The 230,686-nt window shown below is 34.9% G+C and carries 220 protein-coding genes and 1 pseudogene (2 of these 221 only partly in view); 106 read left to right on the top strand and 115 right to left on the bottom strand.

From position 1 onward, the window contains the following. Together GQ46_RS07285 and GQ46_RS07280 are read right to left on the bottom strand one after the other, a co-directional pair. Nucleotides 1-147, bottom strand: the beginning of a protein-coding gene (locus GQ46_RS07285) for a zinc ribbon domain-containing protein (RefSeq protein ID WP_044399908.1). 633 nt of this gene lie to the left of the window's left edge; 147 of the gene's 780 nt are visible here — the first part of the coding sequence; its start codon is at nucleotides 145-147; its stop codon lies beyond the left edge, outside the window. Between the two features lie 3 nt (nucleotides 148-150). Beyond that, nucleotides 151-1,245: a Nif3-like dinuclear metal center hexameric protein gene (locus GQ46_RS07280; protein ID WP_044399906.1), complete on the bottom strand. Its 1,095-nt coding sequence runs from the start codon at nucleotides 1,243-1,245 to the stop codon at nucleotides 151-153. 77 nt (nucleotides 1,246-1,322) lie between these two features. Here GQ46_RS07280 and lpxK point away from each other — a divergent pair, with 77 nt between their 5' ends. Further along, nucleotides 1,323-2,327, top strand: coding sequence for a tetraacyldisaccharide 4'-kinase (gene lpxK / locus GQ46_RS07275; RefSeq protein ID WP_044399903.1), 1,005 nt, complete (start codon nucleotides 1,323-1,325; stop codon nucleotides 2,325-2,327). A gap of 8 nt (nucleotides 2,328-2,335) precedes the next feature. Here lpxK and GQ46_RS07270 read toward each other — a convergent pair whose 3' ends face one another. The 11 genes from GQ46_RS07270 to GQ46_RS07220 form a co-directional block, all read right to left on the bottom strand. Beyond that, nucleotides 2,336-4,543 (bottom strand): ATP-binding protein, encoded by a 2,208-nt coding sequence (locus GQ46_RS07270; RefSeq protein WP_044399900.1) that lies wholly within the window; start codon nucleotides 4,541-4,543, stop codon nucleotides 2,336-2,338. 28 nt (nucleotides 4,544-4,571) lie between these two features. Continuing rightward, nucleotides 4,572-5,588 (bottom strand): type I glyceraldehyde-3-phosphate dehydrogenase, encoded by a 1,017-nt coding sequence (gene gap / locus GQ46_RS07265; RefSeq protein ID WP_044399897.1) that lies wholly within the window; start codon nucleotides 5,586-5,588, stop codon nucleotides 4,572-4,574. Then, on the bottom strand, nucleotides 5,589-6,470 hold the full coding sequence (gene lipA, locus GQ46_RS07260; protein ID WP_044399894.1) for a lipoyl synthase: 882 nt from the start codon (nucleotides 6,468-6,470) through the stop codon (nucleotides 5,589-5,591). Nucleotides 6,471-6,557: 87 nt separating this feature from the next. Next, nucleotides 6,558-7,769 carry an Nramp family divalent metal transporter gene (locus GQ46_RS07255; protein ID WP_044399891.1) on the bottom strand — a complete coding sequence of 404 codons (1,212 nt, stop codon included), beginning with the start codon at nucleotides 7,767-7,769 and terminating at the stop codon, nucleotides 6,558-6,560. Nucleotides 7,770-7,771: 2 nt separating this feature from the next. Further along, nucleotides 7,772-8,317 (bottom strand): RNA polymerase sigma factor, encoded by a 546-nt coding sequence (locus tag GQ46_RS07250; protein ID WP_044399888.1) that lies wholly within the window; start codon nucleotides 8,315-8,317, stop codon nucleotides 7,772-7,774. Then, complete coding sequence (locus tag GQ46_RS07245; RefSeq protein WP_044399885.1) at nucleotides 8,308-9,420, bottom strand: glycosyltransferase; 1,113 nt, start codon at nucleotides 9,418-9,420, stop codon at nucleotides 8,308-8,310. Before GQ46_RS07245 ends, GQ46_RS07250 begins: the two co-directional genes overlap by 10 nt. Nucleotides 9,421-9,425: 5 nt before the next feature. After that, nucleotides 9,426-9,629: a hypothetical protein gene (locus tag GQ46_RS07240; RefSeq protein WP_044399882.1), complete on the bottom strand. Its 204-nt coding sequence runs from the start codon at nucleotides 9,627-9,629 to the stop codon at nucleotides 9,426-9,428. A 190-nt stretch (nucleotides 9,630-9,819) separates the two neighbouring features. After that, entirely contained in the window at nucleotides 9,820-10,614 is a 795-nt protein-coding gene (locus tag GQ46_RS07235; protein ID WP_044399879.1) for an anti-sigma factor, read from the bottom strand. A gap of 10 nt (nucleotides 10,615-10,624) precedes the next feature. Beyond that, nucleotides 10,625-11,155 carry an RNA polymerase sigma factor gene (locus tag GQ46_RS07230; RefSeq protein ID WP_044399876.1) on the bottom strand — a complete coding sequence of 177 codons (531 nt, stop codon included), beginning with the start codon at nucleotides 11,153-11,155 and terminating at the stop codon, nucleotides 10,625-10,627. A gap of 53 nt (nucleotides 11,156-11,208) precedes the next feature. Next, complete coding sequence (murB, locus tag GQ46_RS07225; protein ID WP_044399873.1) at nucleotides 11,209-12,222, bottom strand: UDP-N-acetylmuramate dehydrogenase; 1,014 nt, start codon at nucleotides 12,220-12,222, stop codon at nucleotides 11,209-11,211. After that, nucleotides 12,222-13,412 carry a pyridoxal phosphate-dependent aminotransferase gene (locus tag GQ46_RS07220; RefSeq protein ID WP_044399870.1) on the bottom strand — a complete coding sequence of 397 codons (1,191 nt, stop codon included), beginning with the start codon at nucleotides 13,410-13,412 and terminating at the stop codon, nucleotides 12,222-12,224. Before GQ46_RS07220 ends, murB begins: the two co-directional genes overlap by 1 nt. Nucleotides 13,413-13,589: 177 nt before the next feature. Here GQ46_RS07220 and GQ46_RS07215 point away from each other — a divergent pair, with 177 nt between their 5' ends. Beyond that, nucleotides 13,590-14,924 carry a pepsin/retropepsin-like aspartic protease family protein gene (locus tag GQ46_RS07215; RefSeq protein ID WP_044404698.1) on the top strand — a complete coding sequence of 445 codons (1,335 nt, stop codon included), beginning with the start codon at nucleotides 13,590-13,592 and terminating at the stop codon, nucleotides 14,922-14,924. Between the two features lie 50 nt (nucleotides 14,925-14,974). Here the strand turns inward: GQ46_RS07215 and GQ46_RS07210 are convergent, their stop codons facing one another. Next, the gene (locus tag GQ46_RS07210; RefSeq protein ID WP_044399867.1) at nucleotides 14,975-15,400 is read right to left on the bottom strand and encodes a DUF1573 domain-containing protein; all 426 of its coding nucleotides are present in this window, start codon (nucleotides 15,398-15,400) and stop codon (nucleotides 14,975-14,977) included. 186 nt (nucleotides 15,401-15,586) lie between these two features. On the opposite strand from GQ46_RS07210, the gene GQ46_RS07205 reads away from it, so the two are divergent. Beyond that, on the top strand, nucleotides 15,587-18,223 hold the full coding sequence (locus GQ46_RS07205) for a valine--tRNA ligase (protein WP_044399864.1): 2,637 nt from the start codon (nucleotides 15,587-15,589) through the stop codon (nucleotides 18,221-18,223). A gap of 75 nt (nucleotides 18,224-18,298) precedes the next feature. Here GQ46_RS07205 and GQ46_RS07200 read toward each other — a convergent pair whose 3' ends face one another. From GQ46_RS07200 to GQ46_RS07175, 7 genes are all read right to left on the bottom strand, one after another. Further along, nucleotides 18,299-19,591, bottom strand: a complete 1,293-nt coding sequence (locus GQ46_RS07200) for an HlyD family secretion protein (protein ID WP_231567336.1) — start codon at nucleotides 19,589-19,591, stop codon at nucleotides 18,299-18,301. 74 nt (nucleotides 19,592-19,665) lie between these two features. Further along, nucleotides 19,666-19,836: a hypothetical protein gene (locus GQ46_RS17580; protein ID WP_156133118.1), complete on the bottom strand. Its 171-nt coding sequence runs from the start codon at nucleotides 19,834-19,836 to the stop codon at nucleotides 19,666-19,668. Between the two features lie 81 nt (nucleotides 19,837-19,917). After that, entirely contained in the window at nucleotides 19,918-22,149 is a 2,232-nt protein-coding gene (locus tag GQ46_RS07195; RefSeq protein WP_044399858.1) for a peptidase domain-containing ABC transporter, read from the bottom strand. 192 nt (nucleotides 22,150-22,341) lie between these two features. Continuing rightward, the gene (locus GQ46_RS07190; protein ID WP_156133117.1) at nucleotides 22,342-22,563 is read right to left on the bottom strand and encodes a hypothetical protein; all 222 of its coding nucleotides are present in this window, start codon (nucleotides 22,561-22,563) and stop codon (nucleotides 22,342-22,344) included. Nucleotides 22,564-22,716: 153 nt separating this feature from the next. Beyond that, the gene (locus GQ46_RS07185; protein WP_044399852.1) at nucleotides 22,717-24,333 is read right to left on the bottom strand and encodes a vitamin K epoxide reductase family protein; all 1,617 of its coding nucleotides are present in this window, start codon (nucleotides 24,331-24,333) and stop codon (nucleotides 22,717-22,719) included. Nucleotides 24,334-24,374: 41 nt separating this feature from the next. Continuing rightward, a complete protein-coding gene (locus GQ46_RS07180) occupies nucleotides 24,375-26,966 on the bottom strand; it encodes a CHAT domain-containing protein (RefSeq protein WP_044399849.1) in 2,592 nt (863 codons plus the stop codon). A 65-nt stretch (nucleotides 26,967-27,031) separates the two neighbouring features. After that, nucleotides 27,032-27,502 (bottom strand): hypothetical protein, encoded by a 471-nt coding sequence (locus GQ46_RS07175; RefSeq protein WP_044399846.1) that lies wholly within the window; start codon nucleotides 27,500-27,502, stop codon nucleotides 27,032-27,034. 99 nt (nucleotides 27,503-27,601) lie between these two features. Between GQ46_RS07175 and GQ46_RS07170 the strand changes: the two genes are divergently transcribed. The 3 genes from GQ46_RS07170 to GQ46_RS07160 are packed head-to-tail and all read left to right on the top strand — an operon-like array spanning nucleotide 27,602 to nucleotide 29,795. After that, nucleotides 27,602-28,165 (top strand): RNA polymerase sigma factor, encoded by a 564-nt coding sequence (locus GQ46_RS07170; protein ID WP_044399844.1) that lies wholly within the window; start codon nucleotides 27,602-27,604, stop codon nucleotides 28,163-28,165. Further along, nucleotides 28,162-28,986, top strand: coding sequence for a tol-pal system YbgF family protein (locus tag GQ46_RS07165; protein ID WP_044399842.1), 825 nt, complete (start codon nucleotides 28,162-28,164; stop codon nucleotides 28,984-28,986). Before GQ46_RS07170 ends, GQ46_RS07165 begins: the two co-directional genes overlap by 4 nt. After that, on the top strand, nucleotides 28,986-29,795 hold the full coding sequence (locus GQ46_RS07160) for a DNA/RNA non-specific endonuclease (RefSeq protein ID WP_044399839.1): 810 nt from the start codon (nucleotides 28,986-28,988) through the stop codon (nucleotides 29,793-29,795). Before GQ46_RS07165 ends, GQ46_RS07160 begins: the two co-directional genes overlap by 1 nt. A gap of 36 nt (nucleotides 29,796-29,831) precedes the next feature. Here the strand turns inward: GQ46_RS07160 and GQ46_RS07155 are convergent, their stop codons facing one another. From GQ46_RS07155 to gcvP, 4 genes are all read right to left on the bottom strand, one after another. Next, nucleotides 29,832-30,683 (bottom strand): glycosyltransferase family 2 protein, encoded by an 852-nt coding sequence (locus GQ46_RS07155; RefSeq protein ID WP_044399836.1) that lies wholly within the window; start codon nucleotides 30,681-30,683, stop codon nucleotides 29,832-29,834. A 90-nt stretch (nucleotides 30,684-30,773) separates the two neighbouring features. Beyond that, nucleotides 30,774-31,301, bottom strand: coding sequence for a methyltransferase (locus tag GQ46_RS07150; protein ID WP_044399833.1), 528 nt, complete (start codon nucleotides 31,299-31,301; stop codon nucleotides 30,774-30,776). 13 nt (nucleotides 31,302-31,314) lie between these two features. Further along, on the bottom strand, nucleotides 31,315-32,373 hold the full coding sequence (locus tag GQ46_RS07145; protein ID WP_044399830.1) for a 3-oxoacyl-ACP synthase III family protein: 1,059 nt from the start codon (nucleotides 32,371-32,373) through the stop codon (nucleotides 31,315-31,317). 101 nt (nucleotides 32,374-32,474) lie between these two features. Beyond that, nucleotides 32,475-35,324, bottom strand: a complete 2,850-nt coding sequence (gcvP, locus tag GQ46_RS07140) for an aminomethyl-transferring glycine dehydrogenase (RefSeq protein ID WP_044399827.1) — start codon at nucleotides 35,322-35,324, stop codon at nucleotides 32,475-32,477. A gap of 280 nt (nucleotides 35,325-35,604) precedes the next feature. On the opposite strand from gcvP, the gene GQ46_RS07135 reads away from it, so the two are divergent. Next, nucleotides 35,605-36,435, top strand: a complete 831-nt coding sequence (locus GQ46_RS07135) for a membrane protein (protein WP_044399825.1) — start codon at nucleotides 35,605-35,607, stop codon at nucleotides 36,433-36,435. On the opposite strand, the gene GQ46_RS07130 is transcribed toward GQ46_RS07135, so the two are convergent. From GQ46_RS07130 to GQ46_RS07080, 11 genes and pseudogenes are all read right to left on the bottom strand, one after another. Continuing rightward, the gene (locus tag GQ46_RS07130; RefSeq protein WP_044399822.1) at nucleotides 36,415-36,669 is read right to left on the bottom strand and encodes a hypothetical protein; all 255 of its coding nucleotides are present in this window, start codon (nucleotides 36,667-36,669) and stop codon (nucleotides 36,415-36,417) included. The genes GQ46_RS07135 and GQ46_RS07130 overlap by 21 nt on opposite strands. After that, nucleotides 36,670-37,224 carry a sigma-70 family RNA polymerase sigma factor gene (locus GQ46_RS07125; protein ID WP_044399819.1) on the bottom strand — a complete coding sequence of 185 codons (555 nt, stop codon included), beginning with the start codon at nucleotides 37,222-37,224 and terminating at the stop codon, nucleotides 36,670-36,672. It lies immediately after the preceding gene. Nucleotides 37,225-37,277: 53 nt separating this feature from the next. Continuing rightward, nucleotides 37,278-37,988 (bottom strand): annotated as a pseudogene (locus tag GQ46_RS07120) (YqjF family protein). Nucleotides 37,989-37,990: 2 nt separating this feature from the next. After that, nucleotides 37,991-38,896 (bottom strand): TIGR01777 family oxidoreductase, encoded by a 906-nt coding sequence (locus GQ46_RS07115; RefSeq protein ID WP_044399816.1) that lies wholly within the window; start codon nucleotides 38,894-38,896, stop codon nucleotides 37,991-37,993. An 85-nt stretch (nucleotides 38,897-38,981) separates the two neighbouring features. Continuing rightward, a complete protein-coding gene (locus GQ46_RS07110) occupies nucleotides 38,982-39,857 on the bottom strand; it encodes a cyclopropane-fatty-acyl-phospholipid synthase family protein (protein WP_044399813.1) in 876 nt (291 codons plus the stop codon). Between the two features lie 4 nt (nucleotides 39,858-39,861). After that, nucleotides 39,862-40,308 (bottom strand): hypothetical protein, encoded by a 447-nt coding sequence (locus GQ46_RS07105; protein WP_044399810.1) that lies wholly within the window; start codon nucleotides 40,306-40,308, stop codon nucleotides 39,862-39,864. Beyond that, nucleotides 40,305-40,589, bottom strand: coding sequence for a hypothetical protein (locus GQ46_RS07100; protein WP_044399807.1), 285 nt, complete (start codon nucleotides 40,587-40,589; stop codon nucleotides 40,305-40,307). The genes GQ46_RS07105 and GQ46_RS07100 overlap by 4 nt, the downstream gene beginning before the upstream one ends. A 54-nt stretch (nucleotides 40,590-40,643) precedes the next feature. Next, the gene (locus GQ46_RS07095; RefSeq protein ID WP_044399804.1) at nucleotides 40,644-41,147 is read right to left on the bottom strand and encodes a GbsR/MarR family transcriptional regulator; all 504 of its coding nucleotides are present in this window, start codon (nucleotides 41,145-41,147) and stop codon (nucleotides 40,644-40,646) included. Between the two features lie 377 nt (nucleotides 41,148-41,524). After that, nucleotides 41,525-43,555, bottom strand: a complete 2,031-nt coding sequence (locus GQ46_RS07090) for a M3 family metallopeptidase (protein WP_044399801.1) — start codon at nucleotides 43,553-43,555, stop codon at nucleotides 41,525-41,527. Between the two features lie 362 nt (nucleotides 43,556-43,917). After that, nucleotides 43,918-44,403 carry a 5-(carboxyamino)imidazole ribonucleotide mutase gene (gene purE / locus GQ46_RS07085; protein ID WP_044399798.1) on the bottom strand — a complete coding sequence of 162 codons (486 nt, stop codon included), beginning with the start codon at nucleotides 44,401-44,403 and terminating at the stop codon, nucleotides 43,918-43,920. Nucleotides 44,404-44,406: 3 nt separating this feature from the next. Beyond that, the gene (locus tag GQ46_RS07080; RefSeq protein WP_044404695.1) at nucleotides 44,407-45,561 is read right to left on the bottom strand and encodes a 5-(carboxyamino)imidazole ribonucleotide synthase; all 1,155 of its coding nucleotides are present in this window, start codon (nucleotides 45,559-45,561) and stop codon (nucleotides 44,407-44,409) included. A gap of 121 nt (nucleotides 45,562-45,682) precedes the next feature. Here GQ46_RS07080 and GQ46_RS17390 point away from each other — a divergent pair, with 121 nt between their 5' ends. Together GQ46_RS17390 and obgE are read left to right on the top strand one after the other, a co-directional pair. Then, on the top strand, nucleotides 45,683-46,792 hold the full coding sequence (locus GQ46_RS17390; protein WP_082041717.1) for an adenylate kinase: 1,110 nt from the start codon (nucleotides 45,683-45,685) through the stop codon (nucleotides 46,790-46,792). 63 nt (nucleotides 46,793-46,855) lie between these two features. After that, nucleotides 46,856-47,851 carry a GTPase ObgE gene (gene obgE, locus GQ46_RS07070; protein ID WP_044399795.1) on the top strand — a complete coding sequence of 332 codons (996 nt, stop codon included), beginning with the start codon at nucleotides 46,856-46,858 and terminating at the stop codon, nucleotides 47,849-47,851. A 113-nt stretch (nucleotides 47,852-47,964) separates the two neighbouring features. Here the strand turns inward: obgE and GQ46_RS07065 are convergent, their stop codons facing one another. Then, entirely contained in the window at nucleotides 47,965-48,741 is a 777-nt protein-coding gene (locus GQ46_RS07065) for an NYN domain-containing protein (protein ID WP_044399792.1), read from the bottom strand. A 201-nt stretch (nucleotides 48,742-48,942) separates the two neighbouring features. Here GQ46_RS07065 and GQ46_RS07060 point away from each other — a divergent pair, with 201 nt between their 5' ends. After that, entirely contained in the window at nucleotides 48,943-49,467 is a 525-nt protein-coding gene (locus tag GQ46_RS07060; protein ID WP_044399789.1) for a DUF4136 domain-containing protein, read from the top strand. 158 nt (nucleotides 49,468-49,625) lie between these two features. Here the strand turns inward: GQ46_RS07060 and GQ46_RS07055 are convergent, their stop codons facing one another. After that, complete coding sequence (locus tag GQ46_RS07055; protein ID WP_044399786.1) at nucleotides 49,626-50,003, bottom strand: DoxX family membrane protein; 378 nt, start codon at nucleotides 50,001-50,003, stop codon at nucleotides 49,626-49,628. 255 nt (nucleotides 50,004-50,258) lie between these two features. Here GQ46_RS07055 and GQ46_RS07050 point away from each other — a divergent pair, with 255 nt between their 5' ends. Further along, nucleotides 50,259-50,984, top strand: a complete 726-nt coding sequence (locus tag GQ46_RS07050; protein WP_044399783.1) for an SDR family oxidoreductase — start codon at nucleotides 50,259-50,261, stop codon at nucleotides 50,982-50,984. Between the two features lie 132 nt (nucleotides 50,985-51,116). On the opposite strand, the gene GQ46_RS07045 is transcribed toward GQ46_RS07050, so the two are convergent. Further along, a complete protein-coding gene (locus GQ46_RS07045) occupies nucleotides 51,117-57,176 on the bottom strand; it encodes an alpha-2-macroglobulin (RefSeq protein ID WP_044399780.1) in 6,060 nt (2,019 codons plus the stop codon). 341 nt (nucleotides 57,177-57,517) lie between these two features. Between GQ46_RS07045 and GQ46_RS07040 the strand changes: the two genes are divergently transcribed. The 3 genes from GQ46_RS07040 to GQ46_RS07030 all read left to right on the top strand — a co-directional run bounded on the left by GQ46_RS07040 (nucleotide 57,518) and on the right by GQ46_RS07030 (nucleotide 60,937). Beyond that, a complete protein-coding gene (locus GQ46_RS07040; RefSeq protein ID WP_044399777.1) occupies nucleotides 57,518-58,471 on the top strand; it encodes a lipopolysaccharide assembly protein LapB in 954 nt (317 codons plus the stop codon). Between the two features lie 289 nt (nucleotides 58,472-58,760). Further along, a complete protein-coding gene (gene murC / locus GQ46_RS07035) occupies nucleotides 58,761-60,113 on the top strand; it encodes a UDP-N-acetylmuramate--L-alanine ligase (RefSeq protein ID WP_044399774.1) in 1,353 nt (450 codons plus the stop codon). A 146-nt stretch (nucleotides 60,114-60,259) separates the two neighbouring features. Continuing rightward, nucleotides 60,260-60,937, top strand: coding sequence for a class I SAM-dependent methyltransferase (locus tag GQ46_RS07030; protein ID WP_044399771.1), 678 nt, complete (start codon nucleotides 60,260-60,262; stop codon nucleotides 60,935-60,937). A gap of 49 nt (nucleotides 60,938-60,986) precedes the next feature. On the opposite strand, the gene GQ46_RS07025 is transcribed toward GQ46_RS07030, so the two are convergent. Both GQ46_RS07025 and GQ46_RS07020 read right to left on the bottom strand, forming a co-directional pair. Beyond that, nucleotides 60,987-61,580, bottom strand: coding sequence for an FMN-binding negative transcriptional regulator (locus tag GQ46_RS07025; RefSeq protein ID WP_044399768.1), 594 nt, complete (start codon nucleotides 61,578-61,580; stop codon nucleotides 60,987-60,989). Continuing rightward, entirely contained in the window at nucleotides 61,577-62,020 is a 444-nt protein-coding gene (locus tag GQ46_RS07020) for a DUF1569 domain-containing protein (protein ID WP_044399765.1), read from the bottom strand. Before GQ46_RS07020 ends, GQ46_RS07025 begins: the two co-directional genes overlap by 4 nt. Before the next feature lie 119 nt (nucleotides 62,021-62,139). Between GQ46_RS07020 and radC the strand changes: the two genes are divergently transcribed. The 4 genes from radC to GQ46_RS17115 all read left to right on the top strand — a co-directional run bounded on the left by radC (nucleotide 62,140) and on the right by GQ46_RS17115 (nucleotide 65,784). Then, nucleotides 62,140-62,838, top strand: coding sequence for a DNA repair protein RadC (gene radC, locus GQ46_RS07015; RefSeq protein ID WP_044399762.1), 699 nt, complete (start codon nucleotides 62,140-62,142; stop codon nucleotides 62,836-62,838). Between the two features lie 118 nt (nucleotides 62,839-62,956). Beyond that, on the top strand, nucleotides 62,957-64,258 hold the full coding sequence (locus GQ46_RS07010) for a polysaccharide deacetylase family protein (RefSeq protein ID WP_044404689.1): 1,302 nt from the start codon (nucleotides 62,957-62,959) through the stop codon (nucleotides 64,256-64,258). After that, nucleotides 64,248-64,934 (top strand): YjjG family noncanonical pyrimidine nucleotidase, encoded by a 687-nt coding sequence (locus GQ46_RS07005; RefSeq protein WP_044399759.1) that lies wholly within the window; start codon nucleotides 64,248-64,250, stop codon nucleotides 64,932-64,934. The genes GQ46_RS07010 and GQ46_RS07005 overlap by 11 nt, the downstream gene beginning before the upstream one ends. 4 nt (nucleotides 64,935-64,938) lie before the next feature. Continuing rightward, nucleotides 64,939-65,784 carry a hypothetical protein gene (locus tag GQ46_RS17115; protein WP_156133116.1) on the top strand — a complete coding sequence of 282 codons (846 nt, stop codon included), beginning with the start codon at nucleotides 64,939-64,941 and terminating at the stop codon, nucleotides 65,782-65,784. On the opposite strand, the gene GQ46_RS06995 is transcribed toward GQ46_RS17115, so the two are convergent. Next, the gene (locus tag GQ46_RS06995) at nucleotides 65,781-67,058 is read right to left on the bottom strand and encodes a replication-associated recombination protein A (RefSeq protein ID WP_044399756.1); all 1,278 of its coding nucleotides are present in this window, start codon (nucleotides 67,056-67,058) and stop codon (nucleotides 65,781-65,783) included. The two genes, GQ46_RS17115 and GQ46_RS06995, sit on opposite strands and share 4 nt — an antisense overlap. A gap of 250 nt (nucleotides 67,059-67,308) precedes the next feature. Between GQ46_RS06995 and GQ46_RS06990 the strand changes: the two genes are divergently transcribed. Continuing rightward, nucleotides 67,309-68,049, top strand: coding sequence for a rhomboid family intramembrane serine protease (locus tag GQ46_RS06990; protein WP_044399753.1), 741 nt, complete (start codon nucleotides 67,309-67,311; stop codon nucleotides 68,047-68,049). Here the strand turns inward: GQ46_RS06990 and rlmB are convergent. From rlmB to GQ46_RS06955, 7 genes are all read right to left on the bottom strand, one after another. After that, nucleotides 68,044-68,778: a 23S rRNA (guanosine(2251)-2'-O)-methyltransferase RlmB gene (gene rlmB, locus GQ46_RS06985; RefSeq protein ID WP_044399750.1), complete on the bottom strand. Its 735-nt coding sequence runs from the start codon at nucleotides 68,776-68,778 to the stop codon at nucleotides 68,044-68,046. The two genes, GQ46_RS06990 and rlmB, sit on opposite strands and share 6 nt — an antisense overlap. 66 nt (nucleotides 68,779-68,844) lie before the next feature. Then, nucleotides 68,845-70,470, bottom strand: coding sequence for an aryl-sulfate sulfotransferase (locus tag GQ46_RS06980; protein WP_044399747.1), 1,626 nt, complete (start codon nucleotides 70,468-70,470; stop codon nucleotides 68,845-68,847). A gap of 71 nt (nucleotides 70,471-70,541) precedes the next feature. Then, on the bottom strand, nucleotides 70,542-71,300 hold the full coding sequence (locus GQ46_RS06975; RefSeq protein ID WP_044399744.1) for a hypothetical protein: 759 nt from the start codon (nucleotides 71,298-71,300) through the stop codon (nucleotides 70,542-70,544). Nucleotides 71,301-71,315: 15 nt separating this feature from the next. Beyond that, nucleotides 71,316-72,161: a hypothetical protein gene (locus GQ46_RS06970; protein ID WP_156133115.1), complete on the bottom strand. Its 846-nt coding sequence runs from the start codon at nucleotides 72,159-72,161 to the stop codon at nucleotides 71,316-71,318. A 32-nt stretch (nucleotides 72,162-72,193) separates the two neighbouring features. Then, the gene (locus GQ46_RS06965; RefSeq protein ID WP_044399737.1) at nucleotides 72,194-73,726 is read right to left on the bottom strand and encodes a SusD/RagB family nutrient-binding outer membrane lipoprotein; all 1,533 of its coding nucleotides are present in this window, start codon (nucleotides 73,724-73,726) and stop codon (nucleotides 72,194-72,196) included. A 10-nt stretch (nucleotides 73,727-73,736) separates the two neighbouring features. Further along, nucleotides 73,737-76,832 carry a SusC/RagA family TonB-linked outer membrane protein gene (locus GQ46_RS06960; protein ID WP_052503424.1) on the bottom strand — a complete coding sequence of 1,032 codons (3,096 nt, stop codon included), beginning with the start codon at nucleotides 76,830-76,832 and terminating at the stop codon, nucleotides 73,737-73,739. Between the two features lie 119 nt (nucleotides 76,833-76,951). After that, a complete protein-coding gene (locus GQ46_RS06955; protein WP_044399734.1) occupies nucleotides 76,952-78,646 on the bottom strand; it encodes a surface antigen (D15) in 1,695 nt (564 codons plus the stop codon). Between the two features lie 177 nt (nucleotides 78,647-78,823). Between GQ46_RS06955 and rpsL the strand changes: the two genes are divergently transcribed. The 37 genes from rpsL (at nucleotide 78,824) to dnaG (ending at nucleotide 103,249) form a co-directional block, all read left to right on the top strand. Continuing rightward, nucleotides 78,824-79,198 carry a 30S ribosomal protein S12 gene (gene rpsL, locus GQ46_RS06950; RefSeq protein WP_044399731.1) on the top strand — a complete coding sequence of 125 codons (375 nt, stop codon included), beginning with the start codon at nucleotides 78,824-78,826 and terminating at the stop codon, nucleotides 79,196-79,198. A gap of 22 nt (nucleotides 79,199-79,220) precedes the next feature. Beyond that, nucleotides 79,221-79,697 (top strand): 30S ribosomal protein S7, encoded by a 477-nt coding sequence (gene rpsG / locus GQ46_RS06945; protein WP_044399728.1) that lies wholly within the window; start codon nucleotides 79,221-79,223, stop codon nucleotides 79,695-79,697. A gap of 6 nt (nucleotides 79,698-79,703) precedes the next feature. Then, nucleotides 79,704-81,830: an elongation factor G gene (gene fusA, locus GQ46_RS06940; RefSeq protein ID WP_044399726.1), complete on the top strand. Its 2,127-nt coding sequence runs from the start codon at nucleotides 79,704-79,706 to the stop codon at nucleotides 81,828-81,830. An 11-nt stretch (nucleotides 81,831-81,841) separates the two neighbouring features. Further along, entirely contained in the window at nucleotides 81,842-82,147 is a 306-nt protein-coding gene (gene rpsJ, locus GQ46_RS06935) for a 30S ribosomal protein S10 (protein ID WP_010181931.1), read from the top strand. Nucleotides 82,148-82,270: 123 nt separating this feature from the next. Then, nucleotides 82,271-82,888: a 50S ribosomal protein L3 gene (gene rplC / locus GQ46_RS06930; protein ID WP_044399716.1), complete on the top strand. Its 618-nt coding sequence runs from the start codon at nucleotides 82,271-82,273 to the stop codon at nucleotides 82,886-82,888. After that, nucleotides 82,888-83,517 carry a 50S ribosomal protein L4 gene (gene rplD / locus GQ46_RS06925; RefSeq protein WP_044399713.1) on the top strand — a complete coding sequence of 210 codons (630 nt, stop codon included), beginning with the start codon at nucleotides 82,888-82,890 and terminating at the stop codon, nucleotides 83,515-83,517. The genes rplC and rplD overlap by 1 nt, the downstream gene beginning before the upstream one ends. Before the next feature lie 7 nt (nucleotides 83,518-83,524). Further along, on the top strand, nucleotides 83,525-83,815 hold the full coding sequence (gene rplW, locus GQ46_RS06920; protein ID WP_044399710.1) for a 50S ribosomal protein L23: 291 nt from the start codon (nucleotides 83,525-83,527) through the stop codon (nucleotides 83,813-83,815). An 11-nt stretch (nucleotides 83,816-83,826) separates the two neighbouring features. Beyond that, the gene (gene rplB / locus GQ46_RS06915) at nucleotides 83,827-84,651 is read left to right on the top strand and encodes a 50S ribosomal protein L2 (RefSeq protein WP_044399707.1); all 825 of its coding nucleotides are present in this window, start codon (nucleotides 83,827-83,829) and stop codon (nucleotides 84,649-84,651) included. Nucleotides 84,652-84,654: 3 nt separating this feature from the next. Then, entirely contained in the window at nucleotides 84,655-84,933 is a 279-nt protein-coding gene (gene rpsS / locus GQ46_RS06910) for a 30S ribosomal protein S19 (protein ID WP_044399704.1), read from the top strand. Nucleotides 84,934-84,939: 6 nt separating this feature from the next. After that, on the top strand, nucleotides 84,940-85,347 hold the full coding sequence (rplV, locus tag GQ46_RS06905) for a 50S ribosomal protein L22 (RefSeq protein ID WP_044399701.1): 408 nt from the start codon (nucleotides 84,940-84,942) through the stop codon (nucleotides 85,345-85,347). A 7-nt stretch (nucleotides 85,348-85,354) separates the two neighbouring features. Further along, nucleotides 85,355-86,077, top strand: a complete 723-nt coding sequence (rpsC, locus tag GQ46_RS06900; RefSeq protein ID WP_044399698.1) for a 30S ribosomal protein S3 — start codon at nucleotides 85,355-85,357, stop codon at nucleotides 86,075-86,077. 20 nt (nucleotides 86,078-86,097) lie between these two features. Continuing rightward, nucleotides 86,098-86,517 (top strand): 50S ribosomal protein L16, encoded by a 420-nt coding sequence (gene rplP, locus GQ46_RS06895; protein WP_044399695.1) that lies wholly within the window; start codon nucleotides 86,098-86,100, stop codon nucleotides 86,515-86,517. A 13-nt stretch (nucleotides 86,518-86,530) separates the two neighbouring features. Then, a complete protein-coding gene (rpmC, locus tag GQ46_RS06890; RefSeq protein WP_044399692.1) occupies nucleotides 86,531-86,722 on the top strand; it encodes a 50S ribosomal protein L29 in 192 nt (63 codons plus the stop codon). Nucleotides 86,723-86,734: 12 nt separating this feature from the next. Beyond that, nucleotides 86,735-86,992 (top strand): 30S ribosomal protein S17, encoded by a 258-nt coding sequence (rpsQ, locus tag GQ46_RS06885; protein ID WP_044404680.1) that lies wholly within the window; start codon nucleotides 86,735-86,737, stop codon nucleotides 86,990-86,992. A gap of 2 nt (nucleotides 86,993-86,994) precedes the next feature. After that, entirely contained in the window at nucleotides 86,995-87,363 is a 369-nt protein-coding gene (gene rplN, locus GQ46_RS06880; protein WP_028283879.1) for a 50S ribosomal protein L14, read from the top strand. Nucleotides 87,364-87,375: 12 nt separating this feature from the next. Continuing rightward, nucleotides 87,376-87,687, top strand: a complete 312-nt coding sequence (gene rplX / locus GQ46_RS06875; protein ID WP_044404677.1) for a 50S ribosomal protein L24 — start codon at nucleotides 87,376-87,378, stop codon at nucleotides 87,685-87,687. Between the two features lie 2 nt (nucleotides 87,688-87,689). After that, complete coding sequence (gene rplE / locus GQ46_RS06870; RefSeq protein WP_044399677.1) at nucleotides 87,690-88,241, top strand: 50S ribosomal protein L5; 552 nt, start codon at nucleotides 87,690-87,692, stop codon at nucleotides 88,239-88,241. A gap of 3 nt (nucleotides 88,242-88,244) precedes the next feature. Continuing rightward, nucleotides 88,245-88,514: a 30S ribosomal protein S14 gene (gene rpsN / locus GQ46_RS06865; RefSeq protein WP_044399674.1), complete on the top strand. Its 270-nt coding sequence runs from the start codon at nucleotides 88,245-88,247 to the stop codon at nucleotides 88,512-88,514. Nucleotides 88,515-88,574: 60 nt separating this feature from the next. Then, nucleotides 88,575-88,973 carry a 30S ribosomal protein S8 gene (rpsH, locus tag GQ46_RS06860; RefSeq protein WP_013869030.1) on the top strand — a complete coding sequence of 133 codons (399 nt, stop codon included), beginning with the start codon at nucleotides 88,575-88,577 and terminating at the stop codon, nucleotides 88,971-88,973. 18 nt (nucleotides 88,974-88,991) lie between these two features. Next, the gene (gene rplF / locus GQ46_RS06855) at nucleotides 88,992-89,534 is read left to right on the top strand and encodes a 50S ribosomal protein L6 (RefSeq protein ID WP_044399660.1); all 543 of its coding nucleotides are present in this window, start codon (nucleotides 88,992-88,994) and stop codon (nucleotides 89,532-89,534) included. 10 nt (nucleotides 89,535-89,544) lie between these two features. Then, nucleotides 89,545-89,901 (top strand): 50S ribosomal protein L18, encoded by a 357-nt coding sequence (rplR, locus tag GQ46_RS06850; RefSeq protein ID WP_044399657.1) that lies wholly within the window; start codon nucleotides 89,545-89,547, stop codon nucleotides 89,899-89,901. A 6-nt stretch (nucleotides 89,902-89,907) separates the two neighbouring features. Next, nucleotides 89,908-90,432 carry a 30S ribosomal protein S5 gene (gene rpsE, locus GQ46_RS06845; protein WP_044399653.1) on the top strand — a complete coding sequence of 175 codons (525 nt, stop codon included), beginning with the start codon at nucleotides 89,908-89,910 and terminating at the stop codon, nucleotides 90,430-90,432. Between the two features lie 11 nt (nucleotides 90,433-90,443). After that, nucleotides 90,444-90,626, top strand: coding sequence for a 50S ribosomal protein L30 (gene rpmD / locus GQ46_RS06840; protein WP_044399651.1), 183 nt, complete (start codon nucleotides 90,444-90,446; stop codon nucleotides 90,624-90,626). A 14-nt stretch (nucleotides 90,627-90,640) separates the two neighbouring features. After that, on the top strand, nucleotides 90,641-91,093 hold the full coding sequence (gene rplO / locus GQ46_RS06835) for a 50S ribosomal protein L15 (protein WP_044399648.1): 453 nt from the start codon (nucleotides 90,641-90,643) through the stop codon (nucleotides 91,091-91,093). Between the two features lie 15 nt (nucleotides 91,094-91,108). Continuing rightward, nucleotides 91,109-92,467: a preprotein translocase subunit SecY gene (gene secY, locus GQ46_RS06830; RefSeq protein WP_044399646.1), complete on the top strand. Its 1,359-nt coding sequence runs from the start codon at nucleotides 91,109-91,111 to the stop codon at nucleotides 92,465-92,467. Nucleotides 92,468-92,475: 8 nt separating this feature from the next. After that, on the top strand, nucleotides 92,476-92,691 hold the full coding sequence (infA, locus tag GQ46_RS06825) for a translation initiation factor IF-1 (RefSeq protein WP_007094967.1): 216 nt from the start codon (nucleotides 92,476-92,478) through the stop codon (nucleotides 92,689-92,691). 4 nt (nucleotides 92,692-92,695) lie between these two features. Beyond that, the gene (gene ykgO / locus GQ46_RS17385) at nucleotides 92,696-92,812 is read left to right on the top strand and encodes a type B 50S ribosomal protein L36 (RefSeq protein ID WP_076732133.1); all 117 of its coding nucleotides are present in this window, start codon (nucleotides 92,696-92,698) and stop codon (nucleotides 92,810-92,812) included. A gap of 2 nt (nucleotides 92,813-92,814) precedes the next feature. Next, complete coding sequence (gene rpsM, locus GQ46_RS06820; RefSeq protein WP_044399637.1) at nucleotides 92,815-93,189, top strand: 30S ribosomal protein S13; 375 nt, start codon at nucleotides 92,815-92,817, stop codon at nucleotides 93,187-93,189. A gap of 110 nt (nucleotides 93,190-93,299) precedes the next feature. Continuing rightward, entirely contained in the window at nucleotides 93,300-93,692 is a 393-nt protein-coding gene (rpsK, locus tag GQ46_RS06815) for a 30S ribosomal protein S11 (RefSeq protein ID WP_044399634.1), read from the top strand. 196 nt (nucleotides 93,693-93,888) lie between these two features. Further along, nucleotides 93,889-94,494, top strand: coding sequence for a 30S ribosomal protein S4 (gene rpsD, locus GQ46_RS06810; protein ID WP_044399631.1), 606 nt, complete (start codon nucleotides 93,889-93,891; stop codon nucleotides 94,492-94,494). Nucleotides 94,495-94,588: 94 nt separating this feature from the next. Further along, nucleotides 94,589-95,581: a DNA-directed RNA polymerase subunit alpha gene (locus tag GQ46_RS06805; RefSeq protein WP_044399628.1), complete on the top strand. Its 993-nt coding sequence runs from the start codon at nucleotides 94,589-94,591 to the stop codon at nucleotides 95,579-95,581. 60 nt (nucleotides 95,582-95,641) lie between these two features. Beyond that, on the top strand, nucleotides 95,642-96,115 hold the full coding sequence (gene rplQ / locus GQ46_RS06800; RefSeq protein ID WP_044399625.1) for a 50S ribosomal protein L17: 474 nt from the start codon (nucleotides 95,642-95,644) through the stop codon (nucleotides 96,113-96,115). Between the two features lie 113 nt (nucleotides 96,116-96,228). Further along, on the top strand, nucleotides 96,229-97,332 hold the full coding sequence (gene carA, locus GQ46_RS06795) for a glutamine-hydrolyzing carbamoyl-phosphate synthase small subunit (protein WP_044399622.1): 1,104 nt from the start codon (nucleotides 96,229-96,231) through the stop codon (nucleotides 97,330-97,332). 135 nt (nucleotides 97,333-97,467) lie between these two features. Continuing rightward, nucleotides 97,468-98,760 (top strand): phosphopyruvate hydratase, encoded by a 1,293-nt coding sequence (eno, locus tag GQ46_RS06790; protein ID WP_044399620.1) that lies wholly within the window; start codon nucleotides 97,468-97,470, stop codon nucleotides 98,758-98,760. A 215-nt stretch (nucleotides 98,761-98,975) separates the two neighbouring features. Continuing rightward, nucleotides 98,976-100,262, top strand: a complete 1,287-nt coding sequence (locus tag GQ46_RS06785) for a citrate synthase (RefSeq protein WP_044399617.1) — start codon at nucleotides 98,976-98,978, stop codon at nucleotides 100,260-100,262. A 62-nt stretch (nucleotides 100,263-100,324) separates the two neighbouring features. Further along, a complete protein-coding gene (locus GQ46_RS06780) occupies nucleotides 100,325-101,239 on the top strand; it encodes a dimethylarginine dimethylaminohydrolase family protein (RefSeq protein WP_044399614.1) in 915 nt (304 codons plus the stop codon). Nucleotides 101,240-101,290: 51 nt separating this feature from the next. Beyond that, on the top strand, nucleotides 101,291-103,249 hold the full coding sequence (gene dnaG / locus GQ46_RS06775; protein ID WP_044399611.1) for a DNA primase: 1,959 nt from the start codon (nucleotides 101,291-101,293) through the stop codon (nucleotides 103,247-103,249). Here the strand turns inward: dnaG and GQ46_RS06770 are convergent. After that, nucleotides 103,244-103,873 carry a response regulator transcription factor gene (locus GQ46_RS06770; RefSeq protein WP_044399608.1) on the bottom strand — a complete coding sequence of 210 codons (630 nt, stop codon included), beginning with the start codon at nucleotides 103,871-103,873 and terminating at the stop codon, nucleotides 103,244-103,246. The two genes, dnaG and GQ46_RS06770, sit on opposite strands and share 6 nt — an antisense overlap. Nucleotides 103,874-103,980: 107 nt before the next feature. Then, nucleotides 103,981-104,769 carry an NAD(+) synthase gene (gene nadE, locus GQ46_RS06765; protein WP_044399605.1) on the bottom strand — a complete coding sequence of 263 codons (789 nt, stop codon included), beginning with the start codon at nucleotides 104,767-104,769 and terminating at the stop codon, nucleotides 103,981-103,983. A gap of 71 nt (nucleotides 104,770-104,840) precedes the next feature. On the opposite strand from nadE, the gene gldB reads away from it, so the two are divergent. Continuing rightward, complete coding sequence (gene gldB / locus GQ46_RS06760) at nucleotides 104,841-105,824, top strand: gliding motility lipoprotein GldB (protein WP_231567335.1); 984 nt, start codon at nucleotides 104,841-104,843, stop codon at nucleotides 105,822-105,824. Then, complete coding sequence (gldC, locus tag GQ46_RS06755) at nucleotides 105,824-106,156, top strand: gliding motility protein GldC (RefSeq protein ID WP_044399602.1); 333 nt, start codon at nucleotides 105,824-105,826, stop codon at nucleotides 106,154-106,156. Before gldB ends, gldC begins: the two co-directional genes overlap by 1 nt. Before the next feature lie 13 nt (nucleotides 106,157-106,169). Here the strand turns inward: gldC and GQ46_RS06750 are convergent, their stop codons facing one another. Further along, a complete protein-coding gene (locus GQ46_RS06750; RefSeq protein ID WP_231567334.1) occupies nucleotides 106,170-107,444 on the bottom strand; it encodes a carboxypeptidase-like regulatory domain-containing protein in 1,275 nt (424 codons plus the stop codon). A 98-nt stretch (nucleotides 107,445-107,542) separates the two neighbouring features. Beyond that, on the bottom strand, nucleotides 107,543-108,331 hold the full coding sequence (locus GQ46_RS06745) for a dienelactone hydrolase family protein (RefSeq protein ID WP_044399596.1): 789 nt from the start codon (nucleotides 108,329-108,331) through the stop codon (nucleotides 107,543-107,545). A 128-nt stretch (nucleotides 108,332-108,459) separates the two neighbouring features. On the opposite strand from GQ46_RS06745, the gene bshC reads away from it, so the two are divergent. From bshC to GQ46_RS06705, 8 genes are all read left to right on the top strand, one after another. Beyond that, nucleotides 108,460-110,064 carry a bacillithiol biosynthesis cysteine-adding enzyme BshC gene (bshC, locus tag GQ46_RS06740; protein ID WP_044399593.1) on the top strand — a complete coding sequence of 535 codons (1,605 nt, stop codon included), beginning with the start codon at nucleotides 108,460-108,462 and terminating at the stop codon, nucleotides 110,062-110,064. Between the two features lie 201 nt (nucleotides 110,065-110,265). Continuing rightward, the gene (gene guaA, locus GQ46_RS06735) at nucleotides 110,266-111,798 is read left to right on the top strand and encodes a glutamine-hydrolyzing GMP synthase (RefSeq protein WP_044399589.1); all 1,533 of its coding nucleotides are present in this window, start codon (nucleotides 110,266-110,268) and stop codon (nucleotides 111,796-111,798) included. A gap of 227 nt (nucleotides 111,799-112,025) precedes the next feature. Beyond that, entirely contained in the window at nucleotides 112,026-114,047 is a 2,022-nt protein-coding gene (locus GQ46_RS06730; RefSeq protein WP_044399586.1) for a LysM peptidoglycan-binding domain-containing protein, read from the top strand. Nucleotides 114,048-114,088: 41 nt separating this feature from the next. Continuing rightward, nucleotides 114,089-114,628, top strand: a complete 540-nt coding sequence (locus GQ46_RS06725; protein ID WP_044399584.1) for a hypothetical protein — start codon at nucleotides 114,089-114,091, stop codon at nucleotides 114,626-114,628. After that, nucleotides 114,628-114,861, top strand: a complete 234-nt coding sequence (locus GQ46_RS06720) for a DUF3820 family protein (RefSeq protein ID WP_044399581.1) — start codon at nucleotides 114,628-114,630, stop codon at nucleotides 114,859-114,861. The genes GQ46_RS06725 and GQ46_RS06720 overlap by 1 nt, the downstream gene beginning before the upstream one ends. 62 nt (nucleotides 114,862-114,923) lie before the next feature. After that, complete coding sequence (locus GQ46_RS06715; RefSeq protein WP_044399578.1) at nucleotides 114,924-116,567, top strand: CTP synthase; 1,644 nt, start codon at nucleotides 114,924-114,926, stop codon at nucleotides 116,565-116,567. A 145-nt stretch (nucleotides 116,568-116,712) separates the two neighbouring features. Next, nucleotides 116,713-118,638 (top strand): membrane protein insertase YidC, encoded by a 1,926-nt coding sequence (gene yidC, locus GQ46_RS06710; protein WP_044399575.1) that lies wholly within the window; start codon nucleotides 116,713-116,715, stop codon nucleotides 118,636-118,638. Between the two features lie 262 nt (nucleotides 118,639-118,900). Further along, nucleotides 118,901-119,599 carry a toxin-antitoxin system YwqK family antitoxin gene (locus GQ46_RS06705; RefSeq protein ID WP_044399572.1) on the top strand — a complete coding sequence of 233 codons (699 nt, stop codon included), beginning with the start codon at nucleotides 118,901-118,903 and terminating at the stop codon, nucleotides 119,597-119,599. A gap of 101 nt (nucleotides 119,600-119,700) precedes the next feature. Here GQ46_RS06705 and GQ46_RS06700 read toward each other — a convergent pair whose 3' ends face one another. After that, nucleotides 119,701-121,128 carry a fasciclin domain-containing protein gene (locus GQ46_RS06700; RefSeq protein ID WP_044399569.1) on the bottom strand — a complete coding sequence of 476 codons (1,428 nt, stop codon included), beginning with the start codon at nucleotides 121,126-121,128 and terminating at the stop codon, nucleotides 119,701-119,703. A gap of 237 nt (nucleotides 121,129-121,365) precedes the next feature. On the opposite strand from GQ46_RS06700, the gene mnmA reads away from it, so the two are divergent. The 6 genes from mnmA to GQ46_RS06670 all read left to right on the top strand — a co-directional run bounded on the left by mnmA (nucleotide 121,366) and on the right by GQ46_RS06670 (nucleotide 126,741). After that, the gene (mnmA, locus tag GQ46_RS06695) at nucleotides 121,366-122,556 is read left to right on the top strand and encodes a tRNA 2-thiouridine(34) synthase MnmA (protein WP_044399566.1); all 1,191 of its coding nucleotides are present in this window, start codon (nucleotides 121,366-121,368) and stop codon (nucleotides 122,554-122,556) included. 183 nt (nucleotides 122,557-122,739) lie between these two features. Further along, nucleotides 122,740-123,693 (top strand): nitronate monooxygenase family protein, encoded by a 954-nt coding sequence (locus GQ46_RS06690; protein WP_044399563.1) that lies wholly within the window; start codon nucleotides 122,740-122,742, stop codon nucleotides 123,691-123,693. A gap of 91 nt (nucleotides 123,694-123,784) precedes the next feature. After that, nucleotides 123,785-124,216 (top strand): hypothetical protein, encoded by a 432-nt coding sequence (locus GQ46_RS06685; RefSeq protein ID WP_156133114.1) that lies wholly within the window; start codon nucleotides 123,785-123,787, stop codon nucleotides 124,214-124,216. A 107-nt stretch (nucleotides 124,217-124,323) separates the two neighbouring features. Next, nucleotides 124,324-125,700: an MATE family efflux transporter gene (locus GQ46_RS06680; protein WP_044399557.1), complete on the top strand. Its 1,377-nt coding sequence runs from the start codon at nucleotides 124,324-124,326 to the stop codon at nucleotides 125,698-125,700. A gap of 100 nt (nucleotides 125,701-125,800) precedes the next feature. Continuing rightward, entirely contained in the window at nucleotides 125,801-126,028 is a 228-nt protein-coding gene (locus GQ46_RS06675; protein WP_044399554.1) for a hypothetical protein, read from the top strand. Nucleotides 126,029-126,168: 140 nt separating this feature from the next. Further along, the gene (locus GQ46_RS06670) at nucleotides 126,169-126,741 is read left to right on the top strand and encodes a phosphatase PAP2 family protein (protein ID WP_044399551.1); all 573 of its coding nucleotides are present in this window, start codon (nucleotides 126,169-126,171) and stop codon (nucleotides 126,739-126,741) included. On the opposite strand, the gene GQ46_RS06665 is transcribed toward GQ46_RS06670, so the two are convergent. From GQ46_RS06665 to GQ46_RS06655, 3 genes are read right to left on the bottom strand one after another with little or no spacing between them, the layout of a single operon-like run. Continuing rightward, complete coding sequence (locus GQ46_RS06665; protein ID WP_044399548.1) at nucleotides 126,742-128,376, bottom strand: glycosyltransferase family 39 protein; 1,635 nt, start codon at nucleotides 128,374-128,376, stop codon at nucleotides 126,742-126,744. It lies immediately after the preceding gene. Continuing rightward, nucleotides 128,360-128,992 carry a lipid-A-disaccharide synthase N-terminal domain-containing protein gene (locus GQ46_RS06660; RefSeq protein WP_044399545.1) on the bottom strand — a complete coding sequence of 211 codons (633 nt, stop codon included), beginning with the start codon at nucleotides 128,990-128,992 and terminating at the stop codon, nucleotides 128,360-128,362. Before GQ46_RS06660 ends, GQ46_RS06665 begins: the two co-directional genes overlap by 17 nt. Beyond that, on the bottom strand, nucleotides 128,989-129,705 hold the full coding sequence (locus GQ46_RS06655) for a glycosyltransferase family 2 protein (RefSeq protein ID WP_044399543.1): 717 nt from the start codon (nucleotides 129,703-129,705) through the stop codon (nucleotides 128,989-128,991). The genes GQ46_RS06660 and GQ46_RS06655 overlap by 4 nt, the downstream gene beginning before the upstream one ends. A 98-nt stretch (nucleotides 129,706-129,803) precedes the next feature. On the opposite strand from GQ46_RS06655, the gene GQ46_RS06650 reads away from it, so the two are divergent. Then, nucleotides 129,804-130,745, top strand: coding sequence for an NAD(P)-dependent oxidoreductase (locus GQ46_RS06650; RefSeq protein ID WP_044399541.1), 942 nt, complete (start codon nucleotides 129,804-129,806; stop codon nucleotides 130,743-130,745). A 221-nt stretch (nucleotides 130,746-130,966) separates the two neighbouring features. On the opposite strand, the gene GQ46_RS06645 is transcribed toward GQ46_RS06650, so the two are convergent. The 6 genes from GQ46_RS06645 to GQ46_RS06620 form a co-directional block, all read right to left on the bottom strand. Next, nucleotides 130,967-131,611 carry a response regulator transcription factor gene (locus tag GQ46_RS06645; RefSeq protein ID WP_044399539.1) on the bottom strand — a complete coding sequence of 215 codons (645 nt, stop codon included), beginning with the start codon at nucleotides 131,609-131,611 and terminating at the stop codon, nucleotides 130,967-130,969. Further along, the gene (locus GQ46_RS06640) at nucleotides 131,612-132,364 is read right to left on the bottom strand and encodes a sensor histidine kinase (protein ID WP_044399536.1); all 753 of its coding nucleotides are present in this window, start codon (nucleotides 132,362-132,364) and stop codon (nucleotides 131,612-131,614) included. After that, nucleotides 132,337-132,999, bottom strand: coding sequence for a hypothetical protein (locus GQ46_RS06635; protein WP_044399533.1), 663 nt, complete (start codon nucleotides 132,997-132,999; stop codon nucleotides 132,337-132,339). Before GQ46_RS06635 ends, GQ46_RS06640 begins: the two co-directional genes overlap by 28 nt. 6 nt (nucleotides 133,000-133,005) lie before the next feature. Next, a complete protein-coding gene (locus tag GQ46_RS06630; RefSeq protein ID WP_044399531.1) occupies nucleotides 133,006-133,701 on the bottom strand; it encodes a hypothetical protein in 696 nt (231 codons plus the stop codon). Between the two features lie 387 nt (nucleotides 133,702-134,088). After that, on the bottom strand, nucleotides 134,089-135,174 hold the full coding sequence (gene meaB / locus GQ46_RS06625; RefSeq protein WP_044399528.1) for a methylmalonyl Co-A mutase-associated GTPase MeaB: 1,086 nt from the start codon (nucleotides 135,172-135,174) through the stop codon (nucleotides 134,089-134,091). A 234-nt stretch (nucleotides 135,175-135,408) separates the two neighbouring features. Further along, nucleotides 135,409-135,954, bottom strand: coding sequence for a DUF2911 domain-containing protein (locus GQ46_RS06620; RefSeq protein WP_044399526.1), 546 nt, complete (start codon nucleotides 135,952-135,954; stop codon nucleotides 135,409-135,411). Nucleotides 135,955-136,200: 246 nt separating this feature from the next. Between GQ46_RS06620 and GQ46_RS06615 the strand changes: the two genes are divergently transcribed. The 4 genes from GQ46_RS06615 (at nucleotide 136,201) to GQ46_RS06600 (ending at nucleotide 139,570) form a co-directional block, all read left to right on the top strand. Further along, nucleotides 136,201-136,728, top strand: a complete 528-nt coding sequence (locus tag GQ46_RS06615; protein ID WP_231567333.1) for an RNA polymerase sigma factor — start codon at nucleotides 136,201-136,203, stop codon at nucleotides 136,726-136,728. Next, a complete protein-coding gene (locus GQ46_RS06610; protein WP_044399522.1) occupies nucleotides 136,712-137,275 on the top strand; it encodes a hypothetical protein in 564 nt (187 codons plus the stop codon). Before GQ46_RS06615 ends, GQ46_RS06610 begins: the two co-directional genes overlap by 17 nt. Before the next feature lie 96 nt (nucleotides 137,276-137,371). Then, entirely contained in the window at nucleotides 137,372-138,847 is a 1,476-nt protein-coding gene (locus tag GQ46_RS06605) for a hypothetical protein (protein WP_044399519.1), read from the top strand. A 30-nt stretch (nucleotides 138,848-138,877) separates the two neighbouring features. Next, a complete protein-coding gene (locus tag GQ46_RS06600; RefSeq protein WP_044399516.1) occupies nucleotides 138,878-139,570 on the top strand; it encodes a peptidoglycan DD-metalloendopeptidase family protein in 693 nt (230 codons plus the stop codon). A gap of 17 nt (nucleotides 139,571-139,587) precedes the next feature. Here GQ46_RS06600 and GQ46_RS06595 read toward each other — a convergent pair whose 3' ends face one another. From GQ46_RS06595 to GQ46_RS06575, 5 genes are all read right to left on the bottom strand, one after another. Further along, nucleotides 139,588-141,774 (bottom strand): radical SAM protein, encoded by a 2,187-nt coding sequence (locus GQ46_RS06595; protein ID WP_044399513.1) that lies wholly within the window; start codon nucleotides 141,772-141,774, stop codon nucleotides 139,588-139,590. Between the two features lie 186 nt (nucleotides 141,775-141,960). Beyond that, on the bottom strand, nucleotides 141,961-142,911 hold the full coding sequence (locus GQ46_RS06590; protein WP_044399510.1) for a tRNA-dihydrouridine synthase: 951 nt from the start codon (nucleotides 142,909-142,911) through the stop codon (nucleotides 141,961-141,963). 171 nt (nucleotides 142,912-143,082) lie between these two features. Beyond that, on the bottom strand, nucleotides 143,083-144,378 hold the full coding sequence (locus GQ46_RS06585; RefSeq protein ID WP_044399508.1) for an MFS transporter: 1,296 nt from the start codon (nucleotides 144,376-144,378) through the stop codon (nucleotides 143,083-143,085). 103 nt (nucleotides 144,379-144,481) lie between these two features. Further along, nucleotides 144,482-146,311, bottom strand: coding sequence for a Xaa-Pro dipeptidyl-peptidase (locus tag GQ46_RS06580; protein WP_044399506.1), 1,830 nt, complete (start codon nucleotides 146,309-146,311; stop codon nucleotides 144,482-144,484). A gap of 479 nt (nucleotides 146,312-146,790) precedes the next feature. Continuing rightward, on the bottom strand, nucleotides 146,791-150,243 hold the full coding sequence (locus GQ46_RS06575) for a pyruvate carboxylase (RefSeq protein ID WP_044399504.1): 3,453 nt from the start codon (nucleotides 150,241-150,243) through the stop codon (nucleotides 146,791-146,793). 277 nt (nucleotides 150,244-150,520) lie between these two features. On the opposite strand from GQ46_RS06575, the gene GQ46_RS06570 reads away from it, so the two are divergent. Then, the gene (locus GQ46_RS06570) at nucleotides 150,521-151,120 is read left to right on the top strand and encodes a hypothetical protein (protein WP_044399501.1); all 600 of its coding nucleotides are present in this window, start codon (nucleotides 150,521-150,523) and stop codon (nucleotides 151,118-151,120) included. Between the two features lie 186 nt (nucleotides 151,121-151,306). Here GQ46_RS06570 and GQ46_RS06565 read toward each other — a convergent pair whose 3' ends face one another. The 23 genes from GQ46_RS06565 to GQ46_RS06460 all read right to left on the bottom strand — a co-directional run bounded on the left by GQ46_RS06565 (nucleotide 151,307) and on the right by GQ46_RS06460 (nucleotide 177,043). Further along, nucleotides 151,307-152,158 carry a DUF4238 domain-containing protein gene (locus GQ46_RS06565; protein WP_231567332.1) on the bottom strand — a complete coding sequence of 284 codons (852 nt, stop codon included), beginning with the start codon at nucleotides 152,156-152,158 and terminating at the stop codon, nucleotides 151,307-151,309. Between the two features lie 247 nt (nucleotides 152,159-152,405). Then, the gene (locus tag GQ46_RS06560) at nucleotides 152,406-154,610 is read right to left on the bottom strand and encodes an AAA family ATPase (protein ID WP_044399496.1); all 2,205 of its coding nucleotides are present in this window, start codon (nucleotides 154,608-154,610) and stop codon (nucleotides 152,406-152,408) included. Nucleotides 154,611-154,829: 219 nt separating this feature from the next. Next, entirely contained in the window at nucleotides 154,830-156,113 is a 1,284-nt protein-coding gene (locus GQ46_RS06555) for a hypothetical protein (RefSeq protein ID WP_044399493.1), read from the bottom strand. A gap of 621 nt (nucleotides 156,114-156,734) precedes the next feature. Continuing rightward, entirely contained in the window at nucleotides 156,735-157,484 is a 750-nt protein-coding gene (locus tag GQ46_RS06550; protein ID WP_044399491.1) for a hypothetical protein, read from the bottom strand. 298 nt (nucleotides 157,485-157,782) lie between these two features. Further along, nucleotides 157,783-158,664 carry a hypothetical protein gene (locus GQ46_RS06545; protein WP_044399483.1) on the bottom strand — a complete coding sequence of 294 codons (882 nt, stop codon included), beginning with the start codon at nucleotides 158,662-158,664 and terminating at the stop codon, nucleotides 157,783-157,785. A gap of 169 nt (nucleotides 158,665-158,833) precedes the next feature. After that, entirely contained in the window at nucleotides 158,834-159,028 is a 195-nt protein-coding gene (locus GQ46_RS18120) for an integrase core domain-containing protein (RefSeq protein WP_082041716.1), read from the bottom strand. 202 nt (nucleotides 159,029-159,230) lie between these two features. Further along, nucleotides 159,231-159,797: an RDD family protein gene (locus tag GQ46_RS06540; protein WP_044399481.1), complete on the bottom strand. Its 567-nt coding sequence runs from the start codon at nucleotides 159,795-159,797 to the stop codon at nucleotides 159,231-159,233. A 308-nt stretch (nucleotides 159,798-160,105) separates the two neighbouring features. Next, entirely contained in the window at nucleotides 160,106-160,564 is a 459-nt protein-coding gene (locus tag GQ46_RS06535) for a hypothetical protein (RefSeq protein WP_044399479.1), read from the bottom strand. Continuing rightward, on the bottom strand, nucleotides 160,527-161,006 hold the full coding sequence (locus GQ46_RS06530) for a Panacea domain-containing protein (protein WP_044399477.1): 480 nt from the start codon (nucleotides 161,004-161,006) through the stop codon (nucleotides 160,527-160,529). Before GQ46_RS06530 ends, GQ46_RS06535 begins: the two co-directional genes overlap by 38 nt. A 666-nt stretch (nucleotides 161,007-161,672) precedes the next feature. Further along, nucleotides 161,673-161,912: a hypothetical protein gene (locus GQ46_RS06525; RefSeq protein ID WP_156133112.1), complete on the bottom strand. Its 240-nt coding sequence runs from the start codon at nucleotides 161,910-161,912 to the stop codon at nucleotides 161,673-161,675. Nucleotides 161,913-162,287: 375 nt separating this feature from the next. Beyond that, on the bottom strand, nucleotides 162,288-162,767 hold the full coding sequence (locus GQ46_RS06520) for a hypothetical protein (protein ID WP_044399474.1): 480 nt from the start codon (nucleotides 162,765-162,767) through the stop codon (nucleotides 162,288-162,290). Between the two features lie 195 nt (nucleotides 162,768-162,962). Beyond that, complete coding sequence (locus tag GQ46_RS06515) at nucleotides 162,963-163,427, bottom strand: DUF4274 domain-containing protein (protein ID WP_197077342.1); 465 nt, start codon at nucleotides 163,425-163,427, stop codon at nucleotides 162,963-162,965. A gap of 213 nt (nucleotides 163,428-163,640) precedes the next feature. Next, the gene (locus GQ46_RS06510; protein WP_044399467.1) at nucleotides 163,641-164,021 is read right to left on the bottom strand and encodes a hypothetical protein; all 381 of its coding nucleotides are present in this window, start codon (nucleotides 164,019-164,021) and stop codon (nucleotides 163,641-163,643) included. A 10-nt stretch (nucleotides 164,022-164,031) separates the two neighbouring features. After that, complete coding sequence (locus GQ46_RS06505) at nucleotides 164,032-164,304, bottom strand: DUF3781 domain-containing protein (protein WP_044399464.1); 273 nt, start codon at nucleotides 164,302-164,304, stop codon at nucleotides 164,032-164,034. 199 nt (nucleotides 164,305-164,503) lie between these two features. Continuing rightward, on the bottom strand, nucleotides 164,504-164,791 hold the full coding sequence (locus tag GQ46_RS06500; protein ID WP_044399461.1) for a type II toxin-antitoxin system RelE/ParE family toxin: 288 nt from the start codon (nucleotides 164,789-164,791) through the stop codon (nucleotides 164,504-164,506). Further along, entirely contained in the window at nucleotides 164,784-165,023 is a 240-nt protein-coding gene (locus GQ46_RS06495; protein WP_044399450.1) for a CopG family transcriptional regulator, read from the bottom strand. Before GQ46_RS06495 ends, GQ46_RS06500 begins: the two co-directional genes overlap by 8 nt. A 650-nt stretch (nucleotides 165,024-165,673) precedes the next feature. Then, a complete protein-coding gene (locus tag GQ46_RS06490; RefSeq protein ID WP_044399443.1) occupies nucleotides 165,674-166,558 on the bottom strand; it encodes a succinylglutamate desuccinylase/aspartoacylase family protein in 885 nt (294 codons plus the stop codon). A 111-nt stretch (nucleotides 166,559-166,669) separates the two neighbouring features. Continuing rightward, nucleotides 166,670-167,722 (bottom strand): glutathione synthetase, encoded by a 1,053-nt coding sequence (locus tag GQ46_RS06485; protein ID WP_044399441.1) that lies wholly within the window; start codon nucleotides 167,720-167,722, stop codon nucleotides 166,670-166,672. 2 nt (nucleotides 167,723-167,724) lie between these two features. Continuing rightward, on the bottom strand, nucleotides 167,725-169,545 hold the full coding sequence (locus tag GQ46_RS06480) for a flavohemoglobin expression-modulating QEGLA motif protein (protein ID WP_044404669.1): 1,821 nt from the start codon (nucleotides 169,543-169,545) through the stop codon (nucleotides 167,725-167,727). Between the two features lie 470 nt (nucleotides 169,546-170,015). Next, entirely contained in the window at nucleotides 170,016-170,627 is a 612-nt protein-coding gene (locus GQ46_RS06475) for a YkgJ family cysteine cluster protein (RefSeq protein ID WP_044399438.1), read from the bottom strand. A 223-nt stretch (nucleotides 170,628-170,850) separates the two neighbouring features. Next, nucleotides 170,851-172,326, bottom strand: coding sequence for a DUF1573 domain-containing protein (locus tag GQ46_RS06470; RefSeq protein WP_044399429.1), 1,476 nt, complete (start codon nucleotides 172,324-172,326; stop codon nucleotides 170,851-170,853). A gap of 157 nt (nucleotides 172,327-172,483) precedes the next feature. Next, nucleotides 172,484-174,397, bottom strand: a complete 1,914-nt coding sequence (htpG, locus tag GQ46_RS06465; protein WP_044399419.1) for a molecular chaperone HtpG — start codon at nucleotides 174,395-174,397, stop codon at nucleotides 172,484-172,486. A 201-nt stretch (nucleotides 174,398-174,598) separates the two neighbouring features. Then, nucleotides 174,599-177,043, bottom strand: coding sequence for a S9 family peptidase (locus GQ46_RS06460; RefSeq protein ID WP_044399417.1), 2,445 nt, complete (start codon nucleotides 177,041-177,043; stop codon nucleotides 174,599-174,601). 406 nt (nucleotides 177,044-177,449) lie between these two features. Here GQ46_RS06460 and GQ46_RS06455 point away from each other — a divergent pair, with 406 nt between their 5' ends. Together GQ46_RS06455 and GQ46_RS06450 are read left to right on the top strand one after the other, a co-directional pair. Next, on the top strand, nucleotides 177,450-178,460 hold the full coding sequence (locus GQ46_RS06455; protein WP_044399412.1) for a 3-oxoacyl-ACP synthase III family protein: 1,011 nt from the start codon (nucleotides 177,450-177,452) through the stop codon (nucleotides 178,458-178,460). Between the two features lie 835 nt (nucleotides 178,461-179,295). Further along, nucleotides 179,296-179,664, top strand: coding sequence for a CoA-binding protein (locus GQ46_RS06450; protein ID WP_044399410.1), 369 nt, complete (start codon nucleotides 179,296-179,298; stop codon nucleotides 179,662-179,664). Here GQ46_RS06450 and GQ46_RS06445 read toward each other — a convergent pair. Further along, nucleotides 179,648-181,177, bottom strand: coding sequence for a sodium:solute symporter (locus tag GQ46_RS06445; RefSeq protein WP_082041715.1), 1,530 nt, complete (start codon nucleotides 181,175-181,177; stop codon nucleotides 179,648-179,650). The genes GQ46_RS06450 and GQ46_RS06445 overlap by 17 nt on opposite strands. Before the next feature lie 375 nt (nucleotides 181,178-181,552). On the opposite strand from GQ46_RS06445, the gene recR reads away from it, so the two are divergent. The 3 genes from recR to GQ46_RS06430 all read left to right on the top strand — a co-directional run bounded on the left by recR (nucleotide 181,553) and on the right by GQ46_RS06430 (nucleotide 184,723). After that, on the top strand, nucleotides 181,553-182,170 hold the full coding sequence (gene recR, locus GQ46_RS06440) for a recombination mediator RecR (protein WP_044404663.1): 618 nt from the start codon (nucleotides 181,553-181,555) through the stop codon (nucleotides 182,168-182,170). Beyond that, complete coding sequence (locus GQ46_RS06435) at nucleotides 182,171-183,274, top strand: glycosyltransferase family 2 protein (RefSeq protein ID WP_369793429.1); 1,104 nt, start codon at nucleotides 182,171-182,173, stop codon at nucleotides 183,272-183,274. It abuts the gene before it with no gap. 114 nt (nucleotides 183,275-183,388) lie between these two features. Next, nucleotides 183,389-184,723, top strand: a complete 1,335-nt coding sequence (locus GQ46_RS06430; RefSeq protein WP_044399407.1) for a dihydrolipoamide acetyltransferase family protein — start codon at nucleotides 183,389-183,391, stop codon at nucleotides 184,721-184,723. Between the two features lie 155 nt (nucleotides 184,724-184,878). Here GQ46_RS06430 and GQ46_RS06425 read toward each other — a convergent pair whose 3' ends face one another. Next, nucleotides 184,879-185,244 (bottom strand): DUF2200 domain-containing protein, encoded by a 366-nt coding sequence (locus GQ46_RS06425; protein WP_044399405.1) that lies wholly within the window; start codon nucleotides 185,242-185,244, stop codon nucleotides 184,879-184,881. Nucleotides 185,245-185,638: 394 nt separating this feature from the next. Here GQ46_RS06425 and GQ46_RS06420 point away from each other — a divergent pair, with 394 nt between their 5' ends. The 9 genes from GQ46_RS06420 (at nucleotide 185,639) to GQ46_RS06385 (ending at nucleotide 191,813) form a co-directional block, all read left to right on the top strand. Further along, nucleotides 185,639-186,412 carry a 3'-5' exonuclease gene (locus GQ46_RS06420; RefSeq protein WP_044399404.1) on the top strand — a complete coding sequence of 258 codons (774 nt, stop codon included), beginning with the start codon at nucleotides 185,639-185,641 and terminating at the stop codon, nucleotides 186,410-186,412. Between the two features lie 92 nt (nucleotides 186,413-186,504). Next, on the top strand, nucleotides 186,505-187,116 hold the full coding sequence (locus tag GQ46_RS06415) for a fumarylacetoacetate hydrolase family protein (RefSeq protein WP_044399402.1): 612 nt from the start codon (nucleotides 186,505-186,507) through the stop codon (nucleotides 187,114-187,116). Then, complete coding sequence (locus GQ46_RS06410; RefSeq protein ID WP_044399399.1) at nucleotides 187,117-187,458, top strand: hypothetical protein; 342 nt, start codon at nucleotides 187,117-187,119, stop codon at nucleotides 187,456-187,458. A gap of 20 nt (nucleotides 187,459-187,478) precedes the next feature. Then, on the top strand, nucleotides 187,479-188,726 hold the full coding sequence (locus GQ46_RS06405; protein ID WP_044399397.1) for a CinA family nicotinamide mononucleotide deamidase-related protein: 1,248 nt from the start codon (nucleotides 187,479-187,481) through the stop codon (nucleotides 188,724-188,726). Between the two features lie 79 nt (nucleotides 188,727-188,805). Beyond that, nucleotides 188,806-189,042 (top strand): 50S ribosomal protein L28, encoded by a 237-nt coding sequence (rpmB, locus tag GQ46_RS06400; RefSeq protein WP_044399395.1) that lies wholly within the window; start codon nucleotides 188,806-188,808, stop codon nucleotides 189,040-189,042. Between the two features lie 27 nt (nucleotides 189,043-189,069). Beyond that, nucleotides 189,070-189,252, top strand: a complete 183-nt coding sequence (rpmG, locus tag GQ46_RS06395; RefSeq protein WP_044399393.1) for a 50S ribosomal protein L33 — start codon at nucleotides 189,070-189,072, stop codon at nucleotides 189,250-189,252. A 19-nt stretch (nucleotides 189,253-189,271) separates the two neighbouring features. After that, a complete protein-coding gene (locus GQ46_RS17375) occupies nucleotides 189,272-189,424 on the top strand; it encodes a DUF4295 domain-containing protein (RefSeq protein WP_082041714.1) in 153 nt (50 codons plus the stop codon). A 1,031-nt stretch (nucleotides 189,425-190,455) separates the two neighbouring features. Beyond that, nucleotides 190,456-191,430 carry a signal recognition particle-docking protein FtsY gene (gene ftsY, locus GQ46_RS06390; RefSeq protein ID WP_044399389.1) on the top strand — a complete coding sequence of 325 codons (975 nt, stop codon included), beginning with the start codon at nucleotides 190,456-190,458 and terminating at the stop codon, nucleotides 191,428-191,430. A gap of 50 nt (nucleotides 191,431-191,480) precedes the next feature. Further along, entirely contained in the window at nucleotides 191,481-191,813 is a 333-nt protein-coding gene (locus GQ46_RS06385; RefSeq protein WP_044399386.1) for a hypothetical protein, read from the top strand. A gap of 73 nt (nucleotides 191,814-191,886) precedes the next feature. Here the strand turns inward: GQ46_RS06385 and GQ46_RS06380 are convergent, their stop codons facing one another. Further along, nucleotides 191,887-192,579: a fasciclin domain-containing protein gene (locus GQ46_RS06380; protein WP_052503423.1), complete on the bottom strand. Its 693-nt coding sequence runs from the start codon at nucleotides 192,577-192,579 to the stop codon at nucleotides 191,887-191,889. Between the two features lie 189 nt (nucleotides 192,580-192,768). After that, nucleotides 192,769-193,851 (bottom strand): serine hydrolase, encoded by a 1,083-nt coding sequence (locus tag GQ46_RS06375; RefSeq protein ID WP_044399384.1) that lies wholly within the window; start codon nucleotides 193,849-193,851, stop codon nucleotides 192,769-192,771. A 108-nt stretch (nucleotides 193,852-193,959) separates the two neighbouring features. Here GQ46_RS06375 and rimO point away from each other — a divergent pair, with 108 nt between their 5' ends. Next, nucleotides 193,960-195,267 (top strand): 30S ribosomal protein S12 methylthiotransferase RimO, encoded by a 1,308-nt coding sequence (gene rimO / locus GQ46_RS06370; RefSeq protein WP_044399383.1) that lies wholly within the window; start codon nucleotides 193,960-193,962, stop codon nucleotides 195,265-195,267. 99 nt (nucleotides 195,268-195,366) lie between these two features. Here the strand turns inward: rimO and GQ46_RS06365 are convergent, their stop codons facing one another. The 7 genes from GQ46_RS06365 to GQ46_RS06335 all read right to left on the bottom strand — a co-directional run bounded on the left by GQ46_RS06365 (nucleotide 195,367) and on the right by GQ46_RS06335 (nucleotide 203,765). Beyond that, entirely contained in the window at nucleotides 195,367-195,948 is a 582-nt protein-coding gene (locus tag GQ46_RS06365) for an RDD family protein (protein WP_044399380.1), read from the bottom strand. A 165-nt stretch (nucleotides 195,949-196,113) separates the two neighbouring features. Further along, on the bottom strand, nucleotides 196,114-196,623 hold the full coding sequence (locus tag GQ46_RS06360) for a hypothetical protein (protein WP_044399378.1): 510 nt from the start codon (nucleotides 196,621-196,623) through the stop codon (nucleotides 196,114-196,116). A 440-nt stretch (nucleotides 196,624-197,063) separates the two neighbouring features. After that, the gene (locus GQ46_RS06355; RefSeq protein WP_044399376.1) at nucleotides 197,064-198,254 is read right to left on the bottom strand and encodes a cystathionine gamma-synthase family protein; all 1,191 of its coding nucleotides are present in this window, start codon (nucleotides 198,252-198,254) and stop codon (nucleotides 197,064-197,066) included. Nucleotides 198,255-198,264: 10 nt separating this feature from the next. Further along, nucleotides 198,265-199,386: an amidohydrolase gene (locus tag GQ46_RS06350; RefSeq protein WP_231567331.1), complete on the bottom strand. Its 1,122-nt coding sequence runs from the start codon at nucleotides 199,384-199,386 to the stop codon at nucleotides 198,265-198,267. Between the two features lie 583 nt (nucleotides 199,387-199,969). Continuing rightward, the gene (locus GQ46_RS06345) at nucleotides 199,970-202,264 is read right to left on the bottom strand and encodes a TonB-dependent siderophore receptor (protein ID WP_052503422.1); all 2,295 of its coding nucleotides are present in this window, start codon (nucleotides 202,262-202,264) and stop codon (nucleotides 199,970-199,972) included. After that, complete coding sequence (locus GQ46_RS06340) at nucleotides 202,257-203,153, bottom strand: FecR family protein (protein ID WP_044399370.1); 897 nt, start codon at nucleotides 203,151-203,153, stop codon at nucleotides 202,257-202,259. Before GQ46_RS06340 ends, GQ46_RS06345 begins: the two co-directional genes overlap by 8 nt. Nucleotides 203,154-203,249: 96 nt before the next feature. After that, a complete protein-coding gene (locus GQ46_RS06335) occupies nucleotides 203,250-203,765 on the bottom strand; it encodes an RNA polymerase sigma factor (protein WP_044399367.1) in 516 nt (171 codons plus the stop codon). Between the two features lie 204 nt (nucleotides 203,766-203,969). On the opposite strand from GQ46_RS06335, the gene GQ46_RS17110 reads away from it, so the two are divergent. The 4 genes from GQ46_RS17110 to GQ46_RS06315 all read left to right on the top strand — a co-directional run bounded on the left by GQ46_RS17110 (nucleotide 203,970) and on the right by GQ46_RS06315 (nucleotide 208,620). Beyond that, nucleotides 203,970-205,385, top strand: a complete 1,416-nt coding sequence (locus GQ46_RS17110) for a hypothetical protein (RefSeq protein ID WP_052503421.1) — start codon at nucleotides 203,970-203,972, stop codon at nucleotides 205,383-205,385. Between the two features lie 165 nt (nucleotides 205,386-205,550). Further along, complete coding sequence (ffh, locus tag GQ46_RS06325; RefSeq protein ID WP_044399364.1) at nucleotides 205,551-206,879, top strand: signal recognition particle protein; 1,329 nt, start codon at nucleotides 205,551-205,553, stop codon at nucleotides 206,877-206,879. 112 nt (nucleotides 206,880-206,991) lie between these two features. Then, nucleotides 206,992-207,873 carry a bifunctional 5,10-methylenetetrahydrofolate dehydrogenase/5,10-methenyltetrahydrofolate cyclohydrolase gene (locus GQ46_RS06320; protein ID WP_044399361.1) on the top strand — a complete coding sequence of 294 codons (882 nt, stop codon included), beginning with the start codon at nucleotides 206,992-206,994 and terminating at the stop codon, nucleotides 207,871-207,873. 24 nt (nucleotides 207,874-207,897) lie between these two features. Further along, complete coding sequence (locus GQ46_RS06315; protein WP_044399359.1) at nucleotides 207,898-208,620, top strand: TIGR02206 family membrane protein; 723 nt, start codon at nucleotides 207,898-207,900, stop codon at nucleotides 208,618-208,620. Here GQ46_RS06315 and GQ46_RS06310 read toward each other — a convergent pair. The 10 genes from GQ46_RS06310 to GQ46_RS06265 all read right to left on the bottom strand — a co-directional run bounded on the left by GQ46_RS06310 (nucleotide 208,613) and on the right by GQ46_RS06265 (nucleotide 216,840). After that, a complete protein-coding gene (locus GQ46_RS06310) occupies nucleotides 208,613-209,041 on the bottom strand; it encodes a VOC family protein (RefSeq protein ID WP_044399356.1) in 429 nt (142 codons plus the stop codon). The two genes, GQ46_RS06315 and GQ46_RS06310, sit on opposite strands and share 8 nt — an antisense overlap. Before the next feature lie 6 nt (nucleotides 209,042-209,047). Continuing rightward, on the bottom strand, nucleotides 209,048-209,239 hold the full coding sequence (locus GQ46_RS06305; protein ID WP_044399353.1) for a hypothetical protein: 192 nt from the start codon (nucleotides 209,237-209,239) through the stop codon (nucleotides 209,048-209,050). A 91-nt stretch (nucleotides 209,240-209,330) separates the two neighbouring features. After that, the gene (rluF, locus tag GQ46_RS06300) at nucleotides 209,331-210,113 is read right to left on the bottom strand and encodes a 23S rRNA pseudouridine(2604) synthase RluF (RefSeq protein ID WP_044399350.1); all 783 of its coding nucleotides are present in this window, start codon (nucleotides 210,111-210,113) and stop codon (nucleotides 209,331-209,333) included. Between the two features lie 92 nt (nucleotides 210,114-210,205). Next, nucleotides 210,206-211,033, bottom strand: a complete 828-nt coding sequence (locus GQ46_RS06295) for an alpha/beta hydrolase (protein ID WP_044399348.1) — start codon at nucleotides 211,031-211,033, stop codon at nucleotides 210,206-210,208. Between the two features lie 43 nt (nucleotides 211,034-211,076). Further along, nucleotides 211,077-211,439 (bottom strand): cupin domain-containing protein, encoded by a 363-nt coding sequence (locus GQ46_RS06290; RefSeq protein WP_044399345.1) that lies wholly within the window; start codon nucleotides 211,437-211,439, stop codon nucleotides 211,077-211,079. Between the two features lie 5 nt (nucleotides 211,440-211,444). After that, complete coding sequence (locus GQ46_RS06285) at nucleotides 211,445-212,419, bottom strand: YitT family protein (RefSeq protein WP_044399341.1); 975 nt, start codon at nucleotides 212,417-212,419, stop codon at nucleotides 211,445-211,447. Nucleotides 212,420-212,541: 122 nt separating this feature from the next. Then, nucleotides 212,542-213,093, bottom strand: coding sequence for a hypothetical protein (locus GQ46_RS06280; RefSeq protein WP_044399338.1), 552 nt, complete (start codon nucleotides 213,091-213,093; stop codon nucleotides 212,542-212,544). A gap of 258 nt (nucleotides 213,094-213,351) precedes the next feature. After that, nucleotides 213,352-214,890, bottom strand: a complete 1,539-nt coding sequence (locus GQ46_RS06275) for a helicase HerA-like domain-containing protein (RefSeq protein ID WP_044399335.1) — start codon at nucleotides 214,888-214,890, stop codon at nucleotides 213,352-213,354. A 91-nt stretch (nucleotides 214,891-214,981) separates the two neighbouring features. Beyond that, nucleotides 214,982-215,683 (bottom strand): hypothetical protein, encoded by a 702-nt coding sequence (locus GQ46_RS06270; RefSeq protein ID WP_044399333.1) that lies wholly within the window; start codon nucleotides 215,681-215,683, stop codon nucleotides 214,982-214,984. A gap of 377 nt (nucleotides 215,684-216,060) precedes the next feature. Beyond that, entirely contained in the window at nucleotides 216,061-216,840 is a 780-nt protein-coding gene (locus GQ46_RS06265; RefSeq protein WP_156133111.1) for a hypothetical protein, read from the bottom strand. Nucleotides 216,841-216,986: 146 nt separating this feature from the next. Between GQ46_RS06265 and GQ46_RS06260 the strand changes: the two genes are divergently transcribed. Next, nucleotides 216,987-217,616, top strand: coding sequence for a 7-carboxy-7-deazaguanine synthase QueE (locus tag GQ46_RS06260; RefSeq protein ID WP_044399328.1), 630 nt, complete (start codon nucleotides 216,987-216,989; stop codon nucleotides 217,614-217,616). Between the two features lie 61 nt (nucleotides 217,617-217,677). On the opposite strand, the gene GQ46_RS06255 is transcribed toward GQ46_RS06260, so the two are convergent. After that, entirely contained in the window at nucleotides 217,678-218,223 is a 546-nt protein-coding gene (locus GQ46_RS06255; protein WP_044399325.1) for a DUF2911 domain-containing protein, read from the bottom strand. 79 nt (nucleotides 218,224-218,302) lie between these two features. Next, nucleotides 218,303-219,571, bottom strand: coding sequence for a YCF48-related protein (locus GQ46_RS06250; RefSeq protein WP_044399323.1), 1,269 nt, complete (start codon nucleotides 219,569-219,571; stop codon nucleotides 218,303-218,305). A 399-nt stretch (nucleotides 219,572-219,970) separates the two neighbouring features. On the opposite strand from GQ46_RS06250, the gene asnB reads away from it, so the two are divergent. Then, complete coding sequence (asnB, locus tag GQ46_RS06245; RefSeq protein ID WP_044399321.1) at nucleotides 219,971-221,635, top strand: asparagine synthase B; 1,665 nt, start codon at nucleotides 219,971-219,973, stop codon at nucleotides 221,633-221,635. A 58-nt stretch (nucleotides 221,636-221,693) separates the two neighbouring features. Here the strand turns inward: asnB and GQ46_RS06240 are convergent, their stop codons facing one another. Beyond that, nucleotides 221,694-223,190, bottom strand: a complete 1,497-nt coding sequence (locus GQ46_RS06240; protein ID WP_044399320.1) for an ATP-binding protein — start codon at nucleotides 223,188-223,190, stop codon at nucleotides 221,694-221,696. 516 nt (nucleotides 223,191-223,706) lie between these two features. On the opposite strand from GQ46_RS06240, the gene gyrB reads away from it, so the two are divergent. The 7 genes from gyrB to secDF form a co-directional block, all read left to right on the top strand. Further along, complete coding sequence (gene gyrB, locus GQ46_RS06235; protein ID WP_044399319.1) at nucleotides 223,707-225,656, top strand: DNA topoisomerase (ATP-hydrolyzing) subunit B; 1,950 nt, start codon at nucleotides 223,707-223,709, stop codon at nucleotides 225,654-225,656. A gap of 162 nt (nucleotides 225,657-225,818) precedes the next feature. Then, a complete protein-coding gene (locus tag GQ46_RS06230; protein ID WP_044399318.1) occupies nucleotides 225,819-226,832 on the top strand; it encodes a DUF6588 family protein in 1,014 nt (337 codons plus the stop codon). Between the two features lie 153 nt (nucleotides 226,833-226,985). Next, nucleotides 226,986-227,912, top strand: a complete 927-nt coding sequence (locus tag GQ46_RS06225) for a malate dehydrogenase (RefSeq protein ID WP_044399317.1) — start codon at nucleotides 226,986-226,988, stop codon at nucleotides 227,910-227,912. Between the two features lie 234 nt (nucleotides 227,913-228,146). Next, complete coding sequence (locus GQ46_RS06220) at nucleotides 228,147-228,710, top strand: helix-turn-helix domain-containing protein (RefSeq protein ID WP_044399316.1); 564 nt, start codon at nucleotides 228,147-228,149, stop codon at nucleotides 228,708-228,710. Between the two features lie 157 nt (nucleotides 228,711-228,867). Further along, the gene (locus GQ46_RS06215) at nucleotides 228,868-229,515 is read left to right on the top strand and encodes a hypothetical protein (protein ID WP_044399315.1); all 648 of its coding nucleotides are present in this window, start codon (nucleotides 228,868-228,870) and stop codon (nucleotides 229,513-229,515) included. Between the two features lie 211 nt (nucleotides 229,516-229,726). After that, on the top strand, nucleotides 229,727-230,338 hold the full coding sequence (locus GQ46_RS06210; RefSeq protein WP_044399314.1) for a hypothetical protein: 612 nt from the start codon (nucleotides 229,727-229,729) through the stop codon (nucleotides 230,336-230,338). A gap of 141 nt (nucleotides 230,339-230,479) precedes the next feature. Beyond that, nucleotides 230,480-230,686, top strand: the beginning of a protein-coding gene (gene secDF / locus GQ46_RS06205; protein WP_044399312.1) for a protein translocase subunit SecDF. It continues 2,829 nt past the right edge of the window; only the first 207 of its 3,036 coding nucleotides appear in the window; it begins with the start codon at nucleotides 230,480-230,482; the stop codon falls past the right edge of the window.

Here is a 230,686-nt window from a genome sequence, read left to right as displayed (position 1 = left end):
TCCAGCAACTTCATCTTCTAAATCACTTACCTCTAGAGGTAGTTCTCCGCGAACGCTTCTTATTTCGTCGATTCTAGAATCTATTAATTGTAAATCGTATAAGGCTCTTAAACGTTGCTCTACACTTACTTCTTTAGTCTTTGCCATATTTTAATAATACTTAACTGGATTGGTGTTTGTGTTCGATAAAATGATGGCAAAATTACTAATTTTTTTTGTAAGATGTGCTACTAAACCATTTTTTGTGAACTGTTCACTTTCATAGTGTCCAATATCGGCTAAAATGATACTGTTCTCAGCTGAAAAGAAGTCATGATATTTCAAATCTGCAGTAATAAATACATCGGCTTTTAAGCTTTTGGCAGCCGCAATTGCAAAACTTCCAGAGCCTCCTAGAACCGCTACGCTCCTTATAGGTTTGTCTAATAATTTCGAATGGCGAATGACAGAGACCTTCATTTTTTCTTTTAGAAAATCAAAAAAGGCGGTTTCAGAGAGTGGCTGTTCTAATGTGCCAATCATACCTATCCCAATCTTTTGATTTTTATTTTCAAGTGTAATTATTTCATAAGCCACTTCTTCATAAGAGTGATTTTTAAACAGTGTTTCTATAACTTTTGCTTCTAAATGTTTGGCAAATGTGATGCTTATTTGTGTTTCTTCTTCTACATGTGTTTGCCCTTTTTTCCCTTTTGTTGGATTTGAAGCGTCATTACCCTTATAAGTCCCCACGCCATCTAGATTAAAACTGCAGTGGTCATAGTTTCCGATGTTGCCAGCACCAACATTAAATAGGGCCTGTCTAAGAGCTTCTGCTTCAGATGTTGGAACAAATGTGGTAAGTTTTTTTATCGTTTCCGCTTGCGGAATTAATACCGCTCTGTTTAGTAATCCCAATTGATCGCAAATCATGTCATTTACGCCGTTAATATGATTGTCTAAGGCGGTATGAATAGCATAAATAGCAATGTCGTTTTTAATCGCTTTTTGGACAGTACGTTCAACATAGGTGTTGCCCGTAAGTCTTTTTAGACCTTTAAAAATGATAGGATGAAAACTTACAATAAGATTGCAGTCATGTTCAATCGCTTCATCTACAACAGCTTCAAGTGTATCTAAAGTAACTAAAACACCAGTTAATTTTGCTTTTTTGTCACCCACTAAAAGGCCTACATTGTCAAAATCTTCGGCATAAGCTAGAGGCGCAAAGTCTTCTAAGTGATTGATAACGTCTTGAATAATCATATATTTATTGGAATTGATTATGATAAATGGTTTAACAAATATAAAATTTTTACTTTCGTTATGTTTAAACCTTGTAGATGAAATTGATCAGACTTTTATTATTACCTATTGTGCCTGTATATTATTTGGTGACTTGGTTGCGTAATTTACTATATGATGCTGAGATTAAAACCTCTAAATCTTACGATTTCCCCGTTGTTTGTGTTGGTAATTTGAGTACTGGTGGTACAGGAAAAACACCAATGGTTGAGTATCTTATTAAATTATTGAAAGCAGATTATAAGTTGGCGACTTTAAGTCGCGGTTATGGGAGGGATACTAAAGGGTTTCAATTGGCAAATGTTAACAGCTCTGCAACACTTTTAGGCGATGAACCTTTTCAGTTTTATAATAAATTTAAAAATGATATTTTGGTTGCTGTTGATGAAGACAGACAACATGGAATTGAAATATTAAGCGCTTTAAAAAAGAAGCCTGAGGTTATTTTACTTGATGATGCTTTTCAGCATAGAAAAGTAAAAGCAGGCTTGAATATATTACTGACTACTTACAATCAGCCGTATTTTAATGATATTGTTCTGCCTACTGGTAACTTGCGTGAGCCAAGAACAGGAGCAAAGCGTGCTGGTATTATCGTGGTAACTAAATGTCCTGAAGCCTTATCTGATTCTGAAAAAGCTTCGATTGAGAAGCGTATTAACCCCAAGGCTAATCAGTTAGTATGTTTTAGTACAATTGGGTATTCAACGGTAGTGATTTCTAGCGAAAAAACACGGCCGTTAGCGTCACTTTCCAAGTTCACTCTGGTTACTGGTATTGCTAATGTGAAACCTTTATTGAGCTATTTGTCTGTTAAAAATCTCGCGTTTAAACATTTGGAATATAAAGACCACCATTCCTTTACTGCTGAGGATATTGCACGCATTTCGGAAAATGAATTAATTGTTACTACTGAAAAAGATTACATGCGGCTTAAAAAACATGAAGTCTTAAAAAGCAAATTGTATTACTTGCCAATTGTATGTCACATTGATAAAGCTTCGGTATTTAATGAGAAAGTAAAAAACTTTGTTGCTCGCTAATCAGGAGTTTAAGAAACAATTAGCGCATCATATAATTTTTTTTCAAAATCTTCCTGTTTGAAAGGTTTAGAAATAATATCTGTAAATCCAGCCTCATCGAACTCTTGCATTTTATCTTCAATGGTTACAGCCGTTAATGCAAAAATGTTAAGTTTTTTATCGAAAGCTCTTATTTGCCTAGTGGCTTCAATGCCGCTTATCCCTGGCATATGGATATCCATTAAAACAACATCATAATGACTGTTCTTAACTTTTTCAACCGCAGATTCACCATTATCTACAACTTCACAGTTAAGATTCATCTTATTCAAGATTTTTTTAGTAATCATCTGGTTAATTTTATTATCCTCAACGACCAAGATCTTGATATTATCTAAATCTACTTTGTTTACGTCTTTAAAGTAATTTGTTTTAACTTCTTTTACTAGCTCTTCTGTATATTGCATAGGTATTTCGAAGAAGAAAGTCGAGCCCTTTCCCAATTCACTTTTAAGATATATTTTACCGTTTAAGAGGTCTATTAATCCCTTTACGATAGATAGTCCTAAACCAGTACCGCCATATTTTCTGTTTATTTGTATTGAGCCTTGAGAAAAACTTTCAAACATGTATTCTTGTTTTTCTCTACTTATACCTATGCCATTGTCTTCAACTTCAAAACGAATGTTATAGACCCCTTCTTGCTCATTAATTTTCTTAGCCCGAACCCAAATATCTCCGTCTTTTGTGAATTTAATAGAGTTTCCAATGAGGTTAATGAGTATCTGGGAAATTTTTAATTGATCGGCATTAAAATTTAATGGAAGATCACTATCATATTCCATATGTATTTTAATATTATTATCTGAGGCAGAATTGTTCAATGCAGAAATAACATTGGCGATTTTCTTTTTTAAATTAAAAATCTCTGGTTCAAGATCTACTTTATTGGCCTCAATTTTATTAATTTGAAGAATATCGTTTATAAATGTTAGCAAATAATCTCCTGAAAATTTAAGGGACTTTAAATGTTGAATTTGTTCTGGTTTAGGATCTTCATCTAAAAGCATATTTGTTAAACCAGTTACAGCATATAAGGGTGTTCTTAATTCATGGGTTACCGTAGATAGAAAATTTGCTTTTGTTTTTGAAGCCAGTTCTGCTTTTTCTTTAGAAACAATAAGTTCGCTATTCTTTTTGTGCAGTACATTATTAGATTTCAATCTAATGTTATTGTTTTTATAAAGCGACAAGGTTAATAACGATAAAATGGTGATTAATGCAATACTTAAAATGGTAGTTAACTGATCGAACGGGCTAGTCTTAACTTTTTCTAAGTCGGCCTCACCTTGCTTTTGATATTGTATTTGATAGGTGTCTGTAAGTGCACGTTTTCTTTGAGGAGAAAGCAACTGTTTTTTTGCACTTAAGAGTGAGTCTGATAACGCAATGTGGCGCTTTAAATATTGGTTTGCCATTAGCAAGTCTCCATCATTTTCATGCAATTGGCTTAATATTAGTGCTCCATTATTTAGAACATCACTAAAATTATTTTTTTTGGCAATCTCATAACCTTGATTAGCATAGCTTAGACCATCTTCAATTTGGTTATTTAAAGCTTCTACTTTACCTAAGTGTATTAAACTAGAACTTAATATCTTATTTAACTGATAGCGCCTTGAAAGATCAATAGCGTTATTAAATGCTTTATCGGCTTTCTTATATTGCTCTAACGCTAAATGAGCGATTCCTGTTTTTAATATCGCCTCTGCTTCATAGTTGAATAGTTCTTCCTGATTGAAATATGTTGCAGCAGATTTATAATAATCCAAAGCTTGGTTATAGTCGTCAATACTCATATAAACATCGGCTAAAACTTTGTAGGTTTCTGCGATGTTGGTATAGTCTTTTGCAAAGCGTTGAACTTCTATGGCTTTTATTAGCGATTTAATGGCTTCATTAGGTTCTTCTAGAAAATATTGAAGTTTGCCCATTTTAGAATAGGCCAGTCCTATACTTTTTTTATTGTCAATCTCTAAGGCTTTCTCGAGTGTTATTTCTAAGTCGCGTTGTGCTTGATAATAATTTTGAGCGTCCAAGTTTTTTTGAGCTGAATAAATACCAGCATCTACCTGAGCTTGAAGTTCAGCAATGTTTCTTTGAGATAAGTCTTGCCCATATAAAGGAACACTTAACAACAGAAATACAATACATAAATAGTTGTAGAAAGGAGACATTGTGAGCGTGTTTTACTAACAAATATAATTATTTACCAGACAAAGGTATAGTTTTTTGCGATAAATTGATGATTAGGTCAACTAGGCGACTAGAGTAGCCTGTCTCATTATCATACCAGCCAATTATTTTTATCATGTTACCAATTACAGAGGTCATTTGCGAATCAAAAATACAGGAGTGCGTATTGCCTACTATGTCTATAGAAACAATAGGATCTTCTGTATATTCTAAAATCCCTTTATACCTGCCTTGGGAAGCTGTTTTAAAAGCAGCATTAATAGTTTCAATAGAAACTGTCTTTTTTACACTAAGGGTAATATCTGTTAGTGAGCCATTGGGTACGGGTACACGAATACCGCAGCCACCAATAACATCTTCTAAATCCGGAAAAATTTTTGTTAGTGCTTTTGCGGCACCGGTGGTTGTTGGTACAATAGATTGTCCTGCTGCACGCGCCCGACGTAAATCGCGATGCGGCTGATCATGTAAACTTTGGTCTGTTGTATAGGAGTGAACAGTGGTGATATAGGCTTGGTTAATGCCGCATAGTTCATTAATTATAGCAATCATGGGTGCTGCATTATTTGTAGTACATGAGGCACTAGAAATGATGGTTTCGGTACCGTCTAAACTATTTTCGTTAATGCCTAAAACGATAGTTTTGATACTATCATCTTCTGGAGGAACACTTAAAATAACTCGTTTTGCACCATTTTTAATGTGATGTTCTAAAGTTTCAGCTGTTTTAAATTTTCCAGTGGCTTCAATCACAAAGTCTGGAGCAAAGGGTTTCCAGTTAATCTGTTCTGGATGTTTTTCATTTAAAAGAACAACCTTTTTGTTACCAATTATAATGTGCTTGCTGTCGTGAGAAATTTCAGTTTTAAAAACACCATGAATACTATCATATTTTAATAGATGACTTAGTGTTCTGGCATCAGCCAAGTCATTAATAGCGACAATTTCTATGTTTTTATGGTCTTGAATGAGTCGAAAAACACGTCGTCCAATACGGCCAAAACCGTTGATAGCAACAGTAATCATTTAGTTTATATGTTTTTGAGCTTTGTAAGATGAACGCACTAAAGCGCTACTTTCTACATGACGGAAACCAAGCTCTAGACCAATAGTTTCATATTCTTTAAATTGGTCTGGCAGTATAAATTGTTTTACAGGTAAGTGTTTTTTACTTGGCTGAAGGTATTGACCAATAGTCACAACATCTACATCATTTTCACGTAAATCATGAAGTGTTTGTATAACTTCTTCACGTGTTTCGCCTAAACCGAGCATAATACCAGATTTTGTTCTGCGTTGCCCTTGTTGTTTTAAGTATTTTAAAACCCCTAAACTACGCTCATATTTTGCCTGAATTCTAACCTCACGGGTTAAACGTTTAACGGTTTCAATATTGTGAGATACCACTTCTGGAGCGACAGTAATAATACGGTCGATATGTTTTTCTATGCCTTGAAAATCTGGAATAAGTGTTTCTAACGTGGTCTCAGGATTCATACGGCGTACCGCTTTTACCGTTTCTGCCCACATAATGCTTCCCATGTCTTTGATGTCATCACGATCGACACTGGTTAAAACAGCATGCTTAATTTGCATGATTTTTATAGAACGGGCTACTTTTTCTGGTTCATCCCAATCAATAGTTTCTGGTCTTCCTGTTTTAACACCACAAAAACCACATGAACGCGTACATACATTACCTAGTATCATGAAAGTAGCAGTGCCTTCTCCCCAACATTCACCCATGTTTGGACAACTTCCAGAAGCACAAATCGTATTTAATTTATACTTATCTACTAATCCACGAAGTTCTGTGTATTTCTTACCTGTAGGTAGTTTTACACGTAACCATTTTGGTTTAGGTTGTCTTTGGGCTGGTAAGATTACTGATGCAGTTTCATTATTCATATCAACAATTTATATTCAAATGCAAAGATACAAAGTATTCTATAAAGAAGGGATACCAATTTAACATTGAAATGTTCCACTTCATGGTTAAATTAGCATTAAATACCACAGGCTAAAACCAATCAAAAATACAATGCCCAGAATACTTAATACATGTAGTGATTTTGAAGGACGCCAGGCTTTTGGTGTGTGTTTTCCGCTAATGAGAGCATAATTGATAATCGCATAAAAAGGAGCCGTCAAAAAGGAGAGTATGGTAGCAATCTCTATTAATGTTCCCATTTCTGAAGCAAAATAAAAAAAGATAAAAATAGTGCCAAACGCTAATAATAAAATCCAAAAGAGATAGCCTTTTTTGAAAGGCTTGTGACTTAGTAATTCTAAGGTTCTATGCATTGCTCTGGGTGAGGCATCCAGTGTTGTTAGCGTAGTACTAAACATTGTAGTGAAAGCTGCAATCCCTATTATTACATAAGCCCAATGCCCCAAACTACGCGTATACATTTGAATGAGTTGATTTGAAAACACACCAGCATTACTGCTAAAAGTTTCACCACTCTCATACATAACGAGGTATCCTAATACTAAAAAACCAATACCTAATATAATGGTTCCAATAAAGCCAATATTAAAATCGAGTAAAGCTGATTTTGGTGTGTACTCTTTTTCGTTATTTTTCTTTTCAATTGCCCAAAGTGAATGCCAAACTGAGATGTCTAATGGTGCAGGCATCCAACCCATAAAGGCAATCAAGAAACCAATTTCTAAACCATTTTCGGGTAGTCTTTGAGTGAAATTTAATGCTTTTTCAAAATCAAATAACGCCATACTAACAGCTACTAGAGTGCTAATCGTTAATGTAATGACGATAATTTTAATAAGTCGGTCTAATGCTTTGTATTTGCCAAAAAATAAAATAGCCAAACAGACTGTTAAGATGATAATGGTCCATGATTGAATAGAAATAAAATCACCAAATAAGGTTGAAGCTAATCCAGCTGTAACGATTGTTACTGCGGTTTGAATAGTAAACATTGTCGCGAAAGTGAGTAAGAAGTAGGCGACTAAAACCCCTTTACCCAGTTTGTTATAGCCGTCTAACAAACTTTCTCCCGTGGCTGAGGCATACCGTGGCCCAAATTGAAAAAAAGGATATTTAAATAGATTTACGAGTAACAATGCCCAAAGTAAACCTAAACCAAAATCGGCACCAGCACGGGTGGATTGTACTAAGTGAGAAACACCAATAGCAGCACCAGCGAATAAAAGCCCAGGGCCTAGTTTTTTAATTGAAATCATGATTATCGTTTAATAATCTCTGCCAATAGTTTTTTAGCACGTAGTAATTTAACTTTTACATTATTCATGGGTTCACCAAGTTCTATACTAATTTCTGCATAGCTCAATTCTTGAAAATAACGCAAATTAATGACCTGCTGATAATGCGGTTTTAGCTTTTTAATGTCGCGTAACAATTTCGCTAAATTTTGCTCTTTTATAAGTTTGTCTTCTGGTGAAGGTGATTCGTCCACAACTTGATAAACTTTATCGTCTTCATGTTTTATTATTTTTGAGCTGATGGAGCTTTTTTCTTTTCGAAGGAGATCGATATGGATGTTTTTAGAGATAGTAATCAACCACGTTTTAAAGGCATACTTATCATCATATTTATCCATTTTATCAAAGGCTTTAGAGAAGGTTTGAATGGTAATGTCTTCGGCATCATTTTCGTTCTCAATCCGTTTAAGTTGAAAGCCATACACGTAATCCCAAAAATTATCCAACAAAAAATTAAACGCTTTTTGATCGTTTTTCTTTGCTTTTGCAATGGCTTCTTCTATTTCCAATAGTTAGGTTTTGACATGAGATTTGCTATAAATATAGTTAATTGGAAGCCAATTAAAAAGAGTTCTAAAACCGGAAGTAAAAATATAAGATCTATTTCATTTAGTTTTTTTGCTGAAGAGGCCATGACCAAAAACTGGATGGTAAATCTAAAAACAATTAGCAATATAACAAATGGCCAGTTAAAAAGAGTCATTAATAGTATCATAGCGACTAGCCAAAACAGTACTTGTGAAACATAAAATAAGGCTAATAAAACTTTATGAGAAAATTTGTAGCGATTAGAGGTTGAGACGTGTCTGCGCTTTTGTCTAAACCAATTTTTAAAGTTCAGTTTAGGTTCTGAACTGGTGAAACTTTCTTTGGTAAAACAGACCGTGGTATTAGCACCAGTTGCGACTTCATTAATAAATAGATCATCATCTCCAGAACGCACATCTATATGGCTTATAAAACCATTAGCTTTAAAGAACTCGTCGCGATTGTAGGCCAAATTACGACCAACCCCCATAAAAGGGATGCCGATTTTTGCAAATGAAAAATACTGAATCGCCGTCAAAACAGTTTCGTAGCGAATAAGTTTATTTAAAAAAGAGTTTTTAATTTTATGATAGCCACCATAACCTAGAACTACTGTGTTTTCATTTGAAAAATGAGAGGCCATTTCGCAAACCCATTGGTTTGAAACTGGCTCACAGTCTGCGTCTGTAAATAGCAAATGATCATGTGTTGCTGCTTTAATACCTAAAGTTAAGGCGTATTTTTTTTTCGCCCAAAAGGTTTCAACATTTTTTACATTAACAATTTTAATGTTTTTATGGTCTTTTGCAAACGCTTTGAAAACAGCTAAAGTACCGTCCTGAGAAGCATCATTAATTAAGACCACTTCAAAGTTTGGATACTCTTGGTTTAAAATGGAGGGCAGGTATTTTTTTATATTCTGCGCTTCATTTTTCGCACAAATTATAATTGAAATGGGGATGTTTTTTTTTGTTGTTGCCGTTGGTTTGCTGGAAGCAAAACTTCCGAAGATAATACCGTAATAAACCACTTGAATGCAAACCACAACAGCAAAGCTATAGAACAGAATTTCAAGTAAAAGCATTAAGGTTAGGAGTGTTGCGGTTCGTTACAATTGTCAAACTGCTCTGGAGTCTTACCACAAAAACCACAAGCTTCTCCATCTTTATTAAGCATGGGATTTTGGCTCGCACAGGTGCCAGCAAATTTACCGTCTTTTTTAGCCCATATTTTTATCGCTATTCCTGCAATGGCTATGGCTAATAATACTAATGTGATTAAAAAAAGTTTCACTGAAAATAATTTTTAAATAGTGCTGCAAAGATACTATTTTAATTTTACGTTTTTACCAACTCCTAGGATAACCTAAATATTTCCTAGATTATGATTATATAAGAAAGACGATAGAAAGCAGTTGAAGATTTATATAAAAAAGAAAGCTCCACGACATTAGTGAAGCTTTATATGCCGTGTTTTAGACATGTTATTCCTTTAAGTTTAATTCAATTTCTGCTACAGGCGTTTCTTTAGAGGTAGAAGGTAGTCTTCCTTTTCGTTCTATAGTAATACTTAATCCTAAAGCATCTTCAGTGTATGGAATTTGCTGTAAGCGTCTGTCTCTTTCGCTTAAAATCCCAAGATTAACCATTTTGCCTTGTAAATCTGCCCAGATTTGGTACACTTGATCATCTGGTAAAAGCGGTAAAGACACCACATCAATCATTGATGTTTTTTCTTTTGGATTAATATAAGCGACCGTCTTTAAGTTTTTAGCACGACGGTTACCTTTTAGAATATACTTTTCAGTTTCTGGATTATTAAGCTGTGCAAACTGCTCAGCTAAAGCGTCAAGTTTCAGGTTGTTACCAGCAATATCGCTTCTCAAATCATAAAGCTCATCGACTATCGTTTGATTTTCGTCTAATAAAGCGTTATTTTGAGTATAAAGATAAAATGAGGTGCTTGCAAATAATAAAGCGATTACGCTCGCGGCTATGCCATAACCAAACCAAGGTTTAGATGGTTTGGTGTTCATGGCCATAACAGGTTTGTCATCCAAAGTATTGAGAATGTTTCCTAAAAGATGTACTGGTGCCTCTTCTGCATTTGCAAAGGCAGCTAATTCTAAATTATTTTGAAGTGTTCGGTAAGCCGCATCAACTTCTGGATATTTAGAAATATACTGTTCAACCTCAAGTGTTTCTTGAGGACTCGTTTGGCCTATTAAATATTTTTCTAATAAACCCGATTCTAAAAATGTATTACTATCAACAATCATTTTAGTAGTATTAGGGGTTGTAAATTTTTTTCAATTCTCTTAAACCTATTTTTAATCTTGATTTTACCGTTCCTAAAGGAATGTCCAATTCTTCACTCGCTTCCTGTTGCGTCATGCCTTCAAAAAAGAGTGCGTTTATAACTATTTGATATTTTAAATCGAGACTACAAAGGTGTTTTTTTATGTCTAAGGTATCTTGATTTAAACTATTGGTTGTCAGTTTATATACGTTTGAATCTTCAATTTGGATTTCCTTTTGTGTTTTATTGTTTAAAGAACGTACTTTATCGATTGCCGAATTATAAAAAATACGGTACAACCAGGTAAACAATTTTGCTTTAGAGGAATCATAGCTTTTACTTTTTTTCCAAACTTTTACAAAGCCTTCCTGCAAAACGTCCTGTGCGGTATCATCATCACTAATCACTTTTTTTATAACCCCTAAAAGTGCACCAGAATAGTTCTCGTACAACAAGGCAATGGCTTTTTTGTCACCACTTTTTAATAAAACTACTATTTCTTCTTCTAAAGAGAGGCTCAATGGTATTGCTATTTGTTAGTTAGATTAACGTTGCTATTAAACAGGTATTGTGATTATAAAATATTTACTTCGGCTTCAATAGAAATATTAAAGATACGATAAATTGTATTTTGTATCAATTTTGAAAGTGCTAATAGGTCTTTGCCTTCTGCGCCACCATAGTTAACTAAAACCAATGCCTGGTTTTTGTGTACGCCATAATTACCAAAGGTCTTACCTTTAAAACCAGCTTTTTCAATTAGCCACCCAGCAGGGACTTTTACTTCATGCTCCGAAACACGATAACTGGGAGCTTCAGGAAAATTTTGTTGTAGTGCTTTAAAAGCTTCAGTAGAAATTACTGGGTTTTTAAAAAAACTGCCACTATTTCCAATCTCTTTTGGGTTGGGTAATTTGCTTTCCCGAATGGCAATCACCGCTTTTGAAATATCTTGAATGGTTGGCTCTTTAACCTTCATAAGTTCCAGTTGCGATTGTATTGCACCATAATTTGTGCGTAAATAATGCGTGTTTTTTGTTAATTGAAAAACCACACTCGTAATAATATACTTTCCTTTTGCTTCTTGCTTAAAAATCGAATTGCGATAGCCAAAATTGCAGGTTGTTTTGTTAAAGGATTCTAGTTCTAATGTATCAACATTTAATGCTTCACAACTTATAAAATGGTCTTTTAACTCGACACCATAAGCCCCAATATTTTGAATAGGAGCCGTGCCAACATTACCAGGGATTAGTGACATGTTTTCGAGTCCGCCATAATCATGATCCAAACACCATAAAACAAAGTCATGCCAGTTTTCTCCAGCTTCAGCCTTAATTAAGACAAGGTTATCCTCTTGCGAGACAATAGTTTTTCCTTTTAAATTTATATGTACAACAAGAGCATCAACATTTTTAGTTAATAAGACATTGCTGCCACCACCAAGTATTAATTTATTAGGAAAGTCTTTTTGTTTAATTACTGAGATTAAATCGGAAACTGAATCCACAGACACAAAATGGCTCGCCATAACATCAATACCAAAAGTATTGTATTCTTTTAAAGATATGTTGTATTGAATGTGCACTAATCTTTATAAACTTTAAGGGCTTCTTTTAAAATATGTACTGCTTTTATGAGACTTTTTTTATTAAGCACATAAGCAAGACGAATTTGGTTTAAACCCACGCCTGGTGTTGAGTAAAAGCCAGCTGCTGGAGCAACCATAACGGTTTCTCCATCAATATGAAACTCTTCTAAAAGCCATTGCGCAAAAGCATCGCTGTTTTTTATTGGTAACTCTGCAATACAATAAAACGCCCCTTTTGGGTTCCCTACTTTTAAGCCTTCAATCTTCTTGAGTTCTCTAATTAAGGTGTTTCTTCTTTCTTCATATTCTTCAATAACATCATCAAAATAACTTTGCGGGGTGTCTAGTGCAGCTTCACTCGCAATTTGAGCTAATGTTGGTGGACTCAGTCTCGCCTGTGCAAACTTTAGTGCTGTTTGTATGACTTCTTTATTTCTTGACACCATACAGCCAATTCTTGCGCCACACATACTATAACGCTTAGAAACCGAATCGATAATTATTGCATGCTCATCTAAGCCTTCTTCTTGTAAAATAGAGTAGTGTACTGCACCGTCGTATGCAAATTCTCGATATACTTCATCAGAAATTAAAAATAAATCGTGTTTTCTTACAATATCAGCAAGCTTTTGTATTTCTTCTTTTGAATATAAATAGCCTGTTGGATTACCAGGATTACAAATTAAAATAGCCTTAGTCTTTGGTGTGATTAATTTTTCGAATTCTTCTATAGGAGGTAATGCAAAATTATCTTCAATTTTAGAAATTACGGGAACTACATTAATACCTGAAGCAGTCGAAAACCCATTGTAATTTGCATAAAAAGGTTCAGGAATAATAACTTCATCACCAACATCCATTACACTACCAAAAGTAAATAATAAGGCTTCGCTTCCACCTGTAGTAACTATGATATCATCATGCTTAACATGGATGTCTTTTTTAATATAATAATTAGCAATTTTTCGTCTATAGTCTTCGGACCCTTCAGAGCGTGTATACGATAATATTTCTAGGGAGTGAATTTTTACTGCGTCTAGAGCTATTTGAGGTGTTTTTATATCTGGCTGACCAATATTTAAATGATAAACGGTTTTTCCTTGAGTATAGGCTTTTTCCGCATATGGCATTAATTTTCTTATTGGCGATTGTGGCATTGCTTGGCCTTTATTTGAAATAGATGGCATAAAATAAAATTTTGAAACACAAAGTTGCGAAAAAAAAGTCTAATGAGTGTTAATAAATTGCTTAACTTGATTCTGCAGCAAATGATTGCGGTTAAAAGGCTAACTGTATTAGAGAATTATTAAAAACTACGCATATAAAAGTACTTCATGAACTTAAAAAGCTATAAATTGAAATCTATGAAATGTAATCGTTGGCTTTGCTTTTTATGCGGTTTGTTCTGTTTGAGTTTTTCTTGTTACGGACAAGCAACATATCGTGTAGACAATAAAAAAGGCGTTACAAAAATTGATTTCGAATTAATAAGTAATGTGGTCATTATCCCCGTAGAAGTCAATGGTGTGAAATTATCTTTTTTATTAGATACCGGAGTTAGAACGCCAATTGTATTTAATTTTATAAACTCAGTAGATTCCCTTAAAATCTTAAATGGCGAAACGATTAACTTAAAAGGGTTAGGTAATGATGGAAAAGTGCAAGCTTTAAAGTCTTCACATAATACCTTTAAAATTGGAGAAGCACTAAACGTAGATCAGGATTTTTATGTGATTTTTGATAAATCTGCAAATTTTGCACCAAAACTAGGCATTCCCGTTCATGGCATCATTGGATACGATTTTTTTAAAGATTTGGTCGTTGAGATTAACTATTCCAGCAAACAGATAAAAGCCTACAATCCTGAAGCTTATAAAAGCAAAAACTGTAGAAAGTGTGAAGCCTTTAGTTTGCAGTTTTACAATGGTAAGCCCTATATAGACTTAATTACAACAATTAAATCAAAAGAAATTCCCGTAAAATTATTAATAGACTCTGGTAGTAGTGATGCGCTTTGGCTTTTTAAAGATGACAGCTTAGGTTTGACTGTGGATAATAATTATTTTGAAGATTTTCTAGGCTATGGATTAAGTGGCGATGTACATGGTAAACGTTCAAAAATTGATGAATTAAGACTAAAATCATTTTCTTTGAAAGAACCTAAGGTCGCTTTTCCTGATGATGTTTATATTGCTATTCTTAGAAAGATTACAGGGCGTAATGGTAGTCTTGGTGGTGAGGTTCTAAAACGATTCAATCTTGTTTTTAATTATCGAAAAGCCAAAATAATACTCAAAAAGAACAAGTATTTTCGAGACCGATTTAGTTATAATAAAAGTGGGATAGAATTAGAAAATGACGGAATTAGGTTAGTCACAGAAATAGAAAGAGAAGCTCAAGACATTGATATAGAAAATAAAACGGTTAATGTTAGGGCTATTTATGTGCCAAAAAACGTTGTAGTTGCGAAAAACACCTATAGCATTGGGCAAATTAGACCCGATTCTCCCGCAGAACGCGTGGGCTTGAAGAAAGGAGATAGGCTTTTTAAAATCAATGGGAAAGAGGCATCCAATTATACATTACAGCAACTCATGGGACGATTTTTTGATGAAGAAGGTACCAAATTAAGGTTGGAAGTAGAACGGATAGGTATAAAAATACCTGTAGTTCTAACCTTAGAATCACCTATAAAATAAAAAGCCGAAGCTATTGCTCCGGCTAGTAAATTCTTATTTATAATAAAGGTTTATTGCTCCATTACACTTTTTCCTTTTTTCTCTAAAACACTTGTTTTGGAAGGATCAATAACCTCACCTTTAATTTTTAAGGCAACAGTTGGCGTTTCTGCATTAGATAAAACAGTAATTGTTTTTCTAATAGGCATCACACGGTTGGTGTCGTATTTTACTTCAATTTCACCAGTCATTCCCGGCATGATAGGATCTTCTGGTTTTTTTGGTACGGTACAACCACAACTAGAACTTACTTTAGAAACGATTAAAGGGGCATCACCCGTATTCGTAAATTCAAAAGTTCGAACACCATTCGCTCCTTTTTCAATGGTTCCGTAATCTATTGTTGTTTCTTTAAATTCAATTTTTGCTACCTTATCTTGAGCACTAACTGAAAAGCTCATTAATCCGATAAATAATACTGCTAGTAAATTTTTCATCATTTTCTGTTTTATTTATTATGTAAACATAAACACTTTTAAGTTGTTCTGCAAAAATAGTAGATGTAATACATACTCACAAATATAAGTATCATATTTAACTATACATTAATACTTGTTATAATTTCGCAGAAACATAAATATAAGTATTTTTGCTTATTCAATATTCAAAAACTATTCCAAAGTATGAGCATTCCATCTAAATATGATGCAAAAGAGGTAGAAAATAAGTGGTACGACTACTGGATGACCCATAATTATTTTCATTCAACACCAGACGAAAGAGAACCTTATACCATTGTAATTCCGCCACCAAATGTCACGGGAGTGTTACATATGGGGCATATGTTGAATAATACCATTCAAGATGTATTGATTCGTCGTGCGCGTTTGCAAGGAAAAAATGCGTGTTGGGTACCGGGAACTGATCACGCGTCTATTGCAACAGAAGCAAAAGTGGTGGCTAAATTAAAAGAGCAGGGCATAGATAAAAATGATTTAACACGAGAACAATTTTTGGAACACGCCTGGGAATGGACCCATGAATATGGTGGTGTCATTTTAGAACAACTTAAAAAATTAGGCTGTTCTTGTGATTGGGATAGAACCAAATTTACAATGGATGATGATATGTCTGAAGCCGTCATTAAAGTTTTTGTTGATTTATATGAAAAGGGGTTGATATATCGTGGTTACCGTATGGTAAATTGGGATCCAGAAGCAAAAACCACCTTGTCTGATGAAGAAGTAATACATGAAGAGCGTCAAGGCTTATTATACTATTTAAATTATAAGATTGAAGGCAGTACTGATGTGTTAACCATCGCTACAACACGACCAGAAACCATTTTTGGAGATACGGCTATTTGTATTAATCCCAATGATGAACGTTTCACCCATTTAAAAGGAAAAAAAGCCATCGTGCCCATTTGTAATCGAGTAATTCCTATTATAGAGGATGATTATGTAGATGTAGCATTTGGTACAGGTTGTTTAAAAGTGACGCCAGCTCATGATGAAAATGATAAAGGTTTAGGCGATAAGCACCAATTAGAAGTCATTGATATTTTTAATGAAGATGCGAGTTTGAATAGTTTCGGAATGCAATTTGAAGGGCAAGACCGTTTTGTTGCTAGAAAAAACGTGGCTAAACTATTAGAAGAAACAGCTGTTTTAGTAAAAACGGAAACCCATATTAATAAAGTGGGGACTTCAGAACGGACAAAAGCAGTTATTGAACCACGGTTAAGTGACCAATGGTTCTTGAAGATGGAGGAATTAGCAAAACCTGCTGTTGAAGCGGTTTTAGGTGAGGATGCTGAAATTAAATTATTTCCGAAGAAATTTGAGAATACGTACAGGCATTGGATGGAGAATATTCGCGATTGGAATATTTCACGTCAACTGCTTTGGGGACAACAAATTCCCGCTTATTTCTACGGTGATGGAAAAGAAGATTTTGTCGTTGCTGAAAGTATTGATGAAGCAGTGGTAAAAGCTAGAGTAGCAACTTCAAACACGCAACTTCAAGCTTCAGACTTGAAACAAGACACAGATGCTCTAGACACCTGGTTCTCTTCTTGGTTGTGGCCCATGAGTGTTTTTGACGGTATTAGAAATCCAGAAAATGAAGACATAAAATACTATTACCCAACCAACGATTTGGTTACTGGACCCGATATTTTATTCTTTTGGGTCGCCCGTATGATTATTGCGGGTTACGAGTACAAAGACCAAAAACCATTTAATAATGTGTATTTAACAGGATTGGTTCGCGATAAGCAACGTCGTAAAATGAGTAAAAGTTTAGGGAATTCACCCGATGCTTTAAAACTTATTGAGGAGTACACTGCAGATGGTGTTCGTGTTGGTTTATTATTAAGTAGTGCCGCAGGAAACGATTTAATGTTTGATGAAGCGCTTTGCCAACAAGGAAAAGGCTTTGGGAATAAAATATGGAATGCTTACCGCTTGGTAGACGGTTGGGAAATAGATACTAACTTAAAGCAGCCAAACTCTAGTAAAATTGCGATAGATTGGTACGAATCTAAATTCCAAAAGGCGTTACTAGAAATAGAAGATCACTTTAGTAAATACCGTTTAAGCGATGCTTTAATGTCTATTTATAAATTGATTTATGATGATTTCTGCGGATGGATGCTAGAAATGGTTAAGCCTGCTTACCAACAACCCATTGATGCAAAAACCTTAAAAAGTGTGATTTCAATTTTCGAGGAAAACTTAAAAATAGTGCATCCGTTTATGCCATTCTTAACAGAAGACCTATGGCATTATATAGCTGAAAGAACACCAGAAGAAGCATTAATCGTTTCAAAATGGCCAGAAGCTAAACCAATAAATGACCGTTTAATTTCTGAATTTGATTTTGCATCTGAAGTCATTTCTGGTATCAGAAACATTAGAAAACAAAAGAATATAGCATTTAAAGATGCGATTGGTTTTTCGGTAATTAATAATGAAAGCACGAGTACTTCTTTTGATGAGGTAATCGCTAAGCTAGGTAATTTAGAAACTATAGATTACGTTCAAGAGGCTGTAGAAGGCGCACTAACCTTTAGAGTGAAGTCTAATGAGTACTTCATCCCAATGGAAGGGAGTATAGATGTTGAAGCTGAAATTAAAAAACTGACTGAAGAATTAAGTTATACGGAAGGTTTCTTAAAATCGGTTCAAAAGAAACTCTCAAACGAGCGCTTTGTTGCAGGGGCACCAGAGCAGGTCATTGCTGGAGAACGTAAAAAAGAAGCAGATGCCTTGGCTAAGATTGAGACGTTGAAGAGTAGCTTGGATAGTTTGAAATAAATAGTTTAAGTATAAATTTAAAAAGCCTTTCCAAATCTGGAAAGGCTTTTTTGTTATTGCTTGTGCTTTTAATTGTTATTTAAAGATGTCTTTAATTTGATAAAAGAAGCGTTCTGCCAAACGAAGGTCTTCAGTAATAATTTCGGCGTTACCACGCATTTCCTGCTTGAATTCTATTTCTTTATTGTAGGAGGTAACCAAGTGATTAGGTAGTTTGACCTCTATTAAATAAAAGCCCTCATCATCGGGGATAGCAGAGATTTTATGAATAGTTCCAGTTAAAAATCCAAATTCAGTTTCTGGATAGTTTTCTATACTAATATTTACTGCCTGCCCTGTTTTTAATTTGCCAGAGTTTAGAATGGGTGTTTTTAATTTCGCGATATATTCTAAGTTGGTATTTGGAATGATAGTAAACACTAAATCACCGGCATTAAGCGTTTCATTAACGGTTTTAAAGTTCATGAACGATACTTTTCCATTTAATTTGGAGCTTAGTACATGTGTGTTCTCCCAGTCTTTTACAGCAATTTTTAATTGATTGAAGGATTGTAAGACATTCTTTAAAAGTTTGATTTCTTCCCGAGTGTTATTGATTTTATTGCCTTTACTCGTTTTATTAGCGTTACTAATAGATTCTCTTATTTGTGAAATAGAGGCTTCGAAACTTTTGAGATTTCGCTGGGCCTGAGCATATTCTATTTGATTATTTTCGTACTCTAATTTGGCAATGATTCCTTTTTTATAAAGTGTTTTATTTCTTTCTAATTTATTCTTTTTAAAGGCTAGTTCAGCGCGATTGATTTCTAATTGCGACTTAGAATTGGCTAATCTGCTATATAATTCAGATAAGGTTGTTTTATTGGCTAAAGCTTCATTAGAAAAAGGTTGTAATTCTTTATTCAGTACATATTGCGTGTAATTATTTTCGAAAATAGCAAAATCATTATCTATGTTGCCTAAAAATAATAGCGGGATTTCATTGATTGGGAAGTAAAACAATTGCGTATTTGGTTTAATGCTATCTAAGATGCTCTTAAGTAAAAACACGTCTTTGTAATTGGCGGTGTTCTCTAATATGGCCAAAGGTGTGTTTGGAGAAACTATAGTGTTGTCTTCAACTAAAATAGCCTGAATACGACTGGTTATTTTTGCATACTCTTTTTGAGGGGGGATTTTGGTGGTAACTAAGGCTTCTGCATTAATAACATCTGGATATTTAATAAAGAAAGATAAGGCTAAAAATAGCATGATTAATAGTAAAAACACCAGATTACCATAGCGTATCATCCAATGCGGGACATAAGATAAAATATCTTGTACCTGCTCACTTCGTAATTCTATTTCTTCTAGTTTTTTTGACATCATGAGATTCTATAAGATTATATAAACATAAGTGCAATGCCTTATACTGGCATTGCACAAAATATTGATAGGCTAGTCTACAGTTCTAAAGATCTTTGGCAAGCCCAGTTAGTCCCTGTTCTATAATCGTATGGACAGGTCCATCCAGGAGGGCATTGGTGTCCACCTCCACAGGCAAATACGCCTCCATTAATACTCCTTTGCTCAACTTTGGTTAAGGCTTTTCCTAAGTTTTTTAAATTTTTCATTTTTTAATTATTTTAAATGTAAAAAGCTGCAAACATTTTGAGACACTCGCAGTTTGTGTCTATTCCTCGCGAGAGAATATTTTAGTTACCCAATTCCAATTGATTTTTAACCAGGTTGTAATAGTTTCCTTTTTTAGCAACTAATGCTTTATGGTTTCCTATTTCAGCTATTTTTCCATCATCTAAGACGACTATTTGATGGGCATTTTTTACCGTACTTAAACGGTGAGCAATAACGACTACTGTTTTGTCTTTAAAGAAGGTATCTAAGTTTTCCATGATTACTTTTTCGTTATTAGCGTCTAAAGCGGAGGTTGCTTCATCAAAAAACAAATAATCGGGGTTTTTGTAAACGGCTCTTGCAATAAATAAACGTTGTTTTTGTCCCGTACTTAAGCCAGTGCCTTCTGCCCCTATTTTTGTATTGTAGGCTAGGGGTAAGGACTCGATGTAATCTCTAATGTTTGCTACATCAACAGCATGTGCTAAGCGCTTTTTATCAATACTATCTTCGCCGATAGCGATATTATTTGCAATCGTATCATTAAATATAAAGCCTTCTTGCATGACCACACCATAATGGTCTCTCCAGGATTTTTGTGAGATATTTTGTAAGGAAAATTGATTGAGTAAAAGGTCTCCTTGATTAGGTTTGTAGTAGCCTAAAAGCAGTTTCATTAAGGTGGTTTTACCGCTTCCACTTGTGCCAACAATAGCGGTGGTTTTGTTTGCTGGAATCGTGAGGTTTAAATCTTTTAACACGGCAATATCTGATCCTGTGTATTTAAACGTAACCTCTTTTATAGTAATAGCACCACTTTTTGGAATGTCTCTTATTTTGTTTTGAGGATCAACTTCTTCATTGTCCATATTATGGATTTCGCTTAAACGGTCTAGCGAGATTTTAGCATCTTGTAATTCTCTAGTGAAACTAATAAGCTGTGATACAGGACTATTTAATTGACCTACGATGTACGAAATCGCTAACATCATCCCCAAAGTTATCTCTCCATCTATGACCAGTTTAGCAGATAAAATGGTGATAAAAATATTTTTAAGTTCGTTAATAAAAGAGGAGCCTACACTTTGTGTTTGTTCTAAGGCTAGGCTTTTGATAGACACTTTAAACAATCGTGCTTGCGTGTGCTCCCATGCCCAACGTTTTTGTCTTTCAGCATTATGCAACTTAATATCTTGCATGCCGTTAATAAGCTCAATAACGGTACTCTGTTCTTGGCTCGCTGCAGAAAAACGTTTGTAATCTAAGGTGGCACGTTTTTTAAGAAAAATTTTAATCCACACAAAATATAGGATACTACCAATAAGAAAAACACTAAATATTTGTAAGCTATAATACACTAGTACAAAGCTGAATATGATGAAGTTTACCATTGAAAACAAAACGCTTAATGAAGAGGTTGTTAAAACCTGCTGAATACGTTTGTGATCGTTAATACGTTGTAGTAAATCTCCTGTCATTTTTACATCAAAATAGGAGATAGGAAGTAGCATGAGTTTAATAAAGAAATCGGAAATTAAGGAGATGTTAATTCTTGCACTAACGTGTAATAAAATCCAACTCCTAATAATTTCTATACCTGTTCTCCCAATAAAAAGTGCGATTTGAGCAAATAGAATAAGATAAATAAAATTTAAATCTTGATTTTTAATGCCTACATCTACAACACTTTGTGTTAAAAAAGGAACAAGGAGTTGTAATAAACTGGCTGCTAATAAGCCAATACAAAGTTGGATGATGAATTTTTTGTATTTGTAAAGATATTTAGATAAATAAGTGAAGTCAAATTTCTTTTCATCAGCTTCTCCAAAATCGTTGTCATAAAATTTTGGTGTAGGATCTAGAAGCAGTGCAATGCCTTCTTGTGTTTTTTCGGTGGCATTATTGCCAATCCAAAATTTTAAAAATTCTTCCTTTGTGTAGGTAATTAAGCCATGTCCTGGATCTGAAATATAAAATGTTAAGTCATTTTGGTGTTTTCCCATTGAGAAAATGGAAGAGGCGCTTTTTATTTTATAGAGGACGACATAATGCTCTTTATTCCAATGTAAAATGCAGGGTAAAGGTGCTTTTTTTAGTTCTTCCAAAGTTAACTTCACACCTAAAGAACGAAAGCCAATGGTTTCACTAGCCTCACTTAAATTTAGTAAGTTACTGCCTTCTCTAGTGGTTTCACTTATTGTTCTAAGTTGTGAGATTGACAAGTTTTTACCATAATGTTTTGCAATAATTTTTAGGCATGTAGGACCACAGTCTTTGGATTCTGCTTGTTTATATGTTGGAAATTTTTTCATTTCTTTATGGGGAAAGCATGTGGTAAAGCATACCTTTCTTTAAGTAATAGGTGTTTTTTTAGAAGCCTTAAAAAGCGAGTATTATCTAGATAATTTTCTAAAATTAGCCATGTATTTCTAAAGAATTTTTTTGTCTTTAAATTTTAATAAAAAAGGGAGAGAAACCCTCCCTTTTCTATCTTTAATAATGTTTTAGTAAAGACATGTTCCATTATTGTTCGGTCCAGCGCCTTCTCCATATTGGCAGCGGCATGTACGAGGGTTAAAGCATTTTCCTGGTGAACAAAGTAATGCAAAACCACAAGTGTCGTCACTGCCACCTGTGCCACCACCTGTGTCACCACCTATGAGAATGGGATCATGTCCACATCTTGGACAACCACCTTTAATAGTTTTTTGTTCGGCTGTAGACAAAGTTTTGCCTAAGTTTTTTAATTTTTTCATAATTATATTATTTAATAAGTAAATTTGCCGTGAACATTTAAAGACACTCACAGTTTGTGTCTATTCTTCGCGAGAGAATATTGTTCAAAAACGCAAAACCCTTATTATAAGGGTTTTGCTGTTTTATATCGTATCTTGTAATTGAGTAGTCTGTGCATTTGTGCAACAAGTCTCATTTAAGTCTTCAATAAAATAAATTAAATCACTTCTGTCATACGCTTGCGGGTATGATTTGCCATTAATTAAGATTTCTGGTGTAAAATTAATATTGTTATCTAAGCACCAGGCGTATTCGGCTTCGAGGATGTCTCCATAGATGCTAGCATTGGCAGATTTTCCCCATTTAGCTAACCAAGAGCTTGCCTCGCCTGTACTATAAATCTCATGCATGGCTTCTAAGCATTTTTGTTCACTTTCTGTATGGAATAGTTCTAACAATCTACTTGAGACCAACACCCCATTATTTTCTAAGTTACTGGTGTTTATATTAAAGCGTACTGTAATACTAAGGTCATTATAATGCTGCTTTAAAATGGATTCCACTAAATGATGTACCCCTTTACAGTGTCCGCAAAAAGGATTGGTGATTACCATAATATTTAATGCGGCTTTTGTGTTTCCTAAAACGATTTCTGGAGTGTTGGTTAAAGCAGTGTTTAGCGTTTTAGATTGTTTTAATAGGGTGTTGAACAAGTCAAAGTTTCTTTTAAATTTATGAGATTCTAGTTTTAATTTTCTAAACGCTTGCTCTTGTTTTAATTTTGAACTTATAAATAACCAAAGTCCAGCAATTGTAAAAATCGAAAAAGTAATCAAGAGAATGCTCTCAATACTAAAAATGGATACATTTACATCAGTAATAAAAAAAGGTACTGCTTGAAACATTAATATGGATACAATGCCCAAACATAAAACACACCAGTTTTTTGAAACCTTTACTTGATAGTATATAGAATAAATAATTACTGGTAAAGCCATCACACTTATTAAGTATAAAGTAGTTAGGGGTATTCTTGTAAGACTGAGTAATAGTGAAGACACACCAATCGCAACGAAATAAATGAGACTGACATCGCTAAGCTTTATGTGTTTGTAAAGCGTTGCACCTTTAGAATTTAAAACGGCATTACAATTGGTTGTTTTACTTTCTTGGGAACAAATGCTATCAATAATTTTAGAGTCTAATCCTAAATCATGCTGTATAATTAAAAGGCTTACTCCAACACCTATTAAGGATAATATAAAGTAAATGGAAGCAGGAAGACTTGGCTCAGAATTAAAAAATAAGACTGTAAATAATACTAAGGCAATACCGAATAGTGGGTTTTGAAAATGAGCAGTACTGGCTTGTTGTTTAGGTTTTGTTTCGTCTTTCTCGACGGCAACCAAAACACCTGTAAACTGTTCTAAAAAAATAGCTTCAGAAATGGTTTTACTTTTTTTATTGCTATATATAATTTTATATTTTTTGCCTTTATTAATAACAAAGGCAAATTCGGTTTCATCTTCACTTTTTATTTGTCCTATATAACTAGCAGGAAGTTGTTCTAAAGTGTTTTTATCTACAGGAACGCGAATAGCAGTATGCACAATAGTAAAGTGACTTAAAACTCCTGTAATGGCGTGCAAACTTGGGTAAGACGGGTGACTTTGTATTTGAAAGTCTAATTCTGCACTATCAATCTTTATTTTATTGTTTTGAAGCAGCGCTTGTACTAAAAAGGATAAAGTGTCTTTCAAAATGATTAAGAATTTGTTAGTTTCTTAATTGTTCCTGAAGTCTAAGATTTGTTACCCACGATTTTTAATTTTTTTAAAATAAAAAATATAATTATTACGAAGAGAATAGCCAAGGCTATAAAATACAGTGAGTTATTATATAAAATAATAGAAGAATCATCACCAATTAAAATTAAAGAGGACCAATAATAGGGTGACGCTTCACTTAGTGTGTGTGTCCTTAAATAATCTAATTTTGCTTCTCGTATAGAAGCGCTTTTAGTTTTGCCTTGTTTTAAGTAGCGATAAAAGCTGGTGGTAATCTCTGCATTAGATTTGTCATTAACGTTCCATAGTGAAGAGATCACACTATTCGCTCCAGAATAAAAGAAACCGCGGGCTAAGCTAAAGACGCCTTCGCCGTTATTAATTTCGCCTAAGGAGCTGTTGCAGGCATTTAATACCACTAACTCAGCTTTTGTTTTTGTGGTATAGAGTTCGTTTAAATATAACTTGCTGTTCTTGAAAGCAATCCAGGGCGCAATAGAGTCGTTAGCATTGGCGTGCGTAGAGAGGTGTATAATTTTGTAATCCTTAGCTTTAGAAAAGAAGTTCTCTTTGCTAGCCGAGTCATCTAATAGCACCAAACCATCCAATTGATTACCAATAGTAGTCGTTTCAATCTTACTGCGTGGCAGGGTTTGTAGTTTATCATAATTAAAAGATTCTGGTGCAAAGCCAATAAATGTATGTTCAGCATCTCTCTTTATAGTTTTATTATAATTTAAAAAAGATAATGAATAAGCATAAGATATTTCATAATCTTCAATGAGGTATTTTTTATTGTTTTTTAAACTTTCAAATGGTAAATTCTGAAGCGTGTAGTCTGGAATGATTACTAATTTAGTTTTACCCTTGAAAATGGAATCGCTTTTAAACGGAAATAATTTATCGTAAAGCTGCTTCGCAGTGGTCTCTTGTTTCTCAAGATCCAATGTATTATTAAGCGGCTTAGATATTAATGTTAGGTATTCATTAACTAATTCACTTAAAATGTCATGGTTGTTTAGCTTTTTTAATACTGTTTCGTTTTTAGAAATAGCCAAAACATAACTGCTGTGTTTATCTAAAATGTATTCTAGAATGACGGTCGCTTCTTTTAAATTGTTTTTTACATTCTGCAGACCTAAAAGGTTTAAAGGTTTGCTCAATTTATAATGGCTCGGGTACTTTTTTTCCAAAGATTCTCTAAAATCTCTGTACTTAATTTTTAAGCTGTAGTATCTGTCATGCAAAGCAGTGTTGTTACTATTACTTATTTTATTTTCTAAAGCATATATTCTTTTCTTAAAATCTAAATCTTGTTGTAACACAGTTGCAGGAACCAACGAACTTTTGTTTATGTTATTTTCAGCTATGTTTTCTAGTAGCAGCAGTGCCTTGTTTTTCTCTATAAAATAAAAAGCCTCATTTGGTTTGTCTAATTTGTAACAAGCATCTACTGCAAGTGCATAGACTTGAGACGCTTCTTTTTGCCAAAGCAATTTAGACTCTTTTTCTGAACTTTCTAAGCGTATTAGATCTAAGAGCCTGTCTGTAAGAACTATATTTTTGTATGCAATCTTAAGAAGTTGTTTGTTTCTAGAATAAATACTATTCTCAAGTATATATCTTGATTTTTCTTTTAAAATTAGGACAGTAAGTATCTTATTATTAGATTGTTTTAAAACCCTAAAGTCAGGGATAGCACTGTGTGAAGTGTCAATTTTAACGGGGAGTGTTAACTGTAAGGCCGTATTTAAACTCTTAAAAGCAGCGTTTAATTTATTTTTATAAAAAAAGAAATCTGCCTGGTTTAAATATAGTTTTGCTACATCGGGGTCATCTTTTTTAACAAATTTTAGACCTTTATCTATATAATAGAGCGCACTATCGTTTTTTTCTAAATTTAATAACTTAGCAATATTATTTGAAGAAATAGAGATCCTGGCTGAATCCTTTCTCTTAACAGAAGCATCTAAGGCTTTTAGATGATAATATTTGCTTTTCTTGTAATCATTATAAGCATTATTAGAATTGTAATGAATGCCATATTCATTATTTAAGGAATAAAAGTTAGATGCATTTAATGGAGTTATATTATTAAGCGAATCCATTTTTTTTAAAAGCGTCACATTCTCCTTTAGAGTTTCGTCACTTTCAATTATGCGGTTAAGAATGATATTATTTAAATATATTAGAGGAAGGTGTTTTGTGCTTATTTTATCAGGGTAGCTCAATCCTTTTTTAAAATAATTTTTAGCTTGATAATAATCCCCTAATTTTTGAAAATTTTTAGCATTTTCACAATAGGCACGATAGGTTTTTTCGTCAACTTCAAAACTATCAATAACTTTATTATAGGCCGCTATGGATTTAGAATAGTTTTCATTTTTAAAGAAAAACAGCCCTAAGTTAAACAGGCTATTTTTTTGTCTTTCAATACTGCGGTATTTCTTATATCTAACTTCTTCTAAGGCATATTTAATTGCTTTTGGATAATCATTTTTTTTATAATATTCAAATGAAAGATCATGCGCTAACTTGGCATAGTCAGCCAAATTATTATTATTTTTTAATGAAATTAATAGACTATCGTGAGAAGTCGTAGTCATTTTATTTAATTCTTGAGCAAAAGATTTGCTTAATAAAAGAACAAATAAATAAGTTAAAATATTTTTCAGGGGTTAATAGTTGTTTCAGTATCTTGCTCAATACCGTCAATAATAGGATCATCAGTCAATGTGAGGTCTTTGCCACCGCCAGATTCTACAGGTATTGGACAAAGTGCAGAACTATTATTGTAAATTGTATAATCCAGTATCCAAACTTCCCTTTGGTTATCAAGAGGGGTGTAATTTATAAGCCCTACACAATCAGCCCAATTATTCCTATACAATACTTTTTGCGCTTCAGATGTGCCTTCTTTATATTTGACTATTAGGCTGAAACAGTTGCATATTTCGGTAGGAATTATTCTAGCAGAGGAGGTGCTAAAATTGGAAGCGGCTGGTAAGCGCTTTGTAGTTGATTCTATGATTTTTTCTTCTTGTGTTTTTTCTTCTTCAAAAAATAATTCTTCTTCAGAGCAGCCATTAAATAAAGAAAAAAATAATGCTAATGCTAATAGGAATTTAGTGGTTGTTTTCATTATTAATTTTTATATGTTAATACCTATTTGTTCCTAAATAATTATATTTGTTACCCATCCAAATATAAAATTATATTTTGCATACTACCTAACTATTCGATGAAAAACCAATCTACCTATCTTAAAGCCTTATTACATGGAGACAATAAAAAGATTTTAGATATCTATGAAACTAGTTTCCCCAATGTAAAACGTTTTGTGATTCAAAATAAAGGTGAGCAAGCAGATGCGGAAGATGTTTTTCAAAAAGCATTACTACAATTAACACTGCGGTATGAAAAAGCACCCTTTGAAATTACCTCTAGTTTTGAAGCCTATTTATTTGCAGTTTGTAAGAATTTATGGCGCAGAGAATTAAATAAATCAAAACACGAGGTAACAATTGATGGTGTTGTGGAACTAAAGAATGAAGCACGCGATATCGCTTTGTCTGCATTAGAACAAGAACGGTGGGATTTCTTTCAGGAAAAATTAGAATTAATTTCTGAAAATTGTAAGCAAATATTAAAACGGTTTTTTAATAAAATCGCTTATAAGGATATTGCAATAGAACTAGATTACAATGATGAAAACGTGGTAAGACAACGTGTTTTTAAATGCAAAGCCAAGTTAACTGAAATGATTAAGCAGGATGTGAGATTTAACGAATTAAAAGAAATATGAATTTTTCTGACGACATACTCCAACGCATTGAGGATTACTTTAATGGCGACCTGCGTGCTGAACAGTTGAAGGCATTCGAGAAGCAAATAAAGGAGAATCCCGATCTTGCAGAAACGGTAGCAATCAATAAAAAAATGCGTTTGCAATATGGTGATGCTACATGGGATTTTATTGCAGATGATAAGCGTAATGATGAGGCGAATGCCTTAGAATCTTTATTGATTTCTAAAGAATTTCAAGACAAAAAGAAAGCTATAAAAAATGCTGGCGACCTCTATTTTAAGAATGAAAAATCTAAAAGCATAACGAGTATCAGACCTAAGTTATATTTTGCATTAGCTATTGCAGCGGCTTTAGTTGTGTTTTTTGGAATCTTTTTAAAAGACAATGCGCTTACCAGCGAAGCGATATATGTTGAAAATAGTAATTGGGACGAATTACCATCACTAGTATCACGAGGTGAAACGAATGCCATGCTATTATCTACCGGTGAAAATGCGTTTACAAACAAGGATTATAAATTAGCTGAAAAAAGTTTTAGCACTTATATTAAGAATGAAAAAGACTTTAATGTTAATGCGCTTTTATATTTAGGTATTGCACAATTAGAGCTTGAGAATTACACGTCCGCTTTAGAGAGTTTTCAAAAAATAATAGATTCTAAAACCTTAGATCACTCAAAGGGGTATTGGTATAAAGCATTGGTATATTTCAAACGCAATGATAAAGCGAATGCTATAAAAAACTTAGAAATTATAGCTGCTAACCCTGAGTATTATAAGCATGTTAAAGCAAAAGCGATACTAGAAGCAATGCAGTAATGTCTAAAAAAACAATGTATTCCATACTAGCAGCATTACTTTTAATCGCTGTTTATTCGTATAATCTCTACTCTGAAAAACAAGAAGAAGAACAAGTTATAACAGAAGGCGCTTCGTCTAAAACAGATACCAACACCTATTTTTTACCAACAAGTACTACAGGGCAAATTGTACATCATGAAGGGTATAGTTTAAGTTATAGTGAGCCACATGAACAGGCAGAATGGGTGGCTTATGAACTAAAGCAGGCACATTTATCTACCACTAATTTTAAACGCCCTTATTTTGAAGAGGATAAAGCTGTAAAAACCAAAGCAGCCCATTGGCGAAATTATAAAAAATCGGGTTATGATCGCGGCCATTTATGTCCTGCAGCAGATAGAGCATACAGTCAATTTACTTTTGACGAAACCTTTTTAACAAGTAACATTAGTCCGCAAACTCATGATTTTAATGCTGGTGTTTGGAATAGGCTAGAACAACAAGTGCGGTATTGGGCGAGTATATACGATGGCGTGTATGTGGTTTCTGGAGGTGTTTTAAAAGGGAATATGAAAACCATAGGCGATGAGAAAGTTGCTGTGCCTAATCAATTTTATAAAGTCGTGATTGATACTAATTCTGGACAACCAAAGCTGCTTGCTTTTTTAATGGCTCATGAAGAGTCAAACAAGCCTTTATATGAATTTGTAGTCTCGGTGGATGAGGTAGAGGCATTAACAGGCATTGATTTCTTTCCAGAATTGGAAGATAGTATTGAAAACAGATTAGAGGCATCGCGTGCTTATAGGGATTGGCGTTTTAATTAACTATTTTTCATTTCCGCGGCCTCGGAAATCGCGTCACTATAAGCCCAATTTCGAAAAGATAGTTTTCCAACGGAATTTTCTGATAAATTCTCCTTCTTCTTCAGAAACTATAAAATCTATATGACTGCGTTTTGCGTTAATAAAACCTTTTAGGTCATTCAAAAATAGTGTGAAACTACCGTTTTTAAGCCCTTTTTTTAGTGCTGAAATTAAAGTAATGGCTAAGCCATAACGCATTTTATAAAACGCTTCACCTTGTAAAAACCGACTACTCTTATTGTAAGATTGCCCTGTTGGTTTTAAATGCTTTACTTTTAAAGAAGCGTCTGTTTTTATTTTCCAACCCTGATATTGCGCTAATAGAACATCGATGGTATCCCAACCAATGCTGTGTTTTAAGCCACCAATAGCTTTAAAACAAGCTTTTCTATAGGCTTTAAATGGACCACGGACATGGTTTTTAGAAGCGACGGTTTCATAAACCCAAGTGTCGTTTTTTTTAATAAAGGCCAATCCACCAGCAATGCCGATGCTGTCATCAGCTTTAAAAATTGAAATCAATTGTTCTATATAATTCTCTGGCAGTATAATATCGGCATCAAACTTACAAATAATGTCATACTGATCGTCTAAAGTGTCTAAGCCTTTATAAAAGGCATTAATAACTTTGCTTCCTGGAATATGCGAGGATGAAGATTTAATTTCTATTGCTTTGAGCCAATGGTTTTCTGCTGTAAACCCATTAATTATAGTTTGGGTATTATCTGATGAATGGTCATTTACTACTACAGCCTGGGTAGGCAAAACCGTTTGTTTCGTTAAAGAATCAAGCATTAAAGCAATGCACTGGGCTTCATTATGGGCTGGAATGACAATGTAAATGTTCAACGTTTAAAATTCAATTAAAGATTCAAAGTTAAACTTTTTAATACGAATAAAGCAGGTGAATTTGAATAGCACTCAGTTTCTAGGATAGTGTTATTTTTTAATTCTTTCAGCGTAAACGATGTAATATCGCGGTGTGAACCATCTTAAAATAGGTCGTACTCCAATTTTTTTTGTTGGGTTTGTCCATTTTTTCGAATCTTTGATTTCCCAGCCCGCTTTTTCCAGTAACCAATCGAACTGCCAATCTTCAAATTCATGAAAATGCCGGTCCCATGTATCGGTTTTACTTCTATAAGCTGGAGAAAACCATAAACGCAGGGGGATACTTGCGACTAATTTGTCGGCTTTGATGGACTTTAAAACGGTTAAGGGAGACAGTAAATGTTCGAAAATTTCAAATGCAGTAACCACATCAGCATTAGAATTTTCAATAGCAGCAGTATTTGTGTCTAAATCTTCCCCTAAAGTATTGCTTACTTTAAACCCAGCATTGGTCATCACTTCTGTAAACGGATTTACGATGCCTAAATCTAAAATTAATGATTCTTTAGAAATATGTTTTTCTAAAAACTCAAAGGTGAGTTTGTATCTTTTATGTGGAAATTTTCCTTCGTACAAGAACTATTATTTTTTAATGTTTGTAAACTATCGCGTTTATATTCATGCCAGCACCAACGCTAGCAAAAATAATAATATCGCCTTTATTGATTTCTTGATTTTCAAGTTCGCCTTTTAAAATCATGTCATAAAGAGTAGGAACTGTTGCTACACTTGAGTTTCCAAGTTTATTAATGGTCATTGGCATAACGCCTTCAGGCATTTGCATATCATGAAGTTTGTAAAAGCGTTTTACAATGGCTTCATCCATTTTTTCATTGGCTTGATGAATCAGTATTTTTTTGACATCTTTTATAGTATAGACACTTTTTTCTAAACACGCTTTTAAAGCTAATGGAACATTGTTAAGTGCAAATTCATAAATTTTCCTACCGTACATTTTTATGTATTTGCGCTGACTTATAACTTCTGGATGATTCGTTTCACCAAAATAAATAAAATGGGCTTCGTCTAATGCAAATGTAGCAGACTCGTGAGCGATAATTCCGCCGTCGTCCGTAGTTTGTTCAATAACAGCTGCTCCAGCGCCATCACTATAGATCATAGAATCTCTATCGTGTTTGTCTATGACACGCGATAGTGTTTCACTACCAATAACCAAACAGCGTTTTGCGATACCTGCTTTAATAAAAGCATTGGCTTGAATAACGCCTTCTATCCAACCAGGACAACCAAAAAGCAAGTCGTATCCAACACATTTTGGATTTTTAATTTGTAATAAGTGTTTTACTCTAGAGGCTATGCTTGGTACGGTGTCACTTTGATCAGAGTTGTGTTTTACATCTCCATAATTATGGGCAACAATAATGTAGTCTAGTGTTTCTTTGTCAATCTTAGCGTCAACAATGGCTTTTTCTGCCGCGTAAAAGGCGATGTCAGAGTTTAATAGCTCAGATTTTATATACCGTCTTTCTTGAATGCCTGTTATGGCTTGGAATTTATCAATAATGACTTCATTGGGATGGTTTATTATTGAGCCATCGGCATTTAAAAACTCATGACTATAAAAGTCTTCATTCTTTTCAACACCTTGAGGAATGTAGCTCCCTGTTCCTGTAATTTTAATATTCATAAAAAAAGAAATTGCCTTTAGTTATTTTAATTTGCTAAGATAAGCAGTAAAATCTAAAGGCAATTTTAATTGATTAATTATTTATGATGTCCAAAGGACTATTATGCTTCCATATAGGCTTCAATTGGTGCGCAAGTACAGATTAAATTTCTGTCGCCATACGCATCATCTACACGACGTACTGTAGGCCAAAACTTAGTGTCGCGCACGTAATCTAAAGGGAAAGCTGCTTTTTCCCGAGAGTACGGAAACAGCCATTCATCACTAGTGAGCATAGCCATGGTGTGCGGTGCGTTTTTTAACGGATTATTTATGTCCTCTTTTGAAGTTTGTGCAATTTCTTTTCTAATAGAAATCATCGCATCACAAAAACGGTCCATTTCAGCTTTACTTTCACTTTCTGTTGGTTCAATCATCATGGTACCAGCTACAGGAAAAGATACTGTTGGTGAATGAAATCCATAATCCATTAAACGTTTTGCTATATCGACCACTTCAATGCCGTTTTCTTTAAACGGACGACAATCTATAATCATTTCATGGGCTGCACGACCGCGTTCTCCAGAATACAAGGTTTCAAAAGAACCTTGTAAACGCTGCTTTATGTAGTTTGCATTTAAAATAGCAACTTCAGTAGCTTTTTTCAACCCTTTTACGCCTAGCATTCTAATGTAGCCATACGATATCAAGCACGCTAAAGCAGAACCAAACGGTGCTGCAGAAATCGCTGTAATCGCCTGGTCACCTCCTGTTTTAATTAACGGGTTACCTGGTAAAAAAGGAACCAGTTGTTTTGCTACGCAAATAGGTCCAACACCTGGGCCACCACCACCATGAGGAATAGCAAAGGTTTTATGTAAGTTTAAATGGCAAACATCTGCGCCAATATTTCCTGGATTGGTTAAACCAACCTGAGCATTCATATTCGCACCGTCCATGTAAACTTGTCCGCCATTATCATGAATCAATTGTGTGATTTCTTTAATTGCAGACTCATAAACACCATGGGTAGACGGGTAAGTAACCATTAGAGCAGCTAAGTTATCTTTGTGTAATTCTGCTTTTTCTCTTAAATCGTCTACATCAATATTACCATCGTCGTTGGCTTTAGTTACGACAACTTTCATTCCAGCCATAACAGCACTTGCAGGATTTGTACCGTGTGCTGATGATGGAATTAAACAAATAGTTCTATGGTGATCGCCACGAGATTCGTGATACGCACGAATAACCATCAAGCCTGCATATTCGCCTTGCGCCCCAGAGTTAGGTTGTAAAGAGGTGGCAGCAAAACCAGTAATTTCTGTCAATTGGTTTTCTAGAGCATGTAATACTTTATGATAGCCCTGTGCTTGTGCGACTGGTACAAAGGGATGAATATTGCCCCAATTTGGAGAGCTTAACGGTAACATTTCTGCCGCAGCATTCAATTTCATTGTACAGGAGCCTAAAGAAATCATCGAGTGATTTAATGATAAATCTTTACGTTCTAAATATTTTATATAACGCATCAATTCGGTTTCCGAATGATAGGTATTGAAAACGTCTAAGGTTAAAAATTCAGTTTGACGTTGAAGGGTTTGAGGAATGTTATTGGCTTCCGAAAGACTGTCTATAGATAGCGACTCTTTACCTAACGCTTCAGCAAAAATGGAAATAATTTGATTCACATCTGAAACCGTTGTTGTTTCATTTACTGAAATGGTTACCGTTTCATCATCAGGATAATTGAAATTCACTTCCTCTTTTTCAGCGAAAGCTTTAATAACTGGAGCATTTGTTTTCAACTGAATGGTATCGAAAAAGGAGGTGTTGGTTTGCTCAACCCCTAATTTTACCAACGCATTGGCTAAAGTTGATGCCGTATTATGAACTTCATCTGCGATAAACGATAAGCCTTTAGGGCCATGATAAACGGCATACATGCCGGCCATTACGGCTAATAATACTTGTGCTGTACAAATATTAGAGGTTGCTTTATCTCTTTTTATATGTTGTTCACGTGTTTGTAAGGCCATACGCAGCGCACGATTGCCGTTCATATCTTTGGTAACACCAATAATACGCCCTGGAATGTCACGCTTATAAGCTTCTTTTGTAGCAAAATATGCAGCATGTGGGCCACCATAGCCTAAAGGTATTCCAAAACGTTGTGTAGTACCAACAACAACATCTGCACCAAATTTACCTGGCGCTTCTAATTTTACTAAACTTAAAATATCTGCAGCTACCGCTACTTTTATTTGCGCAGCATTAGCTTTAGAGATAAATGTTTTTATATCGCTAACTTGTCCGTTTTTTCCTGGATATTGAAGGATTGCCCCAAAAAACCCTGAAGAGAAATCAAACTCAGTTTCATTGCCAACTACCAATTCAATACCAATAGGTGTTGCACGCGTTTGAAGTAATGATAAGGTTTGTGGCAAAATAGTTTCAGCAACAAAAAACTTATTTACCTGCGCTTTCTTTTGTTCACGCTCACGAACAGCAAATAACAAGCTCATCGCTTCTGCTGCTGCGGTACTTTCATCAAGAAGAGAGGCATTGGCAAGCTCCATTCCCGTTAAATCCGTGATCATAGTCTGGAAATTTAACAAGGCTTCAAGACGGCCTTGTGCAATCTCTGCCTGATATGGTGTGTAAGCCGTGTACCAACCCGGATTTTCTAATACATTACGTTGAATAACTGCAGGTAAAATAGTGGGGTGGTAGCCTAAACCAATATACGTTTTATAGAGTTTATTAAGTTTAGACAACTCGTTTATATGTGACGAATACTCAAATTCGCTCATTGCTACGTCTAAGTTTAAATCCCTTTTTAAACGGATATCGTCTGGAATCGTTTCGTAAATAAGTTGCTCCATACTGTCTACACCAAGTGTTTTTAACATCTTGTTTTGGTCGTTTTCCTGAGGGCCAATGTGACGTAGTGCGAAAGACTTTGTATTCATAGTAGTTGTGTTGCTATTAATTTTCGGCAAAAATACTGAAAACTTAAGGTAATATTTCCCAAAAAACCGAAAGTTTTTAACCAAACGTCGTGGTTATTAACAGCTAAGGCCTTTTGTAAAATAAATAAACTCAGATAAACCATTCTTTTCTAGTACTGCTATAAATTAAAAACAAACTATGGCTAATGCTATGTCTGATTTTCTTGAGTATCTAAACAGTGAAGGCTATATTTCTTTTTTGGAAATTCAATTTACAAAAGGTATTGGTTAACTTTGTTTCATGCGCCTTATTAAACAGCTTTTCGATTTTTATATCAATGCCAGTATTCATGTGGCCATAGCTGTTTATGCGCTAAGTTGGATTACCTTGAAGCACTTCAACCTATCTTATGATGAAAACGTGCTTTATTTTATCTTTTTTGCAACGATAACCGGTTATAATTTTGTTAAGTATTTTGGGATCGCAAAATTCCATCATAGGAGCTTGACCGATACCCTAAAAGTGATTCAGCTTTTTTCGTTGCTTTGTTTTTTATTGCTGTGTTATTATGCGACACAATTAGAGTTAAAGACGCTTACTTATATTGCTGTTTTTGGTGTGATTACTTTTCTGTACGCCATACCCTTTATCCCTAAAAGTTTTTATTTGGATAGTCAGCAAAACTTACGCGATGTTAGTGGGCTCAAGGTGTATGTTATTGCTTTGGTTTGGTCTGGTGTTACTGTTTTTTTACCATTGATAAACCATGATTTTGAATGGAATGCAGCGGTGTATATTACCGCTTTTCAGCGTTTTGTTTTCGCGATTGTTTTAATGCTTCCTTTTGAAATCAGGGATTTGAAATATGATAGTTTGCGATTGTCTACTATTCCGCAAAAGATAGGCGTGAAGCGCACGAAAATAGCGGGTGGAGTGTTATTAATGCTTTTCTTTTTTGCTGAATTTTTTAAAGAGGAATTAACGGTGAGTAGCATTACAGAACATCTTACTGTCTTAGTGGTGACACTACTTTTTGTTCTTTTTTCAAATAAAGAAAGAAGCGCGTATTACTGCTCTTTTTTTGTAGAAGGTATTCCCATACTTTGGTTGCTAATGGTTTTGCTTTGCTAATTCTCTTTCTAAAGTTGCTCGAATTTCTGCTTTAGCCTGTGGCTCTAATTTAACAGGTCTGCGGTTAATTAACTTTGTTAATTTCGCATTGTTTTTAGCGTATTTTCTGCAGGCAGCACAATACAGGAGGTGGATGTTTAATTTAATTTTACCCCATAACGTCGCTTCGTTATACTGTGATTTGTCACAGGTATGATTCGCTTCGTCGCAGGATAGAAATAGTTTAGTACTCATTTAAAACCAATTTTTTTCAAGGCAACCTGCCATAGCTGTTCTTGCTCTATGGATGATTACCCAGAGGTTAGACGCAGTAATATTTAATTCATTACAAATGGCTTCAGTGTCGTAATTTAAAATGGTTTTCATCTCGAAGACTTGCGCTTGTTTTTTAGGTAATTGGGCTAAACAATTATTAATGGCGATACCTAATTCAGTGTTTTCAAGTTGGTCTTCAGCTGTTTTATCAAATGGGTCTGCAACGCGTTCCTGTAACCAATCGCCTTCACTTTCTGTAGCGCTATTGTAACTCATTCTTACTTCCGCTTTGCCTTTGTTTGAATTTATTTTGCGATAGTAATCTATGATTTTTCGTTTCAAAATAGAAATAAGCCAGGTGCGCTCGCTCGCTTCCCCTTTAAAATTTTTCATAGCACCCAAACCTGCTAAAAATGTTTCAGACACCAAGTCCTGCGCCATATCTCTGTCACTAACGCGAGAAACGGTGTAGTTAAATAAATAATCTGAATACAAAGTAATCCACTGGTTAGGATCTATTTTGTGATCTGGCATTGGCTTGCAGTTGTTTTTTCAAATGTAAAGAAAATTTTAAAAGAAAACTAAGCTTAAAACTTCATTGTCCGTTTGTTTTTTACTGAAACTTCAGAACCATCTGCCAATAATATTGATTCGGGATTTATTTTATTTAAAACACTAAAGGTCTTCCCGTAATTTAATTCAAAATCAACATCAATTTTAAAATTTTTAATTTGAAATTGATTCCATCTGGGATGAACAACTTCATATTCATGTGTTTTATTTTTGCTTTTTGTATAACCAAAATAATGCTCGGTGATAAATTCGGCTTCGCTATCAAGTAAAATTTGGCTACTATTAATTTTAGTTTGAACTTTTATGCATTGTGTCACGTTGTTTATTTCCCATTGGTATTGTATGTTTTAGGCTTCTTTTGTTATTGACCAGTCATGAGACATTTTCCTAGTTTCATAATGTTCATTGTATATGGTGTTTGCTATTACTGTAATTAATGACTTTGGAACAATTTCTTTAATAAAAACAACCCCTCTTCTCCAGGTGTTATTTACTTTTCTTTTTACATAAAACCGCAGATTTACTTCTTCAAAATTGATGTACCCCGGGATTTTAAGCCCAAGAACTTTTACATCCTTAAAAAGGAATCCTACTAGACTTACATAGCACTTATTGTTGTACAAATCTAGTTCAGTACCATTAGGAATATAAGGTGTTAATAGTTTGGGGTCAATACAATAATTGACTAGTATTAAGTTTTCCCATCTTGCTTTTAAAAATGTCATCGTTATTTGTTTTTAAGTAAATCATCTAAAGCTACTTCAATAGTATCAAACCTGAATTCAAAGCCATTATCGATTAACCGTTTCGGAATCACATTGCGACTCTTTAAAACGAGTTCTGTTTCAGTACCAATGAGTGTTGCCCCAAACTTTAAGAGCCATACCGGATGTGAAATACCAAAAGGGACACCCAATTTTTGTCTCATATTCTGCATGAGTGTTTTGTTATCTGTCGGGTTTTTGACTGAGAGGTTGAAGTTGCCTTCTAGGTTTACATTTTCTAATAGAAAATCAATAGCTCTTGCAAAATCAAGTTCGTGAATCCAGCTTACTTTTTGTTTACCTGAGCCTTGTTTTCCTCCTAAGCCAAGTTTAGTTAGTGCTTTTAAAGGTGATATGGCGCCACCTTTTTTGCCCATTACAATAGACGTACGCAATGCAATTTTTCTGGTTTTAGGAGTCATCACCTCATAAAATGCGGTCTCCCAAGACTTCGCAATACTCATAGAGAAATTGTCGCCTATTTCTCCGTTTTCTTCAGTCATTTGTTTGTCTACAGAGTGACGATAAATGGTTGCTGTAGACGAATTAAACCAAACTTTTGGAGGCTGTTCGCATAAGTTAATAGCCAAGCCCAGTAGGTTAGTAGAATCAATTCTTGATTTATAAATTTCTTTTTTGTTTTCTTCAGTATAGCGACAATCAACAGATTTGCCAGTGAGATTGATTACTGCTACTGTGTTTTCCAATTGATTTGTCCAATCCCCCAAATCTTTAGCATTCCAATAAATGTCATTATTACGTTTAGGGTTTCGTGTTAATATTTTAACCGCGTATTGCTTCTTTGTAAAAAAGGTTTCTAAAACCTGGCCTAAAAAGCCGCTTCCGCCGGCTATGATAATGGTCTTCATCGTTTTAATTTTTTACTAGTTTATTTTTTTAATAGTAGTGACGTGTATGACTATGCTTTTAAATATCGTTTATGGGTTTTCATAATTATTTTGTTGCACTTATAAAATAATATCCAAAACTCTTCATGTGTAATCCAGATAATAGAGCGTAAAACGAACCTTTAAGATTATGTAAACTTTCGCGCTTAAGCGATTTAAAGGCGAATAATTTTTTTAGAATAAATCCTGTAATAGCAAACGGCACATGTAATACTGAGGGAGCAACTCTAAATGAAACGTCTTCTACTTTAATGTTTTTGAATCCCAAATCAGTTAGGTCTTTTTTAACGGTTTTTATTGAAGCCAAACGTTCTAAACTCCAATGTGAGCACAATTTTCTGTACGCGTAATTTGAACCATAGCACAACTCTGATGTTTCTTTTTTTAAAAAAGCATCTGCAATAACAAATCGGCCGTTGGACTTTAATACACGATACGCTTCTTTAAAAGAACGCTTGTCGTGACCAGAATGACAAAAACTTTCTATGGCTAATGCACCATCAAAGCTATTAGACTTAAAAGAGGTTTGGTTGTAATTTTCGTTTATAATACTGCCTTTTAAATGTTTTAAAAGTGCATTACCCTTTTCAACTTGAAACGGAGATAAGGTAACACCAAATGCGGTTAAACCTTTTATTTTTTTTAATGCATAACGCATGGTGCCACCAACACCGCAACCTAAATCTATAATTGTACTTTTGTCTTTATCTAAGTTTAAGCGTTTCAGTACTTGATTATTCATTTCATTAAGCATTGTATTTCGTCTAAATGGACTGTTTAGGAAGGGTCTATAGTAACCAAAATGCATATTTAAATCTTTACTCCAAAAGGCATAATCTTCAGTAGCTTCGTTATAGAAGTCTACCATTTCTATGGTGTTTTCTTTAGATTTTTCTTGGTGTTTTAGTATAAGTGTTTCCATAGATTTAGTTATTGTAGTTTAAATAATACAGGATGTTTTGAAGAAGCAATAGTACATTTACCACTGCGAATAAAACAAACAATAGATTCATGCCATAACCACCAAATTTAAAAAGGGCCTTTTTTGGAATAGCATACATAGGGTAATAGGCAATTTGAGTTAAAACTTTGCCAACCCAATAAGCAGCCATTAATCCTGTAATAGCAATAGCTAAAACACTTCCGTTTTTTAATTCTGAAGTCAAAAGAATGGCAATTAAACCAAAATAGAAATTTAAACCTTGAATATAGCGACCATAGGTTTTTACAATTTCTTGATTTAGAGGTTTTAGTTGCTTGACATCGTTATACCAATCGAATACTTTATGCCGAATATAGGGGTAAATTATAGCGGTAAATATTTGACCTAAACCACTTAGAATAATTAGCCAGTTTGGGATGTTTAATTTCATGATTTTTGAATTTTTTGAGAATAAATAATATAAGTTAGAAAGAAGATTAATGAAATTGGCAGCATTAAAAACCAATTAATTTCTCTAGTCCATGCCAGGAAGAAAAACAAGACTAAGCCTAAGTATATATAGATTAGTTTATTTCTAGGAAACAGGAAGGTGAAGAATAATCCGCAAATAATTTGTAGACCTCCTGTCACCGGCAAGCCATAAGGTCCTAGGAGGAGAAAGACTAAAGCAATGATATTTACGATTTTTAAAATTTTGAATGCCTTTTTCATTGTTTTTAATATTTTAAACTTTCAGAAAAAAATGAAAGTATGATTTAAATTTTTTTATTTAAAGAGTTTTAGAACCGACTTCGTTAGCCAGTTTTGTTTTTGGTTTACTAATTTATTAATCATCGAATCCATAGTCTCCGTTAATTCGTGTAGTGCTTTGGTTTGTTTTATGAGTTCTTTTGTTTTTTCGGTGCCGTCATCTTCAATAGTCGAGACTTCATCTAAAATTTTAATAACCGGTTTGATTTCGCGACGACTACGTTCTTTTGCTATAATTCTGGCCAATTCTTGTACGTCTTTTTCTGTTGTAAAATACTCTTTACGTTCTCCAGGGACTAGTATTTTTGTAACGATACCCCAATCCATCAATTGTCGTAAATTCATGCTGGTATTACCACGAGAAATCTTAAGGTCTTCCATGATGTCTTCCATAGACAGTGGTGTTGTAGAAATAAACAGTAAGGATTGAATTTGGGCCATCGCTTTATTGATGCCCCATAGCGAGCCTAAACTTCCCCAGGTACTAATAAATTTCTCTTTTGCTTCTTGATATTCCATGCGTCAAAGATAATTAAATATTTTAAACTTTCAGTAATTACTGAAAGTTTATTTTTATAAATGTTTGTTTCCCAGAAAGACGGTGGTTCCTAATAAGCGTATTTCGTCTATAGATCCTATTGTATGCTGGGATTTTTGAGACATGTGTTACAACTATTCTAAACTAGAATTCATTCACAAGCGTAAATAAACGGCGTTTAAATATAAACAGCAGTCTTATCTTATTGAAAAAGAGAATTGCCTATTCGGTAACTCTATAATATGAAATATAACAGAAATTAAAATGAGTACTATATATCAAAAAAAACTCCTCCTAAAAAAAGGAGGAGAATGCATGCTTGTTTTGCCTTCCTAAATTAAAAGGAAGAGGAGCTGTTCTATTTTATCAGACCAGCACGCCTTAATAAAGCCTCTGGTTTTGCTGCCTGACCTCTAAAACGTTCGTATAAAATCACAGGATTTTCTGTGCCGCCCTGAGAGAGCACGTGGTCTTTGAATTTAGTGGCTACGTCTTTGTTGAAAATACCTTCTTGTTTAAAATAGTCAAACGCATCTGCATCTAAAACTTCAGCCCATTTGTAACTGTAATACCCAGAAGAATACCCCCCTTGAAAAATATGCGCAAAAGTAGTACTCATACAACTCGTTGGAATATCTGGATAAAGGTCTGTATCACTAAAAGCATTACTTTCATAGGCTTTTACATCTGTAATGCTTGTAGGGTTTGTGCCATACCAAGCCATATCTAATAGACCAAAACTTATTTGACGTAGTGTTTGCATGCCTTGTTGAAAGGTGGCTGACGCTTTTATTTTATCTATTAGCTCCATAGGGATGACTGCTCCAGTTTCATAATGTGTCGCAAATAGCTCTAATGCTTCTTTCTCATAGCACCAGTTTTCCATCACCTGACTTGGTAATTCTACAAAATCCCAGTACACACTTGTGCCAGATAAACTTGGGTAAGTTGTATTGGCTAACATGCCGTGTAAGGCATGACCAAACTCGTGAAACAAGGTCGTTACTTCATTAAAAGTAAGCAGTGATGGCTTGGTCTTTGTTGGTTTTGTAAAGTTGCAGACGATAGACACATGCGGTCTTTCGTTTTCGTTGTTTTGGATGTATTGTGATTTGTACGAGGTCATCCAAGCGCCATTTCGTTTGCCTTTTCTCGGAAAAAAATCAGCATAAAAAAGTGAGATAAAGTCGCCTTTATCGTTTGTTACTTTATACGTTAAAACCTCTTCGTGGTATTTATCGATATCGTGTATTTCTTCAAAATGTAAATTGAATAATTTTTCCGCCACCATAAAAGCGCCAGCAATCACATTTTCTAATTTAAAATAAGGCTTTAATTGTTCGTCATCTAAACTGAATAATTTTTGTTTTAATTTTTCAGAATAATAAGCTGAATCCCATTTTTGTAAGGCCTTAATACCGTCTAATGCTTTTGCGAAATTTTCTAATGTTTCAAATTCATTTTCAGCAGCAGGCTTTGCTTTTTCTAGTAACTCATTTAAAAAAGTCTCAACTTTTTCAGGAGTTTCTGCCATACGTTCTTCTAATACAAAATGGGCATGTGTTTTATAACCTAACAATTGTGCGCGATCATAACTAAGTTTTGCAATATCTAAAACGTTTTGTTGATTGTCTAAAGCATCGCCTTTAAAGGCTTTGCTGCCAAAAGCTTTCGATAATTCTTCTCTTAACTCACGATTATCTGCATACGTCATAAAAGGAATATAACTTGGGTAATCTAACGTGATCAACCAACCGTCTTTGTTCTTACTTTCTGCTAATTGTTTGGCGGCTTCTTTTGCGCCTTCTGGTAAACCAGACAAGGCTTCTTCACTGGTTATTAGGAGCTCATATTTATTGGTTTCGGCTAAAATATTTTCTCCGAAAGTGAGTTTTAGTTTTGCTAATTTCTTGTCTATTTCACGAAGTTTGACTTTCGCATCCGCTTTTAAGTTAGCACCATTTCTAGAAAAACCTTTATACTTTTTATCTAATAGTGTGGTTTGTTCTACTGAAAGATTTAAGTCCTTCATTTGATTGTAAACCACTTTTACTCTTTTAAATAAATCTTCGTTTAAAGTAATGTCATTTCCAAATTCTGAAAGCAAAGGAGAAACCTCCTGTGCTATTTTTTGTATTTCATCATTGGTTTCAGCAGAATTTAAATTAAAAAAGATACTGGTTACCCGGTTTAATTGCTGCCCACTAAATTCTAATGCTTCTATGGTGTTTTTAAAAGTAGGCGCTTCAGGATTATTAACGATGGCATTAATTTCTTCCTTCGTTTCCTCAATAAGCTGCATAATTGCAGGCTTAAAGTCGCTGTTTTCTATTTGAACGAATGGTGCTGATGTGTATTTGGTCGAAAAGTTTGTTGTTAATGTATTCATTTATAAGCGTGTAATTTTTTGTAAGTTAAATCTTTCAATTATTATTTTAGCAAACTGTAATTATTATTTAGTTTTGTCTTGATTTTTCGTGAGAGCTGGTTACTCTCTTAAAAATTATTGATTAATAGCGATGAAAAGCCTCAAATTTATTTGAGGCTTTTTTTTATGATAAAAATCAACCTATTTTTAAGTTAAACTGTATTTGTTCTCGTGTCCTCCAATGCATTAAATCTATTTATTTGAATGCTTTCAATGGATGGCCAATTAAGAATTTTAAACACCCTAGTCTTTGATGTGGAAAAAACGGTTCTAGATAACCCTTTAAAGCTATAAAAAAACTAGGAGACTAGACTTTTTTACGTTTAGTATTTAAGTTTTTTTGAAGCAGCTTCAACTTTTAGCTTTAATCCTTCTTTGTAAACTATAATTTTATCTAAAACACATTGGTCACTCGTGCCAATAATTTGCGCGGCTAGAATGCCTGCGTTTTTTGCGCCATCCAGGGCTACAGTAGCCACTGGAACACCTCCAGGCATCTGTAAGATAGATAATATGGAATCCCAGCCATCTATAGAATTTCTACTTTTCACTGGCACTCCTATTACGGGAAGTGGTGACATAGCTGCAACCATCCCTGGTAAATGTGCCGCACCACCAGCGCCAGCAATAATAACTGAGAGACCTCTGGTATGCGCATTTTTACTATAATCGTACAATTTCTCTGGTGTTCTGTGTGCCGATACAATATCAACTTCTACTTCAATATCAAAACCTTTTAAAATATCGATTGCTTCCTGCATGATTGGGAGATCGCTATCGCTTCCCATAATTACGCCAACTTTGCTCATAATTTATTTGCTTATCACTTTAATTGTATTCTTAACGTCCTCTGCAATCGCTCTTGCGGTATTTAAATCTTCGTTTACAATAGTTACATGTCCCATTTTACGAAAGGGACGTGTTTGCTTTTTACCATAAATATGCGGTGTTACACCTTCCATTTTCATGATTTCAGCAATATTTTCATAAATAACCTCACCCGAAAAACCTTCAGCACCAACCAGATTTACCATAATGCCCCCCACCTTACTTTCTGTTTTACCTAAAGGTAAATTTAGAATGGCACGAATATGTTGTTCAAATTGTGAGGTGTAACTTGCTTCAATGGTTTGGTGTCCTGAGTTGTGAGGTCTGGGAGCAACTTCATTAATTAAAATGTCGTCGTTTTGAGTTTGAAATAATTCAACCGCTAACAGCCCAACATTATTAAAAGCCTTAGATACGTTTAAAGCGACTTCTTGTGCTTTTTTTGCAACCGCCTCAGAGATTCTTGCTGGGCATATAACATACTCTACTTGATTGGCTTCTGGGTGAAATTCCATCTCTACCACAGGATAGGTTTTTACTTCCCCGTCAGGATTTCTTGCAACAATAACCGCTAATTCGTTTTTAAAATCAATAAGCGCTTCTGTAATACATTCTCCTGGCGGTAATCCTTTTAAATCGGCTAAGGTGCGAACTATTTTAACACCATTACCATCATAACCAAATTGTGCGCTTTTCCAGACGAAAGGAAATTCTAATCCGCCATTTAAAACAGCATCCTCAATTTCTGAAGCATAAGCAAAACGAGAAAAGTCTGAGGTTGGTAAATTATGATCTAAGTAAAATAATTTCTGTTTCGCTTTATTTTGGATAATCCTTAAATTCTTAGAAGAGGGATAGACTTTAATACCTTTTTTTTCTAATTTTTCGAGCGCATCGACATTGACATTTTCAATTTCAAAGGTGAGCAGATCTACTTGTTTTCCAAAGTTATAAACCGTTTCAAAATCCATTAAATCACCTGTCGTGAATTGGTCGCAAGCGATTCTGCAAGGTGCATCGTCATTAACACCTAAGACATGGGTAGTAATATCAAATTTTCGTGTTACATTAAGCATCATCTTGCCTAATTGACCACCACCTAAAATACCTAGTTTAAATTGTGAAGAAAAGTAATTCATCAGTACAGTTTGGTTTAGCACAAAAATACATTTTAAAATGAAAAGAATGCCATAAATTGCGTATGAAAATCGTATATCGTTTAACAAATACGTATCTTTGCGACTTTCATAAAAATAAGCCATGATAAAGCTTCACGATAAATACTTTAAGCCTTTTATTTCTGAGGAAGAAATAGCGGATGTTGTTACGAGAATGGCAGCAGAAGTCGCGAATGACTTAGGAGACGAAATACCTGTATTTGTAGGTGTTTTAAATGGCTCATTTATGCTGGTAAGTGATTTTGTAAAAAAATATCCGAAACCCTGTGAGGTCACTTTTATAAAACTAGCGTCTTATGAAGGCGTGAAATCTACTGAGGATATTCAGCGATTAATTGGTTTAACTCAAGATTTAAGTGGCAGAACTGTCGTTATCTTAGAAGATATAATAGATACAGGGCAAACATTGCATGAAGTACATCGTATTTTTAAAAATGAAAATGTAAAGCAATTGCTTATCGCCACTTTGTTTCACAAGCCTGAAGCCTATAAAAAAGATTTTAAACTACATTATGTTGGTATAGAAATTCCTGATAAATTTATTGTTGGTTACGGTTTAGACTACGATGGATTAGGGCGTGATTTACCAGCAGTATATCAAATTAAAACAACACAACACATGACTAATTTTGTATTATTTGGTCCTCCAGGAGCAGGTAAAGGCACACAAGCTAATTTTTTAAAGGAGAAGTATAACCTTTTACATATTTCAACAGGAGATGTTTTTAGGTTTAATATAAAAAACGAAACCGCTTTAGGACTGTTGGCTAAATCATTTATGGATAAAGGTGAGTTGGTGCCAGATCAAGTAACTATAGATATGTTGGAGGCTGAAGTTGAAAAAAATGCAGGCGCTAAAGGGTTTATTTTTGATGGTTTTCCAAGAACAAATACACAAGCCAAGGCTTTGGATCAATTGATGCAAAGTAAAGATTCTCAAATTAATGCCATGATTGCTTTAGAAGTTGAAGACGAAGTATTAGTTGAACGTCTTTTAGAACGAGGGAAATCGAGTGGGAGAGCTGATGATGCAGACGAAAGCATTATTAGAAACCGAATTAAAGAATACTATACTAAAACAGCCATATTAAAAGACTATTATTCAGCGCAGGACAAATATTTTGGCGTTGATGGTTTTGGTGATATTGAAGTGATTACAAAACGGTTGTGTAATACCATTGATAAATTGTAATTGTGGTTCTTGCGAAAGTAGGGAACCTGCGATTGAGTTAAAATAAACATAAAATAAAATCAAATGACTGAAGGGAACTTCGTTGACTACGTAAAAATGCACGTATCTTCTGGAAAAGGGGGAAAAGGATCTACGCATTTACACCGTGAAAAGTATATCACGAAAGGTGGTCCAGATGGTGGAGATGGCGGACGTGGAGGTCACGTGATTTTAAAAGGCAACTCTAACCTTTGGACCTTGTTACACTTAAAATTTAAGCGTCATATTCGTGCAGGACATGGAGAACACGGTAGTAGCGGAAGAAGTTCTGGTGCAGATGGCGAGGATATGTATGTTGATGTGCCTTTAGGAACGGTTGTACGCGATACAGAAACTAATGAGATTCTTTTTGAAATCACAGAAGAAGGAGAAGAACGTATTGTAGTAGAAGGCGGAAAAGGAGGTCGCGGGAATTGGCATTTTAAAACCTCTACAAACCAGACTCCGCGTTATGCGCAACCTGGTATTCCATTGGAGGAGAAAGATATCATTTTAGAACTTAAAATTTTAGCAGATGTTGGTTTAGTAGGTTTTCCTAATGCAGGAAAGTCTACACTGTTGTCTGTTTTGACTTCGGCAAAACCAAAAATTGCAGATTATGAGTTTACGACCCTCAAGCCTAATTTAGGCATTGTAAAATATCGTGAATTTCAAACCTTCGTGATGGCAGATATCCCTGGAATTATAGAAGGTGCTGCAGAAGGTAAAGGGCTTGGCTATTACTTTTTAAGACATATTGAACGTAATTCTATTTTATTGTTTTTAATTCCTGCTGATGCTCCGGATATTAAAAAGCAATACGATATTTTATTAGATGAGTTACGTCGTTACAATCCAGAGATGTTGGATAAAGACCGACTAATTGCAATTTCTAAATGTGATATGCTGGACGATGAGCTTAAAGCGGAGTTAAGTGAACAATTGGATAATGAACTGCCCATTCCTTACTTTCTAATATCATCTGTTGCGCAACAAGGTTTAACAGAATTGAAAGATGCGCTTTGGAAGGCATTAAACTAATATTTTTTTAATACGTTTATAACAAAAAGCTCTTAATCAGATTAAGAGCTTTTTCTTTTTATTGCATTTCAAAATAGGACCATTTTATGGTAATAAAAACTTTTTAGACCGTCTTATTTTTTTTGTTTCGCTTTTTTAGACTTAATCGCTGCATTTTCTTTAACTCTAACATAAACGAGTTTAAAGCGTCCTTTTGTTGTTTCTCGTTTATCAATTTCAAGTGTTTTAATTGAACTTATTAAAGGGGTTAGTTTTTGAAAGCCAAAATTTCTGGAATCAAAATTAGGTTGTTTCTTTTGTAAAAGACTACCTACATCACCTAAAAAAGCCCAACCGTCATCATCTGCTAAATCTAATATGGTGCTAGAAATTAATTTAATGACTTGCGGCGTAATATTATCCACAGTATTTTTTGAAGCGGTACTATTTTCATTAGATGCTGATGCATCACTCTGAGATTGATCTTTAAGGATTTCAATATAAATAAACTTATCACAAGCCACTATAAACGGGTTCGGTGTTTTCTTTTCTCCAATGCCAAACACTTGCATCCCTGCTTCACGAAGTCTTGTCGCTAAACGTGTAAAATCACTATCGCTGGACACTAAACAAAAACCATCTACTTTTTCTGAATATAAGATGTCCATAGCATCAATAATCATTGCAGAATCTGTTGCGTTTTTACCGGTCGTGTAACCATATTGTTGAATGGGTGTAATCGCGTTTTCGAGAAGTATGGTTTTCCATTTTGATAAATGCGGCTTCGTCCAATCGCCATATATTCTTTTTATGGTCGGATTGCCGTATTTGGCAATTTCTTCCATCATCTCTTTTACATGGGCAGAAGGGATGTTATCTCCATCAATTAACACTGCAAGCTTTAAATCCATAGTTCCTTTTTAATTTCTGTTAAAATTACAATAAAGAAATTAAAATTCTAAACTCTGTTTGAATTTTAAAGGTTGTTTTCTGGATACTTCAACGTCATTAGCATTGAATAAACTCATTTTTCAAAGTAAAATTATGACAAACGGTTTGAAACGAATACTAAATGGTATAATTTTCGTTATTTTTATATATAAAAGAGGCTTATGAAAATTTTAAAAATAGTTCTTTTATTTCTATGTGTGGTTTCGTGCGCGCCCATTTATGTGAATTACGATTATGAAAAGACCACTAATTTTTCTGACTATAAAACCTATCATTTTTATGATGATATGGATACAGGGTTTACTGGTTTAGATGAAAAGCGTTTTATTCTCGCCTTAGAAACAAAATTAAATACGATGGGATTGACAAAATCTGAAACACCAGATTTTGTTATCGATTTGAAAAGCAATGAATATCATGAGGGCCAAAGGAATACTGTAGGCGTAGGGCTTGGTGGAGGAAATGTAGGACTTAGTGGTGGTGGTGTTTCAATAGGTATTCCAATGGGGCAGGAAAAAATAAATAGGGAAATTATAGTAGAGTTTGTAGACGATTCTAAAACTGGGCTATTTTGGCAGGTAAGAAGTGTAAGTAGTTTTAATCCCAATGCAACTCCCGAAAAGCGAGAAGCTAAGTTAGACGCCATAGTCGAGAAGATGTTTACGGAGTATCCACCAAAAAAATAAAGAAGAGGCTGTCTAAAAAGACTTTTAAATTTACTTTGTCAGGTTGAGCTTGTCGAAACTAATATTGATTACCAGTAGGTTAAAATATTTCGACAGGCTCAATATGACAATGGACACGTCTTTTTAGATAGCCTCTTCTATTCAAGTTAGAAGTTGAATTAACTTAATAATGGCTTGTATTTCTCCTTGTAACCAATTAATACAGCAATGTTTAATAGTAATAGCACCGCTGCTCCAGCAATACCACCAGGATCTAATACAGCGTGAAATAATACAGCATTAACAGACACACTCATTAAAATTAATGCGAATAAAGCACCAAATTTATTAAAAATTAAAGCTAAGCCAGCGAGGACCTCAACTACAGCCACTAGCATCAATGTTTTTGAGTTCATTAAAGCTGTAAAGTAGGCTGCTGCATCTCCACTCGTTTCTGGCATAGGTAAAAACCCACCAGGTACTAATTTATTAAGGCCGAAGACTAAAACGAAGAGACCAAGTAAAATTCTTAGAATAATAAATACTTTTGAATTCATAATGTTTTTGTTTTGGTTAGTATTTTAAAGTAAAATAATCTTTTTAAATTCTTATTGTCGAAATTGGTGGAGGCTTTGAGTAAAGACTTATTTTTAGATTAATTACTATTTAGATTTCTGGAAATATAATTGAGAATCTTTTTTAAGCTTTTCTTTAAATTAAAAGGTGCAGTTTTATCATTTTTATAACAATCTAAATTAAAGATAATCATTTCAGTTTTGTAATTTTAGATACCATAGAAAAAACAGTAAATTATGATGACACTTAATACTAAAGTTGCACTAATAACAGGAGGAACAAAAGGCATAGGTTTTGGTACTGCCAAAGCCCTCATGGCCCAAGGGATTCATGTTGCAATTACCAGCCGAAGCACAGCGGCCGCAGAGAACGCTGCTAAAGAATTAGAAGACCAATGTTCTACGGAAGCTAAAGCTCTTGGAATTAAGGCAGATGTGCGTAAATTGGAAAGCCAACAGGACGCCGTAAAGCAAGTAATAGACGCGTTTGGTCAATTAGATATTGTTATAGCTAATGCTGGTTTGGGTCATTTTGGGAGTATTGAAGATTTAACCTCAAAGCAATGGAACGAGGTCATCGATACCAATCTAACAGGGGTGTTTAATTCTATCAAGGCCAGTGTCGCCGCATTAAAAAAAACCAAAGGTTATTTTATTACTATATCAAGTTTAGCTGGCACCAATTTCTTTGCTGGCGGCTCGGCTTACAATGCCAGTAAGTTTGGTGTTACGGGCTTTACCCAAGCTGTTATGTTAGATTTACGACAGTATGATATAAAAGTGAGTACCATCATGCCAGGCTCTGTAGCTACTCATTTTAATGGGAATGATCCAAGTGATAAAGATGCCTGGAAAATTCAAATTGAAGATATTGGTGAATTGGTTGTAGACTTAATAAAAATGAATCCAAGAACCTTACCAAGTAAAATTGAAGTAAGACCAACATTACCACCTAGTAAGTAAAATAGTAGTTAGTTTTTAATAATAAAAAGACCTTATAGGAATGAATAAAAAAAAGCTGAAGTTAGAACAGCATGTTCAACTTCAGCTTTTTTTGTGTGTGCTACTAATTGTTGCGGCGAATGCTATAACAACCTATTCCACGGTAATTCGCGTCCCTTCACTATGACTGCTAAACTCTGGTGCATACATGCTTTGAATAGTGGTAATACCATTACTCATATTCCCCGCATTATTCACTCGTAAATCATATTCAAATACATAAATACCTTTAGGTAAATAATCGAAAAAGAAGTTGGTTGAGGCATCTTTTGTCGCTTCATAATAGCCTAAGCCATCCTGATATTTGTATTGAGACAGCACATTTATAGGTTCTAATCCGGCAGCACGCATGTCTTTCATGTGTACAAATTCCATATTACGATCGCTTTGCAATTCTATGTGTACTCTTATTAAATCGCCCACCTGCAACTCAGTATCTTTCGTAATGTCTGTAATCACTTCTCCTTTATCAGTATTTGTTTTTTTGAAGAGTTTTTTCTCCAATTTCAAAGGGGTCTCCGCTGAAGTGATTTTATCTAAATCCTCGAAATATTGCCAGTATAGACCACCCCAAGCAATACCGTCTCCTGTTTTTGTTATTTTTACTTCGGCCATTTCTGGGGTTATTTCTGAGCCACTCCAAGACGTTTTGTAGTAGCCCGTGCCAGCTTCTACTTTTACAGCTTCTAGTTTTGAAGGGGCGATTTCTTGTCCGCCAATAACGACTTCAACCATTTCTGTCACAGATAACCAATCACTTCCTTGTAATAGTAAAGCATAAACAGCTTCGGTGGTTGCTTTGGTCGTTTTCCAGCTGTTGGTTTGCTTGTTTTTAAGTAACCAGATTTTTAAATTATCGATGGTTTTCGTATCATTTTCAATTTCTGAAAAGGCCTCAATCATCAAAGCTTGTGTTTCAATTGGTGCCTGATACCAATACCAAGAATTGGTGTTTTCTTTCCAGTACATGCCTAATTCGTCACTGGTGATACTTGTCTCTTTTAAAGATTTTAAAATGTTAGCAGAAGTATTATTATCATGCATTCTATGTGCCACTAAGGCCATCATCCCTTTTGAATACAGGTTGCGCTTTAACCAGTAGTTCTTGATTTGTGAATGGTAATAACTCATGATTTCTTTAACTTCTGTTGATGGCTTTTTCTCTGGAAAGAAGCTACGCATGTATAGGTAATGTAATTGTGTATAGCTTAATCTATCTAGGGTTAAATCAGCTTTTTCATCGAACTTTCTAATGTCTTTATATTCTTTAATGAATTCTGAATCTAAGTAGTTTAAGGCTTTTTCAACCATAGCGCTACTATTGTCGTCACCTGCACTCAGACTAACACCAAGTTTCTCCAGATGTCCAAAACCCGTAATAATATGTTGGGTGATGTAACGGTTTACGCTATAATCACCAAACCAGGACCAGCCACCAGAAGCCAGCTGATTGTTTTCTAGTTTCCTTTTGGCTTTCGATAATTCGTTATTCATTTTATTTAAATCAAATAACAACGCGATGCGTTTTTTCTGTTCGGTTTCACTTTGTGCATCACGAAGCCATGGCGTTTCCTGAATTAAAATGGATTTTAATTCTTCGTTCTTTTCCAAGTCACTGACTAGAGCATCCGTGTTTTTCCACTGATTAAAGACCTCTTGAATTCTTGGATTGGAATTGGCAATATGGCGCGCCAATGCATTAGCATAGTAACTTGAAAATGTTTGCTCGTTACACTCATAAGGATACTCCATTAAATAGGGCAGTGCTTGTACCGCATACCATGCTGGATTACTTGTCACCTCCAGCGTAAGCTTATGGTTTTTAAGTGTTTTTGAGGTATTTGTTTCTAGTTTGTCTAAAGTAAAGGTGCGTGTTTCATTACTTTTAACCCACATAGCTAGCGTTTCGGTTACTAACATGCGGTTGGTTAATACTGGTAACGCATTTTGCTCACCATCGCTAAAATCACCAGATTTTGCTATTATTTTGTATTGAATAGCGGACACCGCATCTGTAATATTTAAGCCCCAAGTGACTTGTGTATTACCTTTTGCATCAACAGTAAACGCAAGTTCGTTGTTTGTATTAGATAGTTTACTATCAATAGGCTCACCTGTTAAGGCATCAAACAATTGAAGCACTGCAACACCAGCTAGTGGGTTATCTGTCAGGTTTGAAATTTTAGTGCTAATTTTAATTTGATCGCCTTGGCGTAAAAAGCGTGGCACATTTGGTAAGACCATCAGTTCTTTTTGAGTCACTGTAGTTAATGAAGTTGTCGCATGTTCTAGGTATTTAGTATGCGCTAACAATTGTAATTTCCATTTGGTCAACGCTTCAGGTGCGGTGAAACTAAAAGAGACATTGCCACTAGTATCTGTAGCTAACTGTGGAAAGAAAAAGGCCGTTTCTTGCAGGTTCTTACGGATTTTGACGGTTGAGAAATCTACTTTTTCAGTAGCGTCAGGTGAGAAAACATCAGTACTTTCTTCAGTTTTTAATGCTTCGTCTGCATCATAGGTATTTGCTGTTGGAGCAGATACACTCATGGCTTCAACTGCTACCTCCTCAAGCTGTGCCTCTTCTTCATTAATTTCTATACCAGAAACTTTTCCCTTTTCTCTTTTCATATAATAATGGGATCCATAACCAAAAGATAATCCAAACCAATTCAATTGGTCATAGCTTTGAGGACTGTAATAATTAGGCAGTATGTAATCTCTTTGCACACTAAAATGGCTTTGGCCAAAACTTCTATAAGCGCTCTTTTGTAGAGCGGAACGATACGTGCCATGATAGATCGGATTAAACTGCCAGCTATGAGGCTTAAACGCATCTAAAGAGGCGTCATACATACTTGCTAATAATTCGGCAGAGACCTTATCGCCCATGGGGCCTTTGATTTTAAATGACCAGGTTTCATCGGTTCCTGGTTGTAGTTTGTCTCTAAAGGTGACCGTTTCAATGTCTAAATCGGTTTTAGGATAGGGTACATTAATATAGATTGAGCTACTCTGGAAACTATTATACGCTGCAAAACTGTAATGTACGACAAAACCACCCAAGTCTTTTGCTGTTATAGGTATTCTAATGGTCTTCTTTTCTGCATTCAATTGAATCACATAGGTATTGATAATGTCATGGTCTTTTTCTATTGCAACAGTGACCCAAAGATCCTTAGCTGCCGTACCGAAAATGAGTGCGACAGTCTCATTAATCTCGTAAGTCTGTTTATTAGTGGTCACACTAAACAATTGCTTGTCTGCTAAGGTTTCTTCTTTCGCACTATACAGACGCGTTTTAGCTTCGTCTTTTACTAATTGTCCGAATTGGTCTTTGGTTTCAATAACCACAATATAGTCACCCGAAGGCCATTTTTTAATAGTTCCTAAATCTATGGTCTTCGACTCTTGGGTATCAAACTCTTCATCAAAAAGCAGTTTACCTTTTTCCCATTGTTCTTGGTTACTTTCAGTATCGTAGGCGTCATGTGGAAATAACTTTTTAAATTCGGCTTTTGTTAGTTTTTTATAATCTCCAGCTGGCCATGGCCTTGGGCGTAATACGTTTTCGGGTGCTTGTAATTTGTAAATTTTAATGCTGCCTTTTGTGGGAACAAATTCACCATTTAAGTTTTTAGTATCGACAGTTATTTGATGGTCTTTTTCTGTTTTGTCTAAATTATTAGGAATGGAAATACTTGCTAACAACGCATGATAGCCAACATTGACAATTGTTGTTGTACTCCGTGTTTCCCCATTAATATCTGTGACCTCTGCGGTAATTTCGTACTTAAAAATAGGTAAGCTTTCCTTATCAACCGTTTCATCTGGAATGGCTTTAAAAGTAACCTCATAATGACCATTAGCATCGGTTATTGTTTCTCCTTGGGTGATTTCTTGACCTTGATCTGTAGTTACAGGATGTCTCCAATAATACCAATGTGGATATTGAATGTTTCGTTTTACGCGATAGACGACTTTAGCATTAGAAATAGAGGCGCCGGCATAGGCCAAAGCCTCTCCTTTTACAGTCACACTATCATTTACTCTAATACTTTCGGTGATGGGTTTAAAATTAGTTTCAAATTTTGGACGTTTGTATTCTTCAACCGAAATAGAGGCATACCCATTAAAACGATTGTTATCTTGTAAACGGAGGCTAAAACTTCCGGTTAAGCCATCATTGGGTAATATAAATTCACCTGCAACGGAGCCATACGCGTTCGTTATTAAATCGAGTGTTTTTATTTTTTCCCCATTAACATTATATAAATAGGCTGTTAATTTCTGGTTAGCAACGACTTCAGACTTTTCGTCCTTTGTTTTCATCGCAATACCTTTAAAATAAACGGTTTGTCCCGGCCTATAGATGCTTCGGTCTGTAAATAAAAAGGAGTTATAACTTTCAGGGGTATCCGGGTATCTGTTGCTGTAATAGCCATTGATGTAGAGGTTTTCAAAGTGAGCCACCTCACTGTTATCTGTGATTTTGATATTCACATGACGCCTGTTGTTTTTGAGTTTCGTAATGACTAATTTGCCTCTTGAATCGGTTGTTTTATTTACCGTTTCCTGCACCTCATGATCGTATAAAAATTCTAATCTAACCTTAGCATTTGCAATAGGTTTTCCATTATTTCTATTAATGATTTGAAGGTGCTTTTCGTCGTAATAATCGTATTCTACCACTGCCATATTGGTTATTTGGACAGTAGAAAAGGCTAAGAAATTTTTTTCTAAATCTTTTGTTTTACCGATTATTAGGTAACGTCCATTCGCTAATAGTGGCATTATAATTTCGGTGCGGTGAAACTGATAATCTTTTTCGTTTTTTAAAGCGGATTCCCAGTTCTCAATAGCATTTAACTTTGTAATAAAGGCTTCACGCTCTGTTTGTCTATAGATTTTGGCATATGTTTTATGTTGCTTTTCAGTCAGTTTATAAGCAGAAAGACATACCTGGTCCAAATTTTTATGTGTTACTAGTAGCCTTCCATGGGTTTGCACAGGGAGCAATGACTCCGTTAAAATACTCAAGCTCGGATTGCTAATTTGGGCTTTTAGTCCCTTACATTTATCTGCGGCCTTACTTTTTGGGAATTTTGAAATTACGGCGTCGCAAAGGGCTAAGGCCTCCTTGTTCTTCCATTGCAGTTCTAAAGGGGCTTCTGGCGAATAATTATTGGCTTGATTAGTATAAATAGCTGCGATTTCATAATCATATAAACCTGAAACTTCGTGTGAAGCAATACGTTCACTTTCTAATCGATAGGTGTCAATTAAAAGGGCTTCACTGTTTTTGATAACCGTATTTTCCTTAACATAACCCAAACGATCTATATTTACAGCCGCAAGCGCATAAGGGGTTTTGTCTTTGAGATGAAACCTGATTAATTCCTGATAGAGTTTTAATGCGTTTAACGCTAAAGAAGCCGTGTCTTTTGATGCTATTTGTAGTTTGGCATATGTTTCAGATTTCGAAAGATACTTGGCATCATCAATTATAAATTTATAAGCTGGTTTAGTAATGCTGTTTTCGGAGGTATTATAGAAAAGAAGGGCGTTGTGCGCCAGAAAATCATATAATGTTGGACGGTAGATTTTGGAATCTTTCTGTTCATGAAGTAATTCGCTATAAGCTTCTAGGTTGGTTTGTTGCAAAATTGATGCGTTTTCTAAAGAACGGTCGTAATAAAAATGCACTTCTTCAAACACAGTTTGCAAATCCCAGGTTCGAAAATCCTCTGTGTCAACTTTTTCCTTTGTCGTGGTACGATTATAGAATTTCCATCTGTTTTGCTGAAAATATTGCCAGTATAGTGTTGCTAAAATATTTTCTAAAACGTTTTTAGTGGGAGCCGCGCTGTTTTTAATTTCGGCTTTAAAGGCCTTTACAATATTGAGTTGCGCCTCTTCTTCCAAAGTGAGTAGGTATTTGCTTTTAAAGAGGAGCGCTTTAATTTTTTGTGGCGCATTGTTTTCTTCATTTGCTTGTGCTTCTATAGTTTCAACAACCTTTAAAGCAGATTTTGGTAAACCTTTAATTTCCAAATCCTCAACTTCTGTCCATAATTTGGAATAGTTGTTGTTTTGAGAGAATGAAGTGTTTGCAAAAAGGATGAGTATTAATACCGTGACAAATTTGTTCATTTTTTTGATATTTATTGTTTTTTAAAGGTAAAATGTGTTCGCCTAAAAAGTGTTTATCATGCTTTAATAATTGAGAAGGCTCGGTTCATTTTTTGATATTTATTGTTTTTTTTGAAGCAATATCGTTTCATTAATTATTCTACAAAAGACTAAATGCGTAAATGCAACGTTTCATTGAGTAAACTAAGCTACTTTAAAAGTAATCCTTTTATTTTAGATTCCCTTTTCAAGGGAAAGACCATTTCTCAAGAATGCTAATTTAAATTTATTGAGATGTTTAACATACAAAATCAAAAACAGTACCAATAGAATATTAAATTAGCACTAATTAATTTTTAATAATGCGAAAACTCATCATTTTACTTTTAGTTCCATTTTTTTCATTGGCACAATCGCTGTATAGCGAAGCTGAGGTATTAATAGAAAAGAAAGACTTTGCTAAAGCTGAACAAAAACTGTCTATCTTAGTTTTAAAAGATGCATCAGACTTAAAAGCTATCGAATTATTAGGGGATGCTTTTGGCCACCAGAAAAAATGGGATGAAGCCGCTGAGCAATATAAAAAACTAATTGGTGCCAAACCTAATCGCGCAAATTACCATTATAAATATGGTGGTGCATTAGGGATGAAAGCCCTTTCTGTGAATAAAATAACGGCATTAGGGATTATTGGTGATGTAAAAACAGCTTTTTTAAAAGCGGCTGAACTGGACCCAAAGCACATAGATACCCGTTGGGCGTTAGTAGAATTATACATGCAACTGCCAGGTATTATTGGGGGTAGTAAATCTAAAAGTTTTAAATATGCTGAAGAACTTTTTAATCTTTCAAAAGTAGATGGCTATTTAGCAAAAGGCTATATTTATGAATATGACGACGAGCCCGAATTAGCTGAAAAATTCTATAAGCTCGCCATAACAGAAGGTGGCTCTATAACTTGTTATGACAAACTTACGAATCTTTATGAAAAAGAAGGAAAGTCTAATGAAGCGATTAGCAACTTAGAAGCAGCTCATGTAAAGCATAAGCGTAATGCGATGCATTATCAAATTGGTAAGGTTTGTGCAGAATACAATGTACAATTGGATAAAGGGGAACAGTGTTTAAAACGTTATATAGAACATTACAGCGCTAAGGATGGTGTGCCAAAATCATGGGCTTATTATCGTTTGGCTCAAATTTATAAGCACAAAGCAAATAAAACCGAAGCGTTGAAGTGGATAGATAAAGCGATTGTCGATTTACCTAAGATAGAGGTCTTTAAAGAAGAAAAAGCGACAATAAATAATCTTTAAATTTTTAATGCTTGCCTGCCAATAAGTAGTTGCTCTATAAATCGCGCGCTCTAAAGTCGCTATCAGACATGAGCTACAACAATTTCTAAACCCCTGACCTTCAGGCTATAGGTTTGTAGCGTAAACGAGTTAATTTAAAAATCTCCAATGGAAACGTAATTGTTTTAGCAAATAAAAATGCTTTGTGAAATGTCGTTGTATCTCTGGGTAATGACAAAAGAATAATCACATCAAGATTCGTGTCTAAAATAAATCCAATCCTTATATTTACATTTCATAAAATAAACCCATGAACGTACATTTTATAGCTATTGGCGGCAGTGCTATGCACAATCTTGCTTTAGCATTACATAATAAAGGATACCAAGTCACAGGAAGTGATGATACTATTTTTGAACCTTCAAAATCAAGATTAAGTGCCAAAGGGCTGTTACCAGAAACTTTTGGTTGGTTTCCAGAAAAAATCACATCGCATTTAGACGCTATTGTTTTAGGAATGCATGCGAAAGAAGATAATCCAGAATTGTTAAAAGCACAGGAATTAGGCCTTAAAATTTACTCCTATCCTGAGTTTTTGTACGAACAATCAAAACATAAAACCAGAGTGGTTATTGGCGGAAGTCATGGAAAAACAACAATTACCGCAATGATTTTGCACGTGATGCATTACCACGATCGGGATGTGGATTATATGGTTGGTGCACAATTAGAAGGTTTTGATGTCATGGTTAAATTAACCGAGGACAACGATTTTATTGTTTTAGAGGGGGATGAGTATTTGAGTTCGCCAATAGACCGGCGCCCAAAATTTCACTTATATAAACCCAATATTGCACTTTTAAGCGGTATTGCCTGGGATCATATTAATGTGTTTCCAACCTATGATAACTACGTAGAGCAGTTTAGCATTTTTGTAGATAGCATTGTCAATGGCGGAAGTATCAATTACAATGAAGAAGATGCTGAGGTTAAAAGAGTTGTGGAAACGTCTCAAAATACCATACGTAAATTAGCCTATACAACGCCCGAATATACAGTCGTTGACGGACAAACCTTACTCGAAACTCCTGAAGGTGATTTGCCAATTGAAGTCTTTGGGAAACACAATTTGAATAATCTCGCTGGTGCCAAATGGATTTGCCAACATATGGGTGTCGACGAAGACGATTTCTACGAAGCCATTTCATCTTTTAAAGGTGCAAGTAAACGTTTAGAGAAAATTGCAGAAACTAAAAACAGTGTTGCCTATAAAGATTTCGCACACTCACCAAGTAAGGTAGAGGCAACTACAAAGGCCGTAAAAGAACAGTATGAAAACCGCACTTTGGTGGCCTGTTTAGAATTACACACTTACAGTAGTTTAAATGCCGAGTTTCTAAAAGAATACAAAGGGGCGTTGGATGCAGCAGATATTGCCGTTGTTTTTTATTCTCCACATGCAGTAGAAATTAAAAAACTGGAAGAAGTCACACACGAACAAATAGCGAACGCTTTTGAGCGCGAGGATTTAATCATTTACACCAATCCCGAAGAATTTAAACAGTTTCTTTTCTCACAGAATTTTGAGAATAAAGCCTTATTATTAATGAGTTCTGGTAATTATGGTGGGTTGGATTTTGAGGCAGTTAAGGAATTGATTTAGTAGCTATTTGTCAATTTATTTGCCCTAAAATCAGGGCTGTTACTGGTATTGTTATTTAGGTTATTCTAAATTAGGTGCAAGCTGTTTAAGGTTTCGTTATTACCCTTATGAAATTTTTACAGTTAGTATAGGGTACTACATTGATTATGGATAAGAAAGGAAAGGCATCTAAAAAAATAAAGCCTCCCTGGCCAACTAAAGCGGCTATGGAACAGGTTTATAGCATGAATCTTTGGGGTGGGAAGACCTCTCATTTTTATTCAGGAACGGGATCACACGATCCTGAGATTGTAAATCCATATGTCAAGGTTGTAACAGCATTCTTAACAGCTTTTGAAACACCTTTAGTGGTCTGCGATTTAGGCTGTGGGGATTTTAATGTGGGAAAAGCATTGGTTAAGCATACAAAGCAGTTTGTTGCAGTAGATATAGTAGCCGACCTCATAGCGCGTAATAAAGAACAATTTCAAGCAGAACATTTAGAATTTCAATGTTTGGATATCGCAAAAGACGATTTGCCTTCTGGAGACTGTGTTTTACTGCGGCAAGTATTACAACACCTGTCGAATGCTGAAATACAACAGATAGCAAGTAATTTAGCCGCTTTTAAATATGTTATTTTAACAGAGCATGTCCCTCAAGGTGAGTTTACACCCAATAAAGACATTATTTCTGGACAAGGTACTAGACTTAAAAAACAAAGTGGCGTAAACCTATTAGCACCACCGTTTGACTTTAAAATAAAAGAAGAAAAACAACTTGTGTCTGTTGTTTTAGACAATGATAGAGGTGTTATTGTAACTACGCTATATACCGTTTTTTAATCGCTATCTATTTTGTGCTTTGTATTTCATTTAGTGGTTTCACAATAACTCAAAGGAAAATAGAATCTAAAAAAGCCTTTATAGTCTCTTGATTAGCACGAAGCAGTTCAGCCCGCGCATTTCTAATGTCTTTAGGGTGTTTGTCTTGAGAGAGTTTAAATTTGCCTTCCCAATGCGTAATCTCTATCTCAAATAGTTTAATATAGTTGAGGTTAGCATCCAGTCTAGGATTGTCTGGCTCTAAAATATAGTGGTGATCAGGTGCTTCCAGAAATTCAGTCATGCTTATTAAGCTCTGCTTTAAGGTCTCATTATTTTCAATGCGTTTTACCTTACCTTTTAAATGGACTTTAACATAATTCCAGGTTGGTAATTGTGCAGTGGTATATATACTTGGTGAAATGTAACATTGTGGGCCAGAAAATATAATGGTAATGTCGTTATTGTCCTTTAGCAACTCAGTTTGCGGATTATAAATGTCTATGTGTCCAATAAGTTTACCCGACTCATAAATTAATGGCAAATGCGTGACCAGAGGTTCGTTATTCTTAACTGAAATAACTGTAGCTAGAGGATAGGTTTTAATGACTTCAATCATGTGATTGATGTCGCCGTCCTGATGGTGTTGTGGTGGATATTTCAAACGCCAAATTGTGTTAGATGATGATTTAAATGTTTGTATTGCATTTGTCCCCACTGGTCTTTGGTTAATTTTCCAAAAGCGGGATGCGGTTGCCAATTGTTTTTTTCTTTATGCTCGTGGAGTTCATTCAAAAGCGTCACTAGTTTTTGTTTTTCGGTATTAAAATCTTTGGTTTCGATGACTTGAAAACGTTTTGGTGTTGGCATATTTTTACGCCATGGTTTATCGTTATACATTGATTTCTTGAAGAGTAGAATAATAAGCCAGTTTGGTTTTAAACCATAATCTTCTTTCTCAAGTATAACGTTTAATGGAATTTGGCAGTGTGAAGCCATTTGACCTACCGTCATCTTTCCCCAATTAGGTTGCGCATTTTCGTTTAGGTTTTCAACACGATTTAGTATCTCTTGGTACGTTTCAGGATTAAAAATGGATTGCATAACGAAATGATTTAACTATGTGTCTGAAATTTACAATATTTTCTTAATAAGTAGGACACATATGTAGAGTCTTTGAGCATTTAAAAGTGAAAACAAAAAAAAAGATGTAGATTTATAGAATGACTAAAAAAGCGGCTTCATTTTCTATAAAGAACTGGTCACAAGACGATCAGCCACGAGAAAAATTACTTTATAAAGGTAAAGCGGCATTGAGCGATGCAGAATTAGTAGCCATTTTAATAGGCTCTGGTAATCGTGAAGAAAGTGCCGTCGCCCTGTGTCAACGTATTTTAGCGGGAACCGATAATAATTTGAGTGAATTAGGAAAGTTGTCTATTAAACAACTTATGGCATTTAAAGGTATTGGTGAAGCTAAAGCCATTACCATTATTGCTGCTTTAGAATTAGGACGACGACGACGCGGAGGAGCCGCCTTAGAACGAAAAAAAATAACGTCTAGTGCTTCCGTTTTTGAACTCATGCAACCCATAATTGGCGAACTGCCTCATGAAGAATTCTGGATTGTATATTTAAATAATTCAAATAAAGTCATTCAGAAAAATCAATTGAGTAAAGGCGGTATTACTGGAACCCTGGTCGATGTGCGTTTGGCCCTTAAAACAGCACTTGAAGTTGGAGCAGTAGGCATTGTTTTGGCTCATAATCATCCTTCAGGCACTTTAAAACCAAGTCAGGCAGATAAAGTACTCACCTTAAAACTAAAAACGGCAGCACAAAGTTTAGATATAAAAGTCTTAGATCACTTAATCGTCACAGAAACTGCTTATTTTAGTTTTGCAGACGAATCATTACTTTAAAATTTTACTAGAAAAGAACCGACTTAAAAAATAAAAAAAGTAAATGCTAAAATCGGCTATTTAAAATGCAGTAAGCGTTTGTAATTTGGTATTTTAGCCTTTGGAATTTGTAATGCTTATGCTTCTAGTTTATACACATAAAATCACACCGAGAGTTAAGTACATTTTTAAACAAATTTGTACACGAATTATTGGCGTTCCTGTAAATTTTACAACAACGATTGAAGAATTTATAGCACACGACAGCTTAAAAATGTCTTATACAAGACAACCGTTAAGCCATGAGATTTTTGTGCGCTCCAACGAATTATTATTTGAGCAAGGTCTAAACGACTTAGACTTGAAAGTTAGTGAATGGGAAGAGACAAAATGCTTTTTTGCCAATGGAGAGCTAAGCGCATTGCCCTTTGATATTTTTGCGGCCTCTTTTTATTTGTTAAGCAGGTATGAAGAGTATTTGCCACACGTTAAAGACGATTATGGTCGCTTTACTGCCGAGGAAAGCTTAGCTTTTAAGAGTGGTTTTTTAAACCAACCCGTGGTTGATATCTGGGCCTTTAAATTTAGAAAAATACTACAAGATCAGTATCCAGATTTTGTTTTTCCAGAGCGTCAGTACAAAATCACACCAGTCATAGATGTGCCTAGTGCCTATGCTTTTAAACTAAAAGGGATTATGCGCACTTTTGGTGGCACGATACGCGATCTTTCAATGCTTAAATTGAAAAAAGTATACCAGCGATACGTCGTGCTTTTTGGTTTACAAAATGATCCTTATGACACCTTTAAGTATATCATAAACAAGCAAAAGCAAGTCGTAAACAAGTTTGTCTTCTTTTTTCTAATTGGAGATTTTTCAACGTATGACAAGAATATTAATGCTCAAAAATCTGCCTTTCAGTCCTTAATTAAGCAAATAGGAGACTATTCAAGAATTGGTTTGAAAGCCTCTTATTTTGCATTAGAAAGTAAAGCTATTTTAAAAGAAGAAAAATTAAGAATGGAGTCTATTATTAATCAAGAATTAGAAGCTTCAAGACATTCTTTTTCAAAACTAAACTTGCCCGAATCGTACAGGAACTTAGTAGAATTAGAAATACCGGAAGACTATACCATGGGTTACATCAAACAAATAGGCTTTAGAGCAGGAACATGTACACCGTTTTTCTTTTACGATTTAGATTATGAAGTTCAAACGCCTTTGCGTATAAACACCTATCATGTTTTAGATTACGCCCTCTTAAAACACCAGTCTTTACTAGATAAGAAGATGATGTTGAATAGAGTGATTAATGAAGTAAAAAAAGTGAACGGCGAGTTTGTTTCTGTGTTTCATAACTATACCTTTGGAACTGATGAGACCTGGCAAGGGTATAAGGAGTTATTCAATATTATATTAGACTCAGAACATGAAGCATAACATTACAGATATTTTTTTTGATCTTGATCATACACTTTGGGATTTCGATAAAAATTCTGGACTAACCTTTGGTATTATTTTTAAGAAGAATGATGTCGCCATTGATTTTGAACTATTTTCTAAGGCTTATCAACCCATAAATTTAAAATATTGGAAGCTCTACGGTTCAGAAAAAGTGAGTAAAGCGAATTTACGCTACGGTAGATTGAAAGACACCTTTGATGTTTTAAATATAAAAGTGTCAGATGAAATTATTCATCAACTTTCTAAAGACTACATTGATTATTTAACAACACACAATCATGTTTTTGAAGGGACAATAGAAATATTAGAATATTTAAAACCAAAATACAAACTGCATATAATTACTAATGGTTTTGAAGAAGTACAACAAAGTAAATTGGAGAAAGCTAAAATTGCTCATTATTTTGACACAATTACCAATTCTGAAATGGTTGGTGTAAAGAAGCCAAATCCTAAAATGTTTCATCACGCCTTAGCTCTCGCAAATATTAAGAAAGAAAATGGCATAATGATTGGAGATAATTTTGAGGCAGATGTTCAAGGGGCCTTGAATATTGGACTGGATGCCATTTGTTTTAATTACCATAAAGTAGTATTGGAAGACCATATAAAAAGCATAAACCACCTCCTTGAATTAAAAAACTATTTATAATATTATGATTAAAAATATCACCTGTATCGCTTTGTTTTTTATAACACTGTCAATGTCGTTTGCTCAAAATAATTTGAATGATTATAAATATATCGTAGTGCCAATTAAATTTGAGTTTCAAAAAAGTGAAAGTGAGTACAATTTAAATGCGCTTTTAAAATTTCTATTTGAGAAAAATAATTTTGAAACCCTTATGTCTAATGAGGCCTTGCCAGAAGATCTTATTAAAAATGGCTGTCTCGCCTTGAAAGCGACTATTATAGACGAATCTAGTTTGCTTAAAACGCAAATGAAAATACAGTTAAAAAACTGTCGGGAGGAGGTCGTGTTTACCTCTGTTCAAGGTGTTTCTAGAGAAAAAGCTTATAAAAAAGCGTTTCAAGAAGCCATTCGTATGGCCTTTGAGTCCATTAAAATGGAGAATTATAATTATGTCCCAACTAGTGATACCGTTACAACGATAATTCCAGAAAAAGGTACTCAAACCGAAATAGAAAAGTTAAAAAGTGAGATTGAAGAACTCAAAGCCGAAAAGAAGCCTAAGATGGTAAAGGCAGGAGAACAAGAAAAGGGTGAAAATTCGGTAAGTCAAATTAAAGAAGAACAACCAGTAATTATTGAGAAGGAAAACAATGCTTTAATAGCAACGCTAATACCTGGAAGTATTGTTAATTATCAATTAAAGAATAATGCTGGACAAGTACGTTATACCTTATTTTTTTCAGGAAAAGACGATGTTTTTATAGTTAAAAGTAAGGACGCTTTAGTGTATAAAAAGAATAACAGATGGATTCTTGCGCAATATGTAGAAAATGATTTGCAAACAAGCATTATTGAGATTCAATTTTAATACCCATATTTCTCTTTCCATCTTTCTTTTAAAAACTCACGTTGTGTATTTTCTCTTCCATTATTTCCAGGCTCGTAGAGGGTAGTATTTACAATTTCTTTAGGCAAGAACTCTTGAGAAACAAAGTTATTCTCGTAGTTATGAGAATATTTATAGTTTTCGCCGTAACCTATTTCTTGCATAAGTTTTGTTGGTGCATTTCTAATGGCTAATGGTACAGATAAATCGCCGGTAGCTTTTACTAGTTGTTGTGCATTACCTATGGCCATATAGGCAGCATTACTCTTTGGTGAACAGGCTAAGTAGGTGGCACACTGACTTAAAATAATTCGGGACTCAGGATAACCAATAGTGGAAACGGCTTGAAACGTGGTGTTTGCCATTACTAATGCTGTAGGATTGGCATTGCCAATATCTTCGCTGGCCAGAATAAGCATGCGCCGGGCAATAAATTTCACATCTTCACCACCTTCAACCATGCGTGCTAAATAATATACGGCTGCATTTGGATCGCTACCACGAATGGATTTAATAAACGCTGAAACAATATCATAATGTTGTTCACCAGTTTTATCGTAACGCACTGTATTGTTTTGTACTTTGTCTAAAACGCTCGCATTGGTAATTGTTATCTCTTTACTCTCTTCAGCATTGACAATCAATTCAAAAATGTTAAGTAGTTTTCTGGCGTCACCTCCAGAAAGCCTCAATAGCGCATCGGTTTCTTTGAGTATAATCTTTTTTTTAGAGATTTCCTCATCGGTTTCAATGGCGCGCATTAAAAGCGCTTCTAAATCCTTTTTTTCAAACGGATTTAATATATACACCTGACAACGTGACAACAATGCTGGAATCACTTCAAAACTTGGGTTTTCGGTGGTTGCTCCAATTAAAGTAACCCATCCTTTTTCTACAGCCTGTAATAGTGAATCTTGTTGGGATTTACTAAAACGATGAATCTCGTCGATAAATAGAATCGGATTTTTAGTCGTGAATAAACCACCACTTTGCTTGGCTTTTTCAATAACTTCTCGCACCTCTTTTACTCCTGAACTGATCGCGCTCAAAGTATAAAATGGTCTGCCAGATGTTTCAGCAATAATATTAGCTAGTGTTGTTTTTCCAATACCTGGAGGGCCCCAAAAAATTAACGAGGGAATCAAGCCTTGAGTAATTTGCTTAGTAAGCGAACCTTGCTCACCAACCAAATGGGTCTGACTCACATAGTCTGCTAAAGTCTTCGGGCGTAATCTTTCGGCTAAAGGAGTATTCATACCGTAAAATTAAGCTTTTTTTAAATATTGGATATAATTTTGATCATGCTTCTTAAAAATCTCTGGATTTACTCATGGCTATTTACTTTAAGGGATTTTTTAATTTTCATTTCTCAAGGTACTTTTTTTTGTGAATAGGGATTTGAGCTTTAACGAGTGTATTGAGCACAATCGCAATGCGTGATGTTTCTCATGACTGACATTCTAGCACAATAGCACTATTGGATAGTTAATTGCTATATTTGAAGGTATGAAAAAACAGAAAAAAGAGCCTTTTAAGTTTTCACTCGGGGCATTAACCAATCCCATACTATTTGTACTATTAATTTGGTTGGTGTTTGTTGTAGAGAACCGTTTCGGTTATCGCTTTAATAAATTTGGGGTCTATCCGCAAACGGTAAAAGGTTTGCGTGGTATTTTATTAAGTCCGTTTATTCATGGAGATATAAAACATTTATATTCTAATACGATTCCACTATTCGTATTATCTTCTGCTTTGTTTTATTTTTATAGACCCATTGCATGGAAAGTAGTAGTTTACGGTATTTTATTGTCTGGTTTAATAACTTGGGTTATAGGAAGACCCTCGTATCATATTGGTGCTAGCGGATTGATTTATGTTTTATTTAGCTTTAATTTCTTTAAAGGCATCTTTGCAAAACATTACCGTTTAATAGCCTTGTCATTAGTGGTTATTTTTATTTATGGCAGTATGTTTATCTACGCATTTCCTATAAATGAGCAAGTCTCTTGGGAAGGTCATTCTGCCGGTTTATTAACAGGATTTATTTTTGCCTTACTCTTTAAAAAAGAAATAGCAAAACCAAAAAAGTATAGTTGGGAAGAACCTACTTATAATGAAGAAGACGATGAGTTTATGAAACACTTCGATGAAAATGGAAACTTTATTGAAAGCATAAAAGAGGAACCATTAACAGAAGAGGCTCCTCAATATAATTATATATTCAAAGAAAACAAAGAAGACCTATAAACGTTGTCTTAACGCTTCATACAAAAATGCACCACAAGCAACAGATACGTTTAAAGATTCTATTTCGCCTAATAAAGGCAACTTTGCTTTATCATCTACCAGTTTTAAAACGGAAGGATTAATGCCGCGTCCTTCTGAACCCATAATTATGGCACAGGGCCCTTTTAAAGAGACATCATAAATGGTGTGCTCTGTTTTTTCGGTGGCAGCAATCACTTTTATACCTGAAGCCTGCATGTGAAACATGGCGTCTTTAATATGGTCTACTTTACAAATAGGAACTTTAAAAACGGCACCAGCACTTGTTTTAATGGTGTCACCATTTATAGGAGCACCACCTTTTTTTTGTATAATAATACCATGAACACCTGTACATTCCGCAGTTCGAATGATAGCACCAAAGTTTCTTACATCACTAAGTTGGTCCAATAAAAGGAATAGTGGTGTAGCACCGCTTGCTATCGTTTGTTCAACTAAAGTATCTAAATCATAAAAGGAAATAGGAGAAATTTGTGCGACGACACCTTGATGGTTGTTTTTAGTAAGGCGGTTTAGTTTTTCAACTGGGACGTATGAAGAATTTATACTGTGTTTCCTTAAAAGGGATTCTAACTCTAAAAAAAGCGCTCCTTTGAGACCTTTTTGTAAAAAAACCTTATCTATAGTTGTTTCAGCATGTATAGCTTCTATAACCGCTCTTAAACCAAAAATTTGTGTGTTATCTTCCATTGTGACAAAGGTATTAAAAAAGCGGCTGATAAAAATCAGCCGCTTCATATATTAGTGGAGTAAAAACTACTCTTTTATAATTTTCTTGGTTAAAGTACCTTCGTTAGCATGAATTTTTACTAAATACAATCCTGATGCATATGATTTTAAGTCAACAACATTTGAGTTCTCAATCACTTGAATGAGCTGACCAAATAGCGTATAAATTTCAATTTTATTAATCTCTTTTTCATAGACAACAGTTAATATATCTACCACAGGATTTGGGTATAATTGAATACTCACTTCTGGTAACTCATTTTCTTTGACACTTAAAACAGTACAATTACTTAAATCTGGGTTTGTTTCTATGGGGTCTCCGGGAGTTAGAGTTCTTCCACTAAAAGCAGGGTAATCTGGTGCAAATTTTATAGCCCTAAATACAAGATTAAAAGAAGGGGCATCCCCTTGATTAATAATAGTATTCGTTGCATCGGGGTTAACATATTCCCAAACAATATTTTCATTTGAATCTATTTCAAAAAAATAGCCGGAGTCGCCATCACAAATTAAGGTGTTACCATTTGGCAAGCGCTGGCCGCTTGATAAAATAGCTGTATAGAAATCTGTGTTTGTTGGCGTTGTATATATCCATTCTGCTGTTGTTGGCGCGTAACCATTAACGGGATCATAAACGTAATGACCAGGAGTTGTTTCAATGGGGTCAATTATATCAATCGACGAATAAGCACGATCTCCTCCATTATTGAAAATCATGAGTTTTCCAGCGTCTGTTAGTCCGTCAGCTATCCAATGTGGATAATGTTGCCCAAATAAAGTCTGTGTAGCGGGAGTTCCTTTATCGTAAGCGGCATTATTTCCCCAACGGTATAAAAAATCGCCACCTTTTCCATAGGTTCCACCTGTATTAGTCGCTGCCTGTGCTGTAGTTGTAGAGTGATCAATAACATAGATCTCACTCATAATTCTTGAACTTAAAACTAATTGATCTAAGGCGACGTTGTATTGTATTGAATTGACATGTAGCCAGTTGGCAGTTGCATTAGTAATATTTATGTAATTGAAGTCTAAACGCCCAGGAGCATCTGCTACAACACCAAAATTGTCTTTTGTAGCATCATAATCCTGCACTAAATGATCTTTAATGTTCCACTCCCATACGATGTTTACTTGATTCGTGCCAACAGGTTGAATTTCTAGAATTTGTTCATTAAAAACCTCACCTTGTGTTAAGTTCGCAGGATCTCTACCTGCCTGTAATGCCTCTGCCTCGTTCATTTTGGTAGCAACAATCATGATTATGTTACCGTTGGGTAAGGGGTATATGTCATGATGTTGTGTAAAATCATTAGCAGAGTGAGTGTATTCCCAAAGCAAGTTATTATCCCAATCAAATAATTCTATTTTGCCTCCAACACCACCAAACTGAAAATTATTATTAGCAATTTTTCCGGTTCTTAGTAGATTACCATTTTCTAATAAATACACAGAAGCTCCTGGTGTGTATGTACTTGTCCATTGGTGAACGACTTGACCACAGTTATTTATCAAGTAAGTTTCTGTTGAGTTTATTGGTGATAACAAAGTGTAAGCATTAAAAGAACCCGAATCATTTCTTATGGTTCCGACTGTGTTTTGAGCGGTGCTAAATAAACTGGTTAATAAAATGAGTAATAAAGTAATGTTTTTCATCTTTCTTTTTTAACAAAAATAAAAAAACCACTTCATAAAGAAGTGGTTTTTTAAAAATATTTGAAGTGGAATTAGTTACAAGAACTAGTACCGCTTGTGATTTGTCCAACTGCAGGATAATATGCATCAGCAAATACATCGCCATCAGGAGATGTTATTGTATATTCAACTTCACCATCCCAATCACCACTTACGAATGCAAACGAATAAGTCGCGCCTGTTGGTATTCCAACATAGTAAGTGTTTGTGTCTTCTTCAACAGTATAGCTAGTTGTTACACCATCAATTGTAACGTCAATAGATGCACCATTCCAACTATCACCGTAAGTATCAACACCAACTATGGTCCATGTTGGCACATTAGGTATAGCAACATCAATGATGTAACCATCACTATCAGGTGTTATTGCTGTTCTTACACCAGCAGCAGTAATTCTTATTTTGACATTTTCATTCGCTTCACAATCGAAATCTAGTAAAGACTCAAAAGGAATTTCGAAAGAGCTTTGGTATGCAGGAACAGTTATTTCAAATCCTTCTCCTGGAATTCCAGTATCAGCATCTGTTTCTTGATCACCTACCATTATTTCTTCTTGTGAAGCGCTACCACTCATCAACTCAATTTTAAACTGAGAAGCTTTGTTTAATGCTTTACTTAAAGTAAATGGAATAACACCAGTAGAACCTTCCGGTACAGTAATTGAAGTGACTGTGGTCGTCGCTATAGCTTTTGTGTCACTTACACCAAACGTTTCGTCATCGTTTACACACGACACTGAAACCGAAGCAATAAGTATTAAAGCTAATAATTTAATATATGTATTTTTCATTATTATGATTATTTATTAAAGTCTTGTATAAGTTGTTACGTAAGTTCTGTTACCAGCTGAAAAGGTAATTTGATACGATAATGAGAAGTTACCGGTTGCAGAATCTACCTGTCCATCAGGACCAGCTAAATTTGTTCCACTAACTTGGTTCGAATAAAATTCCATTAAATTTTGAGCAGGAACATTTAAGTCTCCACACACATCAGTAAAAGTCATACCGTGATCAGGTGGAGGTAATTGCCCATCAGACCAAAGACCAGTAGTTCTAGTTTTAAGTGTATTGGCAGCAGTTAATCTTAAATCTTCAACTCCTTGATTTAAGGTAGCACCGTCATCTCTAGTTGTTACAACAGAATAATTAAAGTTATTTAAGGTAGTTTGACATCCCACGAATGTAATGGCTAATGTATCTCCTAAAGCAGAGATTGTAGCTGGTGCACCAGAAACGGCATCTAAGTTTAAAATTAACTCTGTTGGTACGTTTGGATCAAGTCCTCCTGTATTTACTAGTAATGGAAACATGGCAAAACTATTTCCAGCAGGAATAGTTACAGTTCCTGACAAAGTTACAAAGTCAAATTCCTGACCTTCTGTTGCAGTTGATGCAGGATCAATGCTATAGTTGATAACTAAGTCACTTGTTAAGTTTCCAGTTTGTCCTCCTAAAAAGTTAATAGGAAATTCTCTTTCTACAGGTCCAACATCTTGGAAATAGCTTAATAAAGCTGTATTACTATTGAAACCTACGATAAATGGAGACTCTCCGAAAGCCTCTAAGTTCTCTTCGCTATCATCCACTAAACAAGAAAAGTTTAATGCAGACAATACTACTGCGAGTACTACTAATTTTAATTTTTTCATTTTTTTCATTTTTCTTAATTTAACAATTTTTATTAATTAACATCCCAGAAAATTTTCGAACTGAACGCATTTGAAACAGGCTGATTAGGCACGTTTGCAGAGTTAGTTGAATATTCTGATGTTGGATATAATAGTCTATAAGGCAATTGTGGCTTTGTAGCTACAACCGATAATGGAACATTAGGAAATCCTGTTCTGTTATAATCGATAAACGATTCTATAGCATTAAATCCACAAAGTGCAATCCACTTTTGAGTCATAATGGCTTCAATTTTGTTCGCTGATCCATTCCAACCAATTCTGTTAACATTTGCAGAATTTGTAAGGTATGTTGCAGAACCTGTAGCGCCTAATAGATCAAATGACGCTATTATACCATTTTCAAACATTGTTTGAGCACTTCCAGTTAAATATCCTTTTTCTATAGCCTCCGCTTGTAAAAAGAAACTTTCAGAAGCAGTGAAGATATAACTATCTTGATCAAAACTTCTTAATAATCCTGGTCCTGGTTCAGATAATTGAGATGGAGCTTGGCTGTTTTCAGCACCTTGAACAACTCCTGTTACACCATTACCGGGAACACCTGATGCAGGATCAAAGAAACGTACTAATCTTGTATCATTAACGCCTGTTCCTGGTAAAGCACCAACATTAAAATCAGCATCTGTTTGATTTTCTCCTTTTAAGAACTTTTCAAAATATTCTGAAGGGACAATAAAATCACGATCAAATGTTGGATTTCCAGCAACATCAAAGCCATAGTTCGCCCAGAATGGATTTAATTTTCCATTTTCATTTACATAACCTGGATTAAGAGTTGCGTTCGCAGTTACAAACGGTCCGCCAGCTAAACTTGCAAATTCCGTAGCTAAGTAAGTTGTAGTATCAGCATCGGTCATTTCAGACTGACGTAATAATAATCTTAATTTTAAAGTATTAGCGACTTCAATCCAACCGTTTAAATTTCCTTGAAAGACAGTGTCTTCAGCGCCTACAGGTAAATATTCTGAAGAATTAGCTAAAGTTGCTAAAGCGATATTAACATCGGCAACAAGTGCTCTGTAAATAGCCTGAGCATCGTCATAAGCTGGGGTTAATAATTCACCACCTTGTAAGGCTTGAGAATATGGTGCATTACCATATAAATCAACGATATACTGGAAATAGTAAGATTTTAATATTCTTGCTATTGCTTTGTGATTGTTGTAAGCATCACCTTCAGAATCGATAATAGTTTGGTATGTTCCCATACCTCTATAAAGATTATTCCAAATCGAACCATAGAAATTTTGCGTAATGTTTAGTCTGAATTCATCTTGAAAACCACCAGTAACGTTATTAATATCACCAGCCCACTGGTTCATAAAAATACTACCTAATTCACTAGTTGTAACTTCAAATTGAGTTCTAGGTGCCTGAATGGCACCTGCTAACAATAAATCTGGACTTACAGCGTCCGTTGTAAAACCTACTTCAGATTCATTGATGTCTAGAGTACTTTCACAAGAATTGAAAAGAGCTCCAACAAAAAGCAATGCAATTCCTGTTTTAATATATTTTTTCATAATTTTTTTTTTAAAAAGTTAAGTTTAATCCTAGACCAAATGTTTTAGTCGGAGGATAGTTCGTATCTACACCACTAACACCTTGACCATTTCCAGTAGTAAAACTACTTTCTGGATCAGCATACCCTCTGTTTTCAGCAGGTAATACAATGAAAGGATTTCTAGCAGTAGCACTAATTCTTAAACCTGAGATAAACGTGTTTTTTAAGTAATTTTTGTTTAAGTCATAACTTAAAGATAGCTCTCTAACTTTAAAAGCAGTAGCATCTAAAACATGGTTTTCACCAATACCTTGGTAGTTACCAAAGAAAGTAATAAAAGCACCTGCATTTGGACCAGCAGAAGGCACAGAAGTATTTGCTTCATAAACTCCTGGAGAAGTTTCTATTGCCGAATTAGGATAAATAAATGATCCACGTCCACCTTGAGCTGTCTCAACAGCATGACCAGACCAAGTTAATTGAGATTTAGTATCTGCGAAGAATACATGACCTGTTCTATAATCCATAGTCGCTTGTAAAGACCAGTTTTTATAGTTAAAAGAGGTATTTAGGTTTACAATATGCTTAGCTGTAGTTCTACCTGCGATTTTTAAACCAGCACCCTGAATTGGATCTCCATTTGTAGGATCGATTAATACACGACCTTGAGGATCTCTTTCATAATATGCTGTTTGTAATACAGGGAACGCTTCACCTTCTATAGCATAAGATTGCGCTAAACCACCAGTAGTTAATGCTACTTGAGTTGCTTGATCTGAAACTTTAACAACTTCGTTATCCGTTGTAGAATACCCTAGGTTAACATTCCATTTAATATTCTCTGTTTTAATAACTTTAACACCTAAATCAACTTCTATCGAAGTACCTTTAGTTTCCCCAATATTAACGCTTGCATTTGTAATTCCTGATGCTGCAGAAGCCCCAATAAGGTTAATTTGATCTGTACCTGTAAAATTAGCATAACTCACATCTAGAGTTAATCTATCTTTTAATAAACCTAAGTTAATACCAACCTCAAATGTTGTAAAAAATTCTGGCTTAAGTAATGGGTCAGTTATTGATTGATCCACAACAAATGAATTTTGTCCACCGATAGGGAAAGCAGCTCCTGGGTTAACAAATTGTTGTATATCATAAGCGCCAGTACCACCGTCATTACCAGTTTTTACATATGCCGCAGTCAATTTCATATAATTTAATACATCACCTTTTAAAGCATCAAAAGCTTTAGTAGGTAAGAAAGAGATACTTGCACTAGGGTAGAAGAAAGATTGGTTTGACTTGGCTAAAGTTGAAGACCAGTCATTTCTACCTGTAATATTTAAGAAGAAAAAGTCTTTGTAACCAAAATCAACATTGGCAAATGCTCCTATTCTTGATCTAGTAGATCTAAAATCTCCAGTAACTGCATCATCAGGGCCATTATTTAAGTTAGCAGTTGTGTAAACACCTGGTACTGTTAAATCTGATCCACCAACAATAGTATTACTTTGCTTGAAATATTGATTGTTTAAACCAATATTGGCTGCAAAAGAGATGTCGTCGGTTAACATGTAATCTAAATTAATAAAGAAGTCAGTGTAGTACTGGCTATCTCTAAAATTTTGAAAAGTAAACTGAGAAATAAGAGATCTAGTAGCACCAGTATTTGTGGTGATTTCTGTTGGCTCTTCATATTCGTTTTGAAAAGTCAAATTTTGTGCATCTGTAATTCTTGCGTTACTTACTAACTTAAGAGAGATGTTGTCATTAATTTTATACCCTAAATCACCAGTTAAACTTAAATTATTGTTTTCGTTTTTAGCTCTTTGATTTACTAGGTTCCAATATGGGTTAGTAAAGTAAGCATTCCAGTGACCTTCATTTCCTGAATTCGCAAATTCCTGAATTGGAATATTCGTAGCAGACTGTAGTAATTGTCTGTATAAATCTCCATTGTGAAATTCTGCAGAGGTGTTGGTGTAAATAATATTACTAGCAACAGTCCAATTCCCAGCTGTTTTACCAGCATTTAATGTTAGGGTGTTTCGTTTACGTTGATCGCCCTTTACAACAAACTCTGTATTTACATTTCTAGCACCTAAAGTGATATAACCTTCACTGTTTCCAGAAGAAATAGAAATAGAGTTTTGCTTTGTTAAACCAGTACTAAAGAATTCTTTAATATGATCAGAACCTCTAGACTCGTATGGCGCAGTAATAAAAGTACCATCTGCTTGAGGTAAACCAACAGGAACTATTTGTCCATCAAATTCTGGACCCCATCCACCGTTTTCGTAAATAACATTTTCAAAACCATTTCCTAAATCCCAACCTTGACCATATCTGGTTTGTTTTTCTGGAACATAAGCAACAGTTTCAAAATCGATTGAGCTATTTACTTGAATAGTCATCTTTTCTCCTTTAGTCACTTTCTTTGTTGTAACAACAATTACACCGTTAGACCCTTGAGAACCGTATAATGCAGAACCAGCCGCACCTTTTATAACGTTAACCGAATCAATTTGGTTAGGATCTAAAGCATTTAAGAAAGTAGTATCAGAAATAGCACCATCAATAACCACTAAAGCCTGGTTGTTACCAGAAATAGAACGGTTACCACGAAGTACAATTCTAGTACCTCCAGCAACTCCATTAGAGTTTTGTGTAATAGTCAAACCAGATACTTTACCAGATAAACTGTTTACAACACTAGGGTTGTTTGCTTTAACAAGTTCCTCGGTTTTTACCTCCTGGTAAACTGTTGTAACCTCGTCTTTCTTTCTCTTAATACCAAGAGCGGTAATTACTACTTCGTCGATAGCTTCAACATCCAACTCCATATTGAAACTGATATTGTTTTCAGTTCCTACAGTTTTGTTTGCCGTTTTGTAACCAACATATGAGTAGGTAAGTACTTCACCAGTATTCGCAGAAATTGAGTATTTACCATCAAAATCTGTTTGAGTACCGTCATTTGTACCTGCTACAACAATATTTACTCCAGGTAAGGGTAATCCGCTTTCATCGGAAATCGTACCTGAAATATTTTTTTCTTGTGCGAACGATAGTTGCACAACAAACGCTAGTAATAGCGTTAAAATTCCACTAAACTTTGTTTTCATTTTATATTTTATTTGAATTAGTCTGTGCCAAAAATCATAATAAAAAGTTAATTAAACAATATTTATTGGTTAAAATTTCAATTTTTTTTCAAAAAACTTCAAGTATTTGGTTAAAATTTCTAAAATAGAGACGTTAAACTAAGATGGATTTTAGAGTTAGAAAATTGAAATTGTTGATTTTCTGTTTTTCCATTTGCGAAATTAAATTTCAATAATCCTGCTTTGGTTATGATTCCAAAGCCTAAGCCAAAACCATAAAGCGCTTCCTTTTGATTTGTGATTTTGTTTTCGAGTGAAGCATAATCTATCACGCTATGCGCATAAATTGTATTGCTTAAAAGGTAGCGGTACTCTGTGTTTACAAGCGCGTATCTGGTTGCTGTAAGACTATTTTCTGTAAAACCTCTAATAGAATTGATGCCTCCCAATCTTATAAGTTCGTTTTCAAGATAGGTTTCAGAATCAAGAAAAGAAGCATTTAGCCTTATATAAATGCTGTTTTTTTCATTTAAATTAAAAATGTGATGGGCATTTAAAAATAGCTTTATCTGTTCTTCTTTGGTCTGTAATAATAATCTATTGCCAAAGCCAAATTCCAATTGTGCTAATGTTCTAATTTGAAAGAGCGCGTTTTTACTATTTCTATGCTCAAATTCGTAGCGCGTACTTAAGAAATTAGATTTGTAATCGTTTAAGCTAATAGAGGTATTGTTAGATAAAAGCGCGTTAGATTGTGTATTATCAACACCAAAATAAAATCTGTTTTTTGAATTAAGCTGGTAAAATAGTTTTGCTTTTTGATTTACAGTTGTAAATGAGGAGTCTTTCTTGAAGATGTTTAATTCTAATTCCGTTCCTACTGGAGAGCCAAATAGATAGGGGAGATTTAATTTAATTTCAAAATTTTTCTCTTCATTTTCGTTACCCTTATATAATAGTTTTAAGGATTCACCATAATTTAAATTGTTATTGAGTTCCAGATCCAAATAACCGTTAAAATCTAAGGTATTGGTGTCCTCATCCGTACTAAATCCTAAAAAGCCATCAAATGTATTACTGTTTGCTTTTTCGATATAGAGATAAAGTAACGTTGAATCTTTTGTAAATAGGACTTCAGGTGTTTTAATTTGTTTTGCAAAACGTAAATTATCTAAGACAGCTATTTTCTTTTTTATAGTTTCGATATTAAAAGTTTGTGAGGGTTTAATTTTTAAATAACGTTTTAAAAAGGACCTAGGGAATTTCTCATAACCTTTTAATACAATTTTGTTTAGTGCCCGTCTGGTTTCGCCTTCTGATATTAAGAGGTTAGCAGTTACTGTTTTATTGTCTTTTACTTTTATATCAGAAAGTCTGATTTTTGAAAATGGAAAGCCGTCATTTGCGATTTGGGTATTAATAAAGTTTAAAACGCGTTCAGCCTCCGAAAAAGGAATGCTGAAATAATCATCATAACGTGCTTTGCTAATAAGCGAGAGGGTCTTTTTGCTTATTAATGTATTATTATAATAGATCTGTAGTGTCTTATATTTCGTATTTAACTGAAAATTGTAAACAATAGAACTGTCGTTTACTTTTTCTGAAGTACTACGTTTGCTTTCTATATAGCCAAGCTTTATTAATCTTTGATGAAGGGTGTCAACTTCAAGAGCTAACGAGCTGAAGTCTTTGTGTGTTTTGTCGTAATCTAAAGAATCAATTGTTTGGGTTTCGGCTTCGGTTGCACCATTAATTATTAAGTTTAAATTTTGCGCTAGTAATTCCGAAGAACAAAAAGAAAAGCATAAGATTATAAAAACAATTTGTTTTTGCACGAGACGGTTTAATTTAGTGTGTAAAACTAACGTTAAAACTACTGATTTAATATAGTCAAAAATGAAATTTTAAAAAACTATTGAAAATTAATCCTTTACGGTTTGAATTTAGAAAATTAATTTCTACATTTGCAGCCCTCTTAAAAAGAGGTAAACAAATTTATATAGTATAGATATATGCCAACAATTTCACAATTAGTACGAAAAGGAAGAGCCAAAATAACCAAGAAGAGTAAATCGGCTGCTTTAAATTCGTGTCCTCAAAGAAGAGGAGTGTGCACGCGTGTATACACTACAACACCAAAGAAACCTAACTCTGCAATGCGTAAAGTAGCGCGTGTTAGATTAACAAATGGTAATGAAGTGAACGCTTACATTCCTGGAGAAGGACACAATTTACAAGAGCACTCGATAGTATTGGTTAGAGGTGGAAGGGTAAAAGATTTGCCAGGAGTTAGATACCACATTGTTCGTGGCGCTTTAGACACCGCAGGTGTAGAAGGAAGAACACAACGTAGATCTAAGTATGGTGCAAAACGCCCTAAGAAGTAATTTAAAACTTTAAGAAGAAGACATGAGAAAAAGAGCAGCGAAAAAAAGACCGCTTTTGCCAGATCCACGTTTTAACGACCAGTTAGTAACTCGTTTCGTTAACATGATGATGTGGGATGGTAAGAAGTCAGTAGCTTTTAAAGTATTTTACGATGCAATAGATATCGTAGAGTCTAAAAAAACAGACGAAGAAAAAACAGCATTAGAAGTATGGAAAGACGCCTTGTCTAACGTTATGCCTCACGTAGAAGTACGTAGTCGTAGAGTTGGTGGTGCTACCTTTCAGATTCCTAATCCAATACGTGCAGACCGTAAGGTTTCTACGGCAATGAAATGGCTAATTAGCTATTCAAGAAAACGTAACGAGAAGTCTATGGCGCAACGTTTAGCCTCTGAGGTTTTAGCAGCAGCTAAAGAAGAAGGTGCGGCGGTTAAAAAGAGAGTAGATACTCATAAAATGGCTGAAGCAAACAAAGCATTCTCTCACTTTAGATTTTAATTAGAAATGGCAAGAGATTTAAAATTAACAAGAAACATAGGAATTGCTGCTCATATTGATGCTGGTAAAACAACAACAACGGAGCGAATTCTTTATTATACAGGCGTTTCACATAAAATTGGTGAGGTACATGATGGTGCTGCAACAATGGACTGGATGGAGCAAGAGCAAGAGCGTGGTATTACTATTACGTCTGCGGCTACAACTTGTACGTGGGTTTTCCCTAAAGAAAATGCACAACCTACTGCAGATGCACAAGACTATCACTTTAATATTATTGATACTCCTGGTCACGTTGATTTTACCGTAGAGGTAAATCGTTCATTACGTGTATTAGATGGGTTAGTATTCTTATTTAGTGCAGTTGATGGTGTAGAACCACAATCTGAAACTAACTGGAGACTTGCTGATAACTATAAAGTGCCTAGAATTGGTTTCGTTAATAAAATGGACCGTCAAGGGTCAGATTTTATAATGGTTTGTGGCCAAGTAAAAGAAATGTTAGGTTCTAATGCAGTGCCAATCGTTTTAAATATTGGTGATGAAGAGAACTTCAAAGGTATTGTTGATTTAGTAAAAAACAGAGCGATTGTATGGCATGAAGATACGCAAGGGGCAACTTTTGATGTTATCGAAATTCCAGAAGAATTAAAAGCTGAAGCTAAGAAATACAGAGCCTTATTAATTGAAGAAGTAGCAAGCTACGATGAGAACTTATTAGAGAAGTTCATGGAAGATGAAGATTCAATTACAGAAGATGAAGTGCATGCTGCACTTAGAGCTGCTGTAATGGATATGGCTATCATTCCAATGATTTGTGGTTCTGCCTTTAAAAATAAAGGGGTACAGTTTTTATTAGATGCTGTATGTCGTTACCTACCTTCTCCAATGGATAAGGATGGAATTTTAGGAATGAATCCTAATACTGAGAAACAAGAATTGCGTAAGCCAGATGTAAAAGAGCCTTTTGCAGCGTTAGCTTTTAAAATTGCTACAGATCCTTTCGTAGGACGTTTAGCTTTCTTTAGAGCGTACTCTGGACGCTTAGATGCAGGGTCTTACGTGTTAAATAACCGTTCAGGTAAAAAAGAACGTATCTCACGTATTTATCAAATGCACGCTAACAAGCAAAATGCTATTGATTTTATAGAAGCTGGAGATATTGGAGCTGCTGTTGGATTTAAATCTATTAAAACAGGAGATACACTTTCAGATGAGAAACATCCTATTATATTAGAGTCTATGGACTTTCCAGATCCAGTAATTGGTATCGCGATTGAGCCTAAAACTAAAGCAGATGTTGATAAATTAGGTGTTGGTTTAGCGAAGTTAGCAGAGGAAGATCCTACTTTTACAGTACGATCAGACGAAGCTTCAGGACAGACTATTATTTCTGGAATGGGTGAGTTACACTTAGATATTATTGTCGATCGTTTAAGACGTGAGTTCAAGGTTGAAGTTAACCAAGGGCAACCACAAGTAGAATACAAAGAAGCGATTACTCAGAGTGCAGATCATAGAGAGGTTTATAAGAAACAATCTGGTGGTCGTGGTAAATTCGCAGATATTGTATTTACGGTTGAGCCGGCAGACGAGGGCGTTACAGGTCTTCAGTTTGAATCTGTAATTAAAGGGGGGAATGTTCCTAAAGAATTTATTCCTTCAATTGAAAAAGGATTCAAAATGGCTATGGTTAATGGACCATTAGCAGGATATGAAATTGACGCCATGAAGGTAACATTGAGAGATGGATCTTACCATGATGTGGATTCAGATCAGTTATCTTTCGAACTAGCTGCAAAATTAGGGTTCAAGGCTGCTGCAAAAGCTGCAAAAGCTGTTATAATGGAGCCAATTATGAAGTTAGAAGTTATCACACCAGAAGAAAACATGGGTGATATCGTAGGTGATTTAAATAGAAGAAGAGGACAAATGAGTAGTATGGGTGATAGAGCTGGTGCAAAAACTGTAAAAGCGACTGTGCCATTATCTGAAATGTTCGGTTATGTAACAACATTAAGAACATTATCATCAGGTAGAGCAACATCTACTATGGAATTTTCACATTATGCTGAAACACCTTCAAATGTTTCTGAAGAAGTAATTAAAGCAGCTAAAGGCGTTGAATCGTAAATCTTAAGAAAATGAGTCAAAAAATTAGAATAAAATTAAAGTCTTACGATCACAACTTAGTAGATAAGTCTGCTGAAAAGATTGTAAAAACAGTTAAAAGTACGGGTGCTGTTGTAACTGGGCCAATTCCATTACCAACACACAAGAAAATTTTCACTGTATTACGTTCACCACACGTAAATAAGAAGTCTAGAGAACAATTTCAATTAAGCTCTTACAAGAGATTATTAGATATTTACTCTTCATCTTCGAAAACAATTGATGCTCTTATGAAATTAGAGTTACCAAGTGGGGTTGAAGTAGAAATTAAAGTTTAGTAATAAACTCACATGTCCTGAGCTGCGCGCGAAGGAAAAACGGTAAAAATACAATTCAGGGCTGAAACGTATTTTCGGCCTTGAATGTTTTTAATAAATAGTAATAATAAATAAATAATAATTATGTCTGGGTTAATTGGAAAAAAAATCGGTATGACCAGCATCTTCGATGAAAATGGAAAAAACATTCCATGTACAGTAATCGAAGCTGGACCATGTATCGTTACCCAAGTCAGAACTGAAGAGGTTGACGGCTATAAAGCTGTTCAACTTGGTTTCGATGACGCGACAGAAAAAAGTGCTACTAAAGCTGACTTAGGTCATGCTAAAAAAGCAGGGACTTCTGTAAAACGCAAAATCGCTGAATTTCAAGGTTTTGATGAGGAGTACAAATTAGGTGATGCAATCACCGTAGCACACTTTAAAGAAGGTGAGTTTATTGATGTTTCAGGAACATCAAAAGGAAAAGGGTTTCAAGGTGTTGTAAAACGTCACGGTTTTGGAGGTGTAGGTCAAGCGACTCACGGTCAACATAACCGTTTAAGAGCACCAGGATCTATTGGAGCTGCATCTTATCCTGCTCGTGTTTTCAAAGGAATGAAAATGGGAGGAAGAATGGGTGGAGACACTATAAAAGTTCAAAATTTAAGAGTTTTAAAAGTAGTTGCTGATAAGAATCTACTTGTGGTTAAAGGTTGTGTACCTGGCCATAAAAACGCTTATGTAATTATTAGAAAATAATGAAAGTAGCAGTTTTAGATATAAACGGAAAAGAAACAGGTAGAAAGGCAGACCTTTCTGACGGTGTTTTTGCTATTGAGCCTAATAATCATGCAGTGTATTTGGATGTTAAACAATATTTAGCTAACCAAAGACAAGGAACTCACAAATCGAAAGAAAGAGCTGAGATTTCTGGATCAACACGTAAGATTAAGAAGCAAAAAGGAACTGGTACGGCTAGAGCAGGTAGTATTAAGTCTGGTGTTTTTAGAGGTGGTGGACGTATGTTCGGACCAAGACCTAGAAACTACAGTTTTAAACTTAACAAAAGCCTGAAACGATTAGCTCGTAAATCAGCTTTTAGTATTAAAGCAAAGGAGAACGCAATTGTTGTTTTAGAAGACTTCAATTTTGATGCTCCTAAAACCAAAAATTTCACTGCGGTTTTAAAGGCTTTAGACTTAGAAAACAAAAAGTCTCTCTTTGTGTTGGGCGCTTCAAATAATAATGTATATTTGTCGTCACGCAATTTAAAAGGCTCTGAAGTAGTAATAGCCTCAGAATTAAGTACTTACAAGATTTTAAATGCAAATCAAGTAATACTTTTAGAGGGTGCTTTAGAAGGAATTGAAACGAATTTAAGTAAATAAGAAACAGATGAATATCTTAATTAAACCTATAGTCACAGAAAAAGCAACTGCTAACAGTGAGTTAAACAACTGCTTTAGTTTCTTTGTGAACACAAAGGCGAACAAGGTAGAAATTAAAAAAGCGGTGGAAGCTGCTTATGGCGTTTCTGTTGAAAAAGTTCGTACTATTAATGTCCGTCCAGATAGAAAAACCAAGTTTACAAAAACTGGGATTCAACATGGTAAAACAAATGCTTTGAAAAAAGCAATTGTACAACTGGCGGAAGGTGAGATAATTGATTTATACACTAACATGTAATTAAAAGACAAATGTCAGTAAGAAAATTAAAACCAATCACACCAGGACAGCGATTTAGAGTAGTAAATGGATTTGACTCCATTTCTACTGATAAGCCGGAGAAAAGTTTATTAGCTCCGAAAAAACGTTCAGGTGGTAGAAACAGTCAAGGTCGTATGACTATGCGCTACATAGGTGGTGGTCATAAGAAAAGGTACCGTATTATTGATTTCAAAAGAAGTAAAGTAGGAATTCCTGCAGAAGTTGCTTCGATACAATACGATCCAAACCGTACCGCGTTTATCGCGTTATTACATTACCAAGATGGTGAGAAAGCTTATATCATTGCTCAAAATGGTTTACAAGTTGGACAAACCGTTGTTTCAGGTGAAAACGTAGCTCCAGAAATAGGAAATGCAATGCCTTTAGCAAATGTACCATTAGGTACGATAATTTCTTGTGTAGAGTTACGCCCAGGTCAAGGAGCTGTTATGGCTCGTAGTGCTGGTGCTTTTGCTCAGTTAATGGCAAGAGACGGTAAATTTGCCTCTATTAAATTACCATCAGGGGAAACAAGATTAATCTTGGTTACTTGTATGGCTACAATTGGAGTTGTATCTAATTCAGATCACCAATTATTAGTTTCTGGTAAAGCAGGTAGATCACGATGGTTAGGTAGAAGACCAAGAACTAGACCAGTAGTAATGAACCCAGTCGATCACCCAATGGGTGGTGGTGAAGGTAAATCTTCTGGAGGACACCCACGTTCAAGAAACGGTATTCCTGCTAAAGGATTTAGAACACGTTCTAAAACTAAATCAAGTAATAAGTATATTGTTGAACGTAGAAAAAAATAAGATATGGCAAGATCATTAAAAAAAGGACCTTACGTTCATTATAAATTAGAGAAAAAAGTGGCTGTTAACGTTGAGGCTAACAAAAAAACGGTAATTAAAACTTGGTCAAGAGCAAGTATGATTACTCCAGATTTTGTTGGACAAACAATAGCAGTGCACAATGGCCGTCAATTTGTTCCAGTATATGTTACTGAAAACATGGTAGGTCATAAATTAGGAGAATTTTCACCAACAAGATCATTTAGAGGTCACGCTGGTGCTAAAAATAAAGGTAAAAAGTAGTAAGCTATGGGAAGTCGTAAAAAACAAATGGCAGACGCTATTAAGGAAGGTAAAAAGCAAGTGGCTTTTGCTAAACTTAATAACTGTCCTACATCACCGAGAAAAATGCGTTTAGTAGCCGATTTAGTAAGAGGTGAAAAAGTAGAAAAGGCACTTAACATTTTAAAGTTTAGTTCAAAAGAAGCATCAAGACGTTTAGAAACTTTGTTAGTATCTGCAGTTGCAAACTGGCAAGCTAAAAACGAAGAGGCTAGTATTGAAGAAGCTGAACTTTTTGTTAAGGAGATTAGAGTTGACGGAGGATCTATGTTAAAAAGATTACGTCCAGCACCTCAAGGTCGTGCGCACAGAATAAGAAAGCGTTCTAACCACGTGACAATCGTAGTTGGAGCTAACAATAATACACAAAGCTAAGATAGATATGGGACAAAAGACAAATCCAATCGGAAATCGCTTAGGAATTATCAGAGGATGGGAATCTAACTGGTACGGAGGAAACGATTATGGTGATAAACTTGCCGAAGACGATAAGATTAGAAAATACGTTCACGCGCGTTTATCTAAAGCGAGTGTAAGTAGAGTAATCATAGAGAGAACTTTGAAACTTGTAACCGTTACTATCACTACTGCTAGACCTGGTATTATTATTGGGAAAGGTGGCCAAGAGGTAGACAAGTTAAAAGAAGAGCTTAAAAAGATTACTGGTAAAGAAGTTCAGATTAATATCTTTGAGATTAAGAGACCTGAGCTTGACGCATTCTTAGTAGGAACAAGCATCGCTCGTCAAATTGAAAACAGAATTTCATACAGACGTGCAATTAAAATGGCTATTGCTGCTACTATGCGAATGAACGCTGAAGGAATTAAAGTTCAAATTAGTGGTCGTTTAAATGGTGCTGAAATGGCACGTTCAGAACACTACAAAGAAGGACGTATTCCTTTATCAACTTTTAGAGCCGATATTGATTATGCTTTAGTTGAGGCACACACTACTTATGGTAGATTAGGTGTTAAAGTATGGATCATGAAAGGTGAAGTATATGGTAAAAGAGAGCTTTCTCCTCTTGTTGGATTATCTAAGAAGCAAGGAAAAGGTGGACGCAGTGATGGTGGAAATAAGAACCAATCTCGTCGTAGAAAGTAATTTTTTAAAGAACAGAAAAAATGTTACAGCCTAAAAGAACAAAATTTCGTAAAATGCAAAAAGGTCGTATGAAAGGGAACTCAGGTAGAGGTCACTTACTTTCAAACGGAACCTTTGGAATAAAATCACTAGACACAGAGTTTTTAACTTCGCGTCAAATAGAAGCAGCACGTATAGCAGCTACTCGTTATATGAAAAGAGAAGGTCAACTCTGGATTAAAATTTTTCCAGACAAGCCGATTACAAAGAAACCTCTTGAAGTACGTATGGGTAAAGGTAAAGGTGCAGTAGAATACTGGGTAGCAGTAGTTAAACCAGGTAGAATTCTTTTTGAAATTGGAGGTGTACCTTTAGACGTAGCTAAGGAAGCTTTACGTTTAGCAGCACAGAAATTACCTGTGAAAACTAAGTTTTTAATCGCTAGAGATTACGAAGCATAATTTATTTGATATTATGAAACAATCAGAAATTAAAGAATTATCTGTAGCTGAGTTACAAGAGAAACTTGGTGAGACAAAAAAGAGTTATTCAGACCTAAAAATGGCACATGCAATATCTCCTTTAGATAACCCAATTCAAATGCGCTCTGTAAGAAGAGACGTAGCAAGATTGGCAACAGAACTAACTAAAAGAGAATTACAATAATTCTGCTTAATGATGGATAAAAGAAACTTAAGAAAAGAACGTATAGGAGTTGTTACTAGTAACAAGATGCAAAAATCAATTGTTGTTGCAGAAGTTAAAAAAGTAAAGCACCCTATGTACGGAAAGTTCGTGTTAAAAACGAAAAAATACGTTGCACACGACGAGACAAACGATTGTAACATTGGTGATACAGTAAAGATCATGGAAACAAGACCTTTAAGTAAATCTAAATGTTGGAGATTAGTTGAAATAATTGAAAGAGCGAAGTAATTATGGTACAACAAGAATCAAGACTAAGAGTAGCAGATAACACTGGAGCAAAAGAAGTATTAACAATACGTGTTCTAGGTGGTACTAAAAGAAGATACGCTTCTGTAGGTGACAAAATTGTTGTTACTGTAAAAGATGCAACTCCTAATGGAAACATTAAGAAAGGAGCGGTGTCAACAGCAGTTGTTGTACGTACTAAAAAAGAGGTAAGACGTCCAGACGGATCTTATATAAGATTCGATGATAACGCCTGTGTACTTTTAAATCCTACGGGAGAAATGAGAGGAACGCGTGTTTTTGGACCTGTTGCTAGAGAACTTCGTGATAAACAATTCATGAAAATTGTATCATTGGCACCAGAGGTGCTTTAATTGATAAAAAAGATGACAAAGCTTAAAATAAAATCTGGAGATACTGTAAAAGTAATTGCTGGAGATCACAAAGGGTCAGAAGGGAAAGTACAAAAGGTATTAACCGATAAGAACAAAGCGATCGTTGAGGGTGTAAACATGGTTAAGAAACATACTAAACCAAGTGCACAAAGTCCTCAAGGAGGAATCGTAGAAAAAGAAGCTCCTATTCAAATATCGAACCTTTCTTTGTTAACTTCTAAAGGAGAAGCAACGCGAGTTGGATTTAGAATGGAAGGCGATAAGAAAGTGAGATTTTCTAAAAAATCTAATGAAGTAATATAGTTATGGCATATTCACCGAGACTTAAAGAAGAGTATAAAAGCAGAGTAATTGCAGCTCTTACAGAAGAATTTGGTTATAGTAATGTAATGCAAGTACCTAAACTTAAAAAGATAGTAGTATCTAAAGGAGTGGGTGCAGCAGTTGCAGACAAAAAGTTAGTAGACCACGCAGTGGAGGAATTAACAACTATAACAGGACAACGCGCTATAGCAACGTTATCTAAAAAGGATGTTGCAACTTTCAAATTACGTAAAGGTATGCCTATTGGTGCTATGGTTACGTTAAGAGGAGAAAGAATGTACGAATTTTTAGACCGTTTAGTAACTTCAGCTTTACCACGTGTAAGAGATTTTGGAGGAATTAAAGCTAAAGGTTTTGATGGAAGAGGTAACTACAATTTAGGAGTTACTGAGCAAATTATCTTCCCAGAGATAGATATTGATAAAATCAATAAAATCTCAGGAATGGATATTACATTTGTAACTTCTGCCGATACTGATAAAGAAGCAAAATCATTATTAACAGAATTAGGTTTACCTTTTCAAAAAAACTAAGTTATGGCTAAAGAATCAATGAAAGCCCGCGAGGTGAAGAGAGAAAAAATGGTAGCTAAATATGCTGATAAACGTAAGGCTTTAAAAGAAGCTGGAGATTACGAAGCATTACAAAAGTTACCAAAAAATGCGTCTCCAGTTCGTTTGCACAATAGATGTAAATTAACCGGAAGACCTAGAGGGTACATGCGTACATTTGGTATTTCTCGTGTAATATTCAGAGAAATGGCAAACCAAGGTTTGATACCGGGTGTTAAAAAAGCAAGTTGGTAAAATTATAAATTGGTCTAAGGTTCGGAATAGTCCGAAAACCAAGTCCGCAATTCAATACATATGTATACAGATCCAATTGCAGATTTTCTTACTAGAATTAGAAACGCAGTGCGTGCTAATCACAGAGTAGTCGAAATCCCTGCATCAAATTTAAAAAAGGACATAACTAAAATACTATTCGATCAAGGATATATTTTAAGTTATAAGTTCGATGATTCTTCTGTACAAGGAACTATTAAAATAGCGCTTAAGTACAATAAAGAAACAAAAGAACCAGTAATTAGAAAATTACAAAGAATCAGTAAGCCTGGCTTACGTAAGTATTCTAGTTCAACTGAATTACCACGTATTCTTAATGGATTAGGTATTGCTATCGTTTCTACTTCTCATGGAGTAATGACAGGAAAGCAAGCACAAAGAGAAAATGTTGGTGGAGAAGTTTTATGTTATGTTTACTAATCTAAAAGGGAGAAAGAGATGTCAAGAATAGGAAATAACCCAGTTGCAATTCCAGAAGGAGTTACAGTAGAAGTAAAAGATAACGCAATTATAGCAAAAGGTAAATTAGGAGAATTAACTCAAAATTTCGATGCTGTAAAAATCAAAGTGGAAGAGGGTAATGTGTATGTAACACGTTCATCAGATACTAAAGAACAAAAAGCAAAGCATGGTTTATACAGATCACTAGTCAATAATATGATTGAAGGTGTATCTAACGGATGGACTAAACAGCTTGAGCTAGTAGGAGTAGGATATAGAGCAAGTAACCAAGGCAACAAATTAGAGTTAGCTTTAGGTTTCTCTCACAACATTGTCATGAGCGTTGCACCAGAAGTTACGGTGGAAACAGTTTCAGATAAAGGTAAAAATCCAATCATTAAGTTAACCTCACATGACAAACAACTTGTTGGACAAGTAGCTGCGAAGATTCGTGGTTTTAGACCACCAGAGCCATATAAAGGTAAAGGGATCAAGTTTGTAGGTGAAATACTAAGAAGAAAAGCTGGTAAGTCAGCATAATAATTAAGTTATGGCGTTAACAAAAAACGAGAGAAGATTAAGAATCAAAAGCAGAATTCGTAAGGTAGTTTCTGGTACAGAAGCAAGACCTAGGTTAGCTGTTTATAGAAGTAATAAAGAGATTTATGCTCAGGTAGTTGATGATGTTTCAGGTAAAACTTTAGCAGCAGCATCTTCAAGAGATAAAGACATTAGTTCTGCAAAAGGTAACAAGTCTGAATTAGCTACGTTAGTAGGTAAGTCAGTTGCCGAAAAAGCAATTAAGGCTGGAATAAGTACTATCGCTTTTGACAGAGGTGGATACTTATATCACGGTAGAGTAAAATCGTTAGCTGAAGGAGCTAGAGAAGCAGGACTTAAATTCTAAGAAATTATGTATCAAAAATACAAAAGCGCAGAGTTAGTAAAACCAAGTGGATTAGATCTTAAAGATCGTTTAATTGGTGTACAGAGAGTTACTAAAGTAACTAAAGGGGGTAGAGCATTTGGTTTTTCAGCAATCGTAGTGGTTGGTGATGAAGCTGGTGTTGTAGGACACGGTTTAGGAAAATCTAAAGATGTAGCGAGTGCAATTGCAAAAGCTATAGAAGATGCTAAAAAGAACCTTGTACGTATTCCTATTTTAAATGGTACTTTACCTCACGAACAAAAAGGAAAATTTGGTGGAGCAAGAGTCAATATCATTCCTGCAGCTCCTGGTACAGGAGTTATTGCTGGTGGAGCTGTAAGAACAGTTTTAGAAGCAGTAGGAGTACATGATGTCTTATCTAAATCTCAAGGTTCATCAAACCCACATAACGTAGTTAAAGCTACTTTCGATGCATTATTGCAACTAAGAAGTGCTCATACTATTGCTCGTGAGAGAGGTGTTTCATTAGAGAAAGTTTTTAACGGTTAATATTTACAGAAATGGCAAAGATAAAAGTAACAAAAGTTAAGAGCGCAATCAATCGTACTAAGAGACAAAAGTTAACATTGTTAGCTTTGGGCTTAAAAAAGATTGGTCAGACTGTAGAGCACGAAAGCACTCCTAATATTTTAGGAATGGTAAGAAAAGTTAATCACTTAGTTTCTGTTGAAGAAACTAAATAACAACATACTGAAAAATGGATTTAAGTAATTTAAAACCTGCGGAAGGTTCAGTTAAGAATCAAGGTAAAAGAATAGGTCGCGGACAAGGTTCTGGAAAAGGTGGTACTGCAACTCGTGGTCACAAAGGAGCAAAATCACGTTCTGGTTATTCTAAGAAAGTTGGTTTTGAAGGTGGGCAAATGCCACTTCAAAGACGTGTACCTAAGTTTGGTTTTACAAATATCAACCGTAAGGAGCATCAAGGAATCAACTTGGATACTTTACAACAATTAGTTGATGACAAGAAAATTAAGGACACATTAGATTTTGAAACGATTGTTTCTTTAGGTTTAGCCGGTAAAAATGAACTGGTAAAAATCTTAGGAAGAGGAGAGTTGAAAACAAAATTAAATGTAACTGCACATAAATTTACCGCTACCGCAAAAGCCGCTATTGAAGCAGCAGGAGGTGAAGCAGTAACTTTATAAGACCTATATAATAATATGAAATTTATAGATACGTTAAAAAATGTTTGGAAAATTGAGGAGCTAAGAAACCGAATCATATTTACATTAGGTTTGTTATTAGTATACCGTTTTGGAGCACAGGTAGTTTTACCTGGTATTGATGCATCCCAGTTAGGTAGCCTTCAGGATAGTACAGATGGTGGTATTTTGGGAATATTAAATGCCTTTACAGGTGGAGCATTTGCGAATGCCTCTGTTTTTGCTTTAGGTATTATGCCTTATATCTCTGCTTCTATTGTGGTTCAGTTAATGGGAATTGCGATTCCATATTTACAGAAATTACAAAAAGAAGGTGCTAGTGGGCAAAAGAAAATTACCCAAATCACACGTTGGTTAACGATCGGTATTTGTTTAGTTCAAGCACCAGGATATTTAGCAAGTTTACAGCCTATGTTTGGTATTCCAAGCAGTGCGTTCTTATTAGGACAAGGCGGCGTATTCTATTTCTCATCAATTGTTATTTTAGTAACAGGTTGTATCTTTGCCATGTGGTTAGGAGAGAAAATTACAGATAAAGGTATTGGTAATGGTATTTCATTACTTATTATGGTGGGAATCATAGCTACTTTACCTAAGTCTTTCTTACAGAATATGAATGCTAGATTTACAAGTGGTAACGGATTAATGATGATTTTGTTCGAAATTGTTATTTGGTTCGCAATCATTGCAGCATCTATATTGTTAGTGATGGCAGTTAGAAAAATTGCTGTTCAATATGCGAGACGTTCTGCAACTGGCGGATACGAGAAAAACGTGTTTGGTGGAGCAAGACAGTTTATTCCATTAAAGCTTAATGCTTCTGGAGTAATGCCAATTATATTCGCACAGGCAATTATGTTTGTACCTGGACTAATAGGTGGTGCTGGCTTTATGAAAGATAGTTCAGCGGGCTCATGGTTGGTGGCAAATTTTGGAGGAAATAGCATGTTCGGATTGTGGTATAATATAGTGTTTGCTTTATTAATTATAGTATTCACTTATTTTTATACGGCGATTACAGTACCTACCAATAAGATGGCAGATGATTTAAAGCGTAGTGGTGGTTTTATTCCTGGGATTCGTCCAGGTTCTGAAACTTCAGAATATTTAGACAAAATTATGTCTCAAATTACACTACCAGGTTCTATATTCTTAGCATTGATTGCTGTGTTTCCAGCAGTTGTATATCAGTTAATGGGGATACAATCTGGATGGGCTCTGTTTTTTGGAGGAACATCACTTTTAATCATGGTTGGAGTTGCAATTGATACTATGCAACAAGTAAATTCATACTTGTTAAATAGACACTATGATGGCTTAATGAAAACCGGTAAAAATAGAAAAGCAGTAGCTTAATATTTAGTATGGCAAAACAGGCAGCAATAGAACAAGACGGAACCATTATAGAAGCATTATCTAATGCTATGTTTCGTGTCGAATTAGAAAATGGTCATATCGTGACCGCACATATATCTGGTAAAATGCGTATGCATTATATTAAGTTGTTACCAGGTGATAAAGTCAAATTAGAAATGAGTCCTTACGATTTAACGAAGGCTCGAATAACTTATAGATACTAGACTTATGAAAGTAAGAGCATCCGTTAAAAAAAGAAGTGTAGATTGTAAGATCGTACGCAGAAAAGGCAGACTTTACGTCATTAACAAAAAGAATCCTAGATTCAAACAAAGACAAGGGTAATTATGGCAAGAATTGCAGGTGTAGACATACCTAAACAGAAAAGAGGAGTGATCTCTTTAACTTATATCTACGGAGTAGGTAGAAGTAGAGCACAAGAAATTTTAGAATCAGCTAAGGTTGACGAAAACATCAAAGTACAAGATTGGACAGATGATCAAATTGGAGCAATCCGTGATGCTGTTGGAACTTTTACTATTGAAGGTGAGTTACGTTCTGAAACACAATTAAACATTAAGCGATTAATGGATATTGGATGTTACAGAGGTATTCGTCATAGAGCGGGGTTACCTTTAAGAGGGCAACGTACTAAAAACAACTCTAGAACGAGAAAAGGTAGAAGAAAAACGGTAGCCAACAAAAAGAAGGCAACTAAATAATAATTAGAAATTTGGTCTTTAGTCTTTAGACGTTGGAAGGAATCTGTTTGAAATTATAAAAGGTTTAGGATTCTAGCGACTATCAACTAATTACTTAGAACTATAGAAATATGGCAAAGACAAATACAAAAGCAGCTAAAAAACGTAAAGTTATAGTTGAATCTGTTGGGGAAGCGCACATTACTGCGTCTTTTAACAACATCATTATTTCATTGACCAACAAAAAAGGTGACGTTATTTCATGGTCATCTGCTGGTAAAATGGGGTTTAGAGGTTCTAAAAAGAACACACCTTACGCAGCTCAGTTATGTGCTGAAGATGCATCAGCAGTAGCTAAGGAAGCTGGCTTAAAGAAAGTAAAAGTATACGTTAAAGGACCGGGAAATGGTAGAGAATCTGCTATCCGTTCTATTCATAATGCAGGAATCGAAGTAACAGAGATTATCGATGTTACACCATTACCACATAATGGATGTCGTCCTCCAAAACGTAGAAGAGTATAATAGTGTTGCTAACAACTCTATTCGCTTACGCATAACACATAATTAATATCAGCTATAATATATAGCTGATGTTAATTTTTTGTGTAAATTTGCAAACTGAAAAAAAACATTAACAAGTATCACCGAGAGATCAACGATTATCGAAGGATAAGATTAAGACCTTAATTCATAATCACTCTCATAATAACAATTAGAAATGGCAAGATATACTGGTCCTAAAACTAAAATTGCTCGTAAATTTGGCGAGGCAATCTTCGGAGAAGATAAAGCTTTTGAAAAAAGAAATTATCCTCCAGGACAACACGGAAACGCAAGGCGTCGTGGAAAAAAATCTGAATATGCAATCCAATTAATGGAGAAGCAAAAAGCGAAATATACTTATGGTATATTAGAGCGTCAATTCAGAAACATGTTTAAAAAAGCAACAGCAGCACCTGGGATTACAGGTGAGGTTTTGTTACAATTATGCGAATCACGTTTAGATAACGTAGTATTCAGAATGGGCATCTCACCATCTAGAAGCGGAGCAAGACAATTAGTGTCTCACAGACATATTACAGTTAATGGAGAGTTGGTAAATATACCATCTTACCAATTAAACGCTGGTGATGTTGTAGCCGTTAGAGAAAAATCAAAGTCTATTGATGCTATTGATAGATCTTTATCAAATTCAAGTAATATATACGAGTGGATTACCTGGAACAGCGAGAAAAAAGAAGGAACTTATGTTTCTATTCCTGCAAGAATCCAAATCCCAGAAAACATTAACGAGCAGTTCATCGTAGAATTGTATTCTAAATAATAAATTAATCATATTGGTATTTAGCCAAAGGGTTATTAGTGTTCTTCAAACTTATTAACCGCGCAACTAAATAACAATTAAAACGAAGAAAAATATGGCAGTATTTAATTTTCAGAAGCCCGATAAAGTAATCATGATTGATTCTACTGATTTCGAAGGTAAATTCGAATTCAGACCACTAGAACCAGGTTACGGACTAACAGTAGGAAATGCTCTTAGAAGAGTTTTATTATCTTCTTTAGAAGGATTTGCAATTACATCAGTTAGAATAGAAGGCGTAGACCACGAATTTTCAACAATCGCTGGTGTAGTAGAAGATGTTACTGAAATTATTTTGAACTTAAAACAAATGCGTTTTAAGCGTCAAATAGAAGATGTAGATAACGAATCTGTTTCTATCTCTATTTCAGGTCAAGACAAAATCACAGCTGGTGATTTTCAAAAATTCATTTCAGGATTTCAAGTATTAAACTCAGAATTAGTAATCTGTAATTTAGATCCAAAAGTGAATGTTACTATGGAGATTACTATTGAAAAAGGAAGAGGTTATGTTCCTGCAGAAGAAAATAAAAAGGCTTCAGCTCCAATTGGAACAATCTTTACAGATTCAATTTACACGCCAATAAAAAATGTTAAGTATAGTATTGAGAATTACCGTGTAGAACAAAAAACCGATTACGAAAAATTAGTTTTTGAAATCCAATCAGACGGTTCAATCACACCTCAAGATGCGTTAACAGAAGCGGCAAAAACGTTAATCCATCACTTCATGTTATTCTCTGATGAGCGTATCACTTTAGAAGCTGATGAAATTGCACAAACTGAAACTTATGATGAAGAGTCACTTCACATGAGACAGTTGCTTAAAACAAAGTTAGTGGATATGGATTTATCTGTACGTGCACTTAATTGTTTAAAAGCTGCAGAAGTAGATACATTAGGAGACTTGGTATCATTCAATAAAAATGATTTAATGAAATTCCGTAACTTCGGTAAGAAGTCATTAACTGAGCTAGAAGAGCTTGTAAATGTTAAGGGTTTAAACTTCGGAATGGATTTATCAAAATATAAACTAGATAAAGACTAATACATCATATTTTGCTCCTCAATAATGGGTTGAGCAAGATGATGATTAAAACAAAATGTCATGAGACACGGAAAAAAAGTAAACCACCTAGGTAGACAAACAGCTCACAGAAAATCAATGTTAGCAAATATGGCTTGTTCTTTAATAGAGCACAAGCGTATTAATACTACGGTTGCAAAAGCAAAAGCTTTAAAAGGGTTTGTTGAGCCAATGATAACAAAGTCTAAAGAAGACACGACACACAACAGACGTATCGTATTTTCAAGATTGCGTCAAAAAGAGGCTGTAACAGAATTATTTAGAGATGTAGCTGCAAAAGTAGGTGATCGTCCAGGAGGTTACACACGTATTATCAAGTTAGGTAATCGTCTAGGTGATAACGCTGATATGGCAATGATTGAGTTAGTAGATTATAATGAAATCTACAACGCAGATAAGAAAGCCAAGAAAACAACGCGTAGAAGTCGTCGAGGTGGAAAACCAGCTGATGCTCCAGTTGTAGAAACTAAAGCAACTAACGAGGAAGAAGAATAAATGTTAATAAGCATTTAATATATAAAGGATAAACTATTTTAGTTTATCCTTTTTTTTATGCAATTTTGCCAAACCTTAGTTCTCACGTAGCTGAGAATCTCATTAAATTTTATATGAAGTACCAAAAACTTAAAAAAGCAGTAATCCTATTAGCAGACGGAACAATATTTCACGGTAAAGCAGTAGGGAGAGAAGGAAGCGCCTTTGGCGAAGTCTGTTTCAATACAGGTATGACAGGTTATCAGGAAATTTTCACAGATCCGTCGTATTTTGGACAATTGATGGTCACTACAAATGCGCACATAGGAAACTATGGCGTAAATGACGAAGAATCACAATCAGATTCTGTTAAAATTTCAGGATTAATTTGTAAGAACTTCAGTTATGAATTTTCTCGTGACGCAGCAGATGGTTCTTTAGAAGCGTTCTTAAATAAAAATAATCTTTTAGCGATTTCAGATGTTGATACCAGAGCATTAGTAAGCTACATTCGTGATAATGGTGCCATGAATGCTGTTATCTCTACTCAAGTTGATAATATCGAAGACTTAAAAAAGCAGTTAGCAGAAACCCCAGACATGAATGGCTTAGAGTTAGCCTCTAAAGTGTCAACTAAAGCGCCCTATTATATTGGCGATGAAAAGGCTTCAATAAGAATTGCTGCTTTAGATATTGGGATTAAAAAGAATATCCTTCTTAATCTAGTCAAGCGTGACGCCTATGTTAAGGTCTTTCCTTACAACGCAACATTCGAGGAGTTAAGTGCCTTTAATCCTGATGGTTACTTTTTGTCAAACGGGCCTGGAGATCCAGAGCCATTAATAGAAGCTCAGACTTTGGCTAAAGAAATTATAAAAAGAAATCTGCCCTTATTTGGGATTTGTTTAGGGCATCAGATTATTGCTCTCGCAAATGGTATTTCAACGTATAAAATGCACCACGGGCATAGAGGTATCAACCATCCAGTGAAGAATTTAGTAACGGGAAAAGGGGAGATTACTTCTCAAAACCATGGTTTTTCAATCAATAGAGAAGAAACAGAAGCGCATAATGATATTGAAATCACACATGTACACCTCAATGACAATACGGTGGCAGGTATCAAGATGAAATCTAAGAATGTTTTTTCTGTACAATACCACCCAGAAGCAAGTCCAGGACCACATGATTCGTCATATTTATTTGATGAATTTATAAATAATATTAAATCAAATTAATAAAAAAAGGCAATAAATCAATCGGTTTGTTGCCTTTTTAATTTTACTAAAACGTTATCGCAAATTTTATATTTAAAATCGATTTGCAACCCAGATTTTAGTAGTAAATTTGAGGTTATTAAAAAAAAACAACTTATGAGTATTATAATCAACGTACACGCAAGACAAATTTTCGATTCAAGAGGTAATCCAACAGTAGAAGTAGATGTAGAAACAGAAAATGGATATATGGGTAGAGCAGCAGTACCATCTGGAGCATCAACCGGAGAACATGAAGCTGTAGAATTACGTGACGGTGGTGATAAATTTATGGGTAAAGGCGTGACTAAAGCAGTAGATAATGTGAATTCTATTTTAGCCGAAGAGCTTTTAGGTGTTAATGTTTTCGAACAAAATTATATCGACACCTTAATGTGTGAAATTGACGGCACGCCTAATAAATCTAAATTAGGAGCTAATGCGATTTTAGGGGTGTCCTTAGCAGTAGCTAAAGCTGCAGCTGCCGAACTTGGTATGCCATTATATAGATATATTGGAGGGGTTAGTGCTAACACATTACCAGTGCCAATGATGAATATTATAAATGGAGGGTCACACAGTGATGCGCCAATAGCTTTTCAGGAATTTATGGTGATGCCAGTAAAGGCAACTAATTTCTCTCATGCTTTACAAATGGGAACGGAAATTTTTCATAATTTAAAGAAAGTATTACACGATAGAGGGTTAAGCACAGCAGTAGGTGATGAAGGGGGATTTGCACCAACGTTAGACGGTACAGAAGATGCTCTAGATACTATTGCAAAGGCAGTTAAGAATGCAGGCTATAAACTAGGAGATGATGTGATGATTGCCCTAGATTGTGCGGCAGCAGAATTTTATGTCAATGGTAAATACGATTACACAAAGTTTGAAGGCGCTACCGGAAAAATAAGAACAAGTAAAGAACAAGCAGATTATTTAGCTGAATTATCGCGTAACTATCCAATTATTTCTATTGAAGATGGCATGGATGAAAACGATTGGGAAGGTTGGAAATATTTAACCGAACAAATTGGAGATAAAGTACAGTTAGTGGGTGACGATTTATATGTGACTAATGTTGAACGTTTGTCTAAGGGTATAAAAAACAATATTGCCAATTCAATTTTAATTAAAGTGAACCAAATAGGGACATTAACAGAAACCATCGCAGCTGTGAATATGGCGCATAATGCGGGTTACACCTCTGTCATGTCTCACAGATCTGGTGAAACAGAAGATACTACGATTGCAGATTTAGCCGTTGCATTAAACTGCGGTCAAATAAAAACAGGTTCTGCTTCACGTAGTGATCGTATGGCAAAATACAATCAATTATTACGTATAGAAGAGGAATTAGGAGCTGTTGCTTACTATCCTAAGGAAAGCGCTTTTAAAATAAAACGATAAAGTTTACTGCACCTAATTTTAAGAAAAACTCACTATATATCCATAGTGAGTTTTTTTACGTTATTTAAGGTTGTTTGTAAATATCTTCACGAACATTTTTCACTATCAATTTCTATTATAACTAAAATGTTAAAACCTTTGTAAAAGGTCTTTATATATCGCTATAGTTTTTGTAAATTTACCCTCCCGAAAATAATAAAATAATTCAATTATATATGTCAGATAAAGCTACACTTGAAGTTAATGGTAAAAAGCACGAGTTTCCATTAGTAGTAGGAACAGAGAATGAAGTAGGAATGGATATTAGCTCATTGAGAGCAGTTACTGGAGGCGTGACCACTCTAGATCCAGGGTATAAAAATACCGGGTCATGTGAAAGTGCTATTACATTTTTAAATGGAGAAGAAGGTATTTTACGATACAGAGGCTATTCTATCGAAGAGCTTGCAGATAAAGCTTCTTTTCTTGAAGTAGCATTTCTTTTAATTTTTGGTGAATTACCTAATCAAGAGCAGCTTAGTAAATTTGCTCATGATATTAAAGAAGAATCTGTTGTAGATGATGATATAAAGAAAATTTTAGATGCTTTTCCAAAATCGGCGCACCCAATGGGCGTTTTATCGTCATTAACAAGTGCATTAACGGCGTTTAACCCATCATCTGTAAATGTAGATTCAGAAGAAGCTATGTATAAAACAGTGGTTAAAATAATGGGTAAATTTCCAGTGCTTGTCGCATGGACTATGCGCAAACAAAAAGGATTGCCATTAGATTATGGCGATAACTCCTTAGGTTATGTAGAGAACGTTCTTAAAATGATGTTCAAAAAGCCAAATGAGGAGTACAAACAAAACCCTATTTTAGTTAATGCTTTAGATAAACTATTAATCTTGCATGCAGATCATGAACAAAACTGTTCTACTTCTACCGTTAGAATTGTAGGATCATCACACGCTGGTTTATTTGCGTCGCTTTCTGCTGGTATTTCAGCACTTTGGGGTCCATTGCACGGTGGTGCAAACCAAGCGGTTTTAGAAATGTTAGAAGCTATAAAAGAAGACGGTGGTGACACCAAGAAGTTTATGGCCAAAGCGAAAGATAAAGAAGATCCTTTTCGCTTAATGGGCTTTGGACACAGAGTCTATAAAAACTTTGATCCACGAGCTAAAATCATTAAAAAAGCAGCAGACGAAGTTTTAGGAGACCTAGGTGTAGAAGACCCAGTGTTGGATATTGCTAAAGGGTTAGCGTCTGAAGCATTAAGTGATGATTATTTTGTAAAACGTAAACTTTATCCAAATGTAGATTTCTATTCGGGTATTATATACAGATCTATGGGTATTCCTGTAGAAATGTTTACAGTAATGTTTGCCTTAGGTCGTTTGCCTGGTTGGATTGCGCAATGGAGAGAAATGCGTTTGCGTAAAGAACCAATAGGAAGACCAAGACAAATTTATATTGGAGAAACCCACAGACCTTTTAAAGACATTAGCAAACGCTAATATTTTATATAAAATTGAAAAGCTTCATAATTTTTTATGAAGCTTTTTTTTATCTTTACACCATGCTAAAACTAAACGTTAAAAACGAGACCTCACGATTAAAAGCTGTTATTCTAGGAACGGCAAAAAGTAATGGGCCCACTCCAAAGGAAACCGAAGCTTATGACCCTAAATCATTAGAGCATATAAAAGCGGGGACCTATCCTTTAGAAGAAGATATGGTAGCTGAAATGGAAGCCGTTGCCAAGGTATTTGATAAGTATAATGTCAAGGTTTTTAGACCTGAAATGATTGAGAATTGTAATCAGATTTTTACTAGAGACATTGCGTTTGTCATTGATGATGTTTTTGTTAAAGCAAATATTCTTCCAGATAGAGAGAACGAGCTAGACGCTATTCAATACATAATAGACCAGGTAGCTCCAGAAAAGGTAATACGGCCGCCAGAGGAGGTTCATATTGAAGGTGGTGATGTGATCCTTTGCAATGATTATATTTTTATAGGTACCTACCGTGAAGCTGATTATTCAGATTATATTGTTGCCCGCACCAACATGCAAGGCGTCGCGTTTATTGAAAAAACGTTTCCTCATAAAAAAGTGAAGTCATTTAATTTACGTAAGTCTCAAACTATAGCGAAAGACAATGCATTGCACTTAGATTGTTGCTTTCAACCTATAGGAACCAATAAGGCGATATTACACAAGGAAGGATTTTTAGAGGAAGAAGAATATGAATGGTTGTTAAACTACTTCGGGAAAGACAACTGTTTTATTATTTCAAAAGAAGAAATGTATAACATGAATAGTAATGTGTTCTCCATTTCTGAACAAGTGATTATATCTGAAAAAAAGTTCACAAGATTAAATGCCTGGTTACGTAAAGAAGGTTTTACAGTCGAAGAAGTTCCTTATGCTGAAATAGCAAAACAAGAAGGCTTACTGCGATGCAGTACTATGCCTTTAATAAGGGATTAGTTTTAATTACATTTATATAGTAATGCCTTAACGGCGAAAATCTTCAAAATTTTGATATCAAAATCATCCATAGATCAAGTTTATGAAACTGCTCGACTAGAGGAGGTTATTGGTGATTTTGTTCAGCTAAAAAAATCAGGAAGTAGTTTTAAAGGATTGAGCCCGTTTAGCGAAGAACGCACGCCTAGTTTTATGGTGTCTCCTGTAAAGCAAATATGGAAAGATTTTAGTACAGGAAAAGGGGGGAATGTTGTCGCGTTCTTAATGGAGCACGAGCATTTTACCTACCCTGAAGCGATTAAGTATCTTGCTAAAAAATACAATATTGAAATAGAAGAAACAGAGCAGTCTAACGAGCAAAAAGAAGCACAAGACAAACGCGAAAGTTTGTATTTAGTGAGTGAATTTGCAAGTCAGTATTTTCAAAATATTTTACATAAAACAGACCAAGGTAAGGCCATTGGCTTAAGTTACTTTAAGGAGCGTGGATTTACAGAAGAAACCATAAAGAAATTTGATTTAGGTTATTCCTTAGATCAATGGAGTGCCTTTACTGATGAAGCTCTAAAAAAAGGCTACAAATTAGAGTTTTTAGAAGGTACAGGCTTAACTATTGTTAAGGATAATAAACATTTTGATCGCTTTAAAGGCCGCGTTTTGTTTCCTATACATAGTATGAGCGGTCGTGTATTAGGCTTTGGGGGACGTATTTTAACTAATGATAAAAAAGCAGCAAAATACTTAAATTCACCAGAGAGTGATTTGTATCATAAAAGCAAAGTGCTTTATGGCATTTATCATGCAAAACAAAGCATAGCAAAGGAAGATAACTGTTATCTGGTTGAAGGGTATACCGATGTGATACAACTGCATCAAACAGGAATACACAATGTGGTATCTTCTTCTGGAACAGCACTAACTAGTGAGCAAATTAGATTAATTAACAGGCTTACAAAAAATATCACAGTACTTTTTGATGGTGATGCAGCTGGAATGCGCGCCTCCCTTCGTGGTATTGATTTAATTCTTGAACAAGGGATGAATGTTAAGGTTTGCTCGTTTCCAGAAGGCGAGGATCCAGATAGCTTTGCAAAAAAAAATACCTTAGAAGAACTGTCGCATTACCTAAACGAGAATGCAAAGGACTTTATACAATTTAAGGCTTCGGTTTTATATGAGGATTCTAAAAATGACCCTGTAAAAAAGGCAGAAACGATTAGAGATATTATTAATAGTATTTCTAAAATTCCAGACCGCATAAAAAAGGAGATTTACATTCAGGAATGTGCACGTATTATGGATATTCGTGAAGATGTGCTATTTAGTACTTTGGCACAAATTAATAATAAGGAAACTCAGGGGGCTTCAAGAACCCAACAAAATCAGCCTAAAGCATTTGACGTCATTAAACATCAAGAGCCTGTAAAAAAGGTAGATGTGCAGTATGTTTTAGAACGTAAAATTATAGAAATTCTTTTACTTTACGGAAATAGAACAGAGGATTTTGAAGATCTTGTTTTAAAAGAAAATGATAAGGGCGATTTAATTTTAGAACCAGTAATTCATCAAACGAAAGTCTTTGAAAAAGTGTTTTTAGATTTACAAGATGATGAAATGGAGTTTTCTAACGAGCAATTCAAAAGTTTATACTATAAAATTATTGAAACCTTAAATCAGAATCCAGAATTTTCTTCGGAGGAATTTATAAAGAATGTCGATGCCGAAGTGGGAAATCAAATCACCACTATTTTAATGGAAGATGAGCGGTATGAGCTTTCAGATTGGAATCGTAAGGATATTTACCCTAAACCCAAGGATGAAACCATTGCACAGTTAGTAAGTGATACTATTTTAAGTTTGCGTTGTCACTTAATAGATAAGAAAGTTATTGGCTTTCAACAACAAACAATGGCGATTAAAAACGAAGTTAATAAATCGATTTTAGAGGAGGTTAAAGAATATTCTGGCTTAAAAAGGTTATTGTCTCGTAAACTTAACCGTGTACTATAGGCGCAAAGAATGTGCTTGATTTACCAAATCTACTAAGTTTGTTACATTAAGTTTCTTCATTAAACGTGCTCTATAAGTACTCACTGTTTTTTCATTAATATTTAATTCTTCAGCGATTTCCTTATTTCTTCTTCCAGACGCTAAGAGTTTTAGCACTTCAACTTCTCTGGTAGAGAGTTTTTTATGATAGGTGCCATTTTTTATGCCTTTAGAATTCATGCTTAAGCGTTTATTTAACCCATCGCTTAAATAAACCTTTCCATCGTTATAAACAGAAGTAATGGCATTTTTGAGGGTTATTATGTCTGTCGTCTTTTGAACGTATCCATGAGCACCAGCTTTAATAGCACTTACAGCATAGACATCTTCGGGCTGTGCTGTAAAAACTATAACTTTAATCTCCGGATATTCTTGTTTTAAACGTCTAACAGCAGTAATCCCGTTAAGTTTAGGTAAGTCAATTTCAATTAAAATAAAATCGACGCGATTTTTAGAGATAAAATTAAACAGCGTTTCACCGTCAGCAACACTACCAATAAATTTTATTTCTTGAGTCGTGTTAAATATTAGCTCTAAGCCTTTGCTAATTATAGGATGCTGATCAACGACTAATAGTTTTATCATAATTAAATGTTTTGCTTTTGTTCAACCTGATTCGATTAAACAAAAATGATAATAGAAGCATTAAATAGCCCCATAAAGATAAGGCTTTTGTATAATATTATCAATATTTATTTGTATTCTTTGGGGACCTCACAAATTGGGATGGCGACCATTTTGTGTTTGTTTGAGGTGTTGAACCGCTGGTATATTTTAAATACGTTTTGTTCTCTACCAGAGAAATCTTTTTCTGTTTTTCCAGACTCATCCATTTGCATGGCCCATTCTAATTCTGGGTAAGAAGCTCCAATTTGGTCTTCATCACTGCGGGTATCACCAAATAATCCATCGCTTGGCGCGGCTTTCATTATCGCATCCGAAACCTCTAAAAACGCTCCTATTTTATACACTTCACTTTTAAGTAAATCTGCAATCGGACTCAAATCAACACCGCCATCACCATACTTCGTGTAAAACCCAACGCCAAAGTCTTCCACTTTATTACCCGTGCCAGCAACCAGTAGGCCTGATAATCCAGCATGATAGTATAAGGTTGTCATACGTAAACGCGCGCGCGTGTTGGCCAAAGCCATATCAACGACTTCTTTTTTTCCATCAAGAGAAACTTCGGTTTTAAATTCTTCAAAAACAGGCGTTAAATCTGTTCGCGTAGCACTCACATTAGAGAAGCGTGATTTTAGTTGTTTTATATGCTCTTGGGCCCGAGAAACATGACTTTCGGCTTGATGAATCGGCATTTCAATACAGCGTACTTTTAGGCCTGTTTTGGCGCATAATATGGAGGTGACGGCAGAATCTATTCCGCCAGAAATACCAATAACAAAACCATTGACTTTTGCATTAGTAGCATACGCTTTTAACCAATCTACTATGTGATTAACAACCTTTTCTGTTTGCATTTTATAAGAATTTAAAACAAAGAATAGTACCTTTGCATAACAAAAATAGAGCAAACGCTTTAAGTATAAAAATGAATAGACCATTAACTAATATGTATAAATACATTTTTTTGATTTTACTGTTTTTAGTATTGACTTCTTGTGAAAATGATAATAAAGTAGAACGAGAGATAGCTAAAATTGAAGCGCCTTTTACAATCGAACGTTTTGATAAGGCGTTTGCAGAGACCACGCCAGAAAAACTCCAGGATTTAAAGCAAGACTATCCGTTTATGTTTCCTGAAAAATATAACGATTCTTTTTGGTTGGAGCGCATGAAAGACACACTACAGCAAGAATTACATATAGAAACACAAAAGAAATTTCAAAATATAAATCCTGAGAAGGGAGAAATAGAATCACTTTTTAAACACTTAAAATACTATTTTACAGCGTTTAAAGTGCCAAGAGTTGTTACTACAACATCTAATGTTGATTATAGAAATAAAGTAGTAGTAACAGATACAATTGTATTAGTGTCTTTAGACACCTATTTAGGAAGTGATCATTATTTTTATGAAGGCATTCAAGATTATATAAAATCTCATTTAAAATCGGAACAACTCGTAGTAGATTTGGCTGAAAAATATGCAGCGCGCTATCTATTTCAGCAAACACGAAAAACCTTATTAGATGAATTAATTTATGCAGGTAAGATTCTGTATTTTAAAGATAAAGTAATTCCGTTTAAAACAGATTTCGAAAAAATAGGCTATACAGCTGAAGAATTGAATTGGGCTAAGGCAAATGAAGAAGAGATTTGGCGTTACTTTGTAGATAAAGAATTGTTGTACAGTACAGATTCAAAACTGCCTAAGCGTTTTATTAATCCGGCACCATTTTCTAAATTCTATTTAGAAGAAATAGATAACGAATCTCCTGGAGAAATCGGGAAATTTATAGGATGGCAAATAGTGAAATCTTATATGGATAATAATGACGTGTCCTTCGAACAAATGTTGTCTAAAGAGGCTAAAACACTATTTGATAACGCAAAATATAAACCAAGAAAATAATGGCTAATATAAAATCACAAATTACCTTAAATGTAGAACTAGATGAAAATCGTGTTCCAGAAAAAATACATTGGACAGCTCAAGATGGAGGGATTAATAAAGCAGAAGCAAAAGCTATGATGCTCTCGGTATGGGATCACCAGGCACAAGAATCTTTACGTATTGATTTGTGGACAAAAGATATGCCAGTAGATGAGATGAAAGTATTTTTTCATCAAACATTAGTGGCTATGAGTGCTACTTTTAATCGGGCCACCCAAGACGAAAAAATGACAGCAACGATGAAAGATTTTTGTGATTATTTTGCCGAAAAGTTAGAGTTAAAAAAATAAAAAAAAAGAGGAATTAATCTTCTTTCTTTTCAAGCTGTTTATTAATCTTTTCTATAGCATTCTCAATCGATTTTTCGGGTTCAATAATATTATACTCTCCCCAAAATCTAGGGTCAGAAAAACCAGAAGCTTTATCAACAAGGATACTATTAGTTTTTAAACGGTCTTTAGGGTTGCTTGTAAAAGAAGTAATGTCTTGGTCCCAATCTGTAATTGCCATTTCACTTTGAAGTGTGTAGCGGCTGTTAAATAATTTGTTTTGCCAGTTTACTTTAAAGGTTAATAATATATTACTATAACCAAAATGCCACTTGCCATTTTTAACTCTATAGTTTATCCGGTATGCCGCTTCTGTAGGGTACACGGTTACTTTTCTAGGTTTCTTTCTAACAAATAATTTACTGGCAGCCTCCCGATCACTAACGTTAAGATTATAGGTTGCGCTAGTTAAGGCATAAGTGTCTGCGTCAATAAATAATGTGCCATAATACAGGGGGTCTGTAATGTCTTCTTTTTGTTTAAAATTAACAACATAAATAAGTTTATTATTTATTTGTGTTGAACGACTAAACGTAAAATTATAATGACTTAAATTTTCTGCTGTGAAAATATAGTCTTGATATTTAATAACGTCTGTATATAATGTACTAAAAGGGCCGCCTTGCAATTTTAATGCAACAGTGTCTAACCGTGAATAAATCGTATTTTTTCTTGCTTTTACTATGGAGATAGCATCATTTTTGTTCGAGATATAAGGTTGTTTATAAATTTTTAAGACCGCCTCAGAGAGGGAGGCATTTTTATTGCGCTTTTTAATAGTTTCTCTATAGAAACCCGTCATAATCGTTTCATCATTTATATAATTTTCAGCTTTCAAGGCCAATGTTTTTCTAACTAATGTTTCAGCGTCTTTAGGTGAATTAATGTCTACTCGCGCTAAAACGGTAGCTGCTTCAACCAATTTGATTTTGGTCTCATTAGTTTCAAAATCAGATAATGGTATTTCTTGTCTTTTATATCCCAAAAAAGAAATGAGCACAGATTTTGATAAATGTTCATTTGGTACCTTTAGCAAAAACTCACCATCAGTATTTGTGATTGTGCTTATGTTAGTACCAATCACTAACATGTCTGCCAAAGCTACGGGTTTATTGGATTCGGAGTCAACAATTTGACCACGAAATTCTTTACTGTTCTGAGCGAATAGTCCTAGAGTAGAAAGGGCGTAGAATATAAAAAACAAAGAGATGCCTTTATAATAAGCACCCATAAGGTAAAGAGATTTCACAGCTGTTTTATTTAAAAATTAATCACTTCAAATTACAAAAAATTAAAGATTTCATCTCTTCTTTTTATGTTAATTGTTTAGGAGTTAAATGTGTTATTTTACCAAATATCATTTAGTAACCAGGTTGTTGCGTCTTGCAAATAAGGAACATATTCACAAGGCTCTACATGTGTTAATCCTGTTGCAACAACAAGTGTCGTTTCACTTCCCGCAAGCGAAGTAGCAGCGACCCAATCTTGTGTGTTTTGTAAAGGAAACAACTCATCATTTTCACCGTGAATCACATACGTTGGAGTAGGTATAATTTTAGCGCTCCCATTAGGATTGTATGAGCCATAAGCGCTAGCCATAGGGATCCCTGCTGCAAAAACATTAGGTTGTGTTTCACTATACCACCAGGCACCATTACCGCCATCACTGTAGCCATTTACTACTATCTTTGTGTTGTCTACAGGTAAATAGGTTTTTGCCATATCGATAAGTGTGTTTACCTGATTTTGATTGTAGGGATCGAACCATTGTAAGCCTCTATTGTTAGGACTTAGAATAATAGCATCTAGTGCTTCAAATCCTGGTTCAGCATAACAAGCGGTGTTTTTGTGAGCATTTGGGTCGCCATTAGAAAAGCCATGAAGTGTTAGTATAAGTGGTCTGTTATTATTTGTGAAATCAACATCGGGCATAATGACTCTAAATTCCCAGAATTCATTATTAACACCAATTAAGGAAACATCATTAGTTCCAGGCGAAAAATTAATCATACTAAAGTCTTGCTTTATATCTGCATACGTTCTAGCTGGAGGTGTGTTAGTATCGTCAGATGCATTGCAACCAAATGCTAAGGTTGCGAGACATAAATACAGTACAATGTGTTTGAAAGATTTCATAGCTTTTTTGTTTAAATATAATAAAAAAAAAGAATTCTGACTGATGTGTTAAATCAATACTAAAACGTAGAGATACTATTTAAGATTTCAAAAAGACCGTATCTTTACCAAAAGAAGTTAAATTTTCTATGCCAACCGACTCTATTTCGTATCAAGCCACAGGCTACTTTTCAGAATTAATAGGCGACTATTTAGCAAACGCTAAAGCTTTGAAGACATTCTATAATCGTTTTCCAAAGCTTGAGAATTTTAAAGCTCAAATGGAAGAAAAAGCTTTGGAGTTTTCAGAAGAATCCAGAACTATATTATCAGAAACACTGTTAACACAGTATGAAAATTTAAAGACCTCTGAAATTACCCTGAATAATATTAAAAGTTTAAAAGATTCAAAGACCTTCACGGTAACTACAGGGCATCAACTTAACTTATTCACCGGGCCCTTATATTTTTTACATAAAATTGTTTCGACTATTAATTTAGCAACAGCGTTAAAGACAGCATATCCAGATTGTAATTTTGTACCAATCTATTGGATGGCGACTGAAGATCATGATTTTGAAGAAATTAATTATTTTAATTTTCACGGAAAGAAATTACGATGGAATCGTAAAGCCTCTGGTGCTGTTGGAGCATTGGAGACTACGGGCTTAGAAGCAATTTATACTGTTTTTTCAAAAGAATTGGGCTTAGGAAAAAATGCGGACGCACTTAAAGCGCTTTTTAAGAGTGCTTATTTAGAGCATAACAATTTAGCAGAGGCGACACGCTATTTGGCAAATGCTTTATTTTTAGATTATGGATTGGTAGTCTTGGATGCTAATGATAAAGACTTAAAAAGATTATTCGTTCCGCAAATAAAGAAAGAGTTAAAAGCGCAAGTGTCTTTTAAAGCAGTCTCTGAAACAAATACCCATATTGAAAATTTAGAAGGTAAAAACTATCCAATTCAAGTGAACCCAAGAGAAATTAATCTCTTTTATATCACAAAAAACCTTCGCGAGCGTATTGTCTTTGAAGATGCCATTTATAAAGTTTTGAATACTAAAATCGCTTGGTCTGAAACAGAAATTTTAGCCGAAGTAAATAAGTATCCAGAGCGTTTCAGTCCTAACGTTATTCTAAGGCCTTTATATCAAGAAGTGATTTTGCCAAACTTATGTTACATAGGTGGAGGGGGTGAATTGGCGTACTGGTTTCAGTTAAAAGCTAATTTTGAAGCGAACAACATAGTATTTCCTATTTTACTACTTCGTAATTCTGTTCTAATAAAAACAAAGCAACAAGCTAATAAATTAGAGAAGCTTAATATCTCTAATGAAGCTATTTTCTTAAAGCGAGATGCTTTTATTAATAAAAGAGTACGTGCCATTTCAAATATAGACATTGATTTTTCGGAACAGGTTCAATATTTAAAATCACAATTCGAGGCCCTTTATGAGCTTGCGAAGCAAACCGATAAATCCTTTATTGGTGCTGTCTCTGCACAGGAAAAAAAACAAATTAACGGCTTAAAGCATCTTGAAAAACGCTTGTTAACAGCTCAAAAAAGAAAACTTAAAGACCAGGTCGCGCGCATGACTGCACTTCAGAATGAGTTGTTTCCTAACCAAAGTTTACAGGAACGCAATACGAATTTTTCAGAATTATATTTAGAATTTGGAGAAGCGCTAATTCCTGAATTAGTCGAAGCACTGGAGCCTTTAAAAGGGGAGTTTACAATGTTAACACTATGATCAAAGTCTGGTTGTTGCTTTTCTGACAGCTATAAAAATAAGCAAACCATGACCAGAAAACCAGTGCTCGATAGATTTTAGAAAATCAGGAAACAAATTAGAGGTTAAACCTTTTTTTTAATAAAAATCACTGTTAATAAAACTATCAAAAATTCGCCGGTTATAAATTAGTAATTATAAAAGCAATTACTATTTTTGTGCATGCAACACGACAAGGTATTAATTTTAGATTTCGGATCGCAATACACACAGCTTATTGCGCGCAGAGTTAGAGAACTTAACATCTATTCCGAAATACATCCATTCAACAAGCCACCACAAAATATAGACAGTTATAAAGCGGTTATTCTTTCCGGTAGCCCAATGTCTGTAAGATCTGAAGGTGCATTTCATCCAGACTTATCAGAAATTAGAGGTAAAAAGCCCATGTTAGCCGTTTGTTATGGGGCGCAATATTTAGCCCATTTTTCTGGTGGTGAAGTAGCCGAATCCAATACTAGAGAATACGGCAGGGCAAATTTGAGTTACATAAAGGAAGATGCCTTTTTTAAAGGGATTTCTAAAGGTAGTCAGGTATGGATGAGTCACAGTGATACCATAAAAGCTTTGCCAACAGCTGGGACACTTTTAGCAAGTACGCACGATGTTGAAAATGCAGCCTTTAAAATAGAAGGTGAAGTAACGTATGCGATACAATTTCATCCAGAAGTTTACCATTCAACAGATGGAAAACAGTTACTGGAGAATTTCTTAGTGCATATAGCTAATGTTAACCCAGATTGGACACCAGATAGTTTTGTAGAAGAAACGGTTGAAGCCCTTCAGAAAAAAATAGGAAAGGATAAAGTCGTTTTAGGTTTGTCTGGAGGTGTAGATTCATCAGTAGCGGCTATGTTATTGCATAAAGCCATTGGTGAAAACCTGTATTGTATTTTTGTAAACAACGGCCTGTTACGTAAGGATGAATTTACACAGGTTTTAGAGCAATACAAAGGCATGGGCTTAAACGTTAAAGGGGTTGATGCCGCAACACGTTTTCTTGATGCTTTAGCAGGTGAAAGTGATCCAGAACTAAAAAGAAAAGCCATTGGCCGTGTATTTATTGAGGTTTTCGATGATGAAGCACACCAGATAAAAGACGTAAAATGGTTGGCGCAAGGCACCATTTATCCAGATGTGATAGAAAGTGTAAGTGCTACTGGCGGACCAAGTGCTACCATTAAAAGTCACCATAATGTAGGGGGATTGCCAGATTTTATGAAACTTAAAATTGTTGAGCCCCTTAAAGCTTTATTTAAAGATGAGGTGCGTCGCGTTGGCGCTTCAATGGATATGGATAAGCAATTATTAGGCCGCCATCCATTTCCAGGACCTGGTTTAGCAATTCGTATTTTGGGAGATATAACGGCTGAAAAAGTACGTATTCTTCAAGAAGTTGATGCGGTGTTTATTAACGGACTCAAAGCTGCCGGACTTTATGATAAAGTATGGCAAGCAGGTGCTATTTTACTTCCTGTTAACAGTGTTGGTGTTATGGGAGACGAGAGAACATACGAAAAATGTGTTGCGCTAAGAGCTGTGGAAAGTACAGATGGTATGACTGCCGATTGGGTAAACTTACCTTACGAGTTTTTACAAAAAACAAGTAACGATATCATTAATAAGGTTAAAGGTGTCAATCGCGTGGTGTACGATATTAGTAGTAAGCCACCAGCAACCATTGAGTGGGAATAAAAATAATTTGGGCGTTACCTAAAGGTCGCGCTCTCGGCAGTCGCTCTCTGCGAGGAGCTCCAACAAAGCCTCCATCGCTAACGCTGCCTTATTGGTTGTGTGTGTTTATTTTTGGAATGATAATTGAATATTAAATAAAAACAGTAATTTGTCGTTCTATATTTAGAATTAATAAACATAAATTTTAAGCGTCCTGTTTTTCAGGATTAAAGCATTACATTTTTTTAATGAAAAAAATAATAGTTATACTAAGTCTGTTCATTTGTTTTTCTTGTTCTTCAGCAAAAGCACAAAATTATAAGACCCATAAAGTAAAAGCCGGTGAAACAGTAGAAAGCATTGCTAAGCAATATAACATGTCTACGAGTGATATCTATAACCTTAATCCAGATGCACGAAAAAACTTAAGGCCAAATGCTATTTTAATTATTCCGAAAGAAAGAACGACACCAAAAACAGTTGAAACGGAAACAACGACTTCAGGACCCGCTACAACAGGAGCGGCAACGACTACAACACCAACAACTTCTACAGCCACTGATAGTACAAAACAAACGGTAGAGAAAATATTTGATCGTTATATCAATCATAGAGTGCACCGTAAAGAAACCTTATATGGGTTGTCTAAAGAGTATAATGTGACTGAAGAGGAAATTAAAAAACACAATAAATTTCTTTACGCAAATAATTTAAAAAAAGGAGATAAATTACAAATTCCGGTTTTCAAAAAAATTATAAGGTTAGCGCCTGCAGAAGCTACTACCAAAACCTATGAGGTAAAACCTAAGGAAGGGAAATGGCGTATAGCCTATAAATATGGTATTTCGGTTTCAGAATTGGAAGCTTTAAACCCAGAGATGGATGCGATTTTACAGCCGGGTCAAATTATAAATATCCCTAATTTAGAAGCAGAAAAGATAAAAATGGTTGATGAGCAATACAGCTACTACACTGTACTGCCAAAAGAAGGTTTCTATCGTTTAAAAATTAAAACGGGTATGGAGCAAGCTGAGCTGGAACAATTTAATCCTGGTTTGGCAGAATCGGGATTAAAAGAAGGGATGATATTAAAAGTAATGTACAACGAGGCTATAGATGCAGAATCAACAGGTGCTGTAATCGATGACCTTGCAGAGATTGTAGATTTATCACAAAAGGAGTTCGATCGCAGCGTGAAAACCATAGCGATAATGCTTCCCTTTAACACAAATAAAGTGAATTCAGATTCTGTGTTGGATATTAAGAAGCAAATAAAAACGGATAGAACCTTAAGTATTGCGCTCGATTTCTATTCTGGAATGTTAATGGCACTCGACGAGCTGGAACAAAAAGGGGTTAATCTAAACGTAAAAGTGTACGACACACAGTCACGTGAAAGTGAAGTGAACGCTATTTTGAGAAACAACGATTTCACGACTACAGACGTCGTTATTGGGCCACTCTTGCCATCAATTTTCAATACTGCGGCAAATAGCCTAGCCTATAAAGGGATTCCCGTGGTTTCTCCGGTAACAAAAGAGGTGAACGTTGAAAATAATGTATTTCAGTCAAGGCCATCAGACGAGATGTTGAAGACTAAAATAATTGACTATATAAAAAAAGATAGTACCTCGCAAATTATTGTGATTTCAGATTTGAAAAGAAGACCAGTAAGCATGATGCTTAAAGAAAAGTTTATTAATGCTAAATTAGTAAACTCAAGATTGGATAAAAAAACTCAAAAAGATCAATATAATGTGTTAGAACAAGATTTAGTAAGTGTTTTAAAACCTGGTAATAATATTGTGTTTTTAGAAACCGATCATTCTGGTTTTGTCTCTAATGTCGCTAGTATCTTAAATGGTTTAAATAATGAGGAAAGGGTAATAACTTTAGTAACAACGAATCAAAACAAAGCTTTTGAAGACGAAGAAGTTTCTAATTACCACCTCTCTAATTTACATTTTACCTATCCGTCAATTTCTAAAATTGTAAGTGAAGATTCTAACATTGATTTTATAAAAAATTATAAAAAGGAATACCATATCTCACCTAATACTTATGCTGTACGTGGTTATGATTTAACAATGGATGTGGTATTGCGTTTGGTAACTGCTGAGAGTTTGTTTTCTTCAGTAATTCAGACACCAATGACGTCTTATATAGAGAATAAATTTGGTTATAAAAAGAAACTCTTTGGAGGATACTATAATAATAGCGTTTACATTGTACGCTATAACGATTTAAAAATTGACGAGGTGAAGCAATAGAAAAATTCACTATATTGTTACCGATAATTAGCCCCCAAATTATGCATAAATTAATTCTAACTTTGACGTTGATTTTGTGTTTCCGTAGTGACGTGTCATACTTCTCTTGGAATCAAGATCATAAATTACAATGGGAAGATTTTCAAGGTGAAGCAGACCATGGTATTGATGCAGTGGCGGTCACAGCTTCGGGAATAACTTTTAGTTATAGTATTCAAAAAAGCTCAACAAAAGGCATAGTTGGTGTTAAAACGGAGGTTTTTGCGCATTTCTATCCCGAGCATTCTTGGTGCAAAAAAGAATTAATAGACGATCATATCTTAGCACATGAGCAACTGCATTTTGATATTACGGAGTTAAACGTAAGATATCTAAAGGAAAAAATAGAGCAGCTAAAAGTGTCTCCAACGCTAGCTGAACAGTTGGATAGCTATCATGAAAAAGCGAATGCAGCATTAGCACAAATGCAAAAAAAATACGATACTGAAAGCCATTTTTCTATAGATAAAAGAGGGCAGGCAACATGGTCTGCGTTTGTAAAAGACGAACTCAAACGTTTAGAAAGCTTTAAGTCTCAATAATGCTTCAGCCAGACAGAGAATTTCTAATTAAATTAGCACATACTAAAATGCCCTATGGTAAATATAAAGACCGGTATCTTATAGATTTACCTGAGTTTTATGTGGTTTGGTATCACAATAAAGGTTTTCCTAAGGGAAAATTGGGTGAAATGCTCGAAACCGTTTACACATTAAAATTAAATGGGCTAGAGGAAATTGTTAAAAATATCCAACGAAATTTTCCTAAGAAATAAAACTTAAAACCTCGAACATTTCAACTTAAAATTGTAAATTTGCTCGCGTTTAACAACGCACAATGACAACTACAACGAAATACATATTTGTAACAGGAGGAGTGACCTCTTCACTGGGAAAAGGAATCATCGCAGCTTCTTTAGCGAAATTGCTACAGGCCCAAGGTTACAGGACTACCATTCAAAAATTAGACCCCTATATTAACGTCGATCCTGGTACGCTTAATCCTTACGAGCATGGCGAGTGCTATGTTACAGATGATGGCGCTGAAACGGATTTAGATTTAGGGCATTACGAGCGTTTTTTAAACGTACCCACGAGTCAGGCCAATAATGTGACTACAGGTCGTATTTATCAAAGCGTCATTGAAAAAGAACGTCGCGGTGAGTTTTTAGGTAAAACCGTTCAGGTAATTCCTCATATTACAGACGAAATAAAACACCGTATTCAAATTTTAGGGAATTCTGGTGATTACGACATCGTAATTACAGAAATTGGTGGTACCGTTGGTGATATAGAGTCTTTACCCTATATAGAAGCAGTAAGACAATTAAAATGGGACTTAGGGGAGCACAATGCTTTGGTTATTCATTTAACACTAATACCTTACCTTTCGGCAGCAGGAGAGTTAAAAACAAAACCAACGCAACATAGTGTAAAAACATTGATGGAGAGTGGTGTGCAAGCCGATATTTTAGTGTGTAGAACAGAGCATGAATTGCCTCAGGATATCAGAGTGAAATTAGCGCGTTTTTGTAATGTGACTCAGGAATCAGTTATTCAGTCTATTGATGCCTCTACAATCTACGATGTGCCAAATTTAATGCTGGAACAAGGCTTAGATACGGTCGTTTTAAAGAAGCTAGGTCTGGAAAGCAATACACCAGATTTAGCACGCTGGAATGCTTTTTTAAAGTTGCATAAAAATCCAAAGTCGGAAGTTACTATCGGACTTATTGGCAAGTACGTAGAATTACAGGACTCTTATAAATCAATATTGGAGGCTTTTATCCACGCAGGAGCAGAAAACGAAGTACGGGTAAATGTGGAATCCATTCATTCAGAATATCTAAACGATGATAATATAAAACTAAAACTCTCTCATTTAAATGGAGTGTTAGTAGCACCAGGTTTTGGTGAGCGTGGGATTGAAGGAAAAATTGCTGCGGTTAAATATGTGAGAGAGCAGAATATACCATTTCTCGGCATTTGCTTAGGAATGCAAATGGCAGTTATTGAATTTTCACGTACGGTTTTAGGATTGAAAATGGCTAATTCAACAGAAATGGATGAAAACACACCTGATCCTGTAATTGATTTAATGGAAGAACAAAAGACCATTACAGATAAAGGCGGAACTATGCGTTTGGGTGCTTGGGATTGTAAATTGGTTGATGGTAGTATCGTAAAGCAAGTCTATAATTCTGAAAGTATTAAAGAACGTCACAGACATCGCTATGAATTTAATAGTGAATACAAAGAAAAAATAGAAGCAGCAGGTATGATTGCCACGGGTTTTAATCCAGAAACTAACCTGGTAGAAATTATTGAAATCCCTAGTCACCCTTGGTTTGTTGGTGTGCAATACCATCCCGAATATAAAAGTACAGTAGCCAATCCACATCCTCTTTTTGTGGCATTTGTTGATGCAGCGCTTAAAAATGAAAAGAAAAACAAAGGTGTCACTATGACACAAAACAAGTAAACGGATTACTTTTTGAATAGTAATTCCACAGACCAAAAAAACAGCTTAAACCTGTAAGGCTTTTTAACCTGACAGGTTTTTGTGAAATAAATAACCAGATTACCGTGAAGGTTTATCTTGAGCACAGTCGAAAGACGAATATGATATGGAAGAAAAAAAATTAGATGTTAATGCAATTATAGGCTTTGTGCTTATTTTTGGTATTTTACTATTTATGTTATGGCAAAGCAAACCCTCTGAAGAAGAAATAGCTGCCGAAGAAAAAGCAAAACAAGAGCAAATAGATGCCGTAAAAGTAAAAGAAGCTATCCTAAAAGAAGAAGCTAAAGTTGCGACCCCTGAAGATTTTTCAAATACTACAGCTTCAGATTCTTTACAGCAAATAGCACTTCAAAATAAATTAGGTGCTTTTGCGTATTCAACGACTTTAGCCTCTGCTTCAAATAATGAAACTACTGTTAATAACGGTGTGCTACAATTGAAATTTGCTAATAAAGGTGGCCATCTATCTGAAGTAAAATTAAATAAGTTTGTAGATTTTGATTCTGTACCAATCTATTTAGTAAAAAACAAAAATGCGAGTTTTAATATCAATTTTGGAACAACAGACAGTCGCATCTTAAACACGCAAGAGTTATATTTTCAGCCTACAGTAACAAAAAAGGGAGAAAACACGTTGGTTTCAATGAAATTAAAGGTCTCTGAAACGCAGTTTTTAGAGTATTTATATGTGATTAAGCCCAATGATTATATGGTGGATTTTTCTATCAAATCTCAGGGTTTAAGTGGTATCATAAACAGTTCTCAGGAAGTAAACTTAGATTGGACACAAAAGGCAATGCGCCATGATCAAAGTGTTTCTTATGAAAACCGTTACACCCGATTAACCTACCAGCATGATGACGGTAACATTGATAAACTAGATCAAGGTGGTGAAGATGAAGAGGTTGAAAAGGATGTAGAGTGGTTGTCTTTTAGACAACATTTCTTTAGCTCCATATTAGTGGCAGATGACAAACCTTTTAAGTCTGTAATGTTGAGTTCTAAAGATTTAGTTGAAGATGAAAAAGTAGATACGCTTTTTACCAAACAGTTTTCAGCAAAAACGGCATTAGCACTAAACGGCAATGAGATTAATAAGGATATGAAGTTGTACTACGGGCCTACTGATAGTAAAATTCTAAAAACGTATGACAACAACTTAGAAGAAAGTATTCCTTTAGGATGGGGGCTATTTGGTTGGATTAATGAATACTTATTTATTCCGTTATTTGGTTTTTTAAGTTCGTTCCTTCCATTTGGTATCGCCATTATCGTTATGACGGTTTTAATTAAGCTAGCCATGTCATTTGTACAATACAAACAGTATTTGTCACAAATGAAAATGAAAGTACTTAAACCAGAATTAGATGCTATTCGCGAGAAACATAAAGACAACAAGATGAAAGCACAGCAAGAAACTATGGCTTTGCAAAACAAAGCAGGAGCAAGTCCGTTAGCAGGTTGTTTGCCAGCTTTAATTCAAATGCCAGTCTTCTACGCTTTATTTATGTTTTTCCCAACAGCCTTTGCATTAAGACAAAAAAGTTTCCTTTGGGCAGATGATTTATCGTCTTATGATGAGGTTTTTAAACTCCCTATAGATATTCCTATTTACGGAGATCACGTGAGTTTATTCCCGATTTTGGCGGCAATTGCAATCTTCTTTTATATGAAAATGACAACAGGCCAAAATTCTGCATCCATGTCACAGCCACAGCAAGAAGGAATGCCAGATATGGCAAAAATGATGAAGTATATGATTTATTTTGCTCCAATCATGATGATGGTATTCTTTAATAAGTATGCGTCTGGATTGAGTTTGTACTACTTTATTTCTAACTTAATTAGTATTGGTATTCTAATTGTAATAAAGAATTATGTTTTAGATGAAGATAAAATTCATGCCAACATACAAGTTCAAAAAGCGAAACCTAAAAAGGAAAATAAATTCCAACGCAAAATGAAGGAGATGATGGAGCAAGCAGAGGAACAAAAGCAAAATCAAAATAAGAATAAAAAAAAGAAATAAATAATAATTAATAATAAATAGAAAGCTGCCACCTTAATTACTAAGTCAGGCAGCTTTTTTGTGTCCTGGCTTATACCTCTGTACTGAAAGCTTGCAAGCGCGTAAAATTGAGTTTTCACGTATGAAACAGAAGCCCAGTATTGGCATTATAAAGAAAACTAAAAGCAGCCTTAAATTTACGGCAATGTTAAGATGGAATAGATTTTGCTATGCATAATCCAGACTAGTAACAATACAAAACTTCAAATAACGTTAATTACCTATGAAACTAATTTATATCATTTTATTCAGTCTATCTATAGGCTCTGGTTTTACTCAGGAGTTGAATCAGTTTGATGCCAACGGAGAGCGTCATGGTATTTGGAAAAAGAATTTTGAGGATACGAAGGTGTTAAGATATGAGGGCGAATTCAACCATGGCAAAGAGGTGGGGACATTCAAATTTTATAAAAATATAGATGGTAAAGCACTATTAACAGCGACCAGAACTTTTAATTCGGATAGTGATTTAGCTCAAGTAAAGTTTTTTTCTTCAACTAAAAATTTAATTAGTGAAGGTCAAACGAGAGGGAAAACCTATGTTGGTAAATGGCTATATTATCACAACAAGTCAAAACAAATTATGACTGAAGAGTTTTACAATAGCAAAGGGGAGTTGGAAGGTGAAAAGAACACCTATTATTTAAGCGGAAAGATTGCTAAAAAAGAAAACTATCAAGGCGGTGTTTTAAATGGAGAAGCACGTTCATTTTCTGAAATAGGGAAACTAATAAGCGTTTTTAATTATAATAATGACGTATTAGATGGGCCAGCTAAGATTTACGATACTAAAGGGGATATACAAATGGAAGGCGTGTATCAAAAAGACAGGCGACACGGGATTTGGAAATTCTATGAAAACGGAATACTGAAGGAAGAACAAGATTTAACACGGCGTAGTAATAATCCAAAGGAAAATTAATCATAAAAAAAACGCTTTGAAATTTTCAAAGCGTTTTTCTTGAAGTATAAAGTCTGTTTTGTTATTTTTCTATACGATATAAACTTTATAAGTTGTCTCTATTATTGCAATGGTAATAAAACCGTATCAATAGCATGAACAACGCCGTTTGTAGCTTGAATATCTACTAATGTCGTAATAATATTGCTCACTCTGTTATTTGGATCTGTTAAAGTAAATGCTGTTGCATCTGCAGTAATATCGCCACCCAGTGTTGTAACAGGACCACTCACTAACATTGAAGATTGAACGTTTGCTGATACAATATGGTACGTTAAAATACCATCTACTGTAGCTGGAGCAACATCTCCCAACTCAGTACTACCTGTAGGGTCTAATTCTAATAATAATGCAGCGAAAGCATCGTTTGTAGGTGCGAACACTGTAAATGGTCCAGCCGTTGCATCAGATACTGTTGTAATGTAAGGTACTGTTGGTGTTCCTGTATCTGCTAATTGTAAGGCAGCAACTAAACTTGATAACGCTGGGTTTGCAGTTGCAAAAGTCGCAATTGTTGGTAAGTCTACTACAGCATCTACAGCATGAACGATACCATTAGTCCCCACAATGTCAGCGATAGCAACAGTTGAAACACCATTAAAAGTGACGCCACTTGAGGTATTATAATAAATACTCATGTCATTTCCTCCTGCACCTGCAGCATTGGTATTAGCATACCCTTCACCAGCAGTTGTTAAAGTAGTAGAATCAACAAATCCATTCATGGTATGATTTAAAAGTAATTGTGTTAAATCAGCAGCAGGAACATCTACTAGAGGTGTGCCGTCTAAGAAAGTTGTAAAGGCTGCATTAACCGGAGCTAAAACGGTTAGTGGATCTGCAGCGGTTGCTCCTGTAAGAGCTGCCAAAACAGCAGTTTGATCAGCTCGGGTTACCGCAGCAACTAAACTTGTTAACTCTGGATTTGCAATAGCGTGGTCTACAATACTTGGTAGGGTAATCACTTTATCTACGATATGTACAATACCGTTAGATGCCGCTACATCTGCAGTGGTTACTGTCGCTAGGTCGTTAAATTTAACACCAGCTGTCGTATTGTAATAAATACTCAAATTTTGTCCTCCAGCACCATCTGCTAACGTACTGGTGTACCCAGAACCGGCGCTTATTAAGGCTGTAGACGTTACCGTTCCTGAGATAACGTGATTTAATAAAACTTGCGTTAACGTTGCATTATCAATATCTGCTAAACTATTCCATGCTGGATTACTGTCTAAAAATTCTTGAAACGCAGCATTTGTAGGTGCTAGTACAGTGTAAGGGCCTGTTCCGCTTAATGTTGTTGTTAAATTTGCTTGGATAACCGCTTCCACTAAAATGCTTAAATCTGCAGTAGCTTGTGCCGTCTCTACAATATTTAAAGTGGCAGGAGGCTGGTTAATTGGAGTCGCGCCATCATCATCATTACTACATGACCATAATACGAGGGTTGCTAATAATAGCATCGATAATTTCTTGATTGTTTTCATAGTTTTTGTTTTTGTTTGTTGTGAATAATTACTTTTTTGTTTAATGGATGATTAAATATGTTTGACCAAATTAGTAAAAGATTAAACAAAAACATTTAAAATTTTGTTAAACCTTTACGTGTATCCTTTCAACAAAATATACGTTCATTCTTATCAAACAGATTTTAAGATAGAAAATTATATTTACCTTATCTTTGCAGTCTGTTAAAAAGATGACCGATTTCTCGGAAAATAAATATGAAAAAAAGAGTAATTGTTGGACTTAGTGGAGGTGTAGATTCTAGTGTTGCTGCCTATTTGTTAAAGGAGCAAGGCTATGAGGTTATAGGTCTTTTTATGAAAAACTGGCACGATGATTCTGTGACCATATCAGACGAGTGTCCCTGGTTAGATGATAGTAATGACGCCATGTTGGTTGCCGAAAAATTAGGAATTCCATTTCAAACGGTTGATTTAAGCGAGCAATATAAATCCCGTATCGTGGATTATATGTTTAATGAATATGAAAAAGGAAGAACGCCGAATCCAGATATATTATGCAATAGAGAGATCAAGTTTGATGTTTTTATGAAAATCGCTTTAGATCTTGGCGCAGATTATGTTGCCACAGGGCATTATTGTAGAAAAGGAAGTATTAAAAAGGATGGTAAAGACGTTTTTCAATTGCTAGCTGGAAAAGACAATAATAAAGACCAGTCTTATTTTTTGTGTCAGTTATCACAAGAGCAATTAGCAAAAGCACTATTTCCTATAGGTGAATTACAAAAACCTGAAGTTCGTGAGATAGCGGCTAAAGCCGATTTAATAACTGCGGATAAAAAAGATTCTCAAGGACTTTGTTTTATAGGAAAAGTGAGACTACCAGATTTTCTTCAACAACAATTAAAACCTAAAGACGGCGTCATTGTTGAAATACCAAAAGACCATTTATATTATAAAACACGACAGGATGCGTTTAGTTCTAAGGCTGAAGAGCTTCAATATTTATCGCGAAAAGCAGATTATGCTTTAGAAGACGGCGAAGTTGTAGGTAAACACCAAGGCGCGCATTACTTCACAAAAGGACAACGCAAAGGGCTTTCTGTTGGAGGTAAAGTAGAGCCGCTTTTTGTTATTGACACAAATGTTCAAGACAATGTGATTTACACAGGACAAGGGAAACAGCATCCGGGCTTATATAAAAAAGCCCTGTTTGTATCTAATGACGAATTACATTGGGTAAGACCAGATTTGGCATTGAAAGTAGATGAGACTTTAGAGGTCTTAGCAAGAATTCGTTACCGCCAAGCCTTAGAAAAAGCAACCTTGTACAAAGTAGATTCTGGAATGTATGTAGAATTTGAAAATATGCAATCTGCCATTACAGAAGGACAATTTGTAGCTTGGTATTTGGAAGACGAATTAGTTGGTTCTGGTGTAATTTCTTAATACATTTATGTGCTCTTAATCTTCTTTTTCTAAAATAAAAAAGCTGGTATTTTGATTAATCACATTTCGGAAGCTATGAAAATATAGGGCAAAGTGATTTTTATATATTAAAGAAATCTGCTAAAATTAATTTACCAATAATTAAAGAGATTCCCGCCTTCGTGGGGATGACAACAAAGTTATATGCAAAACAAAATAACAACACTTTTTACTATAAAATATCCAATCATTCAAGCCGGTATGATTTGGAATAGTGGCTGGAAATTAGCATCTGCAGCAAGTAACTCAGGAATTTTAGGGCTAATAGGTGCTGGAAGCATGTATCCGGAAGTGTTACGTGAGCACATTCAAAAATGCAAGAAAGCGACAGATAAGCCCTTTGGTGTTAATGTGCCCATGTTGTATCCCAATATTCAGGAAATTATGGATATCATCGTTGAAGAAGGCGTAAAGATTGTATTTACATCGGCGGGAAACCCTAAAACATGGACCACATGGTTACAAGATAAAGGCATTATTGTCGTGCATGTTGTGAGCAGTGTAAAGTTTGCCTTGAAAGCACAGGAAGCAGGTGTTGATGCTGTGGTTGCCGAAGGCTTTGAAGCTGGAGGACATAATGGTCGCGACGAAACCACGACGCTAACATTAATTCCTATGGTAAAAGAACAATTACAAATACCATTAATAGCGGCTGGAGGAATCGCCACAGGCAAGGCCATGTTAGCTTGTATGGTTTTAGGCGCCGATGGCGTTCAAGTAGGAAGTCGTTTTGTTGCTAGTGAAGAATCGTCTGCACACCAGGCCTTTAAACAAGTCGTGGTAGATTCAAAGGAAGGCGATACGCAATTAACTTTAAAAGAATTAGCGCCCGTTAGATTAGTGAAAAATAAATTCTATAACGACCTACAAGAATTGTACAAAACAGCAGCAACACCAGAACAACTCAAAGAATTTTTAGGTAGAGCCCGTGCAAAAAAAGGCATGTTTGAAGGTGATTTGGAAGATGGTGAGCTGGAAATCGGACAAATTGCAGGGTTAATACATGATATAAAACCAGTAGCAGCGATAGTGAAAGAAATGGTGGAGGAGTTTGAAACTGCAAGAAAAGAATTAAGTAAAATAGACCTAAATGTATAGAAACATAATAACTCTCACATTATTACTATGCAGTATATCAAAAAGTTTATGCCAAAATGATTTAAGGACTTATAAGATTCTTAATGATGATGTGAGTGTTCAAGTACCTGATAATTTGATAGAAATGTCTGAAGAGATGTTTCAATATAAATACGGAATGAACCAAAAACCTTCATTCGTGGTATCTAATGAAGATGGAACAGTCAATTTTATCGCTAATTTATCTAACATGTCTTTGGCGGAAAACAATCTTATTGAATATAGAACGAGACACCTAAGTAAGTTAATGAAATCAAGAAGCGATATTGAGGTTTCTGAGGTAGGAGAAAAGGATGTCAATGGGAAACAGATAGTCTACTTTAAATTTTTAACACAAGCGATTGATCAAAAGATTTTTAATTATTATTTTTTTACAGTTTATAAAGGGAAACTTTTAATGTTTACGTTTAACACTATTGAAGTATTAAAAGAGGAGTGGGAGAAAAAAGCGGATAACATACTCTTATCAATTAAAATAAAATAATCTCATGCTAGCGCTCGTCTTTGACCTGTGATTTTCAAAACAACAGCATTACCCCTTCCTGAAAACTTTTTTCTAAAACCAAACATTGAAACCACTACTTTTGCAAAATGGTTCTATCCAACTACACTAAAGAATTCAAATACAATTGGCAATTAGCAGCACCAGTAATGTTAGGCATGCTCGGTCACACCTTTGTAAGCTTTGTAGACAACATTATGGTCGGCCAATTAGGAACAGCACAATTGGCTGCAGTGTCTTTGGGTAACAGTTTTATGTTTATTGCGATGTCATTAGGCATTGGATTTAGTACAGCTATTACTCCCTTAGTGGCAGAAGCAGATGCGGCTCATAATTTTAAAGAAGGAAAATCTGCTTTTAAACATGGCTTGTTTTTATGTACTGTTTTAGGCGTTTTGCTATTCGTATTAGTCTTTTTTGCCAAGCCTTTGATGTATTTAATGAAGCAGCCTGTTGAGGTTGTAGAGTTGGCAATACCCTATTTAGATTTCGTGGCTTTATCTTTAATTCCTTTAATTGTTTTTCAAGGGTTTAAGCAGTTTAGCGATGGGCTGTCTATGACGCGATATCCTATGTATGCTACTATTTTAGCAAATGTGGTCAATGTAATTTTAAACTATTTATTAATCTTTGGAAAATTGGGTTTTCCAGAATTAGGTATCGTTGGAGCGGCGTATGGAACTTTGGTATCCCGTTTGATTATGCTTTGGTATTTGTGGTATTTGTTACAAGGCAAAGCGCAATCGAAGGCCTTTGTAACGAACATAAAATTCTTTGTTTTAGATAAATTAATGTTGCGCAAAATCATCAATTTGGGTGCGCCAAGTGCCATGCAAATGTTTTTTGAGGTGGCTATTTTTACGGCGGCAATATGGTTGAGTGGTTTACTTGGGAAAAATCCGCAAGCAGCAAATCAAATTGCGTTAAATTTAAGTTCTATGACCTTTATGGTGGCTATGGGGTTAAGTGTTGCTTCTATGATTCGTGTCGGGAATCAAAAAGGACTGAAACAGTATTTTGAATTGCGTCGCATCGCCTTTTCACTATTCCTGTTAGGAACCATTTTTGCAGTAGTTTTCGGATTAATATTCCTAGTTTTTCATGATTATTTACCACGCATTTATGTTGATTTTAATGACTTGGTTAATTTTAATGACAATATGGAAGTGGTAAGTATTGCTTCTCAATTGTTGTTAGCCGCTGCTGTTTTTCAAATAAGCGATAGCATTCAGGTTGTTGTTTTAGGCGCTTTACGAGGTTTACAAGATGTTAAGATTCCAACCATAATTACTTTTATTTCCTATTGGATGATAGGCTTTCCTATAAGTTGGTTTTTAGGAAAAGAAGCAGCTTATGGTAGTTTTGGTATTTGGTTAGGGCTATTAGCGGGATTAACCAGTGCTTCAATTTTATTATTTATTAGATTTAATTATCTCACTAAAAAATTAATTGTTCAGGAAAACTAAATGGCGTTAGTTTGATTTTTGCGATGTTTGGAAGAAGAACTATTGGATTTTGACTTCGCACAACCTGACAAAAAACCTATATTTGTAAAAAAAATAACGAATGACACTTCCAAAATTCATACTCGGTGACAACACTGATTTTCCTGATGCTATTTTTGTAATTCATACTGAATTTCCTATGTTTATTATAAATTTAGAGGATGACGAAGTAGAATGGTTAGAAGATTTTGATCAACACGATCAAAAGGAACTAGAGTTAGAAACTGAAAACTTAATTACAGAGGCTACTGCTTTTTATGACCGAGAAGTCTCTAGGTACGACGAATAATAGCGATAAAACTTTTATCCTGAAGGGTAAGGTTGGAGCCCCTGTTAGAAAGCGACTCATTAAAGTCTGATTTTTTGCACTCCTGAAAGGTTTCTATACTGGATAGGTATAATTGAAAAGTAAGACCCAAATAGTAATAAATGATAGAACAATTAATAGAATTAGATAAAGCGTTTTTTTTATTCCTGAATGGTTTAGGTAATGTGTATTGGGACGCCTTTTGGATGTTTTACACTGCAAAACTACACTGGATTCCATTGTATGCCGTTCTAGGTTACTTAATGTATAAACGCTTAAATACTAAAATGTTTGTTTTGACTTTAGTGGTTATTGTGCTTATGATATCGTTCACAGACCAGGTAACAAATTTATTTAAGCACGGTATTAGACGGTTGAGACCTTGCCATGATGCGAGCTTAATAGATAGTATGCGCTTGGTAAAGTCATGGTGTGGTGGGCAATTTGGTTATTTCTCGGGGCATGCAAGTAATTCTATGGCAGTGGCTATTTTTACAGGATTAATGCTTAGAGATAAATATAAATACCTGATCTTTATATTGATTTTTTGGGCGATTTGTATGGGGTATAGCCGTATCTATATAGGTGTTCACTTCCCGTTAGATGTATTTACAGGCTTTATTTTTGGAGGAATCTCTGGCTTTGCCTTTTACAAATTAGACACCTATTTACAATCCCGATTTGTATTAAAATAATTACTTTTTAGTCAGAATATAAAAGCTATTCAGCAAGCGTTCATTGTATTGTTTTGAACTTTTTGGTGCCTGATTTAGATTGTAGACGCCCATGTCTCTTATGTTGTATTTAGAGGTTATCATCTCTTTTTCTGTTGGACTCATGGCGTTAAAAAGGATTCCGAATTTGTTTTCTAAAGGAAATATGTAACCCGCATCATTTCTATTAATTTGAGGCAGCATGCCGCCGTATTGCCAGATACTTTCTGGAGCAACGTAATTAAGTGCGTACAACTTGAGACCACGTAAATCGTTTTCTTTTTTTAATTGAGCAATAGAGGTAAATTCTTCACTCCTAAACGCTTTTGACAAGGGTAAACCAAAAATATAAAGCGAAGCAAAAAAGAGTATGGTTAGTAGAAATACATTTTTAATTCGCTTTCGGTAAAGCTGAAATAGTATGGCGAGGCCAATGGTTATCACAACGATGGAAAACAATAAAAATGAAACCCAGTAGGCTTGCAATTCAGATTTAAAAATGTAGAATATAGCCAGTGGAGCAGCCAAGGCAATCGTGCCAATCAAGCCGAAATTAAAATAGACAGGCAGCGTTTCACGGCTATCTTTCATGTTTTTAAACTTCCTAAAGAGATAGTCAATATAAAAACCAATATTAAAAGCTAAGGGAATCAGCACTGGCATTAAGTAGCGTGACTTTTTTGTTGGAACTAAGGATAATAAAATCACAGCGATGATGGTCCATAAAAAGCTAAACTTATAGGCTTTAAAGTTATTTACGCGGCCCTTCATATAAGGATAGAGCAATGAAATAAATGCAGGAATGGTCCAGATACCACTTTGTACAAAGAAACTCCAATAATAATAAATAGGCCTGGTGTTATAACTTCCCCATTTACCTGCTTCATCATTAGTTATCGCTTCAAAAGCTACAGGATCTGCAAGTCTTACGTATAGAAACCACCAGCCACCAACAACTAAAGCTATTAAAACAATACTAATAAACGGCATTATTTTTTGTTTCATTTGTTTGTATTTAATAGCAAAACCATAAGCTATTAGAAAGGGCAATAATAAGGCATAAACAGCTATGGGACCTTTTGATAAGAGTGATAAACCTAGAAAAACACCCGCTAGAATTGTGTTTTTCCATGGGACAGTTTTAGCCTGAAGAAGCCTGTATAAATGGTAAATAGCAATCAGCATAAAACCATGAGTAAAAATATCCCAGGGCGCTTCAATAGTAATTAATGTGACATATAAAGAGGTGGTTAATATTAATGCATTAATCAAGCTTTGGGCGCTTCCTTTTAAAACACTTCTGGATAAAAAGAACATATAACTAGCCATAGCCATCACCATTAAAATGGCTGGCAAACGCATAGCAAAGACACTTTTTACCCCAAAAATAATAGCCGATACTGCCGAAAGCCAGGTGGGTAAAGGTGGTTTTTGATAGCGAGGCTCACCATTCATTGTGGTTAATAGCCAATGGTCATTAAGTACCATTTCGCGCGCACTAATAAAATTACGCGCTTCCATAATGGAGACTTGCAGGGTGTCTAAATTTGGCAATAGCATAACCGCTACAAATAGACAAATCGTGAGAACAGGGTAGTTTTTAAGCGTTTTTAGCATTTTCTTTTCTTAATAATACAAGATTTCTAATATAAATTGTGGCACCTAAAATGTGACCAACAAGTAATACAGGATCTTTTCTGTAGATAGCATAAGCTAAAATAAGCAAGGAACCAATTAAGCTTAACGCCCAAAACCCAAATGGTAAAGTAGAGTCTTTGTGCTTTTCAGAGTAGAGCCATTGATAAATAAAGCGCAATGTAAATACGGTTTGAGATATAATGCCTAACCCAAGCAGCCAAGAAGGAATATCTTCATTTTTAAACAATAAATTAACATCGATTGTATTGTTGTTAAAATAAAAGAGCGTCACAAAAAAGGGCATTAATAAAAGCATCCAGCGCATGCTTACGTGAAATTTTTCCCATTGCTTTTGTAATTGCAAGTTTCTAATGTAAATAAAATAGGTTAAACCTTGACCGAGCATTATCGCAAAATCATTTCGTAAATAACCGTATATAAAGAGTAGAAATGAGGCTATTAAACTCAAAGACCAGAATAAGGTAGGGGTAACCACACGTTTTTGTTTTTCGCTAGAAAGCCACTGTACAATTAATCGTGAAGAAAATAGTATTTGCGCCAGAAAGCCAACGCTATAGATTACCCAATCGCTCATGACTCTTTTTTAGCAACTTCATAATTAATGTATTTTTTCTTCATCCATAGGTAAGCGAAGCAGTCTGCTAAGGGGCCAATAAGTCGGTTCCAAACCCCAAATTTTGCTGTGCCTGCAAGACGTGGAAAATGCTGTACGGGGACCTGTTTTATTTTGCCTTTTTGCAACAAAATCATAGCAGGTAAAAAACGATGTAGGCCTTTAAACATAGGAATACGCTTTGCGTAATCTGTTTTGATAACTTTTAATGGGCAACCGGTATCATCCATGCCATCGTGGGTAAAACTACGACGAATACCATTGGCGATTTTTGAGGACATGTTTTTTACAAAACTATCCTTTCTATTGGCGCGAACACCAGTGACCAAATCATTTTCATGAATATGCTCTAAAAGTAAATTGAAATCTGAAGGCGCTGTTTGTAAATCACTATCAATATAACCCACAAGTTCGGTTTCTGTATAATCAAAGCCAGCCTTTATGGCAGCACTTAAACCGCGATTTTCTTTAAAAAGAAGATAGGAGAATTCTGGATTTCGAGCGCAAATAGCTTCAATGAATTCCTGACTTTTATCTTTAGAGCCATCGTTAACAAACAAAATTTTTGTTGGTTTTAAGGCTATTTTTATGTAAGCCAGCAATTCAGCTTCTACACGCAATAAATTATCCTCTTCATTATAAACAGGAACCACAATAGTAAACTCGTAACTCATAAATGCTCTACAGATTGACTGCAAATGTATTGTTTTTTTAATTATTGAAAATGAGTATCAAATAAAATATGTTTCTTTGTAAAACGATACAATAGGATATGAAGATATTAGTAACAGGAGCATCAGGTTTTATAGGTTCTCACACCTGTGAGCGATTAAAGCACTTAGGTCACGACGTTGTAGGTTTAGATAATTTTAATGATTATTATAGTCTGGCGTTAAAACAGTTAAACGAGAAGGCTCTGAATGATAAAGGAATAACAGTGATTAAACAGGATTTAAGAGCTGCTGCTTTAGCGGAAGTACTGCCAGATGATATTAACTATATCTTTCATTTTGCTGCGCAACCAGGTATTTCAGCGACTTCTACTTTTGAAGACTATTTTACCAATAATATTATTGGAACAAAATATCTCATTGATTATGCGCTAACCTTGAAAGATTTCAGACTATTCGTGAATATAGGAACCTCTTCCATCTACGGATTAGAGGCTACTTTCCCTGAAACAACAGCCCCAAAACCAGCCTCTCATTATGGTGTAACCAAATTGGCAGCAGAGCAATTGGTGCTTCAAAAAAGTAGAGAAAAACTATTTGATTCCTGCTCATTGCGGTTATACTCCGTGATTGGACCGCGAGAACGACCAGAAAAAATGTATACTAAATTAATAGCCTGTGCATATAATGACACAGCATTTCCGTTATATCAAGGCAGTGGCTCACATTTAAGAAGCTTTACCTATGTAGGCGATATTGTTGATGGTATTGTTAGCGTTATAGGAAATGAAAGCAAAGTGAATGGCGAAATCATTAACCTTGGTACAGAAGTGGAACACACGACGCAGGAAGGTATTGAAGCGGTTGAAAAAGTAATAGGAAAGGCTATTAAAATAGATCACGTAGCAGCCAGAGCTGGAGATCAATTGCGTACTAAAGCAAATATTGAAAAGGCTAAAGCCTTATTGAATTATAATCCGAAAACCACGTTATTAGAAGGTGTGAAAGCACAGGTGGAATGGTATAAGAAGCATTTTGTTTAGGGCTTTTTTTTGAGTTTAGCAATGGGCGAATGACGCTATTGTTGAAAGCTGGAGCAACTAGAACGCAAACATCATACTGTTTTAAAGTACAAAGCCTCACAGGTTTTAAAATCTGTGAGGCTTTTTTAATATTTTATTTTGACTCTTGGTAGCTTATCTCATAAGTACTAAGAAAAGAAAATGCTTGAATCGCCTGCAAGTGCAATCTAAAAGAAACGTTTTTATACCTTAAAAATCTTATGCTTTATAGCATAAACGACCAAGCCAATCCTGTTTTTTACCTCAAGCTTAGAGAATAAAGCATCACGATACCCATCAATAGTTTTTGGGCTTAAAAACATTTTATCAGCTATTTCTTTATACGTCAGTTCGGTGCATAACAGCTTTAAAAATTCTAACTCTCTTTCTTTTAATACGTTTTTAGAGCTTTTATATTCTTCACTTAATGTGTTTACCAAAATATTAGAGACGTCTTTGGTGTGGTAATAGCCTTGGCTAATGACTTCATTTAAAGCGGTTTCAAGGATGCTTTTTTCGACATCTTTTAATAGATACCCTTTAGCACCCGCGCGAAGCATTTTTATAATCGTGTCTTCCTCTTCCTCCACAGAAAGCGCGATGACTTTTACATTAGGATAATGTTCCTTTAAATATTGCGTGGTTTCAATGCCATTCATTATTGGCATATTAACATCCATGAGTACAATGTCAGGAATGTTTTCAGGCGTTTTCAATTTGGTTACTAACTCTTTTCCGTTTTTACAAAGATAGAGTACGTCAAAGTGCTCAAATGAGCTCACAAGTGCGCTAATTGCCTGTGAAAGCAGGATGTGGTCTTCTACTATAACAACACGATGTGCTTTCATTTAAACCTGGCTTTTAAGTGTGTAAGAAATATGTAATTGAGTTCCTTCATTTATAGTTGAATTTACGGTCACTTTAGCATGAACTAATTCGGCTCTTTTTTTAATATTCGTTAAGCCAATACCTGAGCTTTCTGGATTGTTTTTGTTGAAACCAGTACCATCGTCTTCTGCTAATATATTTAGCTGGTCACCGTCAAATTTTATAAATACTTTGAGGTGTGTTGCTTTTGCATGCTTAATGGTATTTGAAAAAAATTCTTGAAGCATTCTAAAAAAAACAACTTCTACTTCGTTATCAATAGTACGTTCTTCTCCTTCTATGTGTAAAGACGCTTTTAAATATTGCAGCCTGTTAAGACGTTCAACTTCTTGATTTATAGCTGTTGCTAGGCTGATATTTTTAAGTGCTTCAGGGTTTATGGCTTTAGAGAGTATTCTCAACTCTTTTAATCCTTTGTCTAAAGTTACCATAACATCTTTATTATCACTAGCATTTTGAAGCTGAATTTTGGCTAAGGTTAATAATTGACCAATATTATCGTGTAATTCCCAACTGATGTTTCTAAAGGTCTCTTCCCTAATTTCTATTTGTGTTTTTGCAATTTCTTGATCAAAATGTTTCTCGGCCTCATTTTGTTTTAATATGAGCTTGTTTTTATGTTTTTGAAAAACAATAAAAAGCACTATTAATATGGCACATAAAAACACTAATGTGAATACGGCTACTAATATTGCTTGTCCTTCTTGCTGCATATAAAACCTATGATAAAACAAATATTCATTACAATACTTAATATATATTCTGCTATCAATATATCTTTATAGTATGAGATGTCTTCCCAGTAATTTCTAATAATTCGTGTTGGGATTTTTCCAACGAAATATAGTAATAATCCAATGCTAATCCAAAACAATAAGTTTTTTGAAACATAAAGGACTTTAGTGGTATTCAAAATTTCTAAAAAATAAAAGGTAATACTAATGATAACAAAAACTGCACCTAGTATAAAAGGAACCGTTTGTATTTCTGTAAGATAATTTTGCCAGATTAAATTGAAGAAAAAAGAAAAAACGTATAAGATAATAAAAATAGAAATCCATTTTTTGTAAGCGCTACTCTTTATATATTTTTTGAATAAAATTAATAAAAAAGTAAAATTCACTAAATGATATAGGTTATATAATAAAGAGTTATTTCTTAAAATATAATTTTCATGTAAATAGCGACATAGAAATCCATTTATCGTTGTATACCATAAAATAAGTAAAAAGTATTTTAAAAAAGTATGTCTATACTTACTGTAATATATAGAGCCTAAAACAGCAGTAATAAGCTCTATATATTTAATTGATTTACCTATGGTTGAAAATGATATCTCTAATGTCATGTTCTATTATTTTGGCGGAGGAGCTAAATCTCCTTCATTTAAAATAGTACTGGTAACCTCTTCTACAATTAATGTGTTTAGGCTAAAAGGATTCAAACTAGCTTCTTGTTTACGTTGTTGTTGCGTCTTATAGTAATTGTTAATACGTTTTTTTTGATCGTCTGTATCTAATACTAAATCGTTAAGTATTAAAAAATCACCTTTAATTGGATTACTACGGTTATCTGGTTTTATAGCAAAAGGGAGATGATTTAAATTCAGGTATTTAGAATTCATACCTGGGTTTTCAGCCGTTGGAACAAAAAATACGGTTTGCTGATTATTAAACCTTTTAGAGGTTTGTTCATTGTATCGTCCAAAGTAAACTCTAATACCAGTGACTTTCTCTTTTGGGTTTTCCTTTTGTATGGCATCTATATAATTAATGTAATGTCTCATTTCATCCAGAGAAAACCAAGCGAACTCAGTCTCTTTAAAAGTAGTATCATTATATACCTTTTGTAAGGTTGGATTGATTACTTTATCCTTAATTCTATTTTGCGTGTTATACATAATAACAGCCTTTTCAACAGGAATGATCTGTCTAGGAGGCTTTGAATTAGGCTTTGGGTCTGTTGTCGTTGTGGTCTGATCATTACAAGAAAACAGGATTAAAGTTACTAGTGATAATGACATCACCTTTAAGAAATGTAGTTTTTTCATTATATTGAGGGTTTAGTTCTGTACAAAGCTAACGCATTTCTTAACATAAGAAAAGGGTGTTTTTCCCCATAATAAGTCTAAACAAGCTCTTATTAAATCAAGAGTAGCGCCTAAAATCTAGTTGTTTTCCAAAGCTCTGTTTTACAGGGATTTACCGCTAATTTGCGCTTTGTTTTTCTGCAATTTTGTCGCAGTAACTTTTTAGAAGCACAGCGAAAACCGAGAAACTTTACTAGTGGAACTTTAAAATGAATAACAAAAAAACGCGTCTTTATCAAGACATTTATAAGGAAAATATTTTTTGGAAGTTTGTTTTTGTAAGGCATTAGCGTTATCGCTTTTCTCAAGCTTTAACTGGGGTTTCTCTCGAAGAAACTATAAGGTAACCTACGTTGTTTTTTCAAGAGATAACAAGTACTCGGCAGCTACAAAAGGGGTGGTCTCGTTATTTTCAATTAAGTCCAATTGCTTTTTAAGTTCTATTTTAATGTCTGCACGATTGAAGAAATCACTTTTTAGTTGGTCTTCAATGGTTTGTAGTAGCCAGAACTTATTTTGCTCATTGCGTTTTTTGTAGAAATAGGTATTGTCTACTGTAAGGTTGAGGTATTCTGAAATAATAGCGTATACGTCAGCGATGCCTTCATTTTTTATCGCACTACAGGTTATTACTTTAGGTTGCCATTGTGAAGCCTTTTGAGGATATAAGTGTAGTGCACGGTTGAATTCTACTTTTGCCAGCTTTGCGCTTTTTAAATTGTCGCCATCTGCTTTGTTAATGGCAATCATATCTGCCATTTCTATAATACCACGTTTAATACCTTGCAATTCATCACCAGCTCCAGCCAATTTCAGTAGTAAAAAGAAATCTACCATACTATGAACGGCCGTTTCACTTTGACCCACACCAACAGTTTCTATAATAATGGTATCGAATCCTGCTGCTTCACAAAGTACAATCGTCTCACGGGTTTTCCGTGCCACACCGCCAAGGGAGGTGCCCGAAGGTGACGGGCGAATAAACGCATGCTCATTTTTAACCAAATCTTCCATTCGGGTTTTATCGCCCAAAATACTGCCTTTGGTTAATGAGCTACTGGGGTCGACTGCGAGGACTGCTACTTTCTTATCTATTTCAGTTAGATAAGTACCAAAAACTTCAATAAACGTGCTTTTTCCAACGCCAGGAACACCGGTGATTCCAATACGAACCGACTGGTTTGCATGCGGTAAACAGGCTTTTATAATCGCATGGGCTTGTTCTAAGTGTTTCGGGTTTTTGCTTTCGACTAAAGTAATCGCTTGACTTAAGGCTGTGATGTTACCGCTAAGAATGGCGGTCACCATTTCCTGAGTCGATTTTTGTTTTTTTCGGCTTTCCTTAATTTTTAAAATTGAATTTGCACTGGTAATTTCAGGAGCTGAAATACCTTCGTTTTCTTTTAATGCCGATTTATTTGCTTTTCGATTCAAGTTTAAAAAAATAAAGTTTAAAGTTCCGTATTTAAAGTTTAAAATTCAAAGTTTAGCTGGTAAAACATTAAAAACTTATGGGTCTCCATAAAACGAATCACTATTTTTTTATTGTGTAGAGATAGCTACACAGGGAAACAGACGGAGACAGCGTTTAGCATGTTTGTAATACTGCCGACTAAATCCTGCCCCTATCAAACCAAAGGTATTGCGCAAGTATACTGTGACTGTAAACTATTTTAGCGGGACAACAACTTTTGCCTGATCCCACGCCATGGTTAGCGATAAGTTATCTGTAGAATTGTCAAAAGCAATCGTGAATTGCTCAACAGGCTTATCTAATTTTTGAACGGGAGCAGTAAAAGAGATCACATCAAAATCTGCAATGTGCATGGGTTTCATCGTCTCATCGACGCCCCATTTGTATTGTTTAGAATTAAACATCACTTGCCAAGACGAGTCGTTTGGTATGGTCCAAAGCGTGTACTTGCCCTTTGGCAATGAGTCATTTCCAATTTTTAAAGCCTTATTAGTTTCAAAAGTAGTCGCTTCATTGGCGCCTGTTCGCCAAACCTGATTAAAGGGGACTAAAGCACCAAAAACCTCACGGTTTCGTTTTGAGGGTCTGTTATAAAAGATTTTTAGATCCAAATCATCAACAGAAAATACAACGGTTTTTTTTGGACTCTTACGGACTTCAAAAACACCCGTTTTAGTAAAATAAAGATAGCCTAAAAAGGCAACAGTGATAAATAATAAAAAAACGATAAAACGTTTCATAAATCAATGTAATTAAGGTTCATTTTGAAAAAGTAAAGATACTGTAAATGCGGAGGCTAGTCAATATATTAACGCAATTTTAAGCCTGTTTCTTATCACATTCAGAAAAAAAATGTAACTTTTTTGTCACACTACAATTTAAGTGTCGTCTTTAGAATGAACTTGCCTTAATTTTTTATAAGTTAAGCGCAAAGAACACTAACCAAAAACCAAACAGTGAGGAGCGTTCAATCAAACATTATTGAATTGTGTAAACAGAACAATCGCAAGGCACAACTGCAGTTGTATAACCAATATAGCGAGGGTATGTTCTTTGTCGCACAACGGTTTCTTAATCATACAGCAGAGGCCGAAGATGTGGTGCAGGAGGCCTTTATTAAAGCGTTTTCAAAACTACATCAGTTTCAAGGTGAGGTTACTTTTGGAGCCTGGTTAAAACGCATTGTTATTAACAAAAGTATCGATGTGCTCAAACTAAGAAAGCAGCGCTTAGTCGAGCTAGAAGAGGTGCATCTCAAAGTAGTCGATACTGCAGATAATGAACATTGGTTAGTTAGCGACGACACCACATTAGAGGAGGTAAAAACGGCTATTAACAGCTTGCCCGAAAAGTACAGATATGTAGTGCTCCTATTTTTGATGGAAGGGTATGACCATCAGGAAATTTCAGACATTTTGAATATTACTGAAGTCGCTTCAAGAACACAGCTCTCAAGAGGCAAGTTAAAATTACAAGAATTATTAAAGCATAAAAGTTATGGCGAAAGATATTAGAGACTTATTTGATGCAGATAATAAACGGTCTAAAGACCCTATGCCAAATAATCATGAAGCACGTTTTTTGAGTAAGCTTGAAAAAGCCTTGCCGCAAAAAAAGCAAACCACATTTAATTGGTTGGCTATTGCAGCAAGTATCGTTGTACTCTTAGGGGTAACTTTTGGTGGGGTTCATTATTTTAAGACTGTAAAGCCAAGCGTTGAAGTGGTTGAAACAGAAGGGCCTGAAGCAAAAACGAAAACGTTAGGGGATATCTCGCCAGATTTAAAAAAAGTAGAAGATTATTATGTTGCACATATTAATTTAGAACTCTCTAAAATGAAGTTAACTCCAGAAAACAAAGAATTGTTTGACGGTTACCTTTCACAATTAGAAAATTTAAAAAAGGAGTATAAAACACTCTCATTAGAACTAACCAAAAATGGACCAGATGCACTCACGGTAGACGCGCTTATTAATAACCTTAAATTTCGGTTAAACTTAATGTACCGCTTAAAAGAACAATTAAAACAATTAAATACCATTGTTGCCGCTCAAGGTTAAATCATCAAAACTGTTGCGCAATGACAGTTTCGCAACACATCAAAAAACGAACAGCTTCTACTGTAGTAGTTTAAGTTGTTATAAAAATCAGAAATCATGAAAGTAAATATAAAAATAATACTCTTGCTTTTTTTCGCGACGCTTAGCATTTCGGCACAACAGCGCTTAGAGAAAGCCTCGCAAACAATCAAAGCAAATAAGAACGTGACGATCACTTTAAATACCAGTCACACCAATATTGAAGTCGATACTTGGAACAAAGATTACGTGGAGGTCGAAGCGTATATTGAAAGTAAGAAACTCACGAAAGAAGCATTACACGCTTTTTTAGAAGATTGGGATCTGGACATCTCTGGCTCTGGTGACGCTATTCGTATTACCTCTAAAGGCTCTCGAGGCAATTGGTCTAGCGCTATGAATCTCGATATTTTAGACAATGAATCTTTAGAAGCCTTATCTAATATAAACTTTGATATGGATTTAAATTTAAAACCACTTTTGGAGGGTTTAAGCGGACTGGAGTCTTTAAAAGATTTGCCAGAAGCACTTAAGGTATTGCGTATTCCAGAATCTCCAGATGGTAATTATAATATGGATTTTGATTTTGATGCCTATCAAAAAGAAGGCGAGACCTATTTGGATGCCTGGAGCAAAAAATACAGAACCGAATATGGTGAAGAATATGAACAAGAAATGCGTGATTGGGCAAAAAGTATTAAGCAATCAGACCTGAATAAATTCGAAAAAGAAATGGAGGCCTGGGGTGTAAAATTTGGTACGGAGTTTGGAAAAGCTTTTGAAAATGGCTTCGGTAAAGACTTTGAAAAAAGCATGGAAAAGTGGGGTGAAGCTTTTGGTGAAAAATTCGAAAAGGAATTTGCACCAGCCATGGAGAAATGGGGCGAAGAATTTGGTAAGGCTTTCGAAGCAAAAATGGAAGACGCTTTTGGTGAAGGCGATTCAAAAGGGAAGCAGGCGAAAATGAAACCACAGGATCTTATAAAGACCCTAAGAATTAAAATGCCTAAAAAAGCACAATTAAAACTAAACGTTAGGCATGGGGAATTAAAGATGGCTGCGGTGATGCACAATGTAAAGGCCGATTTGGCACACGGTAAATTAACGGCGCAAACTATTGATGGGAGTCACACTTCCATCAATGTGTCGTATAGCGATCTTGCTATTGTAAACTGGACTGCAGGTGAATTAAAATTAAAATATGTAGATCAAGCCCTAGTTGGTACTGCTAATGAACTATTATTAAATGCCGTATCCTCAAATATTGCCATCGCTAATTTAAAAGGCAACACGGTTATTGATGGCAGTTTTGGTGAACTGACCATTAATAACATTTTGCCCAGCTTTAATAACCTCAATATTGTTTTAGAGAATAGTGATGCCCGATTAAAACTGCCTAAGACTTTAGATTATAAGCTGTACTTTAAAGGCAATCGTTCAACATTCAATAATGAAACGCTAAGTAATAAGACCATAACCAATGACCCAAATTCAAATAGTGCGAATAATACCATTGTTATTAATGCAAAATTTAGTTCTGTAATTACACAATAATCTGCTACTTTTGGGTTTAAAATGTTCTGAATGAATCCAAATGATTTTACTTCTTTTTTAGCTGAAATGGCGCAGGATACGATACATGTTATTGATGCCTCTATTCCAAAAAGCAGCTATTGTTCCATTGATTTGTCTGACACTAATGCAGACCTACTAAACGTCGCAATCGCGTCGTCTGAAGCTTGGGACGTTTACCTCACAAATTATCTTAAAACCCACAATAAAAAGGTCGCCTTTGGTGGGTACCTTGAAAAGCGGGGCATCTATAATCGCAGCGATTATTTTAACAATCAAAACCCAGAAACAGAACGTAATATTCACCTAGGTTTAGATTTATGGGTGGCCGCAGGAACCGTTGTATTAGCAGCTTTTGACGCGGAGATTCATAGTTTTAAAGACAACACTAATTTTGGGGATTACGGGCCAACTATTATTTTAAAACATACGATTAATGCTATTGAGTTCTACTCCTTATACGGGCATTTAAGTCGCGAATCGATTACTAAACTACAAGTAGGTGAAAAGGTGAAGCAAGGCGAAACCATTGCGCATTTGGGTACTGCAGAAGTGAATGGCGATTATGCACCGCATTTGCATTTTCAAATCATCAAAGATCTACAAGCTAATCGTGGGGATTATCCTGGGGTGTCTTCAGGGCGTGATTTGGAATTTTATAAAACGAATTGTCCAGATCCTGAGATCATTTTAAAGTTAAAATAGAAGCGTTTACATGCATTTTAAACCACCAACAGTCCAAAATCATTCAGCTTTAAAATGGGTTTGGAGAACCAGAACAATTCAAAATTTTCAAATTGCGATTCGAAATCTGTTTTTAATGCAGACAAACTAAACCCTTTGTTTTCTGAAGGTTTTAATTGCTTTAGCTGTTCTAAAAACCAGGTGCCTTCCGCTTTATTCAACGTAATTTGAAGCGTTTCGGTACTGTCGTGAAAGGTCAATTCTAAGAGTTCATTAGTAAAGCCTTTTTTTGTTTTTGTGATGGGGTTTACAATAGGCTGATGCCCTAACCATACTATTTTTGCCGACGGTTTTATTTTAAAACTGGTTACGGTTTCTAAACAGTCTTCAATATAAAAAGGCGCAATCGTGGTTTGCGGAATCTCAAAATCAAACCACTCCTGAAGGTCAAGGTCAAAACCAATACCATGCATAAAATTGAACAGCGATTTTTTTAAGCCATAACTAAATTGACTATGGTCTATACCAGTGCTGTCTGTAAAATCAACATCATTATTGGCAAACGAAATCGTTTTGTAGTTTGGCGTAATCCCATACTCTGAAGGGTTTAAACCAATAGGACTATGTGCCGTTAATGCAAACTGGTGCCAAAAGCCAGACTGTATAATCCCCAATTCAAATAACTGCCGTACCATTTCTAAACTATCTACAGTTTCCTGCACGGTTTGTGTTGGGTAGCCATACATTAAGTAAGAATGCACCATAATATCGGCTTCGGTAAAATAGCGGGTTACTTGCGCCACTTGTTCTACTGTGACGCCTTTATCAATAAGTTTTAATAAACGGTCTGATGCCACTTCTAAGCCGCCAGAAACGGCAATACAGCCAGAGGCTTTAAGTAAGTGGCATAGGTCTTTGGTAAAGTTTTTTTCGAATCTAATGTTGGTCCACCAGGTTACGGTAAGTTTCCGTTTTAAGATTTCTAAAGCTAAGGCTTTCATGAGTGCTGGTGGTGCAGCTTCATCTACAAAGTGGAACCCATTTTCACCCGTTTGTGCCATAAGTTGCTCCATGCGGTCTACTAAAAGGGCGGCGGCAATAGGTTCGTAAATTTTAATATAATCTAAAGAAATATCACAAAAGGTGCACTTTCCCCAATAGCAACCATGTGCCATGGTGAGTTTATTCCAGCGCCCATCGCTCCATAAACTGTGCATGGGGTTAGCGATTTCTATGACAGAAATATAGTCGTCTAATAACAAATCGCCATAATCTGGGGTACCAAGATCCTGTTGTTTATAGTCTGCTTGGGTTGTGTTGTTTTTGTATGTAACGGTATTGTTTTCTAAAAGAAAGGTGCGTTTAAAGGCTTTTAAATCTGGGTTTTGAATGTGGGCATTTAAAAGTTCTATAGGTAATTCGCCATCATCTAAAGTTATAAAATCGAAGTATTCAAATACCCGTTGGTCTGTAACCGAGCGCAGTTCTGTATTTGGAAAACCACCGCCCATCGCGATCTTTAAATTGGGATACTGTGCTTTTATGTGTTGTGCGCAACGAAAAGCCGCATATAAATTACCTGGAAAAGGGACAGAAAAGCACACCAGTTTTGGTTGTACCTTTTTTAAGCGTTGGTCTAAAATAGTTAGGGTAATCTCGTCTATAAAAGTGGGTGCGTTTTGTAGCTGCTCATAGAGTTCATCAAAAGCATTGGCACTTTGGCCTAAACGTTCTGCATAGCGACTAAACCCAAAATTGGGGTCGATACATTCTATAATAAAATCTGATAAATCTTCAAGATACAAGGTCGCCAAATGTTTGGCCTTATCTTGCATGCCCATTTCTCCAAACGCCCAGTCCATATCATCTAACTGATTAAAACGGGAGGCACGAGGTAAAAAATTACTGGTGCATATTTGTCTGGCCAGCGTTTGGTTTTTGCCTTGTAAAAACTGAATAACAGCATCTAAAGGGGTTAAATAATCGTCTTTTAAGATGTAGATGCGCTGTGCATTTTCAGAAACGATAGCATCGTTTTTGGCGGCGGTATTAAAAAGTATGTCAAAGGTTTTTTTACTGAAGAGCTCCAAAATCACTTCAATACCTAAGTCCATTTGAAATGATGAAATTCCTTTAGTATTCAAAAACCCTTTTAAATAGGCTGTTGCTGGATACGGCGTATTTAATTGTGTAAAGGGTGGTGTGATGAGTAAAAGGTCTTTCAAAATAGTGTGTCAGAATTAAAAAAAACAAAGATAGTTGTATCCTGTAAGGTATTTAAAACCTGAGGGGTATTTTTTTAAGCCTTATCCTGCAAGGTTTTTAAAATCTAGCTCCTAATTTTGAGGCTATCGCTAGGCCTTCCGAAGAAAAAAAGCTTTAAAAAGAAACAGAACTAGCACAGCGGGTCATTAGCTGCGCTCATTATTTAAAATGGTCGCTACGGCTTGTTGGTATTTCTTTGGGTTTCCCGCTTTTTTTATGGCTTTGAGTGTTTTTTGCGGATTATCAAACGACTGAGAAAAAAACTCCCAAAAGCCTAACATCTTCATTTTTATTGGGGTGGGGCCAGAGAGGTATTCGTCGTATTGCTGGTAAATCGTGTCGTGAAAGGCTTTAAAAGTCTCCCATCTGTTTTCTGGGTATTCGGTAGTGTTGTTTTTAATCATTCTCGGTAAAAAAGGATCGGCAATGAGTCCGCGACCAATCATAAAATGGTCGATACTAGGAAAACGCGCCTGCATGGTTTTAAACGCCTGAACACTGGTAATGTCGCCGTTATAGTACAATTTGTGTTTCGTACTAGTGATGCATTTTTCAAAAGCCTCTAAGTCTACTGGGCCTTTATAAAGTTGCTTGCCAATTCTGGCGTGAATAGCAATATTTCTAAGTGGATATTTATCTAAAACAGGAAAGGCTTCTAAAATTTCTTCAGCATGTTCATAGCCCATTCGCATTTTCATAGAGACCACAATATCCGTTTCATTGTGTGCGCGATGTAAAATGGTGTCTATTCGTGAGGGGTTGCAAATCAAGCCAGAACCCATGCCTGATTTTGTAACCATAGGATAGGGGCAGCCTAAATTCCAATTCAATTCTTTATAACCCAAACTTTGCACGTACTTAGCGACAAACAAAAACTCTTCAGCATCATTGGTAATAACTTGCGGAATCACCTCTAAAGTGGTATTGTTTTCTGGCGCCAAATCATTTTGATAGGACTGCTTGATCTTAAGCTTTCCGTTTAAGCGAATATAAGGCGCATAAAAGGTGTCTATTCCTCCAAAGTAATGATGAAATGCATTCCGAAATCTGAAATCGGTAAAGCCTTGTAAAGGCGAAGAGAGTAGAGTAAAAGCCATTTAAAAATTGAGTTGGGCAAATATAGCGGTTATTCTTTATTAAGCGTAAAAAAATAAGTGTTCCCACCTTGTATTATTATACTGGCAGGGCTATTAATTTGGCTGTTGTGCTTTTAAGAGGCGGTGGCTTTCTAAGTACAGGCGAAATTTAAGGCGTCTGGTTTAATAGCGTTATTCAACCTCAGGCAATTTGTAGCTTTTATAGGCGCCTAAGAGACCAAAAAGCGAGAGTACTAAAATTACACCTTCTATAGAGACTAAAGAAACAAGAGCACTTAAGCCGCCGGTAATTAATAAAATAAAACCTATGGTTGTATTGCTTATCGAGACATAATCTGTGCGTTCATTACCTGTGGCCATGTCTACGATGTAGGTTTTTCGCCCCAGTCTAACGCCACCATGGGCAATGCCTAAAAGAAAAAAGGCAACAGGATACACCCAAATAATACTTTTTATGGTTTCTGAGTAGGTTACGATTAAAAACGTAGCGATGCCTAAAAAGGAAGCAATAAGCACGGCAAGAGCCATGACATTTTTACTAGATTTATCTGAAAACTTCCCCCAAGTAGGGGCGCTAATAATTGAGGCAATACCGTTGGCGATAATAAACAACCCCAGAAGATAGGTCTCCTTGCCGATGTTGTTTTGCGCCAATAGAATATAATACGGTGCGGTTAAACCAGAACAGAGTAGCAGGGAACGCGCAATTACAAAATCTCTAAGGGGTTTGTCTCTTTTTAACAGGCCCAATTTAGATAAAACAGAGGGTTTGTCTTGCTCTGGTTTAGTAACTGCACCCGGGAATTCTTTTATTCTTGCGTAAATAATAGCAGCGATAAACCACATGGCGGCTGCGAAAAAAATAAGCGTACTGTAAAAGGTGATGGTCGCTTCTGTTTTAGATTTATACAATAAAAATAAGCCGGCAGCCAAAACAAGTGCTCCAGAAACAGAAACGGTATAGCCTTTTAATTTTCCGCGTCTTGTTTTCGGGATGCTTTTTCCCAAGACATCTTTTGATGCGATAGAACAAATACTCCTGGAAAGACTAAATAAAATAACAGCCACTATAATTAACCAACCGGCTTGAACGCCTTCAAAATATAAGGCAATAAAACCAATAGACGCCACGGCTAGAAACTGCATCAAAGACCCCACAACCCAAATCCATTTTCTAATGGCCTTTTGGCTAACGTATGACGAGAGCATTATTTGAGGTAGCATGGAGCCAGATTCTCTTATGGGCACAATAAGGCTAATAAGATAGACTGGCGCATTAACATAACTCATAAGCCAGGTTAATACTGTTTTAGGATTACTTAAGGTATCTCCTAATTTAGTAAAGACGTTACTCGCTAAGATTAAGAAATAATTTTTAGAGACCTGTTCACAAGCGTCATCAGTAATATCGATACAAACACGCTCATGTTCGTTTTCGTTATTTAAATATTTATAAAGGGTTTTCAACTACTGTTTTAACGAATTAATGATTCCTGTCTTTTTTATTGCGTGAAATTAGCAATAAAAAACCAGCTTTGAAAACTCCGTTTGTTATCCTTAAATCAATGATTTAGATGCTCTTTTTAAAAGCATCTTCACCACCAACCACGGGTATGGTTATGCTTGTCTCGTCTAAGTCTACAGTTAACTCTGTACCAGGTTTAGGGTGTAGCGTAAATTCTTTATCACTCGCAAAAATCACTAGGCCTATTTGTTGTCCGGCTCTAATAATCTGATCGTCTGGTTGTAATTTAAAGCTTAGTTTGTAAAATTCCCCAGGTACTAAAGGCGAGCTTTCGCTTAGCGATTCATTATTTTGAGGATCTGCCCAACCTCGTGTGATAATATTATCGGTAATTAATTTAGAATCACTTTCCCATGGCAATGAGACCATCCAAACCGATAAGTTTACTGCTGGCTTATTGCTAGACACACTAATTGTTATTTCAGTTTCTCCAGAAAGGTGTAGGTCTTTCTCTAGGATTGGCGTGGTATACAATAATCTGTTTTTAGATTTTTTTGCTTTAGCGTGTGCTTCACCAGAAATGGCGTAGTTATCTGTTAAGGTTTCTGTTCTCTGGCGGCTTTTGTTTTTTCGTGTTAGCTCGCCCACTTCATTGCCGCCTTTATTTAAATACAGCGTCACTGGTTGTGCTAATGGATTAGGATACGCACCATAGGGCGTAGGATTATCTCGGGCATCATTTTCTCTAACAATCCAGGCTTGCTTATCGTTTTCTACTCCATTTTGTACCCCGTGTAAATACCGTGTAAACCAACGGTTCATCATGCGCATTGGTGGCGGTCCACCATGACCGTCCTGGTGATAATATATTTGTGTTGGGAGCCCTTGTTTTTTGGCTTGCTGATAAATACGGTTACTGTGTTCCGGCATCACATTCCAATCATTAAAACCGTGTGACATCAGTAAAGCCGCTGTCATGTTTTCCATCTGATTTAAATAATCACGGCCAGCCCAGAAATCATTATAATCTCCAGTAAGCCTATCCATACCATAGCGCATTTCATTATCACGAACGACTCTGTTACTGTACTCGCGTTTACTTTCATCGCCACTATGAATAAAATCATAAAGCACATCAATATCTTCGCCTAAATACCCTCCTGGTGAACGTACCAAGCCGTTAGATCTATAATAGTGATAATAAGAGGTGTTAGGGGCAATAGGGATAATCGCTTCTAGGCCTTGAACGCCTGTTGTTGCAGCTGCTATAGGCAGGGTGCCATTGTAAGAGGTGCCCGTCATACCCACCTTTCCAGTCGTCCAGGTCGCATAAACCGATTCATCACCATCTGGCGTGGTAAAGCCTTTGGCTCTACCGTTTAACCAATCGACCACCGCTTTTGGCGCTAAGGATTCATTTGGACCACCTACCGTTGGGCTACCTTGCGATAGTCCGGTACCGGGAGAAGAGGAATGTATTACAATATAACCACGAGGTACCCATTCCTTAACTAGCGAATTAGAAATGACTGGGCGTTTTCCTGTACGTGTTACTTCGGGGTGTGCACGAGCAACGGTTGTGGCTTCTCCAAGCTCATGCTCCACATTCCACATGATATTAGGGACATCTGGAGCAACACCAGCGTAATAGGGGCTGCTTTCGTAAACTACCGGAAGTTGTAAGGCTTCGGTTTCTGTTTGTAAAGGTCTGGTGACAGACACGTGCATGCGGTCCATTTGGTCGTCACCATCGGTATTAAACGTGGTTTCTACCCAAAGATCATGCGTTATCCAATCTTTAGGATTACTGAAGCCTTCCACAATTTGTGCTTCGCCATTTTCAAAAACAGGCACAGTTTGTCCTTGTGTGAAATAGAAAGTTCCAAGACACAGATATAGAAAGAGTATACGAGATATTTTTTTTGCGAGTATCATAGGTTAGTAAAGATTTGTTATAACAACAAGTTAAAGAATTTTTTGCAAATTAATGCTAGAAAGGCAGGAATGATTTTTAAAATAAAATTACCGCAGTGAAAAAAATGCGTTTTTGCAGGGTGTTGGCGCCCAATAACTTAATTTAAGAGACGGTGGCTTTTTAAAATTTTTGGGCTAATAGATAGCGCTGCCAGTAAGGGGTAAAGCAAGGGGGGTAACAGCTGCTTTTTTATAGGCTGATAAAGCCCCAGAGGGGTTGTGTACAAAAAAAAATAAAGGAATCAATACGGTACAAAAAGCAGCAGACGCAAACTAAAAGAGGCTGTCTAAAAAGACGCGTTTATTGTCATATTGAGCCTGTCGAAATATTTTAACCTACTGGTAATCAATATTAGTTTCGACAAGCTCAACCTGACAAAGTAAATTTAAAAGTCTTTTTAGACAGGCTCTTTAATGTTATGCTGTTATTGAACAGAAAATTAGTCTATAGTTAAAATCAAATCCTCTGGTTTTACCATGCTGCCTTCTTTTAAGGTCACCGATTTCACTTTTCCTGACTTAAATGCCGTTACTGTGGTTTCCATTTTCATGGCTTCAATAATAAATAACGGATCGTTTTCTTCAACCTCCTGACCTCTTTTTACAAGAATCTTGTATAAAGACCCTTGTAAAGGTGCGCCAATTTGATTTGGGTTTTCCGAATCTATTTTTGCGTTTTCTACTTTAGTAATGTTTAACGATTTGTCTAATACATCTACAAAACGGTTTTCGCCATTCACCTTAAAAAACACGGTACGCATGCCATCTTCGTTAGGAATACCTACCGAGAGGAACTTAACAATAATGGTTTTACCAGGTTCTAATTCTATTAAGGTTTCTTCACGCGGCTTCATGCCATAAAAGAAATTCTGTGTGGGTATTAAGGCTAAATTACCGTAGTTTTTATAATTCTCATGTGCGGCTTCAAATACTTTAGGGTATAAGGTATAGGATAAGAAATCTTCCATTTCTATTGCCCGTGTAAAGCCTTTTTGAAATTTCTTTTTAAAGGCGGTAAACTCTTCATCAAAATCTATAGGTGCTAAATGCGCATTCGGTCTATCGGTATAGGGTTTTCTATTTTTTAGAATTATTTTTTGAAGTTTCTTCGGAAAGCCTCCAACCGGTTGTCCTAAATCCCCTTGAAAGAAACTAATCACCGAGTCTGGAAACGAGATTTCCTCCCCGCGGGTCATCACATCTTCGGTCGTGAGGTTATTGGTGACCATAAAAATCGCCATATCCCCAACCACTTTAGAACTTGGCGTTACTTTTACCAAATTCCCAAAGAGGGTATTCACTTCGGCATACATGGCTTTAACCTCTTCAAAACGATCGCCAAGGCCTAATCCTATGGCTTGCGGACGCAAATTTGAATACTGTCCGCCAGGAATCTCATGATTAAAGACCTCTGCTGTACCGGCTTTTAATCCAGATTCAAACGGGTAGTACAACTCGCGGGTGTCTTCCCAGAAATTAGAAAATTGATTTAAAGTCGTCATGTCAAAATCATGCGCGCGTTCTTGGTATTTCATCATCTCAACCACCGCATTAAAATTGGGTTGTGAGGTTAATCCAGATAAACCACCTAAGGCCACATCAACCACATCAACACCAGCTTCAATGGCTTTTAAATAGGTTGCAGTTTGTAAAGATGAGGTATCATGCGTATGTAAATGAATTGGCACGTTTACCGTGTCCTTTAGTGCGCCCACCAATTCTGTAGCCGCATAAGGTTTTAATAAGCCTGCCATGTCTTTTATGGCAATCATATGCGCCCCGGCATTCTCCAAATCTTTAGCCAGTTGCATGTAATACTTTAAGTCGTATTTGGTTTGGTTGACATCGAGAATATCACCGGTGTAACTAATAGCACCTTCAGCAATACCGCCTGTTTTCTCACGCACGTAACTAATACTTGGTGCCATGGCTTTCACCCAGTTTAAAGAATCGAAAATTCTAAAAATATCCACACCATTTTCCCATGATTTCTCTACAAAAGCTTCGATTAAATTATCTGGATAGGCTTTATAACCTACGCCATTAGACCCGCGTAAGAGCATTTGGAATAAGATGTTGGGTACGGCTTTACGTAATTCTCTTAAGCGGGTCCACGGACTTTCGTGTAAGAAACGCAAGCACACATCAAAAGTAGCACCGCCCCAAACTTCCATACTAAAGGTATTGGGATGGTTTTTAGCAAAACTTTCGGCAACCTTGAGCATGTCGAAGGTTCGCATTCTGGTGGCTAATAACGACTGGTGTGCATCCCGCATGGTCGTGTCTGTATACTGTATTTTTTTCTCGTCTTTTAACCAAGCACAAAACTTTTCTGGTCCCAGTTCTGTGAGTAAATCTTTAGTCCCTTTTGGGTAAGTTTCAATCGTATTGTGTTTTGGGACTTTCGGTTTTCTAAAGACTTTAGTTTCATCAATAAACTTCACATCGGGATTGCCGTTAACAATCACTTCTGCTAAATACCCTACGGCTTTAGAGGTTCTGTCTTGCGAGAGTTTTATTTTGAATAGTGACGGGGTGTTCTGAATAAAATTCACGGTGACTTTCCCTTCCTGAAAGGTCTCGTGCTGAATCACGTTTTGTAAAAAGTGAATGTTGGTGTTTACCCCTCGAATACGAAATTCTTTTAGGGCCCGCGTCATTTTTCTTATGGCACCATCTAAGGTTCTACCATGCGCAGAAACTTTTACTAGCATAGAATCGAAAAACGGACTCACCTTATAGCCTTGGTAAATACTCCCGGCATCTAAGCGAATGCCCATACCTGAAGCACTACGGTAGGTGGTTACTTTACCATAATCTGGGGTAAAATTATTTCCAGGATCCTCTGTTGTTAGTCGGCATTGCAAGGCAAACCCATACGTCGCTAAAGACTCCTGTTCATATATTTTTATTTGTTGGTCTGAGAGTTTGTAACCACCGGCAATAAAGATTTGTGTTTTTACCAAATCGATACCCGTAACCATTTCGGTAACGGTATGTTCCACTTGAATACGCGGATTCACCTCTATAAAATAGATGTTGTCTTTTTGATCCACCAGAAACTCTACGGTTCCAATGTTGTTATAATTTACTTCGGAAGCAATGTCTACCGCATACTTGTATAGCGCGTCTTTTACGCTTTGCGACACGTTAAAAGAGGGTGCAATCTCGACTACTTTTTGATGACGGCGTTGTACCGAGCAATCGCGCTCAAATAAATGCCTGATGCTGCCGTGTTTATCGGCGACAATTTGAACTTCAATGTGTTTGGGGTTTTCAACATACTTTTCTAAAAACATGGTATCGTCACCAAAGGCATTTAGCGATTCGTTTCGTGCAGAATCGAAGTTAGACTCCAAATCTTCAGCTGTTTTTATAATACGCATCCCACGACCACCACCACCAGAGGCGGCTTTAAGCATAAGGGGATAGCCAATGCTATTGGCTTCACTAATGGCTACTTTTAAAGACGTTAGTTTCTTTTTATTACTTTCTATAATAGGCACGTTGCATTTAACGGCTATTTTTTTAGCTGTAATTTTATCACCCAAGGCATCCATGACCTCAGGATCTGGACCAATAAAAATAATGCCTTGTGCAGCACATTTTCTAGCAAATTCAGAGTTTTCAGATAAAAAACCGTAACCGGGATGTATGGCATCGACCTGTTTCGATTTTGCCAGTGCAATAATGGCATCGCTATCTAAATAAGGTTTTAAAGGTTGGTTGTCTTCACCAATTTGATAGGATTCATCGGCTTTATTACGGTGTTGTGAGTAACGGTCTTCGTAGGTATAAATGGCAACCGTTGTAATGTTTAATTCCGTACAAGCTCTTAGTACTCTTATGGCAATCTCGCCTCTGTTGGCAACCAGAATTTTTTTTATTTTCATTGTAGTTGTGCTGTGTTTTTGAATAATATCGGGTTTTTTAGCTATTTAATGGTGTAATTATGGGTGTTTTTTGTGTTTTTTATGCTGGGGATAAGGTAATTTTTAATTGTGAAAAATACAATGCATGCATAGTATTTTTTTAAATGAAGTATTAACCCTTTACTCTGGGCTTCTGTATTTATAAAAAACGAATAAAAAGGCATGTAGTAATGAAAAAAGCGGCCGGCTAGTTTTTAGGTATAATTGCTTAACTTAGTCTAAAATAAAACGAAACCCTATGGCACAATTAGCATCAGATTTAGCGACTTTCGAAATTTTATCAGACTGTGATTCCATTCCGTCTGAGGCGCAAGTGTATTCTGTAGTTATTAAACAAGTCGCTAATGCCGTAGATGAAGCGATTATTACGCTTCTAGATGGCGATGCTAATACAGGGGCCTTTCCTATAGCAGACGCAGCAACCTTTGAGATAGGGATTAGTATTGAGATCAGGTTAGGCTATAACTCTAAAAATAAATCTGTTTTTAAAGGCAGGGTACAGCAACAACAAATAAGCATTACTGGAGACATGGGGTCTTTCCTACTGGTCACTTGCGCAGGAGACTTTGTGCGTGAACTGGATATAGACACTGCCACCGCGCCTGTGTTACAGTTTACTTATGGAGATGATGTGTATGACGCCGAGATAGCGACCAACAAAGAAGAGACCACCAGCGTAAAGGGTACGCTAAAAGTTATGGGTAGCAGTATCCCAGCGGTTAATGACCGGGTTGGGCTGCATGGATTTGGGAAACGCTTTAGTAAAACGAGTGTGGTTACAGGGGTGTTACAGGATTTAACCAAAGGTTCTTGGTTTACTATTGTAACGGTGGTTTAAGCGCTAGAAGTAAGGTATACAGCGCATTTTATGAGCGCATCGTTGCTAAAGGAAAGCCTAAGCTAGCATTACTGCATCTTTAAAAAGTTGTTAAACCAGTATTTTTACAATGTGAAGGCAGGCTTACTATAGGATGCTAGGTATAGAAGTGTGTTGGTTGGTAATTAAGTGAAATTGACTTGTTTTTTATTCCCGAATTTTAGTCGGTTCATATTTATTACTAAAAATGAGATACTCGTCTAAATTCCGACCTATTATATTGGCTAGTCGGTCAAAAGTTTCGAAATCGATTTGGTTTACTTTGTCATTTTTTAAATTCCGAAGCGGATTTGAATTTAATTCCGATTGGTCGTTATATAAGAACACGCAATATTCTTTCGAGAGAGGAAAATATATTTCCGCCTCAATTGGCATAATCCATTCGTTTTTCCCTTGCCAATCTATAAATACTGGATTGTCAGATATCAACCACCCATAACCTTTAGGACTTTTTAATATTAGTTTTTTGAAGCGCTGTAAAACGTAAACCAAATGATTCATAAGTGTACCAACTACAATATTCAAATGAGTTTCTGGTTTTAGAATGTCTAATAAAAATTCTGTTTGTCCATTGTCTTTTTTAAATAATGTTATTTCATTCAATAGTTTTTTTCGAGTTTCTATGTCTTCAATCAGTAGGTTGATAAAACACCTAAAATGGCTTGTGCGACACAGAATATTCGGTACAAAATGATTAAGTAAATCTTTGTCCTTTGGTGTTAGAAGCTTTTGTTTTTCAATATTGTTTATTAGTCGATGGTAATCATTCTCCAATCTTCCGCTTAAGGTCTCAAAATGTCTCCTAATTTCAAAATCTTTAAATGGCAAGTCAAATATATTCTCTTCGGCAGTAAATTCCGATATTTTCACGTTTTCTGTCATTCCAGAACCTAATTTCATTACAGAAACCATCCATATTCCATCTTGTTCATAACCGAATTTTTTCAAGTAAACTTGAGATAACCTATGTTGTTTTTGTATTTCTGGATGTTTCTTCAAAATGTTCGTTAAGGGACATCTGTTCGTTAAGGGACATCCTTTATACAACGGTTAGTATATGAAACGTAGGGCGATTAAAAAGCACTTTTGTTTCGATTTATTACTTAGCTAAATATAAATATTTTGCTTTTATTTTTTCTTCTACAAACACCAAATTTTATATTTAGCGGTCTCTATTAATATGCACAGAACTTTGGATTTAGCACAAACACCCTATGTTTTTTTATACATTGTTACCTGTCTGGGTTTATTCTTCATCTTCTATTCCCATCATCATCAAATAGTGTCCTTTGTTTTCTGTGTGATAAAAAATATTTTTAAATACTTCTATATATTTTACAATCGTGTCATCAGGTGCTTCAATATATAGGTCGTCAGGAAGCGTGTGAGAACCTTCATTTGTCCAACTTAGAAGTGAGCGACAAATATCTTTTTCTTCTCTAGATTCAAATTTGTTAATTAGGAAATCATCTCTTTTATTACCTAAAATACTATAAAAATTTTCTAAAATTCTTCTCATTGTATTTTGAATAGTAATTCCTGAATTATGTTCCCATTCTTTTATTTCACGCCATAATAATTCATAAGAAGATTGAATAGGGTTTTGTTCTCCATAAGAGTGAATGATAGATTGATTATTATTTTTTCTTAAAATCCAAAAAGAAGGTTTCTGTCCTTTTCTGTTTAGTCCTTCATATGATACTTCTTTATGGAAATAGACATTATGTGTTAATAGAATTAATTGCTTAATATTTCCTTCATCAGTTTTTATTTTTTTCACAATTTCTTTAACTAGTGTGCTAACAATGAAAAGAACATTACTATCTAAACTAGATATTGGGTCGTCAATTACAAGGATTCGTTCTTCATTTACGCTTTCTTCATTACGACCACCTTTGGTTAATTGCAAATAATATAAAAATGTAATAAACGTAACTTCTCCTTCACTTAAAGTTTTTTCTGCAATTGTTCCATCTTCTCTTTGTATTTGATAAAAACCATCTTCTGTTGCAGGTACAATTTTGAAATTAATAAAACCATAGTTAATTAGAAGTCTATTAATTTCATCTATTGTTGGTTGAATACTAGTGACATTTTTACTCAAATTTTTAATCTCAGTATCTAAAATATTGTAAGCATTTTTCTTTTCTTGAATTTGTAATTTTAATGCTGTAATTCCTGTTTCAATTCCTGTATTATCTGAATTGAATTTTGTTATTTGGGTAGTAAATTCATTACAGCAGTATTTCCAAACTTGTTTTATTAATGTTTCTCGTTCAGTATTGTAATTACTAACAATAAGATTGTTTTTGGTTATTTCAGTGTTTGCATTTTCAATAAGACTTGAAATAAGACCAAATTGCTCTTCTAAATTGATTAATTCAACACTTCTGCTAGGTTCTTTTGCTTTATTGTTTAATAGTTCCTTATTTGCTGTGATTTGGCTAATAAGTGTTTTTAAATAAGCAGAGAATTTTTCTAATTCAAGTTTATTGTTTTTTTCGTTTTTTTGACTTGTTTCTAATTGGTTTAGTTCATTCGCTAAGTTAGAAGTAAGTAAAAGGTATTCTTCTTTTAAGCTTTTAATTGTTTTTATATCTTCTATAAATTCTCCGTCAAAAAAACTATCTAATTGCTTTTTGAAACCTTCAGTTATTGTGTTTTTTTGACAAAAAGGACAAGTTTCATCTTCTTGTATATAACTTTGACCTTGGTTAACCCAATCGTTAATATTTAATTTCTGAATTAATTTAGCAATATTAACATCAGCCTTTCCGATAATTATTTTTTGCCAAATACTCGTTTTTTCAATTTCAATAATTCTACTAAATTGAATAGAGTTTAGTAAGGTTACATTTTCAGGTCTTTCTCCAAATACTGTTTTAGATTTCTCTTTTAAGTAATCAAGTGGTTTTATGTCAGAAGTATTATTTTTATTCTCAAGTAGAATTTTATTTTTAAATGTTTCTTTCTTTGAAGAACCAACAAAAGCATCTTTAAAAGTGGTTTCATATTTTTTATAAATATAATTCCAACAGAACTCTTTAAATGTATTTATTACCTCTTCTTTTTTTTCTAACCTTCCTTCAAGAGTTTCATTTTTTTTGACTCTCTCAATTTTTAATTCTTTTAATAAAATCCCCTTGTCTTCAATTACTTGTATTTCGTCAGCAGTTGCTTCTCCTAAAGTAAAAACACCACCAAGTTTTCCATTACCAAAGTTTCTTTTTCTGAATTCTTTATTATAAACTAAAGTTTTTATTGCGTCATTTTCCCAATCTAACGAACAATGTTCAAATTTGGCTTCTTCTGTATCGTGTAAATAATTTGAAATTGTTGTTTTCCCACAACCATTCGCTCCATAAATAAAATTTACTCTTTTCAGATTATCTATTGTTGTTCCATCATTATCAAATGTTGCAATTTGGTTTATTGAAATAGATTTAATCATTTAGTTTGCGGTTGGTTTTGTGCTTGTTGGTAACGTTGTTGTATATGGTTAGTTGCGTGTTTTAAGCACCTAATTTAGCAAATACAAACCGAATTAAAAATCTGTGAGGATTTTTAAAAGTGGGTGAGAACTAGTAATTACTTATAGCTATTTTTGTACAATGTTTTTCTGATTTCTAATAAAATAGTTTCGGAATTCTACATCACTCAAAACTCAATTTTATTGATTTTTATCATTATTAGATTTTGGTTTGGTAAAGTTATATGTTATTCCAAAGAAATGTCCAAATTTAAATTTTTCATTAACAGGAACATTTCCGTCTGTACCAAGGTCATATGTGGTTTCTCCATCCACTACATATTCACTTTTCAAAACATTAACTCTTCCCATTGAAATACCAGCATGAATAACGAATCTTTCATTTTTTCCTAGAATTAACCCCATACCAGTAAGCAATTGAAATTTTTGATTTGAGGTAAACATTGCGCCAAAATTTAAAGTTGGTCTGGCCCAAGAACCACCTCTGAGAGAAATATTAACCATAGTCCCAAATCCAAAATCATAATCTCCTAAATCATTTTCATAGATATATTTTTCATTATTTTCTGAATCTGTTGTGTAATATTCTTTATCAAAAAGTGATGTTAAATAAACTCCGCCACTTACATCAATTTTTAATCCACCTTTAATCCAAACTTTATATTTATATGTTTCAGGTGTTTCATTTTCTCCATCATATATATCCAATTGAATTTCAACATAGTCTATATTGTCTCCATTAATATCTAATGGTAAGAGATAAATGTTTTCTCTTGTATTTAATAGTTTTTCTATCAATAATCTTGTAGATTCTAAAATACTATCAATCTCATTTTGAGTTACTGATATACTAGAACTCAAATTATCTACTTCATTTATTTTCTCTTTTAAATCTTCTGTTTCTTTTAAGTAGATTAAATACTGTTCTTTAAAAGAATCCTTCATTAAATTAAACTCATCAAAATTTAATTTGTCGTCATCAGAAATATTGGAAATAAAGCTATTTATTGACTTTTTAAGTTCCAAAATTTTATCTTTTAATTCACTTTGAATAGCCTTAACAATATCTTCTGTAAATGCATTTGGTGTATTAGGGAATTCATCCAATGACTCAGGAATTCCATCTCCATCAGTATCTTTTTGGAATCCACCTTCATCAATATTTGAATCACTTGCGGAAGGGCTGAATGTTTCATTTGTAAATAAGTTTACTTTATTATAATTTAAAACATATCTATATCTGAAAGGATTCCCATTAACTAAATTAAAGGCTAATGGATTTCTATTTTTGACTATTAATTTATTCTCATTGCTAGAATGGTTTATACTTTTTTTGGTTGGTTTTGATAAGTCCAAAGTAATTACGGAAGTAGTAATGTTTGTTTCGTCAGTAGTATTTTCATTCTGTGAAAATGAATTTTGAATAGAAACTAGAACGAATATTATAATTAATATTTTTTTCATAAATAATGGTGGTTTTTGTTTAGTTGAATTATTTCTAAAAGTTATAAAAAAATGTTAATATTTAATGTCACTATCTGAATTTTATGATTTTGTTAAATGTTGTACAATAATGGTATATAGTTAAATAAAAAAAACAACATTAATTCTGGTTCTTTTACAACCTCTGTATGTTGCCGTTTTAAAACGGGGCATTTTTATACTAATGTGCTTTGCTATAGCCCAAATGGCAGTGTTCTCATTAAAACTATTTTTTTAAATGGCCGTATTTACTATTCTTAATTAACGAAGCTACAGGATTATACTTACATAACCTATACGTAGAATTACGTATTTTTTGTGAAGTTATAAATGTTGGTTGCCAATATATTACGGGTAACCGGAAGAGGGTGGAATAGGTGGGTTTTAACTAAAAGACGCCTTTCAAGAAAAGCGGGTTTTCTATTAGTTTGCTTTAAGCCTTACTATTTGGAAAGTGGCAGGGGGTTTGTAATACGTTGGTAAAACAGGTTTTTGCCATTGCTAAATCAGGTTTACTATGGGATGCTAGGTATAAAAGTGCGCTAGTGAAAAATTAATAGTTTTTACTTGTTTTTTGTTAGGGTGCTTTGTTGTACGGCGTTTTTATAATTCCCAATATCTAATCCAAATAGGTTTTAATAAAATTGAATTTCTTTCATTAATATATTCGATTAGTTTTTTTTCCTCAACAGTCAATTTTATATTTTTCTTTTCAGAAAGGTATTCTAAAGATTTTGCACCATAATTTTGAAAATCGATATTATATGATTTTAACCACTTACGATATACTTGTCTAAAGTTTACATCACTTTTATAATAAACAAGTTTTGCATCTAAAATTTCTATTTCACTATTTTGGTTAATTACATAATCGAATTTTGTGTCAATCATTGACTCGTTGATGAAATCAGAATAATCAGATTTAACATTGTAAAACGAATTATGTTTATCAATAACTTTAGCGAGTTTTTCAAAGTCAAAGTAGAAGTTTACTTTGTTTCTGTAAGGCTCATAGTTTATTAATCCAATGATAGAATCATTTTCTTTATAGACATTAACTTTATAGGATTTTGTCTTTAATCCTGGTTCTTTTTCAGAATATAGTATGTTAACATTATAAATATTTTCTGTTAAACCAAAATCTATATTTCTTTGAAGCATTTCTTTTGTATGGAACTCATTTACTTTAGTAATATGTGTAAATTTTTTCATTAATAAACTATCAATGTCAAAATCAGTAAAGTTTTTAAAATAGCCTTGTATTTCATAATCAGCTTCTATTTCTATTCCATTGTCTTGAGCAACAGAATTTAAGTGTATTATGAATAAAAATATAAAAGGATAAAATTTCATAGTTTTGAGTGAGTTCAAATGACGTACAACAAAGATATATAGTTATTATTCAATACATTTAAAGAGAGTTAACTAATAAGTAAAATTAGATTTACGACATTAATATTCTTTCTTGTATTATTTATTGCGGGTAACCGTAAGGGCGTGGAATACTTGGGTTTTAATTTGAGGGAATCAAGATTTAGGGTCATGCATCTAGTGAAAAACAAAAAGCCCTAAAAAAGGGCTTAAGTGGTTTCAATTATTAAATTGTCATGGTGTCGTATGACAATAAGAAGCGGTGGATAGACCCTCTTTTTTAATATATGAATTCTGTTTTTTCATTTGTAAATGTAGTAGTTTCAGGAGAAGGTAGTGTTCTTATAGTAGTTCCTGAGATGATAATTTCGCTTAGCCTTTCATTTGAATCAAGGACATATTCATAAGTAATAGTTTCATATTCACGTCTGATTTCTCCTTCAAACGTATTGTTTATTGATATAATATTGTTTTGGTTGCTTAGTCCAGTTTTATCATGTAATAAGATGTAGTCGAATCCTAAATTTAATGGGCTTTCAATAGCAAAACCGCTATATTTTATATTCGTCTTATTATCATAGGTGTAAATACTGGTCTTAATTAGGAAATTTCCTGTAGATACAGTTTTTACAACGTTTCCGTTCTCTACCGTAAATTCGATTTTTTTATTTAATCTATAGTCTGGATTTGAAAAGGGACCTGTGGATTTGGAATAGAACTCAACTTTAGAAAGGTATTGATTTTGGTAAGTATAATTAATAGAATCTTTTGCCTCTATACTAGGACTATTCGTATACGAAGTCGTTTTTTCGTCTATTATAAATTGAACGGTGTTATTATTTAAATGGATAGACCTTTTACCAGTGACATCACCTGATGTAATTTCGGCTATTATATCTAATTCAATCAAGTTGTTGTTTATATAATTTACGCCATAGGTGTAGGGAAAATTGTATATTGTAGAAAGCTGATCATTATCATAATAAAAATCAAGGTTAGTATTAATCCCAGCCATCCCGTTGGTGTTTGAGGAAGTAGGGTATTTTACGTTTTTTACATTTTTATTTACAATAGGTGTTTCGGTAGGCGTCTGTTCTTCATCAGACGAAGAACAAGAATAGCTCAGGATAAGTAAAAGGGTTAGCAGTTTTAAAGTTTTCATAGTTTTAATTATGGGTTTTTAATGATTATACAGAAATAGGGTCGCATCACAAAGTAAATTCAAACAACTACATTGTATTAAGTCATGTTCAAATTTGAATTTTGAAGTGCAAATATATATGTAAACTCATTTCGTTTTACAATTTAATTTTATTTTTTTGTGTGAGCCATTATAATAAAAAACTGTAAGCTTCCCCACATAGGGCACCTCTAAATTCATCAAATCTGGGCAGATACTCTTTAGTAGTTTTATTTCCTAATGACTTGTGTGGGTGATTGTAGTTATAATCTTCTCTCCAGTTACTGCTGATTTTTTGAAGTTGATAAATGTCATTAAATAATAAGCATACAATATATCCTTTCAAGAAAAGAGGGTTTTCTGTGTGTTGTTTTAAGCGTTATTATTTGAAAAGAGGCAGACTGTGTGTAATAAGTGGTTAAAACAGGTTTTTGCCATGACTAAATCCGCCTTACTATAGGATGATAGGTATAAAAGCTTGATAGTGAAGACTTAATGAGATTTTAGTTGTTTTTTGTTAGGGTGCTTTGTTCGCAAACGTTTTTAATTCATATTCGACTTAAACCGTAAAAATAAATTCCACCGATTATTAAAATTCCGATAAAATTTATTTTCAGAGTTGTGCTTTTTAAATCAGTCCAGATTGATTTTAATTTTTCTTTTTCTGATTCGACAACTTTAGTATTTGCAATAAAATCTCCAATTCGTCTATCTGGATTTATAAATCCGATAACAACTTCTAAAGGCCAAGCAACACAGATTGTCAAATTCCGCACGAAGCATTGTAATTCGGTTGCTGGTTTTTCCGTTTTTCGATTTATTACTCGATAGCCTAAAATCCGTTTAGCAGGACTTTTGCCTTTAAAAAAGTCTTTATTTAAATAAACAAAAACCATTATAAAGAAAGCAAAGAAACCCATACCGTCATTCATTTTCAATCCGATATTTTCAGATAGTATAGTCAGGATAATTGCTGGCGGAATAATCAAAATACAGATTAGAAAATGGTCTAATAGCATACTCGAAATTCTTCGAAGTCTATAGTTTCTATCAACTGTTTTTTTTAGTACTCCAACAGCTGAAATTCCGTTAGAATTTTGATTGTTTTCGGTCATTTCTTAAATGTTCGTTAAGGGTATGCTTTACAAAAGTTAAAGATTAGACTGCTAATTTAGCAAATACAAACCGAATAGAACCGAGCGAAGCGAACTGGCGGAGCCAAATTTTCGAGACAGGAGCAAAGCGAACTGGCGTCAGCAATTTTCGTAAGTAGGCTTACACTAGCAATTAATTTTATACGATGTTACCAACCGTTTTTTAATTCAGTTCGCACGTTCATTGACATACTGAATACTTTATTTTTTGAGGGAAGACAGATTGCTGACAGGCGGAAGCAAAGAAATATTAACAACTCTGAAGTTTGTTACTTTGTTCCATTATTATTGTCGTTTCTATAAAACAGATATTTTAAAACAAGAATGTAAAATGCAAAAATTGAAGCGGTTAAAGAGCCTATGACAAATAAAAACTCAGCTTGAGACAAATAAAAGCAAGTCCATTGGTCACCAAATCCTTTAAGTAAAATGATTACACCTATAAATATTGCCCAAATTGAGGAAAATTTAAAAGCTAATTCTGCATTTTTCTCTCTTAATTTTCTTTCAGATTGATTATTTAATTTTTTTATTATAAATTCTTCGTGAGTTAAATACTCTCCGAAATCTTTAAAATTGCCTGTAAAATTAAAAAGAACATCTTCTTCTTTGCTAGATTTATTATCTTCTTGGGAATCTATATCACTTGGAGGACTTTCATTGAAAAAATTTTCAGCCTCTGAACCAATTTTAGGCTGTTGCTGTTGCTCTTTTTCTTCTTTTTTCATCAATGAAATTTTTGTAATACTGCTCTATAGTAAAATTGTCTATTACTCTATTATGTAGATTGTTATAGGTATTGTGCCAAGGAGAGCCCTCTTCGTGAGTACTAGACGATAGTTGTAGTCCATCGAAACGCTTATAAGCATTCCATATTACATTTATAAATTTCGAATCTTCTTTACTTAATTCATTTTCCGAATATATACTAACAGCTTCTGGGTCAACTGAACGTTGAGCATATCTTCTTATTATATGGTATAAATCTGGAATAACAGGACCGAATTTCCATGCTTGTATTTCATTAGAAAATAAAGGCTTGCTAGTGAAACCTAAATAATATCCATGCGCTATGTAAGTCAGTTTAAGAAGTTTCATTGGAGGCATAGACACACCTTCTTCTTTGGCTAACTCAATGAATTTTTTAGCAATGTCAAAACAATTATACATTTTCAATGAGTGAAATTTAGTTTAATCAAAGTTACAATATAATAAAATATTATGTAATTAAATATAAGTTAATTTATATGTTAGACGTATTTAGTCTGTTATAAGTTACATTATTAAGTTCATATACTAAAACGTTTTGTGTTAAAGTATATTATATCCGCAAGCAAGCTAAAAAAGGAAGGGAAAAATAAAGAGATTTCAGTAGTCAAGATAGTAATGAGTGAGTAATGGTTGGTAACAAAGAGATGTAGTTAACTAAAAAAATGACATTAGTGGTTTACATAATTTTAGTTCTTATCCACGCGCTATGTAATACAGGTTCAATAGGGGGCATTTTTATACTAAAGTGCTTTACTATTCTTAATAAACGAAGCTACAGGATTATGCTCAGCTATCCTATACTTAGCATTACGTGTTTTTTTGAAGTTATAAATGTTGGGTGACTATTTGTTGCGGGTAACCGTAAGGATTAGAAACGAATCGTCTTATAATCACGAAACTACGGTAATTACCGATAGTTTCGTGATTTTTAAATGGTCTTTACTAGGCACTTATCTTATGCCTAGCGCTTAAAGCACCCCATAAAAGGGGACTAAGAAGATTTTAAAAAAGCAGTTAAAAAGCAAAAGCTTGTTTTTCAAGGCTTTTACTAAGTATCCTTAAAATCTATTTTAGATCAAAAAAGAAAACTTCACCGTTGGTGAAAACAATTAAAAATCCAACCAGGTTCCCATTGTTGTAAATAGGTACAATGTTTTCTATTCCGGGATCAGAAGTTATAGCGCTAACCGAAACCGTTTTAGCAATTGAATTAGTACTAACAGCAAGCTCCTGGTTACTTGCACTCATTGAAAAGCTAGATAAAAGAATTGCTAAGCATGCAATCTTAAAAAAAATCTTGTTCATAATCAAATAGTTTTAAATTAATAATATTGCTAATTAACTTGAAAATGAGGGATGTAAAAAACTAACGTGAGTCCTATTTATAAAAAGGACTATCAAAAACTTTGTAATTTATTATTTACGTACAGTTTTAATACTCGTAACTATAATCCGGCTTTCGGAGCACTTTATGAGCGCCTATTTGCCAAAGAAAACCGCAAATTAGCATTAATTGCTGTGTGTAATACATTGTTAAAACGGTTTTTGTTAGGGCTAAATCGGGCTTACTATAGGATGCTAGTTATAAAAGGAGGTTAGTGAAGACTTAATGAGATTTTAGTTGTTAGTTAGGGTGCTTTGTTTTCGTTTGTTAGTATTGCTTTCTTTTTAAAGGCATTATTATCGCAACCATTTTTTCATTATCGGAAATTCTTCTGCATTGCATAGAGACATCCACTCCAAGAGCGGCAAGCCTATATAATTTTTGCTTTTGAATTGTTCCATTAACCATGCTGAGTCATTTTTATATCCGTCTGGATGAAAGACAATTTCAAAATCCAGTTCTAAATGATATGCTGCGGCATAAGACCAAAGAATAGCTGCAATTTCGTCCCCTGAAGTTGGCCAATTCTCACTAATTTCAGGTGTCCCTATAAGTGCCCTGTTTTTTTTGTCTGTTACAGCTATATGCCCAGCTTCATGCAATAAATCACCTGGATATTTTAATTGTTCTAAATCCATTAAAATGGTATTACTATAAATACTGAGACCTGGTAGAAATGTATCGTTTGGCAACTGCTGTTCAACTACTTCAATATTTATGGCATGAAGAAAGCTAACGATCACTTCTCTTATATTTTGATTAGTGTTTAATTTCATAAAGCAATAGGCCTGTTTTTAATGACACACAGGTGTTGTGTATGGTTAGTTAGGTGGTTAAGCAACTAATTTAGTAAATACAAACCGAATAGACGCGAGCAAAGCGAACAGGCGCAGCAATTTTCGTAAGTAGGCTTGCACTGGTATTTAATTTTATATGGTGTTGTCTTTAGTGCTTTCCGCAATATTTGTTTTTTACAATCCAAATCCGAACGGTTTTTTACCTTTAATTCCGTTATTCAATTCAGTTGGAAATTTCCAAATATCTAATTTAATTTCCCAATCAGTTTTATATCCTTCTTTGGCTGGTATGAACTCAAATTTACTTGCTTTAAAATCATCTTTCTTAAATCGCTCGACAATCTTTTGAAGCATATGCCAAACATCAGCTTGATAGCTTTCGATTGTTTCCGCTGTATAATCGTAATAATAATCAGGTTCCGCTCTCCAAAAAATCAAACACGCAGTTCCCTTATCGCATTTTGGGCTATTAATTATCCAACCCAAAACAAGTGTTCCGTCATCCCAATTATAGTTGTCCGCAAGATAATATTGTTCCGCTGAATTTAGAGTTTGGAATTTTTTGAAATCGGGAACAGTTTCTTCATCATTTTCAATATCATCGTCAAATGAGAATTCGATAAAGTTCTTTTTTATCATCAGAATTTTATTCGGGCGTATTATCATTTCCTATCCATAATATTTTTAGTTTGCTCGTCTACTCTGTTCGCTATTCAGCCATAATTTCATCGCTCGAACAATGTTTTCTTCATTAAAGACAACAAAAAGATATAGTTAACTAAAAAAATGACATTAGTGGTTTACATTAGTTTTAGTTCTTGTACACGCGCTATATTACCGGTTCGTTGTTTTCTATTTGTGCCATTTAGGCAACTTTCCAGTCTGCTCAACAAAGTCTTTTAGCATTTCAACTTGTTCTTTCTTTTGGTCGTCTTTGTCATTTGTTACATACCAGTAAATGTCAAGTGCATCTGTTCTGTCTTTTAACATTTGGTAAGTCCAACCTGTTTTTCTTGAGTTTTTATCGTAGTGAATTCCATTTACAATTTCGTTAAATAGTCCGCCAGAATTTGAGTAGCCAATATAAACCAAGTTAATATTTCCGTTTCGTAATTCTAATACCTTAAAAACACCATCTTTGTCTTTTGGTGCATTGCAAACTTTTTCTAATTCTTTTTCTGCTTCAAAAAAGAAATGGTCTTTGTCTGTATATTTTTTCGGCTCTTGGAACATGATCTAATTGCTATTTCCTTGTTTTTTTATTCAACCTGTCTGCTGTAATTATTCTATTGGTATAAGAATTAATTGTCAGTCTCACATTTCTATAATTGTTTGTAATGTAAATATTTTTTCCTGTTTTTTGAAATTTTTTTGTATCTGTTCCTTCAATGATTTCATAAATCATTTTCTCAATTTCATCTTTTTCGAGTTGTGTATTTAGTTTCTTATTAATCCGGTCATAAACAAGAGCAGTATAACAAATTTTGTTTAAGATTTCTGATTTATAGTCTTCCATACTAAGTTTTGCTCAATTTTTATGATTTAGGTTCAGTGTGTTAGTCTTCCAGTGACGGCTAACGTTTGGTGTAAGGATAGTTGCGTTGATAAGCCACTAAAATAGTAAATATTAGCGAGCCAGAGGAAAATCCGCAGGATTTTTCGAGTAAGAGAGAACCAAGCAATTATATTTACACATTGTTACCAACTGTATTTTTTTAAATTAAATTTTTTAAATCTTGTCGACCAACAATAGCCATTATCTCAACAATATCACCATTAATTTTATAGAACACACTATCCGATCCACAGACGCAACGTCTATATCCAGTTTTAATAAAATTAACTGATTCGAATGAATATGGCCTTTGAGAGATAATATCAAAGTATTCAAAAAAAGAGTCAAAATATTTGTCAGCTTGCGCCATACCAAATTTTTTAACTCCGTAATGATGAATTCTAATTAAGTCCTCTTTTGCAGTGTTACTTAATTTGTATTTAGCCATTTAATAAGCTCTTAGATTGAGATAAAATCTGCTCTTTACTATCAGAGGTAAACCCACTGCTTTCTGCCTTATCTAACTTTGCAGCAATCCAATCAATTTGTTTCTGCTGTTTGCGTGCTTGTCTAATTAAGTCATTAACAAGTTCACTTTTGCTTGAGTATTCATTATTCTCAACCTGAGTTTTTAACCAATTATCATTTGGTTCAGTAAAAGAAATGCTTTGTCGTGCCATGAGATGCGTTTTTGATGTAAAATTACACCAAAAATCTCTGTTTCCCAAATTTTTTAATTAAAAGTATTGGTTTTTTTGAGAGTAGAGTGGTTATAGTTGGTAACAAAGATATATAGTTAACTAAAAAATGACCTTAGATGTTGATATTAATTTTAGTTCTTGTACACGTGCTTTGTTTTACCGGTCTAAAAGGGGACATTTTTATACTAATGTGCTTTGATGAAACCCAAAACGGTAGTATCTTCATTAAAACTATTTTTTAACGGCCGTATTACTATTCTTATACAGCCTATAGGTAGAATTCCCTGTTTTTTTTGTGAAGTTATACTAGTTTTTTACTACTTATTAGGCGTATTTGTAAGCCAACAAAATAAATAAGTTTTAACTAAAGAATCATTTTAAGAAAAGAGGGTTTATGTGAGTTTTCATAATCTTTTTATTAGAAAACACAGTGTGAAATCCGCTGCTTTTTAATGTTGAGATTGGGAGGTTGCGCAGAAAGGTAATGCTTGGCTAAAAATCACTTGCCACAACAAAAGCAAGACACTCATATCGGAGGAAGAAGAAAATCGAATACGATGTAAGCGTTTAATCAACGTGGAAATTACTTTAATAGTGCAAGAAGAATTTAAAAAAAAATAGGATTGCGTTTATTCTTGAACCACAAAAAAACCATCATTGCCCTGTTCTTGGTACAGTGGCATAAAAATATACCCGTCCCATTGGCTTATAATTCTTTTGTTATTATGTATCGCTAAAAAGTCCCCTTTTTTAATGGGTTGAAAATTTTCATAACCAGGTTGCATTTTAAAAGCATCTCCATCTTCAAGTCCGTGCCTATATATTATTGTAAAGGTTTTTTGTGATGGTGTGCTTCTCTTTGTTTTTAATACAGCTTTTGGAATTTCTGAAAGTGCTTCAAAGTTTAAATCACAAGCTTCTTGAAGTGCAGTCCAAATAATCCCCTCATGATAGGTAGCAGCATCTTTGCTCTCGTGCTGTCCGGCTTCTACCGCGAAACCTGTTAATTTTTTTTCACTAAAATAGCCATCAATAGTGCCCTTAACAATATCTGAAAATCCCTTGATAATATGAATGGGAAACCGTTGTGCCCATGCTAAATTATTGCCAATCTCCTGCACCGAAATATAGGGCAAGCTCGCTGAAGAAGTGGTGTGGCAATCTATAAAATACCGCTCACTGAAACCGCTTTCCGAAAATTTTTGCAGGGTTTCAATGATCTCAAACATTTCTTTTTGTTCATTAGTCACTTTGGTATTAGTTGCAATAGTCTGTTTGGTCCACGTTCTGTTTAAATCTTCATCTATAAAGCGCACCTTCTTTTGCGCCGCTGTGGTATTTCCTATTATGCCTACAACTGTTCCGTTAATAGTCGGTTTTTCTGATTTCAAGATTTTAAAGATATGCTCCAATGCTTTTATGCCACTGGGTTCATTGCCATGAACCGCAGCAGTAACAAACAACAATGGTCCCTTTTTGTCACTCGAATATGTTCCTATAATTCTTTTTGTCATCTTGTGTTTTTAAATAGTGTTCCTTTTGGTTTTAAGTAGAGATCTATGCGTAGGCTAAGCCAAACAGCTTGCGAAGTGTGTTTAACAGCATCGCCTACTCAGGTTACCCTTTTAATCCATAGTGGCTAGCACCTTATTCTCAAGTGTGTTATGGTATAGCTTTTTGTACTCCATTTTGCGTTCAATGGCTTTTATTACTGTTGTTGTAAAATCAGGCAAGCCGATGGCCTCACAATAATCCAAACCTCCGGGACTAAGCACGTTTATCTCAATGAGTTTGTCCTCTACAATGTCGAGGCCTACAAAAAAGAGCCCATCTTTAATGAGTTTTGGAGCAGTGATATCCACAATGCGCTGCATGGCTTTTGTGTATTTTGTTTTTTCTGCCTTTGCACCAAGAGCCAGATTGCTCCTAAATTCGTCTTTATCGCTATTTACACGTCTTATTACTGCTTTCTCACCATCTTCTTCAAGAACTTTTCCATTCATTAAAATCACACGTACATCTCCCTTTGATACCTCTGGTAGAAATTCTTGGGCTATTACATACCCTTGGCTGCTTAAGGTTTCAAAAATTTGGTTAAGATTCTTTTTGTCTTTACCTATAAGATATACATTCTGACCACCCGAACCTTCTAAAGGTTTTAAGACCATTTTTTTTCCTACTTCTTCCCAAAACTTAATAAGATCGTCCATATTTCTGGTGACAATGCTATCTGGTTTTATAACAGAAGGCAGTTCTTCGAAATAAAGTTTATCAATAAAGGCATGAGACATTGCAAAAGCGTCATTGAGAACCAGCACGCCCTCCTGTTGTATCATTCTAGCAAAGGCAATGCCACTGTGTTCTGCCCATTGACGGTCATCTGCTTCTTCGGTTGGATTGTTTCTGAGGAATAAAACGTCTAAATCTTTACTTGTAATGACCTTTGGCTTACTAGAATCTTCCTGTACCTGCGTCCAGAATTCTGTGACAGAGGTATAGTCAAGATTTTTCTTCACTTTTTTGCATCTCAAACTCATTGGGGCATCGTGATGAAATACAAAATCACCTACGCCCATTACATATACTGTATGACCGCGTTCATAGGCTTTTTTCATTAATACGACAGAAGTCCCAACGGGTTCGTTTTCAATAGCGCTTATTACAAAACAGATGTTCATGGTTATATCATTTTTGAAAGAGAAAGTCCCTTTTTTAGATTAATTAATTTTTTGTTGAAATTTTTATGCTCGAAATAGCGAGGGGTTAATTTAGGAGCAATCACCAAATCCCGGTCTGTAAGGTCCTGAATGACGTTGACGTGTTTTAATGCAAATTTCCCCTTTAACAAGGGCTGCAGTTCGCCACCATTGACCAAGTAGTTCCTAAGCCTCACCAGACCTTTCAAGTAGATAATGTCTTTTAAAAATCCGCCCCCTTGAAACATTCGTGAGGTCATATTAAAAGCACGTTCTTTAGTAAAATCGTAACGGGAATAGAGTTCAAAAAATACTTGGTGAAAATCTGCTCCTTCCATAAGGGCTGCTCCCGCGACTACACGTCCTGCCAAGATGCGAAGCCTGTTCCCCGAAAGGCCACCACATAAATACTCGCTCAAAACGGCGATACCCTCCTGTAGTGCATCATAATTTGCAAGCCCAGAGGCCATTTGCGTGAGTGGCTGCTGTGCCCCATTATAGTAGGTGAGGACATGAGTACCTATTTCGTGTTGTATGAGTGCTTTTGCATCTTTTTTTGTCATCGTATAATCCCGGGGGAGATATAATTCACCTTTACTTATCATCATCACATTTACGTCGTCCCGTATGTGCACTTTGCACTTAAAATTGGGATCCTGTTTTTTGAAATAATCAAATTCGGAATGTGCTAGTTTACTAAATTCTTGGCTGTTTATCTGTGCTTTTTTTTCTTCCTCATGGTTTTCGTTTATATTCTGTAAGATGAGTTGGGCTTCTGCCAACACATCTTTATCCAGCCCTTTGTAAAGGCGCACACTGCTGTAAAAAAAATTTTTTGAGCCACGTTCTTTTAGCATGGTGAGCTCGTGATCTATTTCTTCCCGCTTTTCGTCAAACAGATAAGAAATCGCCGGGTCATCGATTTCGTCAATGCGAAGATTGTATAATTTTCGTTTTAAAATATCTGGATCTACCGGCAATAAACGGTAGTGATAACGGTCTAGTTTTTTAAAATGTGATTCAAAAAACTGACTCCTTAATGCCTGAATATTTACTGGCGCCACCAATAATAAAAACGGGTAACTGTTTTCAATCTTAGAAAGTTCTTTGTCTATTTTAAATACTTCTTTATGAATGGCGCGCTTGCCCAATGCATTATAATTTACAAGGGATGAGGTGGTTTGTATACGTACAAATTCAAAAATCGCTTTTTGTATAGCCTTGATAAATTGATCTCTAAAATCCCTGAAATAAACAGGATATATCACACCTTGTTGGTTTTGATAGACAGGAGGAACCTCCAGACTTATATAGGTTGCCCCTTTTTTTCTGATGCCTGAAATATCAAACAGTGGCTCTTGCTGTGCTTGACGTTGTTTTAGCTGCTCGATAGTCACGCCTAGCGTTACATTATATTGTCTGCTTTTTATTTTAAGTAGTTCTTTTTTTAATACATCCAATGATACTGGTAATTTATGCGAAGGCCCACGGATAATAAAATGCTCACTATTTGTTGCTCCTATAGAAATTTCAAGAACAATAAAAGCTCCAAACTTTTCAGACATCAAGGCCGTAAGGTCATGTATGAATTTTTTATAGTAATCAAACTCATTTGTGCCAATGATTAGGTAAGATGCACCACCGCGCACTAATCTTTTGCTTGTTGTTTCATTAGGACCATCGCGATAGATTAGGAGTGCTGGAACGTCGTGTTCTAAAAAGAGATACCCTCCGTGAGGGAGGGGTGTCACTGTTCTATTACCTTGTTCTAATGCTGGAACTAACGCTTTGACGCTAGGAGCCATATCTTTTGAGGAGACCTCGATATTCATGATTGATTCTTTAACGATTTAAACTAAAGATACTAAAAACAATATTTTTGAAAGGTGGGTTTTAAATATGTTTAACACTATTTGCAGCGCGTTTAAGATGAGAATGCTGTATGCGAAAAACTGAATATTCCCATTTAAAGTGGTAATAAACTGCCCTTAAAATCACTTCTTTTTGTAAAACAGAAGTGACAGGCTATCGCAATTATTCGATGACAATTCTTCAGAGATTATTATGTAGAAGGGTTAATAGTATTATTAAGGCAAACGATAGGTTTTAAAGCCGTGTTTCTTGGGCAATACATACCCTCCTATAACTGCGAAAACAGAAGTCATGAAACGCAAAAGTGCTGTCTGTTCGAAACCATTACACGCTATTTGCATTTGTAAGCGTAACAGCAGTTAGTAAATTACTAGCTGTTTTTTAGAAACTTCAACAATTGCGTCTAGGCACTATTCGCCAAACCACTAGGGAACGGTCTGTACGCGTAATACTGTAAGACTTCTTCCAAGGCTAATTTTAGGGCAATAGTAATAGGCACAATGCGGTTTCCCATATTAAAATCAATTTGAGACAACTGCATATAGTAGTCTGTAAACATCGGGACATATAGCCCCTTGCTAATCGCGGCTACAGTAGTTTCATAGCTCTCTTTCTGGTTGTCTTTAATAATTTTGCAGGTTGCTAATCGTTTTTGGCCATATTTATCGTTGGTAGCAGCATAAGCAAAAAGCCGGCATATTAAGCCGCGGTATTTATAGTTGCTACACTTCCCTAACGTACTGTCTACAATGTTTAGTGGCTGGTATATGTGGCAAATAGAGTGCTTTTCTTTGGTGTTTAGTATTTTAAGCGTGGCTTCTGCTTGTCCGTTTAAAAAGAGATGAAACGCCCAGGGCAAAAACTCTAAAGGTGAGGCTTCAACAGTGGGGTTGGTGCAACAATTACCACAGCCCGCTAGACAATGTAGTTTGGTCTTGTCTTGAAACGCCGAAATTTCTAAATCAAGCTGCTCATATAATCCTTCCACCAATCTCACTCTTCGCGCTATAGACATTCCGTTTTTTTTGTTGAAGGTACGCTATAATTCTATCGTTTAGTGGTTTTAACAGTTTATTCGTATCTAGTAATAAAACGACAAAGTAGGGCTTAGTTTTTTCTCTGGAAAAGTGTATAGGAGTAAGGAAAGTTAAATAAAAAAACCACCTTGTGTTTACAAGGTGGTTTTTTTATTCAAAGGCTTTAAAAGTAAAGGCCTGTAATTCTCAAGTAGAGGATAACTATAAGGAACAGTTTCCAGAATTAAAATCTGAAACGCTTGGATTGTAAGCATTGTTTGACACACTTAATGTATTAAAATTCCCACTGTTGATGACGTTATTTAATGCACAAAAATCAGTCAAGTTCGAACAGTTATTTACATAGATGTTAGCACCAACAGCCGTTAAATTTTCTAAACCATTGAGGTCCGTTGAGGTGATGCTAGAGATAAAAAGATCACCAGTAATATTGGTTAAAGTGTTTGTTAGCCCTGTAGTGTCAGCACCACTCACTATGGCAAGTTCTCCATCTATTGTTGTATAGTTTTTGCTAATAAAATAATCACGCGCACTCGTGTCGCCAATTCTTATAAAGCCATCGTAAACGCCATCAGCAACTGCCTTTTCGCATTGGTTTATAATAGCGCTTGCGCCAGAAGGGTTGTATCTATTATACCGCATCTCTACAAAGCTAATAAATTGTAGGCCCTGTGTTTGAATTAAATTGACTAATCCGCAATAGCTAGATAATTGTTCATTGAAGGAGATAGATATCGTGTTTCCCACATGAATAACATTCGTTAAGCCATCTAAATTGGTAAGTGACACGTTGTTAGTGATCTCAAGCTTATTAATGATCGTAGTTAAGTTTAAAAATACACTAAGGTCCGTTATTAAATCATTATTTGAAAAAAAGAGATACCCCAGGGAGGTCATGTTTTCAAAAGCACTTAAATCATTCAAATTGGGGTGTTGGGCAATTTGTAAAATACTAAGCGTATTAGAAATGCCAGAAAGCACATTGTAGTTCTCGATTAAATTATTAGCAACCAAAACTAAACGATTTTCAATGGCGAGATTCTCCAGTCCTTGTAGACTACTCAATTGCGGGTTGTATTTAATATCTAGACCATTTGTTGCTTCAAGATTAGACAGTGCCGTTAAATCTGTAATACTTGGAGAGCTCGCGTCTCCTATATATAAGTTGCCAGTTATTTCTATATAACCCAGCGCTCCAAAATCGTCTATTTCTTGTTGACTACGTAAAATCACATCGCCTTCAAAAATGTTGCTCGTGCCAATCCCCGAAAGTAAAAGACTATTTTCTCCAGAAATCGCGTTGCTGATAATGATTAAATCGCCACTAATTGCGCTCATTGTTTCAGGGCTAAAGGTGACTTCAACAACCACCGTAGCGCTTGGAGAAACAGTGACAGCATTTTGGTTTACTGTAAAAGCGGCAGGTGTGGTAATATTTGAAATAATTAAATCTATAGAGCCCGTGTTTTTTATTTCAAATTGCTTAGTAAGTGCAGCACCCTGTACTACTTGTCCAAAATCAATAGTCGTATTGTTTTCAGAAATTATTTCTATCATGGCGTTTTGTGCCATTTCATCTTCTTTTGGGTCATTCTCGCTACTACACCCTATTAACAATAGCGCAATTAATAATAGTTTTAATTTAAATAGTCCCGGTAGGTTTAATTGTTTAATCATCTTTAACCGTATGTTTAGAGTTTGTAAAAAAATTCTGGCAAAGATACTTTTTTATTAAATAGAAAAACCACTCTATTTTCACAGAGTGGTTTTTAGTATTTAGATTCAATTAAAAAGATTGCGACGACCTGCGTCCTCGGAATGACAGACTACATTTTTATTTAATCATTTCATAGCTGCGCTTAATAAAATCGCTCAATTCTTTTCCTTTTAAAAGTCCTTGAGATAAACGCGCTAAATCGATGCTTTGCGTGATTAAACGTTCTTGTTTTTTCTTCGTTTTGGTTGCTAAAATCTCACCAACCAATTCAGAGTTTGTATTCACCACTAAGTTATACATGTCTGGCATATGACCCATGCCAAACATACCGCCACCCCCGCCAGAAGCTTGCATGTCTTTCATACGACGCATAAACTCTGGTTGTGTAATCATAAATGGTGCCGCTTCACTATCTTGAGGCTCTAATTGTACCATGAATTTTTCTGAAGGAATCAACTCTTTTAGTAACTCGTCCAACATTTTTGTTTGGTCTTCGTCTAATTTAGAAATCGCAGTTTCGTCTTTCTTAATTAACTTATCGATAGCATCTGCATCGACACGTGCAAACGTCATGTTCTCTTTTGAGCTTTCTAATTTCTGCATTAAGTGCGATACGATAGGCGAATCTAATAACAAGACTTCGTAACCTTTAGCTTTCGCTGCTTCGATATAAGAATGTTGCTCATCTTTATTACTGGCATATAAAACCACCATTTTACCGTCTTTATCGGTTTGGTTTGCTTTAATGGCGTTTTCTAATTCTTCGTAGGTGTAATACTTACCGTCTACCGTTGGGTAAAGTGCAAAAGCATCTGCTTTTTCAAAGAATTTGTCTTCAGAAAGCATGCCGTATTCGATAACGATTTTTATGTCATTCCACTTGGCTTCAAAATCTTCACGGCTGTTATTAAACAGTGATTTCAATTTATCGGCTACTTTACGTGTAATGTATGATGAGATTTTCTTCACAGCACCATCCGCTTGTAAATACGAACGTGAGACGTTTAATGGAATATCTGGCGAATCGATAACACCACGTAACATGGTTAAGAATTCTGGTACAATACCTTCAACATTATCGGTGACATACACCTGATTTTGGTACAACTGAATCTTGTCCTTTTGCGCTCCCATATCTGGAGATAACTTAGGGAAATATAAGATTCCTGTTAAGTTGAATGGGTAGTCTACATTTAAATGAATGTGAAATAAAGGCTCTTCAAATTGCGAAGGATATAACTCTCTGTAAAAGCTCTTGTAATTTGTATCTTCTAACTCTGCTGGCTGTTTGGTCCACGCCGGATCAGGGTTATTGATGATATTATCTACCGTTATTTTACGTTGCGGTTCCTTTGTTTCTTTTCCGTCTTTATCTTTAATAGTCGCTGGTTCATGCTCAGGATCATTAATCTCCTTAGTTCCAAATTTAATTGGAATAGGCATAAACTTGTTGTACTTAGAAAGTAAGGCGCTAATACGAGCGTCTTCTAAAAATTCTGTCGAATCTTCAGCAATATGTAAGATAATTTCTGTGCCTCTTTCTGTTTTATCTGAAGCTTCTAAAGTAAATTCAGGAGAACCATCACAGGTCCAATGTGCTGCAGGTTCATCTTTATGCGATTTAGTAATAAGCTCAACTTTTTCTGCAACCATAAAGGCAGAATAGAATCCTAAACCAAAATGACCGATGATTCCTGAGTCTTTTGCTGAGTCTTTGTACTTGTCTAAAAACTCTTCAGCACCTGAAAAAGCAATTTGGTTAATGTATTTTTCTACTTCTTCAGCAGTCATCCCTAAACCTTGATCGATGATGTGTAATTTCTTGCCTTCTTTATCGATTTTTACTTCAATAATAGGGTTGCCATACTCAGATTTCGACTCTCCAATACTCGCTAAATGCTTCAGCTTTAAAGTTGCATCTGTAGCATTACTAATGAGCTCACGTAAAAATATTTCGTGGTCACTGTACAAGAATTTTTTAATAAGTGGGAAAATGTTTTCAACTGAAACATTAATATTTCCTTTTGCCATAATTTAATTTATTAATTATTCCCACGAAAGTGGGAAACTGTTTGTTATTTATAATTCCCACGTAGGTGAGAATCTTAGTTATTGTATTTAAATGATTAAATCATCAATTTACAAGTCAACAAAAATGCCAAGTCATTATTTGTGACAAGTTGACATAAAAAAAAGCCACTCGGGAGAATGGCTTTTTTGAAGTGAAAAAAATTATTCTTTTATTGATTCTTTAGGCGTGTCAATTGTTTCTTTATCTTTTAAATATTTTTCTAGCCATTGATCTTGTTCCCAAAGTAAATGCATAACAGATTCTTTAGCTCTGTAACCATGACTTTCTTTAGGTAACATAACTAACCTTACTGGAGCACCAAGGCCTTTAAGGGCGTTAAAATAGCGCTCGCTTTGTAAAGGATAGGTTCCAGAGTTGTTATCTGCTTCGCCATGGATTAGAAGTAGCGGAGTTTTCATGGTGTCTGCATGCATGAATGGAGACATATTGTAATAAATTTCAGGAGCCTCCCAGTAATTGCGTTCTTCACTTTGGAAACCAAAAGGTGTTAACGTTCTATTGTAAGCACCACTCCTTGCAATTCCAGCAGCAAATAAATTAGAGTGTGATAATAAATTAGCAGTCATAAAGGCGCCATAAGAATGGCCACCAACCGCTACTTTATCTCTATTGATATAGCCTAAACTGTCTACGGCATCAATCGCTGCTTTAGCATTAGATACGAGTTGTTTTATAAAGGTGTCATTTGGTTCATCACTTCCTTCCCCAACGATAGGAAAAGACGCATCGTCTAAAACAACATAGCCTTTGGTTACCCAATAAATTGGTGACCCGTAATAGGGGTAGGTGAACGCGTTAGAACTCTTGGTGTTTTGTCCAGCATTACTTTTATCTTTAAATTCTTGAGGATAGGCCCACATTATCATCGGGTATTTTTTTCCTTCTTCAAAATTAGTAGGTAGGTATAGCGTGCCAGAGAGTTCCAAGCCATCTTCGCGATTATATTTAATCACTTCTTTGTGTACATTTTGGATACTGCTAAACGGGTTTTTAAATTGAGTTAAAGGCACAGGAGCCGTTTTCTTTTTAATATTCCTAATGTAGTAGTTAGGATATTCGTTTTTAGACTCTAATAATACTAGTATTTCTCCTTTTTTTAGATCTAAAGCAGATGAAATATTTTCAATTTTATCTGTTAATTGTGCTTGATATAATCGCACCGTTTCTTTAGTTTCTAAATTCATTTCATCTATAAAAGGAAACTTACCACTGTCACTGTAACCATCTCCCATTAAATACACATTATCTTCTACCATATCTAAAGTATAGCGCCCATACTTATTGCGCTTAGAAATAAATGTCCCGGGATCATTATAACGATCTTGGTAATTTCTATCGATAAACACAACGGCTTCAGAGGCTGCATCTGAAGGGTTAAACAGGTAAGATTTTGTGTTTCTGGTATTCCACCAATAGTCATGCGCGATTGCTGTGTTATAATTTCCCCATTCTACATTATAAAAACGACCAATAGTTTTTAACAGCGATTTTGGGTTGCCTTCAAAGGGAGCATCTAATTGAAAGACTTCATCTCTATAAGGGACTTCTATTTCTGGATCACCTTCATCAAGAGCTTCTGCCCAAACTAATGATGCAGGTTTATCATCTCTCCAAGAAAGATTTCTTTTACCTTTTCTAACGGCCATAAAGCCTTTTGGTAAATCTTCTATTAAAGGAACTTCTAGAGCAGTCTTTACTAGTTTTGCTTTTTTATCGACTATATTTATTTTAGAAGGAAATCTAGAATAAGGAACCAAATAAGAAAAAGGTTTTTCTATAGTGGTTACCATAATATAATTACCATCTGGAGAAAAAGAAATGTCACTATACATAGCACTTTTCATCCATAATTCGGCAGTTCCTGTTATAGCTACTTTTTGTAATTCAGACACTACTAATTGCTCAAAATTATGTTCATCTGTTTTATTTTTTAAAAGATCTTGATAGGTTCTGTTTTGTGCTTTTTTGCCAGCTTCACTCACAGAAATCGTTGGTCCAGTTGGAACAGCCGTTTTAGTATCAATTAATGTTTTTCTGTTTTTATTCAAAGTCTTAACGAGTAGTGATTTACTATCTTTAAACCATGAAAAAGGAGTTCCAGTATTCGCATTTAAATTTGATGCTGTGATTTTATTTACGGCTTTAGTGGCAACATCTAAGATCCAAAGTTCTACACCATCACTTACCGTATTTGTAAATGCCATCATTTTTTGGTCTGGAGACCATGTGAAATTGGTATATCGGCCTGCTTCTGGCAAGCCATTTACTGCAGTCTCTTGCTCATTTCTTCCGGTTCTAACTTTAATATCATTATAATAGGTTTGTCTGCTATTGATATTTGTTTTTGGATTTATTCTTAAACCACCTAATCGCATTTCTTTTTCAGAAAGGGTTTCGATGCTTTTAAAATTACTTCTGTAGAGGAAAACAATATTTTCTCCTTGATCATCCATTCTTATCGAAGGGGCTAGTGGTGCTTCAGCCAGTTCTAATATTTCATTAGAGGGTTTTTGATAGTTGAGGTTTTCTTGAGAAAAGGCGAATGCGCATAAAAATAATGCGGCTAAAAAAGTGGTTTTTTTCATGTTATGTTTAATGATGAGAAGGTAAAACTATTCAAAAGTGTCTATTTTTCTATTAAAAGAACGTTAAATGTAAAGACGGGTTCTCAGCTTTTCTTACTGCCTTATGGAAAAATGTTTTCTTATTATTAAGAGACAGCAAAAAGAGTAGCAGGCCAAAAACGACCTTTTTTAAACAACATGGTAAATTAGGAATCTGATAAAAAAGCCTAAAAATATTATGCACGCATAATGAATAATACATATTATTTGATTGTTTATAGCTGAAATACTTAAATTGCGCGACTGTTTAAAGGGCAATAACTCCTTCCTGAAGATTCAGAATAAATAGCAGTAAATAACAATAAGACTTCCGCCTAAGTTTATCTTGAGAGAAGACGAAAGCTAGAAGCGAAAATAAAATTTTTCGATGTACAATTCAAAAATAATTGGCTTAGGCAAGTACGTGCCAGATAATGTAGTTACCAATGAAGATCTGTCAAAAATGATGGATACTAATGATGCGTGGATTACAGAACGTACAGGTATAAAAGAACGCCGTTGGGCCGTTGAAGGCTCTGGAGATACTACGGCAACAATGGGCGTAAAAGCTGCTAAGCAAGCCATTGAGCGCTCAGGACTAGATAAAGACGACATTGATTTTATCATTTTTGCAACCTTAAGTCCAGACATGTATTTTCCTGGTCCGGGTGTACAAGTGCAGCATGCCTTAGATATAAAGACGGTTGGTGCTTTAGATGTACGTAACCAATGCTCTGGATTCGTCTATGCTATTTCGGTTGCCGATAATTTTATTAAAACCGGCATGTACAAAAACATACTGGTAATTGGTAGCGAACTGCATTCTCATGGTTTAGATAAAACAGACCGTGGACGTGGTGTTTCAGTGATTTTTGGAGATGGAGCAGGGGCTGCGGTATTAACGCGAGAAGACAATAATGCTAAAGGTATTTTATCGACGCATTTGCATTCACAAGGGGAACACGCCGAAGAACTGGTGGTAAAAGCACCAGGAATGGGAACGCGGTGGGTCACCGATATTATTGCTGAGAACAATCCAGATGACGAAAGTTATTTCCCGCATATGAATGGACAATTTGTATTTAAAAATGCAGTGGTTCGTTTTAGCGAAGTGATTATGGAAGGTTTAATGCAAAATAAATTAGGCAAAGAAGATATCGATATGTTAATTCCGCATCAGGCGAATTTACGTATTGCACAATTTATACAGAAGAAATTTGAATTGGGTGACGACCAGGTGTATAATAATATTATGCGCTACGGAAACACAACAGCCGCTTCCATACCTATTGCCTTAACTGAAGCTTGGGAAGAAGGGAAAATAAAAGAAGGAGATACGGTTGTTTTAGCTGCTTTTGGTAGTGGTTTTACTTGGGGGTCAGTGATTATAAAATGGTAATTTCTCAGCTTAATCCTCCTAAAGGGTGGAGAGCTAGTTGTTAAAGGATGAAATTCGCTTAGTGTTGTCTCTTTTAAGGGAAGCGCTCAAAAGAAGCGTAGGCTTCTTGAGTCTGTGTCTTAATTATATAAGAATAAAAACTCCTGGTTTTACAGAAAGACATAAAAAGCCCGAAACTTACGTTTCGGGCTTTACAACTATTAATCATATAAACTGTTTACGACTCTTAATTGGAAGACTAATTCAAATGTAAGGATTTCGTGTTTTATACAAGTATTACCATTAAGACGCTTAATTTTGGTTTTTATTACACTGATAATCAAAGTTTAACGAATTTTAACATTTCAATCCGTCTTGAAATACAAAAATCCCGAAGCTTCCGCTTCAGGATTTTTTCGCTATTAATCAAATATGAATCTAATCGAAGACGATTAGTATCAAATTTGCTACAAAGATAAAGTGGAAGTGTGATATAGTTACTTGAATTTCAATGTTTAATAAATAATTAACAGGTAAGGTCTCCTTTTATTAAGAGTTGTATTACAAATCAAAATCAAAATCAAAATCAAAATCAAAAACCCAAAGCCGATCAAACTTTGGGTTTTCTTATTTAATAACCTCGCCTTAACACTAACCATCAACTGTCAAGCAGGTTACTAAAACTAATTAGCATCTTAAATATTTTTTTTGAGGTGGATTTTTAAGAATCCGCCACTAGATTTTGTTTTTGAGGATTGATTTTTAAATTTTTTATATTTGCTATTAAAATAAAGACGTCTAATTTTACAATCTGTTACAGGCGTTTCTGCCTTTTTTACATTTATAAAATACTAATATGACTACAAATAAGAAGACTTTAGTACTTGGAGCATCTACAAAGCCTCACCGTTACTCTAATATGGCGATGCGAAAGTTGACGAATTACAAGCACGATACAGTCGCTTTTGGCCTTCGTGAAGGTGAAGAATATGGGGTGACTATAGATACAGAATTAAAGGATTATGAAAATATAGATACGGTAACACTTTATCTTAACCCTGCACGTCAAAAGGACTATTACGATTATATCGTGTCATTGCAGCCTAATCGGGTGATTTTTAATCCAGGTACTGAAAACCCAGAGTTTTATAGCATTTTAAAAACAAATAATATTGATTTTGAAATTGCTTGTACCTTAGTAATGTTATCTACAAATCAGTATTAGTTTTATTTGTAAGATTAACACTGTTTTTGTTGGACTTGTATAATAAAGGATCTAAATGATCTGCTTCATTGGTTTTTCTTGAAATTAAGAAAAGTCCTATAAAGGTTAGAATACCATTTACTATTAAAATTTCGAAGCCAAATTTATAACCACTAAATAAGATTTCAGAATACAGATTCATGATATAGGATACCAGTGGTGCAACTAGCGCAATAATCCAAACATAGTGATCTTTAATATGCTTTCTAGTAAAAATACCAAAGGCAAATAAACCTAATAAAGGACCATAAGTATAGCCTGCTGCTTTAAATAGTTCCCAGATTACAGAGACATTGGTGAAGATGGTATCGAATATTATAATGACAATAACCAAAATAATACTAAATACAACGTGAATACGTTTGCGTATTTTCTTTTGATCTGTAGCAGGCTTTTTGTCTAATTCGATAATGTCAATACAGAAAGAGGTTGTTAAGGCTGTTAAAGCAGAATCTGCACTGGAATATGCTGCAGCAATTAATCCTAAAAGAAAAAACGCTGAAGTTACCACACCAATTTGAGGCAGCATAGCAATAGCCGGAAATAGGTCATCTTTCTTTGCGGTTATTCCATTTTGCTCAGCATATTGGGTGAGCATTAAGCCTAAAGCTAAAAACAAGATGTTTACAAAAACAAGAATAACGGCAAACGTAATCATGTTCTTCTGAGCGTCTTTTAGATTCTTACAGGTTAGGTTTTTCTGCATCATGTCTTGATCTAAACCAGTCATGGTGATTGTAATAAAAATACCCGCTAAAAAGCTTTTCCAGAAATACTGAGAATTATTAGTATCCTCAAAAAAGAAGACTTGACTGAATTCGCTTTTGGTTACATTCGCATATATTTCAGAAATGCCATTTAAATCTAAAGCAGAAGCTAAAAACGAAATAGTGACCACAACAGAAATTAGCATAAATAAAGTTTGAAGGGTGTCCGTGAAAATAATTGTTTTTATACCGCCTTTAAAGGTATACAACCAAATTAGCGCAATAGTGATAATTACAGTTATTGGAAACGGAATGTTAAATTGGTCGAAGACTAATAATTGCAATACTTTAGCCACTAGAAATAAACGAAAAGCAGCACCCACAGTACGGGAAATAAGAAATGCTATCGCCCCCGTTTTGTAACTTGTATTACCAAAACGATCTCTCAAATAGGTGTAAATAGAGGTGAGGTTTAGTCTATAATATAAAGGCAATAAAACATAAGCAATAATTAAGTAACCGATAAAGTATCCTAAAACCACCTGGAAATAACCAAACTGTTTTGTTTCAACAGCTCCAGGGACTGAAATAAAGGTTACTCCAGACAATGAAGCGCCAATCATACCAAAAGCAACCAAATACCAAGGTGCCGACTTGTTTGCTTTAAAAAAAGCAGCATTGGTATCCTCTTTTCCAGTAAAATAGGAGATTAAAATAAGCACAGCAAAATAGGCGGAAATTAAAAGTATAATTTGAGTTGGAGACATCTGTTCTAGTTTTCGGTAGCCAAAATACGGAAAAAGTCTTCAGTTAGCAGTTTTCAGTGTTTAGTTTTTTTTAATTGCTGTTACAGGTACTTCTTAGCTTACGAGCAAACGCAATGAAGTGCTGCGTAAACTTCCAAACCATTATGTTGTTTTTACTAAAAAAAAAGTAGGAGAATATATAATGCGGACTTAGAATTTGTGATCACAACGTCTCAGAAGAAAAAAAACAAGGCGATAAAATTCTCTTTAGATCAGTCAGAATTAAATAGAGCTTTCAGAATTGATGCCTTTAAAATCTTTATAGGCAAATCTTAAGAGTCATATTTAATTTAATAGTATTAGTGTAATTAACGGCTAATGTTTAATTTCGCAGTTATGGAATTCTCTTCAAAACTTCTTGAAAATGCGGTTAATGAAATCTCTCAATTACCAGGTATTGGTAAGCGTACGGCGTTACGTTTGGCATTACATTTACTCAAGCAACCCAAGGAGCAAACACAAAATTTAACCAAGGCATTATCGCACATGCGTGAGGATTTAAAATTTTGTAAATCCTGCCATAATATTAGTGATGTCGAGTTGTGCGAGATTTGTGCCAACCCATTACGGAAAGAAGATATTATTTGTGTGGTTGAAGACATTCGGGATGTTATGGCGATAGAAAACACAGGCTCTCATAAAGGCTTGTATCATGTTTTAGGCGGAAAAATTAATCCAATAGAAGGTATCGGACCTCATGATTTAAACATTGTAAGTCTGGTTGAAAAAGTAAAAAGAGGAAGCGTTACAGAACTCATTTTTGCATTAAGTTCAACGATGGAAGGTGATACCACGAATTTCTATATTTTTAAACAGCTTAATGGTTTAGAAGTAAAAACGTCAACCATTGCAAGAGGTATTTCAGTAGGTGATGAGTTGGAGTATGCCGATGAAATCACATTGGGGCGCAGTATAATAAACCGAATTCCATTTGAAGGCTCACTAAAACAATAAATGCCTTTGAAACTCTCTGTCATCATACTCAACTATAACGTACGCTACTTTTTAGAGTTGTGTTTGCACAGTGTAGAAGCTGCTACACGATTAGTAGATGCTGAAATTATTGTGGTCGATAACCACTCTCAGGATGACAGCTGTGAGATGGTGAAAGCGCTATTTCCTAAAGTAAAACTTATTGAGAATCAAGAAAACTTAGGGTTTTCAAAAGGGAACAATATAGGAGTAGCAAAAGCCAAAGGTGACTATATTTGCATTTTAAACCCAGATACAGTAGTCGCAGAAGATGCATTTAGAACCCTTTTAAAATTTGCTGAAGCACAAAATAATTTCGGGAGTGTTGGTTGCAGATTAATAGATGGGAATGGTGATTTCTTACCAGAAAGCAAACGTAATATTCCAACGCCAAAAGTGGCAATCAATAAAATTTTCGGAAAAACAAAAGGGTATTATGCAGCACATTTAGAAGCTGCTGCTATAGGTAAAGTTGCGGTGCTTGTTGGTGCATTTATGTTATTAAAGCGAAGTGTTTATCAGCAGGTTGGTGGTTTTGATGAAGACTATTTTATGTACGGTGAGGATATCGATCTGTCGTATAAAATAACACAAGCAGGCTTAGATAATTACTATCATGGAGAAACCGTCGCCATTCACTTTAAAGGCGAAAGTACATTAAAAGATAAAACCTACGCCAAACGCTTTTATGGTGCTATGCAAATTTTCTATAAAAAACATTTTAAAAGGAATCTTTGGTTTGACACTTTGGTGTGGTTTGGTATCCAGTTGGCTAAAATTTTACAAAGACGAACGTCTAAAACCAAGCTAAAATTTTCAAAATATGCGTTTGTTTCAGATACTGAAAACATCAAACTTAAGTTAAAACTTAAAAAGCCAGTCTCTCTGGTCGTTATGGAAACACCAATTTCAAAAGAAACACAGTTGGTTTTTGATGCGAATGTTATTCCATTTAAAGATATTATTGCTTATTTTTCCGATTCTGAAAAAAATAAAAATATTACATTTAAAATACTACCAAAAAACGCTAATTTTATCCTCGGAAGTCATTCAGCGAAAAGCAGAGGTGAAGTGATAACCTTTTAAAAATCATTTTATTAAATAATATAAAATCAAAATAATATTGAATAGCTAAGTAAATAGGCTATTTTTTATTAATTTTGCATTCTTAAAATATAAAAAGAGACTATTTTTATCAATATGGCAAGATTTGAACTAAAATTACCGAAAATGGGCGAAAGTGTTGCTGAGGCAACAATTACTTCATGGTTAAAAGAAGTTGGCGATGCGATTGAAGCAGATGAGGCCGTTTTAGAAATTGCAACAGACAAAGTGGATAGCGAAGTACCAAGTGAGGTCAATGGCATTTTAGTTGAAAAACGATTTGATGTCGATGATGTGGTACAAGTAGGGCAAATAATTGCCGTTATTGAAACTGAAGGTGAAGATGCGGCAAGTACTGAAGCGCCAAAAGCAGAAACAGTAGCAGAGGAAGAAACAGCGCCAGCAGTTGCTGAGGTTTCGCAAACGGTGGTTGCTGCAAAAGAAACGACTGCGCCAATTAGTTCTAACGGAGACCGTTTTTACTCACCTCTGGTAAAAAACATGGCTAAAGCAGAAGGTATAGCACAAGCTGAATTAGATGCTATTCCAGGAACAGGAAAAGAAGGGCGTGTGACTAAGGCAGACATGCAAGACTATTTAAAGTCTAGGGGGTCGCAGCCAGCAAAAGCAGCTGGATTGGGAACACCTGTTGCAGCAGTAAAAACAGAAACAGTAACAAAAACCGAAACCAAAAAAGAAGCAGCCCCAGTTATTGCTTCTGGAGGAGACGAGATTATAGAAATGACCAGAATGGGCAAATTAATTGCACATCACATGGTAGAATCTGTACAAACAAGTGCTCACGTACAAAGTTTTATAGAAGTCGATGTAACCAATATCTGGAACTGGAGAAAGAAAATGAAAGGTGAGTTTATGAAGCGCGAAGGTGAAAACCTAACCTTTACACCTATCTTTATGGAAGCGGTGGCGAAGGCATTACGTGATTTCCCGATGATGAATATTTCATTACAAGGCGATACGATTGTAAAAAAGAAAAACATCAATCTAGGGATGGCTGCGGCTTTACCAAATGGGAATTTAATTGTGCCGGTTATTAAAAATGCAGATCAATTAAACCTGGTAGGAATGACCAAGCAAGTTAATGATTTAGCAGGTCGTGCAAGAGACAATAAATTAAAACCAGACGATATTCAAGGTGGGACTTATACGGTAACTAATGTTGGTACTTTTGGTAGTATCATGGGAACCCCGATTATTAATCAGCCACAAGTAGGTATTTTAGCTTTAGGTGCGATTAGAAAGGTTCCTGCAGTGATTGAAACACCTGATGGTGATTTTATAGGGATACGTTACAAAATGTTCTTATCGCACTCTTACGATCACCGTGTAGTCAATGGTGCGTTAGGCGGACAATTTGTAAAAGGCGTAAAAGATTACTTAGAGGCTTGGGATACGAATCGCGAAATCTAAATTCCTGCCCATGCAAGGAATCTCATGTTTAAAATTCTTAATCATAAAAATAGAGTAAAAAAAAAGCACAGTTTAAGGCTGTGCTTTTTTTTTGTTAATACATCGGGAAAATAAGTTAGCCAAATGCTTGGCCACCGTGTCTTCCGCTATATAGGCTATTCGCTCCGTAATATTTTTTCCATTTTTCGGCCTTTTGCTAATTCATCAACTAATTTGTCTAAATACCTCACGTGTTTGGTCAAGGGGTTTTCGATGGCTTCTATTCTATAACCGCATATAACGCCATGAATGCGGTGCGCATTGGGGTTTATTGCTGCTCTTTGAAAGAAGGTTTCAAAGCTTGCTTTTTCAATAATGAGTTCTTGTATTTTGTTTTTGTCAAAGCCTGTAAGCCATTGAATGACTTCTTGTAGTTCTTCTTGTGTTCTGCCTTTCTTTTCCACTTTCGAGATGTAGTGTGGATATACCGAAGCAAATGTCATTTTTGCTATTCGGGCATTATGTTCAGGAGTTGTTTTCATGGTCTTACTATGCTGTTTTTTTTAGTTTACAGGCGTTCTTGGAGCCAAGGTTTTCTTAATAATAAAAGCACTACAAGACAGCAACAATGTCAAGGGAATGTTATTTTAATTTGCGATTAAACTAAGTTCGCCTTTTTTCTTTAAAAAGTCAAATCAACTCTTGCCATAAAAGCTTCTTTTAGGCCAGTACTCAGAGGTTCAGTGGTTTTATTTAATCGTCCCCGTATAAAATGAGCACATCATAATGTCCTGCTGCTCCGCACTGACAAAAAACAAAACAGGGCTTATTTTGAAGGGACCAAGTGCGGCCTCTAGAAGTGTTTTTGAGAAAAAAGGTTTTACAAACTAAAAGTAATAGAATACTTTTATATTTGCATAAATAGCACCTTAAAATATGGAATTAAATCTTACAAAACCAGTTTGTTTTTTCGATCTTGAAACGACGGGAATCAATATTACAAATGACCGTGTCGTAGAAATATCAATATTAAAAGTATTTCCAAACGGAAATAAAGAAAGTAAAACCTGGTTGGTAAATCCAGAAATGCCTATCCCTGCGGAAACCTCTGCCATTCATGGCATCACCGATGAGCGTGTTGCTAATGAACCCACCTTTAAAGAATTAGCGAAAGACATCTTTACGATGATTAAAGACAGTGATTTAGCGGGGTTTAATTCCAACCGCTTTGATATTCCGTTACTAGCAGAAGAAATGTTGCGAGCGGAGGTAGATTTTGATATGAAAGGACGGGTGGCTATAGATGTGCAAACCATATTTCATAAAATGGAACAACGTACCCTGAGTGCCGCTTATAAATTTTACTGTGATAAAAGTCTGGAAAATGCGCATAGTGCAGAAGCTGATACTTTAGCAACGTATGAAGTGCTTAAAGCTCAACTGGAGCGTTATGATGAATTGGAAAATGATGCTAAATTTTTAGCAGAATTTAGTTCACGTAAAAAGTTTGCCGATTTTGCTGGTTTTTTAATGTTTAATAAGGCGGACGAAGAGTGCTTTGCTTTTGGAAAACATAAAGGCAAAAAAGTAACAGAAGTCTTAGACCAAGAGCCAGGGTATTTTGGCTGGCTTTTAAATGCAGATTTTCCACTGTACACGAAAAAAGTCCTGACGGCAATAAAATTGCGCGCCTTTAATAATAAGATATAACTGCTATTCCTGAGAAGGTAGGACCTTATTTTTTAAACAGAGAGTACACTAATAAGATTCCTGTCTTCGCGGGAATAACAAACAAGATGTCGATGAAACTAATCTGCATAGGAAGAAACTACACAGACCACATTAAAGAGCTGGAAAACGAAAAACCAACAGATCCTGTCGTGTTTTTAAAGCCGGATACCGCTATTCTACTAAAAAAGCAACCCTTTTTTATTCCGGAATTCTCAAATGATGTCCATCATGAAGTAGAGATTTTGATAAAAATAAATCGGGTAGGTAAGTATATAGATAAAAAATTTGCGCATAAATATTATGACGAAATAGGACTCGGCATCGATTTTACAGCACGCGATTTACAAGCGCAATTAAAAGCAAAAGGATTGCCTTGGGAAAAAGCAAAAGCCTTTGACGGTGCTGCAGTAGTAGGAAATTGGCTACCTAAGAGCACATTTGCTACTGTTGATGCGATTAACTTTTCTTTAAAAAAGAATGACATTGTTGTGCAACAAGGCAATACAAGCCATATGTTATGGAAAATTGATGAAATCGTCGAATATGTGTCAAAATATTTCACTTTAAAGATTGGAGATATTATCTTTACGGGAACACCTGCTGGAGTTGGCAAGGTCGTTGCTAACGATAAACTAAAAGGATACATAGCGGATAAAGAACTATTCTCTATTACCGTAAAATAAATGGAAGAAAACTACAAACTACACAGATTAAGAGATTTAGCAGATAACGACGAAGACTTTATTATGGCGCTAGCAGAAACTTTTTTAGAAGAAGTGCCTGCAGATGCTATTGTATTAAAACGAGCCGTTGAAACTCGAGACTTCTTACAAACGTATCAAACGGCACATAAAATGAAACCAACAATAGATGTTTTCGAATTGGGTGTTTTAGACAAACTCATAGAAGTTCAAGACTGGGGAAAACACGAGAAAGAAGGTGATGACGTCACGGCACAATTAGCTGAGGTTCTTGATGCGATTGAAAGAGCAGCCAATGAAATTAGATCAGATTTCAATTTATAAAACTAAATTGGTTTAAAAGTATGCAAGCCGAAATTATTACCATTGGCGATGAGATTCTCATTGGTCAAATAGTAGATACTAATTCAGCATATATAGGAAAAGCACTTAACAGTATTGGTGTTTCTGTATACCAAATCACCTCTATACAGGACGATAAGCAACACATTCTTAAAGCCTTAGCTGAGGCAGAAGCCAATGCTGATATTATTATCGTTACTGGCGGATTAGGGCCAACAAAAGATGATATCACCAAGCATACTATTACAGAATATTTTGACGATACTTTAGTTAGAAACGCTGAGGTAACAGAAAATATTGAGCGACTTTGGCGGGATTATGTTAAAAAACCACTGCAGCAAGTTAACTTAGATCAGGCATTAATTCCTTCCAAGTCAATTGCGTTAATGAATACCGTGGGAAGTGCACCAGGCATGTGGTTAGAAAAAGGTGAAAAGGTATTTATTTCTATGCCAGGCGTCCCTTTTGAAATGAAATTATTAATGGAGCATGAGGTGCTTCCCAAGTTAAAAATAAAATACAAGCGCCCTTATATATTGCATAAAACACTCCAAACCTACGGTATGGGAGAAAGCATGATCGCGGCAATTATTGAGGACTGGGAAAATCATTTACCAGACTTTATAAAGCTAGCGTATTTGCCAAATTTAGGAAAGGTAAGATTAAGATTGTCTGCCAAAGGTTTTGATCAGCAAGTCATTACAATCGAAATGGAAAAGCAAATCCAGACGGTATTACCACTACTTAAAGATATATTTGTTGGTTTTGAAGAAGAAGGTGATTTAGCCGTTTTAATAGGGAAACAATTAGTATTGCAAAACAAAACATTGTCCTTAGCCGAAAGTTGTACTGGTGGAAAACTCGCTGAAACCTTCACAGAAAATTCAGGAGCATCTGCATACTTTAAAGGCGGATTAATAACGTATGCTACGCAATCTAAAATAGATGTTTTAGGCGTTTCAGAATCGGTAATTAGAGAGCATTCTGTAGTTAGTGCTCAAGTAGCCGAAGCTATGGCGCAAAAATGCTTACAATTATACAAAAGTGATTATGCTTTAGCGACTACTGGAAATGCTGGACCAGCAAAAGGAGACTCAGAAGCAGAAGTTGGAACGGTATACATTGCAATAGCTACTAAAGATAAGGTGTATTCAGAAAAATTTGAACTGGGAAATAACAGAATACGCGTGGTAAACAAAGCTGTAAATAAGGCTTTGGAAATTCTTCAAAAAGAAATTTTTAAAAATTGATAAAAAACAGATTGTCAATACTAAAAGATTTCATATATTTGCACCTCGAATTTTAATAACATATTTAAAGTTATATATAATGTCAAGAGTTTGTGAACTTACAGGAAAGAAGGCAATGGTTGGAAACAACGTGTCTCACGCAATGAATAGAACTAAGCGTAGATTTAACGTGAACTTAATCAAGAAACGTTTTTTTATTGCTGAAGAAGACAAGTGGGTAACTTTAAAGGTATCTACATCAGCATTGAAAACTATCAATAAAATTGGTATCGTTGCTGCGTTAAAAGATGCAAGATCTAAAGGATTTTTAAAATAATAGCCACGGCATTTAAAGAATAAGATAATGGCAAAAAGAGGCAATAGAGTACAAGTAATATTAGAGTGCACGGAGCACAAGGAATCTGGAAAACCAGGAACTTCACGTTATATTACAACAAAAAATAAAAAGAATACGCCAGATAGAATGGAGATAAAGAAATTTAATCCAATCTTGAAGAAAATGACGGTTCATAAAGAAATTAAATAATACATAATACTTATAAATTATGGCAAAGAAATCAGTAGCATCGTTACAGACAGGATCTAAGAGATTGTCTAAAGCAATAAAAATGGTAAAATCTCCAAAGACCGGAGCTTACATGTTTGTAGAATCAATCATGGCACCAGAATTTGTAGACGACTTCTTGAAAAAGAACTAAGTTAATGAAATAGTATTTTGATTTTTCAAAATACGTAATTGAATTAATCCCGCTGTTATAGCGGGATCTTTTTAACACAATATTGAGCTGTTTTCATTTAGAGAGCGGCTTTTTTAATGCATAGTATTTTGATTTTTCAAAATACGTAATTGAATTAATCCCGCTGTTATAGCGGGATCTTTTTAACACAATATTGAGCTGTTTTCATTTAGAGAGCGGCTTTTTTAATGCATAGTATTTTGATTTTTCAAAATACGTAATTGAATTAATCCCGCTGTTATAGCGGGATCTTTTTAACACAATATTGAGCTGTTTTCATTTAGAGAGCGGCTTTTTTAATGCATAGTATTTTGATTTTTCAAAATACGTAATTGAATTAATCCCGCTGTTATAGCGGGATCTTTTTAACACAATATTGAGCTGTTTTCATTTAGAGAGCGGCTTTTTTAATGAAATAGTATTTTGATTTTTCAAAATACGTAATTGAATTAATCCCGCTGTTATAGCGGGATCTTTTTAATACAATATTGAGCTGTTTTCATTTAGAGAGCGGCTTTTTTAATGCATAGTATTTGTAATCATTAAAATACTTGATTTAATTAATCCCGTTTTAAAAGCGGGATTTTTTATGTAACAGCAGAAACGCTTCTATATTTCCTAAATATTGTGTTTCTTTACGTTAGTAATGACAATGTAGCAGTTTTAAATAAAAGGCCTGACTATTGCTATCCTATTTTGGCAAGCCGAGCAGAATTTGATTCAAATCCTATACTTTAGAACGTAGTTAGAATTGGGCAAGTTTGACATTTCTGTTACTCCTACCTACAGCGTTTTAACCCTAAGGTTGGGAGTAGGATTGTAAAAGTCGCGCTTTACGCATGAATTTTAGTTTATATCTTGAATTCGTGAATAAAAATATTTTGGCAGTCACCATATGAGGACGTTAGCAATCTCGAAGATTTATAAGGCCATTCCTAACGGAGACCGAGAAAAGTTTCAGGGTTAAAACTAAACACAAGACAACAAAAAAAATGAGTTTTTTAAAAAAAATATTTTCTTCAGAAAAAAAGGAAACCTTAGACAAAGGTTTGGAAAAAACAAGTGCTAGTTTTTTAGGTAAATTAAGTAAAGCAGTAGCTGGAAAATCTAAAGTCGATGATGATGTATTAGATAATCTAGAGGAAGTATTAGTATCCAGCGATGTTGGTGTAAATACAACCTTAAAAGTCATTGGACGAATAGAAGAACGCGTAGCAAAAGATAAGTATTTAGGAACCGATGCGCTAAACAAAATCTTAAGAGAAGAAATCGCAGGCTTATTGAGCGAAACCAATTCTGGAGAAGCTACAGAATTTACCATTCCTACCTTAGCAAAACAAGCCAACGGTACTAAAACACCTTATGTTTTAATGGTCGTGGGTGTAAACGGCGTTGGAAAAACGACAACGATTGGTAAGTTAGCGTATCAATTTAAAAAGAAAGGTTTAAAGGTGGTTTTAGGGGCAGCAGATACGTTTCGAGCAGCGGCCATAGACCAATTACAGGTTTGGGCTGATCGCGTAGAAGTACCAATGGTGCGTCAAGACATGGGGAGTGATCCGGCAAGTGTAGCGTTTGATGCCTTACAATCTGGAGTTACTCAAGATGCCGATGTTATTATTATTGATACCGCAGGACGTTTACACAATAAGGTGAACTTAATGAATGAGTTAACCAAAGTCAAGCGCGTGATGCAAAAAGTGATTGGCGATGCGCCTCACGATGTGTTATTGGTTTTAGATGGTTCTACAGGTCAAAACGCATTTGAGCAAGCTAAGCAGTTTACAGCTGCAACTGAAGTAACCTCGTTAGCAGTGACAAAACTCGATGGTACTGCAAAAGGTGGTGTTGTGATTGGTATTAGTGATCAATTTCAAATACCAGTAAAATATATTGGAGTAGGCGAAGGGATTGAAGACTTGCAGGTCTTTAATAAATATGAGTTTGTAGATTCGTTTTTTAAATAATAAATTCCTGCCAAGACGGACTTTTTTCATTCCATTATAATTTTAGTAATTTGAAAAACGAAAAGGTATTAAGAATTATAACAATTATCGCTCTAGTCTTTTCATTATTCCAGGCCATCCGTTGGATTGTTTCTTATTTTCAGATAAAGTTTAATTTAAATAATCCTTTGATTCCTTCGACGCTTGTTGATTACGTAAGGTTTCCAATTTATTTGCTCTTTCCTATTTTTTTCGGAATTGCTAAAGTCTGTTATGGCTTTATAATAAAAAAGGAATACAAACCAAAAATCGTTTTGCCAATATTTGGAATATTAGTGTTATACTTCTTTTTTGGAGCAGATGTTTATCAATGTATTCAAACTTTTAATCCGTACAATTCATAGGAAATTAAAACAAAAAAAACACATTAACGCTATCAGGTTAATGTGTTTTTTTAGTCCATTTGTGTTTTGTCTCTTATGGTAAGTTTGGCATCATAACGCGATTAATTGCATGCACAACACCATTTTTGGCATTGGTATCTGCCTTTATGACTCTAGATTTGTTACCGTTCATGTCCATAATAATAATGTTGTCTCCTTCCATAGAGGCAAAGAAGTTTTGACCCATGGCACTGGTAATTATAAATCTGTTATTGTTTTTCTTGATATTTTCTACCAACTTATTGGCTTTTAAATTCCCCATGAAAACATGGTATCTCAAGATTTTGTCTAATTTAGATTTGTTTTCAGGTTTTAATAAATTTTCCACCGTACCCTCTGGTAGTTTGTCAAAAGCAGCATTTGAAGGGGCAAAAACGGTAAAGGCATCGTCCGTATTAAGTAGCGCTGTTAATTCAGCGGCTTTTGCAGCCGCAACTAAGGTAGAAAAATCTTTACTACTTCCTGCGACATCTAAAACACTAACAGAGACGTTGTCTTTTAAATCATTGCTTTTTAAGTCTGTTTTTGAATCTTCGCTGGTGTCATTATAACTTAAATCTGTTGTATCAGTAACAGGCATCGTTGTTTCATAGTCATATTCGTCACCCTCTTCTTCTACTTCAAGAGTTGTCGTGTCCACATCTGTTTTTTCTTTTTTATCTTCTCCGCATGCCGTTAAAATTAGTGACACTACGAAAAAGGGTAATAGTAAATACTTGAATTTCATAATTAATTGGTTTTTTATGTTTCTTATGAAATTAGTAAATATATTTTATTCTAGTTTGGTTTTCAATCATTTGAGGCAATTAAAATAGGAAATAAGTTAGTATTTTATGCAACGGTACTTATTTTAGACTTTAAAAAACAGTTAAACAAAAAAACGTCTATTACTCATGTGAACTAATTTAGAATGTGATTAATCAATTACTAAATTAATTTGCTCCCATAAATCATTGTCAAAGTTGGATAATCCAAAACCTTCGGCGTCTGCGGCATCTCCCATTCTAATAAGTACTAATTTTTTACTGGGAACGATATAAATTTTTTGATCATTTTTACCCAAAGCAGCATACATATCTTGCGGTGCATTTGGTATTAATTCACCAGGAAATTCAATTTGAGTCTGTGGTAAATGATAGGTCGCCTTTCCATTAAGCCACCACAGATAACCATAGGCTTCATTTAAATCTTGAGAGGCTCTAGTCGCTTCGTTTAAAAAGCTTTCAGAAATAATTGGCATGTTTTCCCATTTGCCTTTAGCAGAAATCATTAAGCCAAAACGGGCCATGCTTCTTGTATTGCTCCAATAGACACTCAATTCGTCAATGGAAATCCAACTTCCAGTCATACCAATTTTGTTTTTTAGTTTCACATTAAAATACTCAGACCAGGTTTGATTGCTCACTCGAGCAACTACCTCCTGCATTTTGACATAGACATTATGATAAGCCCATCGTGCTCCAGCATCTGCTGCGTACTGCAAGTTTTCTGGTGAGACTGAATCGCCTAGACTGTCATCCAGCCCGGAGTTCATTGATAGTAAGTTTTTACAGGTGATTAAATCTTCTTTTTCCGGAGCTGCACTTGTCCATCCCGTTCCTAAATAATCAGATACTTTATGAGTAATATTTAACAGCCCTTCATCTTGAGCAATTCCGGTAACTGATGTGGTTAAGGTCTTTCCTGCGCTCGCCCAATACCAGAGCGAACGTTCTGTATGACCCTTAAAATAGTGTTCTAGGACAATTTTTCCGTTATGTAGAACAATAAAGCTTTTACTATTTTTAGCTTCTAAAAAATTTAAAAGCGGCTGTAAGTTATTGGTGTTCCAACCTAAATGCTCTGCTGAAGTTGTTGCCCATACGTTGCTGTCTATTGGCGGAAAGTAAAGGGTATTGGTTTCGGTTTCAGAGTTGTTTTGCTCAAGGACGTCGTCCGAAGCACAAGTGCTAAAAACAAGACATAGGCTAAGTAAAAAGGGTAAGGCTAGCGTTTTCATTTGGGCTCATTTTTAAACTTTGACTGCTAAAATAGTAAAAGGTTTAAAATAACTTGATTAAACGATAATCATAAAGGATTATGTATCTTTGCAATCCAAAATTGAGGTATGCGCACAAAGTCACATAAAAAGAACAAGATCAACGTCATAACACTAGGTTGTAGTAAGAATGTTTACGACAGCGAAATATTAATGGGCCAACTAAAAGCCAGTGGTAAAGATGTTGTACATGAAGAGGAAGGTAATATTGTGGTGATTAACACCTGTGGCTTTATTAATAATGCCAAAGAAGAAAGTGTCAACACCATTTTAGAGTACATGCAGAAGAAGGAAGCTGGTGAGGTCGATAAAGTGTTTGTAACAGGTTGTCTTTCTGAACGTTATAAGCCAGATTTGCAAAAGGAAATTCCAAATGTTGATCAATATTTTGGAACGACTGAATTGCCAAGTCTTTTAAAAGCCTTAGGTGCAGATTATAAGCATGAATTAATTGGCGAGCGTTTAACCACAACGCCTAAAAACTATGCGTATTTAAAAATTGCTGAAGGTTGCGATAGACCTTGTAGTTTCTGTGCGATTCCATTAATGCGCGGAAAACATAAAAGTACACCTATTGAAGATCTAGTAACCGAAGCTGAAAAATTAGCAGCTAATGGGGTAAAAGAATTGGTTTTAATCGCGCAGGATTTAACCTATTACGGACTAGATATATATAAGAAAAGAAACTTAGCAGAGTTACTGGAAAACTTGGTAAAAGTAGATGGTATCGATTGGATTCGTTTACATTACGCGTTCCCAACGGGTTTCCCAATGGATGTGTTAGACGTTATGAATCGCGAACCAAAGGTTTGTAATTATTTAGATATCCCATTGCAACATATAAGTGACGATATATTGAAAAGTATGCGTCGCGGTACAACAAAAGAGAAAACGACTAAATTACTTAAGGAGTTTAGAAAGGTGGTGGCAGACATGACCATTCGTACCACTTTAATTGTGGGGTATCCAGGTGAGACGGAAGAAAACTACCAAGAACTTAAAGAATGGGTGCGCGAGATGCGTTTTGAACGTTTGGGTTGTTTTACCTACTCTCATGAAGAAAACACACATGCGTTTAATCTTGTTGATGATGTACCACAAGAGGTTAAGCAAGAACGTGCCAATGAGATTATGGAAATACAATCTCAAATTTCTTGGGAATTGAACCAGCATAAAATCGGCCAAGAATTTAAAGTCGTTATTGATAGAAAAGAAGGGGACTATTTTGTGGGGCGTACAGAATTTGATTCGCCTGACGTGGATAATGAAGTGCTTATTGAGGCGTCTAAAACCTACTTGAAAACAGGAGAGTTTACTACCGTGAAAATTACTGAAGCTGCAGATTTTGATTTGTATGGCGAGGTTGTAGCGTCCTAAGCACAGATGAAGCCTTGATTTGTATGGCTTGGAGGTATAGAAAAGGTTTAAAAATAGTATTTAAATCTTGTCTTTTTTATAGTATAGCCGCTGTTTGTATTATTCCGCTGTATCTTTTACAACTTTAGTTTTTGATAATAAATCGTGAATTCCATTTTTTGTAAATAGAAACGAAAGCCGGTCGAATGGAATTAATCTGCAAAAAGTTCGCGTAATAATAGCGCTACTTTCAGGTTTTTCTCCATTCAGTTTCACAACCTTAGTTTTGGTGATAAATTTACCAAGCGTTTTTTGAAACCTATTTTCCATTATGCCATAGTAGCCAATATATGTGATAAACATAATCACATATCCTGGGAGCATTTGAGTACCATTGTTTGCGCTTAAAGGAAAAGTAAGAGTTGCTGCAAGGACAAACCAAATAATAGAATCAAGACTGAAATTCAGAAACCGAATTCCAGAACCCACTGCGTTTGAGTCAACCTTTTGTTTTTGTTCTTTTACCATACTGGCGTTTCTCTTAATTTTTTCAAATGCGCTCGTGTTTATATTTCGTTTTTCAATTTCAGAATCAGCAGCTTTAATAGCGGTCGGGTTATAGTTTTCTCTTTCGACGGTTACTATTTTTATTAATTCTTCATCTGATCTTTCAGACATTACTTTTTGAAATTCGTTTTCCATGAGTTCGCTGGTTTTTAATACCCTTCTTGATTAAGCCTTTAATTTAGCAAATACAAACCCAATCGGTCTAGCTGTAGGCAGATAGAAAATCTAGAAGGTGAAGTATTTGGATTCGCAAAATAGGCTTGTTTAAGCAATTAATATTATAGGTTTTAAAAATAGTTTTTAGTTGTTCAAATATTTCGTTTTACCACATTGGGCAAAATTGCTGTCTTTTTTATATTCAATTCGGTTGTTTTTGGCAAATGAAGAAATCAAATTGGCATATTCTTCTTTTTTTTCTATACGCACCGTTTTATTTAAAACATTAAAAAAGTAATTTTCAATGGCGCCTTGAGGAGTAAAATAGATTTTATGAACAACGGTTATTGTGCTGTCTTCTACTTCCCAATTGAATTTGTTTTCAGAGAGGTGATTACCAAGTTTTTGATGCAAATTAGCCCATGATTTCATTACTAAACTGTGGTCTGATTTTGAAATTTGGGGATTTAATAAATTTGGATGGGTATCATCTAAATTCAGTTTGTTGTATTCAGTCAATTGCTGTTCATTGTCATAATTAAATATACCAATGGCGTTTCTATTATCTACCGTTTTTGTTTTGTCAATACAGCTGCTAATCCCAATAAAGATTGAAAAAATGAAAACTGTTTTTATGATCGTTTTGAATGTCATAATATAAATTGTTTTGATTGAATTCAAATATAACTAAAAATTTAGTTACAACTAAATTTTTAGTTCATTAATCTATTCTATTGTTCGAAGCTAATTAGTCATAGCTCGTTTTAGATTGAGCAGTCTTTTACTTGATTAACACTTGGAAAGAAGTTGGCTATTTTGGTTTGTTCTCACAACAACAGGTAATTCACAAGGATACTCGTGCTAATTCTGATTTGGCTATTTTTAAAAAGTGCCATTAGTGATTTTAGACTTCACGCAAGACAAGGCCGGGCCAGAATTTTTGTTTTTAGCTGTAGCTATAAAAAGGAGTGAATAGGGGTGTTTGTAATGCACTCAAATCATCAAAACTATCAGGCTAAACCAAAAAAAATCGCCCAATTATCATTTGTAAAACCGTTGTAATTGTTTCCAACAGGGGTTCAGTTGGCGGCTAATTATATTTTTAGAAGCGCTTGATCAAAATCAGCAATAATATCTTCTATATTTTCTATTCCTACTGCACAGCGTATTAAGGTTTCAGGAATACCCAGTTGTTTTCGTTCTGCTGCTGTAGCTTCCACATGACTTGTTACTTTTGGAGGTCCTATTAATGTGCTTACTGATCCTAAACTTGCTGCTAAATGCGCGAGCTCTAAGCTATTCAAGAATACCTTCACGTTCTCGAAACCTCCTTTAAGAGAAAAGGCTAATACGCCTCCGAACCCTGTCATTTGAGACGATGCGATTTGGTGTCCTGGGTGTGATTTTAGTCCTGGATAAAAAACCCCTTCAATTTTGTCGTGTTTTTCCAGATGTTCAGCCAAGGTCATGGCATTTTCATTTTGTCGTAAAACCCTTAATTCTAGCGTTTGAATACCTCTTAATAACATGTAAGCCGTATTGGCGTGCAAGCTGGCACCATTGATTTCTCGATAATGAAATAGTTGTTGTATTAAATCTTTTTTACCACAAACAACTCCTCCCATGGCGTCAGAATGTCCTCCCAGATATTTTGTAGCGCTATGTAAAACAAGATCAGCACCAAGTTCTAGAGGCTGTTGGTTAATAGGGGTAGCGAATGTATTGTCTACAACAACTAATGCCCCAACTTCGTGGGCACACTTAATGAGCCGCTTTAAATCTAGTATTTTCAACGTGGGATTTGTAGGTGTTTCCAAGTATAACATTTTACAGCCTTTTTTTACCTCTGCTTCAATTTCTTCATGATTTTCGGTGTCACAGAGGGTGACCTCAATGCCACATTTAGGAAGAAATTCTAAAAATACTATGCTCGTACCACCATAAGTGTCTTTAATAGAAACAACGCGATCGCCTTGGGATAAAAAAGTGTACAAGGTATTGCTTATTCCAGCCATTCCCGTTGAAAAGCTAGTAGCTGCTTCGGCATTTTCTAAAACTCTTACTTTTTCTTCGAAAACGGCTACCGTCGGATTGGTGTTTCTACTATAAATATGTCCTTCTTTTTTTCCAATGGCCACATCAAACCAATCGTCTACATTGTCATAACCAAATGTTACACTATTTACTATAGGTACTTGGGTTGCTCCCTGATAAAACAATTCGTTTTGTCCTCCCCAAACCGCTTTCGTACCTTGTTTCTTACTGTTTATTTTGTCGTTTTTCATTTTTTGCTTTTCATTTTTGATTTGTTAATATGACATCAATTATACCTTTGAACATGTTCATTCCTGTTTCTATTAGTTCCTCAGGAAAGTCATAGTTATTGTGATGTAGCGCAGGGGATTCTAATCCTGCTCCAATGCCAAACATAGCTGCCTTATATTTTTCAGAGAACCAGCCAAAATCTTCTCCAAATTTAAAAGGGACGCTTTTATTAATTATATTATAATTATACGTTTTAGCAGACGCTGTAATAACTTGATTACAGAAGCCGTCATTAACAACGGCGGGAAAATAATCAAACCATTTTGTTGTATAGGGTAATTCGTGTTTTGGGCAAACCTCTAATAGAATACTGTCAACATTCTTTTTTAGGCTTTCCATTTTTTCTATACTTTTAGTTCTTAGCGTGTAATGTATCTCGCCAAACCCAGCAGAAATACCATAAGATTTCTTGCCCATATTAGAATAAATGGGCACACATAGCCTAAAATCTTCTTTCGCCGCGTCATTATTATTGAGCTGATTAAATTTTTGTATCAACTCTGCAATGCACATTGCCGGATTCACTCCATGTTCGGGTTCAGCAGAATGCGACTCTTTACCTGTTAGTTGGATGGCAACACTCTGTACAGTAGAAGAAAAATTACCGTTAAGAGTTATAATGGAATGTAGTGGGTGACCGGGAACGTTATGCAAGGCAAACATATAATCCGGATGTAACGCACTAAATATATAATCGTTTAAAACACTAGGGGCACCAGTACCTGTTTCTTCAGCAGGTTGAAAAAGCAATAGTACTTTTCCATGCTTATAATCCTGTTCTTTTAACCAGAAGACCAGTCCGGCCACAATGGCCATATGACCATCATGCCCACATTTATGGGCTACACCTTTATTAATAGAACGGTGTTCAAAATTATTGGCTTCTTTAATAGGAAGCGCATCCAATTCACAACGAATTACAATAGTGGGACCGCTGTTTGAAAACGTATGGATAACAACTAATCCATGCCCTCCAATATTTTCAATGATTTTGGCATTATGATGTTGTTCTATGAATTTCTTAATCCGTCCAGCTGTTTCTTTCTCTTGCCCCGACAGCTCAGGATTTTTGTGGAGTTCTTTTCTGAGCAATTTGATTTTTTCTATAGTCATCTATTTTGCTTTTTCGGCAAAGTGCCTTTTTTTGCGGTCTCCATAAGGTACTAAAAGTCTTTAATTTTTAGTCGACCTAGTTTAGGACGAGTGGTGTTTTTTACTTGTTCGTAAACAAGTTAGATCTGCTCATAAATTTCATACAATTCCATGCTTGCCATTAGGCTTTAGGATCTTGATTTTAGCCTGTGCTGAGCGCAGACGAAGTATTGAAACCCATATAGATTGTCCTTTAAAAAAAAAACGTTCTTATAACTAAAGATATAAATTATTTTGTACTGTGAAGCATATCATGGGTAGCTATTAAAAAAAATAATGATAGGACTAAATTTGGATTAGCTAGTTAGTATTTGATATTATCCATCCTAATGGCCGTTATCATCAGTTTAAAAATTTGTAACGGTCTTAAATAATAATAGCTCTTATGTGATGGCGGTTATAGGTTATTATCTGATAAAAAGGTTTTATAACGCGCTGAATAAAAACAACTATATTTTTTTTAATGCTTTATTGTGCGGGAAAATCAATTTTTAGTAGCCTATTTTAGCCATGTTTCTTGCTTTTAAAAAGACACTCTGAAACTCAAATTAGGGGTAAAGCCTAACGATTTATTATCTATTTTAGTTAGCGTATCGCCAGTTATGTTATAGTAAGTATTCGTAGTGTTTTTTTTGTTGAGTATATTCCATAGAGAGAGACCTACAGTCGCTTGGTTTTCGCCTAATTTAAATTGATACGTTGTTGAAAAATCGGCTCTTAAATAATCAGCTAATCGGTTACCGTTTGGTGCTTGATAGTTGATGCTGTTATCAATAATAGGGTTGTCATTATCTGGTATTGTAAATGGCTTTCCTGAATGCCAGTTAACACCTAATGCTAATTTTAAATGCTTTAAAGTACAGGTGCTTGCAAAATTAACAACATGTCTTACATCTGCAGTATTAGGAAAGGTTCTACCGTTATTTAAGGTGTTGAAAGTGTACTGGTTTGAGCTGTAACTATAACTTAGCCAAGTATTGAAGATGGTATTAAATTGTTTGTTGATTAAGAAGTCTACCCCTTTTACGTGGTAGCTACCTATGGCGTTTAGAAATTGATAATTATTCTGAAAACCTTGACTTCTGGTAGTAATGCCGTCGACTTCTTTACTATAACCTTCAGCGCTTATTAAGAATTTATTTTGGTTGTAGGTTAAACCGAAGCTCACTTGTTTACTTTTAATAATTGGAATGGTACTATTGTTAGCCAAAACCCATCTGCGTTTTTCAATGCCTAAAAAATCATTTTGTAAATCTATAATCTGTGAAGTGGTTTGGCTTTTAAGTTCGCCCGAAAGTTCTGCTCTGAAAACCTCTAAAAACTGCTGACTTATATGTAATCGTGGTTCTATACGATGTGTATTGAATTTTCTAAAATAGTTATCTCTAACACCTAGTTTAATCAAAGTACTTTTGTCTTTTGATAAATAATTAGCTTCAGCATAGCCCGAATACGTCCGAATGACACGTTTTATAAAACTTCTAAATAAAGGGTTGTTAACGTCTTCTAAATTACTAATACCAACTTCTGTGAATTGAAATCCTGTGTTTAGGTTAATCCCGTTATTTAAATGATAACTGGCTTCTAGCTTTAAGCCACCATCGAGTACTTTGTTTTCCTGAATAAGACGTTGGTCATTTAAAATGTCATAATTAGTGCCGTCTAAATCGTAATTAGAATAATAGAGCTGTGCGGTTGTCGTTAATTTACGATTCCAATAACGTTCGTAAGTGAGGCCAGAGGCTAGACTTTTTTGTTTCAATTCACTTTCTGAAGCTTCGTTTACCGTGTTTTTTGTGGCTTGCTCTTCATAATTTAAAGCATTATAAATAGTTAAGAAATTAAGACGAAGCTTATCTTTTTTAGAAATATCATACAGAAATTTTACCGATGTATCATAAAAGTAAAAGTTTTCATTTTTTGAAGTGGAAGCATCGTTTTCATTGGTAAGATCAGAATCTTGAAAGACACGTTGAAAGTAAGCGTCGTAAGTTGGGGTGTTTGCAAAATCGGTTAGCGAGCGTCTAGCCGCTACTTGTAATTCTGTTTTTTTACTTAAAGGAAAAACTGCAAAACCATCTGCATTAATTAAGTTAATACCCAACCCTCCTTTAAAGTCCTGCCTAAGTTCATTAGATAATTGCATATCAATAACCCCAGAAACGCCATCGCCATATTTAGCACTTGTTCCGTTTTTATAGACAGAAACATTTTTTGTTAAATAAGGATTGAACGCCGATATTAAACCAAAAAAGTGGCCAGATTGATACATTTTTATACCCTCATAAAGCAGTAAGTTCTGATCATGAGTGCCCCCGCGAATGTTAATATTTGATACCGATTCATCCACACTTAAAACACCTGGAAGTGCTTGTATGGTTTGCAATACATCTGGCTCAATCAAACCTGGTAAAATGCCAAATTGTGACGGTTTTATGGTAATGTTTCCCGTGTTATTTTTATAAATTCCAGAGGTAAGATAATTTGAAATGACTACTTCTTCTAACTTTTGTAATGAAAAAGCACTGATAACTTTTTCAAGTCTGGTGATAGTAATAAATTCATTATTTAATTTATTGAAGACTAATGGTGTTTGCTTTTCCAGAGATTTTAAAACAGCATCTAGAGAGTTTTCATTGTTATAAATAGCACTAATACTATTGATATCAGAATCAACGTATGAAAAACTAACCTTAAATTCTTGCTCAATTAAACCCAGTACTTTGGCTAAAGGTTGCTTTTCGTTTTGAGAGAAAACGGTCAGGTAACCTACAAAAAAAACAACTAGAATGAGTGTAAATTTTGGCGATTTATTCACGCGTTAAAAGAATAGTTTTGTTTGTTTGAATATAGTTCAACTGTAAGGGTTCTATGATGGACTTTATAGCAATATCCATATTATTATGAATAAATTTTCCAGTAAACACTTGTGAGGTGTCAATTGCGCTAGCATCAATGGTCACATGGTATTGTCTTTCAAATTCAGCTAAAACTTGAGTTAACGGTATACTTTTAAAAGCACTTATGTTATTTATCCAGCTTGGCTGATTTGTATTAACAAGATTCTTTTTAATTATTTTTCCGTGTAATGATAAAAACGATTCACCCGGTTTAAGTTTGGTTTTAGTGCTGTTGAAGGTTACTTCAACTAAGCCTTCGTAGCAAGTCACTTCAAAGTAATCTGAGCGTTGCTTTACATTAAATTGCGTGCCTAGAACAGTAACCTTCCCGTGGTCTGTTAGCACATTAAAAGTACTTCCTTTGGCAACTTTAAAAAAAGCTTCACCATCTAATGTAACGACTCTATTTTTACTCCAATTCTTTTTATTAAAAGAGATTTTAGATAAAGCGTTTAGACTTACAGAAGAGGCGTCTGGTAACTCAATGCTCGTTTTTTGGGCGAAGTCAGCGCTGTAATTTGTGTCTAAAGTCGTTGTGTAATAATAGGATCCTAAACAAATAAGTAAAACAGCAGCAATTCGTAAAAATGGCTTTAGCCAATTTTTAGAGGACTGTTTTTTAGTTTCAATTGTTTTTAGAACGGTTTGTAAAGTTGTCTCAGTATCAAACGCTGGCGCTTTATATTCTTTGCTGTAATGGGATAACTTTAATAAGGCGTCGTAATCATCAAGTGCTTTAAAAGCCTCAAGCTCTTGCGCATTCAAGTCGTTATCTAACCATTTTTTTATTAGTATTTCTTTTTCCATAAGTATCTTCAACTATATAACAGGTTGATTAATATAATTCCTACCTAGCGGTAAAATATAAATGCGTAAAGCTGTTTTGAAATTAAAACGGGTGTACTAAATTCCGTCAATTTCCTTTCTTATTTTTTTTAGTGCGCCGTAAATGCGTTTTTCAACAGCCTTTGTGCTTATCTCTAATAGTTCTGCAATTTCTTTAAATCTTTTGCCTTCCGTTCTATTCATTAAAAAAGCGACACGCTGTGGTTCGGTTAAATTGGCGATTGCTTTTTCTAGTTTTTTACGGTATTCGGCTTCTTCCATTAAAAACTCTGGCGACTCATTAGAGTGTTGCTTGTGATTAAGCTTGGTGTATTTTAAAACGACTTTTTGGTGTGCAACTTCATTCAGCATTAAATTATGTGCAATACTGTAGACGTAACTTTTTGCTTTTTCAGGCGTAACTTTTTTGCAATTCTCCCATAACTTAATAAAGGCTTCTTGTGTTTTATCTTGAGGGTTTAGTCGCTCGCCAAACTTATAATACAAAAAGTCATGCAAGTTTTTAGAGTGCTTTTTAAAAAAGGCCTCAAAACGGGATTGCTCACAAATATCCTTGTAAAGGGACTTGCTCATAGTAGGTGTTTTGATCAGAGTGTTTAGTAAAACTAATTATTTTTATAGTACAAGGTAGGAAATTTTGAAAGTATTTTGTTTTATATATGAAGTGCCGAAAGATGTGCTTTGCAATAAAACAAATAAGACGTCTAAATTTTTAACACCGAATGATATCTCTCAAATTAAAAAGAGAATTAAAAACATTCATTAAAAAATCACATTATGAAATCAACCTTTAACAGTATGAATTTTAAGAAACTAGTTTTGCTGCCTTTAATTGTTTTTGCATTTATGGTATCCTGCCAAACGGAAGAGACTGATATTACAAATCCACCTCAGGAAGAAATAATTGAAGCTAATTCTCAAACAGCGACTTTAATGAGTAGAACAGCATTAAACGATGGTTCTGTAGATAATATTATAGATTATGCTAACTGCTTAGAAGTTGTTCTGCCAGTTACAGTTACTGCAAATGGGGTTACAATAACCATAGAAAACTATACCGATTATGACGCATTAGAAGACCTTTTAGATGCTTTTACAGATGATGAGGATAATGTGGACATTGCATTTCCTATTTCAGTAATTTTAAATGATTATACTGAAATTGTAATTAATAATCAAGCAGAATTAGAAGCGAAAATTGCACTATGTAATAATGAAAATGAAGAAGATGATGATATTGAGTGTGTCGACTTTCAGTATCCAATTTTATTTTCTATTTATAATACAGACTTTCAGGTTGTAGACACCGTAACGATTCAAAATGACGAAGCCTTATATCATTTTTTACAAACCTTAAATGGTCCTGTTTTAGCTAGTTTAAACTTTCCAGTGACGCTTGTTTTAGCAAGTGGAGAAACAGTTGTAGTTAATAATAATCAGGAATTAGACCTTGTCATTACAACAGCAGAAGATGATTGTGATGAAGATGATGATTACGATTGGAATGATGATGACGATTGTTCTGAACAAGACATGGTGCTCGCTTTAAAAGAATGTGTGTGGAATACAGTGAGCTATAATGGTGATGATCATTTAATAGCATTCGATTTAGAGTTTTCTACTGGCAATGCTCTTCTAATTACCGATACAACAAATAATAATACGTATTCAGGGTATTGGAATGTGTCTACAACTGCAGCAGGAGGACTATTGTTAGAATTAGCGAATATTAACGGGCCAAATATTCAAGCACTAAACGGATTTTGGGATGTTATAGATTGTGATTTAGATAGATTTAAATTTATTAACGATAACAATACTTACTTTATTATGGAGCAAGATTGTACCGCATCTGCCGGCTGCGAAGTAAATGCTGTTGAAATGAATTTGAAGGATTGTAAATGGAATATTACAAGTTATGATAACGATAGCAGTTTTGATATTTTCAATATTGATTTTCAAGTGAATGGAGCAGCGGTAATTTATACACCAAATTCTAGTGAAGAGTATTCGGCTAATTGGACGATTTCACTGGATGGAGAAATATATTTGGACTTGTCTAACATTTCTGGAGGAAACGTTCAAATCATAGAAGGTAATTATATTCTAGTGGAGTGTACTCCAACACAATTAATATTTCATGATGCATCAAATACAGCTATAGCGTTGATTTTAGATAAAGATTGTAATTAATTTAACAGAATAAAGTAATGCCATAATTACTTTTTTTAGTGGGTTATTAATCAGGAAAGGGCTGCCAGTTTTGGTAGCTCTTTTTTTGTTTTAAATTATGTTGCTGAAACTTTATAAATACGCTTCAAATTCCTAAATTTGCTGTTCTTAAAAAGATATAGAATCATGTTCAATAATTTAAGTGAGAAGTTAGATAAAGCGCTACACGTATTAAAAGGTCACGGAAGCATTACTGAGGTTAATGTTGCCGAAACTTTAAAAGAAGTACGACGTGCACTTTTAGATGCCGATGTTAACTTTAAAATTGCGAAAGATTTTACCAACCGCGTAAAAGAAAGAGCATTAGGTCAAAACGTATTAACAACCTTGCAGCCCGGCCAGTTAATGGTTAAAATTGTAAAAGATGAGTTAACCGAGTTAATGGGAGGCGATGCAGCAGGTTTAAACTTGACGGGTACACCAACCGTTATTTTAATGTCTGGTTTACAAGGTTCTGGTAAAACGACCTTTTCAGGTAAATTAGCGAACTACCTTAAAACTAAAAAAACTAAAAAACCTTTATTGGTAGCCTGTGATGTCTACCGTCCGGCTGCGATAGATCAATTACATGTTGTTGGAGATCAGCTTAAGATTGATGTTTACAGTGATAAAGGCAATACTAATCCTGTAGCCATTGCACAAGCAGGTATTGCCCATGCAAAACAAAATGGGCATAATGTGGTGATTATTGATACTGCTGGTCGTTTAGCTGTAGACGAAGCAATGATGACCGAAATTTCAAACATTCATAAAGCCATTCAGCCACAGGAAACCTTGTTTGTGGTCGATTCTATGACAGGTCAGGATGCTGTAAATACAGCAAAAGCGTTTAACGATGTGCTTAATTTTGATGGTGTTATCTTAACAAAGTTAGATGGTGATACACGTGGTGGCGCTGCGATTTCTATAAAATCGGTAGTGAATAAACCAATTAAGTTTATTGGTACTGGTGAAAAAATGGAAGCGATAGATGTCTTTTATCCCTCACGTATGGCAGATCGTATTCTTGGAATGGGAGATGTCGTGTCTTTGGTAGAAAGAGCGCAAGAACAGTTTGATGAAGAGGAGTCAAGAAAACTTCAGAAAAAAATAGCTAAGAACCAGTTCGGGTTTGATGATTTCTTAAAACAGATTCATCAAATTAAGAAAATGGGGAATATGAAAGACCTTGTCGGCATGATACCGGGTGCAGGTAAAATGATGAAAGATGTAGATATTGATGACGATGCCTTCAAGCATATTGAAGCGATAATTCACTCTATGACAGTGCAGGAAAGAACAAACCCATCGGTTATAAATTCGAGTAGAAAACAACGTATAGGAAAGGGTTCAGGAACTTCTGTGCAACAGGTTAATCAATTGCTAAAACAGTTCGATCAAATGAGCAAGATGATGAAGATGATGCAGGGCGGAAAAGGAAAGGCAATGATGCAGGCGATGAAAAATATGAAGTAAATAGTAATCAGTCTTCAGTTTGTAGTTTGCTAACAAAAAAGTATTTACAAAACAGACCTAATTTAATGTGCTTTGCGCTTTTGCGCTTTTGCGAGAAATACCACAACAAAACATGACAATCTTAGACGGTAAAAAAGTAAGCAACGATATTAAAAACGAAATCAAGGCTGAAGTTGACAGAATGAAAGCTAATGGTGAGAAAGTACCTCATTTAGCGGCTGTTATTGTTGGAAATGATGGTGCGAGTTTAACCTATGTTGGAAGTAAAGTGCGGGCTTGCGAACGTGTCGGTTTTGAGTCTACAATGGTGCGTTTGTCTAATACAACCAGTGAGATAGAGTTATTGGATAAAATTGAGGAATTAAATAATAATGATGCTATTGATGGATTTATTGTTCAGTTACCATTGCCACCACAAATTGATACGCAAAAAGTATTAATGGCTGTAAATCCAGATAAGGATGTTGATGGGTTTCACCCGATGAACTTTGGAAAAATGGCCTTAGACATGTCTACTTTTATTCCCGCAACACCATTTGGTATTTTAGAATTATTAGACCGCTACGACGTCTCCACAAAAGGAAAACATACGGTCGTTATTGGTCGTTCGCATATTGTTGGAAGACCCATGAGTATTTTAATGGGACGTAAAGGTTTTCCTGGAAATTCAACAGTGACATTAACCCACAGTCATACTAAAAATATCACACAGATAACGTCTCAGGCAGATATCATTATTTCTGCACTAGGTGTGCCTAACTTTTTAAAAGCAGAAATGGTTAAAGACGATGTGGTCATAATCGATGTGGGTATTACAAGAGTTCCAGATGAGAGTGCACCAAAAGGGTATATTATTACTGGTGATGTGGATTTTGAAAATGTGAGTAAAAAAGCAAGTTTTATCACACCAGTTCCTGGAGGTGTTGGACCAATGACCATTGCTATGCTTCTTAAAAACACCTTGTTAGCACGAGAGCGTCACAGACTTTCATAGTCTGTTTTTTGCTATAGAATAGCCATGTTTTTTATACACCCTATTTATAATCAAGAATTTATAATTGGAAGTTTGCAGCATATTCTACCAATTACCTTGGGGATTTTTCTTGGTACTGCCATTATTTATTTTGCTAAGAACAGGTGTCAATTAAAAAGACAACAGCAGCTTTTTAATGGCTTAGGTATTTTTGTATCGCTCTCTACTGTGTTTTACCATTTACATTTGGTTTCGAAAGGGAATTACAATGTTATCACAGACTTGCCGCTGTTTATATGCAGTTTTATCTCGCTTTTTATTTTTGTTTTTACCTATTACAGAAAATATTGGATATACGAAATTCTGCTATTTTGGATTATTGCTGGAACAACACACGGCGTCATAACACCAGACATTCCCAATGCTTTTCCCGACTTAGATTTCTTTAGGTATTGGATAGTACATTTAGGATTAATTATTATCATCCTATATGCCACCGTTGTTCTTAAAATGCGACCAACGCTAAAGAGTGTTTTTAAATCTTTTTTAGCATTACAACTGTATATGGCAATACTATTCAGAATCAATGCCCTTCTGGGTTCAAATTATTCTTATCTTAATGAAAAGCCAGTGTCGGCTTCAATCCTAGATTATCTAGGCGGTTGGCCTAGCTATATTTTTGTGATTGAAGTATTATTAATCCCTTATTTCTTATTGATTTACTTTCCTTTTTATATTTCAGAAAAAGTAAAAAAGAAAACTACTTAGCAAATAACTGGGAGGGATCTTTAAACGCTTTAAACTCTAAGGCATTACCAGCTGGATCGTTAAAAAACATGGTGACTTGTTCGCCAACCAAGCCTTCAAAACGAATATAAGGTTCAATGATAAACTGAATGTTTTTCAATTTTAAATCTTCAGCAAAAGCTTGAAAGGTTTCCCAGGGTAATACCACACCGTAATGTGGTACGGGTACCTGCTTACCATCAACGGGATTTGTGATAGTACCTTCTTTAGACGGTGCTTTATAATGAATAACCAATTGGTGACCAAAAAAGTTAAAATCTACCCAATGGTCACTACTTCTGCCTTCTTCACAGTTTAAAGTGTCGCGATAAAAAATTCTACAATCCTCTAAATTATGTACGGGAATAGCGATATGAAAAGGCGTGAGGGTTTTTGTGTTCATATGTCTTTATTGGTCTGTGGCTGGTGCATCTTTTCTGTATTTAAGCATAGATACGCCTGCTAAGAAAAAAACAACACCTAAGATAGTTAGTGCCCATGGACTTAAACTAACAATATTGTTTCCGAAGATGCCTAATACACCTAGTATTAATCCGATCATTCCTCCAACGGTTAACACTAACGCTAAAACTTTAATCATAGTTATATGGTTTTTGATATTGATATAAAATTATGAAAATTTAAATGCTATACTAATAAAAATACGTTAAACTCTTAAAGGTGTTTTAATACTACTGTTTTCTTCTGCTAATGGTCTTAATTTTTTCAGTTTCGATATTTTGTTTGTAGTTTTTGTCAGAATCTTCTAAAAGTAAGTTGAGTGTTTTTAATTCTTCAGCAGTAAATTCACGGTATTCACCAACAGGAATATCTAATTTTATATTCATAATTCGCGTGCGCTTCAGAGAAGTTACTTCATAGGTTAAATACTCACACATGCGGCGAATTTGACGGTTTAAACCTTGTGTTAAAATAATTTTAAAGGTATGGGAGTCTACTTTTTTAACCGCGCATTTTTTGGTGGTTTTGTCTAAATCTTCTAAGTAAATACCACCGGCCATTCTTTTTATAAAGGTTTGAGATATTGGTTTATCTACGGTGACTAGATATTCTTTTTCATGATTGTTACTCGCTCGTAATATTTTATTTACGATATCGCCATCATCTGTTAAAAAAATCAACCCTTCACTGGGTTTATCTAAACGACCAATAGGAAAAACACGCTTTGGATATTTTAAAAAATCGATAATGTTATCCTTTTCCACACGGGTGTCTGTAGTACAAACAATGCCAACGGGTTTATTAAAAGCAAGATAGACGAAATCAGATTTACGGTCTGTAATTGGTTTTCCATCCACTTCAACTAAATCACTTTCGGTTACTTTTGTTCCCATTTCTGGTACAACACCATTAATAGTTACACGTCCAGCATCAATTAAACGGTCGGCTTCACGGCGTGAGCAGTAGCCTACTTCACTAAGGTATTTATTAAGTCTGGTGAGTTTTATATCCATTACATTTTAATAAGTAAATTGATTTTAATTGTCATGGCGCTATTAAAAATAGAAATAACCCCTAATAGATTTCCATTTTGCAAAGTTACAATTTAACTAGCAAGGAAGTCTAAAACATGATCGTAAACCGTTTCATTTCTTAATCCGTGACCAAAACCGTTGGTAGTAATGAATTCCACATTACTATGGCTTTTGGCAATTTGTTCAGCATCGTCATGGGGAATAATTTTATCCTCTATATCATGAATAATGAGCGTCTTAGTCTTAATTGTTTTAGCAAAATTGGCTAATGAAAAATAAGAAGGCGCTTTGTTAAAACGTTCAATAATTAGTTTATTAAGGCCATTTTCAATACGTTTATTATAGCCTAACATCTCAACATAGCGCTTAAAAACACCTGTAAATTCAGAAGGTGCTCCTAATAAAATAAGCTTTTCTATGGACTTGTTTTGATAGGTGTATTGATAGAAGCCTGTAGACATACCGCCTACGGAATGGCCGATAATTACTTGCGGATTAAAATGCTCTGCTGCCACATGTATACATTCAGAATACATTACGGCATTAAATTTTTTACCACTGGAAGCGCCATGTGCAGGTGCATCAAGAGATACCACATTATAATCTAAATCTTTTAAAAGATGAATTAAATCTTCCCAACGGTGTGTGTTACTTTCCCAACCGTGAGCCAGTAGAATGGTTTTGTCATTCCCTTTCCATTGGTACGTTGTAATTTTGAGGTCTTCATATTTTAAATGAACCGTTTCTGCAGTGTTTAAAAAGGCTCTCTGACTGTCTAAAATGCGACCTTGTCTTGGTGTAGCAAATAAATCTAATGCTTTTTCTGAGGCATATCTTGGTGAAAAATAACTTAGGAGATTGAAGGTGTTACCAATAATTTTAATAATTGAATTTGACATTTATACGTGTTCTTTTTAAAATCCATTTAAATGAGAAAAAGTATTATTCTTCTCTATTTACTTTATCCATAGAAAAAGCAGGTGTACAAATCGCTATATATTCACACGCCACTGTAAACGGATTTGAGTATTGTACGCGTGTATTGCGTTCTATTTTTATAGAGTGACCTGCTTCAAGAATAATTTCTTCGCCTTCAATAATGAACTGTTTTTTGCCTCTTATAATGTAGGTATACTCGTCGAACTCTGGTGTTTGAAACGGTTCACTCCAACCAGCAGGTGCAATCATATGTGCAATACTAATTTCTTTATTGTTATCTGTTGCTTGTCCAAAATGCTCCTCTATTAATTTTCCGTCTGTAGTTGGCACGACGAATGGTTTGTTTTGTATTGTGTATTTTTTCATAGTATCTATTTTAATGGCTTTCTTTTTATCATACCGCCTTTTAAGTCTTTTACAACATTCATAATAATAAAAGCCTTCTTGTCAACTTTATCAATCTCTGTCTGTAAGCGTGCTAGTTCCAGCCTAGTAATAATAATATAAATGATTTCCTTATCAAATTTGTCTCCTGGTTTTCCAAAACCACCTTTACCAGCATAAACGGTGCATGCGCGTCTTAATTTTTCGGTAAGCATGATTCTAATTGCTTCGTATTCTTTAGAAATAATGGTTACCCCAATATATTCTTCAACACCATCTACAATAAAATCTACAGTTTTTGCAGCAGCGAGATAGGTTAAAATGGCATAAAGTGCCGTTTCAATGGAAAGCACGTAGGCCCCTATGGAAAAAATGATAATATTTATTAAAAGGAGTACATCACCGATTGTTAATGATAGTTTTCGGCTCAAATAAATCGCTAATACCTCGGTGCCATCAATAACACTGCCACCACGCATCGCCATACCAATACCCAATCCTAAAAAGAAGCCACCAAAAATTGAAATTAATAGCTTGTCTTCTGTGATTATTGGATAATCAATAAAGTGAACAGCTAAAGCTAACAATGCTATGGCGACAATACTTTTCATGGCAAACTTTTTACCAATGGTTTGAGTAGCTAAAATTAGGAAGGGAATGTTTACAAGTACGAGTACAATACTCAATGAAAGCGAAGTGATATTTTGCAGTAATAACGAAATACCAGTGGCACCACCATCTATAAAATGGTTGGGTAGCAAAAAGCCTTTAAGCCCAAAACCAGCTGAAAAAACACCAATAATAATGAAAATAGATTCTCTTATGGCATGACTTAGTTCAACTTTTATGTTGTTTAGAACTGGTTCAATTTGAATGCGGGTTACCGGTTGTTTTTTTAGCTGTTTCGCCTCAATTCTTTTACGAGCTACATCTATTAAAAATTTAGAAAAAAGTGGATTCATGAGTCTTGTATTTTAGCTTTAAAAGTTTTATACTGGCATATGAAACCGCCTTTAAAATTCTCTTTACTATTAATTCATAATTTTAAAAACCTAATAATGCCATTGTAACGGCGAATCAAGTGCTACCAACCAATCATGAAAAACTTGATTTTAGCTGCATCTGGAATTTGAATAGCCTCGATATCCTTAGTCATGTCAAAGCGTAAATTTGCAGGTAATTCTTGTTTTGCAATGGTGAAATACATGTTGCTTTCATTTACAAAAACAACAACGTTTCGAAGTGTGTTTTCAATACTTGAAATTTTATAGTTAGTTTTAATATCACCAAATGTACTAAGAGTACTAAGACCTTTATCTGTTTTATAACGACTATCAGTAATTTTTACAGTTCCAATTGTAGCCGTAGAATCGAAGGCTTGTTTTGGTGATAATGACATTAAATGTTTACCGCCTTTCTCATAAATCTCAATATCATTCACGTTTCCTAAAAATTCATCTCCTGCTATTTTTGTAACTACAGAGTCACTGGCGAAAATGGTTTTTATGTCTTTAACTTGAGTCGAATCTGTTAATAGACCAACACTTTGTTTAGAAATTAAAAACGGATTTACTTCTTTATCACAAGAAGTCATGATTATAGAAATCACTAAAAGGGTAAACATTATTTTTTTCATAGTTATTTCCCGAGAAAGCGGGAGCCTTATTTAATTAGTTTTTTTTCATTTCTTTGTCCCGAAACTTGAAACTGGGAGCAGAAATCTTATTTGTTTTGCTTAAAATGTAAAGATCATCAAATGTTTTATTTTTTAGATACTTTACATCGCTTAATATAACATTCTTTTATCTATTATTAGGGTCAGCTGTTTTTTAGTAGGTGTTCAATATTGTGATAGCCATACTGTAAACCATGGGCTCTACCTTTTAGCGAAGGACTAGATGACCTTTTTTAAAATCCCAAACACACTACGAATAAATGTAGCACTGGTTAATACTTTAATTATTGGATTTTGGGCGCTGCTTCTCCGTCTCGTAGTTGTTCGACTATCGACCTTTCGCGCTCTAGCTTCAGCTTCTTCTTTTTCAGCTTTAGCCTCTGCTTTTGCCTTGACTTCTTCAGCTTGCTCAATTTTTTCGTTTAAGAGTTCATAGGCACTTTCTCTATCAATAGTTTCGTTGTACTTTAAAACTAATTTAGAATCATCCAGTAAGGCTTGTAATTCATTAGGTGTTAAAATGTCCATGCGACTCATTGGCGCACGCATCATGGTTGCAGCTAGAGGTGTTGGGCGGCCTTTCTCATCTAATGCAGAAACTAGCGCTTCGCCTGTTCCTAATGAGGTTAGAATCTCAGCCGTGTTATAATAGTCTGTATCAGGATAATTTTGTGCAGCCAATTTAATCGCTTTTCGATCTTTAGCGGTAAAAGCGCGCAGTGCATGTTGAATTTTTAAACCTAACTGACTTAATACACCTTCTGGAACGTCTGTTGGGTTTTGAGTCACGAAGTATAAGCCAACACCTTTACTACGAATTAATTTAACAATGCTTTCAATCTGATTGAGTAAGGCTTTAGAGGCTTCATTAAAAATTAAATGCGCCTCGTCAATGAACATAATAAGTTCTGGTTTCTCAGAATCGCCTTGCTCAGGTAGGGTTTCATAAATTTCAGCTAATAAACTTAGCATGAAGGTTGAAAATAATTTTGGTTTATCCTGAATATCTGTTAGACGAATGATATTGATATAGCCTTTTCCATCTCTATTAGTGCGCAGGAGATCTTCAACCTCAAAACTCTTTTCTCCAAAGAAGCGGTCGCCTCCTTGTTGTTCTATTTCTACAATTTTTCTTAGAATAGCCCCAGTAGATGCACTAGAGATTCTTCCGTATTCTGCTTCAAATTCAGCTTTACCTTCAGCCGTTGCGTATTGTAATATTTTTTTAAAATCTTTTAAATCTAAAAGGGGTAATTTATTGTCATCACAGTATTTAAATATGACGGCTAAAACACCGCCTTGGGTGTCGCTTAAATCTAAAATACGAGACAATAAAACGGGGCCAAACTCACTAATTGTTGCACGCAAACGCACACCATTTTGCTCTGAGAGCGATAGAATTTCGACAGGAAAACCTTTGGCTTCAAATGGTAATCCAATTAGTTCGTGACGTTCCTCAATTTTTGGGTGACCAGGACTTGGTTGCGCTAATCCGCTTAAATCTCCTTTTACATCCATAAGTAACACAGGAATGCCTTTATCGCTTAAATTTTCAGCTAAAACTTGAAGTGTCTTAGTTTTTCCTGTACCGGTAGCACCAGCAATTAAACCATGACGATTCATTGTTTTTAAAGGTACTTTTACAAAAGCACCTTGTACTGTTTGACCGTCAAGCATCGCCGAACCTAAGGTTATAAAATCGCCTTTAGTTTGGTATCCCTTAGTAATATGATCTAAAAAAAATGCTGTGTTTGACATACTTTTGAATATTTATTCAAAAATAACAAAATGTAGTAAAGCTTTAAGCGTTTAAGAGTTTTAAAATTGCAAAAGCAATTTTTATTTGGATTTAGTTGAATTTAGTCATTCCTATGTTTAAAAATTTCGCATCAAATGATGAAGTTCCATCATTTATTACATAACGAAACGCTATGATGTCGTCTGTTTGGAGAGCATACATTAATACACCTGTGGTTCCCCAATAATCAACCGCTGTTCCGTTGTTATTGCCTCTGGATAAATAACCAATCAATACACCGTTTCTTTCTGCAGCAAGAACATATTTTGTGCTTCCCGGTGGCATGTTTGATACAGAAATCTCAGCAGACATGAGGTAAATACCATTTGTTTTTACTTTTATTTTGCCGTTACCAACAACTTCAAATACAGAAGGATTGGTAGAAATAATATCGGTTGAGTTTAATGGGAAATCCTGATAATTGTTATTGTTAGAAATGATGGCATTGTTGCCGTTGCTATACTCCTTATTCAATACAATAGTTTTGTTGTTACCTATAGAGAGGGGCTCCCACGCTGCATTAGTCCTAATATTTAGGGCTTGATTAGTAGTATTGTATACAATCGCGCCGTTTAATGGTGTGGGAATAGCATTCATTTGTATGTCATTCATTCTGGGAGGAACAAGTGCACCAGTAGTACTTTGAATTTCTAAAATAGAACCATCGTCGGGAGTGGTGGTACCAATACCAACTTGAGCATGAGTTAGGTTTATAACACATAATAGTGTTACTAAGATGAGGGGGCTTTTCATAGTCGTATAATTTCTGGCGAAAATACAACTTTTTTAAAAATAAAACGATGATTTTATGAGAAATCATCGATTAAGAGTACGATATATCTGTTTAAATGAAACATGCCCCAACCGCAATAAGCGGTAAGTTTCTTTTTGTTTTCTTGTTTTTCCTGCGGTTTTAGAACCTGCAATTATCTCTTAAGCGGCATTTTTTAGAGGGTTTTTAAGAAAGGGTCTTGTGCAGTTTCACCATCACCCATCGCCGACTCTAGCTGTAAAATGGCCTTTGTTAGTATTTACTTCGTTAAAGTGTAACGCGCTTTGTTCGCCTATGTTTATTTAGTCAAAACAAAAGAAACTACTAATAATAAATAAACTATCTAAACTTGTGAAGTTTATCTATGAGCTTCAAAAAGAATCACAAGACTGTCAGCATAACTATCTACATTCAACGTGAATCCATTCGGATTAAAACTTGAAATAGTAGCAGAGGTGATTCCTAAATTATCACCATTTTGGTTAGAATATCTCATGCCAATACAATGACTGCTTGACGCGTATCTAGAAATATCATTAATTGAATTCCCAGAACCGCCAACATATATCGTTTGTTGGTCTATGACACTACTATAGTTGGTAGCAAAACCAGACATAGATCCAAATGCATTTGCAATACTAGAGTTATTGTTTCCAACACCGTTATCTGAGTTTAAATTGTAGGACTCTACATTAGCGTAGGCGGTAAATTTAATTTGCGTAGGTTGAAAAGGCAAGCCGCTAACAGTTATTGCACCAGTGCCAGAAATAATAAATTTACCCATGTGTACGGCTCTGTCTAAATAGGCGCCGCCATCGGTTCCTGTAGTGATAACGTTATCAGAATCACTACTCACAGGCTGTGTATTAGTAATAGACGACCATACAGGGCTAGCGCTAGTTCCAGTATTATAAGTGAAATTATTTGTATCAGTGTTGAATATCAAAAGACCGTGAGCAGGATTTGCCACTAAACCAATCTCTGTAGCTGTCATTCTTGGGAGTAAAAACCCCTTATCTGTACTCTGTAAATCTAAAATGGATGATGGGTCAGGTGATGATGTGTTGATGCCAACTTGAGCATGTAATGTTGTTCCAATAGCGAATAGCACTATGAAAATTTGGGAGAATCTTTTCATGGTTTTGATTAAATAGGTTGTGGCGAAAGTAGTACAGTTTTTATTAACTCACAATTTTTTTATTCTTTTTTTAAAAAAAAAAGAATAAAAAACGTATATAGTGATCCTTTAATTAGAAGATTATTTACTGTATTTTTGCGGCAAATATGAAACAAGAAATTCAAGATTTAGTAAACCAAGGAAAAATGTTACCTCTAATGGAGGAGTTCTACACTATTCAAGGCGAGGGCTTCCATAAGGGAACTGCTGCTTATTTTATTCGAATAGGGGGTTGTGATGTAGGGTGTCATTGGTGTGACGTCAAAGAGAGTTGGATAGCAGACTTACACCCGCCTACAGCAACTGAAAAAATCGTAGCCAATGCAAAAAAGTATAGTGATACTATAGTGGTAACAGGAGGCGAACCACTCATGTGGGACATGACAGAGCTTACTAGGCAATTAAAAGCAGAGGGGATGCAAGTGCATATTGAAACCTCTGGCGCTTATGAGTTATCTGGCACTTGGGATTGGATTTGTTTGTCACCAAAGAAAATGAAACTCCCAACAGAAGGTGTTTACAAAAAAGCCAACGAACTAAAAACAATTATTTATAATAAAGACGATTTTCGCTTCGCGGAAGAAGAAGCCGCTAAAGTTGGCCCTGATTGTATTTTATATATGCAACCAGAGTGGAGTAAACGAGATGCAATGATTCCTCTTATTGTAGATTATGTGATGGCAAATCCAAAATGGAAAGTGTCACTACAAACGCATAAGTATTTAAATATTCCATAAAAAAAAGTCTTCTCCCATGAGTTTCAGGGTGAAGACTTTTTTTAATTGTAATGTTTGTATTTTACTTTGTGAAAGGCACTGCAACTCTCGTTTTGTCCCACCCTAAGTACATATGAACGCCGTCTTCAGATTTTTCAAAAGCAATTGAAAAGGCTTCTAGAGATTCATCAGCGTCTTTTACAGGGACTGCAAGTCTTGCAACATCATTGGCTTCATTATAATAATAACTCCCCCAAACATTTAAATCTTTGCTAATAATAGCAGTCCATTCTTTTTCACCAGGAATAACATAAAAAGTATAAGTCCCAGCAGGGATAGCTTGGTCTCCCATTTTCATATCTACGTAAAATGTAATCTCTGCGGCTTCGTTTGCTCCCGTTCTCCATACTTTTTCATTAGGTGCCAATTTTTCTAGAGTTCTTCCTTTTAATTGAGGTCTGCTGTAAGTAATTTTTACAAGCTTGTTAGATTCTTTATAACTTGATGGGAATGCAGCAACATCCATTGGGCTTTTGTCTAAATCTGAAAATTCTTGTGCGTTAAGATTTACTGATAGGAGTGTCAAAAACAAAAAAGTAATAGCGGTGAATAAAGTTGATTTTTTCATAATAATAGTGTTTGTTAAATTTGATGTTTAAGTAAAGTCGTAAAATAAATTTACTATTTCAACCAAAAACAAAAATTAACTAAAGCTTAACAAATCTCTTAGCAGTCCTTCCTGAGTTATTATGAAAATTTAAAATGTAAGTTCCTGGAGTTAATGCTTCTACTGGAAATGAATAGGTTTTAATTATGGTGTCTCTAATGGTATCACGCGTTAATTGTTTAATGAATTTACCATTGATATCATATAAATCAATAAGAAGGTTATCATGAGCATTAAAATTAATTGTAAGTTCTAATACTTTACCAACTGGATTTTCTGTAAATTTTATCTCGAGGTCTTTTTTTGTTATTATTTCAGAGGTATTCGTGCTCAAGGTTTCTGAAGTATACTTATATATGGAGCTTCCTGAAGCATAAGCTAGCGCGTTGCTCATTATAAAAATACGGTTTAAATTGCCACCAATATTCAAATCAGTCCAAGTAGCACCGCCATCTAAAGTTTCAAAAAAACCGGTATTGTGACCTCCCATCCAGCCCTTTGTTTCCGATATAAAACCAACAGCTTCAATATCTGTTTCTGGAGCATTGTAAACTGTCCAAGTAACACCGCCATCTAAGGATTTAATTAACTTGCCAGGATTAGGAGCACTCGCATATAGCGAACCGAAAATGACATCAGTATTGCTTTCTAAAATTTGAAGTTTCCATATGTACTCCCCGGGAATTGTTGCATTGTAAATAGTGCTCCAGGTTGCACCTCCATCGTTTGTTTTTAGTACAACAGCTCCTGTATTATTTCTTCCGGCAGCAAAGCCATTTAGTTCATCTAAAAATTTTATTTCAACGAGTGCATTTGCATGGGCTGACATATCTGTATAGGTCCATGTCACGCCGCTATCTGTAGACTTAATAATATGTGCTGGTTCAAAATAAGCACCACACGCATATATTGTTGAGGCGCCAACGGCGTCTATACCACAAATTGCGGGGGGATTGGGGGTTATTATAACGTCTGCCCAGTTAGCACCACCATCTGTAGTTTTGTAGAATTTGCCATTTAATGTACCTAGGAATCCGATGTTTTCGTCTAGAAATTCAATATTTCTAAAATAGTGGTTGCTGCCTAGTATGGTATTGTTAAGTTGCTCGGTCCAATTTAAACCGCCGTCTATCGTTTTAAAAACGGCTGCGTTATACCCATTGGCAGCCCAGCCTAAGCTTTCATTTAAAAAAAAGACATCATCAAAACGAGTGCCATTAGTATTTGAAGGAATGTTTGGTGCCTCCTGCCAGGTTTGAGCAAAAGTATTGAAGCTAATTAATAGTAATAATATCTTCGTAAATTTCATGACTAATAGGCTATAAGTTTCTTATTAGTAAAGTTACCATTCTACTTTTACTTAATACCTATTTAATGATTTAATAACAAAAAAAAACGGGCTCTCAGACTATAGAGGCCGAAAGTTTTTCCTGTGTATTGGTTCATGAATTCCTATGAAAATCAAGGATTATTTTGGTAACACTTTGAATAATCTAGAATTGTGCTAGCAATAGGTTAAGGTTTTTTTCTAACGTATAAAATTTAACCTAATAGTGATAAAATCGCTTTTTATTATATTTATTTTTATTGTTTTTAATGAAATTAGTTGTTATTTGTAATCATTATTAACTTATGTGTTTAAAAAATGAAACATTAATCTCATATTTGCTTTATCAATTAGAATTAAAACATTAAAAAATATAAAATTATGTGTGGAATTGTATGTGCTTTCGACCTTAAACAAAAATCTGATGATTTAAGACCTCAGGTATTAGAAATGTCTAAAACCATCCGTCATCGTGGGCCGGACTGGAGTGGAATTTATAGTGATGACAAAGCAATTTTAGCACATGAGCGTTTAGCGATTGTGGATCCTGCTTCTGGTAAACAACCCTTATTTAGCCCAGATAAAAAATTGATATTGGCTGCCAATGGTGAAATTTATAATCACAGAGCATTACGTAAGCAGTTTGAAGGTACCTATGATTTTCAAACACAAAGTGACTGCGAAGTAATCTTAGCATTATACCAAAAGAAAGGTGTTGATTTTGTAGATGAAATGAATGGGATTTTTGGTTTTGCAATCTATGATGTTGAAAAAGATGAATACTTCATAGCACGAGACCATATGGGGATTATTCCGTTATATATTGGATGGGATCAAAACGGGACGTTCTATGTCGCTTCAGAATTAAAAGCATTAGAAGGGGTATGTACTAAAATTGAATTGTTTCCGCCTGGGCATTACATGTCAAGCAAAGATGGGGCCTTTGTAAAATGGTATAAGCGAGATTGGAGTGATTATGAGGCAGTAAAAGAGAATGAGACTAGTATTGCGAAGATTAAAGAAGCCTTAGAGGCGGCTGTACACAGACAATTAATGAGTGATGTGCCTTATGGTGTATTGTTGTCTGGTGGCTTAGATTCTTCGGTAACTTCTGCCATTGCAAAAAAATATGCAGAGAAGCGAATAGAGTCAGACGATACTCAAAAAGCATGGTACCCGCAACTACATTCTTTTTCAGTAGGATTGGAAGGGTCGCCAGATTTAGCTGCAGCACAAAAAGTAGCCGATTATATTGGGACAGTACACCATGAAATTAAATTCACGATTCAAGAAGGTTTAGATGCTATAAAAGATGTGATTTATAATATAGAAACTTATGACATTACTACAATACGTTCTTCAACGCCTATGTATTTAATGGCAAGAGTAATTAAATCTATGGGTATTAAAATGGTGTTGTCTGGCGAAGGCGCAGATGAAATTTTCGGAGGCTACTTATACTTTCATAAGGCACCAAACGCCAAAGAATTTCATGAAGAAACGGTTCGTAAGTTAGATAAATTACACATGTATGATTGCCTGCGTGCTAACAAGAGTTTAGCCGCTTGGGGTATTGAAGGGCGGGTACCCTTTTTGGATAAGGAGTTTATGGATGTGGCGATGCGTATTAATCCACAAGATAAAATGATTAATGGCGAGCGTATGGAAAAATGGGTGGTGCGGAAAGCCTTTGAAGACATGTTGCCAGAGAGTGTTGTTTGGAGACAGAAAGAACAATTTAGTGATGGTGTAGGGTATAGTTGGATTGATACCCTTAAGGAAGTGGTTGCAGAAGCCGTTACGGACGAGCAAATGAAAAATGCTAAGTTTAGGTTCCCAATTCAGACACCTCAAAATAAAGAAGAGTTTTATTACCGTTCAATTTTCGAAGGGCATTTTCCAAGTGATGCAGCAGCGCGTAGTGTGCCACAAGAACCAAGTGTAGCCTGCAGTACTAAAATTGCGCTAGAATGGGATGCGGCCTTTAAAAACATGAATGAGCCTTCTGGAAGAGCTATAGCGAATGTTCACGATAAAGCGTATTAACTAGTATTCTGATTATAGAAAAAAGAAGCCCAATCTTTAAAAGTTGGGCTTTTTAATTTCAAACCAATACCACATTAGGCGTTAGGTGTTCTATTCTATCAATAACTTTAAAAAGTTCTGTTTTATCCAGTGGTTTAGTAATACAATCAATAAATCCAGCTTCATAAACCTCATTTTTAGTTTCTGTAGAGGAATAAGCCGTATGTGCAATTATTGGAAGAAAAGGCTTGAAGGTTTTAATGATTTTCCGGGCTTCAAAGCCACCCATTTTAGGCATTTTAAGATCCATTATCACTAATTGTATCGTGTTGTTTTCTCTGCATATCGCAACCGCTTCTTTACCATTTTTTGCCCTAATAACAGTATAGTTTCTTATTTTTAAAACACGCTGTAATAGCATAAAGTTTATGTCGTTATCTTCAGCGACAAGTATGTTTAAAGGCTTTACTTTATCGACGGTGTTGACTGCTATTTCTTTATCAGGGGTCGCTGGCAACCCATCCAGTTTTAAAGGAATAGTAAAAGAAAAAGTAGTGCCGATGTTTTCTCTAGATTCTAACCAGATTTTACCACCTAACATTTCTATATAGGCTTTTGAAATGGCTAAGCCCAAACCGAGGCCGCTTAATTTAATGGTTTTATCGTTCTGAATTCTATTAAAGCGGCTAAAGATATTCGAAAATTCACCTTCCGAAATACCAATACCAGTATCTTTAATAAAAAATTCTAGGGCGTTGTCTTCTGAATTAATTTTATAACCAAAATTCACAGTGCCCTGCTCGGTATACTTAACAGCGTTGTTAACTAAGTTTACAATAACTTGTCTTAGTTTTGTTTCATCACTTATAAGTTGATAAACAACAGAGTGTTTAGGTTCGTCAAAAAACACGTCTAATGGCTTGTCTTTTGGGATAGTGATTGCTATGGTTTGTTTGATATCTTTTAAAACCGCATTCAAATTAAAAGCAACATGATTTGGTTTAACTTGATTAGTATCTATTTTAGACATCTCAATGAGGTCATCTATAATAGAGACTAAGTTTTTGCCACTTCGTCTTATAATGTCTACATATTCTGTCTTTTCAGAATCGGTTAATTTTTGAGAGTTTAATAAATCTGAAAAGCCCAAAATAGCATTCATTGGCGTCCTAATTTCGTGAGAGAGATTAGTTAAGAAGGATGTTTTTAACAATTCGCTTTCCTCAGCTTTTTCTTTAGCTTGCTTAAGTTCTTCTTTTTGTCGATTACTACTTAAAAATAAATCACCAATATAAGAAAACTCTTTTGATGAGTTTTGAAGCTCTGCTATCGCAGAGGTGTCGTTTTGCTCAAGAACTTTTGTAATTAAATTTAAGGGCTTTTCAATCAGTTTTCTGTAGAAAAAGACATAGCAGCCCATGGTGATTATAAATCCAAGAATTAGGAAGGCTATAATTCTTTTATCTTGCTCTTGAATAAAATAAAAAGCAAAAAAACACATGGATAAGAATATAATCCCAGCAATAGCTATTAATGCTAGCATTCTTCTGTAGGTTGTAGAAAAATAATCTTTCATGTTGTATTCCAGTAGTTTTGGGGAGGTAAATGTAATAAATTATATTACAAGGACTTAGTTTTTATTTAGGATTTCTTGAAAACTTGGACGATTTTATAGATTATCTACGCTAACCTGTTATAAAACGTTTGGTTGAATCAACTTATTTATTTATAACGGGTTCTTTTTGTTTGTCAGGTTTATGATTTGAAAAAAAAATGACTTTTCATGTGCTAAAAGGTCTAAAGAAACGCTGTTTTTATAGAATTTTAACAAAAGTAAAAACCTGTAATTTTAGTTCTAAGGCAATTTTCTGTTTTTATACTTTTTAGAAGAAAGTAAAAACCAACAAAATCAATTTTAAGATGCTTTTTAAGCGATTTAAGCCACTTTTAAATAATTAACAATTGTTAATAATTATCAAGGTCTTTCGATAAAAAGCCTTTAAAAAGCACTTTGTTTTCGTATATTTGTTTGTTGTCAAAATTGAGAAAAGAAGAGCAATTAAAGAACCATAGAAATAAATAACACCTATTTATGAGCGATAAAAAAGAAGAGTTTAATAAGCATAATTATTCAGCTGATAGTATTCAGGCTTTAGAAGGAATGGAACACGTGCGTATGCGTCCATCCATGTATATTGGAGATGTGGGTACGCGTGGTTTACACCATTTAGTATATGAGGTTGTCGATAACTCTATTGATGAAGCTTTAGCGGGACATTGTAATAATATTACAGTAATCATTAATGAAGACAATTCGATTACTACAGAAGATGATGGTCGTGGTATTCCGGTAGATTTACATAAAAAAGAAGGCATTTCGGCGCTTGAAGTTGTTATGACTAAAATTGGAGCTGGAGGGAAGTTCGATAAAGATTCTTATAAAGTATCGGGTGGATTACACGGTGTTGGTGTAAGTTGTGTGAATGCCTTATCACAACATTTAAGAGCTACCGTTTATAGAGATGGTAAGATATGGGAGCAAGAATATGAGCGTGGAAAATCGTTATACCCTGTAAAAGCTATTGGAGAAACAGATAAAAGAGGAACGATAGTGACCTTTAAGCCAGATTCTACAATATTTATACACACGTTAGAATATAGTTATGACACTCTGGCAAGTAGAATGCGTGAATTGGCGTATTTAAATAAAGGAATTACCATTCATTTAATCGATAAAAGAGCAACTAAAGAAGATGGTTCTTTTGAAGGTGAAACGTTTCACTCAGAAGAGGGGCTTAAAGAGTTTATCAAATTCTTAGATAGCAATCGTGAACCTTTAATGAAAGATGTTATTTCATTTGAAGGTGAAAAAAATGGAGTGCCTGTTGAGGTGGCTATGGTGTATAATACGTCTTATGCAGAAAATTTACATTCTTATGTAAATAATATCAACACACATGAAGGAGGAACACACCTATCTGGTTTTCGTCGTGGGTTAACCCATACCCTTAAGAAATATGCAGATGAATCTGGCATGTTAGACAAATTGAAGTTTGATATTGCAGGAGATGATTTCCGTGAAGGTTTAACAGCTATTATTTCTGTAAAAGTACAAGAGCCACAATTTGAAGGGCAAACAAAAACAAAATTAGGAAATCGTGAAGTGTCTGCTTCTGTAAGTCAGGCCGTTTCTGAAATGCTTTCAGATTATTTAGAAGAACATCCAGATGATGCTAAAATCATTGTTCAAAAAGTAATTTTAGCTGCTCAAGCTCGTCATGCTGCGCAAAAAGCACGTGAAATGGTGCAGCGTAAAACAGTTATGAGTATTGGCGGTTTACCAGGAAAACTATCTGATTGTTCTGAACAAGACCCTGCGAAGTGCGAAGTGTATCTGGTTGAGGGAGATTCGGCAGGTGGAACGGCAAAACAAGGTCGTGATCGCGCATTTCAAGCAATTCTACCTTTAAGAGGTAAGATTTTGAATGTGGAAAAAGCCATGACGCATAAAGTGTTTGAGAATGAAGAAATCAAAAATATCTTTACCGCTTTAGGGGTTACCATTGGAACCGAAGAAGATAGTAAAGCGCTTAATCTTTCAAAATTAAGATACCATAAAATAGTAATCATGTGTGATGCCGATATTGATGGTTCGCACATTGAAACACTAATCTTAACATTCTTTTTCCGTTACATGAAAGAATTGATTGAAAACGGACATATTTATATTGCAACACCTCCTTTGTTTTTAGTTAAAAAAGGAGCGAAAAAAGAATATGCTTGGAGTGATGAAGAACGTAAGGCATTAATGCTGCAATATGGTGAAGGCGCTAAAATTCAACGATATAAAGGTCTTGGAGAGATGAATGCAGAACAACTTTGGGACACTACTATGAACCCAGAGTTTAGAACATTACGTCAAATTCAAATTGACAATGGTGTTGAGGCAGACAGAGTCTTCTCTATGTTAATGGGAGACGAAGTACCGCCAAGACGAGAGTTTATTGAGAAAAATGCGATTTATGCTAATATTGATGCATAAATTCGAGTTTTAATAATTTTTAAACGCCTTCAGAGATATCTGGAGGCGTTTTTGCTTTTATTAATAATATTTATATTCTATTTTTTAACTTTATACTATAAACGAAAACTAATTCCCGTTTTTTTTCGTTTATTATAGGTATAATCTAAATCCAATGTATCCATGAAAAAGAAACTTTCAATACTAATAATATTACTTTCAGGAGTAACTGTTTCAGCACAAGAAAATTTAGACGAGCTATTAGCGGCAGGTGTGGCAGATGCCCAACGTTTTTCTAGAGATTATCTTAAACCAGCAAACGATGGTTTGGCTTATGGTATTAATACCGGTTGGTTTAACAATGCAAAAACGCCAGAGCGTTTTGGCTTTGAGTTTTCAATTATAGGTAATGCTACTTTTATTAGTGATGAAGATAAAGCATTTATATTAGACGTTTCAGACTATGAGAACATTCGTTTTCCAGATAATGCACCAAGCAAGGTAGTCGCTACCGCTTTAGGTCATAACGATCCTGCTCAGTCTGTGATTATAACCTATGACGATCCTATCTTTGGCAATCAAGAGACAACATTAGAGTTGCCTACAGGTATTGGCTCGGCAAACGTGAACATCATTCCAACGGTTTTTTTACAAGCCAGCTTTTCGCCCTTTAAAGGGACACAGATAAAAGGGCGGTATTTTCCTAAAGTAGATAGAGAAGATGCTAAAGTGGGCTTATATGGGTTAGGTCTGCAACAGGATTTTACCGCTTTTTTACCAGCAGATAAATTATTGCCAATTACTGTTTCTGGTCTCATTGCTTACACACATTTAGATGGTAGTTATGACTTTACAGAAACAGGTATTGTAGATGGAGAAAATCAACAAGTACAGACAGAAACCAACACGATGCTCTACCAGTTAATTGTTGGTACGAAACTTAAAATGGTCAATTTTTATGGCGCTATTGGGTACATAGATGGTAAAAATCAAACCGATTTACTAGGGACTTACCGTGTTTCAGATGGTGTTTTCTTTTCAGAAAAAATTGTTGATCCGTTTTCAATCGAATCAGAAACTAAAGGCATCCTTGGAACGGTTGGAGCTAATTTGAGCTTAGGTTTTTTCGGTTTGAATGCAAGTTATAGTATCGGTGATTTTAATAGTGCTTCTTTAGGCATGAATTTTACGTTTTAGAAATTGCTTATTTTGAGGTATTTCTGACATAAAATCGTTAAATTTGTTGCTTAAAAAATACAAAAACTAAAAATATAATTAAAATGAAAGGCGCTTCATTTGATATATCAAAAAGCGAAGGTCATTTGTCATTAACTTAAAATTAAAAATCAAATGAAAGTAACAGTAGTTGGAGCAGGAGCAGTAGGCGCAAGTTGTGCGGAATATATTGCTATTAAAGATTTTGCTAGCGAAGTAGTAATCCTAGATATTAAAGAGGGTTTTGCTGAAGGTAAGGCTATGGATTTAATGCAAACCGCTTCATTAAATAGTTTTGATACAACAATAACAGGAACTACCAATGATTACAGCAAAACAGCAAATTCTGATGTTTGTGTTATTACCTCTGGAATTCCTAGAAAACCAGGAATGACTCGTGAAGAGCTTATTGGTATTAATGCCGGAATTGTTAAAACAGTATCAGCTAATTTAATTGAGCACTCTCCAAATACAATCATTATCGTGGTATCCAATCCTATGGATACGATGACCTATTTAGTACACAAAACCACTGGCTTACCAAAAAACAGAATCATTGGTATGGGAGGTGCTTTAGACTCTGCACGTTTCAAGTATCGTTTAGCGGAAGCTTTGGGAGCTCCAATTTCTGATGTAGACGGTATTGTAATTGGTGGTCATAGTGATACAGGAATGGTGCCATTAATAGGAAAAGCGGTAAGAAATAGTGTCTCTGTTTCAGAGTTTCTATCTGAGGAACGTATGCAACAAGTTGTAGAAGATACTAAAGTTGGTGGGGCTACATTAACTAAGTTATTAGGAACTTCAGCATGGTATGCACCTGGAGCTGCGGTGTCTGCAATGGTTCAAGCCATCGCTTGTGATACAAAGAAAATTTTCCCGTGTTCAGCATTGGTAGCTGGGGAATATGGATTAAACGATTTAGCCATTGGAGTACCTTGTGTATTAGGTGCTGATGGTATTGAAAAGATAATAGAAATTAGCTTAAGTGATGCTGAAAAAGCAAAATTAGAGGAGTCTGCTGAAGGTGTTAAGAAAACAAACGGTTTATTAGAATTTTAGTAAACGGTATTTTTATAAGAATAAACCTCATGCATTGTAATTGTATGAGGTTTTTTTATGTTCTTTAAATGCTAGGTGAGCATTACTGTGATTTTTCAACTAAAACCTTAAGGCTTATTAAACCTCAACAAAATCAATAGATTGACAACCATGTCGTGTAAATGTCGCAAATAAACCGTTACCAAAACGAGGGGTTCATTACTAGTTTTGTAAAAACTTTAAACGAAATTAATTATGAAGGAAGTCGGAAAAAAAATTAGAGCAATAAGAAATAAAAAAGGATTATCCCAAGAAGCGTTAGCGGAGTCTGCTAAAGTGAATTTAAGAACCATCCAACGGATTGAAAATAACGAAAGTGAACCTCGTGGAAAAACGCCGCATTTGATATGTGATGTTCTTGACATAAACACAGAAGATATTTTAGACTACGGAAAACAAGAGGACAAAAGTTATCTCATTATTTTTCATCTTTCTGTGCTACTGTTTATCGCTATTCCAGTAGGAAATATTATTCTCCCCCTTATTTTATGGCTCAATAAAAAAGATAAAATAATCGGCCTTAAAAAAACAGGAGCAAATCTCTTAAACTTTCAAATTGTTTGGTCTGTGTTTACCTTTACCTCAATTACGATCTTCACAATATTTAAAATTCAGCATTACGGAACGCCTACATTTTTATTATACCTATTCATTGGGCTTTATGTAGTGAACATCATTTTACCAATCCTATTTGCCGTTAAGATAAGTAAAGGGAAAACAGGAAATTTCTATCCTAATCTAATAAAACTGATTAAATAGTTATTACTATCCTATAAAATTAGTAAGCCTGTTTATTAGAATTCTTGTGTCTAAAAAATATGGAATCACATGCTATTTATTTTCACTAAATTAGATGCTTAATTATAAAACTGTATACAAACACAAATAAAGACTCCGCTTTCTCGGAATAATTATTATGAAAAAAATACTATTATTAGTAGCATTAGCAATAGGGTTTGCTGTAAATGCTCAGGAAAAATTAAATGAAGGTGTTTTGGTTTCTAAACAAATACTGTCTAGTGAAAACGAGCAAGTACAGCAACAACTTGCTATGATGGGAGACATGGTCTCTGAAACTTATTTTAAAGACTCAAAATCGCGTGTTGAAATGTCTAACCCAATGACCGGCGATATCACTACAATTTCTAATGGTGAAACAAACGAAGTATTAGTGTTAATGGATAATCCAATGGCAGGAAAAATGTATTCTTTAAAGAAAGCAGAGCCTTCTAAAGAAGATTTAGACAACATCACTGTAGAAAAGGGAACAGAAACTAAAACCATATTAGATTACAAATGTCAGCAATACTTTGTAAAAATTAAGCAAGGCGAAACGATGATGGAAATGGAAGTATTTACTACTGATGCCATAGACGCTTATTCTAAAGAGACCGCTATGTTTGAAGGTAAATTACAAGGATTTCCATTATACACAAGTATTGATATGAATCAAAATGGTGTGGAGATGACTGTAGTTTCTGAAGTAATAGCAATTCGTAAAGAAGATGTTCCAGAGGATAAATTTGTAATGTTACCACCAGAAGGTTACACAAAAATGGAATAATAGTAGTCTTTTCATTAATTTCGCAATACAATTTGAAAGAGCAACGCTACAGTTGCTCTTTTTTTTTGTATAAAACTTAAGATATTATTGGCACTTCTCTATGTAAATCATATATTTGGCGCACGAAATAACCCTGATTTATGCTCTTTTTTAAAGAAGTAATGTGTTGTTATTTTTCAAATCCCCGTTGAAAAACAATAGGTATAGACCCATGAAAGCCAAATGGTATTTTAGTGCTTTAATTATTCTTCTCGCTACTTTAGGTATGTGTCGAGAACAAATAGCGGTGCCTAATCAGGAAATTGTACTAGAATTCATTGGTGATGATGTGACTTCAAAAGAAGCACAACATGCCATTGCTACTGTAAAAAAGCAATTACAGAGTATAGGAATCGAGACTATAGAGGTTAGTACTTCGGCAGAAGGAAAACTAAAAATAAAGTATTATAGTGCTACAGATGTTCAGCGTATAAAAGACATCCTTTTAAACGACATTGAATTGGGTTATGCGGCTAATGGCCTAAATAAGAACAATACTAACTTTCCATCTAGAGAGCCTGTAAAAAAGTACAATGTAGACGTTTTTGAAATTCAAAATGGAAATAAGCTGCTGTCAGACGTTGGTGGAAAATGCAGTCTTGAGTTAAAACAAGAATACGATCGGTTTTCTAATCCTAATGTGTTTTCAATTATTGAGCTTATAGTAGTTAGCGAAAGAGAACACCTTATAAAGGTAGCCTACAAATTAAACAGAACCATTGCCATTGCAATAGACAATACTTCACATAAGATTCCTGAAGTCAGGGCAGGTCCCAACTGCTAAGGGATTCAAAATCTTAAACTATAGCATTCTTAATCATTAGAAAACTATCATAATATTACAATAATCACAACCATTAATTGTCAAATGAAAAGGTGAGTTTATAGCCGCCTGATTAATACATTTGACACAAAAAAAGACAAAATGCAAAACAAAGGATTAGTAAAACTCTTTGCAGTTTTATTTGGATTGGTAAGTATTTACCAACTATCATTCTCGGTAAAGAACAGTAGTATCGAGAACAAGGCAGAAGACATGGCTATCGCAAAGTATGATACGTCTGTCGAAGATTTTAAAACGAAAAGAAAGGAATTTGAGGTTAATTATTTAGATTCATTATCAAATTCAAAA

This window comes from Lacinutrix sp. Hel_I_90 (assembly GCF_000934685.1).
In the GTDB taxonomy this organism is placed as follows: Bacteria; Bacteroidota; Bacteroidia; order Flavobacteriales; family Flavobacteriaceae; genus Lacinutrix.
The sequence above is the reverse complement of the archived record's forward strand: the minus strand, read 5'-3'. Positions and strand labels throughout refer to the sequence as shown.

What these genes read in the sequence shown, in the direction of transcription:
- rplN (WP_028283879.1), top strand. Translation starts at nt 86,995, where the DNA reads ATGGTACAACAAGAATCAAGACTAAGAGTAGCAGATAACACTGGAGCA.
- rpsN (WP_044399674.1), top strand. Translation starts at nt 88,245, where the DNA reads ATGGCTAAAGAATCAATGAAAGCCCGCGAGGTGAAGAGAGAAAAAATG.
- GQ46_RS06420 (WP_044399404.1), top strand. Translation starts at nt 185,639, where the DNA reads ATGGAATTAAATCTTACAAAACCAGTTTGTTTTTTCGATCTTGAAACG.
- GQ46_RS07210 (WP_044399867.1), bottom strand. Translation starts at nt 15,400, where the DNA reads ATGAAAAATTTACTAGCAGTATTATTTATCGGATTAATGAGCTTTTCA.
- GQ46_RS06590 (WP_044399510.1), bottom strand. Translation starts at nt 142,911, where the DNA reads ATGGCTTTTACTCTACTCTCTTCGCCTTTACAAGGCTTTACCGATTTC.
- asnB (WP_044399321.1), top strand. Translation starts at nt 219,971, where the DNA reads ATGTGTGGAATTGTATGTGCTTTCGACCTTAAACAAAAATCTGATGAT.
- rpsM (WP_044399637.1), top strand. Translation starts at nt 92,815, where the DNA reads ATGGCAAGAATTGCAGGTGTAGACATACCTAAACAGAAAAGAGGAGTG.
- gap (WP_044399897.1), bottom strand. Translation starts at nt 5,588, where the DNA reads ATGATTACTGTTGCTATCAACGGTTTTGGCCGTATTGGACGACGTGTT.
- GQ46_RS06305 (WP_044399353.1), bottom strand. Translation starts at nt 209,239, where the DNA reads ATGATTAAAGTTTTAGCGTTAGTGTTAACCGTTGGAGGAATGATCGGA.
- GQ46_RS06680 (WP_044399557.1), top strand. Translation starts at nt 124,324, where the DNA reads ATGGTTCTATCCAACTACACTAAAGAATTCAAATACAATTGGCAATTA.
- mnmA (WP_044399566.1), top strand. Translation starts at nt 121,366, where the DNA reads ATGAAAAAAAGAGTAATTGTTGGACTTAGTGGAGGTGTAGATTCTAGT.
- GQ46_RS06965 (WP_044399737.1), bottom strand. Translation starts at nt 73,726, where the DNA reads ATGAAAAAATATATTAAAACAGGAATTGCATTGCTTTTTGTTGGAGCT.
- GQ46_RS06415 (WP_044399402.1), top strand. Translation starts at nt 186,505, where the DNA reads ATGAAACTAATCTGCATAGGAAGAAACTACACAGACCACATTAAAGAG.
- GQ46_RS06550 (WP_044399491.1), bottom strand. Translation starts at nt 157,484, where the DNA reads ATGAAATTTTATCCTTTTATATTTTTATTCATAATACACTTAAATTCT.
- GQ46_RS06470 (WP_044399429.1), bottom strand. Translation starts at nt 172,326, where the DNA reads ATGATTAAACAATTAAACCTACCGGGACTATTTAAATTAAAACTATTA.
- rplB (WP_044399707.1), top strand. Translation starts at nt 83,827, where the DNA reads ATGTCAGTAAGAAAATTAAAACCAATCACACCAGGACAGCGATTTAGA.
- GQ46_RS06360 (WP_044399378.1), bottom strand. Translation starts at nt 196,623, where the DNA reads ATGACATTCAAAACGATCATAAAAACAGTTTTCATTTTTTCAATCTTT.
- GQ46_RS07045 (WP_044399780.1), bottom strand. Translation starts at nt 57,176, where the DNA reads ATGAACAAATTTGTCACGGTATTAATACTCATCCTTTTTGCAAACACT.
- GQ46_RS06700 (WP_044399569.1), bottom strand. Translation starts at nt 121,128, where the DNA reads ATGAAAACAATCAAGAAATTATCGATGCTATTATTAGCAACCCTCGTA.
- GQ46_RS06505 (WP_044399464.1), bottom strand. Translation starts at nt 164,304, where the DNA reads ATGGAAGACTATAAATCAGAAATCTTAAACAAAATTTGTTATACTGCT.
- GQ46_RS07135 (WP_044399825.1), top strand. Translation starts at nt 35,605, where the DNA reads ATGCGCCTTATTAAACAGCTTTTCGATTTTTATATCAATGCCAGTATT.
- GQ46_RS07110 (WP_044399813.1), bottom strand. Translation starts at nt 39,857, where the DNA reads ATGGAAACACTTATACTAAAACACCAAGAAAAATCTAAAGAAAACACC.
- GQ46_RS06995 (WP_044399756.1), bottom strand. Translation starts at nt 67,058, where the DNA reads ATGAATACTCCTTTAGCCGAAAGATTACGCCCGAAGACTTTAGCAGAC.
- carA (WP_044399622.1), top strand. Translation starts at nt 96,229, where the DNA reads ATGAAGTACCAAAAACTTAAAAAAGCAGTAATCCTATTAGCAGACGGA.
- GQ46_RS06410 (WP_044399399.1), top strand. Translation starts at nt 187,117, where the DNA reads ATGGAAGAAAACTACAAACTACACAGATTAAGAGATTTAGCAGATAAC.
- GQ46_RS06430 (WP_044399407.1), top strand. Translation starts at nt 183,389, where the DNA reads ATGGCAAGATTTGAACTAAAATTACCGAAAATGGGCGAAAGTGTTGCT.
- GQ46_RS06990 (WP_044399753.1), top strand. Translation starts at nt 67,309, where the DNA reads ATGAAAAAACAGAAAAAAGAGCCTTTTAAGTTTTCACTCGGGGCATTA.
- GQ46_RS06270 (WP_044399333.1), bottom strand. Translation starts at nt 215,683, where the DNA reads ATGAAAAGCCCCCTCATCTTAGTAACACTATTATGTGTTATAAACCTA.
- GQ46_RS06785 (WP_044399617.1), top strand. Translation starts at nt 98,976, where the DNA reads ATGTCAGATAAAGCTACACTTGAAGTTAATGGTAAAAAGCACGAGTTT.
- gldB (WP_231567335.1), top strand. Translation starts at nt 104,841, where the DNA reads ATGAATAGACCATTAACTAATATGTATAAATACATTTTTTTGATTTTA.
- rplR (WP_044399657.1), top strand. Translation starts at nt 89,545, where the DNA reads ATGGCGTTAACAAAAAACGAGAGAAGATTAAGAATCAAAAGCAGAATT.
- GQ46_RS07060 (WP_044399789.1), top strand. Translation starts at nt 48,943, where the DNA reads ATGAAAATTTTAAAAATAGTTCTTTTATTTCTATGTGTGGTTTCGTGC.
- GQ46_RS07130 (WP_044399822.1), bottom strand. Translation starts at nt 36,669, where the DNA reads ATGAGTACTAAACTATTTCTATCCTGCGACGAAGCGAATCATACCTGT.
- GQ46_RS06485 (WP_044399441.1), bottom strand. Translation starts at nt 167,722, where the DNA reads ATGAACATCTGTTTTGTAATAAGCGCTATTGAAAACGAACCCGTTGGG.
- GQ46_RS06555 (WP_044399493.1), bottom strand. Translation starts at nt 156,113, where the DNA reads ATGAAAAAAATATTAATTATAATATTCGTTCTAGTTTCTATTCAAAAT.
- GQ46_RS07050 (WP_044399783.1), top strand. Translation starts at nt 50,259, where the DNA reads ATGATGACACTTAATACTAAAGTTGCACTAATAACAGGAGGAACAAAA.
- rplV (WP_044399701.1), top strand. Translation starts at nt 84,940, where the DNA reads ATGGGAAGTCGTAAAAAACAAATGGCAGACGCTATTAAGGAAGGTAAA.
- GQ46_RS06720 (WP_044399581.1), top strand. Translation starts at nt 114,628, where the DNA reads ATGCTTCAGCCAGACAGAGAATTTCTAATTAAATTAGCACATACTAAA.
- rpsJ (WP_010181931.1), top strand. Translation starts at nt 81,842, where the DNA reads ATGAGTCAAAAAATTAGAATAAAATTAAAGTCTTACGATCACAACTTA.
- GQ46_RS06255 (WP_044399325.1), bottom strand. Translation starts at nt 218,223, where the DNA reads ATGAAAAAATCAACTTTATTCACCGCTATTACTTTTTTGTTTTTGACA.
- GQ46_RS06655 (WP_044399543.1), bottom strand. Translation starts at nt 129,705, where the DNA reads ATGAGTTACGAGTTTACTATTGTGGTTCCTGTTTATAATGAAGAGGAT.
- GQ46_RS06290 (WP_044399345.1), bottom strand. Translation starts at nt 211,439, where the DNA reads ATGAAAAAATACACAATACAAAACAAACCATTCGTCGTGCCAACTACA.
- radC (WP_044399762.1), top strand. Translation starts at nt 62,140, where the DNA reads ATGACTAAAAAAGCGGCTTCATTTTCTATAAAGAACTGGTCACAAGAC.
- GQ46_RS17580 (WP_156133118.1), bottom strand. Translation starts at nt 19,836, where the DNA reads ATGAAAAATTTAAAAAACTTAGGAAAAGCCTTAACCAAAGTTGAGCAA.
- rimO (WP_044399383.1), top strand. Translation starts at nt 193,960, where the DNA reads ATGCGCACAAAGTCACATAAAAAGAACAAGATCAACGTCATAACACTA.
- GQ46_RS07010 (WP_044404689.1), top strand. Translation starts at nt 62,957, where the DNA reads ATGCTTCTAGTTTATACACATAAAATCACACCGAGAGTTAAGTACATT.
- rplC (WP_044399716.1), top strand. Translation starts at nt 82,271, where the DNA reads ATGTCTGGGTTAATTGGAAAAAAAATCGGTATGACCAGCATCTTCGAT.
- rplD (WP_044399713.1), top strand. Translation starts at nt 82,888, where the DNA reads ATGAAAGTAGCAGTTTTAGATATAAACGGAAAAGAAACAGGTAGAAAG.
- obgE (WP_044399795.1), top strand. Translation starts at nt 46,856, where the DNA reads ATGACTGAAGGGAACTTCGTTGACTACGTAAAAATGCACGTATCTTCT.
- GQ46_RS06240 (WP_044399320.1), bottom strand. Translation starts at nt 223,190, where the DNA reads ATGAAAGATTATTTTTCTACAACCTACAGAAGAATGCTAGCATTAATA.
- GQ46_RS06640 (WP_044399536.1), bottom strand. Translation starts at nt 132,364, where the DNA reads ATGCAGCAAGAAGGACAAGCAATATTAGTAGCCGTATTCACATTAGTG.
- GQ46_RS07270 (WP_044399900.1), bottom strand. Translation starts at nt 4,543, where the DNA reads ATGTCTCCTTTCTACAACTATTTATGTATTGTATTTCTGTTGTTAAGT.
- GQ46_RS07065 (WP_044399792.1), bottom strand. Translation starts at nt 48,741, where the DNA reads ATGGATTTAAAGCTTGCAGTGTTAATTGATGGAGATAACATCCCTTCT.
- GQ46_RS06335 (WP_044399367.1), bottom strand. Translation starts at nt 203,765, where the DNA reads ATGAGCAAGTCCCTTTACAAGGATATTTGTGAGCAATCCCGTTTTGAG.
- GQ46_RS07020 (WP_044399765.1), bottom strand. Translation starts at nt 62,020, where the DNA reads ATGCAATCCATTTTTAATCCTGAAACGTACCAAGAGATACTAAATCGT.
- GQ46_RS06280 (WP_044399338.1), bottom strand. Translation starts at nt 213,093, where the DNA reads ATGAAAAAAATAATGTTTACCCTTTTAGTGATTTCTATAATCATGACT.
- GQ46_RS06285 (WP_044399341.1), bottom strand. Translation starts at nt 212,419, where the DNA reads ATGAATCCACTTTTTTCTAAATTTTTAATAGATGTAGCTCGTAAAAGA.
- rplF (WP_044399660.1), top strand. Translation starts at nt 88,992, where the DNA reads ATGTCAAGAATAGGAAATAACCCAGTTGCAATTCCAGAAGGAGTTACA.
- GQ46_RS06570 (WP_044399501.1), top strand. Translation starts at nt 150,521, where the DNA reads ATGGCACAATTAGCATCAGATTTAGCGACTTTCGAAATTTTATCAGAC.
- GQ46_RS06725 (WP_044399584.1), top strand. Translation starts at nt 114,089, where the DNA reads ATGCATAAATTAATTCTAACTTTGACGTTGATTTTGTGTTTCCGTAGT.
- gldC (WP_044399602.1), top strand. Translation starts at nt 105,824, where the DNA reads ATGGCTAATATAAAATCACAAATTACCTTAAATGTAGAACTAGATGAA.
- lpxK (WP_044399903.1), top strand. Translation starts at nt 1,323, where the DNA reads ATGAAATTGATCAGACTTTTATTATTACCTATTGTGCCTGTATATTAT.
- murC (WP_044399774.1), top strand. Translation starts at nt 58,761, where the DNA reads ATGAACGTACATTTTATAGCTATTGGCGGCAGTGCTATGCACAATCTT.
- GQ46_RS07235 (WP_044399879.1), bottom strand. Translation starts at nt 10,614, where the DNA reads ATGATTGTTGATAGTAATACATTTTTAGAATCGGGTTTATTAGAAAAA.
- GQ46_RS17115 (WP_156133116.1), top strand. Translation starts at nt 64,939, where the DNA reads ATGATTAAAAATATCACCTGTATCGCTTTGTTTTTTATAACACTGTCA.
- GQ46_RS07080 (WP_044404695.1), bottom strand. Translation starts at nt 45,561, where the DNA reads ATGAATTACTTTTCTTCACAATTTAAACTAGGTATTTTAGGTGGTGGT.
- GQ46_RS06690 (WP_044399563.1), top strand. Translation starts at nt 122,740, where the DNA reads ATGCAAAACAAAATAACAACACTTTTTACTATAAAATATCCAATCATT.
- GQ46_RS06260 (WP_044399328.1), top strand. Translation starts at nt 216,987, where the DNA reads ATGAAACAAGAAATTCAAGATTTAGTAAACCAAGGAAAAATGTTACCT.
- GQ46_RS06475 (WP_044399438.1), bottom strand. Translation starts at nt 170,627, where the DNA reads ATGTCTATAGCGCGAAGAGTGAGATTGGTGGAAGGATTATATGAGCAG.
- fusA (WP_044399726.1), top strand. Translation starts at nt 79,704, where the DNA reads ATGGCAAGAGATTTAAAATTAACAAGAAACATAGGAATTGCTGCTCAT.
- GQ46_RS06730 (WP_044399586.1), top strand. Translation starts at nt 112,026, where the DNA reads ATGAAAAAAATAATAGTTATACTAAGTCTGTTCATTTGTTTTTCTTGT.
- GQ46_RS07180 (WP_044399849.1), bottom strand. Translation starts at nt 26,966, where the DNA reads ATGACTACGACTTCTCACGATAGTCTATTAATTTCATTAAAAAATAAT.
- GQ46_RS07220 (WP_044399870.1), bottom strand. Translation starts at nt 13,412, where the DNA reads ATGCCATCTATTTCAAATAAAGGCCAAGCAATGCCACAATCGCCAATA.
- ffh (WP_044399364.1), top strand. Translation starts at nt 205,551, where the DNA reads ATGTTCAATAATTTAAGTGAGAAGTTAGATAAAGCGCTACACGTATTA.
- infA (WP_007094967.1), top strand. Translation starts at nt 92,476, where the DNA reads ATGGCAAAACAGGCAGCAATAGAACAAGACGGAACCATTATAGAAGCA.
- GQ46_RS07100 (WP_044399807.1), bottom strand. Translation starts at nt 40,589, where the DNA reads ATGAAAAAGGCATTCAAAATTTTAAAAATCGTAAATATCATTGCTTTA.
- GQ46_RS06535 (WP_044399479.1), bottom strand. Translation starts at nt 160,564, where the DNA reads ATGAAAAAAGAAGAAAAAGAGCAACAGCAACAGCCTAAAATTGGTTCA.
- purE (WP_044399798.1), bottom strand. Translation starts at nt 44,403, where the DNA reads ATGAGCAAAGTTGGCGTAATTATGGGAAGCGATAGCGATCTCCCAATC.
- rpsC (WP_044399698.1), top strand. Translation starts at nt 85,355, where the DNA reads ATGGGACAAAAGACAAATCCAATCGGAAATCGCTTAGGAATTATCAGA.
- secY (WP_044399646.1), top strand. Translation starts at nt 91,109, where the DNA reads ATGAAATTTATAGATACGTTAAAAAATGTTTGGAAAATTGAGGAGCTA.
- rlmB (WP_044399750.1), bottom strand. Translation starts at nt 68,778, where the DNA reads ATGGAAGATAACACACAAATTTTTGGTTTAAGAGCGGTTATAGAAGCT.
- ftsY (WP_044399389.1), top strand. Translation starts at nt 190,456, where the DNA reads ATGAGTTTTTTAAAAAAAATATTTTCTTCAGAAAAAAAGGAAACCTTA.
- GQ46_RS06460 (WP_044399417.1), bottom strand. Translation starts at nt 177,043, where the DNA reads ATGAAAAAAACCACTTTTTTAGCCGCATTATTTTTATGCGCATTCGCC.
- rpsK (WP_044399634.1), top strand. Translation starts at nt 93,300, where the DNA reads ATGGCAAAGACAAATACAAAAGCAGCTAAAAAACGTAAAGTTATAGTT.
- GQ46_RS06620 (WP_044399526.1), bottom strand. Translation starts at nt 135,954, where the DNA reads ATGAAACGTTTTATCGTTTTTTTATTATTTATCACTGTTGCCTTTTTA.
- rpsE (WP_044399653.1), top strand. Translation starts at nt 89,908, where the DNA reads ATGTATCAAAAATACAAAAGCGCAGAGTTAGTAAAACCAAGTGGATTA.
- GQ46_RS06525 (WP_156133112.1), bottom strand. Translation starts at nt 161,912, where the DNA reads ATGAACAAGATTTTTTTTAAGATTGCATGCTTAGCAATTCTTTTATCT.
- GQ46_RS07160 (WP_044399839.1), top strand. Translation starts at nt 28,986, where the DNA reads ATGTCTAAAAAAACAATGTATTCCATACTAGCAGCATTACTTTTAATC.
- GQ46_RS06610 (WP_044399522.1), top strand. Translation starts at nt 136,712, where the DNA reads ATGGCGAAAGATATTAGAGACTTATTTGATGCAGATAATAAACGGTCT.
- GQ46_RS07145 (WP_044399830.1), bottom strand. Translation starts at nt 32,373, where the DNA reads ATGAATATTAAAATTACAGGAACAGGGAGCTACATTCCTCAAGGTGTT.
- GQ46_RS06675 (WP_044399554.1), top strand. Translation starts at nt 125,801, where the DNA reads ATGACACTTCCAAAATTCATACTCGGTGACAACACTGATTTTCCTGAT.
- rpsH (WP_013869030.1), top strand. Translation starts at nt 88,575, where the DNA reads ATGTATACAGATCCAATTGCAGATTTTCTTACTAGAATTAGAAACGCA.
- GQ46_RS06250 (WP_044399323.1), bottom strand. Translation starts at nt 219,571, where the DNA reads ATGAAATTTACGAAGATATTATTACTATTAATTAGCTTCAATACTTTT.
- GQ46_RS07005 (WP_044399759.1), top strand. Translation starts at nt 64,248, where the DNA reads ATGAAGCATAACATTACAGATATTTTTTTTGATCTTGATCATACACTT.
- rplX (WP_044404677.1), top strand. Translation starts at nt 87,376, where the DNA reads ATGACAAAGCTTAAAATAAAATCTGGAGATACTGTAAAAGTAATTGCT.
- GQ46_RS07040 (WP_044399777.1), top strand. Translation starts at nt 57,518, where the DNA reads ATGCGAAAACTCATCATTTTACTTTTAGTTCCATTTTTTTCATTGGCA.
- GQ46_RS07105 (WP_044399810.1), bottom strand. Translation starts at nt 40,308, where the DNA reads ATGAAATTAAACATCCCAAACTGGCTAATTATTCTAAGTGGTTTAGGT.
- GQ46_RS06220 (WP_044399316.1), top strand. Translation starts at nt 228,147, where the DNA reads ATGAAGGAAGTCGGAAAAAAAATTAGAGCAATAAGAAATAAAAAAGGA.
- gcvP (WP_044399827.1), bottom strand. Translation starts at nt 35,324, where the DNA reads ATGAATACAAAGTCTTTCGCACTACGTCACATTGGCCCTCAGGAAAAC.
- GQ46_RS06310 (WP_044399356.1), bottom strand. Translation starts at nt 209,041, where the DNA reads ATGAACACAAAAACCCTCACGCCTTTTCATATCGCTATTCCCGTACAT.
- recR (WP_044404663.1), top strand. Translation starts at nt 181,553, where the DNA reads ATGGAATTCTCTTCAAAACTTCTTGAAAATGCGGTTAATGAAATCTCT.
- GQ46_RS06780 (WP_044399614.1), top strand. Translation starts at nt 100,325, where the DNA reads ATGCTAAAACTAAACGTTAAAAACGAGACCTCACGATTAAAAGCTGTT.
- rpsQ (WP_044404680.1), top strand. Translation starts at nt 86,735, where the DNA reads ATGGATAAAAGAAACTTAAGAAAAGAACGTATAGGAGTTGTTACTAGT.
- GQ46_RS06450 (WP_044399410.1), top strand. Translation starts at nt 179,296, where the DNA reads ATGACTACAAATAAGAAGACTTTAGTACTTGGAGCATCTACAAAGCCT.
- GQ46_RS06960 (WP_052503424.1), bottom strand. Translation starts at nt 76,832, where the DNA reads ATGAAAACAAAGTTTAGTGGAATTTTAACGCTATTACTAGCGTTTGTT.
- GQ46_RS06980 (WP_044399747.1), bottom strand. Translation starts at nt 70,470, where the DNA reads ATGAAAAACATTACTTTATTACTCATTTTATTAACCAGTTTATTTAGC.
- yidC (WP_044399575.1), top strand. Translation starts at nt 116,713, where the DNA reads ATGGAAGAAAAAAAATTAGATGTTAATGCAATTATAGGCTTTGTGCTT.
- GQ46_RS06225 (WP_044399317.1), top strand. Translation starts at nt 226,986, where the DNA reads ATGAAAGTAACAGTAGTTGGAGCAGGAGCAGTAGGCGCAAGTTGTGCG.
- GQ46_RS07280 (WP_044399906.1), bottom strand. Translation starts at nt 1,245, where the DNA reads ATGATTATTCAAGACGTTATCAATCACTTAGAAGACTTTGCGCCTCTA.
- GQ46_RS06645 (WP_044399539.1), bottom strand. Translation starts at nt 131,611, where the DNA reads ATGAAAGCACATCGTGTTGTTATAGTAGAAGACCACATCCTGCTTTCA.
- GQ46_RS07165 (WP_044399842.1), top strand. Translation starts at nt 28,162, where the DNA reads ATGAATTTTTCTGACGACATACTCCAACGCATTGAGGATTACTTTAAT.
- rplQ (WP_044399625.1), top strand. Translation starts at nt 95,642, where the DNA reads ATGAGACACGGAAAAAAAGTAAACCACCTAGGTAGACAAACAGCTCAC.
- GQ46_RS07030 (WP_044399771.1), top strand. Translation starts at nt 60,260, where the DNA reads ATGGATAAGAAAGGAAAGGCATCTAAAAAAATAAAGCCTCCCTGGCCA.
- GQ46_RS06365 (WP_044399380.1), bottom strand. Translation starts at nt 195,948, where the DNA reads ATGGAAAACGAATTTCAAAAAGTAATGTCTGAAAGATCAGATGAAGAA.
- GQ46_RS06515 (WP_197077342.1), bottom strand. Translation starts at nt 163,427, where the DNA reads ATGATAAAAAAGAACTTTATCGAATTCTCATTTGACGATGATATTGAA.
- GQ46_RS06380 (WP_052503423.1), bottom strand. Translation starts at nt 192,579, where the DNA reads ATGAAATTCAAGTATTTACTATTACCCTTTTTCGTAGTGTCACTAATT.
- GQ46_RS07125 (WP_044399819.1), bottom strand. Translation starts at nt 37,224, where the DNA reads ATGCCAGATCACAAAATAGATCCTAACCAGTGGATTACTTTGTATTCA.
- GQ46_RS06275 (WP_044399335.1), bottom strand. Translation starts at nt 214,890, where the DNA reads ATGTCAAACACAGCATTTTTTTTAGATCATATTACTAAGGGATACCAA.
- GQ46_RS06340 (WP_044399370.1), bottom strand. Translation starts at nt 203,153, where the DNA reads ATGGAAAAAGAAATACTAATAAAAAAATGGTTAGATAACGACTTGAAT.
- GQ46_RS06560 (WP_044399496.1), bottom strand. Translation starts at nt 154,610, where the DNA reads ATGATTAAATCTATTTCAATAAACCAAATTGCAACATTTGATAATGAT.
- GQ46_RS06490 (WP_044399443.1), bottom strand. Translation starts at nt 166,558, where the DNA reads ATGACAAAAAGAATTATAGGAACATATTCGAGTGACAAAAAGGGACCA.
- GQ46_RS06530 (WP_044399477.1), bottom strand. Translation starts at nt 161,006, where the DNA reads ATGTATAATTGTTTTGACATTGCTAAAAAATTCATTGAGTTAGCCAAA.
- GQ46_RS06600 (WP_044399516.1), top strand. Translation starts at nt 138,878, where the DNA reads ATGAATCCAAATGATTTTACTTCTTTTTTAGCTGAAATGGCGCAGGAT.
- GQ46_RS06635 (WP_044399533.1), bottom strand. Translation starts at nt 132,999, where the DNA reads ATGACATTAGAGATATCATTTTCAACCATAGGTAAATCAATTAAATAT.
- rplP (WP_044399695.1), top strand. Translation starts at nt 86,098, where the DNA reads ATGTTACAGCCTAAAAGAACAAAATTTCGTAAAATGCAAAAAGGTCGT.
- GQ46_RS06605 (WP_044399519.1), top strand. Translation starts at nt 137,372, where the DNA reads ATGAAAGTAAATATAAAAATAATACTCTTGCTTTTTTTCGCGACGCTT.
- GQ46_RS06500 (WP_044399461.1), bottom strand. Translation starts at nt 164,791, where the DNA reads ATGGCTAAATACAAATTAAGTAACACTGCAAAAGAGGACTTAATTAGA.
- rplO (WP_044399648.1), top strand. Translation starts at nt 90,641, where the DNA reads ATGGATTTAAGTAATTTAAAACCTGCGGAAGGTTCAGTTAAGAATCAA.
- eno (WP_044399620.1), top strand. Translation starts at nt 97,468, where the DNA reads ATGAGTATTATAATCAACGTACACGCAAGACAAATTTTCGATTCAAGA.
- GQ46_RS07170 (WP_044399844.1), top strand. Translation starts at nt 27,602, where the DNA reads ATGAAAAACCAATCTACCTATCTTAAAGCCTTATTACATGGAGACAAT.
- rpsG (WP_044399728.1), top strand. Translation starts at nt 79,221, where the DNA reads ATGAGAAAAAGAGCAGCGAAAAAAAGACCGCTTTTGCCAGATCCACGT.
- GQ46_RS06670 (WP_044399551.1), top strand. Translation starts at nt 126,169, where the DNA reads ATGATAGAACAATTAATAGAATTAGATAAAGCGTTTTTTTTATTCCTG.
- GQ46_RS06495 (WP_044399450.1), bottom strand. Translation starts at nt 165,023, where the DNA reads ATGGCACGACAAAGCATTTCTTTTACTGAACCAAATGATAATTGGTTA.
- htpG (WP_044399419.1), bottom strand. Translation starts at nt 174,397, where the DNA reads ATGGCAAAAGGAAATATTAATGTTTCAGTTGAAAACATTTTCCCACTT.
- bshC (WP_044399593.1), top strand. Translation starts at nt 108,460, where the DNA reads ATGCCAACCGACTCTATTTCGTATCAAGCCACAGGCTACTTTTCAGAA.
- GQ46_RS06230 (WP_044399318.1), top strand. Translation starts at nt 225,819, where the DNA reads ATGAAAAAGAAACTTTCAATACTAATAATATTACTTTCAGGAGTAACT.
- rpmD (WP_044399651.1), top strand. Translation starts at nt 90,444, where the DNA reads ATGGCAAAGATAAAAGTAACAAAAGTTAAGAGCGCAATCAATCGTACT.
- GQ46_RS07115 (WP_044399816.1), bottom strand. Translation starts at nt 38,896, where the DNA reads ATGAAGACCATTATCATAGCCGGCGGAAGCGGCTTTTTAGGCCAGGTT.
- GQ46_RS07175 (WP_044399846.1), bottom strand. Translation starts at nt 27,502, where the DNA reads ATGAAAACAACCACTAAATTCCTATTAGCATTAGCATTATTTTTTTCT.
- GQ46_RS06705 (WP_044399572.1), top strand. Translation starts at nt 118,901, where the DNA reads ATGAAACTAATTTATATCATTTTATTCAGTCTATCTATAGGCTCTGGT.
- GQ46_RS06355 (WP_044399376.1), bottom strand. Translation starts at nt 198,254, where the DNA reads ATGAAAAACGACAAAATAAACAGTAAGAAACAAGGTACGAAAGCGGTT.
- GQ46_RS07090 (WP_044399801.1), bottom strand. Translation starts at nt 43,555, where the DNA reads ATGAATACATTAACAACAAACTTTTCGACCAAATACACATCAGCACCA.
- GQ46_RS06480 (WP_044404669.1), bottom strand. Translation starts at nt 169,545, where the DNA reads ATGGCTCCTAGCGTCAAAGCGTTAGTTCCAGCATTAGAACAAGGTAAT.
- ykgO (WP_076732133.1), top strand. Translation starts at nt 92,696, where the DNA reads ATGAAAGTAAGAGCATCCGTTAAAAAAAGAAGTGTAGATTGTAAGATC.
- GQ46_RS06405 (WP_044399397.1), top strand. Translation starts at nt 187,479, where the DNA reads ATGCAAGCCGAAATTATTACCATTGGCGATGAGATTCTCATTGGTCAA.
- GQ46_RS17390 (WP_082041717.1), top strand. Translation starts at nt 45,683, where the DNA reads ATGATAAAGCTTCACGATAAATACTTTAAGCCTTTTATTTCTGAGGAA.
- GQ46_RS06375 (WP_044399384.1), bottom strand. Translation starts at nt 193,851, where the DNA reads ATGAAAACGCTAGCCTTACCCTTTTTACTTAGCCTATGTCTTGTTTTT.
- GQ46_RS06580 (WP_044399506.1), bottom strand. Translation starts at nt 146,311, where the DNA reads ATGATACTCGCAAAAAAAATATCTCGTATACTCTTTCTATATCTGTGT.
- GQ46_RS06425 (WP_044399405.1), bottom strand. Translation starts at nt 185,244, where the DNA reads ATGAAAACAACTCCTGAACATAATGCCCGAATAGCAAAAATGACATTT.
- GQ46_RS07205 (WP_044399864.1), top strand. Translation starts at nt 15,587, where the DNA reads ATGAGCATTCCATCTAAATATGATGCAAAAGAGGTAGAAAATAAGTGG.
- GQ46_RS07215 (WP_044404698.1), top strand. Translation starts at nt 13,590, where the DNA reads ATGAAATGTAATCGTTGGCTTTGCTTTTTATGCGGTTTGTTCTGTTTG.
- nadE (WP_044399605.1), bottom strand. Translation starts at nt 104,769, where the DNA reads ATGCAAACAGAAAAGGTTGTTAATCACATAGTAGATTGGTTAAAAGCG.
- GQ46_RS06665 (WP_044399548.1), bottom strand. Translation starts at nt 128,376, where the DNA reads ATGCTAAAAACGCTTAAAAACTACCCTGTTCTCACGATTTGTCTATTT.
- GQ46_RS06320 (WP_044399361.1), top strand. Translation starts at nt 206,992, where the DNA reads ATGACAATCTTAGACGGTAAAAAAGTAAGCAACGATATTAAAAACGAA.
- rpsS (WP_044399704.1), top strand. Translation starts at nt 84,655, where the DNA reads ATGGCAAGATCATTAAAAAAAGGACCTTACGTTCATTATAAATTAGAG.
- GQ46_RS06510 (WP_044399467.1), bottom strand. Translation starts at nt 164,021, where the DNA reads ATGTTCCAAGAGCCGAAAAAATATACAGACAAAGACCATTTCTTTTTT.
- GQ46_RS06575 (WP_044399504.1), bottom strand. Translation starts at nt 150,243, where the DNA reads ATGAAAATAAAAAAAATTCTGGTTGCCAACAGAGGCGAGATTGCCATA.
- GQ46_RS06770 (WP_044399608.1), bottom strand. Translation starts at nt 103,873, where the DNA reads ATGATAAAACTATTAGTCGTTGATCAGCATCCTATAATTAGCAAAGGC.
- GQ46_RS06630 (WP_044399531.1), bottom strand. Translation starts at nt 133,701, where the DNA reads ATGAAAAAACTACATTTCTTAAAGGTGATGTCATTATCACTAGTAACT.
- rpmG (WP_044399393.1), top strand. Translation starts at nt 189,070, where the DNA reads ATGGCAAAAAGAGGCAATAGAGTACAAGTAATATTAGAGTGCACGGAG.
- GQ46_RS06445 (WP_082041715.1), bottom strand. Translation starts at nt 181,177, where the DNA reads ATGTCTCCAACTCAAATTATACTTTTAATTTCCGCCTATTTTGCTGTG.
- rpsD (WP_044399631.1), top strand. Translation starts at nt 93,889, where the DNA reads ATGGCAAGATATACTGGTCCTAAAACTAAAATTGCTCGTAAATTTGGC.
- rluF (WP_044399350.1), bottom strand. Translation starts at nt 210,113, where the DNA reads ATGGATATAAAACTCACCAGACTTAATAAATACCTTAGTGAAGTAGGC.
- GQ46_RS06745 (WP_044399596.1), bottom strand. Translation starts at nt 108,331, where the DNA reads ATGAAATCTTTCAAACACATTGTACTGTATTTATGTCTCGCAACCTTA.
- GQ46_RS06805 (WP_044399628.1), top strand. Translation starts at nt 94,589, where the DNA reads ATGGCAGTATTTAATTTTCAGAAGCCCGATAAAGTAATCATGATTGAT.
- GQ46_RS06715 (WP_044399578.1), top strand. Translation starts at nt 114,924, where the DNA reads ATGACAACTACAACGAAATACATATTTGTAACAGGAGGAGTGACCTCT.
- GQ46_RS06540 (WP_044399481.1), bottom strand. Translation starts at nt 159,797, where the DNA reads ATGACCGAAAACAATCAAAATTCTAACGGAATTTCAGCTGTTGGAGTA.
- GQ46_RS06210 (WP_044399314.1), top strand. Translation starts at nt 229,727, where the DNA reads ATGAAAGCCAAATGGTATTTTAGTGCTTTAATTATTCTTCTCGCTACT.
- rpsL (WP_044399731.1), top strand. Translation starts at nt 78,824, where the DNA reads ATGCCAACAATTTCACAATTAGTACGAAAAGGAAGAGCCAAAATAACC.
- GQ46_RS06215 (WP_044399315.1), top strand. Translation starts at nt 228,868, where the DNA reads ATGAAAAAAATACTATTATTAGTAGCATTAGCAATAGGGTTTGCTGTA.
- rpmC (WP_044399692.1), top strand. Translation starts at nt 86,531, where the DNA reads ATGAAACAATCAGAAATTAAAGAATTATCTGTAGCTGAGTTACAAGAG.
- GQ46_RS06455 (WP_044399412.1), top strand. Translation starts at nt 177,450, where the DNA reads ATGTACAATTCAAAAATAATTGGCTTAGGCAAGTACGTGCCAGATAAT.
- GQ46_RS06660 (WP_044399545.1), bottom strand. Translation starts at nt 128,992, where the DNA reads ATGAGCGATTGGGTAATCTATAGCGTTGGCTTTCTGGCGCAAATACTA.
- GQ46_RS07095 (WP_044399804.1), bottom strand. Translation starts at nt 41,147, where the DNA reads ATGGAATATCAAGAAGCAAAAGAGAAATTTATTAGTACCTGGGGAAGT.
- rplE (WP_044399677.1), top strand. Translation starts at nt 87,690, where the DNA reads ATGGCATATTCACCGAGACTTAAAGAAGAGTATAAAAGCAGAGTAATT.
- GQ46_RS06970 (WP_156133115.1), bottom strand. Translation starts at nt 72,161, where the DNA reads ATGAAAAAATTAAAATTAGTAGTACTCGCAGTAGTATTGTCTGCATTA.
- gyrB (WP_044399319.1), top strand. Translation starts at nt 223,707, where the DNA reads ATGAGCGATAAAAAAGAAGAGTTTAATAAGCATAATTATTCAGCTGAT.
- GQ46_RS07255 (WP_044399891.1), bottom strand. Translation starts at nt 7,769, where the DNA reads ATGATTTCAATTAAAAAACTAGGCCCTGGGCTTTTATTCGCTGGTGCT.
- rpmB (WP_044399395.1), top strand. Translation starts at nt 188,806, where the DNA reads ATGTCAAGAGTTTGTGAACTTACAGGAAAGAAGGCAATGGTTGGAAAC.
- GQ46_RS06520 (WP_044399474.1), bottom strand. Translation starts at nt 162,767, where the DNA reads ATGAAATTAAACACTAATCAAAATATAAGAGAAGTGATCGTTAGCTTT.
- GQ46_RS07245 (WP_044399885.1), bottom strand. Translation starts at nt 9,420, where the DNA reads ATGCTTTTACTTGAAATTCTGTTCTATAGCTTTGCTGTTGTGGTTTGC.
- GQ46_RS06545 (WP_044399483.1), bottom strand. Translation starts at nt 158,664, where the DNA reads ATGAAAACTTTAAAACTGCTAACCCTTTTACTTATCCTGAGCTATTCT.
- GQ46_RS06435 (WP_369793429.1), top strand. Translation starts at nt 182,171, where the DNA reads ATGCCTTTGAAACTCTCTGTCATCATACTCAACTATAACGTACGCTAC.
- GQ46_RS06975 (WP_044399744.1), bottom strand. Translation starts at nt 71,300, where the DNA reads ATGAAAAATACATATATTAAATTATTAGCTTTAATACTTATTGCTTCG.
- GQ46_RS17110 (WP_052503421.1), top strand. Translation starts at nt 203,970, where the DNA reads ATGAAATCAACCTTTAACAGTATGAATTTTAAGAAACTAGTTTTGCTG.
- GQ46_RS06295 (WP_044399348.1), bottom strand. Translation starts at nt 211,033, where the DNA reads ATGTCAAATTCAATTATTAAAATTATTGGTAACACCTTCAATCTCCTA.
- GQ46_RS07200 (WP_231567336.1), bottom strand. Translation starts at nt 19,591, where the DNA reads ATGATGTCAAAAAAACTAGAAGAAATAGAATTACGAAGTGAGCAGGTA.
- GQ46_RS06265 (WP_156133111.1), bottom strand. Translation starts at nt 216,840, where the DNA reads ATGAAAAGATTCTCCCAAATTTTCATAGTGCTATTCGCTATTGGAACA.
- GQ46_RS07055 (WP_044399786.1), bottom strand. Translation starts at nt 50,003, where the DNA reads ATGAATTCAAAAGTATTTATTATTCTAAGAATTTTACTTGGTCTCTTC.
- GQ46_RS06650 (WP_044399541.1), top strand. Translation starts at nt 129,804, where the DNA reads ATGAAGATATTAGTAACAGGAGCATCAGGTTTTATAGGTTCTCACACC.
- lipA (WP_044399894.1), bottom strand. Translation starts at nt 6,470, where the DNA reads ATGAATAATGAAACTGCATCAGTAATCTTACCAGCCCAAAGACAACCT.
- rplW (WP_044399710.1), top strand. Translation starts at nt 83,525, where the DNA reads ATGAATATCTTAATTAAACCTATAGTCACAGAAAAAGCAACTGCTAAC.
- guaA (WP_044399589.1), top strand. Translation starts at nt 110,266, where the DNA reads ATGCAACACGACAAGGTATTAATTTTAGATTTCGGATCGCAATACACA.
- GQ46_RS07195 (WP_044399858.1), bottom strand. Translation starts at nt 22,149, where the DNA reads ATGAAAAAATTTCCAACATATAAACAAGCAGAATCCAAAGACTGTGGT.
- GQ46_RS17375 (WP_082041714.1), top strand. Translation starts at nt 189,272, where the DNA reads ATGGCAAAGAAATCAGTAGCATCGTTACAGACAGGATCTAAGAGATTG.
- GQ46_RS06315 (WP_044399359.1), top strand. Translation starts at nt 207,898, where the DNA reads ATGTTTTTTATACACCCTATTTATAATCAAGAATTTATAATTGGAAGT.